The sequence below is a fragment of the Cellulomonas cellasea genome (assembly GCF_006538745.1).
In the GTDB taxonomy this organism is placed as follows: domain Bacteria; phylum Actinomycetota; class Actinomycetes; order Actinomycetales; family Cellulomonadaceae; genus Cellulomonas_A; species Cellulomonas_A cellasea.
Map to the genome: position 1 here is coordinate 1 of NZ_BJLR01000019.1, position 230686 is coordinate 230686.

A 230686-nucleotide genomic window follows, 5' to 3' on the forward strand; every position below is an offset into this window, starting at 1 on the left:
CCTGAACTTTTCCCTCTGCGTGACCACCCTGTTCGGGGTGATCGTGGACGCCCTTGATGGGGCCGTCCGGACCGGAGAGAGTCTAGCTCGTCCCGAGCGTGTCTCACCCGGCGCCAGAAGCGCCTGATGTCACTGCTTGGGGGTGGCCACCTCGGTGGGACCAGCCACCAGGATCCTCCCTGGTGTCCGTTCCTCCCTGCCGGGCGACATCCAGAACATTACGCGGACGTTTCCCGGACCGTCAACTCCGGTCCTCGCGGACGTCGCCTCCGGGCCGCCCGCCGGCCGAGTCGTCAGCGTCTTCAGGGCGCTGACCTGGGCCGATAGCGCCGCTGGCGGGTCCGACGTGACGCGGACGACACCCGTGCGGAGCAGTGACGGCCCTTCCGTGCAGGCACGGGTGGCCCTCCGGGTTGTCCCGGCTCGCGTTCAGCGGCCCCTGCTGAGCTCCCGTAGACGGCGGCGGGCCGTGGCGCCGGCTGGTCGCCGGGCACCACGGCCCGCCGGCCGCACGAGGGTCAGACCCGGGCGTCCGCCACGGCCAGAGTCCGCTTGCCCCGACGGAGCACGGCCCAGCGACCGTGCAGCAGGTCGGCGTCCGAGACCGTGGCGGCCTCGTCGGTCACCTTGACGTTGTTGACCGACGCGCCGCCCTCCGCGATCGCCCGGCGCGCGGCCGCCTTGCTCGCGACGATGCCCGACGCCGCGAGGACGTCGACCACGAGGTCGCCCGCCCGCACCGGGGCCGACGGCAGCTCCGCGACGGCTGCCGCGAGCGTCGCCTCGTCGAGCGTGGCCAGGTCGCCCCGGCCGAACAGCGCCTGGCTCGCGGACACGACCTTGTCCGCCGCCTCGGTGCCGTGGACGAGCGACGTCACCTCGTGCGCGAGCGCACGCTGGGCCTCGCGCGCCGCCGGCCGCTCGGCGACCGCCCGCTCGAGGTCCTCGATCCCCTCGCGGCTGCGGAACGAGAACACCTTGAGGTAGCGGACCACGTCGGCGTCGTCGGCGTTGAGCCAGAACTGGAAGAAGGCGTACGGGCTCGTGAGCTCGGGGTCGAGCCACACCGTCCCCGACTCGGTCTTGCCGAACTTCGTGCCGTCGGCCTTCGTGATGAGCGGGGTCGTCAGCGCGTGCACGCCGACCCCCTCGGCCTTGCGGACGAGCTCGACCCCCGAGAGGAGGTTGCCCCACTGGTCGCTGCCGCCGGTCTGGAGGCTCACCCCGTGCCGGCGGTATAGCTCGAGGAAGTCCATGCCCTGGAGCACCTGGTAGCTGAACTCCGTGAAGCTGATGCCCTGCTCGCTGTTCAGGCGCCGGGCCACGGTGTCCTTGGCGAGCATCGTGCCGAGCCGGTAGTGCTGGCCGATGTCCCGGAGCAGGTCGATCGCGGACAGCTGCGCCGTCCAGTCGAGGTTGTTGACCATCGTCGCGGCGTGCGGGCCGTCGAAGTCGAGCAGCGGCTCGATCTGCAGGCGGATGCGCTCGACCCAGCCGGCGACCACCTCGCGGGGGTTGAGCGTGCGCTCCCCCGTCATCTTCGGGTCGCCGATCAGGCCCGTCGCCCCGCCGACGAGGGCGAACGGCCGGTGGCCGGCGCGCTGGAGGCGACGGATCGTGAGGATCTGCACGAGGTTGCCGATGTGCAGGCTCGGCGCGGTGGGGTCGAACCCGCAGTACAGGTTCACGGGGCCGGCGTCGAGGGCCGTGCGCAGGGCGTCGAGGTCGGTGGTCTGGGCGACGAGGCCGCGCCAGGCGAGCTCGTCGAGGACGTGGTTCACGGGTGCTCCTTGGGGATGCGCGTCGAGGGGGGCGCGGCGGGCCGTGGGGCGCGCTCGCGACGGATCAGGCCGACGTCGTCCCGCTGGGCGGGCTGCTCACCGACGCCGGCGACCGATACGCGGGGCGGTAGGCGGAGACCGTGCGCTCGCCCGACAGCCACAGGCGCCACGGGAAGCGGGAGGGGTCGGCGCCGTCTCCCCCGACGCCGACGCGGGGTCCGGTCGCGAGCGCCGGGAACAGCAGGCCCTCGTGGCGGTGCACGAGGACCGCGCCGCCCCGCTCGGTCACGTCGGCGCCGTTGGCCGCCAGGTCGAGGCCGAGCGCGACGGCGAGGCGAGCCGGTCCGCGCGCCAGCGAGCGCTCGGAGTCGACGACGCCCTTGCTCTCACGGCGGGCACGCGCCAGGTCGGCGCCCTCGACGACCTCCCCGGCCCGCAGGAGGACCGCCGCCGGCTGCCCGCTCGGGCCCGTGACGACGTTGACGCAGTGGTGCAGGCCGAGGTGGCGGTACACGTAGAGCCGACCCGGCTCCGCGAACATCGTCGCGTTGCGCGCCGTGCGGCCCCGGAAGGCGTGCGAGCCCGGGTCGTCGGCGCCGCCGTAGGCCTCGACCTCGGTGAGCCGGATCGTCACGTCGCCCTCGGGCGAGCGGGTCGTGATGTGGGCGCCGAGCAGGTCGCGGGCCACCGCGAGCACGTCGCGGGCGTACCAGACGCGCGCGGGGACGATCCCCACGCCGTCGCTCGTGCCCGGTGCTGTGCTCACCCGACCATCCTGCCGTACGCGTCGAGCCGGACGTCCGCGCGGTCCGCGGTGCGCTCGCGACGGAAGTGGACCTGCTCGTCGTGCATCCACTGCTCCCACTGCGGGCGCATCGCCGCACCGTCCCGCTCGAGGCCGCGCTCGAGCCGCAGCGTCGCGGGCGCCTCGACCCACACGAGCACGACCGCGTCCGCCGCGACGGCCCGTCGACCGGCGCCGCAGCCCTCGATGACCAGCACCTGCGGGACGGGGACGTCGACCCAGTCGGCGAACTCGCCGCGCGGCCAGTCGTAGCGCTGGTAGCGACCGGCGCGGCCGCGGCGCAACGGTTCGAGGACCTGCGCGGACAGGCGCGGGGCCAGGTCGCCGTCGAGGCCCGACCAGCCGGCGTAGACGTCGTCGAGGTGCAGGACGGCGGCGGGCACCCCACGGTCCGCGAGGTGCGCGACGAGCGCGGCGGCGAAGGTCGACTTGCCCGAGCCCGCCGGGCCGTCGACGCACACGAGGCGGACCGGACCCAGGCGTGCGGCGCGGTCGAGGGCGAGGTCGGCGACGCCGGCGGCTGCCGGCGGGGCCCCGGTCGACGCCGCGTCGTCGTCCGACCCGGCCGCGTCGGTGGCCGGCCGACCTGCGCCCGTGCGCGCCGCGTCGGTCCCGGGCCGGTGCGGGCCCGGGACCTCCACGTGGGTCACGACGTCCAGGCGCGCAGCTCCGCGGAACGGTCGCGTGCGCGCACGAGCTGCTCGGCGACCCGGACCGGCGCGGTGCCGCCCGTCGCCGAGCGGGACGCGAGCGAGCCCTCGACGGTCAGCACCGAGCGGACACCCGGGGTGAGGTGCTCCGAGATGCCGGCGAGGTCGTCCTCGCTGAGGTCCCACAGCTCGATGCCGCGCTGCTCGCAGACCCGGACGCAGGCGCCCGCGACCTCGTGCGCGACGCGGAACGGGACGCCCTCGCGGACGAGCCACTCCGCGATGTCGGTCGCGAGCGAGAAGCCCTGCGGCGCGAGCTCGGCGAGCCGGTCGGTGTCGAACGTGAGCGTGGCGACCATGCCCGCGAACGCCGGCAGGAGGACCGAGAGCGTGTCGACCTGGTCGAACACCGGCTCCTTGTCCTCCTGCAGGTCGCGGTTGTACGCGAGCGGGAGTCCCTTGAGCGTCGTGAGGAGCCCGGTGAGGTCGCCGACGAGACGCCCTGCCTTGCCGCGCGCGAGCTCGGCGATGTCCGGGTTCTTCTTCTGCGGCATGATGCTCGACCCGGTCGAGTAGGCGTCGTCGAGGCGGACGAAGCCGAACTCCTTGGTCGCCCACAGGATGATCTCCTCGGCGAACCGGGACAGGTCGACGCCCGTCATCGCGGCGACGAAGGCGAACTCCGCGACGACGTCGCGCGACGCCGTGCCGTCGATCGAGTTCTCGACGGGGCCGTCGAACCCGAGCTCGGCGGCGACCGCCGCGGGGTCGAGCCCGAGCGAGGAGCCCGCGAGCGCTCCCGAGCCGTACGGTGAGCGGGCCGCGCGCGCGTCCCAGTCGACCCAGCGCTCGACGTCGCGCAGCAGCGGCCAGGCGTGCGCGAGCAGGTGGTGGGCGAGCAGCACCGGCTGCGCGTGCTGCAGGTGCGTGCGTCCGGGCATCGGGGCGTCGCCCGCCGCCCGCGCCTGCTCCAGGACGGCGTCGACCACGTCGAGCACGAGCCCGCCGACCTGCCGCGCCTCCTCGCGGAGGTACACGCGCACGAGCGTCGCGATCTGGTCGTTGCGCGAGCGCCCGGCGCGCAGCTTGCCGCCGACCTCCGGGCCCGCACGCTCGATCAGCCCGCGCTCGAGCGCGGTGTGCACGTCCTCGTCCGCGAGCACCGGCAGGAACGCCCCGCTCGCGACGTCGTCGTGCAGGCGCGAGAGCCCGTCGAGCATCGTGGCCAGCTCGGCGTCGTCGAGCAGGCCCGCGCGGTGCAGCACGCGGGCGTGCGCGACCGAGCCGGCGATGTCGTGCCGGGCGAGCCGCCAGTCGAAGTGCGTCGACTGCGACAGCGCCGCGAGCGCCCGTGCGGGTCCGCCGGCGAACCGGCCGCCCCACAGGCTCACGGGCGCCTGCCCGGCGACGGTCCCGCCGCCCCCGGCGCCTGCCGCGAGCGCGCCCGGCTGCGTGCCGTCCGTGCTCGCCACCTCAGTCCGTCCCGATTTCCATCGCGGCGCTCTCGAGCGCCAGCTCCTCGTCACCGAGCACCGACGGGTTGTCCGTGATGACGTCGGCTCCGCCGGTGGGCAGGGCGCCGAACAGCGTGCCGTTCTCGACCAGGACCTGGCCCTGGTCGACCGGCTGCTGCGCGTACAGCTCGAGCTTGGCCCGGGAGTCGGCGATGTCGAGGTTGCGCATCGTCAGCTGGCCGATCCGGTCCGTCGGGCCGAAGGCGGCCGACTCGGTGCGCTCCATCGAGAGCTTGTCGGGGTGGTAAGACAGCGCGGGGCCGTCGGTGCGCAGGACCGTGTAGTCCTCGCCCCGGCGCAGGCGCAGCGTGACCTCGCCCGTGACGACCGACGCGATCCAGCGCTGGATCGACTCGCGGATCATGAGCGCCTGGGGGTCGAGCCAGCGACCCTCGTAGAGCAGGCGGCCGAGCCGGCGCCCCTCGGCGTGGTAGCTCGCGATGGTGTCCTCGTTGTGGATGGCGTTGACGAGCCGCTCGTACGCGACGAACAGCAGCGCCATGCCGGGGGCCTCGTAGACGCCGCGCGACTTCGCCTCGATGATCCGGTTCTCGATCTGGTCGGACATGCCGAGCCCGTGCCGCCCGCCGACCGCGTTGGCCTCGCGGACCAGCGCGACCGGGTCGTCGTACCGCACGCCGTTGATCGTCGTCGGCCGCCCGCGCTCGAAGCCGATGGTCACGTCCTCGGTCTCGATCTCCACCGCGGGGTCCCAGAACCGCACGCCCATGATCGGCTGGACCAGCTCGAGCGAGACGTCCAGCTGCTCGAGCGTCTTGGCCTCGTGCGTGGCGCCCCAGATGTTGGCGTCGGTCGAGTACGCCTTCTCGGCGCTGTCCCGGTACGGCAGCTCGTGCTCGACGAGGAACTGGCTCATCTCCGCGCGCCCGCCGAGCTCGGACACGAAGTCCTTGTCGAGCCACGGCTTGTAGATCCGCAGCGACGGGTTCGCCAGCAGCCCGTAGCGGTAGAACCGCTCGATGTCGTTGCCCTTGAACGTCGAGCCGTCGCCCCAGATCTCGACGCCGTCGGACTGCATCGCGCGCACGAGCAGCGTGCCGGTCACGGCACGGCCCAGCGGCGTGGTGTTGAAGTACGACCGGCCGCCGCTGCGGATGTGGAACGCGCCGCACGCCAGCGCGGCCAGGCCCTCCTCGACCAGCGCGCCCTTGCAGTCGACCGCCCGCGAGAGCTCCGCGCCGTACATGAGCGCGCGGTCGGGCACCTGGTCGATCTCGGGCTCGTCGTACTGGCCGAGGTCCGCCGTGTAGGTGCACGGGATCGCGCCGTGGTGACGCATCCAGGCCACCGCGACCGACGTGTCCAGACCGCCCGAGAAGGCGATCCCCACGCGCTCGCCCACGGGCAGCTGAGTCAGAACCTTGCTCACGTGTCTTCCTTCTCTCGTGCGTCGTCGCGGCCAGCCGCGAGGTCGAGGAACCGCTGGGCGACGACCTGGCCGCCGCCCGGGTCGCTGCTGATGACCAGGACGGTGTCGTCACCGGCGATGGTGCCCATCACGCCCGGCATCACCGAGTGGTCGATGGCCGAGGCGAGGAACTGCGCGGCGCCCGGCGGGGTGCGCAGGACGACGAGGTTGCCGGACGCCTCGGCCGTCACGACGAGCTCGGCGCACAGCCGCGCGAGCCGTGCCGCGAGCATCTCCGCGTCGGCCACGGGCGCCGGCGCGCGGGTGCCGCCCTCGGCCGGCACGACGTAGACGAGCGACCCCGACGGTGTGCGGACCTTGGTGGCGCGGAGCTCGACCAGGTCGCGCGACAGCGTCGCCTGGGTCACGGAGACGCCCTCGCGCGCCAGCGCCTCGGCGAGCTCGGACTGCGAGTGGACGGGCCGGCGCCCGAGCAGACCCGTGATCAGCGCGTGGCGGGCCGCCTTGGTCGGCGGGGCGGTGGCGCCGGCGGTCCCCGCACCGGTGCCGGGGCTCATGCCCGCTCCAGGAGCCACGTCAGGAGCGCCTTCTGGGCATGCAGGCGGTTCTCGGCCTCGTCCCAGACCGCCGACTGCGGGCCGTCGAGCACCTCGGCGGTGATCTCCTTGCCGCGGTACGCCGGGAGGCAGTGCAGCACGATCGCGTCCGGGGCGGCGGCGGCGAGCGACGCGGCGTTCACCTGGAACGGCACGAACGGTTCCGCACGGGCGTCCGCGGTGGTCTCGTGCCCCATCGACACCCACGTGTCCGTGGCGAGGACGTCGGCGCCGGCGACGGCGACCGCGGGGTCGTGCGTCACGAGGACCGAGCCGCCCGTGCCCGCCGCGATGCGCTCGGCGTCGGCCAGCACGGCCGCGTCGGGCAGGTACCCGGCCGGCGCGGCGACCCGCACGTGCAGGCCGGCGGTCGCGCCGCCGAGCAGGTAGGAGTGCGCCATGTTGTTCGCGCCGTCGCCGAGGTAGGCCAGCGTCTTCCCGGCGAGCGCGCCGACCCCACCGCGCAGCTGCGCGACCGTCATGAGGTCGGCGAGCACCTGGCACGGGTGGAACTCGTCCGTGAGGGCGTTGACGACGGGCACGCCGGAGGCGCTCGCCATCGCGTCGATGCGGCTCTGCGCGGACGTGCGCCAGACGATCGCCGCGCACTGGCGGTCCAGCACGCGCGCGGTGTCCTCGATCGGCTCGCCGCGCTCGAGCTGCGACGTCCCGGAGTCCAGGAGCAGCGGGTAACCGCCGAGCTCCGCGACGCCGACGGAGAACGACACGCGCGTGCGCGTCGAGTGCTTGTCGAACACGAGCGCGACCGCCCGGGGGCCGGCGAGCGGGGTCCGGATGAACCGGTCGTCGCGGAAGGCGAGCGCGAGCTCGAGGACCTCGCGCTGCTCGCGGGGGCTCAGGTCGTCGTCGCGCAGGAAGTGCCGCACCATCTCAGGCCTCCGGTCCGAGGTCGCGCGGGAGGCCCGCGAGGAAGTCGACGAGCTGCTGGCCCTGGCCCGCGGTGAGGATCAGCGGCGGCGCGATCCGCAGCGTCGTCGGCGTGCACGGGTTCACGATGATCCCGGCCGCGAGCGCCTGCGCGGCGACGTCGGCCGCCACGGGGCGGGCCAGCTCGATCGCGATCAGGAGGCCCTCGCCGCGCACCTGCGCGACGAGCGGGTGGCCGAGCGCGGTCACCGACGCGCGGAGCCCGGCGCCGACGTCACGAACGTTCGCGAGCAGGCCGTCGCGCTCGATCACGCCGATCGTGGCGAGCCCTGCCGCCGCGGCGACCGGGTTGCCGCCGAACGTCGTGCCGTGCTGCCCGCGGCCCAGCAGCGTCGCCGCCCGCTCGCCGTACGCGACGACCGCGCCGATCGGGAAGCCGCCGCCGAGACCCTTGGCGAGCGTGACGACGTCCGGGACGATCCCGCCGCCGAGGTGGTCGTGGTGGTGCGCGAGCCAGGCGCCGGTGCGGCCCATGCCCGTCTGCACCTCGTCGAGCGCGAGCAGCGCCCCCGCGGCCGACGTGAGCTCGCGGGCGAGCGCAAGGTAGCCGGCGGGCAGCGGCCGCACGCCGGCCTCGCCCTGGATCGGCTCGAGCACGAGCGCCGCGACGTCCGCTCCCCCGCCGTTCTCCGGGGCGAAGGCCGCCCGCAGCGCGTCGGTGTCGCCGAACGGGAGGAACTCCACGCCGCCGGGCAGCGGCTCGAACGGCTCGCGGTAGGCCGGCTTGTGGGTCAGCGCGAGCGCCCCCATGCTCCGGCCGTGGAAGGACCCCTCGAGCGCGAGGATGCGCGGGCGGCCGGTGCGGCGCGTCATCTTCACGAGCGCCTCGTTGGCCTCGGTCCCCGAGTTCGTGAAGAACACCCGCGAGCCGTGCGGCGCGCGCGCGAGGTCGAGCAGCCGCTCCGCGAGCGCGACCTGCGTGGGCGTCGCGAAGAAGTTCGACACGTGGCCGAGCGTGCCGAGCTGCGCGGAGATCGCCGCCGTCAGCGTCGGGTGCGCGTGGCCGAGCGCGTTGACCGCGATGCCCGCGAGCAGGTCGAGGTACCGCTTGCCGTCGGCGTCCCACACGTAGGCGCCGTCGCCGCGCACGAGCACGCGCTGCGGCGGGCCGAACGTGTCCATGACCGCCGCGGAGTACCGCTGCGTCCAGTGCGCGCCCGAGTCGGGGGCGACGAGGTCGCCCGTGCCTGCGCCGACGGCCGTGCCTGCGCGCTGCGTCACGTCGGTGCCGCTCGTGCCACTCGTGCCGCTCATGCCCGCGCCCCCCGGATCGCGGCCTCGTCGACCGCCGGGATCTCGCCCGTGAACGGGGACGGGACCGGCTCGTCGTCGGGCAGCACCATCGTGCCGACGCCGTCGGACGTGAAGACCTCGACGAGGATCGAGTGCGCGGCGCGCCCGTCGATCACGTGCGCCCGTCCGACCCCGCCCTCGACGGCCCGCCAGCACGCCTCCATCTTGGGCCGCATGCCGGCGTCGAGCGTCGGCAGCAGCTCGGCGAGCGCGCTCGACCGGATGCGGCGCACGAGCGAGCCGCGGTCCGGCCAGCTCGTGTAGAGGCCCTCGACGTCGGTCAGCACGATGAGCTTGCGCGCGCCGAGCGCGACCGCGAGCGCCGCCGCCGCGGTGTCCGCGTTGACGTTGAGGACCTGCGTAGGGTCCTCGAGGTCGGGGGCCACGGTCGACACGACGGGGATGCGGCCCGCGTCGAGCAGGTCGAGGACCGCGCTGGGGTTGACCTCGACGACGTCGCCCACGAGCCCGATGTCGACGCTCTCGCCGTCGACGACGGCGTGCCGGCGCCGGGCGCGCAGCAGCCCGCCGTCCTCGCCGGACAGCCCGACCGCGTAGGGCCCATGCGCGTTCAGCAGCCCGACGAGCTCGCGCGAGACCTGGCCCGTGAGGACCATGCGGACGACGTCCATCGCCTCGGGGGTCGTGACCCGCAGCCCGCCGCGGAACTCGCTCTCGATGCCGAGCCGGTCGAGCATCGCGTTGATCTGCGGGCCGCCGCCGTGCACGACGACGGGCCGGAGCCCGACCTGGTGCAGGAAGACCATGTCCTCGGCGAACGCCCGCTTGAGGTCGTCGTCGATCATCGCGTTGCCGCCGTACTTGACGACGACGAGCGCGCCCTTGAAGCGCTGCAGCCACGGGAGGGCCTCGATGAGGACCTCGGCCTTCTGGTCCGCGCGCAGGTCGGTGCGGGTGTTGAAGACGAAGTCGTCGCTCACTGAGGGCTCCGTGGGCTCGTCCGTGCTCGCGTCGGTGCTGCTGGGGGTCACGTCGCTCTCGCTCATGTGGAGTACGCGCTGTTCTCGTGGACGTAGTCGTGCGAGAGGTCGTTGGTCCAGACCGTCGCGGACGCGTCGCCGGCGTGCAGGTCGATGACGACGTGCACCTCCCGCTGCGAGGCGAGGTCGACCTTCGAGCGGTCCTCGTAGGCGCCGCCGGCGCGGCAGACCTGGACGCCGTTGAACGTCACGTCGAGCTGCGCGGGGTCGTACGCCGCGACCTCGACCGGGACGGTCCCGACCTGGGCGAGGATCCGGCCCCAGTTCGGGTCGTTGCCGAAGATCGCGGTCTTCACGAGGTTGGAGCGGGTCACGGCCCGCGCCACGGCGACCGCGGCGTCCTCGGTCTCGGCGTTGACGACGGTGACCTCGACGTCGTGCGTCGCACCCTCGCAGTCCGCGACCAGCGCCCGGGCGAGGCGCGCGCAGACCTCGCGCACGGCCTCGGCGAACTCGGCCGGGTCGGGGGCGACGCCGCTCGCGCCCGAGACCAGCAGCGCGACGGTGTCGGACGTCGACATGCAGCCGTCGGAGTCGATGCGGTCGAGCGTCGTGCCCGTCGCGGCGCGCAGGGCGGAGTCGGCGGTGGCCGCGTCGACGTCGGCGTCCGTGGTGATCACGCACAGCATCGTCGCGAGCGCGGGGGCCAGCATCCCGGCGCCCTTGGCCATCCCGCCGACCGTCCAGCTGCCCGACGGCGTCTCGACCGTCACGTGCGCGGTCTTCGGGACGGTGTCGGTCGTCATGATCGCGACGGAGGCGTCCGGTCCGCCGTCCGCCGACAGCGCGGGGCCGGCGGCCTCGACGCCCGCGAGGAGCTTCTCGCGCGGGAGCCGCTCGCCGATGAGCCCGGTCGAGGCGACGAGCACGTCGCCCGACGAGACCCCGAGCACCTCCGCGACCTTCTCGGCCGTCGCGTGCACGTCCTGGAAGCCCTCGGGCCCGGTGCACACGTTCGCGCCGCCCGAGTTGAGCACCACGGCGCTCGCGATCCCGTCGGACACCGCCTGCCGCGACCACACGACCGGCGCGCCGACGACGCGGTTCGACGTGAACACCGCGGCCGCGACCTGCGACGGTCCGTCGTTGACGACGAGCGCGAGGTCCGGGCGGCCCGACGCCTTGAGCCCGGCGGTCACGCCCGTGGCGCGGAAGCCGGCGGCGGCGGTCACGCCGGGCGACGGGGTGGTCGTCGCGGGGGTCTCGGGTGCGGTGCTCACGGGGCGACTCCGTCCAGCGGGAGGCCGAGCGTCTCGGGGAGGCCGAGCGCGAGGTTGAGGGACTGCACGGCAGCGCCGGCGGTCCCCTTGACGAGGTTGTCGATCGCGGTGACGGTCACGACGCGGCCCGCGCGCTCGTCGACCGCGACCTGGACGAGCGCGGTGTTCGCGCCGAGCGTCGCGGCGGTCGTCGGCCACTGGCCCTCGGGCAGCAGGTGCACGAACGGCTCGTCCCGGTACGCGTCCTCCCAGGCGGCGCGGACCGACGCCGGGTCGGTGCCGGGCACGAGCCGGGCGGTCGCGGTCGCGAGGATCCCGCGCGCCATCGGGACGAGCGTCGGGGTGAACGAGATGCTCACGGCCCCCGCGCCCGCGACGCCGAGGTTCTGCTCGATCTCGGGGATGTGCCGGTGCGTGCCGCCGACCGCGTACGGCTGGGCCGCACCGAGGGCCTCGCTCGCGAGCAGGTGGGTCTTGAGCGACTTCCCCGCGCCCGAGTAGCCGTTGGCGAGCACCGCGACGAGGTCGGTCGGCTCGACCAGCCCGGCGGCGACCCCCGGCTGGAGGCCGAGCGTGACGGCGGTGACGTTGCAGCCGGGAACCGCGATGCGCCGGGTGCCCGCGAGCGCCGCGCGCTGGGCGGCGGGCGTCCGCTCCCCCGCGTGCAGCAGCTCGGGCAGCCCGTACGGCCAGGTGCCGGCGTGCGGGTTGCCGTAGAACGCCTCCCACGCGGCGGGGTCGACGAGCCGGTGGTCGGCGCCCAGGTCGACGACGAGCGCCGCGTCCCCGAGCTCGGCCGCGACCGCCCCGGACGCGCCGTGCGGCAGCGCGAGGACGACGACGTCGTGCCCCGCGAGGTGCTCGACCTCGGTCGGCGCGAGCACGCGGTCGGCGAGCCGGCGCAGGTGCGGCTGGTGCTCGCCCAGGCGGGTCCCGGCGTTGGAGTGCGCCGTGACCGTGCGGATCTCGGCCTCGGGGTGGTCGAGCAGCAGGCGGAGCATCTCCCCGCCCGCGTACCCGCTCGCGCCGGCGACCGCCACGGTGAACGTCATGTGCATGACCATACACCCAAGTGCATACTCACTGCGACGGGCTACGCGCCGACCTGCTCCCGCACCTGCCGCTTGGTCCGCTCGAGCATCCCCGTCATCCCCCGCAGCCGTAGCGGGCTGACCGCCTCGGTGAGGCCGATCGTGAACGGGTAGTCGTCGGGCAGCGCGAGCACCTCGTCCGCCGTCAGACCCTCGAGGCCCTCCGCGAGGATCGCCGCGAAGCCCCGCGTCGTCGGTGCCTCGGGCGGCGCGGACGCGTAGAAGTGCACGATCCCGTCGGCGTCGACCTCCGAGAACGCGCGCACGGGCGACTGGCACTCCTCCACGCGCTCGAGCAGCCCCGGCTGCGACGCGTACCGCTCCGGGAGCTCGGGCAGCTCGCGGGAGAACTCGAGCAGCAGCTGCAGGCGGTCCGGCTGCGGGACGGCGAGGAACTCCTCGCGGATCCGCGCGAAGGCCTCGGGGACGCGGGACTCAGCCATGGGACCGATCCTCCCACCTTCTCCGGACCGCCCGGCAGGCTGCGTTCGTCACGCCGGGAGGCTCCCCGGCTCCTCGCCCTTGACGATCGGGACGCGCACCGAGTTGCCCCACTCGGTCCACGAGCCGTCGTAGTTGCGGACGTCGTCCAGGCCCAGCAGGTGCTTGAGCGCGAACCACGTGTGGCTCGACCGCTCGCCGATCCGGCAGTACGTGATGACCTGGTCGTCCGCGGTCAGGCCGAGGCCGCCGTCCTGATAGATCGCCTCGAGCTCGGCGCGCGACTTGTACGTGCCGTCCGCCGCGACCGCCGTGGCCCACGGGACGTTGCGTGCGGTCGGGATGTGGCCCGTGCGCAGCGCACCCTCGTTGGGGTAGTCGGGCATGTGCGCGAGCTCGCCGGTGTACTCCTTCGGGGAGCGGATGTCGACGATCGGGTTCCCGAGGTGCGCGAGGACGTCTTCCTTGAACGCGCGCAGCGTGCGGTCGTCACGGTCGACGACCGGGTACTCGACCGGCGTCGGCGTCGGGACCTCGGTCGTGATCTCGCGGCCCTCGGCGATCCACGTGTTGCGGCCGCCGTCGAGCAGGCGCACGTCCTCGTGGCCGAACAGGGACAGGACCCACAGCGTGTAGGCCGCCCACCAGTTGTTCTTGTCGCCGTAGATCACGACGGTCGTGTCGCGCCCGATGCCCTTCGAGCCGAGCAGCTGCGCGAGGCGCTCGCCGTCGACGTAGTCGCGCACGTCGGCGTCGTTGAGGTCCGTGTGCCAGTCGATCTTGACCGCGCCCGGGATGTGCCCGGTCTCGTACAGCAGCACGTCCTCGTCCGACTCGACGACCACGAGACCCTCGGTGCCGAGGTGGTCGGCGAGCCACTGGGTCGTCACGAGACGCTCCGGGTGCGCGTACTGCGCGAGCTTCTCCGACGTCGTGTCGATCTCCACCGTCATGCCGAGCTCCGTCCGCCGTGGAGCCCCCGTCGGACCCCGCGGGGCTGAGCCTGCGAGCGGGGCGCGCCGCACGTCAAGGCGGGACCGCGAGGTGCACACATCGTGAGACGCCGTGTCCGCCGCGGATGATCCGGCGGGCGTGCGGCGTTGCGCCCGGCGTGCAGACGATCCAGGCCGGCAGCGCCGGCGGCCCCGAGGTCCTCGAGCTCGTCGAGCTCCCCACGCCCGAGCCCGGGCCCGGCCAGGTGCGCGTGCGCGTCGCCGCCGCAGGCGTGAACTTCATCGACACCTACCGGCGGTCGGGGCTGTACCCGGTCCCGTTCCCGCACGTCGTGGGCGGCGAGGGCGCGGGCACGGTCGAGGCCCTCGGCGAGGGCGTCACCCGGATCGACCTGGGCGACCGCGTCGCGTGGGCGTCCGGTGCGCCCGGGTCCTACGCCGAGCAGGTGCTGCTCGACACCGAGCACGCGGTGCCGGTGCCGGCGGGCGTCGACCTGACGACGGCCGCGGCGCTGCTGCTCCAGGGGATGACCGCGCACTACCTCGTCGCGTCGACGTTCCCCGTCACCCCGGGCCAGGACGTCCTCGTGCACGCCGCCGCGGGTGGCGTGGGGCTGCTGCTGACGCAGCTCGCCGTCGCGCGGGGCGCCCGCGTGATCGCCACGGTCGGCGCGGCCGAGAAGGAGGACCTGGCGCGCGGCGCCGGGGCCGCCGAGGTCATCCGGTACGACCTGCTCGACGACCTCGCGACCGAGCTGCCCGCGCGTGTCCGGGAGCTCACCGGGGGCGCGGGCGTGCACACGGTGTTCGACGGCGTGGGCCGCGCGACGTTCGACGCCTCGCTCGCGTCGCTGCGCCCGCTCGGGGGTCTCGCGCTGTTCGGCGCCTCGTCCGGCCCCGTCCCCCCGCTCGACCCCCAGCGGCTCAACGCCGCCGGGTCGCTGTTCCTGACCCGCCCGACCCTCGCCCACTACACCGCGACGCGCGAGGAGCTGCTCTGGCGGGCCGGCGAGCTGCTCGACGCCGTCGCCTCGGGCACGCTCGACGTGCGCGTCGGCGCGACGTTCCCGCTCGCCGATGCCGCCGCGGCGCACCGCGCGCTCGAGGGTCGCACGACGACCGGCAAGGTCCTCCTCGTCCCGTGAGCCTCCCCCCGCCGGCGCCCGAGGGCGCCCTGCTCCCCCGCGCCGCGCACGTCGACGACGTGCCCGCGCTCGCGGTGCTCAACGACGCCGCGGTGCCGGCCGTCAACGCGCTCGGCGCCGCGGGCCTCGCCGCCCACCTGCCCGCGTGCGACGTCGCGCTCGTGGTCGACGACCCCGCGACCGGTGCACCGCTCGCGTTCCTCCTCGCGCTCGCGCCCGGCGCCGCGTACCCGAGCGAGAACTACCGGTGGTTCCAGGCGCACCGGCCCGGCTCGCTCTACGTCGACCGGATCGTCGTCGCGCCGCACGGGCACGGCCGGGGCGTGGGCCGCGCGCTGTACGACGCCGTCGACGCCGCGGCCGTCCGCGCCGGGCTCGCCGAGGTCACGTGCGAGGTCAACCTCGACCCGCCCAACCCCGGGTCGCTCGCGTTCCACCGGCGGCTCGGGTTCGCGCAGGTGGGCGAGCAGGTGACGTCCGGGGGCGCGATGCGGGTCGCGCTGCTCGCGCGCGGGGTCGGCGGGGCCTGAGCGGCCTGACCGCGGCTGCCGTCCCCGCACCGCCGCAGCGGGCGGTGCGGGGAGTGCAGCGGTCCCGGGCGCTGCGGGTCAGCGCACGCCCGCTGGCTCCGGCTCGGCGGCCGCGGGCGACGGCGCGGGCCAGGACGGCATCGACGTGCCCTGCGCGAAGAACAGCCACTCGTGCCGGCACGAGCGCACGAACGCCTCGAGCATGCGCGCCCGCTCGGCCGGGCCGACCGACCGGGCGGCGGCGTCGGTCAGCGCCCGTGCCCGGTCCGACGCCCGCGCGAACTCCGGGTCGCCGTAGGTCGCGATCCAGTCGGCGTACGGGTGGCCGTCGAGGTCCGCGCGCGCGAGCAGGCGGGCGCCGATGTCCGCGTAGAGCCAGTAGCACGGCAGCACCGCGGCGACGAGCTCCGCGTACGAGCCGCTCGCCGCGACCGCACGCAGGTGGTCGGTGTACGCCGCGGTCACGGGGGACGTCGCCGCAGCACCTGTGCCCGCGCCGCCCGTCCCGGCGTCGCCCGCGCGCGTCGGTCCGTAGCGCCCGAGCCACCGACGGTGCAGGTCCGACTCGACCGCGAGGCAGTGGTGCGCTCCGCGTGCGAAGAACTCCTGCGCCTCCCGGTCCGGGGCCAGCTCGCTCGCCCGCGCCAGGACCCGCGAGTACTCGCGCAGGTACAGCGCGTCCTGCGCGAGGTAGAACGCGAACTGCGCGGGCTCGAGCGTCCCGGCGGCGAGCCCGCGGACGAACACGAGCTCGTCGCAGGCGGCCCGCAGGTCCGCGACCTGCTCCCACGCCCCGTGCGTGAACGCGCGTGCGCTGCCCTGGAGGTGCGCGTGGTCGACGGGCCCGTTGCCCGTGCCGACCTGGAGCGCCGCACCCGCCCGGAGCGCGCCCGTGAGCCACTCCTTGGCCTCGCGCACCGCCGGGACCCAGTCGTCGCGCTGCGGGCGCAGGGTCGCGACCGCCGCGGACAGCGAGCAGCCCGTGCCGTGCGTGTGGAGGGTCGCGACGCGCGCTGCGTCGATCTCGACGGTCCCCTCCACGGTGACGACGGCGTCCGGGCTCCGGCCCGGCTCCCCCGCGAGGTGCCCGCCCTTGACCAGCACCGCGACACCGTGCCGGCGGGCGAGCCGGGCACCCTGGTCGAGCGCCTCGGCCCACGTCGCGGCGACCGGCTCGTCGAGCAGCACCGCGAGCTCGGGCAGGTTGGGGGTCACGAGGTCGGCGTGCGCGAGCAGCGACCGCACCGCGTCCTCCGCGCCGCCGTCGAGCAGCCGGTCCCCGCTGGTCGCGACCATGACCGGATCGAGGACGACGTGTGGTGGCCGGTGCACCGCGAGCCACGCGCCGAGCTCGCGCGCGACGGCCTCCGTGGCGACCATGCCGATCTTCAGCGCGTCGACCGTGACGTCGTCGCTCACCGCGTCGAGCTGCGCGCGCAGGAACGCCGGGTTGGGCACGTGGCTCGCGCGCACGCCGCGCGTGTTCTGCGCGACGAGCGCGGTGACGACGGCCATGCCGTACCCGCCGTGCGCCGCGATCGACTTGAGGTCCGCCTGGATCCCCGCGCCGCCGGTGGGGTCCGTGCCCGCGACCGACAGGACGCGCGGACGGCTCGGTCCGCCCGGAGCACCGAAGAGGACCCGGTCCGGAGCGGCGTCGGGGCCGCCCGGCCCGTCGGCCGGCGAGGGCGCTCCCCCGAGCGGCGCGCTCACGACGCGCTCGCGGCGTGCGACCGGGCGCGGGCCCACGCGGCGACGAGCTCCGTCGCTGCCGCGTACGGCGCCGCGTGCGCGCACACCGCGGACACCACGGCCATACCCACGGCGCCCGCGAGGCGCACCGGCTCGGCATCCTCGACCGTCAGCCCGCCGATCGCGACGACCGGCAGGGTCGACCGACGCGCGACCTCCGCGAGCCCGTCGAGCCCGATCGGGTCCGCGGCGTCGGGCTTGGTGGGCGTCGCGCGCACCGGTCCGGCGCCGAGGTAGTCGACGACGCCGGTCCGCAGCGCCGCGTCGACGTCCTCGTCCCGGGCGGCCGAGACGCCGATCAGCGTCCCGACACCGAGCAGGCGCCGGGCGTCGACGGCCGGCAGGTCGGACTGGCCGAGGTGCACGCCGTCGACGCGCGCGCCCCGGCGGCGGGCCGCGAGCACGACGTCGACCCGGTCGTCGACCACGAGCGCGGGCGGCCCGACGAACCGGGTGAGCCGGCCCGCCGCCGCGACCGTGAGGTCGAGCAGCGCCCGCACGTCGCGGTCTTTGGCGCGCAGCTGCACGACGCCGAGCCCGGCGTGCGCCGCGGCGTCGACCACGTCGAGGGGGTCGTGCCCCGCCTGCTCGCACACGCCGGCGTCGAGCACGAGGTACGGGCCGGGGGGCAGCGCGGCGCTCATGCGCGGGCCCCGGTGGCGGTCAGCGCGCCGACGCGCAGACCGGCGGCGGCGCGCTCGACGAGCGTGTCAGTGGTCAGGGCGTGCACGGCGTCGACGAACGCCGCCGCGAACGACCCGGGGCCGCTCGCCACGAGGGCGGCGTCGCTGGCCGCCGCGTTGAACCAGGCGCTCGCCGTCACCGCCGCGACGAGCGGGCTGGCCACGGCGGTCGTCGCGGCGACGAGCCCGCCGAGCGCGCACCCGCCCCCGGTCATCAGGGTCAGGAGCGGGTCACCGCCGGTGAGCCGCACGACGGTCACGCCGTCGGTCACGAGGTCGGTCTCCCCCGAGACGGCTACGACCGCCCCAGTTCGCCCGGCGACCGCCAGGGCGGCCGTGAGCGCGTCGTCGACGTCGTCGCGTGCGTCGACCCCGCGGCCCGCGGACGCGAGTCCGGCGAGCGCGCGGATCTCGCTCGCGTTGCCCCGGACCACCGCCGGGGTGTGCACGAGGATCTCCGCCGCGAGCCGGGTGCGGAGCGAGAGCACCCCGACGGCGACCGGGTCGAGGACCCACGGCGTGCGCGCGCCCTCCGCCGCGGCGACCGTCGAGCGGATCGACGCCCGGTGGTCGGCACCCATCGTGCCGAGGTTGACCAGCACCGCGTCCGCGACGTGCGCGAGCTCCTCGGCCTCCCCGGGGGTCGCGACCATCGCCGGGGACGCGCCCGCGGCGAGCAGCACGTTCGCCACGAGGTTGACCGTCACCTCGTTCGTGAGGCACTGCACGAGCGGTGTGCGCTCTCGCACCTGCGTGGCGGCCTCGTGCACCGCCCCGAGGAGCGCGTCACGCTCCGCGGCGGAGCCGGGCAGGTCGTTCTCAGGCGCATGAGTCATCTCATGACATCCCTTCGCTAGTACGAACTAGATCAGGTTCGACGGGTGTGATCTCAGCTCGCCCGCACCGGCACAGCCGGTACGCGAGCACCCCGTGTCATTCGCGGATCACCCTATTCGGACACGCCCCCGCGCCGGAAGCGTTCTGCGCGCCGTCACGGGCGCGTCGCCGTGGGCGCGCCGCGGTCGTGCGCCGCCGTGGGCGCGTCGTCGCGGCCTCGACGTCCGGCACGGCTGTGCCGCGGCGCGCCGGCGGGCCTCGACGCGCACCGCGCGAGCGCCGCCGGACGCGCCAGGGCGCCCGCTCCCCGGAGGGAACGGACGCCCTGGTGCGTGCTCGACCGGTCAGGCGCGCAGGTGCGCCCCGAACCGCCGGTCCGCCTCGGCGACCACGGCCTCGCGCACCGCCGCCGTCTCCTCGGCGGTCAGCGTGCGGTCGGCGGCCCGCAGCCGCAGCGAGAACGCGAGCGACTTCTTGCCGTCGCCGACCTGCGGCCCGGTGTAGACGTCGAACAGCCGCAGCTCCTCGAGCACGTCGCCCGCCGGGCTCGAGACCGCACCCGCCCGGACGGCCGCCTGCACGTCGCCCGCGGGCACGTCGGCGTCGACGACGAGCGCGACGTCCTCCTTCGCGACCGGGAACGTCGAGATCTCGACGACCTGGACGGGCTCGGTCGGCGCGGCTGCGAGCAGCACGTCGAGGTCCACCTCGAACGCCGCCGCACGGACCGGGAGGTCGAGCGCCGCCACGACCTTCGGGTGCAGCTCGCCCGCGTGCCCGACGAGCGCGCCGTCAGCCGTCTCGAGGCGCGCGCACCGGCCCGGGTGCCACGGCGCGTGGTCCGCGTCCTGGCGCACGACGAGCTCGACCCCGAGGGTGCGGGCGACCAGCAGCGCGCCCGCGATCGCGTCGGAGTGGTCCGCGCGCCGGCCCGGACCCCACCACCCCGCGGGGTCGCGGTGACCGGTGAGCACGCCGGCGAGCCGTCGCGGCTGCGCCGGGACCGCCGTCCGGAGCGCGGCGAGGTCCTCGTCGGAGGGCCGCACACCGCCCGGCAGGCGCGGCGCGGGGTGCGCGCCGGCGACCGGGCGGGTCACGAGCCCGATCTCGAAGACCGCGAGGTCGGTCGTCCCGCGGCTCACGTTGCGGCGCGCGGTGTCGAGCAGCGTCGCGAGCAGGCTCGTGCGCATCTCGGGCTGCGAGTCGTCGAGCGGGTTGACGAGCCGGACGGCACGCCGCCGGTCGTCGTCCGCGGGCAGCCCGAGCACGTCGTGCTGCTCGGGGGCGACGAACGGGTAGCTGAGCGTCTCGACCCAGCTGGCGCCGACGAGCGCACCGGCGACGGCCCGGCGAGCACGCTGACCGTCGGTCAGCCCCCGCCCGACCGGAGCGACCGGCAGGACCGACGGGATCTCGGCGTACCCGCGCAGGCGCGCGACCTCCTCGACCAGGTCGACCGGCACGGCCAGGTCGGGGCGCCAGCTCGGCACCCGCACGCGCACGCGCTCCGGCACGTCGGCGTCCGTGACCTCGCACCCGATCTCGGCGAGCGTCTCGCGCACCTGCTCGGGGGTGTACTCGACGCCGACGAGCCGCGACGGCAGGTCGAGCGCGAGCTCGACGACCGGGGGCTCGCCCGTGCGGTCGACGTCGGTCAGCCCGGCGTCGGGCGTCCCGCCGCCGTGCTCGACGAGCAGCTCGACGACCCGGGCGACCGCGACGCGCGCGAGCCGGGGGTCGACGCCGCGCTCGAAGCGCTTGGCCGCCTCGCTCGGGAGCTTGTGGCGCCGTGCCGTGCGGGCGACGCTGATCGCGTCGAAGTGCGCCGCCTCGACGAGCAGGTCGGTCGTCGCCTCGCCGACCTCCGACTCCGCGCCCCCCATCACGCCGGCCATGCCGAGGATGCGGCTCGCGCGCGCACCCGCCGGGCTGTCCGTGACCAGCAGGTCCTCGGTGGACAGCACGCGGTCCTGGCCGTCGAGCGTGCGCAGGCGCTCGCCGTCGCGGGCGCGCCGCACCACGACCGGCGCCGCGAGCTGCGCGAGGTCGTACGCGTGCAGCGGCTGGCCGAGGTCGAGCATCACGTAGTTCGTGACGTCGACCGCGAGCGAGATGGGCCGCATCCCGGCCTGGGTCAGCCGGCGCTGCATCCACGCGGGCGACGGGCCGGCAGCGGCGACACCGCGCACGACCTGCGCGACGAAGCGGTCCGCGCCCGGCACCCCGTCGATCGGCGCGTCGTCGTCGAGCTCGACGGCGAAGCCCCCGCCCGCAGGCGCGTCCGGCACGGGCAGCCCCGGGTCGCGGAACGTCGCACCGGTCGAGTGCGAGTACTCGCGGGCCACGCCGCGCATCGAGAAGCAGTAGCCGCGGTCCGGCGTCACGTTGATCTCGAGGACCTCCTCGCCGAGCCCGAGGAGCTCGCGCGCGTCGGTCCCGGGCTCGGCGTCGAGCCCGAGCCGCGAGATCACGATGATGCCGTCGTGGTCCTCGCCGAGGCCGAGCTCGCGCGCGGAGCAGATCATGCCGTCGGACACGTGCCCGTACGTCTTGCGGGCGGCGATCGGGAACGGCCCGGGCAGCACCGCGCCGGGCAGCGCGACGACGACGCGGTCCCCCACGTCGAAGTTGTGCGCGCCGCACACGATGCCGCGCGGCGAGCCGTCCTCCTCGTTGTGCGCGCCGACGTCCACGCGGCACCAGTTGATCGTCTTGCCGTTCTTCTGCGGCTCGGGCGTGCGCTCGACGACCTGGCCGATCACGAGCGGGCCCGTGACGGCGGCGGGGTGGACCGCCTCCTCCTCGAGCCCGACGCGGACGAGGTCGGCAGCGAGCTGCTCGGCGGTCGTGCCGGCCGGGAGGTCGACGTGCTCGGCGAGCCACGTGAGCGGGATGCGCGGCATCAGGCCACCCCTCCCAGCTGCGCGGAGAACCGCACGTCGCCCTCGACCATGTCGCGCATGTCGGCGATGCCGTGGCGCAGCATGAGCGCGCGCTCGACGCCGACCCCGAACGCGAACCCGGAGTACACGTCGGGGTTGATGCCCGCGGCGCGCAGCACGTTCGGGTTGACCATCCCGCACCCTCCCCACTCGATCCAGCCGGCCCCGCCCTTCTTCTGCGGGAACCACAGGTCCATCTCGGCGCTCGGCTCCGTGAACGGGAAGTACGCCGGCCGCAGCCGCGTGCGGGCCTCGGGACCGAAGACCGTGCGCGCGAAGTGGTCGAGCGTGCCCTTGAGGTGCGCCATCGTCAGGCCCTTGTCGACCGCGAGGCCCTCGACCTGGTGGAACACCGGCGTGTGGGTCGCGTCGAGCTCGTCGGTGCGGAACACCTTGCCCGGGCACGCGATGTAGACCGGCAGCTCGCGCTCGAGCAGCGCGCGCGCCTGCACCGGGGAGGTGTGCGTGCGCAGCACGAGGCCCGACGGCTCCCCCGGCGCGGCGCCCTCGACGAAGAACGTGTCCTGCATCTGGCGGGCCGGGTGGTCGACCCCGAAGTTCAGCGCGTCGAAGTTGAACCACTCGGCCTCGACCTCGGGCCCCTCGGCGATCTCCCAGCCCATCGCGACGAACATGTCGGCGATGCGCTCCTGGAGCGTCTCGAGCGGGTGGCGCGCTCCGGCGGTCCGGCGCTCGGCGGGGAGCGTGACGTCGACGCGCTCCTCGACGAGCACGCGCGCGTCACGCTCGGCCTCGAGCTCGGTCTGGCGCGCGGCGAGCGCGGCGCCCAGACGACCGCGCGCCGAGCCGAGGAGCTTGCCGGCGACGGCCTTGTCGGCGGGGGCCAGCCGGCCGATCTCGCGGTTCGCGAGCGACAGCCGGCTGCGGTCGCCGACGTGCTCGAGGCGCGCGGCCTTGAGCTCGTCGAGGTCGGAGGCCTTCGCGAGCGCGGCGAGCGCGTCCGAGAGCGCCGCCTCGACGCCGTCGGCGTCGAGCGGGGACAGGGGTGAGGAGGACATGCGGACCTTCCAGGCGGGGAGGGTGCGGCCGGTCCGACGAGGGTCCCGGCCAGCTGGGCAGTCTAGTGGCGCCCGTTCCGGGGACCGGCGGCTCGCGGGGCGAGCGTCTCAGGTCGCCCCGCGCGGGGGCGCCTCGGTCGTCTGCGCAGCGTCAGCGGCGCGGCCCGGGAACGGGCCCGGGAAATCGGCGACCACGGGTCACCGGTGCGTCGAGGCGCGAGGCTGGCATGGGAGCCATGCTGCCACACGGGCGTCGTCGGGCGGGTGCTCGCGTGGTGCCCCGACCGGCCGGTGTCGCAGGGCCGCCCGCGGGACATGGACGCGCGGTGTCGCCTGCTCGCGCTGCCGCCGCCCGACCCCGGCGTGCGGCGGGCTCACGCCCCGCCGAGCCGCCAGGACTCGACCGGGGTGTACAGCGGCCCGCCGGCGCGCCCCGCACCGGGCTCCGACTCGACGAGCAGCAGCTCCTCCACGGTCCACGCGGGCCCCTCGTACACGGCCAGCGCGCGCACCAGCGCCTCGATCGGGGCGTTCGGCGGCTCGTCGTCGGGCCGGCGGCGCGAGCGACGCGTCGGCCGGGCCGACGGGCTGACCCGCCCGACCGTCAGGTGCGGGCGCGAGCGGACGCGCTCGTCCGGACGGGTCCCGGCCTGCTCCCCGGCGTCGACCGCCCGGGCGCTCAGGCGGTTCATCGCCTCGACCTCACCGCTGGCCCCGACCCACAGCGTGCGGTGGGAGAACACCCCGGCTCCGCGCAGCCGCAGCTCGAACGGGTCGGCCTCCTCCGCGACGCGCGCGAGACCGAGCGCGAGGTCGTCGGACACCCCGGCGGGCGCCTCGCCGTAGAACGCGACGGTCAGGTGCCGGTTCTCCTCCGCGGTCCAGCGCACCGGGGACGTCCGTTCGTCGGCCACCGCGCCGGCGCGCACGACGCGCAGCGCGAGGTCGAGGTGGTCGAGGACGTCAGCGGGAGGCCGCACCGCGGCGAAGAGGCGCACGGCACCAGGATCTCAGCACCGACGCCCTGCGGGTGAGCGCGCCGCGCGCCCCCCGGCGGGTCGCCGCGACCCCCGGCCACCGGGACGCGCCGGCCGAGTCAGCGCTGCGCGCGCGAGCTCGCGTACAGGCACACCGTGGCGGCCGTCGCGAGGTTGAGGGACTCGGCGCGGCCGCGGATCGGGACCCGGACGACGGCGTCGGCCAGCGCACGGTCGGCATCCGGCAGGCCCCACGCCTCGTTCCCGAAGACCCAGGCGGTCGGGCGGGCGAGATCGGGCGTCGCCGTGGACCCTGGGGCCGCCGCGGAGCCGGGCGTCACCGCCGAGCCGGCCATCGCTGCCGTGCCGGTCGCCGCCGCGAGGCCGGGCGCGCTGCCCTGCCCGGCGACGTCGAGCAGGTCGTCGAGGTCGTGCTCGCCCGTCCCGTCGGCGGCGAGCACCGCGAGCCCGCCGGAGCGCAGCGCCGCGACGGTGACGGCGAGCGTCACGCCCGTGACGACGGGCAGGTGGAAGAGCGACCCGGCCGTCGAGCGGACCACCTTGGGGTTGTGCACGTCCACGCTCTCCGCGGTGAGCACGACGGCGTCGGCGCCCGCCGCGTCGGCCGCGCGGATCACCGCGCCGGCGTTGCCGGGGTCACGCACGCGCGAGAGCACCGCGACGAGCCGTGGGGAGGCGGCGAGGACCTCCTCGAGGGCGACCGCGCGCGGCCGGGCGACCGCGAGCACGTGCTGGGCGTCCGGGCTCATCGCGTCGAGCACCGCCGGGGTCGCGAGGTGCGTGCGGACCCCGCCGGCGCGGGCCGCCGCCACGATCTCCTCGTACCGGTCCGCGGCGGCCTCGGTCAGGTACAGGTCCCGCACGTGCGGCGCGTCCTCGAGCACGAGCTCGCGCACCGACTGCGGCCCCTCGACGAGGAACTGCCCGTGGCGGACGCGCGCGGAGCGTCCGGCGAGCGCACGCACCGCCTTGACCCGGTCCGCGCGGGGGTTGTCGAGCACGGGGCTCACCGCGCCGGGGCCGGCGGGGTCGTGCGTGGCGCTCATGGCGTCATCCTCTCGCGCTGCGGGCGGGCTCGGGCGAGCCGGACCTGCCGACACCCGGACGCGCCGGGCCGACGACGGGCACGGCGCGCCCCGCACGCATGACGACGCCCCCGCGGTCACGTGGACCACGGGGGCGTCGCGCGTGTGCGAACGGGCGTCAGGCCGCCGAGGCGGGGGCGTTGACGTCGGCCGGGAGAGCCGCCTTCGCGACCTGGACCAGCGCAGCGAACGCCGGGGCGTCGCTGACGGCGAGCTCGGCGAGGACGCGACGGTCGACCTCGACACCCGCGAGCTTGAGGCCCTGGATGAGGCGGTTGTACGTCATGCCCTGCTCGCGAGCCGCCGCGTTGATGCGCTGGATCCACAGCTTGCGGAAGTCGCCCTTGCGCGCCTTGCGGTCACGGTAGGCGTAGACGAGGGAGTGGGTGACCTGCTCCTTCGCCTTGCGGTACAGGCGCGAGCGCTGGCCGCGGTAGCCGCTGGCGCGCTCGAGGGTAGTGCGGCGCTTCTTCTGGGCGTTGACCGCCCGCTTCACGCGTGCCACGTGATGCTCCTTGCGTTTCGGGGCTCACAGGTGAGTCCGGGGCGCTCGCGCGCCCACGGCTCACTTGCCGAGCAGCTTCTTGATCTTGGGGGTGTCAGCGGCGGAGACGACGACGTCACCGGCGATGCGGCGCGTACGGCGGCTCGACTTGTGCTCGAGCAGGTGACGCCCGCCTGCCTGCTCGCGCATGACCTTGCCGCTGCCGGTGATCCGGAAGCGCTTCTTGGCACCGGAGTGCGTCTTGTTCTTCGGCATGGCTGCCGCTCTCTCCTTGAGGTCGCATCGCGCGGGGCCGCGCGACTCGTTCGTGCGGGGGTCCAGGTGGTGGACCCCCGTGGGGAAGTCAGGCCTTGGCGTCCTCGCTGCTCGACGAGGGCGCCGGGCGTGGGGCCGGCTTCACACCGCTCGGGGCCGGTCGCGGGACCGGCTTGGGCAGCGCCGACGGCTTCGGCGCGGCGACGGGCGTGGCCGCCGCGGGACGCGGGGCCGGTGCCGGCGCCGGGGCGGCCGCGGGACGCGGTGCCGAGGCGGACGACGGCCGGCTGGCCGGCGCCGCGCTCCCCGCAGGACGCGAGGACGACGCGGGACGACCGGCGCCCGAGGACGCCGGACGCGCACCGGAGCTCGCCGGACGCGGTGCCGAGGCAGCGGGACGCGACGCCGGGGCGGGCGGCCGCGGAGCCGAGGGACGCGAGGGAGCCGGAGCGGCAGCCGCCGGAGCGGGCGCGGCGACCGGGGTCGACGCCGGAGCCGGAGCGGTCGCGGCGGCGACGGGCGTGGCGACGGCAGCGGCAGGCTCGGCCTGCACCGCCGGAGCGGCGGCGGGTGCGGGAGCGGCGGCAGTCGCGGTGGCTGCGTCGACGTCGAACTCGATCGTCTCGGGCTGCTCACGCGGCGGACGCGTCTTCTCGACGCGGCGCTGCTCCTGCTTCTGCTCGGCCTTCTTCTTCGTCGGCCCGAGCACCATGATCATGTTGCGCCCGTCCTGCTTCGGCGAGCTCTCGACGAAGCCGAGCTCGGCGACGTCGGCGGCGAGCCGCTGCAGCAGGCGGATGCCCATCTCCGGGCGCGACTGCTCGCGGCCACGGAACATGATCATGACCTTGACCTTGTCGCCGGCCGCGAGGAAGCGCTCGACGTGGCCCTTCTTGGTGCCGTAGTCGTGCGGGTCGATCTTCAGCCGGAAACGGATCTCCTTGAGGACCGTGTTCGTCTGGTTGCGCCGGGCCTCGCGGGCCTTCATGTCTGCTTCGTACTTGAACTTGCCGTAGTCCATGATCTTGCAGACGGGCGGGCGGGCGTCCGGTGCGACCTCGACGAGGTCGAGGTCGGCGTCCTGGGCCAGGCGCAGTGCGTCCTCCACGCGGACGATGCCGACCTGCTCGCCGTTGGGGCCGACCAGGCGGACCTCGGCGACGCGGATCCGATCGTTGATGCGGGGCTCGCTGATGTGGTGCTCCTTGAACTCGTCGTGGGACCCCGGGTACGAGGAAGGCCCCCGCCCTGGGTACAGGTGGGGGCCTCACAGGTCCGTGTCGGTGAGGCGCCGACGGGCGGCACGACACCAGGTGCGCACCGCGGAAACCGCGACGCGCTCCTCGGACCGGACCCGGCCTCTGTCGTCGCGCCCTGTGCGTGCAGGTCGCGAGCGGTCGACGCTCGGGTGGGATCAGCTCCACTTGTACGCCGCACCCCTCCACCCGTTTCGGGGCAGCAGGACGCGGCTGGTCGTTGTCGAGGTTACCACGCACGCGGGATCTGCGGGAACGCCCGCGCCCACGGTCGTCGTCCACCCCTGCGACCCACCTCCAGCCCGCTGCGTGCGAACGGAACCTGAAGCCCTGACGAGACCCGAAGCAGCCCTCACCGACGGAGCCTCACCTTACTTGAACCATTCCAGAAAAGATGAGAACCTGCTGGTCATGGACCTCCCCGCCGCACTGCGTGAGCGCGGCCTGCGCGTCACGGAGCCGCGGCTCGCCGTGTTCGACGTCGTGGGTGCCCACCCGCACGCCGACGCCGACACCGTCCTGACCGAGGTCCGCCGCACGCTGCCCACCGTGTCCGTCCAGGCGGTCTACGACGTCCTGCGCGCCCTCACCGACGCCGGGCTGCTCCGGCGCATCGAGCCGGCCGGGCACCCCGCGCGGTACGAGCGCCGGGTCGGTGACAACCACCACCACGTCGCGTGCCGCGGCTGCGGCGCGCTCGACGACGTCGACTGCGCCGTCGGCCACGCGCCGTGCCTCGTGCCGAGCTCGACGTCGGGGTTCACGATCGAGAGCGCCGAGGTCACGTACTGGGGCCTGTGCCCCGACTGCCGCTCCGCCGGAACCAGCTGACCCCCACGCCGCGGCACCGCCCGGCCCCCCGCCTCTCCCCCGCTCCGCCGGCTCCGTCGCCGCGCGGCAGTCCCCGGCCGGCCCTGCCCGGCCTCGTGAAAGGAACCACCGTGTCCCAGGTCCCGTACACCACCACGAACGCCGGCGCGCCGGTCGCGTCGGACGCGCACTCGCAGTCCGTCGGCGCCGACGGCCCGATCGCGCTGCACGACCACTACCTCGTCGAGAAGCTCGCGCAGTTCAACCGCGAGAAGGTCCCCGAGCGCATCGTGCACGCCAAGGGCGGCGGCGCCTTCGGGACGTTCACCACGACGCACGACGTGAGCGCGTACACGCGCGCCGCGCTGTTCCAGAAGGGCACCACGACCGAGACGCTGCTGCGCTTCTCGACCGTCGCCGGCGAGCAGGGCTCCCCCGACACGTGGCGCGACCCCCGCGGCTTCGCGCTGAAGTTCTACACGACCGAGGGCAACTACGACCTCGTCGGCAACAACACCCCCGTCTTCTTCATCCGCGACGGCATCAAGTTCCCCGACTTCATCCACTCGCAGAAGCGCCTGCCGGGCAGCCACCTGCGCGACAACGACATGCAGTGGGACTTCTGGTCGCTGTCCCCCGAGTCGGCCCACCAGGTGACCTGGCTCATGGGCGACCGCGGCATCCCGGCGTCGTGGCGGCACATGGACGGCTTCGGCTCGCACACGTACCAGTGGATCAACGCCGCGGGCGAGCGGTTCTGGGTCAAGTACCACTTCACGACCAACCAGGGCATCCGCAACTTCACGCCCGACGAGGCCGCGCAGCTCGCCGGCTCGGACGCGGACCACCACATCCGCGACCTGTACGAGGCCATCGAGGGCGGCGACTTCCCGTCCTGGACGCTCTCGGTCCAGGTGATGCCGTACGCCGACGCCGCGGAGTACCGCTTCAACCCGTTCGACCTGACGAAGGTGTGGCCGCACGCCGACTACCCGCTCATCGAGGTCGGTCAGCTCGAGCTCAACCGCAACCCCGAGAACTACTTCGCGCAGATCGAGCAGGCGACGTTCGCGCCGAGCAACTTCGTGCCCGGCATCGCGGCGAGCCCCGACAAGATGCTGCTCGCGCGGATCTTCTCCTACGCCGACGCCCACCGGTACCGCGTCGGCACGAACCACGCGCAGCTCCCGGTCAACGCGCCCCACGCCGCGCCGGTCTACTCGTACTTGAAGGACGGCGCGGCGCGCTACGCGTTCAACGCCCCGAGCGTCCCGGTCTACGCGCCGAACTCGGTGGGTGGCGCGGCAGCCGACCCGGCGCGCGCCGCCGAGTCGCCGGGCTGGGAGTCGGACGGCGCCCTGCAGCGCTCGGCCGCGACGCTGCACCCGGAGGACGACGACTTCGGGCAGGCCGGCACGCTCTACCGCGAGGTGTTCGACGACGCGGCACGGGCCCGGTTCCTCGAGACGATCACCGGCCACGTCGGTGCGGTCAAGAGCGACGAGATCCGCGAGCGCGCGATCGGCTACTGGACGAACGTCGACGCGGGCCTCGGCGCCGCGCTGCGTGCGGCCCTCGCCGGCACCGCGCCGTTCGAGACCGGTGAGCCGGCGACGGCGAGCGTCCCGGTCGCCTGACCGACGAGCAGGACGGTCCTCCCCGGACCGGCCGCAGGGCCCGCACCGCGTCTGGTGCGGGCCCTGCCCGCGTCCGGAGGCCGGCGTCGTGGGCGGCTGCACTGCCGGCAGGCATGGGCCGACGGCGGCACCCCGACCGTGACGGTGGCAGCGTTCGGCGGGCTGACGCCGCGACCGCAGCACCGGCGCGCGATGAGAGGATCGGGACATGTCCGAGCACAACGCGAGCACGAGCCCCGTCGACCCCCGCACGTCCGACACGGAGGCCGTCCGCGATATCGCCGACGTCGCCGCCGTCGAGGTCATCACGACCGCCGCCGTGCACCTCATGAGCGCCGCCGCGGTCAAGTGCGGACTGAGCCCGGACACCGAGGACGGCCGCGGCGAGGACTACCTCGACCTCGACGAGGCCCGCAAGCTCATCACCGCGCTCGCCGCTCTCGTGACCGCCTCGGCCCCGGACCTCGGCAACCAGCACGCACGCTCGCTCCGCGACGGGCTGCGGTCGCTGCAGCTCGCGTTCCGCGAGGCGTCGCCGTTCCCGGACGCGCCCGGCGAGGGGCCCGGCGAGAAGCTGACCGGCTCGGTCGTCTGACGAGGCTGCCGCCCGGCGGCCGCACGCCGCTGGGCCGCACCTCGAACGGCCGGCACACACCGCGCCCGCACGCCGCAGAGCGCGGGTCCTCTGCACGCCCTGGGCCCGCACATCGAACCGTCCGCCCACCGCAGGGTGTCCAGGCTCCACGCGTCGCCGGGCCCGCCGTCCGCCGTCCGCCGCCTGCGGCTGCGGCTGCGGCTGCGGGCACGCAGCCTGCAGCGTCCGGCCGCCTCAGCCGCGGGCGTCGACCGCGACAGGTGCCTCGTCCACGGCGTCCGGCGCCGTGCCGGTCGCCGACCGCAGCGAGCGGTCGCGGGAGAGCCGGAGCACGAGGAGCCCACCACCGGCGAGCACGACGCCGAGCACGCTCGCCGTCAGGAAGCCGGCGCCCGCACCGTGCCGGTCGATGAACCAGCCGCAGAGCGGCGCACCGACGGCCGCACCGACCGTCATCGCGGTGCCCTGCCACCCCATGACCTCCCCGCGTCGCTCCTCGGGGGCGAGCCGGACGAGAGCCGCGGTGATCGAGGACAGCGCGGGCGCGCACGGCACGCCGGCGAGCACGACCGCGGCCGCGAGCAGCAGGGGCGTCCCGGCGATCGCCGCGGGCAGCGTCAGCAGCGCCAGCACGAGCACCAGCACGAGCGGGTGCACCGCGCGGCGGCCGGCGCCGTAGGCGAGCCCGCCGACGACCGAGCCGCCCGCCCACAGCGCGATGACCCAGCCGACCGACGACTCGCGGTCCCAGCTCTCGAGCGCCGCGACGATGGACACGTCGGTCGCGTTGAGCACGAACGACACCGCGACCGCCGCGGCCAGGACGACCATCAGCGCGGGCGTCACGACGCGGACGACCGACGCACCGGGCACCGGGCCGGCGGGGACCGGGGTCGCGAGGGGCACGGCCCCCTCGGCGTCCACGGAGGCGGCAGCGGCGGCCCGCGCGTGCACCTGCGACGTGCGCGTCGGCGGGTCGAACCAGATGAGCAGCGCGCCGGCGGCGACGGTCGAGACGCCGACGGACACGAGCGCGACCGTCGTCGAGAGCTGCGTCGCGACCAGCACCCCCACGACCGGCGCGAGCATGAAGGTGAGCTCGGTGCCGACCGAGTCGAGCGCGAAGCCCGTCCGCTGCTGCGCGGGCGGCACGAGCACGCCCAGCGACTGACGCACGACCGAGAACACCGGGACGAGGAACAGACCGGCGACGAACGCCGCGACGACGAGCGCCTCGTACCCGAGGAACGGGGCGACGACCCACACCGCCGACTCGACGACGACCGACGGGACGAGGGCCCGGCGCAGGCCGAGGGTGTCGACGCGCCGCCCGCGCCACGGCGCACCGATCGCGGACCCGATCGTCACGGCGGCGACGACGACTCCCGCCTGGCCGTAGCCCTTGTCGAGGGTCAGGACGACGTGGAGCGTGACGACGACGCCCGAGGCGGCGTGCGGGACGCGCGCGACGAGCGCCACGAGCACCAGGCGGAGGACGCCGGGCAGGCGCAGCAGGTCGACGTACGGCGAGAGGGACACGGACGCCATTGTCTCCTGGGCCCCCGACACGGAGCACCGTGATATCCGGGTTCGCCGGGCGCCGGTCCCGCCGTCGCGCGGACCGGCGGCGGGGTTCACCCGGTCCCGCTCTATCCTGGGACCGTGACGCGTGAGCCGGACACCGAGGGGGGCACCGCCGCGCCCGGCGCCCGCGGCCTGCCGGACCACCTCGACCTCCTCGCCGAGCCGCTCCGCGCGCCCGCGCGCGAGCCGCGCCTCGCCCGACCGGACGTCCCCGCCACGTCCGCGGTCACAGGCTCGGCCGGACGGACGGACGGGACGCGCGGCGATGTGACTCTCTCCCCCGTGCGCACGCCTGCACCGCTCGCCGGCCGCTCGACCGACGAGCCGGCGCAGCGCACCGTGCCCGGCCCCGCCGCCCCGGCGGACGGCACGCCCGAGTCGGTGCCGCCCGCGGGCGCGGAGGTCGACGCGACGCACCGGGGGCGCGGCGAGGACGTCGGCAGCACCACGGGCAGGGCGCCGGCCGCGGACCGCCCGACCGACGAGGCGCCCACCCCCGTGACGGCCACCGGCGACCCGCGCGCGGCGGAGTCCTCCCGTTCGGGGCCTCCGGCCGTGCAGCCGCGGGCCACGGACGTCCGCCCCGCGGCCGCGCCGCCGGGAGTGGCCCGGACCGAGAGCTCCGCTCCCTCGCGGGCCCTGGCGGGTGACGCGCGGACCGAGGAGTCCTCGTCCCCGCGTGCCCTCGCCGGCGAGCCGCGGACGGAACCTGCCCCTCGCCCCGGAGCCCTGTCCGGAGGAGCGACGACCGGCGGCGCCCGGACCCCGGCGGTCGCGGGCGACGCTGCCCCGACCGTCGCGGCGCGTCCCGTCGGTCAGCCGCCCCACGCCGGCTCGCCCCGGCCGCAGGACCGGCCCGCGTTCCCGTCGGTGTCCGGGCCGGACCCCGACTCCACCCGCGTACTGCCGGCGGTGGGAACCCCCGCCGGGCCCGACCCGCGCGCGGGCGTCGCGGACCCGGTGCACCACGGGGGCGGGGCCCACTCGGGTGCCCGACCGGGCGCGTGGACGCCGCCGCCGCACGCCGCTCCCGAGGCGCCGGCTGCACGCCACCGGCGCCGGCCCTGGCCCGTCATCGTCCTCGCGATGCTGTTCGCGCTGACGCTCGCCCTCGCGACGTACCTCGTCGTGCTCACGCGCGCGCACGAGGAGCGGGCCGCCGAGTGGGAACAGGTCGCGCGCACGACGGGCACCGAGCTCACGCAGCAGCGAGCCGAGCTCGAGGGAGTGCTCGCCGAGCTCGAGGCGGTCCGCGCGCAGCTCACGACCGCCCAGGCCCGGATCACGGAGCTGGCCGACGAGAAGGCGCAGATCGGCGACGAGCGCGAGGCCCAGCGCCAGCTCGTCGACTACCAGGCCCGCGTCTCCGAGGCCGCCGGCAAGGTTGCAGGCGCGCTCGACACGTGCGTCGACGGCCAGTTCCAGCTCATCAGCTACCTCGAGAACGCGGCCGCCTACGACGCGGCGGACCTGGCCCGCTTCCGCACCGACGTGCAGCGGGTCTGCGGCGCCGCACGCGACGCGAACGCCGCGCTGCAGCTCGAGCTCGAGCGATGACCCGCGCACGGACGCGCCGCGGTGCCGCGCTGACGGCGGCGGTGTGCGCCGCCCTCACGCTCACCGGGTGCGGCGTCGTGCCGTCGATGCCGGGGCCGATGCCGGACGACGTGGTCCCCTCGACCGTCGCCGCGCCGACCCCGACGCAGAAGGGCAACCTGTCCCCCGACGGCTTCGACGCCGCGCAGCGGATGGCGGTCCGCATCCGGAACATCGGCTGCTCGTCGCTGTCGACCGGCTCGGGCTTCGCGATCGACGAGACGACGCTCATCACGAACCGTCACGTGGTAGCCGACTCGGCGGACCTGCACCTGAGCACGTACGACGGGCGTGACATCGCCGTGACCGCCGCGCAGACCGCCGCGCTCGCCGACCTCGCGGTCGTCCGCACCGCCGAGCCGCTGCCTGCCGCACCGGTCCTCGCGGACGCCGACCCCGCACCCGGCGACGCGGTGAGCGTCGTCGGCTACCCCAAGGGCGGGCAGCTCACGGTCACGAGCGGGCACGTCATCGGCTCGACGACCGACCCCCTCAACGAGAACCTGGGCGAGGTGCTCGTGACCGACGCCCCGGTCGAGCCGGGCAGCTCGGGGTCCGCGGCGCTCGACAGCGAGGGCCGCGTCATCGGAGTCGTGTACGCGAAGAACACGACCGGCCAGAGCTTCGTCGTGCCGGTGAGCACCCTGCGCACGCTGCTCGCGGACACCACGGCGTTCGCCCCCGCGACGTCCTGCACGTCGTCCTGACCGGCACGCGCCGCCCCTCCCGCGAACCGCGCACCCGCACCGTCGCGCCCTGCCGCCCCCCACCCCGCCGCCGACCGTTGTGGGGCGCCGCCGACGCTGCCAAGGTGGGTCGACCGACGACTCCCGGAGGCACCCGTGCCCGCGACCCCGCACCCCGAGCAGCCCGACGACGCGGCGCCCACGCACGCGCGCACACGCTTCGACCCGGCCGCGCTGACCCGGGCAGCGAGCGACACGTGGACGGTCCGACGCGTCTTCGGTGAGGCGTACGAGCGGGGCGGCACCACGGTGATCCCGGTGGCGAAGGTGCAGGGGGCCGTGATGACCGGGTCGGGGACCGGCGAGGTCGGCGCGGGCGGCGGGACGAGCAGCGGCGAGGGCGGCGGCTCGGGCGGCGGTGGCGGGTACGCGACGCGCGTGCGCGCGGTCGGCGTCTACGTGGTCGACGACGCCGGCGTGCACTGGCGACCCGCGCTCGACCTGAACCGGGTCGTCCTGGGCGGGCAGGTCGTCGGCGCGGTCGTCCTCAGCGCGTTCTCGCTGGCCTGGGCACTGCGCCGCCGCAGGTGACCTGCGCGGGTCCGCCGGTGCGATCGGTCCGCCGGTGCGGTCGGATCGCAGGTTCGCTCGATCCGCCGGTGCGGTCGGTCCGCCGGTGCGGTCGGACCGCCGGTGCGGTCGGCCCGCGAGTGGGGTCGGTCCGCCGAGCGCGGTCAGCCCGCGAGCAGCCGCAGCTCGAGCGAGTCGACGCGCAGCGTCACCGTCTCGTCCGCCGCGAGGGCGCCGTTGACGCGCGCGAGCACGGCGTCGAGGCGTGCGCGGTCGAGACCGGGCACGAGCCGCAGCAGCACCGCGACCTCCGCGCGACGGCCCGGCCGGGCGTCGACCCCGAGCACCTCCGGCACGCCCGCGAGCGCATCGCGCAGCGCGGTGCGCACGTCCGGGTCCACCTCGCTCCCGCCGTCCGCACCCCCGACGCCGGGCGTCGGCGCCCCGCCGGGAAGGGCGTCCGCCCGCCCGGGCACGCGCCGCACCGCGGGCACCCAGTCCCGCTGCTGCGCGAGCGCCCACACCGCGGGCCGAGGCACGAGCACCGTGACCGGACCTCCGGGGTCGAGCACGAGGAGCTCCCACCGCTCCTCGACGGCCGAGAGCGCCGCCCGCGCGACGTCGGTCGGGACGGGGCGCGCGTCCGGCCGCCACGCCTGCATGGACGCGACCGACGAGAACACCGGCAGCGCGGTGCGGCCGTCGGGCGCCTGCAGGGCGACGATCCCCGCCGAGGCCTCCTTGTCGACCGTGTGCTCGTGCCCGCCGTGCTCGACGACTCCCGCTGCCTCGAGCTCCGCGAGCACCGGGACCAGGACGCGCGTCCCCGCGAGCGCCGCCACGACGCCCGCGAGCGATCCGGTGCCCGCGCCGAGCGCCCGCAGCGCCTCCGCGAGCGCCGGGTCGCAGCCGCCGTCGTCCCCCGCGAACGCGGACGTCGGGGGGAGCTCGCGCGGAGGGGTCACGGCCGTCCGGCGACGTCGAGCGCCTCCGGCAGCGTGAACGCCCGGGCGTAGAGCGCCTTGCCGACGATCGCGCCCTCGACACCGATCGGGACCAGGGCGCGCAGGGCCTCGAGGTCCGCGAGGCTCGAGATGCCGCCCGAGGCGACGACCGGGGCGCTCGTGCGCGCGCACACCTCGCGCAGCAGGTCGAGGTTCGGCCCGCGCAGGGTGCCGTCCTTGGTCACGTCGGTCACGACGTAGCGCGCGCACCCGGCGTCGTCGAGCCGGGCGAGGACCTCCCAGAGGTCGCCGCCCTCCTGCGTCCAGCCCCGCGCGGCGAGCGTCGTCCCGCGCACGTCGAGCCCGACCGCGATCGCGGCGCCGTGGCTCGCGATGACCTTCGCGGTCCACTCGGGGTCCTCCAGCGCGGCGGTGCCGAGGTTCACGCGCGTCGCGCCCGTCGCGAGCGCCCGCTCGAGCGACGCGTCGTCACGGATGCCGCCCGAGAGCTCGACCTTGACGCCCTTGGCGGACAGGTCGGCGGTGACGTCCGCCAGCAGCGGCGCGTTCGACCCTCGACCGAAGGCGGCGTCGAGGTCGACGAGGTGGATCCACTCGGCCCCGCCCGCGTGCCAGTCGAGCGCCGCGGCGAGGGGGTCGCCGTAGCCGGTCTCGGAGCCGGCCTCGCCCTGGACGAGGCGCACGGCCTGCCCGTCGGCGACGTCGACGGCGGGCAGCAGCTCGAGGCGGTCGGTCATGGGGGTCCTCTCGTCGGCGCCGTGCGGCACCTGCTCGGGTGGGTGGCCGGGCGCGCCCGGCCCACGTGCCCCGGTGCTCGGGGCGCGGACGGTCAGCGCAGGGAGTCGACCCAGTTCGTCAGGAGCTGGGCACCCGCGTCACCCGACTTCTCGGGGTGGAACTGCGTCGCGGAGAGCGGGCCGTTCTCGACGGCGGCGACGAAGCGGTCGCCGTGCTGGGCCCACGTGACGCGCGGCGGCGCGAGCCGCTCCTCGGGAGAACCCTCCGTCAGCGGGAAGGTGCGCGCCGCGTAGGAGTGCACGAAGTAGAAGCGCTCGTCCTCGATGCCCGCGAACAGCGTCGTGCCCTCGGGCGCGTCGACCGTCGCCCACCCCATGTGCGGGACGACGTCGGCCTCGAGCCGGTCCACGAGGCCCGGCCACTCGCCGAGGCCGTCGGTCCGCACGCCGTGCTCGTCCCCGGCCTCGAACATGACCTGCATGCCCACGCAGATACCCAGCACGGGGCGACCACCGGCGAGGCGGCGGTCGACGATCTGGTCGCCGCGCACGTCCCGCAGGCCGGACATGACCGCGGCGAACGCACCGACGCCGGGGACGACCAGCCCGTCCGCCTCCGCGGCGGCGTGCGCGTCGGCCGTCAGCTCGACGTGCGCCCCGACGCGTTCGAGGGCGCGGACGGCGGATCGGACGTTGCCGAAGCCGTAGTCGAGGACGACGACGCGAGGCTGGCTGGACACCCTCCCAGGTTACCGGGGCGAGCCGCCGCCCGCGGTCCACGGGCGACCCGTGAGACCGCGGCGCCGCCGCCGCGGTACGCCGGTCGGCTCAGCCGCGCATCCCGCGCGCGGACTGCGCGAGCAGGCGCATGGCCTTCCAGCGCGACAGCCCGACGCTCGTGACCACGCCGTCGACGTCGCCGACCGAGGCGCCACCGAGCAGCAGGTCCTCGAGCACCGCCGGTGCGTCCGACAGCACGAGGCCGGCGGGCAGCTCGTCGCCCTTCTGCCCGCCGGCCCAGCGCGTCGCGGTGATCTGCCCGCTGCGGCGCTCGAGCAGGATCACGGGGACGGTCTTGAGCAGCTTCGAGATGGCCGCGGCGCCGTCCGGCCCGGTCCGGGGGTCCCGCAGCACCGCGAGCGCACCCACCGGCGACGGCACGACGTCGACCGCGACCCCGGCGAGCGCGCACGCGGCGGCGAGCGGGGCCGCTGCGGCGACCTGGGTCAGCACGAGGGTGACCGACGGCGCCTCGGCCGCCCCGGGGTCCGTGAGCGAGGAGAGGTCGTCGGGGACCTCGGCGCCCGCGACGTCGTCGGACGCGTGGGCCACCGGCGCGTCGGCGTCGGCGTCGTCGGCCGCTCGAGCGTCCGGGGCCGGCGCGACCGCACCGGCGACCGCGCCCTCGGCCGGCGCGCCGGCGTCGCTACCGGCGACCGCGGCGGAGGGGACGTCGTCGACGCCGGCACCCGCGGCGGGAGCGCCCGCCGCTCCCCCGGCACCCGGCGCCGCGTCGTCAGGACCGATGACCGCGGCCGTCGTCCCTGCCGCCTCGGCATCGCCCGCGCCGGCCGGCGGCTGCGCGTCCGAGCCCGCCCCGGTCGCCGGGCCTGCCCGCTCCTCGTCGGGCGCGTCGAAGAGCGCCGACAGGTCGTCCGGCACCGTGAAGCCCTCGGGGAGCTCGTCGTCGCGCCCCTGGCCCGGGCCCGCGCTCACAGCACGCCCTTGGTGCTCGGGATCCCCGTCACCCGGGGGTCCGGCTGGACCGCGGCACGCAGGGCCCGCGCGAGCGCCTTGAACTGCGCCTCGACGATGTGGTGCGGGTCGCGGCCCGCGAGCACGCGCACGTGCAGGCAGATGCCCGCGTGGTGCGCGATCGACTCGAGCACGTGCCGCGTGAGCGACCCCGTGAAGTGACCGCCGATGAGGTGGTACTCCTGCCCCTCCGGCTCGCCCGAGTGCACGAGGTACGGGCGCCCCGAGACGTCGACGACGGCCTGCGCGAGCGCCTCGTCGAGCGGCACGAGCGCGTCGCCGAACCGGGAGATCCCGCGCTTGTCGCCGAGAGCCTGGCGCAGCGCCTCGCCGATGGCGATCGCGACGTCCTCGACGGTGTGGTGCGCGTCGATGTGCGTGTCGCCCGTCGCGCGGACCGTGAGGTCGATCAGCGAGTGCTTGCCCAGCGCGGTGAGCATGTGGTCGTAGAACCCGACCGTCGTCGAGATGTCGGTCGTGCCGGACCCGTCGAGGTCGAGCTCGACGAGCACGCTCGACTCGCTCGTCGTGCGCTCGACGCGCCCCGTCCGCTTCCCTGCGCTCACAGCGCTGCCACCTCCACCAGGGCGTCCTTGAACGCCGCCGTCTCCTCCGGGGTGCCGACCGACACCCGCAGCCATCCCGGGGGCCCGACCTCGCGGATCAGGACCCCCCGGTCGAGCAGACCCTGCCAGACCGCGTGCCGGTCGTCGAACAGGCCGAACAGCACGAAGTTCGCGTCGGAGTCCGCGACCGTCAGCCCGCGCTCGCGCAGCCACACCACGAGGGCGTCGCGCTCGTCGCGCAGCGAGCCGACCTGCGCCATGAGCGCCGGCGCGTGCCGCAGCGCCGCCCGCGCGACCGCCTGCGTCACGGCCGAGAGGTGGTACGGCAGGCGCACGACGCGCAGCGCGTCGACGAGGGCCGGCGCCGCGGCGAGGTACCCGAGGCGGGCGCCGGCGAGGCCGAACGCCTTGGACATCGTGCGGCTCACGGCGAGGTTCGGGTGCGCCGGCAGGAGCTCGAGCGCCGAGGGTGTGCCGGTGCGGCGGAACTCGCCGTACGCCTCGTCGACGACGACGACGCACCCGCCCGGGACCCCGGCCGCGGCGGCGAGCACCGCCTCGACGGTCTCGCACGGCAGGGCGGTGCCCGTCGGGTTGTTCGGGCTCGCGAGCAGCACCACGGACGGCTGCTCCGCGGCGACCATCGCGGCCACGGCGGCGGTGTCGAGGCTGAAGTCCTCGGCGCGGCGGCCCTCGACCCAGGTCGTCGACGTCGCGCGCGCGTACTCGGGGTACATCGAGTACGTCGGGGCGAAGGAGACCGCGGTGCGCCCGGGTCCGCCGAACGCCTGGAGCAGGTGCAGCATGACCTCGTTGGAGCCGTTGGCGGCCCAGAGCTGCTCGGGCGCGAGCGTGACGCCCGACTCGGTCGCGAGGTAGGCGGCGAGGTCCTCGCGCAGCGCGAGGAAGTCGCGGTCGGGGTACCGGTTGAGCGTGGCCGCGGCCGACGCGACGTCGCGCGCGATGTCCTCGACGACGTCCGGGGCCGGCGCGTACGGGTTCTCGTTGACGTTGAGCAGGTACGGCACGTCGAGCTGCGGCGCGCCGTACGGCGCGACCCCGACGATCTCGGGGCGCAGCGGCAGGACGGGTCGGGACGTGGGGGCGCTCACGCCACCGATCGTAGTCAGCGGCGCCCGGGGCTCTCGCCCGTGGCCGACGCGCGGACGACGTGTCCGAGGCTCGACCTACGATCGAGCGCATGACCCCTCGTGCGACGACCCTGGCCGACGTCGACCGAGGGGCGCTGCGCGAGGAGGCGGAGCGCGCGCTGCGGGCCCTGGTCGGCCGGGAGGACGCGGTGCTCCGCGAGGACCAGTGGGTCGCCGTCGAGGCGCTCGTCGCGGACCGGCGCCGCGCGCTCGTCGTGCAGCGCACCGGGTGGGGGAAGTCGGCCGTCTACTTCGTCGCCACCGCCCTGCTGCGCGCGGGCGCCGGCGGCGGCGAGCCCTCGGGGCCGACCGTCATCGTCTCGCCGCTCCTCGCGCTCATGCGCAACCAGGTCGCCGCCGCGGCGCGCGCCGGGATCCGCGCCGAGACCATCAACTCCGCGAACGTCACCGAGTGGGACGCCGTGCACGAGCGCGTCGCTGCGGGCGAGGTCGACGTGCTTCTCGTGTCTCCCGAGCGGCTCAACAACCCGTCCTTCCGCGACACGGTGCTCCCCCGGCTCGCGGCCGACGCCGGGCTCGTCGTGATCGACGAGGCGCACTGCATCTCGGACTGGGGCCACGACTTCCGGCCCGACTACCGCCGCATCCGCACGCTGCTCGCCGACCTCCCCGCCGGCATCCCGGTGCTCGCGACGACCGCGACGGCCAACGCGCGCGTGACCGGCGACGTCGCCGAGCAGCTCGCGGTGCGCGGCGCGCCGGTCGACGGCACGGACGGCGCGACGGCGTCGGCGCTCGAGGACGTGCTGGTCCTGCGAGGCCCGCTCGACCGCGAGAGCCTGCACCTGACGGTCGCCCGCCTGCCCGACACCTCCGCCCAGCTCGCGTGGCTCGCGCACAACCTCCCGCGCATCGACGGGTCGGGCATCGTCTACTGCCTCACGGTCGCGGCGGCGCAGCAGGTCACGGAGCACCTGCGCGCGAGCGGGCTCGACGTGCGCGCGTACACCGGGCAGACGGACCCGACCGAGCGCGAGGCCGCGGAGGCGGACCTGCTCGCGAACCGGGTCAAGGCGCTCGTCGCGACGTCCGCGCTCGGCATGGGGTTCGACAAGGGCGACCTCGCGTTCGTCGTGCACCTCGGGGCGCCCGCGTCGCCGATCGCGTACTACCAGCAGGTCGGCCGCGCCGGCCGCGCGACGGACCACGCCGAGGTCGTGCTGCTCCCCGGCCGGGAGGACCGAGCGATCTGGGACTACTTCGCCTCGATGGCCTTCCCGCCCGCGCAGGAGGTCCGCGCGACGCTCGCGGCGCTCGAGGCGCACGGCACGCTCTCGACCGCGGCGCTCGAGACGCACGTGTCCCTGCGCCGCAACCGCCTCGAGCTCATGCTCAAGGTGCTCGACGTGGACGGCGCCGTGCGCCGGGTCACGGGTGGCTGGCAGTCGACGGGCGAGCCGTGGGAGTACGACGCGGAGCGGTACGAGCGGGTCGCCGCCGCCCGCGCCGCCGAGCAGGAGTCGATGGTCGAGTACGTGCGCGGCGAGACGTGCCGCATGGCGTTCCTGCGTCGCGCGCTCGACGACCCGGAGCTGACCGGGCCCGACGGCGCGGCCTGGCGGTGCGGCCGGTGCGACGTGTGCGGCGGCGCGAGCGCCGGGGTCGCGCCCGACGAGGCCGAGGTCGAGGCCGCGCGCGAGCGGCTCGCGGTCCCCGGCGTCGAGGTCGAGCCGCGCAAGATGTGGCCGTCCGGGATGGCGGCGCTCGGCGTCGAGCTGAGCGGGCGGATCGCCCCCGGGGTGCAGGCGTCGTCGGGGAGGGCGGTCGCGCGGCTCGACGGCATCGGCTGGGGCGGGCTGCTGCGCGACCTGTTCGCGGCGCCGGGCGGGGGCGGCGCCGACCTCGGACCGGACGGCGACCCGGGGCCGCGCGACGAGGGGCTCCCCGTCCCGCTGCGCCGCCCGGTGGTCGAGGTGCTCGACGCGTGGCACCCCGAGCCGGCTCCCGCGGGGGTCGTGCTCGTCGAGTCCGCGACGCGTCCCACGCTCGTCCGTCACCTCGCCGAGGGCGTCGCGCGCCACCTCGGCGTCCCCGTCGTCGGGGTCGTCCGCCCGGTCGACGGTGTGCCGCCCGGCCGCCACGACGTCAACTCCGCGCAACGCCTCGCGGGGGTCGCGCGCCGGCTCGAGCTCGACCTGTCCCCCGCGGCGGCGGCCGGCCTGCCCGGGCGCGCCGTCCTGCTCGTCGACGACCGGACGGACTCCGGCTGGACGCTCACCGTCGCGGCGCGCCTCCTGCGCGAGGCCGGCGCGGAGGCCGTGCACCCGTTCGTGCTCGCGGTGGGCTGAGCCGGCGCCGGCGACGGCGCGCCCGGCTCAGAAGCGCGCGCGGACCGCCTCGCCGTGCGCGGGCAGACCCTCGGCCTCGGCGAACGCCACGATGCGGTCGGCGACCTCGTCGAGCGCGGTCGCGTCGTACTCGATGACCTGCACGGCGCGCAGGAACGAGTGCACGCCGAGCCCGCTCGTGAAGTGCGCGCAGCCGCCGGTCGGCAGGACGTGGTTCGACCCCGCCATGTAGTCGCCGAGCGAGACGGGCGAGTACGGGCCGACGAAGATCGCCCCGGCGCTGGTCACCCGGTCGGCGACCCCCGCGGCGTCCGCCGTCTGGATCTCGAGGTGCTCCGCGCCGTACGCGTTGACCACCTCGAGGCCGGCGTCGAGGTCGTCCACGAGCACGATCGCGGACTGCGGACCCGACAGCGAGGTCAGGACGCGCGCCGAGTGCGGCGTGCTCGGCGCACGGTCGCCCAGCTTGGCGGCGACGGCCCCGGCCAGCTCGGCGGACGGCGTGACCAGCACCGCGGCGGCCAGCGGGTCGTGCTCGGCCTGCGAGATGAGGTCGGCCGCGACGTGCACCGCGTCGGCCGTACCGTCCGCGAGGATGGCGATCTCGGTCGGGCCGGCCTCCGAGTCGATGCCGACGACCCCGCGCACGAGCCGCTTCGCGGCGGCGACGTAGACGTTCCCGGGCCCGGTCACGACGTCGACGGGCTCGCACAGCACCGCTCCGTCGACCTCGTCGGTCCCGTCCGCGCCGTACGCGAACATCGCCACGGCCTGCGCACCGCCGACCGCGTAGACCTCGTCGACCCCGAGCAGCGCGCACGTCGCGAGGATCGTCGCGTTCGGCAGCCCGCCGGAGTCCTTCTGCGGCGGGGACGCGACGGCGAGCGAGCCGACGCCGGCCTCCTGCGCGGCGACGACGTTCATGATCACCGACGACGGGTACACCGCCAGGCCGCCGGGCACGTACAGGCCGACGCGCCGCACGGGCAGCCACCGCTGCCGCACCTGCGCCCCGGGGCCGAGGTCGACCGTGAAGTCGGCGGGGCGCTGCGCGGCGTGCACCGTGCGCACCCGCACGATCGTCTCGTCGATCGCGGCGCGGACGTCCGGGTCGAGCCCGTCGACCGCCGCACGGATCTCCTCCGCGGGCACGCGCAGGTGCACCGGGCGCACGCCGTCGAACCGCTCGGCGAGGTCGCGCAGCGCCGCGGCGCCGTGCGCGCGGACGTCCGCGAGGATCGGCGCCACGGTGACCGCGGCCGTCTCGACGTCCACCTCCGCACGCGGGAGGGCGTCGAGCAGCTCGCGACGGGACAGGGTGCGACCGCGCAGGTCGATCCGGGAGATCACCCCTCGAGTGTAGTGATCCGCCCGCTCCCGGCCCCTCGTCGCACCGACACCGCTCGACCGGGGAGGATGTGCGCATGAGCACACGTGAGCCCGGCGGTCCGGCGCCCGAGGTCGTCGCCATCGCCGACGAGAGCATCCGCCTCGGCCAGTTCCTCAAGCTCGCGGGTCTTGCCGACTCGGGCGCGCACGCGCGCGAGCTGCTCGAGGACGAGGTCGTCACCGTGAACGGCGAGCCCGAGCAGCGCCGGGGGCGTCAGCTGCGCACCGGCGACGTGGTCGTCGTCGACCTGCCTGCAGGGCCGTCGAGCGCGGTCGTCGGCTGACGTCGCCTGCCCGGGACCCGGCTCCCGCGCCTCGCGGGCTGCGCGCTAGCGGACCGAACCGAGCACGCGGTCGACCGCGAGGTGCAGCACGACACGCTCGGGCTGGAACGGCCGCGGCCGGTAGCGCACCGCGTACGCCTCGACGGCCTCGGCGATCTCGTCGGCGTCGCGCGACAGCGTGATCTCCCCCTCGAGCGTGAGCCACCGGCGCCCGTCGACCTGGCACACCGCGGCACGCACCGGGCCGCCGGCACCCGCGACGTGGCGCGCCTTGACGGACGTGATCTTGGTGGTCACCCGGACGCGTCCGCGCTCGGCGTCCCATGTGAAGCCGACCGGGACGACGTGCGGCGAGCCGTCGGGCCGCAGCGTCGAGAGCGTCGCCAGGTGCCGTTCGGTGACGAACGCGAGCTGGTCGGGGGTGAGTGCGAGCACGAGGCGCGAGTCTAGGCGCCGGGTGCGCCGCCCGCCTCGGCACACACGTGCAGCCGGACCTCCCCCGGGCCCACGAGCTCGGTGCCGTCGGCGTCGACGTCCCCCGGGTCTCCGGCGGCGAGCCGGCCGCCCGAGCCGACCGCGCTGACGAGCGACTCGCGCAGCGCCTCGACGTCGCTCCAGGTCAGGGTCGCACCGACGGTGCGCTCGCCGGCGTCCGGGTCGCGCGGGACGACGGCAAGCCGGGCGCGCCCCGGAACCCCGTGCAGCACGCGCGATCCGGGCGCCGCCCCCGGGCCGCCCTCGGTCGCGCCGGCGGCGCGTGCGTCCCGCCCGCTGCCGTCGGGTGCGCCGTCGGCCGTGCCGCCCCCGCCCGTCGCCGCGTCACCCTCGGTCCACCCGAGCCACGCGTGGAGGAAGCCGGCCGTCGCCGCCGGGTCGGCCGAGACCAGCCCGTCGCCGGTCACCTCGACACGCACCGGGCCGACCGCCGGCAGCAGCCCGCGGTACGTGGGGAGCAGCTCGTCGAAGCGGTCGGCCCACTCGTCCTCGCGCCCGGCGAGCAGCAGCACCAGGTGGTCGAGGAACGTGTGCCAGCCCGCGCCGTAGCCACGCGCACCGCCGCGGGTCAGCCGCCGGTGCTCGACGAGCAGCACCGAGCCGGCGCCGCGCGGCTCGACACGGGCCTCGACCTCGCTCGGACCCTCCCCGGGGAACGACCACGAGAGCAGCAGCCGGGACGGCGGCTCGCACGCGAGCACCTCGCCGGTCGCACGGTCGGCAGCGGCGTCGGCGCTGCCCTCGTCGGCCATGTCGAGCACGTACGCACCGCCGGTGCGCAGGTCACCGCTGAGCCGGCCGAGCCACCGCTCGACGCGCGCCGGTTCGGTGAGCGCCGACCAGAGGTCTGCGGGAGGCACGGCGAGCGTCCGCTCGAAGCGCACCTGCGCCTCCTGCCCCTCGGCGGTGAGCAGTCCGAGCTCGTCGAGCATGCGTGACGTCATGGCCGTGCCTCCTGGTCGTGGGTCGGGTCCGTGCTCCGTGCCTGTCGCCGGCCGCGCGCGACCTCGGTCTCGAGCGCGTCGAGCCGCTGGTCCCAGAAGCGGCGGACGCCGCGGACCCAGAGCTCGACCTCGGTGAGGGACTCGGCGCGCACCGAGTACAGGCGACGCTGACCGTCGACGACGGACTCGACGACCCCGGCCTCGCGCAGCACGCGCAGGTGCCGCGACGCACCGGGCTGGCTCACGCCGAACTCCGCCCCGACGGCCGTCGCGAGCTCGCCCGCGGAACGCTGACCGTCCGCGAGGAGCTCGACGAGCCGACGCCGGACCGGGTCCCCGAGTGCATCCATCGCCTGCATGGGGTCCATGCTTGCACTCCGCGTTATATAACGCAACGGTCATATGCCGGCGTCCGGCCAGCACGTGAGGCCCGCGCGACACGAGCGCGTCGACCGCGGCGGCAGTGTCGGCGGTCGCAGCCGCAGCGGCACGGGCGCCCCGTGAGCCCGACGCGCCGTCAGCGCGCCGGGCTCACGACGCCCACGTCACGGGGTCGCGAGACAGCTCGGTCCGAGCAGCGCCTTGAGGTCACCGAACAGCGACGGCGAGCGCTCGACGCGCAGCCCCTCGTCGAGCCGCATGACCGTCGCCCGCCCCGGGCTCGTGAGCCGCAGGTGCACCTCCGTCACGCCCGGGTGCGTCGAGAGGACCTCGCGCAGACGCTCCACGACGGGCGCCGTGCACCGCGAGACCGGGAGCGTCAGGACGACCGGGGAGTCCGCGGCCGCGGACACGTCCGGGATCGACACCTCCATCGCCTGGAGCTGCATCGTCTCGTCGCGCCGGCGAACCCGGCCACGCACGACCACGACCGCGTCCTCGGCGAGCGCCGTCGAGTACGCGAGGTACGTCTCGCCGAAGAACATGATCTCGACGGCGCCCTCCATGTCCTCGAGCGTGACGGCGGCCCAGGGGTTGCCCTGCTTCGACATCTTCCGCTGGAGCGACGTGATCAGGCCCGCGACGACCACCGTCGAGCCGTCCGGCCGCGCCTCGTCGGCGTTGAGCGTCGCGATCGCGACGTCCGCGGCGGCCGCGAGCACGTGCTCCAGCCCCGAGAGCGGGTGGTCGGAGACGTAGAGCCCGAGCATCTCGCGCTCGAACTGCAGCCGCTGCTTCTTGTCCCAGTCGGGCAGGTCCGGGATCACGACTGAGAAGCCGGGGCCCTCGTCGTCACCGCCGAGGTCCGCGAACAGGTCGAACTGCCCCTCGGCCTCCTTGCGCTTGACCCCGATGACCGAGTCGACGGCCTGCTCGTGCACGAGCAGCAGCGCCCGGCGCGCGTGGCCGAGCGAGTCGAACGCGCCGGCCTTGATCAGCGACTCGATGGTCCGCTTGTTGCAGACGACGGCCGGGACCTTGTCGAGGAAGTCGGTGAAGGATGTGAACGCGCCCTTCTCCTCGCGCGTGCGCACGATCGCGTCGACGACGTTCGCGCCGACGTTGCGCACCGCGGTGAGGCCGAAGCGGATGTCGACGCCCACGGCCGTGAAGTTCGCCGACGAAGAGTTCACGTCGGGGGGCAGGACCGTGATGCCCATGCGGCGGCACTCGCCGAGGTACAGCGCCGACTTGTCCTTGTCGTCGCGCACGCTCGTGAGCAGCGCGGCCATGTACTCGGTCGGGTAGTTCGCCTTGAGGAACGCCGTCCAGTAGGACACGACGCCGTACGCCGCGGAGTGCGCCTTGTTGAAGGCGTACCCGGCGAACGGGACGAGCACGTCCCACACCGCCTGGATCGCCTTGTCGGAGTAGCCCCGCTCGCGGCACCCGGCCTGGAAGGGGATGAACTCCTTGTCGAGCACCTCCTTCTTCTTCTTGCCCATCGCGCGGCGCAGGAGGTCGGCCTGGCCGAGCGTGTAGCCGGCGAGCTTCTGGGCGGCGCGCTGGACCTGCTCCTGGTAGACGATCAGGCCGTGCGTGATGCCCACGACCTCCTCGAGCGGCTCGGCCAGCTCGGGGTGGATCGGCTCGATCTGCTGCAGGCCGTTCTTGCGCAGCGCGTAGTTGATGTGCGAGTTCATGCCCATCGGGCCCGGGCGGTAGAGCGCGATGACGGCCGAGATGTCCTCGAAGTTGTCCGGGCGCATCTGGCGCAGCAGGGAGCGCATCGGCCCGCCGTCGAGCTGGAACACCCCGAGCGTGTCGCCGCGCCCGAGCAGCTCGTAGGTCGGCGGGTCGTCGAGCGCGACCTCCTCGATGAGGATCGGGTCCTTGCCGTTCATCTCGATGTTCTCGAGCGCGTCGTCGAGGATCGTGAGGTTGCGCAGCCCGAGGAAGTCCATCTTGATCAGGCCGAGCGCCTCGGACGACGGCTGGTCGAACTGCGTGATGATCGCGCCGTCCTGGGGGCGGCGCATGATCGGGATGATGTCGAGGAGCGGCTCGCTCGACATGATGACGCCGGCCGCGTGCACGCCCCACTGGCGCTTGAGGTTCTCGAGCCCGCGCGCCGTCTCGAGCACGCGCTGCGCCTCGGGGTCGGCCTGGACGACCTGCCGGAACTCCTCCGCCTCGGCGTAGCGCGGGTCGTCCGGGTTGTAGATGCCCTTGAGCGAGATGTCCTTGCCCATGACCGCGGGCGGCATCGCCTTGGTGAGCTTCTCCCCCATCGCGAACGGGAAGCCGAGCACGCGCGAGGCGTCCTTGAGGGCCTGCTTGGCCTTGATCGTGCCGTAGGTGACGATCTGCGCGACGCGGTCCTCGCCGTACTTCTCGGTCACGTACCGGATGACCTCGCCGCGCCGGCGCTCGTCGAAGTCGACGTCGACGTCGGGCCACGAGACGCGCTCCGGGTTGAGGAAGCGCTCGAAGATCAGGCCGTGCTCGAGCGGGTCGAGCTCGGTGATGCCCATCGCGTACGAGGCCATCGAGCCGGCGGCCGACCCACGCCCGGGGCCGACGCGGATGCCCTGGGCCTTGGCCCAGTTGATGAAGTCGGCGACGACGAGGAAGTAGCCGGAGAACCCGAGCTGCGTGATGACGCCCGTCTCGTAGTCGGCCTGCTTGCGCACGTCGTCGGGGATCGCGCCCTTGTACCGGCGCTGGAGGCCCGACTCGACCTCCTTGATGAACCACGACTGCTCGTCCTCGCCGGCGGGCACCGGGAAGTTCGGCATGTAGTTGGCGTTCGTGTTGAACTCGACCTCGCACTGCTCCGCGATGCGCAGCGTGTTGTCGCACGCCTCGGGGAGCTCGGCCCACTTGCGCCGCATCTCCTCGGCGGACCACAGGTAGAACTGGTCGGTGTCGAACTTGAACCGGTCGGGGTCGGCGAGGGTCGAGCCCGACTGGACGCACAGCAGCACCTCGTGCGCGTGGCTGTCCTCGTGGCGCGTGTAGTGCAGGTCGTTCGTCGCGACGAGCGGCGCGTCGATCACCTCGGCGAGCCGGCGCAGGTCCTTGATGACCCGCTGCTCGATCTCGAGCCCGTGGTCCATGAGCTCGACGTAGAAGAACTCCTTGCCGAAGATGTCCTGGAACTCGCCCGCGGCGCGCACGGCCTCGTCGAACTGCCCGAGCCGCAGACGGGTCTGCACCTCGCCCGACGGGCAGCCCGTGGTCGCGATGAGGCCCTGGGAGTACCGGCTCAGCAGCTCGCGGTCCATGCGCGGCCACTTGCCCATCTGCCCCTCGAGGGACGCGAGCGACCCCAGCCGGAACAGGTTGTGCATGCCCTCGGTCGTCCGGGACAGGATCGTCATGTGCGTGTAGGCACCGCGCGCCGAGACGTCGTCGCTCGCCTGGTGCGCCTCGCCCCACCGCACGCGCGTCTGGTCGAACCGGCTGGTCCCCGGCGTCAGGTAGGCCTCGATGCCGATGATCGGCTTGATGCCGTGCGCCTTGGCACGCGACCAGAAGTCGAACGCGCCGAACAGGTAGCCGTGGTCCGTGATGGCCATGGCCGTCTGGCCGAGCCGCTCGGCCTCGGTGAAGAGGTCCTCGACGCGGGCCGCACCGTCGAGCATCGAGAACTCGGTGTGTGCGTGGAGGTGGACGAAGTCAGATCCTCCAGAAGCCATGCGGGCCATCCTAGGTCGTCCCGCCGACACCTCCGGCGGGTCGCGAGCGTGTCGCCCGGTGACCCCGCGCACACGCCGCCGACCACCGCGCAGGCCGCTCGGCCGGCACCGGCGCGCCGCGCCCGGCGTGTCGCGACGGACCCCGCCCCGGGCCCGTCGAGCGCGTCAGCGGTACCCGTCGCCGAGGACGTCGAGCGCGCGGGAGAGGTCCTCGGGGTACTCGCTCGTGAGCTCGAGCCACGTGCCGCCCGTCGGGTGCTCGAAGCCGAGGCGCATCGCGTGCAGCCACTGCCGGGACAGCCCGGTCCGGGCCGCGAGCGTCGGGTCGGCGCCGTAGGTCAGGTCCCCGACGCACGGGTGCCGCAGCGCCGCGAAGTGCACGCGGATCTGGTGCGTGCGCCCCGTCTCGAGGTGCACCTCGACGAGCGAGGCGGACGGCAGCATCTCGAGCACCTCGTAGTGCGTGACCGACGGCTTGCCGTCGGCGACGACCGCGAACTTCCAGTCGGAGCTCGGGTGCCGCCCGATGGGGGCGTCGATCGTGCCCGTCGTCGGCTCGGGGTGCCCCTGCACCAGCGCGTGGTAGACCTTCTCGACCGTACGCTCCTTGAACGCGCGCTTGAGCACCGTGTACGCGAGCTCGCTCTTCGCGACGACCATGAGGCCGGACGTGCCCGCGTCGAGCCGGTGCACGATGCCCTGCCGCTCCGCGGCGCCCGACGTCGAGATCCGGTACCCCGCGGCGGCGAGCGCGCCGACGACCGTCGGCCCCTCCCACCCGGGCGAGGGGTGCGCAGCGACGCCGACCGGCTTGTCGACCACCACGAGGTCGTCGTCGTCGTGCACGATGCGCATGCCCGGGACCGGCTCCGGGGCGACCTCGACCGGCGCGGCGTCGCGCTCGTCGGGGATCTCGACCTCGAGCCACGAGCCGGCGTGCAGGCGCTCGGACTTGCCCGCCTCGCGCCCGTCGACCCGGACCGCGCCCGCCGCTGCGAGCTCGGCGGCGCGGGTCCGCGAGAAGCCGAGCAGGCGTGCCAGCGCGGCGTCGACCCGCTCCCCCGCCAGCCCGTCCGGGACCGGGAGCGAGCGCGTCTCAGCCATCGGTGCGCACGGGCCCGTCGAGCGGGCCGGCCGCAGCGGCGGGTGCGGCGCGCGTCCCGGCGACCGGCTCCCCCGGCGTCGCGTCGGCGTCGGCCGGGTCGCCGGCGTCGCCGGCTGCGTCCTGGGCGGCGGCCGCGTGCTCGCGCGTGCCGTCGAGCGCGATCCCGCGGACCGCGAGCAGCATGATGAGTCCTGCGGCGCCGACGATCGCGATGTCCGCGACGTTGCCGACGAACACGTTGCCGTACGCGATGAAGTCGACGACGTGCCCGCGCGCGACGCCGGGCTCCCGGAAGAACCGGTCGACCAGGTTCCCGAGGGCGCCGCCGAGCAGCAGACCGAACGCGACGGCCCAGCCGCGCGACCCGAGCCGGCGCGAGGCGCGGATCACCACGACGACGACCGCCGTCGCCACGACCGTGAGGAGCCACGTCTGGCCGTTCGCGATCGAGAGCGCCGCGCCCGGGTTGAACACCAGGCGCAGCCCCAGGAGGTCACCGACGAGCGGGACCCGCTCCGACTCGCTCAGCTCGCGCAGCGCGACGACCTTGGTCAGCTGGTCGAGCGCCAGGACCCCGACCGTCAGGCTGGTCAGCAGCGTGAGCAGGCGCCGCCGGCGGGCCGGGTCGGTGCGGTCAGGGGTCGGCTCTACCTCGGGCGTCGTGGACATCGAGGACGAGTCTACGGGCGCGTCAGCGACGCTCCTCGCGCTGCTTGCACTCGACGCACAGGGACGCGCGCGGGAACGCCTGGACGCGGGCCTTGCCGATCGCCTTGCCGCACGACTCGCACGTGCCGAACGTCCCGGCCGAGATGCGCGCGAGGGCGTGGCTCGACTGGGTCAGCAGGTCGCGCGTGTTGTTGACGAGCGTGAGCTCCTGCTCGCGCTCGAGGGCGCTCGAGCCGGAGTCCGCCTGGTCGTCGCCCGCGCCGTCGCCCGAGTTGCGCAGGAGGTCCGAGAGCTCGGCGTCCGCGGCGCTGAGCTCCGCCGTCAGCCGGTCGACGTCGCCGATCAGCTCGTCGGCGACGGCCTGCACCTCACGAGCGGTCCAGGGCTTCTCGCCGTCACGGACCGGGAAGCTGCGGACCGCCTTGGCGAGGTCCGGAAAGTCGTGCGATGCGGTCGCAGTGCCGACCGAGTCGTTGATGGCCACGAGCACCCTCTCGTTGTGAGTCACGCGAGACTATGCGCCCGAGTCAGCACGCACAACACACCACGCCGGTCGACGGACCGGACGTGGTGTGCTGTGAGCGGAACTGCTGGTCAGAGGGTGCGACCCTCGCCCACCGGCTGGGCGTTCTGACCGCTGCGCGGCGGGAGCGCGGAGCCGCGGTTGTCGAGGTCCCCGAGCAGGTTCTCGAGGTAGCTCTTGAGGCGCGTGCGGTAGTCCCGCTCGAACACCCGGAGCTCGTCGATCTTGCGCTCCAGCAGGGACCGCTCCTGCTCGAGCTGACCGAGCGTTCGTGCCGACGTCTCCTCGGCCTCGCGCACGATGCGCGCACCCTGCGACTTGGCCTCGGAGATGAGCCGGTCGCTCTCCTCCTGGCCGCTGCGCACGTAGTCGTCGTGCAGCTTCTGCGCGAGAGCGAGCATGCCCGTCGCGGACTCCGGCTCGTTCGGCCGGCCCTGCTGGACGGGGGCCACGGCCACCGGCGCCGGGGCGACGGGCGCCGCGACGACCTGGCGCTCGGGCTCGGGCTCCGGGAGCGGCTTCGGCGCGGGGGCCGCCTGCTGCGCACCGGCCCGGCTCAGCTCCGCGATGCGGCGCTCGGCCGCCGCGAGCTTCGTCTTGAGGTCGTCGTTCTCACCCTGGAGGTCCCGGAGGGTGTTGACGACCTCGTCGAGGAAGTCGTCGACCTCGTCCTGGTCGTACCCCTCTCTGAACTTGGTCGCCTGGAACTTCTTGTTCAGGACGTCGTCTGCGGTCAGCAGTGCCATCGTCGTCACCTCTTCGGTCGCACTTGGTCAAGCCGGTGGGCAGTCCACCGACCGCCTCGGCTCACGGTAGCGGACATTGCGGGACGAGCACGCGACCCGCCGCGCCCGCCCCCGGACATGCGGTCGCCCGGGCAGCGACGATCCGGACGAACCGGACATCCCCCCGGGCGCACGGTCTCAGATGCGGCTGAGGATGGTCATCAGCACGTAGCAGACGAGCATCAGCACCAGGAACGCGAGGTCCAGGCGCACGGTCCCGATCGTCAGCGGCGGCAGGATGCGCCGCAGCGCCCGCAGGGGCGGGTCGGTGACCGTGTAGGTCGCCTCCGCGATCACGAGCGCGACGCCGCGGGGGCGCCACTCGCGCGCGAAGAACTGCACCCAGTCCAGCACGAGCCGGATCAGGAGCAGGATGACGAAGACGAAGACGACCAGGTACAGCAGCTGCGCGACGAGGTGCACGCGTCAGCTCTGGTTGAAGAAGCCGGTGCGGACCGGCTCGACGGGCGGCGGCTGCTCCTCGCCGGTCACCTCGACGTGCGCGGGCGACAGCAGGAACACCTTGTTGGTGACCCGCTCGATCGCGCCGTGCAGCCCGAAGATGAGGCCGGCGGAGAAGTCGACGAGCCGCTTGGCGTCCGCCTCGTCCATGTCGGACAGGTTCATGATCACGGGCGTGCCCTCGCGGAACGCCTCGCCGATCTTGCGTGCGTCGTTGTACGAGCGCGGGTGGATCGTCGTGATCCGGCGCAGCTCGCCCGTCTCCGGGTGCACGTCGTGCGCGGGTGCCACCGAGCGCGTCGCCGTCGGGCGGTGCAGCGGTGTCACCTGGGCCTCGTACTCGTGCGCCACGTCGGCCTCCAGGTCGTCGTACTCGTCGACGTACTCCTCGTGCTCGCCCCGGTCGTCGGCGAGGCCGAGGTACAGCATCGTCTTGCGCAGTGCTCCGGCCATCGCGGTCTCCCCATCCCCCGAACTGATCTGTCCAGCGACTTTCACGCTAGCAACGTCGGAGGATCGTGACCCCGCGACACGCGCGGCGCCTCTCGACTTACCGTAGATCACCCGAGATCACCCGGACGAGCGAACCACCCCCGCGAACCGCCCGGTGGTCGTGCCCTCGCGGGTCGCGCGCCGGTGCGAGAAGAACCGGGGGTCGCGCGCGGTGCAGACGTCGACGCTGGTCACGTGGCCGACACCGGCCCGGGCGAGCACCGCGCGGGCCCCCGCCGGCAGGTCGAGTGCGGGCTTCCCCCACGCGGTCGTCGCCCACGTCTCGGGCACCGCGGCGGCGACCTGCTCGCGCAGCGCGGCCGGGACCTCGTACTCGGCGCCGCTGATCGCGGGGCCCACGACGGCCCGCACGTGCGCGAGCCGGGCGCCGGCCGACGTCAGGGCGCGCACCGCGGCCTCGAGCACGCCGCGCTCGAGGCCCTGCCGGCCCGCGTGCGCGACGCCGACGACCCCGGCGCCCGCGTCGGCGAGTAGCACCGGCACGCAGTCCGCGACGAGCACCGCGAGGCCCACGCCGGGGCGCGCCGCGACGAGCGCGTCGGCCACCCCCACCTCGACCTCGCCCGGGCCGGGCTCGCGGGACACGGTCAGCACGTCGGCCCCGTGCACCTGCGCCGCCACGGCGACACGCCCGCCGAGCCACCGCTCGACGCGCCCGCGGTTGACGAGCACCCGGTCGGGGTCGTCGCCGACGTGCAGCCCGAGGTCGAGCGAGTCCCACGGCGCCGCGCTCACCCCGCCCGCGCGCGTCGTGAAGCCCGCACGCACCCCGGGGCCGAGGTCGACCTCGAGCACGTCGATCGCGTGCGCGCCCACCCGCCGGCTACTTGAGGAAGTCGGGGACGTCCAGGTCCTCGCTCGGGCGGCGCGTGGCGCGCTCCTCCTCGAACACGCGCGGGACCTCGAGCTGACCCGTCGCCGGCGCGGGCTCGTGCTCGCTCGCGAGGAACGCCGGGACCTGGCGGGGCGCGGCGTGCACCGGCGCGGAGCCGACGCGCACGACGTCGTCGTCCGTGGGCAGCGGGCGGGGCGCGGCGTGCGACGGGACGGTGACGGGCGGCGCGAGCCGCGGCGGCGTCGAGCTCCCGCTCACCTGGCCGAGCCCGCGCGACTCGCGCCGCACGACCGGGGAGCCGCCGTCGAAGCCGGCCGCGATGACCGTGACGCGCACCTCGTCGCCGAGGGCGTCGTCGATCACGGCACCGAAGATGATGTTGGCCTCGGGGTGCGCCGCCTCCTGCACCAGGCGGGCGGCCTCGTTGATCTCGAACAGGCCCAGGTCGGAGCCGCCCTGGATCGACAGCAGCACGCCGTGCGCGCCGTCGATGCTGGCCTCGAGCAGCGGCGAGGAGATCGCGAGCTCGGCCGCCTGGACGGCACGGTCCTCCCCGCGCGCAGAGCCGATGCCCATGAGCGCCGAGCCGGCGCCCTGCATGACCGACTTCACGTCGGCGAAGTCGAGGTTGATCAGGCCCGGGGTCGTGATGAGGTCGGTGATGCCCTGCACGCCCGAGAGCAGCACCTGGTCCGCCGAGTGGAAGGCGTCGAGCACCGAGACCGAGCGGTCCGAGATCGACAGGAGGCGGTCGTTCGGGATGACGATGAGGGTGTCGACCTCGGCGCGCAGCGCGTCGATGCCGGAGTCGGCCTGGACCGAGCGGCGCCGGCCCTCGAAGGTGAACGGGCGCGTGACGACGCCGATGGTCAGCGCGCCGAGCGAGCGCGCGATCCGGGCGACGACCGGAGCGCCACCGGTCCCGGTGCCGCCGCCCTCGCCTGCGGTGACGAAGACCATGTCGGCGCCGCGCAGGACGTCCTCGATCTCCTCCGCGTGGTCCTCGGCGGCCTTCTTGCCGACCTCGGGGTCAGCGCCGGCACCGAGGCCGCGCGTGAGCTCGCGGCCCACGTCGAGCTTGACGTCGGCGTCCGACATCAGGAGCGCCTGGGCGTCCGTGTTGATGGCGATGAACTCGACACCCTTGAGGCCGACCTCGATCATGCGGTTGACGGCATTGACGCCGCCACCGCCGATGCCGACGACCTTGATGACCGCCAGGTAGTTCTGCGGAGCTGCCACGGTGGGTGCCTCTCGTTGTGCGCCAGTGCTGCGGGTGTGCGGGGCCGGGATCGGACCCCTGCACCCGCCGAAACGTTCACCCTCTACTAGAGGGTTATAGTTATGTCAGGTGCTTCTTGTCGTGACGGTAGGTGCCTCGTGCGCCGGGATCAACGACCGTCCCGGGCGTGTCGGCGATGTCGCGTGCGTCACCTGGTGATCGGCAGGGTCGGGGCGGACACGTCGAAGACCGCCGAGCCCGCGCTCGCCGGCGCCGCCCGGAGCGCCTGGAGCACGGCGATCTTGAGCGCCGTCTCGTGCGCGCTCCCCCACACGACCTCGGCGCCGTCGCGCAGCACCATCGTGACCGTGTCCTGCGTCTCCGCCGACACCTCGCCGACCTGCCCGAGCAGGTCCGGCGGCAGCGCCTCGAGCACCGTGAGCACGGCCCGCAGCGTCCGGGCGTCGCCCACGGGGACCCGGACGACGGGCAGGCCCTCGGGCGGGACGTCGACGCGCCCGACCTGGACACCGTCCATGTCGAGCAGCGCGAAGCCGGCGACCGGGCCGTCCGGGGCGGCGGCCGACGTCGACGGCGGCTCGGGCACCGCGGCGACGGGCTCGCGCGACACGAGCTCGACGACCAGCCCGCGCGGCCAGTCGCGCATGACCCGCGCCTCGCGCACGCCCGGGACCTCGAGCACGTCGTCCCGCAGCGCGACCGTGTCCAGCCGCGGGAGCGGGGTGCCCGCGCGTCCGCCGACGACCGCGGCGACCTGGTCGACGGCCACGACCGTGCCTGCACCCGAGATCGCGACCCGGGCGGGGTCCAGCGCGAGCACCGGGGACAGCAGCAGGAGCCACGCGAGCGAGCCCACCGCGACGAACGCGCTCACGCCGATCACGACCTGGCGCACCGCGAGCCGCCGGCGCGCCCGTGCGCGCTCCGCGAACCGCTCGGCCGAGCGCTCCGAGACGACGGCCGCGCGCACCGGCAGCGCGAACCCGTGCCGGCCGGACGTGTACGTGGTCACGGTCGGCGCGTGCGGGTCGAGGACCTGGGCCTGGCCGCCGGTGTCGGGGGCAGGCTCGCGGACCGGACGGGGCCCCGTGGGCCGCAGGGGCAGCGGGACCGCGCGGTGCTCACCCGTCGCGCGCTGCTCGCCGGGTGCCGTGCGCTGGGATCCCGTCGACGGGCGCGGCTCGGCGGGCGGCAGCGCGCGCGGACGGACCTCCGGGCGCGCTTCCGGGCGCGCCGAGGGGGTCGCGGGCCGGGCGGGGGCCGGTCGTGGGCGCGCGGGACGCCCGGTCACCGGACGGCGGGGCGGCGGCGTCATGCGCCCCCCGCGGCGCCCGACCGTGACCCGGCCCGGGCGGCACGCGCGAGCTCCGCGAGCACGTCGGGGACGAGGGCGGTCACGTCTCCCGCGCCGACGGTGAGCAGCAGGTCCCCGGGCCGCGCGGCGCGCGCGACGGCGAGGGCCGCCTCCCAGCGGTCGGCGACGAACGTGGCCTTGCCCGCGGTCGCGACGCGGTCGGTGATGAGCGCTCCCGTCACCTCGGGGTCCGGGTCCTCGCGCGCGGCGTAGACGTCGGTGACGATGACGACGTCCGCGAGGTCGAGGGCGTCGGCGAACTCGTCCGCGAACGTCCGCGTGCGGGAGAACAGGTGCGGCTGGAAGAGCGCGAGCACGCGTCCGTCCTGCGCGACGGTCCGGGCGGCGCGCAGCAGCGCAGCGACCTCGGTCGGGTGGTGCGCGTAGTCGTCGACGACCCGCACGCCGCCCACCTCGCCGCGGTGCTCGAACCGCCGGCCCGTGCCACGGAACGCGGCGAGCCCCGCGGTCGCGTCGGGCACCGAGGCGCCGAGCCGGCGGGCGGCGACGTACGCCGCGGCGGCGTTGAGGGCGTTGTGGGCGCCGGGGGCGGTCAGGACGAGCGTCGTGCTGCCGACCGCCGGGTCGGCGTCGAGCGTGACGGACCACGACCCCGCCTCGAGCCGCACCTGTCCGACGACGACGTCGGCGCGCGCATCGGTCCCGTAGGTGACGACGTCGACGCCGCGGGCCGCGAGCCCGGCGCGCGTGCGCTCGACGAGCCGCGCGGCACCGGGGTCGTCGAGGCACGTGACGAGCAGCCCGCCCGGGGCGACGCGCTCGGTGAACGCCACGAACGCGTCCTCGAACGCCTCGCGGGTGCCGTAGTGGTCGAGGTGGTCCGGCTCGACGTTCGTCACGACCGCGACCTCGGGCGCGTACGCGAGGAACGAGCCGTCCGACTCGTCGGCCTCGGCCACGAACGCCGGGCCCGCGCCCGGTCGGCCGCCCGCGACCGCGCCGGCGGGGGTCAGCACCGTGCCGCCGATCGCGAAGGACGGGTCGAGCCCGGCCTCGAGCAGCGCCGTCGCGACCATCGCGGACGTCGTGGTCTTCCCGTGCGCGCCGGCGACGGCCACGGCCCGGCGCCCGACCATGAGCGCGGCGAGCGCCTCCGACCGGTGCAGGACGCGCAGCCCGTCGCGCCGTGCGCGGGCGAGCTCGACGTTGGACTCGCGGACCGCGGACGAGACCACGACCGTGTCGACCCCGTCGAGGTGCGCGGCGTCGTGCCCGACGAACACGGTGACCCCGGCCGACCGGAGCGGGGCGAGCGCCGGACCGTCCTGGGCGTCGGACCCGCTGACCGGCACGCCGCGCGCCGCGAGCAGGCCCGCGACGGCCGACATGCCGGCGCCGCCGACGCCGACGAGGTGCGTGCGCCCGAGGACCTCGAGGCCGTCGGACGCGACGAGCGCCCGGACGTCCGTACCGGCCGACCCGCTCACGGGGTGTCCCCCGACGGGACACCGTGCGCCGGCGAGCCGTCCGTGGTCGGTCCCGCAGCACCTGTCGGCGTCAGGTGCGCCTCGACGAGGTCCGCGACGCGCGACGCGGCGTCGCGCACCCCGACGGAGGCGGCGGCGGCGCTCATGCGCTCACGCTGCTCGGGCGCGCCGGGCCCGACGAGCAGCGGCAGCAGGTTCTCCCGGAGCCACGGCGCGGTCAGCTCGTCGTCCGCGACGAGGAGCCCGCCGCCGGCGGCGACGACCGGGGCGGCGTTGAGGCGCTGCTCCCCGTTGCCGATGGGCAGCGGGACGTACACCGCGGGCAGCCCGAGCGCCGCGATCTCGCTCACCGTCCCCGCGCCCGAGCGGCCGAGCACGACGTCGGCGCACGCGAGCGCGAGCTGCATCTCGTCGAGGTACTCGCGCACGTGGTAGCGCTCGGCACCGGGCAGGCCGTCGACGACGGAGCGCACCGCGTCCGCCTTCCCCGCGCCGGTCGAGTGCAGCACCTGGACGCCCGCGGCGATGAGGTCCGCAGCGACGGACGCGATGGCCGTGTTGACGCTCACGGCGCCGAGCGAGCCGCCCGTGACGACGAGCGTCGGCAGCGCCGGGTCGAGCCCGAGCCGGCGCGCCGCCTCGGTGCGGGTCCCCGCGGCGTCGCGCGCGCGGTCCGCGATCAGCCCCGCGATCTCGGGGCGCAGCGGCAGGCCGGTGACGAGCGCGCCGGGCAGCTCCGTGCCGGGGAACGTCACCGCGACCGAGGCTGCCCAGCGGGCGCCGAGCCGGTTCGCGAGGCCGGGCCGGGCGTTCTGCTCGTGCACCACGACCGGCACCGCGCGCGAGCGTGCGGCGAGGTACGCGGGCGTCGAGACGTACCCGCCGAAGCCGACGACGACCTGGGCACCGCTCGCGTCGATCGCGTCCCCCGCGGCACGCACCGCCTCGCGCAGGCGACCCGGCAGCCGCAGCACGTCCGAGCTCGGGCGGCGCGGGAGCGGCACGCGCGGGACGAGCGCGAGCGGGAGCCCGCGCTCGGGCACGAGCCGCGCCTCGAGGCCCGACGCGGTGCCGAGCACCGTCAGCCGGACGGCGAGGTCGCGGCGGCGGAGCTCCTCGGCGACCGCGAGCAGCGGGTTCACGTGGCCGGCGGTCCCCCCGCCGGCGAGCAGGACGGAACGGACGGGCAGGTCAGGCACGGATCCTCCCGAGCACCGCGAGCGAGCGGCGCACGACGTGCGGGCGCGCGGCGAGGGCCTCGGCAGCACCGGGCTCGGCGCGCGCGAACGAGATGACCATGCCGAGGGCCGTCATGGTCATGATGAGCGCCGAGCCGCCCGCGGAGACGAGCGGCAGCGGGACGCCGATGACCGGCGCGAGCCCGATCACGACGCCGATGTTGAGGAGCGCCTGCCCGATCACCCAGCACGCGACCGCGCCCGTGGTGATCTTGACGAACGGGTCGGGGTGGCGCCGGACGATGCGGAACATCGCGAGCGCGAGCAGCGCGAACAGGCCCAGCACGAGCAGCGTGCCGATGAGCCCGAGCTCCTCGCCGATGATCGCGAAGATGAAGTCGTTGTGCGCCTCGGGCAGGTAGGACCACTTCTCGGCGCTCCCGCCGAGGCCGACCCCGCCCCAGCCGCCGGTCGCGAGGGCCCGCGCGCCGTGCTCCGTCTGGTAGCACTCGTTCGTGATGTCGCACTCGCCAAGCCACGAGAAGATGCGCTTGCGGCGGTTCTCGCTCGGGATCGTGAGCGCGGCGACGCCCGCACCGGCGATCACGCCCGCGAAGCCGAACACGCGCAGGGGGATCCCGGCGACGAACAGGGCGCCGGCGATGAGGACGATGATCACGAGCGCCGTGCCGAGGTCGCGGCCGAGCATGACGAGCCCGACCATGCCGCCCGCGACGGGGACCGCCGGCACGAGCGCGTGCCGCCACTCCCCGAGCAGCGGACGCTTGCGGGCGAGCACCGCCCCGAGCCACAGCGCGAGCGCGAGCTTGACCACCTCGGCCGGCTGCATCGTGAACCCGCCGATCCGGATCCAGCCGCGGTTGCCGCCCACCGCGAAACCGAGCGGCGTCAGCGTCAGGAGCTGGAGCGCCGCGGCGCCGGCCAGCGCGGGCCAGGCCACCGCGGTGTAGAAGCGCACCGGCAGGCGTGAGGCGACGAACATGATCGGGACGCCGATGAGCGCGAACTGCGCCTGGGTCGCGAACACGGCGTACGGCGACTCGTTCGCGGCGAGCGACTCGACGCTCGAGCTCGACAGGACCATGACGAGGCCCAGGACGATGAGCAGGGCGGTCGCGCCGGTGAGCACGTAGTAGCTCGTGACCGCGCTGTCCCACTGCCCGAGCAGCGATCCCGCGCGCGAGCGTCCCGTCGCCGGGGGCTCGACCGCGCCGGGCCGGGCGGGCGTCGTCTGCGCCACGGCCGCGGGCCTCAGTGCTCGTCCGGCGCGAGCGCCCGGACCGCCGCGGTGAACGCGTCGCCGCGCTCGGCGTACGAGGTGAACTGGTCCATGGACGCGCACGCCGGCGCGAGCAGCACGGTCGTGGGGGTCCGGGTCCCGGCGAGCGTGCGCGCGGAGTCGACGGCGCGGGTCATCACCGATCCAGTGTCACCGGGATCGACGGAGACGACGGGAACCTCGGGCGCGTGTCGGGCGAGCGCGTCCCGCAGCGGCTGCTGGTCGACGCCGATCAGGACGACGCCGCGCAGGCGGTCGCGGCGGCTGCGCACGAGCTCGTCGAACGTGGCGCCCTTGGCGAGCCCGCCGGCGATCCACACGACCGTGCCCACCTCGAACGACGCGAGCGCGGCCGCGGCGGCGTGCGGGTTCGTGGCCTTGGAGTCGTCGACCCACGCGATCCCGCCCGACTCGGCGACCCGCTCGATGCGGTGCCCCCCGGGCGCGTACGCGCGCAGCCCGTCGCGCACCGCGACCGGGGTGACGCCGTGCGCGAGCGCCAGCGCGGCCGCCGCGAGGGCGTTCTGCACGACGTGCGGGGGGACGGCGCCGTCGGGCCCCGCGAGGTGCGCGAGGTCCGCGAGCGTGCCGAGCTCGGCCGCGTGCGTGTGCCGCAGCGACGCGAACCCGCGGTCGACCAGCACGTCCTCGACGACGCCGACCTGCCCGACGCGCGGGGTGCCCAGCGTGAAGCCGACGGCGACCGCGCCGTCCGCGACGTCGGCCTCGCGCACGAGGTCCTCGGTGCGGGGGTCGCTCGCGCTGTACACGCACGCGACCTGCGTGCGCTCGTAGACCCGGCCCTTGTCGGCGGCGTACGCGTCGAGGGAGCCGTGCCAGTCCAGGTGGTCCTCGGCGACGTTGAGCACCGCCGCGGCCTGCGCGGACATCGAGTGCGTGAAGTGCAGCTGGAAGCTCGACAGCTCGACCGCGAGCACGTCGAGCGTCGGGTCGGTCGCCGCGAGCACCACGGGCGTCCCGACGTTCCCGACGGCCGCGGCGTGCTCGCCGCCGGCGCGCAGCATCGACGCGAGCATCCCGACGGTCGTGGTCTTGCCGTTGGTTCCGGTGACGGCGAGCCACGGCGCGGGCCCGCTGCCGTCCGCGCGGTCGACGCGCAGCTGCCACGCGAGCTCGACCTCGCTCCACACCGGCACGCCGCGCTCGAGCGCGCCGGCCAGGAGCGGGTCGCTCGGCGGCCAGCCCGGCGAGGCGACCACGAGGTCGACGCCGTCGAGGCCGCCACCCGCGACGAACGCGGCGGAGTCGGCCGCGTCGGCGTCGGCGGCGTGCCGGTCGACCGTGACGACGTGCGCGCCCCCGTCGGTCAGGACCTGGAGCGCGGCGCGCCCGGAGACCCCGAGCCCCGCGAGGACGACCCGGTGACGTGCGAGATCCACTAGCCGGCCACCCACTCGCCGTAGAAGATGCCGACGCCGACGGCCACGAAGAGCCCGGCGATGATCCAGAACCGGATGACGATCGTGACCTCGCCCCAGCCCGAGAGCTCGAAGTGGTGGTGGAGCGGCGCCATCTTGAACACGCGTTTGCCGGTCATCCGGAAGAACCCGATCTGGATGACGTCGGAGAGCACGACGAGGACGAACATCCCGCCGATGATCGCCGCGAGGATCTCGGTGCGGGACAGGATCGACAGGCCGGCGAGCGCGCCGCCGAGCGCGAGCGACCCGGTGTCGCCCATGAAGATCTTCGCGGGGCTCGCGTTCCACCACAGGAAGCCGAAGCACGCGCCCGTGACGGCCGCGGCGACGACCGCGAGGTCGAGCGGGTCGCGGGCCTCGTAGCAGCGGGGCCCGGCCGTCGCGAGGAACTGGCAGCTCTGGTTGAACTGCCACACGCCGACGAGCACGTACGCACCGAAGACGATGAGCGAGACACCGGTCGCGAGCCCGTCGAGGCCGTCGGTCAGGTTGACCGCGTTCGACCACGCGGTGATGAGGAAGTTGGCCCACAGCACGAACAGGATGAGCCCGACCGTCGCCCCCGCGAACGCGAGGTCGATGTTCGTGTCCCGGATGAACGAGACGCGGGTCGACGCCGGGGTGCGGAACTGCTCGTTGGGGAACTGCAGCGCGGCGACCGCGAACGTGATGCCCACGAGCCCCTGGCCGAGGATCTTGGGCTTCGCCTTGAGCCCGAGGCTGCGCTGCCGGGAGATCTTGATGAAGTCGTCGAGGAAGCCGACCGTCCCGAGCCCCGTCATGAGGAACAGCACCAGCACCGCGGACACGCTCGGGAGCTGTTGCGTCGCGATGAGCCCGCCGACCCAGCCGAGCAGCGTCGCGCCGATGATGACGACACCGCCCATCGTGGGCGTCCCGCGCTTCGTGTAGTGCGCGGTCGGGCCGTCCTGCCGGATGAACTGGCCGTACTGGCGCCGGATGAGGAACCGGATGAACACCGGGGTGCCCAGCAGCGCGACGAGCATCGACAGCCCGCCGGAGATCAGGACCGCTCTCACGGGGCGACCTCCTGCGGCGCGAGGAGCCGGTCGCCCAGCTGCCAGAGCCCCGAGCCGTACGACGACTTCACGAGCACGACGTCGCCGGCACGGAGCTCCTCGGCGAGGAAGCGCTCGGCGGCGTCGACGTCGGGCACGACGACGACCTCGTCGCCCCACGAGCCCTCGCGCATCGCGCCGTCGGCGATCGCCTGCGCGCCCGCACCGACCACGACGGTCAGCGCGACGTTGAGCCGCACGACCATGAGCCCGATCGCCTCGTGCTCGGCGCGCGCGTCCGGGCCGAGCTCGAGCATCTCCCCGAGCACCGCGACCGAGCGCCGGTCGCGCCCGGCGAGCACGGCGAGGGCCTTGAGCGCGGCGCGCATCGAGTCCGGGTTGGCGTTGTACGAGTCGTCGACGACCGTGACCCCGTCGGGGCGGTCCACGACGTGCATGCGGTGCGGGCTCAGCGCGTCGGCGGCGCTCAGCACCTGGGCGACGTGCTCGAGCGGAAGCCCGACCGCGAGCGAGGCCGCGGCCGCGGCGAGGGCGTTGTTCAGGTGGTGCTCCCCCACGAGGCGCAGCTGCACGGGGGCGCTCGCGTCGGTCCCGTCGGCGCCCGGCGCGACGAGCGTGAACGAGACCCGCCCGGCGCGGTCGAGGCGGATGTCGGTGGCCCGGACGGTCGCCGCGGGCGTGCCGCCGAACGTCACGACGTCGCCGGAGGCGAGCGCGGCCATCGCCATGACGCGCTCGTCCTGGGCGTTCAGCACCGCGGTGCCGCCCGGCACGAGGCCGGCGACGAGCTCGGACTTGGCGCGGGCGACGGCCTCGATCCCGCCGAACTCTCCGAGGTGCGCCGAGCCGACGACGAGCACGACCGCGACGTCCGGGGGTGCGATGTCGGTGAGGTACGTCAGGTGGCCGATCCCGCTCGCGCCCATCTCGAGCACGAGGTACCGGGTCTGCTCGTCGGCCCGCAGCACCGTGAGCGGCAGGCCGATCTCGTTGTTGAACGACTTCTCGGGCGCGACGGTCGGGCCGGCGGCGCCGCACAGCTGCGCGAGCAGGTCCTTGGTCGTGGTCTTGCCGACCGAGCCCGTCACCGCGACGACCTGGAGGCCCGAGCCGCCCGGCTCGACGGCCGCCTCGCGCAGCCGCACCAGCACGTCGCGCGCGAGGTCGCCGAGCGCCTTCTCGACGTCGGGGACGACGACGCACGGCAGCGCCTCTCCCGCGGGCCCGGTCAGCTCGCGCGCCGCGACGACGAGCGCGGCGCCGGCCGCGACCGCGCCCGCGGCGAAGTCGTGCCCGTCGACGTGCTCGCCCGGCAGCGCCACGAACAGCGAGCCCGGACCGACCTGGCGCGAGTCGACGACGACGGGGCCGGTCACGACGGTGCGCGGGTCGAGGGTGTCCGGGCGCAGCACGCCGCCGGTCGCGGCCGCGATCTCGGCCGCCGTGAGCGCGATCACGCGAGCAGCCCCTGGCTCTCGCGGGCCGCGCGCGCCGCCTGCGCCGCACGCAGCACGTCGCGGTCGTTGTACCGGTGGAACACCCCGGCGATCTCCTGGGTGGGCTCGTGGCCCTTGCCGGTGATGATGATCGTGTCCTGGTCCGTCGCGAGGTCGAGGGCGTCGTGGATGGCCTGGGTCCTGCTGGTCGCCTCGTGCACGTCCGCGAGCGTCGGGCGCTCGGCGCGCACGCCGTCGAGGATCGCGGCGCGGATCGACGCGGGGTCCTCCGAGCGGGGGTTCTCGTCGGTCACGACGAGCACGTCGGCGAGGCGTGCGGCGATCTCGCCCATGATCGGGCGCTTGCCCCGGTCGCGGTCGCCGTCGGAGCCGAAGACGATCACGAGGCGCCCCGGGGTGATGGGCCGGACGGCCTCGAGCGCGAGCACGAGCGCATCGGGCGTGTGGGCGTAGTCGACGAGCGCGAGGGGCGTGCCGGGAGCGCGCTCGATCACGCGCTCCATCCGCCCGGGGATCGCGTGCGCGTGGCCCACGGCCTCGATCGCGGTCGCGAGGTCGACGCCCGCGCGGTGCGCGAGCACCACGGCCAGCGCGGCGTTCGACACGTTGACCAGCCCGGGCAGCGGGCTCGCGGCGACGTGCTCGGTGCCGTCGGGGCCACGCAGCGTGAAGGTCGAGCCGACCCCGTCGAGCCCGATGTCCGCGCTCGTCACCGCCCAGTCCGCGGTCGCGGCGACGTCCGCACCGACGTGCGTCGAGACGGTCTCCACGGGGATCCGCGCCTCGGCCGCGAGGCGCCGCCCCCACGTGTCGTCGACGACGACGACGCCGCGGCGCGCCTGCCCGGGCGCGAACAGGCGGGCCTTGTCGCGGAAGTAGCCCTCCATGTCGCCGTGGAAGTCGAGGTGGTCGCGCTGCAGGTTCGTGAACCCGGCGACGTCGAGCTCGAGCCCGCCGACCCGGCCGAGCGCGAGCGCGTGGGACGACACCTCGGTCGTCACGGCGGTTGCGCCCCGCTCGCGGGCGAGAGCGAGGATCGCCTGCAGCACGGGCGCCTCGACGGTCGTGCGCGGGCTCTCGATCGCGTCGTCGCCGATGCGCAGCTCGACCGTGCCGAGCACGACCGTGCGCGCGTGCGCCGTCCGCAGCGCCGCGTCGACGAAGTAGGTCGTCGTGGTCTTGCCGTTCGTCCCGGTGATGCCGACCGTCGCGAGCCCCGCGGCCGGGTCGCCGTACGCCCACGCGGCGACAGGGCCGGCGACGGCGCGCGCGTCGGGCGTCACGAGCACGGGGACCGGCACGCCGTCGCCCTCGCGGGCGAGCAGCTCGGCGCCGGCCTCGTCGGTCAGCACCGCGACCGCGCCCTGCGCGACGGCCTGGGCGGCGTACGCGGCGCCGTGCACCTTCGCGCCGCTCACGGCGACGAAGACGTCACCGGGCGCGGCGTCGGAGCTCGAGACGGTCACGCCCGTGAGGACGCTGGTGGGATCGGGGGCCGGGCCGCGTGCCTCGAGCTCGAACGCGGCGACGAGGTCGACGACCCGGTGCGTGGCGGGATGCTCAGGGCGCAGCCGGCCCTGGGGGGACGTCATGGGGAGAATCTACCCCGGGCGGCGGCGCCCCAGCGGCGCGGCGGCAGTCCCCCGTCCGGTCGACGCGGGGCCCGCGGGCTCACTCCCACGTGGTCGGGAACAGCTGCGCGGGGACCCCGGACGGAGCGACGCCGAGCTCCTGCAGCGCGAAGCCCGCGACGTCGCTGAAGACCGGCGCCGCGACGGTCCCGCCCCACTCCGAGGAACGCGGGTCCTGCAGGAACACCCCGACGGCGATCCTCGGGTCGTCCGCCGGCGCCACGCCGATGAACGATGCCGTGATGCCGTTCGGGTTGAACTTCTGCGCGGTCCCCGTCTTGCCCGCCACGCGGTAGCCGGGGATCGCGGCGTTGCCGCCGGTGCCCTCGTCGACCGCGCTCTCGAGCATCGTGAGCACCGTGTCGGCGGTCTGCGGCGAGACGACCTGGGTCGACACCGGCGGCGCGACCGGTGCGGGCGTGCCGTCGGCCGACGTCCAGCCCTTGATGAGGTGAGGCTGGACCCGCACGCCGTCGTTCGCGATCGTCGCGAACACCGACGTCGCCTGGAGCGCGGTCACCGAGACGCCCTGCCCGAACAGCACCGCGTACTTCGTGCGGCCGTCCCAGTCGTCCGAGGCGTGCAGCAGGCCCTTGGACTCGTTGGGCAGCTCGATGCCGAGCTGCGCGCCGAAGCCGAACTTCGCGAGGTAGTCGTGACGCACCTGCTGCGGGATGTCCTGCCCGATCATCACCGTGCCGGTGTTCGACGACTCCGCGAGCACGCCCGTGGTCGTGAGCTGCAGCCCCGCGTGCTCGTGCGAGTCCTTGAACGTCTGCTCGTTCGCGGTCGTGTACTGGTACGGGACCTCGTAGGGCGTCGTCGGCGTCGTGAGGCCGAGCTCGAGCGCAGCGGCCATCGTCACGACCTTGGCGGTCGAGCCGGGCTCGAAGACGTCGGAGATCGCGCTCGACCCGCGCAGGTTCCCCGCGGAGGGCTGGTTGGGGTCGACCGCGCCCGAGTCGGCGAGCGCGAGCAGCTCCCCCGTCCTGGGGTCCAGGACGACGATGACGCCCGAGCTCGCACCCGTCTCCGCCACACGGGCGTCGATCGCCTCCTGCGCGTAGAACTGCAGGTCGTTGAGCAAGGTCAGCTGCACGCTGTCGCCGGCCTGCGGGCTCGTCCCGTCCTGGTAGCCGCCGGGAATCTCCTGACCGAGGCGCCCGCGCTCCCAGACGGCCACCCCGGACGTCCCGGCGAGCCGCTCGTCGAGCAGCGCCTCGAGGCCCGACGCGCCCTGGCCCTCGCGGTTGACCCAGCCGAGCAGGTTCCCCGCGACGATGCCGTTCGGGTACACGCGCTTGGGGGTGGGGTCGAAGCCGATCGAGTAGATCTTGAGGTCGCGGATGGCCCGGACCTGCGCGGGCAGGACGTCGCGCTGCACGACTCTGTACTGCGCGTCGCCGGTGAGGACCGCACCGAGCTCCGCCGGGTCCATGTTCAGGATCGGGGCGATCTTCGCCGCCGCGCCCGCGGGACCGGCGAGCGGCGGGTCGCTGCGCCTGTCCTTCCACTTCGCGAGCTCGCGCTGGTTGACGTGCATCGTGTAGCGCTCGACCGAGGTCGCCAGCGGCTTGCCGTGCGCGTCCGTGATCTGGCCGCGCGCGGCGATGAGCTCGGCGTACGAGAGCCGGTCCTGGAGCGCCTTCGCGGCGATGGCCTCGCCCTGGAAGCCCTGGATGTACACGAGCCGCCCGGCGAAGACGGTGAGCAGGACGAGCACGAGCACCGTGAGCACGGCCTGGCGGCGGTGCGGGTCCGCGGGCTCGCGCGGCGGCGCGGGGGGCGGCGGGACGCGACGGACGGGCACCCGCGTGCCGGCGCCGGGCACGAGGCCGCGGCGCACCGCGGTGCGGCCGGCGGGCACGGGCAGCAGCGCGCGGGTGCCCGCCGCGGGCGTGCGCGTCGTGGGCGTGCGCGTGGTGGTGGCCTCGCCCGCGGACACGCGTGGGACGGAGGTGCGGGGCACAGCAGTGCCGGGGGCCGGCGTGCGGCCCGCGGCGCGGGGGCCGGACGTGCGCGGGGGCGCCGTGCGGGCCGCGGCGGCGCGTGCCGGGGAGGTGCGCTGCGCGGCGGTGCCCGCGGCGGCACCCCCGGAGGTGCTCGATCGGACCCTCGGAGTCGCGCCCGTCGGCCCGCTGCCGCGCGGGGCTGCGGCGCGAGGGGCGGTGCCGCGCGGGGCGGGCGTGCGCGAGATGGTGGTACGCGCTGTCGTCGCTCCCGCCGGTGCGACGTCCACCTCGGGCGCGGACGCGCCGCGTCGGCGACGCGCACCGGTCGTCGGGGTGGCCCCGCGGGGGGCCGATCGGCGTGCGGGCTCGTCGTGCGTCGCGGCGGGCGCGCCCAGGACCGACCGCAGCCGGACAGACGCAGCCGCGCCGGCACCCCGGGCGGTCCGCGGCGGGACCGCGCGGGCGGGGCCCACCGGCCCTGCCCCGTCGCGGGCACGGCCGTCACGCGCGGACGCGTCGCGCGTGAGGCCGTCGCGGGGCACGCTGTCGCGCGTCGAACCGTCGCCGCCGAGGCCGTCGCGCACGAGCCCGTCGCGCACGAGCCCGTCACGGTCGGGCGTCCCGCGCCGCGGCACGTCACGACGCGGGTCACTCCCAGCAGGAGCGCGCCGGGCCGCCGGCGCCGCGGCGCGCACCGGGGCCCGGCCCGTCATCCGGCCGCTCCGGCCGGTGCCGGGGCGCCGAGGACCGACCCGTCGGACAGCTGCAGCCACGCCGGGCTCGTCGCCCGGACCATGCCGAGCGCACGGGCGGCGGCGGCCAGCTCGCTCGGGGAGCTGCGACGGTCGAGCTCGGCCGCGAGGTCCTGCTCCTGCACCGAGAGCCGGGCGAGCTCGCGGTCCAGGTCGTGCTTCTCGTAGGCGCCGCTCGCCATCGTCGTGTTGAGCAGCAGCGCGGTCAGCAGCGCGCCGCCGAGGATCGCCATGCACACGAGCACGAACGGCACGCGCGTGCGGGTCTGTGCGGGGGCCCGGACGAGCAGCAGCCGCGGCGTCGTCTGCGGGGCCGCCTGGGGAGAGCTGGGGCGGGGTGCACGGGCAGGGGCGACGCGGACGGCGGACTGAGCACTCATGCGGATCTCCTCGGCGCGGTGGTGGCGCGCAGGTGGTGCGGGGTGGGGCGAAGTCGCTCGGCGGCGCGGAGCCGGACGGACTGCGAGCGCGGGTTGCGCTCGCGCTCGGTGTCGTCCGCCTCCTCGGCGCCTCGCGTGAGCAGCCGGAGGTACGGCTGGTGGGTCTCGGGCTCGACGGGAAGCCCGGGGGGTGCGCTCGACGTCGCGCCGACCGCGAGGGCCCGCTTGACGAGGCGGTCCTCGAGCGAGTGGTAGGCCTCGACGACGATGCGCCCGCCGACCGCGAGGCACTCGACCGCGGCGGGCAGCGCACGCTCGAGCACCTCCAGCTCGCCGTTGACCTCGATGCGCAGGGCCTGGAAGGTGCGCTTGGCGGGGTTGCCGCCCGTCTTGCGCCCGGCCGCGGGGATCGCCGCGCGCAGGACGTCGACGAGCTCGCCGGTCCGGGTCAGCGGGGCGTCCGCGCGGCGGCGCACGACCTCGCGCGCGATCCGTCCGGCGAAGCGCTCCTCGCCGTACACGCGCAGGACCCGCGCGATCGCCTTCTCGTCGTAGGTGTTGAGGACGTCGGCAGCCGTGATGCCGGTCGTCGGGTCCATCCGCATGTCGAGCGGCGCGTCCTGCGAGTAGGAGAACCCGCGCGACGTCTCGTCGAGCTGCAGCGAGGACACGCCGAGGTCCATGAGCACGCCCTGGACGGACGTGAGGCCGAGCCGGCGCAGCACGTCGGGCATCTCGTCGTAGACCGCGTGCACGCCCGTGAACCGGTCGCCGAAGGGCTCGAGACGCCGGCCGGCGAGCGCGAGCGCCTGCGGGTCCCGGTCGAGCCCGACGACCCGTGCGTGCGGCAGCGCCCGCAGGACGCCCTCGGTGTGGCCGCCCATGCCGAGCGTCGCGTCGACGAGCACGGCGCCCGGGGCGTCGAGCGCGGGGGCGAGCAGCTCGACGCACCGCTCGAGGAGGACCGGGGTGTGCCGCGTCGCAGCGTCGACCGCCTGCTGCTCGTCGTCCGCGGTCATCACCCCTCCTCTCGTGCTCGCGCCCTGGCTGCGCGGCTCCTCGGGACGCCGCGTCGTGTGTGGTCGAACGGCCCCTCCGCCGTCCGACCAGATCCCCCACCGGCCCTCTGACGCCGGGGAAGTGCGTCAGAACGGACGGGAGGAGATCTCACCGGGCGGCCTCGCGGCCTGGTCGTGCGGTCCTGCTCTCGTGCGGTGCGCGTCAGTCGTGGCTCAGAAGGGACCGTGCGGGAAGACCTCCTCCGCCGTCTCGGCGTAGCCGGCCTCCTGCTCCGCGAGGTACGTCTCCCACGCCGCGAGGTCCCAGATCTCGACGCGGGTCCCCGCACCGATCACCGCGACCTCCCGGTCCAGCCCCGCGTAGGTGCGGAGCATGGGCGGGATGGAGATGCGCCCCTGCTTGTCCGGCATCTCGTCGCTCGCGCCGGACAGGAACACGCGCAGGTAGTCCCGCGCCTGCTTGCTCGTGACGGGCGCCTGCCGGATCTGCTCGTGCATCCGTCGGAACTCGTCCATCGGCAGCAGGAAGAGGCACCGCTCCTGCCCCCGCGTCATGACCAGCCCCGGCGCGAGCTGGGCCCGGAACTTGGCGGGCAGGATCAGCCGCCCCTTGTCGTCCAGACGGGGGGTGTACGTCCCGAGGAACGGCGCGTACGAGCCGAAGCCGCTGAGGCTCGACTCGCTGCTCACGGCGGCCCCCTCTGCTCGTCGTCATCACTCGCGTCCCGGGTCTCGTGAAGGCTTCTCATCCAGTGCTCACCAAGTGGCTCCACGCTACTCCACTTCCCTCCACCCGCAACGGGAATGATCGGTGTTTCACCCCGTCTTCACGATAGATCCGCAGGTCAGAGGCGGTGGAGGAGAGTGGAGGACAAGGCAGCGCCCGTGTCGCGGCACAGACCGGCGGCACGTTCTTCGTCGTACCATTTGGTCCGTTTCGACCCGTCTCAACCGTCCCGAAACGGACACCCCCGGTGCCCCGCGCGACGGCGGACGGGGCGCCGTGGAGCGAAGTGGGGAGGCGTGGACGGACCCCGGGCGACCGCCGCGCGAGTTCACCCGTACGGCGCACGTGCAACCCGTCCGGCCCCGTACGCTCGTCCTAGCCCGCCGAAGGAGTCGACAATGCTGCAGGCCGTCCCCACGACAGCCGAGCTCCACACGCTCGTGCAGACCACCAACCGGATGCGCGCCGGGATCGAGCAGGTCGTCACCGGCCGCTCCGAGCTCGTGCGCACGACGGTCGCCGTCCTCCTCGCCGAGGGGCACCTGCTGCTCGAGGACGTCCCGGGGGTCGGCAAGACGACCCTCGCGAAGGCGCTCGCCCGGACCATCGACTGCTCCGTCGGCCGGATCCAGTTCACCCCCGACCTGCTGCCGAGCGACCTCACCGGCGTCAACATCTTCCGGAGCCAGACGCACGAGTTCGAGTTCCGCCCGGGACCGCTCTTCGCGCACGTCGTCATCGGCGACGAGATCAACCGGGCTTCCCCCAAGACCCAGTCCGCCCTGCTCGAGTGCATGCAGGAGGCGCAGGCCACGGTCGACGGGCAGACGTACCCGCTGCCGCGGCCGTTCCTCGTCGTCGCGACGCAGAACCCGGTCGAGATGGAAGGCACCTACCCGCTGCCCGAGGCGCAGCGCGACCGGTTCATGGCCCGGCTGACCGTCGGCTACCCGAGCATCGAGTCCGAGCTCGACATGCTCGACCTGCAGGAGACGTCCGACCCGCTCGACGGCATGCAGCCGGTCACCGACGCGGAGCAGGTCGCCCGGCTGATCGCGACCGCGCGCCGGCTGTACGCCGCGCCGTCCGTCAAGCGCTACATCGTCGAGCTCGTCACCGCGACCCGCGAGGACCACGCGCTGCGCCTCGGCGCCTCCCCCCGCGCCGCGATCCAGCTGCTGCGGGCCGCCAAGTCCCTCGCCGCGATGTCCGGACGGGACCACGTGCTCCCCGACGACGTGCAGCAGCTCGCCGAGGCCGTCCTCGCGCACCGCCTCCTGCCGAGCACCGAGTCGCGCCTCTCCGGCCGCACGACGAGCGACACCGTCCGGGAGATCGTCGAGCGCATCCCGCTCCCCACGAGCGGCACGGGCATCCCGCGCGAGCGGCGGGCGACGGGCTGATGCGCGTCCGCCTGACCGCGCGCGGTGTCGGGCTCGCCACGGCCGGACTGGCCGCGACGGTCGTCGGCGTCGTGATCGGCGCCGTGGACCTCGTGCGGATCGGCACGCTCGCGCTGCTGCTCGTGGTCGCGGCGCTCGTGGGCGTGGGCGTGCTCGACCCCGCTCGCGGTCGCCACCGGCTCCAGGTCCACCGGACCGTCAGCCCCAACCCGGTGCACGCCGGCCAGCGCGCCGACGTCGAGGTCGCGGTCTTCGCGGCGGACACGGCCGGACGTGCACGGCTCGCTGGGCTCCGGCTCGGGGAGCAGGCCTCCGCGGAGCTCTCGGGCGGGCGGCCGCTGCGCGCGCACGTGAGCCGCGCGCCGCACCGCGTGGCGCTCGCCTACCCGGTCGTCGCCGCGCGGCGCGGCCGCTGGGCCCTCGGACCGCTCGTCGTGACCCGCACCGACCCGTTCGGCGTCGCGCGCGCGACGACGTCCCTCGGCGAGCACGCGGACGTCGCCGTGTGGCCGGCCGTCACGGCGCTCCCGGTGCCGCGCGAGGTGCTCGCGGGCGAGCCGGACCGCGTTGCGCTCGGCGCCCGCTCGCCCTCGACCGACGACGCCGCGCTGCGCGACTACCGCCTCGGCGACGACCTGCGCCGCGTGCACTGGCGCAGCAGCGCGCGCCGCGGCGAGCTCATGGTGCGCTCCGACGAGCGCGCGGGCATGCGCCCCGTGAGCGTCCTCCTCGACCCGTCGACGCGCGCCGTCTCGCTCGAGTGGAGCATCTCGCTCGCGTCCTCGGTCGCGCTCGCGATGCTCGACGCCGGGCACCCGGTGCGCCTCGTCGGCGGCCCGCTCGGCCAGGACGACCGGCGCACGGCCCGCCACGTCCAGGGACGGGCGAGCGGCAACGCCCGTGCCGAGCTGCTCGACCGGACGATCGACGTGGGCGTCGCGGAGTCCCCCGCGGCTGCCGACGCCGACCTGCTCGCCGCGGCGCGGCTGCTGCAGACGACCGACGCGGGCGGCGAGGTCGTCCTCGCCGTCCTCGGACCGCTGTCCGCCCGGTCCCGGGCGGCGCTCGCGAGCCTCACCGACACGGCACAGGGATGGGCGATGGTGCGCACCGCAGACGGGTCGGCGACCCAGGACCGCGAGGCCGAGCACACCGTGCGGGCGCTCCGGCGAGCCGGGTGGCGCGCGTGCCCCGTGACGCCCGGCGAGGACATCGGCGAGTGCTGGCTGCGGCTGCTGGGGTCCGCGCGATGACCGGGACCGGGATGCTGCCGCGCGGGATCCGGTCGGTCCTCGGCTCGGCGCTCGTGGCCGTCGCGACGTGCGGCAGCCTGCTCGCGCTGTCCGGCCTGCTCGCGCCGGGCCGCTGGACGACGGCCGCCGTCGTGACGGTGCTCCTGCTCGCGGGCGTCACCGCGGGCGTGCGGCACGTGACGCGCTCGTGGTGGGCGCCGTCGCTCACCGGCCTCGTGCTGCTCGTGCTCGGGGTCCTCGTGGTCTACGGCGGCCCACCCGGACGGGTCCAGGTGGTGCCCGACACCGGCTCGGTCGAGCGCCTGCTCGCCGCGGTCCGCGAGGCCGTCGCGCTGATCAACGCCGCGCTCGTGCCGATGGTCGCGAGCCGCCCGGTCGAGATGCTCGTCGTCGTCGGCGCCGCGTCCGCGTTCCTCGTCGCCGACGCGCTCGCGATCGGCCTCGGTGCACCGGCGTGGTCCGGCCTCGTGCTCGGGTTCCTGTGGATCCCGACGGTCGTCCTGGGCTTCCCGGCGTCGGGCTGGGCGCTGTTCTGGGCCGGCCTGGCGTTCCTGCTGCTGCTCGCGCTGAGCGTCGCACCGCCCGCGTCGTCCGAGCAGGGTCCACGGCGCGCCGTCGAGGCGCTCTCGGGCGCGGCGGCCATCGTCGTCCTCACGCTCGTCGCCGGTCCCCTGGTCGCCGCCGCACCCGGGTGGGCGTCCCTCGACCTCCCCCAGCTCGGCTCCGGTCCCGTCGGTCCCCTGCGTCTGAGCGACGACCTCGACCTGCGCGAGAGCCTCGGGGCCCGCTCGAGCCAGGTCGTCCTGCGGTACACCGTGACGGCGCCCGACGGCAGCACCGGCACAGAGCCCCAGCCGACCGCGAGCGACCTCACCGCGCCGACCGACGCGCGCCTGATCGGGCCGCTGCGTGCCTTCACGTTGCGCGACTTCGACGGGCGGAGCTGGCAGCGGACCGAGGCGGGGGAGCTCGCGAGCTGGGACCCCGAGCGGCTGCTCACGTCGGACCCCGGGCTCGCCGGCAGGGAGCCCGACCCGCAGGGCGGCACGCTCGCCCGGGTCGAGGTGCTCGTCGAGGGCCTGCGCGAGCAGCGGCTGCCGGTCAGCACGTTCCCCCGCACGGTCGCGATCGACGGCTCGTGGTCGTACGACCCCGAGCAGGACGAGGTCGTCGGCAGCCGCAGCACGCAGCAGGGCACCGGGTACTCGATGACCGTGCAGGTCCCCGAGATCACCGCGGACTCCCTGCGCGAGCAGGGCGAGGGCACACCGACCGACGCCGAGGCCTACACCACCGTCCCCGAGACGGAGCACACCGCGGACATCCGCGCGCTCGCCGAGGAGATCACCGCCGAGGCCGACGGGGCCTACGAGCAGGCGCTCGCGCTGCAGTCCTACTTCCGCGACACCCGCAACTTCACCTACGACACCCGCGTGCCGCCCGCACGCACCGACGACGCCGTGTGGGACTTCCTCGACAGCCGCCAGGGCTACTGCGTGCAGTTCGCGACGAGCATGACGATGATGGCGCGGCTGCTGGGCATCCCGTCGCGCATCGGCGTCGGGTTCCTGCCCGGAACGCCCAACCGGGACCGCGAGTACGTCGTGACCGGGCGGCAGTCCCACGCGTGGCCCGAGCTCTACTTCGCCGGCGCCGGGTGGGTGCGGTTCGAGCCCACCCCGGCCGTGCAGACCGGCCTCCCGCCGCGGTGGAGCGACCCGCTCGCGCTGCTGACGGGGACCGCCGAGGAGCGCGAGGTCCCGGCCGTCCCGTCCGGCGCGGCGAGCCAGGCCCCCGTCCCCGGCGCGACGACGGCGCCCGGCACGACCCTCGAGGACGACGGGTTCCCGCTCGCGTGGGTCGGCGTCGGCGCCATCCTCGTGCTCGTGACGCTGACCGCCGTCGCCGTCCTCCTGCGCCGCCGGCGGGCCGCCCGCGCCGCCGAGCTCGACCCCGAGCAGGCGTGGGAACGGCTGCGCACGCGGCTCGAGCCGGCCGGTGCCGGGTGGTCCTCCGCGACGACCCCGCGCCAGGCCGTCGAGGTCGTGCGGGCGCGCGTGGCCGAGGCCCACGGGGCGGCGCTCGGCGTCGAGGCCGAGGCGGCGCTGCGCTCGCTGGCCGGGGCCGTCGAGTCGGAGCGGTACGCCCCGACGCCGGTCGAGGTCTCTGCCGAGGAGCTCGAGACGTGGGTCGCGCAGGTCCTGGGCGGGGTGCTGTCGCCGGGCGAGAAGCCCACAGCGGCGCTGGCGACGACGGCGGCGGGGCGCGACGGCTGACCGGCTGAGCGGTCGGCGGGTGGTTGCGCGGTCGGCGGGTGGCTGCACGGTCGGCGGGTGGCGGGCCCGCCGCACGCACAGCCGCTCGGCGCGCGAGTCGGCCGCGCCATGGCCGGGATGTTCCGCTCACGGGGCCGCACAGGACCGTTCGCGCGCCGACCGGAGCCGCTCGCCGGCATGCATCCGCGACCGCACGGTCACGATCGGGAGCGCCTCCACCGGCGAGGTCGGGCGCCCGCGTCAGCACACCAGCAGGCTTGACGGAGCGGTCGCGAGCGATCCAGCTCTCGTCACTCGAACGATCCGGCGCGAGCGGGCTCGTCGATGAGCACGCCCGCCCCGGACACGGCCGTCACCCTCGACGGTCTCCGTGGTGTGCGACCGCGGTCAGCGGCCGCCCTCGTCGCGGCGGTGCTGCCAGCGCTCGTCGAGCCGGCCCATCAGGCCGCCCTGGCGCTTCTTGCGTGGTGGAGTGACACGGCCGTCGGAGCGGACGACACCGGCCGGCCCCGACTGACGAGGGCTCGCGAACGCGAACGCCACGGCGGCGAACATGATGACGAAGCCGATCACGCCGAGCCATGCCAGCGACGCGGCTGCGCCGGCGACGAGCAGCAGCAGTCCGACGACCGCCCCGGCACCAGCGAGCACATAACGGCTCATGGGCTTGCGCCCACGCGCGGTCAACGTGTTCGCGAGCCTGGGATCGTCAGACGTGAGCTGCCGCTCCATCTGCTCCAGTACGCGTTGCTCGTACTCGGACAGAGGCATTCCTACCCCCGTACTTCCGTCGAGGACCTGTTCAGATCAGGATAGGTCCCCGCGGGCGATGTCGGTAGTCGAACGGCGCGCGACCACCCCCGCGGAGGACGCCGGACGCAGTGCGGCCGCGCCGAAACGCTCGCGCACGTGGTCCATCACGCGCTCCGCCTCCCGACGACCGGGGCCGATTTCACCCACGGCCTCCTCGAGGGTCGGCTGACGGACGGTGGAGGCGGCCGGGCTGAGCCCCTCGGCGCGCACGCCGACGAGCCGCACGGGCAGCCCGCCGAGGTCGACGCCGGCCAGCAGGTCGCGCGCCGCGAGGTAGAGCTCGCGCCCCACGTCGGTCGGCGTCGGGAGCGTGCGGGAGCGTGTGAGCGTCCGGAAGTCCGAGGTGCGGACCTTGACCGTGACGGTGCGGGCGAGCAGGTTCTGGTGCCGCAGGCGGGCGGCGCAGCGGTCCGCGAGCTCGAGCGCCTGCGTCTGGACGACCGCGAGGTCGGCGACGTCGGACGGGAAGGTCACCTCGGCGCCGATGCTCTTCTCCTCGCGACCGGCCTGCACCGGGCGCGGGTCGCGCCCCCACGCCAGGTCGTACAGGTGCGCCCCGGCGACGCGACCGACCGCGCGCTGGACGGTCGCCACGTCGCTGTCGGCGAGCTCCGCGACCGTCCGGATGCCCCAGCGGGCCAGCGAGGCCTCGGTGCGCTCCCCCACGCCCCACAGCGCACCCACCGGCAGCGCGCGGAGGAACTCGACGGTGGCGACCTTCGGGATGAGCAGGACGCCGTCCGGCTTGGCGTGGCCCGAGGCGAGCTTCGCGACGAACTTGGTGCTCGCGATGCCGACGGAGCACGTGATGCCGTGCCGGCGATGGACCTGCTCGCGGATCAGCGCGGCGATCCGGGTGGGCGCCCCGAGCCGGCGCCGCGCACCGGCGACGTCGAGGAACGCCTCGTCGACGCTGACCTGCTCGACGAGCGTCGTGACGTCGCGCAGCACCTGCATGACCGACGTCGAGACCGCGCGGTACGCCTCTTGGTCAGGCGGGACCACGACGGCGTGGGGGCACATCCGGCGAGCGACAGCCATCGGCATCGCCGAGTGCACCCCGAACGCGCGGGCCTCGTAGGTCGCCGCGAGGACGACCGAGCGCTCGGCGCCGCCGACGATGACGGGCAGTCCGCGCAGCTGCGGGCGGCGCGCGAGCTCGACCGACGCGAAGAACGCGTCCATGTCGACGTGCAGGATCGAGCAGCCGTCCTCCTCCGAACCCCAGTCCCGGCGCAGCGCGGGTGAGCGCGGCGCGCGGCTCACGACGCCCGCGCAGCGACCAGCCGCGGGCGCTCGGGCACCGGCGCGAGGTGCTCCGCGCTCTCCTCGAGCAGCGACCGGACCTCGTCGAGGAAGTCCTCCGCGGCGCACAGGACCTGCTCCGCGCGCTCGGCCGACACCGTCTCGAAGCGCCCGGCCTCGATCGCGGAGCGGAGCCCGGCGCCGCCCGCGAAGTACCCCGTCCAGCGCCCGAGCTCGGGGGCAACCGCGTCGAGCATCTCCCAGACCGTGCGGGGCGCCCGACGACCGCCCGGCTTCCCCCGCTCGGCGACGACCGCCGCGCCGGCGCGCAGGGCCGCGAGGTGCGCGTGCGAGAACCGCTCCCAGGGCTCCGGGGAGAACTGCGCCGCGACCAGCTCGGCCTCGGCCCGCTGGACCAGGCTCGCAGCGCGCGGCGGAAGACCCGCGCTCACCGTCCGGTGCTCGTGTGCCACTCCCGCCACCTCCTCCGCTGCTGTGGATCCATTATCGAACACGTGTTCGAACGGGTCAACCCTTACGGTGGACGCGTGGCCGCACGTGACCGATCGGGACGACGATCCCCAGCCTCCCACCGACCACCCACATCACCGCGGTGGCCGGACGGTCCCGTCCGCGTCCCCACGGGCACCGTCGAGGTCGTCCGGACGCCCGACGACCCGGACGGCGTCACGCTGCTCGTCAACGGCGTGCCCAGCAGCCACCTCGACCTCGCCGACCCCACCCGCCTCGACTTCGAGTACATGCAGCAGATGGCCGCGGTCCTCGACCGGCTCGGCGGACCGCAGGACCCGCTCGCCGTCGTGCACCTCGGCGCGGGCGGCTGCGCGCTCGCGCGGTACGTGCACGCGACGCGCCCGGGCTCGCGGCAGGTCGCCGTGGAGCTGGACGCCGCCCTCCCCGAGCTCGTGCGCGACTGGTTCGACCTGCCCCGCGCCCCGGCCCTGCGGATCCGCGCGGGGGACGCGCGCGCCGAGCTCGGCACGCTACCGACGTCGAGCGCGGACGTCGTGGTGCGCGACGTGTTCGCGGGCGACCGGACGCCCGAGCACGTCACGACGCTCGAGTTCACGACGGACGTGGACCGCGTCCTGCGGGACGGCGGGCTGTACCTCGCGAACTGCGCCGACCGCCCGCCGCTCGCGCTCGTCCGCGCCGAGGCGGCCACCCTCGCGGCCGTGCTGCCCCACGTCGCGGTGGTCGCCGAGCCCGGTCAGCTCCGGGGACGCCGGTACGGGAACCTCGTGCTCGCGGCGACCCGCGACCCGGACCTGCTCGACTCCCCCGCGCTCGAGCGCACGCTCCGCTCGCTCGCGACGCCGTCCCGGCTGCTGCGCGGCGCGGAGCTCGCGGCGTTCGTCGGCTCGGCGCGGCCGCTCCTCGACGCCGCTCCCCTGCTCGCCGACGACGACGCGTGCGACGTGGACGCCTGAGGCGCCGGCCGCACCCGCGTCCGCCCGGACGTCGACGAGGCCGCCTCCCCGGAGGGAGACGGCCTCGTCGACGAGCAGCGGGTCGTCAGCGACGGCGCCGCACGTCGGTGATCAGAGCGGGCGGACCTGCTCCGCCTGCGGGCCCTTCGGACCCTGCGTGATCTCGAACTCCACGCGCTGACCCTCCTCGAGGGAGCGGTAGCCCTGCGTGTCGATGGCCGAGTAGTGGACGAAGACGTCGGCGCCGCCGCCGTCCTGGGCGATGAACCCGTAGCCCTTCTCAGCGTTGAACCACTTGACAGCACCCTGTGCCATGTTCTCGTCCTTCTGTTCCCACCGGTGACGACCGTGAGCCGTGCGCTCACGTCGTGCCGCAATGCCTTGTCCCACGTCCTGCACCGGATGGACCAGCCACGCGGGCTGGCGGTGCCTCCACATCCCTGCGGGGGCGCCGGTCAAGCGTCAGTACGTCACTGCAACGCCCCCGATACTCTCACGCACCCTCTTTCGAGCGCCATCGTTCATCGCCCTGAAAAGGGACGCACCGCGCAACGATCCGGTCACGGTTCGATGAGCGTCGTGCCACGCTCCGGCGACGTCCCCGACGGCCCCGCACGGTGCGTCAGAGCGCGATCCCGGGGTGCGCGGCGCGGGTCCGTGCCCGGCTCACGAGCAGCCCCACGACGCCGAGGACCCACGGCACCGCCATGAGCGCGAACGCCCAGCGGTACGCGTCGAGGTCCCGGTCGCCGCCCGGGGCGAGGACGTCGAGCGCCACGCCGATGGCAAGCATCGAGGCGAGGGCCGCGACGAAGCCGCCGGTGTTGACCAGCCCGGTCGCCGTGCCGAGGCGTGCCGGGGTGACGCAGCTGCGCGCGACGTCGAAGCCGATGAGCGACGCGGGCCCGCCGACCGCGACGACGACCGAGAACGCCACGAGCACCCCGAGCGGCCGGGAGCCGGGCGGCCCGAGCACCGCGACCCAGGCGAGCGCGACGGCGACCGCGATCACGAGGGCGGTCCCGGTCCGGCGGCCCGGTCGCCGGGCGGCGAGCTCGCCGAGCAGCGGGCCGGAGACGATCGCCGCGACGACGTTGACGCTCAGCAGCGCGCTCGCCTCGCCCGTCGTGCGGCCCTGCCCCTCGACGAAGAACGAGAACCCCCACAGCAGCACGACGACCTGCGAGCTGAACGGCGTGAGGAAGTGCACCCAGAACCCGAGCCACACCCCCGGCTCGCGCACGACCGCGCGCAGCGCTCCGCCGTCGGCGGGCCGGGGCGCTCGGGCGCGCAGCACCTCGGCGGCGGTGCGCTCACCCGCGGCGCCGGGACGACGCCGCCTGTGCGTGCGGCCCGCGTCGTCCGGGGAGTCGCGCACGAGCGAGGCGACGACGAGGGCGGCCGCGAGCCCGAGCACCGCGAGGCTGCCGAAGGCGGCACCCCAGCCGCGGCCGTGGAGCACGAGCACGAGCGGCACGGCCGACAGGATCTGCCCGAGCTGCCCGACCGCGCCCGTCACCTGCGTCAGCAGCGGGACGCGCCGCACCGGGAACCACGCGGGGATGAGCCGGATCACCGAGACGAACGTCATCGCGTCGCCGGCGCCCACGAGCACGCGACCGAGCAGCGCACCCGGCACCTCGGTCGCGAGCGCCAGGACGAGCTGACCGAGTCCCATGAGGACCGCGCCGCCGGCGATCAGCAGGCGCGGACCGAGCCGGTCCAGCAGCACCCCGACGGGGATCTGCAGCCCGGCGTAGACCACGAGCTGCGCGACGGCGAAGGTCGCGAGCAGCGACGCGCCCACGTCGAAGCGCTCGGTGGTCTCGAGCCCCGCGACGCCGAGCGACGAGCGGTTGAGCACCGCGACCACGTACGCCGCGAGCGCGACGCCCCAGACGAGCAGGGCGCGCGACGACGAGGGGGCGGGGGTGCTCACGAGGGTCCATCCTCCCCCGCCGCGGGTCGGGGCCCGCGCACCGGTGACGTCCGGGCGAGCCCCTCCCCGGGTCAGGCGGCCGGGCCGTCCTCGCTGTTCTCGGCGAGGAACCGCTCGAACTCCGCGCCGAGCTCGTCGGCCGTCGGCAGCTGCGTCGTCTCCGCGAGCAGGCCCGTGCGCCCGAGGTTGCGGGCGAACGCGTCGTACTGCTCCTCGAGCGCGTGCACGACGGCGGCGACCTCCTCGGACCCGCTGACCTGGCGGTCGATCTCCTCGCTCGTCTCCTCGGCGGTCGCCGTGAGCGCGCCGACCTTGAGCTCGAGCCCCGTCGCGCGCTCGACGTTCTGCAGCGCCGCGATGCTGGCCTGCGGGAACGCGGACTGCGCGAGGTAGTGCGGGACGTGCACGGCGAAGCCCATCGCGTCGTGCCCCGACTCCCCGAGGCGCATCTCGAGCAGCGCGCTCGCGCTCGCCGGGACCTGGACGGTCCCGAACCACGACGGGTGGTCCGCGACGAGCTCGGGGCGCGTGCCGTGCGCGGTTACCGACAGCGGACGGGTGTGCGGGATGCCCATGGGGATCCCGTGCACGCCGACCGTCAGCGGGACGTCGAACCGCTCGACGAGCTGGCGGACCGCCGCGGCGAACCGCTCCCACTGCACGTCCGGCTCGACGCCGTGCATGAGCAGGAACGGCACGCCCGCGCTGTCGCGCACGAGGTCGACGACGAGCTCGGGCTCGGCGTAGTGGCTCCAGGTCGTGGAGTCGAACGTCATCGTGGGCCGGCGCGACCGGTAGTCCAGCAGCTGGTCGACGTCGAACGTGGCGAGGCGCGCCGTCGTGAGCTCGTCGGTCAGGTGGGCGGCGGCGAGCTGGCCCGCGTTGCCGGCGTCGACGAAGCCGCGCAGGGCGTGCACCAGGACGGGCCCGGTCCCACCTGCGGACCGCGCCTCGACCTCGGCCGCGACCGCGGGGTCGACACCGTAGATCTCGCTCGGGTCGAGCATGGGGTCCTCACTCTCGTCGGTGCTCAGCGTGCGTTCACGTGGTCGTCGGTGCGGGCCGCGGTGGGCGGCCCGGACCGTCGTCCGTCACAACACACGCGGGCGCCGCACTCTTCCCGGCGCGGCTCAGCGCGTCGGGAGGCGGACCACCGAGACGAAGAACTCGTCGATCTGCCGCACGACGTCGATGAACCGCTCGAAGTCGACGGGCTTCGTGACGTAGGCGTTGGCGTGCAGCGAGTAGCTGCGCAGCACGTCCTCCTCCGACTCCGACGTCGTCAGCACGACGACCGGGATCGAGCGGAGGTGCTCGTCCTGCTTGAGCGCCTGCAGCACCTCGCGACCGTCCATCCGGGGGAGGTTGAGGTCGAGCAGGATGAGGTCCGGCGTCGGGACGTCGGCGTACTCGCCCTCCTTGCGCAGGTAGGCCAGCGCGCTGACGCCGTCCGAGACGACCGCGAGCCGGTTCGCGACCTTGTTGTCCTCGAACGCCTCGCGCGTCATGAGGACGTCGCCCGGGTCGTCCTCGACCAGCAGGACGTCGATGATCTTGGTGGAAGACATCGCCACTCCGTTCCGTTCCGCCCGGTGCCGGGCGCTCAGTCCTCGGCCCGGACGACCTGGGGCAGCGTCCAGCGGACGGCGGTGCCCTGCTCGGCCTGCGGCTCGATCCAGATGCGACCGCCGTGGTGCTCGACGATCTTCTTGCACAGCGCGAGCCCGATCCCGGTGCCGTCGTAGACGTCCTTCGCGTGCAGCCGCTGGAAGATGACGAACACCCGCTCCGCGTACTGCGCGTCGATGCCGATCCCGTTGTCCCGGCACTCGAGCTCCCAGGATTCTGCCACCTCCCGCGCGCCGAGATGGATCAGGGGCGGTTCGTCCGGTCGCCGGAACTTGATGGCGTTGCCGACGAGGTTCTGCAGCAGCTGGACGAGTAGGGCGCGCTCGCCGCGCACGACCGGCAGCTCGTCACGCGTGATGACGGCACCCGACTCGTCGACGGCCTCGCTCAGGTTGCCGAGCGCGTCGTCGAGCGCCTCGCCGAGGTCGACGTCGACCGGCTCGCCGACCATCCGCCCGACGCGCGAGAACCCGAGGAGGTCCTGGATCAGCTGCTGCATGCGCTTCGCCCCGTCGACCGCGAAGCCGATGTACTGGTCCGCGCGGTCGTCGAGCTGCCCGCCGTAGCGCTTCTGCAGGAGCTGGGTGAAGCTCGCGATCTTGCGCAGCGGCTCCTGCAGGTCGTGCGACGCGACGTAGGCGAACTGCTCGAGGTCGCGGTTGGAGCGCCGCAGCTCCTCGGCCTGCTCGGTGAGCTGCTCGTGGGCCGCGGCGATCTCCGCGGACGACGCCCGGAGCGCGCCGAGCTGCGCGACGAGCGCGACGCGCATGCTCTCGACGTCCGCGGCGAGGTCGGCGATCTCCCCCGGCCCCGTCGACAGCACGGGGTGGTCGAGCTCGCCCGAGCTCACGGCGCGGGCGTCCGCGGCGAGGGCGGCGAGCGGCGCGGCGATCCACCGGCGCAGGAGCACGGAGAGCGCGACCCCGACCGCGACGGCCGACACCGACAGGACCACGAGCGCGGCCGCGACGAGCCGCGTCCACATCGTCAGCTCGTCGACCGCTCCGCGGCGTTCCGCGCGGAGCACGTCGAGGTAGTGCTCGACGGCGGTGCGCGTCTCCTCGAACAGCACGCGTCCGCGCTCGATGTCCTCGGTGCTCACCGACCCCGTGCCGCGCAGGTCGACCGCCTCGATCGCGGGGGCGGCGAACTCGCGCTCCCAGCGCGCCGCGGCCTGCGACGCGGTGCGGGCGGCCCGGGTGACCTCGGGGGTCACGATGTCGCGCTCGGTCTCCTCCTCGAGCTCGACGAACGTCGCCGACCCCGTCGCGCGCTCGAACGGCTCGAGCGTCACCGCGTCGCCCGTCAGCGCGTACCCGCGCACGGCCGTCTCGGCGTCGACCAGCCGCGTGTACGCGGCCTCGGCGCGGGTCACCGCGAGGAAGTAGGTCTCGGTCACGTCGTGCTGGCGGTCGATCATGCGCTCGACCGCGAGCCCGGAGACCAGGACGACGACGCCGAGCAGGACGCCCGCGAGCGCAAGGGTGCGGGACAGCCGCTGGCGCAGCGTCGTGCCGGCCATCCGGATCCGGCCCGTGGCCGCGCTCACGCGCCGCGACCCAGGACGACCACGGCGGTGTCGTCGACGAGCTCTCCCCCGTGGATGAGCCGGACCTGCTGCAGCACGTGGTCGACGAGGTCGAGGCGGCCGCTCGCGAGGGTCGCGTCGACGACGGCCAGGAGGCCCGCCTTCCCGACGCGCTCGCGCCCGCCGCCGACGGTGGCCTCGAGCACGCCGTCGGTGTAGAGCATGACCCGCCACGCCTCGCCGAGCTCGAGGTGGCACGGGTCCCAGCCGCCGCTCACGGGCACGCCGAGCGCCCGCCCGCGCAGGTGGTTCGGCAGGGTCGTCGACGGCGGCCCGAGCAGGATCGGCACGGGGTGCCCCGCGAGGTACAGGTCCGCGGAGGTGCCGTCGGGCGACACCGCGACCATCGAGACGGTCGTGAAGACCTCGGGACGCGAGCGCTCGGCGACCAGCACGCGCTCGAGCAGACCGAGGATCGCGTCGGTGGGCGTGTCGGCGAGCACGAGCGTGCGCCACGCCGTCCGGAGGGTCGCACCGAGCGCCGCCTCGTCGGGCCCGTGGCCGCACACGTCGCCGACCATCGCGAGCACGCGCCCGTCGGTGCACTCGACGACGTCGTAGAAGTCGCCGCCGAGCAGGCCGTCACGCCCCGCGCGGTAGCCGACCTGGACCTCGATCCGGGCGTCGTGCACGAGCGGGTTGGGCAGCAGCGCGCGCTCGAGGCGCGTCATCTCGTTGGCGCGCACGAGGCTGCGGTACAGCGCGCGGTCGGTGTCCTCGAGCCGGCGCCGCTGCACGGCGTAGCGCACGGACCGGCCGAGGAGCTCGCCGTCGACCTCGCCCTTGACGAGGTAGTCCTGCGCCCCGGCGGCGACGGCACGCACGCCGACGTCGGTCCCCGACAGCCCCGTGAGCACGACGACCGCGGGCGCGCCGGCGGCGAGCAGCCGGTCGAGCGCGCCGAGGCCCATCGCGTCCGGCAGTCCCAGGTCGAGCAGCACGCAGTCGACGTCGAGGCGCTCGACGGCCTCGTCGAGCGTGCGGACCCACGTGAGGTCGACGTCGAGGCCCGCGTCCTGGAAGTGCTCATCGACGAGCAGCGCGTCGCCGTCGTCGTCCTCGACGAGCAGGACCCGGATGCGCGGGTCCCGGGCGTCGCCCACGAGCAGGCCGGCCGGCGCGGCGTCGCGCCCGGGGAGCACGAGGGCACCGTCGGGCGCTCCGGTGCTGTGCGTGGTCACGCAGGGTCCTCTCGTCGGGCGGGCGTGGGGCAGCCTAGGGCCGGGCGGGGACCCCCGCGCACCCGGACGGGGTGAACACGGTGGCCGGGCGTGGGACGGACGCGGGGCCGGCCGACGGCGGGCGCGGGCCGCACGGGGGGTCCGCCGCGGCGGACGCCGTGCACCGCACCGGCGTCGGGGGCGGATAATGGACGGCCGCTCGCGCCGCCGCGCGGGCGACCCGGAACCCGAGCCCCGCCGCGCACGCCCGCGCGCGGGAGCGGGGACCTCGTGGACAGGAGCGCACGTGGCGGGGATCGAGTCGGAGCTGCGCCGTGAGCAGGAGACGGTCGACGGCCTCTACGGACGCCTGGACGCGCTGCGCGCGCAGACCCGCGAACGGCTCGCCGACGTGCGACGCGGCGGCCCCTCGGGCTCGCCCCAGAACCGCAGCGAGCGCGACGCGTTCGCGACGCTGTACGAGGACCGCCTCGCCCAGCTCGAGGCGGTCGAGGACCGGCTGGCGTTCGGCCGCCTCGACCTGTCCGACGGCGACGCCCGCTACATCGGCCGGATCGGCCTGACGGACGACGAGCACGCCTCGATGCTCACCGACTGGCGCGCGCCGGCCGCGCAGGCGTTCTACCGCGCCACGGCCGCGCAGCCCGACGGCGTCGTGCGCCGCCGGCACCTCGTGACGCGGGGCCGGGCGGTCACCGGCGTCGAGGACGAGGTGCTCGACCTCGACGTGCTGGCCTCGGCGGACGGCCTCGACGCGGACCAGCGCGAGCGCCTCATCGGGGGCCTCTCGGGCGAGGGCGCGCTGCTCGCCGCGCTCGCCGCGGGTCGCACGGGCCGGATGGGCGACATCGTCGCGACGATCCAGGCCGAGCAGGACACGATCATCCGCTCGGACCTCCACGGCGCGCTCGTGGTCCAGGGCGGCCCGGGCACCGGCAAGACCGCCGTGGCGCTGCACCGCGCCGCCTATCTGCTGTACGCGCACCGGCGGACGCTCGAGCGCTCGGGCGTGCTGCTCATCGGCCCGAGCCGGACGTTCCTGCGGTACATCGACCAGGTGCTCCCCTCGCTCGGCGAGACGGGCGTGGTCACCACGACGATCTCCGAGCTCTTCCCGGGCGTCGCCGCGGACGGCGCCGAGGACGAGGCGGCCGCCGAGATCAAGGGCCGGGCGCTGATGGCGCGGGTCGTCGAGCGGGCGGTGCGTCAGCGCGAGCGGGTCCCCCGCGAGGCGACCGAGGTCCGCATCGACGGGCGGACCGTCGTCGTGACGCCGTCCGACGTGCAGTCGGCGATCGCGCGCGCCCGCCGCGGCCACCGCCCGCACAACCAGGCCCGGGTCGCGTTCGTGCGGGACATGCTCGGCCGGCTCGCCGCGCAGTACGTCGAGCAGCTGGGGTGGGAGGTCCCGCCCGACGAGCGCGGGGAGATCGTCGAGGAGCTCCGCACGACGCGCGAGGTGCGCATCGCGCTCAACCTCGCGTGGATGCCGCTCACGCCGCAGGGCCTCGTGACGGACCTGCTGACCAAGCCGGCCCGGCTCGCCGCCGCGGCGCCCGAGCTGTCCCGACGCGAGCGCGACCTCCTCCTGCGGGACCGCGACGCGCCGTGGACCCCCGCCGACGTGCCGCTGCTCGACGAGGCCGCGGAGCTCCTGGGCGAGGACGACCAGGCGGCGCGCGCCCAGGAGCGCGCCGACGCGGCCCGTCGCTCGGCCGAGGTCGACTACGCCCGGCGCGTCCTGCAGTCGTCGGGCAACGACGGGCTCGTGTCCGCCGAGCTGCTCGCGGACCGGTTCGCGAGCAGCGGGCCTCGGCTGACCACCGCGGAGCGCGCGGCGGCGGACCGGACGTGGACGTACGGTCACGTCGTCGTCGACGAGGCGCAGGAGCTGTCCGCGATGGCGTGGCGCATGCTCGTGCGGAGGGTGCCGACGCGCTCGATGACGATCGTGGGCGACGTCGCGCAGACCACCGCCCGGGCCGGCGCCCGACGCTGGGCGGACATGCTCGACCCGGTCCTGCGCACGTCGTGGCGCCTGTCCGAGCTCACCGTGAACTACCGCACGCCGGCGGCGGTCGCCGATGCCGCCCAGCGCATGGCGCGCGCGGCGCGGCTGCCGGTGAGCACCCTCACGTCGGCCCGCGAGGTCCCCGACGCGCTGCGCTTCGCGCACGTCGGCCCGGAGGACCTCGCCCGGGTGGCCGCCGACGAGGTGCGCGCGGCGCTCGCCGTCGTCGGGGACGCGTCGGGCGGCGGGCGCGTCGCCGTGCTCGGCACCGCGGACGCGCTGGTGGACGTGCGGGCCGCGCTCGACTCGGTGGGCCTCACGCCGGACACGGCGGAGGTGCGGGCCGGGTCCCGGGCTGCGGACCTCGACGCACCGCTGTCGCTGCTGACCCCGCGCGAGGCCAAGGGCCTCGAGTTCGACGTCGTCGTCCTGCTCGAGCCGGCCGACGTGCTCGCCGCGAGCGCGGGCGACCTGTACGTCGCGATGACCCGGCCGACGCGCGCGCTGCGCGTCGTGCACGCCGCGCCGCTGCCGCGCGGCCTGGACGCCGAGCGGGACTGAGCCGCGCCGACGAGAGGCTCAGGCGCCGTCGCAGGCGACCTGGCCGACCCGCGCGAGGCCCGCGAGGTCGCCCTGGCCGAGGTCCGTGCGGGCGCCGGTGACGGGCGCCATGAGCTCGTCGGGCGTGTCGACGTGGTCGAGCCCGACGACGTGCGCGAGCTCGTGGACGACGACGGCGCGGGCCCGCGCGTAGCCGTCGGGTCCCGCGAGGATGGCCGTGAGGTCGGGCCCGTCGAGCAGCACGCGCCCGCCGGCGAGGAACTGCGAGCGACCGTCGGCGCCGGGCACGACGGAGGCGCCGCCGAGGCCCGCGGTCGGGCCGCCGAGCTCGGGGTGGACGGTCTCGTCGGACCACGCGAGCAGCACCGGCGCCCACCCGTCGCCGTACCGGGCCTGGACGAGGGGACGCTCGAGATCGGGCTCCTCGCTCGTGAGCCCGGCGTCGACGAAGGTGAGCCCTGTCGCGGCGGCGATCTGGGCGACCGAGTCCGCGACCAGCTGGGCGCCCACGGCCGGCGCGCCGTCGGGGCGCACGACGTACCGGATGGGCCGGCACGGGTCGAAGCCGACCGGCTCCCCCGTCGGCCCCTCGTGCAGGAAGGCGTACGAGCCGGAGGTCGTCACGGGCACGGGCGGACGCGGCCGGACGGCGCCCTCGACGGGCGCGGGCACGGACACCAGGCGCCCCTCGACCGAGACCATCGCCCGCGGCGGCGCGAGCCCGATCACCGGCTCGAGCGCCCCCCGCTGCCACGCGAGCGCCGTGAGGGTCGCGACGAGCACCACGAGGAAGCCGGGGTGCAGCACGCGTCGACGCGTCGCGACGGGCTCGCCGGACCGGGCGAGACGCGCTGCGCGGCGACGGTACCGCCACATCGACAGGCTCACGCCGCGAGTCTGTCAAGGCCGCCGGGGACGCGCGTGCCGCATCACGGGTGAAGCGGCTGCCCACAGGGGTGAAAGTGTCCGAGGGACGGGACCGGCTTGGACGCCTCCGGCCCGGGGAGCACCATGGGGGCGTGCTACGCGCCCTCCTCCTCGAGAACCTCCACCCCCAGGCCCGGACGATCCTCGAGTCCGCCGGCTTCGACGTGACCACGCGCACCGGAGCGCTCGACGAGTCCGAGCTGGTCGACGCGCTCCAGGGCGTCCACCTCCTCGGCATCCGGTCCAAGACCCACGTCACCGAGTCCGTGATCGCCCAGGCGCCGGACCTGCTGGCCGTCGGGGCGTACTGCATCGGCACCAACCAGATCGACCTGGCCGCCGCAGCGGACCGCGGGGTGGCGACGTTCAACGCCCCGTTCTCGAACACCCGCTCGGTCGTCGAGATCGCGATCGCCGACATCATCGCGCTGACCCGCCGGCTCACCGAGTTCAACTCCGCGATGCACGCCGGCGTGTGGAACAAGAGCGCCGAGGGCGCGCACGAGATCCGCGGCCGCACGCTCGGGATCATCGGCTACGGCAACATCGGCACGCAGCTGTCGGTGCTCGCCGAGAACCTCGGCATGTCGGTCGTGTTCTACGACACCGCGGAGAAGCTCGCGCTCGGCAACGCGCGCCGCGCGGAGTCGCTCGACGAGCTGCTCGACGTCGCCGACATCGTGACGCTGCACGTGGACGGCCGCAGCGGGAACGCGGGCCTGTTCGGCGAGAAGCAGATCGCCCGCATGCGGCCCGGCTCGGTGTTCCTCAACCTCTCGCGCGGCTTCGTCGTCGACTACGCCGCCCTGCGGGACGCGATCGTCTCGGGCCACGTCGCGGGCGCGGCGGTCGACGTGTTCCCCACGGAGCCCAAGCGCAAGGGCGACCCGTTCACCTCCGAGCTCCAGGGCCTGCCGAACGTGATCCTCACCCCGCACACGGGCGGGTCGACCGAGGAGGCGCAGGAGGCCATCGGCCAGTTCGTGTCGAACAAGGTCCGCGACTACCTGGCGACGGGTTCCACGACGCTGAGCGTCAACCTGCCGAACGTCGCGCTCGACCAGCCGCCGGGCGCGCACCGCCTCGCGTACCTGCACCGCAACGTCCCCGGCGTGCTGGCCGCGGTCAACGCGACGCTCGCCGAGCACGGGGTCAACGTCGCGGGCCAGCTCCTGGCGACGCGCGGGGAGATCGGCTACGTCGTCACCGACACCGACGCCCCGGTCGAGGACGCGGTGCTCGACGCGCTCCGGTCGCGCCCCGAGTCGGTGCGGCTGCGCCTGCTGTCCTGAGGACCGGCCCGGGCCCTCGCCGCCCGGGTCCCTGAACGTCACGAGGCGCCCGGACGACGGATCGTCCGGGCGCCTCGTCGCGTTCGGTGCGGGTGCCCGTCGCGGGCCGCCGCCGGCCGCGTCCGGTCAGGCCGAGCCGGACTTGCGCCGGAACTGCCGCTGCACGGGCCCTGCGGTCTCCGAGCCGTGCACGCTGCCCGTGTTGCGCGAGCCGTCCGCGGACCGGTGCTGTGCCGCGGCCTTCTTGCGGTCCAGCGCCTCGCGGAACTTCGCCTTCGCGTCCTGCGCGACCGGCTCGGTGGTCGTGCTCTCGTCGTGCTCCGCCATCGCGGTACCTCCTCGTCGTGGTGGGTCCGGGAAGCCCGGCCGGCGGAGCGGGTCGCTGCGCTGCAGGGTCAGCCTCCCCGAGTCGGCCCGGCAAAGCCAACCGGATTCGGACGCGCCTGCCGCGCGAGGCTCCTCGGCGGGCGTCGCGCTACGGTTCGCCCGCCGTACCCGTCGGTAACCTACGCACCCGTAAGTTACGCTCGCGTAGTGACCACGACGTCCGACCGGCCCTGGCTCGCCTCCTACGCACCCGGCACGCCGGCGGAGATCGAGGTGCCCGACGAACCGCTCGTCGCGAGCCTCGTGCGCGCCGCCGAGCAGCACCCCGACCGGGTCGCCGTCGACTTCCTCGGGCGCGAGACCACCTACGCCGAGCTGCTCGTCGAGGTCGAGCGCGCGGCCGGCGCCCTGCACGGGCTCGGGGTCCGCGCCGGTGACCGTGTCGCGATCGCGCTGCCGAACGGGCGCGCGCACGTCGTCGCGTTCTGGGCCGTGCTGCGCCTCGGCGCGGTCGTCGTCGAGCACAACCCCACCTACTCCGCGGCCGAGCTCGAGCACCAGCTCCACGACTCCGGCGCGACCGTGGCCGTCTGCTGGGAGCAGACCGCCGCGCGGGTGTGCGAGGTCCGGGCGAGGACGGCCGTCACGACCGTCCTCGCCGTCGACATCTCCCGCGACCTGCCGTGGCGCTCACGTCTCGCGCTCGCGCTCCCGGTACCCGCCGCGCGGCGCACGCGGGCGAAGATGCGGGGCCCCGCCCCCTCGGGCGCCCTGCCCTGGCACACCGTGCTCGCGCACGCTGAGCCGCTCGCGCCCGACCACCCGTACCCGGCATCCGGCGACGTCGCGCTCCTGCAGTACACCGGCGGCACGACCGGCACCCCCAAAGGCGCCGTCCTCACGCACCGCAACCTCGTGGCGAACGCCGTCCAGGGGGCGGTCTGGACCGGGCTGCAGAGCGGCTCCGAGACGATCTACGGCGCCCTGCCGTTCTTCCACGCGTTCGGCCTGACCCTGTGCCTCGCGTTCGCGACGCGCGTCGGGGCCACGCTCGTGGCGTTCCCGACGTTCGACCCGGACGCTGTGCTGCGCGCGCAGGCCCGACGGCCCGCGACCTTCATGCCCGGCGTCGCGCCCATGTTCGACCGCGTCGCGCGCGCCGCCGAGGAGCGCGGCACCGACCTCCGCTCGATCCGCGTCGCGATCGCCGGGGCGATGCCGATCCCGGCGGAGACCGCGGAGCGGTGGGAGCGACTGACCGGCGGGCTCCTGATCGAGGGCTACGGGATGACCGAGACGTCGCCGGTCGCGCTCGGCAATCCCTGCACCCCCGACCGGCGCCCGGGCGCGCTCGGCCTGCCGTTCCCGAGCACCGAGATCCGCATCGTCGACCCCGAGGACCCCGCGCGCGACGTCGCCGCCGGCGAGCGCGGCGAGCTGCTCGTCCGCGGACCGCAGGTGTTCTCGGGGTACTGGCAGCGCCCCGAGGAGACCGCGGAGCAGCTGCTCGACGGCGGCTGGCTCCGCACCGGCGACGTCGTGACGATGGACGACGACGGGGTGGTGACGCTCGTCGACCGCATCAAGGAGATGATCATCGCCGGCGGATTCAAGGTGTACCCGTCCCAGGTCGAGGACCACCTGCGGACGATGCCGGGCGTCGCGGACGTCGCCGTCGTGGGCGTCCCCGGCGGCGACCTCGGCGAGAAGGTCGTCGCGGCCGTCGTGCTCGAGGACCCGACGCGGACGCTCGACGTCGCCGCGGTGCGGGCGTGGTGCGAGCAGCGGCTCGCGCGCTACGCCGTCCCGCGCGAGCTCGTGATCATGACCGAGCTCCCGCGCTCCCAGATCGGGAAGGTGCTGCGCCGCGTGGTGCGCGAGCGCGTGCTCGCGGGCGACGCACCGGCCTGAGTCCGGCGACGGGCCAGGCTGCGGGCCTCAGGCCGACGGGCTCGGGCGCGTCGCACCCGACGACGCGTCGCTCGCGACTCAGGCCGTCGGGCTCGGGCCCGTCGCACCCGACGACGCCTCGTCCGCGCCGGACGTGCCCGCGTCGGGGTCCCCGCCCGTCGCCGCAGCACGGGCCGCCTCGTGGTCCGCGCGCAGCACGGTGATCGCCGCCTCGAAGTCCTCCAGGGAGCTGAACGCCTGGTAGACGCTCGCGAAGCGCAGGTAGGCCACCTCGTCGAGCTCGCGCAGCGGGCCCAGGATCGTCAGACCGATCTCGTAGGCGTCGAGCTCGGCGCTCCCGCTCGACCGGATGGTCTCCTCGACGCGCTGGGCGAGCAGCGCGAGGTCGTCCTCGCTGACCGGCCGGCCCTGGCAGGCCTTGCGCACGCCGTTGATGACCTTCTCGCGGCTGAACGGCTCGGTGGCGCCGGAGCGCTTGACCACCGAGAGGCTCGCCGTCTCGACGGTCGTGAAGCGGCGGTTGCACTGGGGACACTGACGGCGACGACGGATCGAGGAGCCGTCGTCGGAGGTCCGGGAGTCGACGACGCGGGAGTCCCCGTGCCGGCAGAAGGGGCAGTGCACGTCTGAGAACCTAGGCGCTCGCGCGGCGACGACGCAACAGCGCCACGCCTCAGCGCTGGACGGGGAGGATGATCTCCTGACCCGCGTCGAGGCCTGCCGTCGCCAGCCCGTTGAGGGACTGGAGCTCGAGGACGACGTCACGGACGTCCTCGCCGGGCCGGGCGCTCTCGGCGGCGATCTCCCAGAGCGTCTCCCCCACGCCGACGGTGTACGTCGTGACCTCCAGCGCGCGCGACGGCCCGTCGGCGAGGGCCTGGCCGCCCTGGACGCCGGCCACGAGCACGAGGGCCGCGAGCAGCAGCACCACGAGCCGGCCGCGACGCGTCAGGCGCAGCGGACGCTCCTCGGCGCGGACGACCGTGGCCCCGTGCGAGGCGGGCACCGGGCGGCGCAGGGTGCCGACGGCAGGACGCGGAGCGGCGCCGGCAGCGGCCCGGGCGGCCGCCGGGCGCGCTGCGCCACGCGAGCCGGGTGCAGCGACGCGAGCCGAGGCCGCCGTGCTGCGGGGACCGGGCAGGGCGGGCCGCGCGCGACGGGGTGTCGGGACGGCGACGACGTGCGCGTCGGACCCGGCGAACCACGCCTCGCGGGCTCGTGCGGCCGCACTGCCGCTGCGCCCCTCGGAGCCGCGTGCCGTGGAGATCACCATCGCACTCATGCCGCCACCCTCCCTCGTCGACCCCCGCACTCCCCGCGCGGGTTCGAACACGTGTTCGTCGAACGCTTGTACGGTTCTACCACCCCGCGTCGCGGGATGTCGAGACACGCTCGAACAGATGTTTGATCCGTCACCCCTGCTCCCCTAGGCTGACGTCGCAGGAGACAGCGCACCACGAGGCACTGACACGGGCGCTGGCCAGCACCGATACATCTGGAGGCGACGGTGGCGAAGCAGCGCGGGACCGAGGAGAGGGCGGACGCCCCGGGCGGGACGGTCCGTGGCGGCCTGGCGTCCGTGCACACGCTCCCCGACGGCGCGCCGGACGGCGACGGGCTCACGGCGCGCCAGCGGCTCGTCCTCGAGACGATCCGGACGTCGGTCGAGTCGCGCGGCTACCCCCCGAGCATGCGCGAGATCGGCGACTCCGTCGGGCTCACGAGCCCGTCGAGCGTCAAGCACCAGCTCATGGCGCTCGAGCGCAAGGGCTACCTGCGCCGCGACCCGAACCGTCCGCGGGCGATCGAGGTCGTCCAGCCGGACGACTCGCGCGGGGTCGCGCCGTGGTCGGCGCCGAGCGTGACCGCGACGGCGTCGACCGGTCTCGGCGACGAGGACAGCGCCGCGCGGGACTCCGCGCCCGCCCCGTCCTACGTCCCCGTCGTCGGTCGGATCGCCGCCGGTGGGCCGATCCTGGCCGAGCAGGTCGTCGAGGACGTGTTCCCGCTCCCACGCCAGCTCGTCGGCGACGGCGACCTGTTCTTGCTCAAGGTGCAGGGTGACTCGATGGTCGAGGCGGCGATCTGCGACGGGGACTGGGTCGTCGTGCGGCGCCAGCCCGTCGCCGAGAACGGCGAGATCGTCGCGGCCATGATCGACGGCGAGGCGACCGTCAAGACGTTCAAGCGCACGGACGGGCACGTGTGGCTGCTCCCCCACAACGCGGCCTACGCGCCCATCCCCGGCGACGACGCGCAGGTGCTCGGCCGGGTCGTCAGCGTGCTGCGCAGCCTCTGACCCCGGCTCCGGCCCACTTCCGGACGACCGACGGCCGCCCTGCCCGCTGATCGCGGGCCGGGCGGCCGTCGTCGTCGTCGCGCCGGGGCCGCACTCCGCCGTGAGGAGACCGTGTCGTCGCCGTCGTCGTGCCGACCGGACGGTGCTGCCGGCGCGGTGCGTTCCGCCTCAGAAACCGAAGCGCCGGGCCACCGCTCGCAGGGTCTCCGCCGAGCGCCGCAGCCCCGCCAGCTCGTCGGCGGACATCGGCACCTCGAGCCGCTCGCCGACGCCCTCGCGGCCCACAAGGGCCGGGACCGACAGGCACACGTCGCGGATGCCGTGGTACCCGTCGAGCAGGGACGACACCGGCAGGATCCGCTGCTCGTCCTTGATGACCGCCTCGATGATGCGCGACCCGGCGAGCGCGACCGCGTAGTTCGTCGCGCCCTTGCCCTCGATGATCCGGTAGGCGGACTCGACGACCTCGCGGGCGATGCCGTCGCGTACCTCCGAGGTGAGCGGCCCGCGGCCGTTGATGCCGTTCCACTCGAGCAGCGGCACGGCGCCGATCGTCGCCGAGCTCCACAGCGGGAGCTCGGTGTCGCCGTGCTCGCCCGCGACGTACGCGTGCACGTTCTGCACGGCGACGCCGGTCTGCTTGGCGATGAGGTAGCGCAGCCGCGAGGAGTCGAGCACCGTCCCGGAGCCGAACATCTGCGTCGGCGGGAGGCCGGACTGCTGCAGCGCGGCGTAGGTCACGATGTCGACCGGGTTGGTGACCATGATGTAGACCGCGTCGGGCGCGACCTCGACGAGCGGCGGCAGGATCTTGCCGACGAGCGAGATCGTCGCCTCGGCGAGGTCGATGCGGCTCTGGCCGGGCTTCTGCTTCGCGCCGGCGGTGACCACGACGACGTCCGCCCCCGTGCAGACCTCGATGTCGTCGGAGCCGACCACCTCGGCCATCGGCATGAACTGGATGCCGTGCCCGAGGTCGAGCGCCTCGGCCTCGACCTTCGCCTTGTTGATGTCGTAGAGCGCGACGCTGCGCGCCGCGCCGCGCATCAGGGCCGCGTACGCCATCGTGGAGCCGACCGCGCCGGCCCCGACGATCGCGAGCTTGCTGGTCCGTCGCACCTGCCCCGCCGTCACACCCGTCAGGCCCAGGTCGTCGCCGTCGTTCTCGCTCACGCGTCCTCCTCACCGGTGGGCCCCCGCGGCCCCGACGCCCGAGGGCGTCGTGGCCAGGCTAGTTGCTCGCGGTGGTGGCGACGCGCTCGTCCAGCCGCCGCAGCGCCGCCTCGACGACCCCCCGGTCCGTCGTCCGCCAGAAGCCCGGGAGCGAGCGGGTGAGGAACTCGCCGTAGCGCGCGGTCGCGAGCCGCGGGTCGAGCACCGCGACGACCCCGCGGTCGTCGACCCCCCGGATGAGCCGGCCGGCGCCCTGCGCGAGCAGCAGCGCCGCGTGCGTCGCCGAGACCGCCATGAAGCCGTTCCCGCCGGACGCGGCGACCGCCTCGGACCGGGCGGAGCGCACCGGGTCGTCGGGGCGCGGGAACGGGATGCGGTCGATCAGGACGAGCTGGCACGCCGGCCCCGGCACGTCGACGCCCTGCCAGAGCGAGAGCGTCCCGAACAGGCACGTGCGCTCGTCCGCGGCGAAGTCGCGCACGAGCGTCGGCAGCTGGTCCTCGCCCTGCGCGAGCACGGGGACGTCGAGCCGCTCGCGCATCGCGGCGGCGACCGCGTCGGCGGCGCGTCGCGAGGAGAACAGGCCGAGCGTGCGCCCGCCGGCCGCCTCGATGAGCGTGGCGATCTCGTCGAGCTGGGCGTCCGTCGCGGGCTCGCGCCCGGGCGGCGGGAGGTGGCGCGCGATGTACAGGATGCCCTGGCGCGGGTAGTCGAACGGGCTGCCCACGTCGAGCCCGCGCCACGGCAGCGGGTCACCGGGCGGCGGCGTCCCGACCGGCGTGGACGCGGGGACGGCGAGCGTGCCCCCGGCGCCGGTCGCCGCGTCGGCGTCCACGCGCGCCGCGAGGTCCTCGACGTCGGCCGACGCGAGGTGCTGCGGTCCCTGCGGCTCGGCGTCGGTGCGCCCCTCGAGGCCCAGCGAGCGGGCGATCGGCGCGAACGTCCCGCCGAGCGCGAGGGTCGCCGACGTCAGCACGCTCGAGCGCCCGGCGAGCACGTGCGTGCGGATGAGCCCGTTGACGGACAGCGGCGCCGCGTACAGGCGCGTCATGGCGCCGCCGCGCCCGGTGTCGCCGCGAGCGCACCACAGCACCGTGTGCCGGTTCTGGTCGGGGTCCGCGGCCATCCGCTCCGCGACCTCGAAGAGCGCGAGCATCGTCGACATCGCCATCTTGGAGCCGCCGTCCGTCCCGGCACCGGCCTTGGCCGCCGCGGGCTCCGGCTTCAGCGCCGTGAGCAGGCCGCGCGCCGCGTCCCGGACCGCCGTGACGGCCTCGAGCGCCGCGGGGGGCAGGCCGTCGGGGAACCGGCCCTCGGGGAGCTGGACGAGGACCGACCCGAGCGCCGCGCTCGCCGCGTCGAGGTCCGTCGTGAGGATCCCGCCGTGTCGGCGGGCGAGCCGGGCGGCGTGCTCGACGATCGCGACCGACAGCTCCGCGGTCGCCTGCGCGGTCACCCGGTCGGTGAGCTCGTGCGCCTCGTCGACGATCACGACCTCGTGCTCCGGGAGCACGTTCGGCGAGCCGGAGGCGGCGATGCCGAGCATGGCGTGGTTCGTCACGACGACGTCCGCCTCGCGCGAGAGCACGCGCGCCTTCTCGGGGAAGCAGTCGTCGATCATCGGGCAGCGCGCGCCCAGGCACTCCATCTTCGTCACCGACACCTGGCGCCACGCACGCTCGCTCACCCCGGGCACGAGGTCGTCGCGGTCGCCGGTGGACGTCTCCTCGGCCCACTCGCGCAGGCGCACGACCTGCTCGCCGAGGCTCGCGGCCCCGCGCGGGCTCTCCCCGGCGCCCGGCTCCGGGGCCGGGTGGTCCGCCGCACCCGCGTGGTCACCGAGGTCGAACAGCGTCCCCGGCTCGTCCGCCGGGTAGCCGCCCGCGACCTTGTGCAGGCAGACGTAGTTGTGCCAGCCCTTGAGCAGCGCGATGCGCGGGGGCCGCGGCAGCCGGGGCGCGAGCGCCTGCGCGACGAGCGGCAGGTCGCGCGTCATGACCTGGCGCTGCAGCGCGAGCGTCGCGGTCGAGACGACGACGTGCTCGTCCTCGAGCACCGCGTGGCGCACCGCGGGCACGAGGTACCCGAGCGACTTCCCGGTGCCGGTCCCGGCCTGCACGAGCAGGTGCTTGCCGGAGTCGATCGTCTCCGCGACGGCGTTCGCCATCTCGTGCTGGCCGTCGCGCCGGCCGCCGCCGAGCACGCCCACGGCCAGGTCGAGCAGCTCGTCGACCGAGGCCGCCTGCGCCGCGGCCCGCGCGGGTGCGGGCCGCGCGGAGCGCCCGGGTGCGCGGTCCTTCGCGGGGACGGCCCCGGGCGCGGCGGAGGACGGGACGACGGGCTCAGGCACCGCGACAGCCTAGTCCGCGGCGCTGACACGCCCCGCTGCGTCCCGCGGTCCCGCACGGGGCCGTGCGCCGCGCGGACGTCGTCGACCGCGGCGCACGTGCCCGCCGTGTCAGGCCGAGCGGACCGCCGCCGCCGACAGCTCCGACGCGAGCGTCTCGTCGACCCGGGCCCGCAGCGCGGTGCCGGCCTCGGTGTGCTCCTCGGAGTCGATCTCGCCGTGCAGGTGCACGCGGTGCACGAGGTCGCCGCGGTCGTACGGGATCACGACGTCGACCGTGACGCTCGGGCGCGGCAGCTGGTCCGCGATGAGCGCCTGCAGCGCCTCGATGCCCTCACCGGTGTGCGCCGAGACGACGATCGAGCCGGGCTCGCGCGAGCGCAGGCGGGCGAGCGCCTCGGGCTCCGCGAGGTCCGCCTTGTTGAGGACGATGACCTCGGGCACGTCCATCGCGCCAGGGATGTCCGCGAAGACGTGGCGCACGGCCGAGATCTGCCCCTCGGGGTCCGGGTGCGACGCGTCGACGACGTGCAGCACCAGGTCGGCGTCCGCGACCTCCTCGAGCGTCGAGCGGAACGCCTCGACGAGCTGGTGCGGCAGGTCGCGCACGAAGCCGACGGTGTCCGTGAGGGTGTAGACCCGGCCGTCCGCGGCCTCGGCCCGCCGGACCGTCGGGTCGAGCGTCGCGAACAGCGCGTTCTCGACGAGCACGCCCGCGCCCGTGAGCCGGTTGAGCAGCGACGACTTGCCGGCGTTGGTGTACCCGGCGATCGCGACCGACGGGATCGCGTGCCGCTTGCGCGACGCACGCTTGGTCTGCCGGGCGGGCTCCATCGCGGCGATCTCGCGCCGCAGCTTGGCCATGCGGTCGCGGATGCGCCGCCGGTCGAGCTCGATCTTCGTCTCACCGGGACCGCGCGAGCCCATGCCCGCCCCGGCGCCGCCGACCTGACCGCCCGCCTGACGGGACATCGACTCGCCCCAGCCGCGCAGGCGCGGCAGGAGGTACTCGAGCTGCGCGAGCTCGACCTGCGCCTTGCCCTCACGGGACTTGGCGTGCTGGGCGAAGATGTCGAGGATGAGCGCGGTCCGGTCGATGACCTTGACCCGCACGACGTCCTCGAGCGCACGCCGCTGCGACGGGGCGAGGTCCGCGTCGACGATGACGGTGTCGGCACCGACCGCCGCGACGACGCCCGCGAGCTCGGCGGCCTTGCCCGAGCCCAGGAACGTGCTCGGGTCGGGGGTGCGCCGCCGCTGGAGCATGCCGTCGAGGACCTGCGAGCCGGCGGTCTCGGCGAGCGCCGCGAGCTCGCGCAGCGACAGCTCCGCCTGCTCGGCCGTGCCGGAGCCCCACAGGCCCACGAGCACGACGCGCTCGAGGCGCAGCTGGCGGTACTCGACCTCGGTGACGTCCTCGAGCTCGGTCGACAGGCCGCCCACGCGGCGCAGCGACGTGCGCTCCTCGAGGTCGAGCTGGTCGCCGTCGTAGGAGGAGTGGACCGTGCCGCCCTCGTGGAGCGCCGTCCCGGCGCGGGCGAGCACGCGTGCCACGACGTCGTCCGCGACCTCCTGCGCGCTGCGGCGGTCCACGGCGGCGTCGGCCGTCTCCTCACGCGTCTGGGGGTGCTGCGGGTCGCTCACGCGGTGCCTCTCGTCCATGGTGTCGTCGGTCTGTCGTGCTCGTTCCAGGGTGTCACGCGGTTCCCCGCCCCGCGACGGATATTCGCTGCAGGCGGATAGGGTCGCGCCGTGAGCGGGAACGACCACTACTTCACGGCCCGGCCCGCGTCGCCGGACGAGCGCCGCGTGCGCACCGTCACGCTCGGCGGACAGGACGTCGACGTCGAGACCGCGGGCGGGGTGTTCTCCCCCGACCACGTGGACCTCGGCACCGAGGTGCTGCTGCACTCGGTGCCCGCGCCGCCGGCCGAGGGGGACCTGCTCGACCTCGGCTGCGGCTGGGGACCGGTCGCGCTGTCGCTCGCGCTCGCCTCGCCAGGGGCACGCGTCTGGGCCGTCGACGTCAACGAGCGCGCGCTCGACCTCGTGCGGCGCAACGCCGAGCTGCTCGGGTGCGCCAACGTGGTCGCGGTGACGCCCGACGACGTGCCCGAGGACGTGACGTTCGCGGCGCTGTGGTCGAACCCGCCGATCCGGGTCGGCAAGGCCGAGCTCCACGCGCTGCTGCTGCGCTGGCTCCCGCGCCTGAGCCCCGGCGCCCAGGCGCACCTCGTGGTCGCGAAGAATCTCGGGGCGGACTCGTTGCAGCGCTGGGTCGCCGACGCCCTCGCCGACGTGGCCGACGTCGACCGTGTCGCGAGCGCGAAGGGCTTCCGCGTCCTGCGGGTCAGCGCGCACTGAGCGAGGCCGCCCCGATCGACGGGACGCGCTCGGTCCGGCCGGCGGGCCTCGATCCGCGCACCCGCTCGCGTCAGCGCGTGCTCAGCGCGGCCACGGCGGCGCGCGCCTGCGCGAAGGTCGGCGCGCCGACGACCCGGGCCCGCTCGACGCCGTCCGCGTCGAGGACCAGCACGGTCGGCGTCGCGCGGACGTCGAGCCGCTCGCCGAGCGCGAGGTGGTCGCTCACGTCGACGTCCACGTGCACGACCCCCGGGGTCGTCGCCGCGACCCTCTCGAGCACCTGGTGCGCGGCGCGGCACGGCCGGCAGAACCGGCTCGAGAGCTGCACGAACGTCGCTGCGGTCCCGGGCGTGATCCCGAGCTCCGCGACGACGGGGTGCTCCGCTCCCGCCGGTGTCATGAGGTCCACGCCCGGCTCAACGGCGCGCGCGGCGGCGCTGTTCCCGGCGTCGGGCGTTCGCCGGTGTCCGGTGCTCCCCGGCGTCCGGTGCTCCCCTGCGCCCACCGAGCCCGGCTCCGGCCGATCCCGGCGCCGGCCGCGGCACGGTGTCAGGCGACGAGCGCGGCCAGGTCGACGTCGACCTCCGCGACGAGCACCGCCGGCCCCGCGAGCTCGACGTGCCCGTCGGGCAGGACCCGCACCTGCACGCTGCCGCCCGGGACGTCCACGACCCATACGTCCGGCGCCTGCGGGCCGGCCCACGCGCGCACCGCGAGCGCGGCGGCGCACGCACCGGTCCCGCACGAGCGCGTCTCGCCGACCCCGCGCTCGTGCACGCGCATCCGGACCCGCCCGACGAGCGTGCCGTCCGGCGCCGTGTCCTCCCCGAGCGGCACGACGAGCTCGACGTTGGTCCCGAACGGCGGGACCGGGGTCACCGCGGGCGCGCGCGTGAGGTCGGCGCGCGCGAGCTCGGCGTCGTCCGCGAGCGCCAGGACGGTGTGCGGGTTGCCGACGTCGACCGTGAGCGCCGGTCGGGCGATCTCGATGCCCGCGACGAGCACCTCGGCGTCCTGCCCGGCCGCGGCGGCCTCGGGTCCGCCGGGGAGCGCCCACGGGCCCATGTCGACGGCGTACCACGCGGCGGCGGCACCGTCGGGCGCGTCGACGCGGCGCACGCGCCGGACGCCGGCCCGGGTCCCCAGCGCGAGCTCGCCAGCGGCGGGGTCCCACGCGCCGAGCCGCTCGAGGTAGGCCGCGAAGACCCGGACGCCGTTGCCGCACATCTCCGCGACCGAGCCGTCGCCGTTGCGGTAGTCCATGAACCAGCGCGCGGCCGGCTCGTCCGCGAGCGCCGCGGCGCCCTCGGGGAGCGAGTTGCCGGGCGCGACGCGGATGACGCCGTCGCCCCCGATGCCCGCCCGCCGGTCGGCGAGCGCGCGCACGAGCGCGGGGGTCAGGTCGAGTGCGCCGGCCCGGTCGTCGACCAGGACGAAGTCGTTCTGGGTGCCGTGGCCCTTGGTGACGGCGAGCCGCGTCGTGCCGGGCAGCTCAGCGCCGGGGGCCGTCGTGGTCGCACGGGAGGTCGCCGGGCTCGTCATGAGCCCAGACTACGGCGGGGCGCGGGGTCGTCGGTCGCGAGCCCGAGGGTCCCGGCGTCGGCGCGTGCGACGAGGGCGAGCGCCTGCTCGACGAGGTCGGGGGCCCGCGCGTCGAGCCAGTGGACGCGCGGGTCGCGGCCGAACCAGCCCATCTGCTTGCGCGCGAGCCGGCGCGTCCCGGCGGCCACTGCGGCGCGGGCCTCGTCCTCGGTGAGCTCGCCGCGGAACGTCGCGAGGACCTCGGCGTACCCGACGGCCCGCGACGCCGTGCGCCCGATCCCCCAGTCGGCGAGCGCGCGGACCTCCTCAACGAGTCCCTGCTCCCACATCCGTGCCACGCGGCGCTCGATGCGCTCGTCGAGCACGCCGCGGTCGCAGTCGAGCCCGAGCTGCACGGCGGGGACCTCGTAGACGTGCTGCGGCAGGCTCGCGGAGTAGCGGCGGCCGGTGAGCTCGATGACCTCGAGCGCGCGCACGAGCCGGCGCGCGTTACGGGGCCCGATGCCGGCCGCGGCGACGGGGTCGCGCGCCTCGAGCTCGGCGTGCAGCGCTCGGGACCCCTCGGCCTCGACGCGCGCCTCGAGCCGGGCGCGGACCTCCGGGTCGGTGCCGGGGAACTCCATCTGGTCGAGCAGCGCCCGCACGTACAGCCCCGAGCCGCCGACCGCGACGGCGCGGGCGCCGCGCGCGTGCACCGCGGCGATGTCGGCACGCGCGCCGGCCTGGTAGTCGGCGACCGAGGCGTCCTGCGACGGGTCGAGCACGTCGAGCTGGTGGTGCGGTACCCCCTGGCGCTCGGGGACGGTGAGCTTCGCGGTGCCGATGTCCATGCCGCGGTAGAGCTGCAGCGCGTCGGCGTTGACGACCTCGCCGCCGAGCTCGTGCGCGAGTGCGAGCGCGAGGTCCGACTTCCCGGTCGCCGTGGGGCCGACGACGGTGACGACGAGCGTCATGCGCCCGAGCCCCACGGTCCCGCCGGCAGCGCAGCGGGCACCGTGGGACGGCCGCCGTGCGGCGTGCGGCTGTCCTCGGAGGCCGGCTCGGGAGCCACGACCCAGGTGCCGACGACGTGCTGCGCGCCGAGCGGAGCGGCAACCGTGACCCCGGCCGGCGTCACCGCGGGCGACGCGAACCCTGCGCCGGCGCCGCGCGGGCGCACCGCATCCGCGCCGCCCGCGTGCACCCGGTCCGCGCCGGCGTCGCGGACTGCGCCTGCGCCCGCCGGGCGCACCGCGCCGACGAGCACCTGCCAGGGTGCCCACCCGCTCACGTCGAGCTCTCCCGCGAGCGCCGGGTCGAGCGCGGCGAGGCGCGCGAGCGCGTCGGGTCCTGCGTCGGCGAGGTCGGCGAGCACCGCGGCGTCGTAGCCGGGGGCCCGCTCGTCGTCGGCGCGCGGGGCGTCGGGGCCGTGCCGGGCGCTGAGCGAGCCGACGACGACGAGCCCGGTGCGCGGCGAGCCGTCTGCCACGAGGTCGCGCCCGGTCGCGGCGAGGCGGGCCGCAGACCCCGGGTCGGCGGAGGTCGAGGGCGCCGTCTCGACGACGTCGACGGGGCCCGTCCAGCCCGCCACCCGGAGCAGCAGCACGGCGACGGAGGCGGACACCCCGACCGGCGCGGGCCCGGTCGCGTCTGCCGCCCCGTCGGAGCGCGCTCCCGCGCCCGCGCGACCGGCCCACGCCAGCGCGCGGTCCGGGAGCCCCGCGGCGGCGAGCGAGGCGCGCACGGGCCCCCCGGTCACGCGCACGGACTGCCCGGCCTCGAACCCGACGCCCGGTGCCACGACGACGACCCGCTCGGGACCGCGCGCGAGCACCGCACGCACCGCGTCGAGCGCGTGCGCGCGCAGGTCGGGGTGCACGTCGGTCGCCCCGGACGCCCCGGGGACGAGGAGCACGGTGTCCGGGACGAGCGCGGCGGCGACGAGCATGCCCCGACCGTAGCCGCTCAGTCGGTGAGCATCCGCGTGACGTCGTCCGCCTCGCGCTCGCGGCCCGCCCGGCGCAGGACGTCGATGAGCAGCGCCGCGACCTGGGCGCGGTGGTCCCGGTCCCGGACGAGCCCGAAGCCCTCGACGGCGGACTCGAGGTCCTCGACCGCCGCGTCCGTCGCACCGGCGTCGGCGTGCAGGCGCCCCGCGAGCCAGAACGCGTGCGACGCGTCTGCGACGTGGCCGGCGGCCCCGAACGCCCGCGCCGCGGCGCTCGCCCGGGCCGCGGCCTCCCCGTCCCGGCCGAGCGTCGCGAGCAGGCGGGCCGCGCAGTCGTCGAGCTCGGCCCGTTCCCGGTCGACCTCGGCCCGGCGCCGCTCGACCAGCTCGGCGGCCCCGGGGACGTCGGCCGGGGTCTCGGGGGCGCCGTCGGGCCCCGCGAGCTCGTCGAGGCACCGCTCGACCTCGGCGAGCGCCGCGTCGGCCCGGCCGAGGTCCGCGGCGGACCGGGCGTGGGTCCGCACGACCGCCGCGGTCAGCAGCGGGTCGGCGCCGCCCGCGCGCAGCAGGGTCGTCGCACGCGAGTACGCCCAGGAGGCACCCTCGTGGTCGTCGAGCACCTGGGCGCAGCGGGCGGCCTCGGCGAGCGCGGCGCCGGCGTCCGCGAGCAGCCCGGCGTCCTCGGCGCGCCGCGCGGCCTCGAGGTAGAGGGGCGCCGCGGCGGCGGGGTCGCCGTCGTCGACGAGCCGGGACGCCCGGGCGAGGACCTCGGCGACGTCCGGGACGTCGGCTCCGGCGGTGCGCGTGGCACCGCCGTCGGGCCCGGCCGCGCCGCACGGCGCCTCGGCCACCACGACGCCCGCCGCGGCGCCGTCCGAGGACGCGCCCTGATCGGCCTGACGGACCTGCGCCGGGATCACGGCGAGGTCGAGCGGCTCGGGCGCCGCCGTGGTCCCCCACGCGCGCGCCACGGTCGCCGACACGTGCGCCGTGCCGTTGCGCCGGTCGAACGCCGCCGCGAGCGCGTCGGCCTCGGCGCGCGCCCAGTCCGCGAGCTCGGCGACCGTGGTGGCGGGCACGGTCGTGAGCCGGACCGGGCGGCCGGGCTCCGTGGCCCGCAGGACCGCGAGCGCGGCGCCCACGTGCACGAGGTACGTGAGCCGGCTGTCGGGCGAGTCCCCGCCCGTGAGCAGGCGCTGGTCGGCCTCGATCATCCGCACGGCGCGGTCGCCGTGACCGCCGCGCGCCAGGAGCTCGACGTGCCGCCCGCGGGCGCCCGCCATGTCGCCGTGGCTGTCGGCGAGGTGCGCGAGCCCGCGCCGGTGCGTCGCCGCCGCGTCCGCGAGCCGGCCCTGCTCGAGGTAGGCGAGCTGGAGGTGGGACAGCATGTCCGCGGGTTCCGTCGCGCAGGTCGGGTTCTCCGTGAGCGTCCGCTCGAGCAGCCGGACGCCCTCGTCGGTCCGTCCGGCCTCGAACAGGTACGACGCGCGGTCCCCCGGCTCGCACGCCTCGCACTGGGAGAAGTCGTCGCGCGGCGTCGCGACCCACGCCTCGTAGGCCGCTGCGGTGTCCTGCGCCCCGCGGGACCGGGACCACACGAACCGCTGCAGCGCGACGGCGTTCATGCCGTTGCCCGCGACCGCGAAGCGGTGCTCCATGTCGGCGAGCGTGCGGTCGATCTGCGCGGCGGGCACGGTCGGGAACTCCGTGAGGTTCGCGACCATCCACTTGAAGGACCAGAACAGCGTGTGCCGGTCCTGCTCGTCGAACAGGTCCGGGCGCTCGTCCCACCACCGCACGAGCCGCGTGAACGGCACGTACGCCTTGTCCACCTCACCGCCCCACACGTACGCCTCGACGAGCGTGGAGAGCGCGTACGCGCGCGCGTCGTCGGGCCCCTCGGCGTCGACCAGCCGGACCTGGCGCTCGGCCGCCTGGGTGCGGGCCAGGCCGTAGGGGAGGTCGCGCACGCGCGAGATCTCCCGGTTGGCGGACTCGAGGGTGCGGCTCATGCGGGGTCTCCGAGGGGTCACGGACGAGCGGCGCGGCGGGCGCGCCCGTCGGGGGCGGGACGGGGTACGGGGGCTGGACGGCGTGGGGGTGGGCGGGTCGAGCGGGGTCAGTGCGTGGGGTCGGCCCCGCGCAGCCCGGCGCGCAGCAGCACCGAGAGCGAGGCGTTCATGGTCGCGACCTCGCGGGCGCGCAGCGGCTCCCCGGCCAGCAGGAGCGCCGAGACGTAGAGCGACTCGAGCCCGGCGTCGCGGACGGCGCCGGCGGGCGCCGCGAGCAGGTCCTCGACGAGCGGGTTCGCGCAGTTGAGCACGAGCTGGCGCGACCGGGCGGTCCCCCCGAACCCGGCGAGCACCTCACCCCACAGGTCGTCGGCCTCCCCGACCGTCCGGGAGAGGTCCCGCTCGTGGTCGCCCGCGCGGTCGTGCAGCAGCATCGCCGGCAGCTCGACCGGCTCGAACGTCCGCAGCGCGACCTCGGCGTCGTGCGGGGCGAGCACCGCGTTCGCCGCCTCGACCACGGGGAGCAGCTCGAGCTCGCGCACGGGCGCGATCGGTGCCAGGACCTGGTCGACGTCCTGCGCGCCGAGCGGTCGCACGCCCCACGCCGGGCGCCGCTCCGCGAGGCGCGCGAGCAGGTCGGCGTCGTACACGTACCCCGCGTTGACGACCCCGAGGCCCTGCGCGCGGGCGACGGGGGCGATGCGCCGGAACTCCTCGACGGTCGGGGCGTAGAGGACGTCGCCGTGCGCGTCGTGCACCTCCGCGAGGGTCAGCAGGCCGTCGGTCGTCTCGTACGGCAGCACGTCGGCCACGAGGTCGAGCATCGCGTCGTCGCTCGTCGCGAGCGCGCGCACCGCGAGATGGTGGGCCTCGACGAACGCGCGCGCCAGCGGGGACCGCTCCCCGAGCGTCGCGAGAGTCCAGGCGCGCACCTGCCCGCCGAGGGCGTCACGTACCGCGAGCAGCACCTCGTCGGCGTAGAGCTGCTCGCGGGACGCCGTCGGGCGCAGGCCGGTCGCGTCGACCACGCAGCGGACGAAGAAGGCCCACTCGGGGAGCAGCCCCTCGACGCGCGGTCCCAGCAGCATGCGCTTGAGGTAGGCCCGGTGTGTGCCCGAGCCGGTGGGCGGCACGGCCGCGGGCAGCACGAACGCCACGCCGCTGACCCCCGCGAGGGGCACGTCGAGGTCCACGTGCGCGAGCGGGGTGAACCCGAGGGTCCGCTCGCAGTACCGCGCGAGCGCCTCGGACCGCTCCTCGGCGCTCGCGTACGTGCGCCGCCACGGGAGCTCGGGCTCGGTCAGCCGCCGCCACGCGATCGCCCCGTCGACGTCGACCTGGACCGCGACGTCGACGGGCAGGAGCGAGCCGAAGTCACGCGCGAGGGCGACGACGGTGTCGTGCGCGAGCCAGTGCTCGAGGTCGCGCCGGGGCCGCAGCCGCACGGTGCTGCCCACCGCGACGTCGGCGTCGGCGTCGAGCTCGGTGAGCTCGTAGCTGCCGTCCGCGCGCCCGAGCCAGCGGACGGCCGGCTCACCGGTGCCGCGGGCCGTCCGGGAGACGAGCTCGATCTCGTCGGCCACCATGAACGCCGAGAGCAGGCCGATGCCGAACTGGCCGAGGAACTCCTCGCGCCCGAGCCCGACCTCGAGGTCCCGCTTCGAGCTCCGGCCGATCGTCGCGAGCAGCTCACGGGCCTCGGTGAGCGTCAGCCCGATGCCCGAGTCGATGACCTCGAGCGCGCCGTCCGCGCCGGTGCGCAGCCGGACGGTCGCGGGTGCCGCCGGGTCGAGCGCACGCCGCGCCGTGACCGCGTCGACGCCGTTCTGCAGGAGCTCGCGCAGGTACACGCGCGGGCCCGAGTAGAGGTGCCGCGCGAGCAGGTCGACGACACCCCGCAGGTCGACCTGGAACGCCTGGCCGGACGAGGGCTGCGCCACCTCAGTCGTCGTCGTTCGCGCGGTACGCCGCCATCTGGGCCTTCGCCGCCTCGGCCGCCTGCGGGTAGAGGTCGTCGAGGTGCGCGAAGAGCTGCAGCGCGGTGCTGATCCCGCACGCCATGTGCAGGTCGAGCTGCTCGTCGGTCAGCCCGTGCTCGTAGCTCACGACGTGCTCGGCGTACACGCCGACGTCCTCGCCCTCGACGCGCACGTACGCCTTGGGCCACAGCGTGTCGAGGTTCCACTGGTTCGCGGCGCGGGTCAGCGCCTCGGCCTCGCTCGGCGGGACCTCGCGGGTCCACCGGCCCCGGACCTGGAGGAACTCGCCGTCGGCGCCGAGGCGGAAGAAGTAGAACAGGTGGTCGTCCCAGCGCCCGCCGATGTCGCCGTCGTCGTCGACGCCGTACGTGAAGCCCTGCGCGTCGAGGCGGTCGATGATGCGCTGGTGGCTCAGCGGCGCGAGGACGGGCTGCGCCGCCGCACCCGCCTCCGGCTTGGTGAAGAAACCCATGGGAACCTCGTCGTCTCGTGCGCGCCGTCGCCGGCGCGTCGTGCCCCTCCGGGTCCGCCGGGCGCGCGTGCGCCGGGGACCTGGACCGTGCCGCACGAGACTAGCCGCCCCCGCCGACGCACCGGCGCCAACGGCCGGACCGGGACGAACCGGGCGCACGGTCTCGCGCCCGGTTCCCCTCCGGCCGCTCGCGGGCTCCGCGGGTAGGCTTCCGCGCATGGGTTTCTTCCGGGACCGACGCCTTCGCCGGTGGCTCGGGCTGCGGCCCGGGGCCACGGGTCGAGGGCCCCTCGACGCTCGCCGTGGCCCGGGTGCACGGGCACTGGGCCCCGGCGTGCCGGACGACGAGCTCCACGACCACGTGACCCAGCTGCTCGCCCGTGAGCTCGGCGCGGTCCAGCTCACCGGCGACGTCCCGACGCCCGTGACCGCCGCCCGGGTCGCCGAGTGGTTCGCGCGCCACCAGTTCAGCTACTTCGTCGACAACGACGGCGACCTCGGCGGGCTGTGGCGGGGCCGGCTGTTCTACTTCTTCCTCTTCGGCGAGCACTCCGAGATCCTCCAGGTCCGCGGCCAGTGGCACCGCGAGGTCGCGATCGAGCGGCTCGAGGAGGTGCTCGACGTCTGCAACGAGTGGAACGCCGACCGGATCTGGCCCAAGGCGTACGCGCGCGTGCGAGACAACGGCATGGTCCACGTCGTCGCCGAGGTCGCGACCGACCTCGAGCACGGCGTGACCGACGACCAGCTCAACCAGCTGCTGTTCTGCGGGCTGAGCACGGGGAGCATGTTCTTCGACTCGCTCGACGAGCTCTACCCCGACCCCGCGGGGGTGGCGCCGTGAGCGACGGCTCGCTCCCCCGCTGGGTCACCCGCGTGCTCGGCGGCTTCGGCAAGCCGGAGAAGCACGCGCCGCCCCGCGACCAGGAGGTCCCGACGCCGCTGTCGCGCGACCGGATCGAGGGGTACCTGCGCTCGCGCGGCTACCGCTACCTGGTCGACGACGACGGCGACCTCACCGGGACGTGGGACGGCAGCCGGTTCTGGTTCCTGCTCCTCGGGGAGCACGACGAGATCCTCCAGGTCCGCGGGCGCTGGCACCGCTCGCTCGCGCTCGAGCAGCGCCGGTCGGTCGCCCTGGCGGTGAACGACTGGAACCGCGAGCGCATCTGGCCCAAGGTGTACGTCCGTGAGGAGGACGGCCTGCTCGCGCTGTACAGCGAGGTGTCCGCGGACCTCGAGCAGGGCGTGACCGACATCCAGCTCGCGCAGCTGCTCGCGTGCGGCCTCGGGACCGGCGTGCAGATGTTCACCGCGATCGAGGCCGTGCTGCCGGGCGAGGAAGCCCCGCCGGGCATCCCCGACAACTGACGGCGTCGACCCGGGCGGCTCGTGCCGCGCCGTCGGCCGCTCGGAGCCGCGCGGCCGGTGCCCCGCCCGAGGACGCCGCCCGCGAGCCCGGAGAGCGTCAGCGCCGGGGCGCCCCGAGGGTCGGCAGTCCCAGCACGACGGGTCCCGCAGGCGCGGGCGAGGCCGTGCCGCACCCGGCGGTCGCCGCCGGAGCACCGCCGTGCGCGTGCTCGCCACCGGCCTGCCGCCTCGCCCACGCGTCGCCCGCGCGCGTGCGCCGCACGTCGAAGGACGCGGCGTCGGTGAGCGCCGAGTCCGCGACCAGGTGGTACGGCGCGGCGTGCGTCACGGTGACCGTCACGAGGTCGCCCGGGCGCGGCGCGCCGTCCGCCGGCAGGTCCGCGGGCAGCGCAAGGTGCACGAGCCGGTTGTCGGCGGCGCGGCCCGTCACGCGGTGCGTCGCGCCGTCCTTGCGGCCCTCGCTCTCGGCGACGAGGACCTCGACGCGCCGGCCGACCTGCGCCTGGTTCTCCTCGAAGGAGATGCGGTCCTGCAGCGCGGCCAGCCGCACGTACCGCTCCTGCACGACCGCCTTGGGGAGCTGGTCGGGCAGGTCCGCCGCGGGGGTCCCCGGGCGCTGCGAGTACTGGAACGTGAACGCCGACGAGAAGCGCGCCGCCTCGACGACGCGCAGCGTCTCGGCGAAGTCCTCCTCGGTCTCCCCGGGGAAGCCGACGATGATGTCGGTCGTGATCGCGGCGTCGGGCATCACGGCGCGCACGCGCTCGAGGATCCCGAGGAACTTGTCCGACCGGTAGGAGCGCCGCATCGCGCGGAGCACGCGGTCCGAGCCGGACTGCAGCGGCATGTGCAGCTGCGGCATGACGGTGGGCGTCTCGGCCATCGCCGCGATGACGTCGTCCGTGAACGCGGCGGGGTGCGGCGAGGTGAAGCGCACGCGCTCGAGCCCTTCGATCGCCCCGACCGCGCGCAGCAGCTTGGCGAACGCCCCGCGGTCCCCGAACTCGACGCCGTAGGAGTTCACGTTCTGCCCGAGCAGCGTGACCTCGACCGCACCCTGGTCGACGAGCGCCTGCACCTCGGCGAGGATCTCGCCGGGCCGGCGGTCCCGCTCCTTGCCGCGCAGGTGCGGGACGATGCAGAAGGTGCACGTGTTGTTGCACCCGACGCTGATCGAGACCCAGCCCGCGTACACCGACTCGCGCCGCGTGGGCAGCGTGGACGGGAACACCTGGAGCGACTCGGCGATCTCGACCTCGGCGCGCTCGTTGTGCCGCGCGCGCTCCAGCAGCACCGGGAGCGCGTCGAGGTTGTGCGTGCCGAACACCACGTCGACCCACGGCGCACGGTCGACGATGCCCGCGCGGTCCTTCTGCGCGAGGCACCCGCCGACGGCGATCTGCATGCCCGGGCGCGCGCGCTTGGCGCCGGCCAGGCGGCCCAGGTTGCCGTACAGCTTGTCGGCCGCGTTCTCCCGCACCGCGCACGTGTTGATGACGATGACGTCGGCGGCCTCGGCGGCGGCGTCGGACGCGCTGGCCTGCACGTAGCCGGCCTGCTCGAGCATCCCCGCCATGTGCTCGGAGTCGTGCACGTTCATCTGGCAGCCCAGCGTCTTGACCAGGTAGGTCCGCGCCGGCGCGCCGACGGCACGGGCGCCGTCATGGGCGTCGTGCGGTGCGGGGCCGGCGAGCAGGGCGGCGGCGTCCGCGGGGACGTGGGGCAGGGTCGTGGACATCGCCGTCCAGGGTACGTCGCCGGGCCGCCGGCCCCGTGCGCTGCGGGATCGCGCATTTCCAGGACGTTGCCGGACCGTGACCTCAGCGGGTAGCGGGCGCAACACTTCACCCCTAGGCTCGTCGAATGGTCGACACCCCCGCCGCCCCTGCGCACGACGGCCGGCAGCACACCCTGGGAGCCCCGCTCGTCGTCCTCGACGGGGTCAACAAGCACTTCGGTCAGCTCCACGTCCTGCAGGACGTCGACCTGACGGTCCACCGCGGCGAGGTCGTCGTCGTGATCGGGCCGTCGGGGAGCGGGAAGTCCACGCTGTGCCGCACGATCAACCGCCTCGAGACGATCGACTCCGGGACCATCGCGATCGACGGCGTCCCGCTGCCCGCCGAGGGCAAGCAGCTCGCGCGCCTGCGCGCCGACGTCGGCATGGTGTTCCAGTCGTTCAACCTGTTCGCCCACAAGACGGTCCTCGAGAACGTCACGCTCGGGCAGATCAAGGCCAAGGGCGTCCCCCGGGCGGAGGCACGCGACGTCGCGATGTCGCTGCTCGAGCGCGTCGGCGTCGCGAACCAGGCCGACAAGCTCCCCGCGCAGCTCTCGGGCGGCCAGCAGCAGCGCGTCGCGATCGCCCGAGCGCTCGCGATGAAGCCCAAGGTCATGCTGTTCGACGAGCCGACGTCCGCGCTCGACCCCGAGATGATCAACGAGGTCCTCGACGTCATGGTCTCCCTCGCGCGCGAGGGCATGACGATGGTCGTGGTGACCCACGAGATGGGCTTCGCGCGCAAGGCCGCGCACCGCGTCGTGTTCATGGACGCGGGACGCATCGTCGAGGAGGAGACCCCCGAGAACTTCTTCACCGCGCCGAAGAGCGACCGCGCGCGCGACTTCCTGTCGAAGATCCTGACCCACTGACACCCCGACCCGCCCGACCCGGCGGAGCCACCGCCCCGCCGGGCGCACCGAACGTCACCGACACCGTGGTGCACCGCAACGAGAGGAACTGACAATGCGCAGACGAACCGTGGGGAGCGCCGCAGCACTGGCCGCCCTCGCCCTGACCCTCACCGCGTGCGGCGGCTCCGACGAGCCCGCCGGCGACGCGGGGGGCGAGGAGACCTCGGCCGGCGGCGGCGAGACGATCCGCATCGGCATCAAGTTCGACCAGCCCGGCCTCGGCTTCAAGGACGGCGACGACTACACCGGCTTCGACGTCGACATCGCCCGGGCGGTCGCCGAGAAGCTCGGGTACGGCGAGGACCAGATCGAGTTCGTCGAGTCCCCGTCCAAGCAGCGTGAGAACCTGCTGCAGACGGGCCAGGTCGACATGATCTTCGCGACCTACTCGATCACCGACGAGCGCAAGGAGTCCGTCGCGTTCGCCGGCCCGTACTTCGTCGCCGGGCAGGACCTGCTCGTCGCCGCGGACGACGACTCGATCAGCGGCCCCGAGGACCTCGAGGGCAAGAACCTCTGCTCCGTGACCGGCTCGACGTCGGCGCAGCGGATCAAGGACGAGTACGCCGCCGGGACCAATCTGCTCGAGCAGCCCAGCTACGCCGAGTGCGTCACCGCCCTCACGTCCGGCGCGGTCGACGCGGTCACGACCGACGACATCATCCTCGCCGGCCTCGCCGCCCAGCCCGCCAACGAGGGCAAGGTCAAGGTCGTCGGCAACCCGTTCTCCGAGGAGAACTACGGCGTCGGCCTGCCGCAGGACAACGAGCGCTGCGAGGACATCAACACCGCCATCACCGAGCTCATCGAGGACGGCACGTGGCAGCAGATCCTCGACGACAACGTCGGGGTCTCCGGCTACCAGGCGAACGAGGAGCTCAACCCGCCCGAGGTCCAGGCCTGCGCCTGACCTGACCGCTGACCGCGCGGGGGCGACGGGACCGTCCGTCGCCCCCGCGCGGGTCGCCACGCACCAAGGAGGTGAGAGCGCTGGACGGCGCCTACCTGGACCAGTTCGCCTCGCTGTTCGAGACCTATGACGTCCCCGCGGCGTTCTGGGTCAACATCAAGCTGACGTTCTTCGCGGCGGTCCTCTCGCTCGTGCTCGGCACGGTGCTCGCCGTCATGCGCATCTCCCCGCTGCCGAGCCTGCGCTGGGCCGGCACCTCGTACGTGAACGTGTTCCGCAACATGCCCCTGACGATCATCATCGTGTTCTGCGTGCTGGGGCTCTGGGGTCAGCTCGGGGTCACGCTGGCGCCGGACTTCAACGAGAACTTCCTCCGGCTGGCGATCCTCGGGCTGGCCGTCTACCACGCCGCCTTCGTGTGCGAAGCGCTGCGCTCCGGGGTCAACACGGTGCCCGTCGGGCAGGCCGAGGCGGCGCGCGCGATCGGGCTGGGCTTCCTGCCCACGGCGCGGCTGATCATCCTGCCGCAGGCGTTCCGCGGGTCGGTCGCGCCGCTCGGGAACACGCTGATCGCGCTGACCAAGAACTCGACGGTCGCGGCCGCCGGGTCGGTCGCCGAGGCCTCGGGGCTCATGGGGACGATGATCGAGTTCCGGCCCGACGTGATCTTCGCGATCTTCTTCACGTTCGCGCTCGGGTTCGTGCTGCTCGTGATCCCCGTCGGCCTCCTGACGACGTCCCTCTCGCGACGACTGGCGGTGGCCCGGTGAGCGGCTCGCAGAGCGTCCTGTTCGACGTCCCCGGCCCGCGCACGCGCCGCCGGATGGCGTGGCTCAACCTCCTCTTCGGGCTCGTCGTCGCCGGCATCGGCGCGTTGCTGCTCGTCCTGCTCGCGCGCAAGGGGCAGCTCGACGCCGCCCTGTGGACGCCGTTCCTCGAGTTCCGGACGTGGGAGAGCTTCCTGGTCCCCGGTCTCGTGCACACGCTCCAGGCCGCCGGGCTCGCGATCATCGGCTCGTCGGTGTTCGGCCTCGTGTTCGGGCTCGGGCGCCTGTCCGAGCTCCGCATCCTGCGCGTCGTGAGCGGCACCGTCGTCGAGTTCTTCCGCGCCGTGCCCGTGCTGCTCATGATGATCTTCGTCTGGCTCGCGCTCGGCTTCTCCGGCAACCGGGCGATCGACCCGCAGGACTACCCGCTCATCGCCGTCGTCACCGCGCTCGTGCTCTACAACGGCTCGGTGTTCGCGGAGCTCGTGCGGTCCGGCGTGCACGGGCTGCCGCGCGGTCAGCGCGAGGCGGCGCTCGCCACCGGGCTCACCGGCCCGCAGTCGCTGCGCTCCGTCGAGGTCCCGCAGGCCCTGATCGCGATGCTCCCGGCGCTCGTCAGCCAGCTCGTCGTCATCCTCAAGGACACCGCGCTCGGCTACATCATCACGTACCGCGAGCTGCTCCAGGAGGCCCGGCAGGTCGGGTCCGGGAACGGCAACATCCTCCAGGCCCTCGCCGTCGCCGCCGTCGTGTTCATCGTCATCAACTACGCGCTGACCAAGGCCGCGCCGTGGGTCGGGCAGCGGATGGGTCGCCGCACGAGCGGGCGGGCGAAGGCCGAGGCGCCGAGCCTGGTCGTGGCGACGCGGGACTGAGCGGGCTCGCGACCCGGGCCCGGCGGGCGCGCTCGCGCCGCTGCCCTCCGGAACCGGCTGCCGACGCCGGGTGGCCGGTGTCAGCCGGCGGTCGCGCTCGCGCGGATCTCGCGGACGACCGTGACCTTGATCTCCCCCGGGTACTGCAGGTCCGCCTCGATGTGCTTCGCGATCGCGACCGCGAGCTGCGGGAGGGCGTAGTCGTCGACCTCGGACGGCTCGACGACGACCCGGACCTCACGTCCGGCCGACATCGCGAGGGCGCGCCGCACGCCCGCGTGCGCCGTGACGAGCTGCTCGAGCTTGTCCATGCGCTCGACGTACTGGTCGAGCTCCTCACGGCGCGCGCCCGGCCGGGCCGCCGAGATCGCGTCCGACGCCTGGACGAGCACCGCCTCGACCGTCTCGGCCGGGACCTCCTCGTGGTGCGCGGCGATCGCGTTGACGACCGCCGGCGACTCCCCGCACCGCCGCGCCAGGTCCGCGCCGACCAGCGCGTGCGTCCCCTCGACCTCGGCCGTCAGGGCCTTGCCGACGTCGTGGAGGAACGCGGCGCGGCGGGTCGTCGCGACGTCGGCCCCGACCTCGGCGGCGATGGCGGCCGCGACGAGCGCGGTCTCGACGAGGTGCTCGAGCACGTTCTGCCCGTACGACACCCGCATCCGCAGCCGGCCCATCGTGCGGACGAGGTCGGGGTGGAGCCCGGTGACACCGGCGCGCTCCGCGGCGTCGTGCCCCGCGGACAGGGTCCGGTCGTCCGCCCCCGCGAGCGCCTCGGCGTACGCCGCCTCGATGCGCTGCGGGTGGATCCGCCCGTCCGACATGAGCGCCTCGAGCGCGACCTGCGCGACCTCGCGGCGGTCGGCGTCGAAGCACGAGAGCACCACGGAGTCCGGGGTGTCGTCGATGAGGACGTTGACGCCGGTCAGAGCCTCGAACGCGCGGATGTTGCGGCCCTCCTTGCCGATGATGCGGCCCTTCATCTCCTCCGACGGGAGCGGCAGGACCGTGATCACCGACTGCGAGCTGGTCGGTACCGCGGTGCGCTGGACGGCGGCGGCCACGATGCGCTTGGCGCGCGCCTCCGCGGTCCGGCGCGCCTGCGCCTCGGCCCGGCGGACCAGCGCCGCCGCGTCGTTCGTCGCCTCGTCGACCATGCGCCGGACGAGCTCCGCGCGGGCCTCCTCGGCGGTCAGGTGGGCGACGGCCTCGAGGTGCGCACGTGCGTCCCGGTCCGCCGACGCGCGACGCTCGGCGACCTCCTGCTCGGCGGACGCGAGGGCCTCCTGCCGCTCGCGCACCGTGCGCTCCGCGTCCGCGAGAGCCTTCTGCTCGGCCGCGACGGCGTGCTCACGCTCGACGAGGCGGGCCTCGCGGCGCTCGGCGTCGGCCAGGAGCGCGCGCGCGTCGTCGCGGATCGACGCCACGTCGGCCTTCGCCTGACGGCGCTGCTCGTCTGCCTCACGCCGGGCAACCAGCACCAGGATGAGCGCGACGAGGCAGGCTCCCAGGAGAGCCACGACCAGTCCGAGCTCACCCATCGACGCGTCCACCCCTCGGGAGCTGCTGCGCGGTCCGCGACCCTGCTGCCACGTGGTGCCCGCGCACCCATCCTCCCGCACGCGCCCGACGTGCGGGGCAGCGGCGCGCGGCGCGGGCGGACTGCTCGACGGTCAGTCGCCTCGAGCGGACCGGCTCGACGGTCAGTCGCCTCGCGCGGACGGCCCGACGGTCAGTCGCCTCGCGCGATGTCCTCCGCGACGTCGCCGACCTCCGCGCCCTCCTCGGCGAGCGCCTCGCGCACGAGCCGTGAGACGAGCGCCGGCGGGTAGCCGCGACGGCCGAGCGCGGCGAACGTGCGCCGGGCCCGGACCTGCGGGTCGAGCCGGGCGGTCGAGGCGAGCTTGCGCCGGACCAGCGCACGCGCCGCCTCCTCCTCGTCCTCGTCGTCGACCTCGCCGAGCGCGTCGGACGCGACCTCGTCGTCGATGCCGCGCCGGCGGAGCTCGACGCCGATCGCCCGACGGGAGAGCCCTCGCTCGGCGTGGCGGGTGCGCACGAGCATCCGCGCGTACTCCGCGTCGTCGATCAGCCCGACCTCCGTGAACCGGTCGAGCACGCGCGCGGCGACGTCGTCGGGGACGTCCTTGCGCTGCATCGCCTCCGCGAGCTGGGCACGGCTGCGCGCCGAGCTCGCAAGCAGGCGCAGGGCGATCGCGCGGGCGACGGACTCCGGGTCGGCCTCCTGACCGAGCCCGGACGCGCCGGAGGCGGGCGGCTCGTCACCGCGCCGCCCGCCCCGGCCCCGCATCGGGTGCCCGGTCAGAAGCCGACCTTGGGATCGGCGTCGGCCGGCGCGTCGAGCTTGGCGCCGACGCCCAGCTTCTCCTTGATCTTCTTCTCGATCTCGTTCGCCAGGTCCGGGTTGTCGCGCAGGAAGCCGCGCGCGTTCTCCTTGCCCTGGCCCAGCTGGTCACCCTCGTACGTGTACCAGGCACCCGACTTGCGGATGAACCCGTGCTCGACGCCCATGTCGATCAGGCCGCCCTCACGCGAGATGCCCACGCCGTAGAGGATGTCGAACTCGGCCTGCTTGAAGGGCGGCGCCATCTTGTTCTTGACGATCTTGACGCGCGTGCGGTTGCCGACCGCGTCGGTCCCCTCCTTGAGGGTCTCGATGCGGCGGATGTCCATGCGGATCGACGCGTAGAACTTGAGCGCCTTGCCACCGGTCGTGGTCTCGGGCGAGCCGAAGAACACGCCGATCTTCTCGCGCAGCTGGTTGATGAAGATCGCGGTGGTGCCCGAGGAGTTGAGCGCACCGGTGATCTTGCGCAGGGCCTGCGACATGAGGCGGGCCTGGAGGCCGACGTGGCTGTCCCCCATCTCGCCCTCGATCTCGGCCTTGGGCACGAGCGCCGCGACGGAGTCGATCACGACGATGTCGATCGCGTTGGAGCGGATCAGCATGTCCATGATCTCGAGCGCCTGCTCACCCGTGTCCGGCTGGGAGACGAGCAGCGCGTCGGTGTCGACGCCGAGCTTCTTCGCGTACTCGGGGTCGAGCGCGTGCTCGGCGTCGATGAACGCCGCGATGCCGCCGGCCCGCTGCGCGTTGGCGACGGCGTGCAGCGCGACGGTCGTCTTGCCCGAGGACTCCGGGCCGTAGATCTCGACGACACGGCCGCGGGGCAGACCGCCGATGCCGAGCGCGATGTCGAGCGCGATCGAGCCGGTCGGGATCACCTCGACCGGGGCGCGGCCCTCGTCGCCGAGGCGCATGATCGAGCCCTTGCCGAACTGCCGGTCGATCTGTCCGAGCGCGGCCTCGAGTGCCTTCGTCCGGTCCTGGGGAGCTGCCATGTCACACCTCGTGGTCTCGAGCAGCGCGGTCGCTGCACCTCGTCTGGGGCTGGTCTGTTGACTGCGGGTGACGTTATGCCCGACCACCGACATCCGTCCGTGCGCTGTCCACAGCACGGGTCTCCCCGTCGCTCGTGGACCGTCCCCCCGCCCGGTCGACCCGGGCCGCAGGACCGCCGACGTCCTCACCACGCACCACGGTACCCGAACAGGTGTTCGATGCGGGACGACACGCCGGTCGTGTCAGCGGCGGGGCGGTGCCTGCCGCGCGGCCGATCCCCAGCGGCGCGCGTCGGGGATCTCCATCGCGTCGCACAGCGCGTGCCACACGTCGCGCGGCTCCTCGCCGTCCTCGAGCGCCTGCACCGCGGTCCGTCCCTGCAGCTCGAACAGGACGAGGTCCCGCGCGAGCGCGCGACCGTGCGCGCTGCCGAGCACCTCGTCGACCAGCTGCCAGAACTCGCGGTATCGCACGGCACCAGCCTGCCACCCGTCGCGCCGGGCGCGCGCCCGCCCCGCGGAGCCGGGGTGTGACGTCGACGGGCCCGGGGCCCCGGGTGCCGCCGCGGCGGCCTCTCGACCACCCGCCGCTCCCCCGGGCCGCTCGACCGGCCGGTGTGGGCGCCACCGGCCACAATGGCCCGGTGGACGAGGCGACGCAGGCCGAGGAGGTGCTCGGACGCTTCTCCGCGCCCACGCGCGACTGGTTCACGGGCGCGTTCGCCGGCCCGACGACCGCGCAGGTCGGCGCCTGGCAGGCGGTCTCCTCGGGCGAGCACGCGCTCGTCGTCGCCCCGACCGGGTCCGGCAAGACGCTCGCGGCGTTCCTGTGGGCGCTCGACGGGCTCTTGGGCGGCGGCAGCGCCGCGGGCGAGAGCACGCCGCCCGCCGAGCCCGAGGACCCCACGCAGCGGTGCCGCGTGCTGTATGTCTCCCCGCTCAAGGCGCTCGCGACCGACGTCGAGCGGAACCTGCGCTCGCCGCTCGTCGGCATCCGCCAGGCGGCCACGCGCGCGGGTCGCCCGATCGCCGACGTGAGCGTCGGCGTCCGCACGGGCGACACGCCGCCCGCCGAGCGCCGGGCGTTCGCGACCAAGCCGCCCGACATCCTCATCACGACGCCCGAGTCGCTGTTCCTCGTCCTGACCTCGGCGGCGCGCGCCGGGCTCTCGGGCGTGCGCACGGTGATCCTCGACGAGATCCACGCGGTCGCGGGGACCAAGCGGGGGGCGCACCTCGCCGTCTCGCTCGAGCGGCTCGACGCGCTCCTGGACCGGCCGGGCGGCCCGGGTCCCGCGCAGCGGATCGGCCTGTCCGCGACGGTCCGCCCCGTCGACGCGGTCGCGGCGTTCCTCGGTGGGGCGCGCGCGCACACGGACGGGGGCCGGCGCGTCGTCGTCGTGCAGCCGCCCTCGACCAAGCGCATCGAGGTCGACGTCGTCGTGCCGGTGCCCGACCTCGCGGACCTCGCCTCGGCCCCGGCCGTCGGCACACCGGGCCCCGACGCCCTGCCGCCCGGCGAGGTGGACCTGACGGGGCCGGCCGCGGGAGCACCGCCGCGCCCGTCGATCTGGCCGCACGTCGAGGAGCGCGTCGTCGACCTCGTGGCCGAGCACCGCTCGACGCTCGTGTTCACGAACTCGCGGCGCGGCGCCGAGCGGCTCACGGCCCGCATGAACGAGGTGTGGGCCGAGCGCCAGGGTGAGGACGTCCCCGACCCCGGCGAGCTGCAGCCGGCCGCCGCGCCCGCGCAGTCGGGCACCGCGGTCGGCGTCGACACGCGCGACGCCACGACGATCCTCGCCCGCGCGCACCACGGGTCGATGAGCCGCGCGGAACGCACCCGGACCGAGACCGAGCTCAAGGCCGGGCGCCTGCCGGCGGTCGTCGCGACGAGCTCGCTCGAGCTCGGCATCGACATGGGTGCGGTCGACCTCGTCGTCCAGGTCGGGGCTCCCCCGTCGGTGGCGAGCGGGCTCCAGCGCGTCGGGCGCGCGGGGCACCAGGTCGGCGCGGTCTCGCACGGGATCATGTTCCCGACGTTCCGGGGCGAGCTCGTGCCCGCCGCCGTGACCGCCACGCGCATGCGGCGCGGCGAGCTCGAGGCTCTGCACGTGCCGGCGAACCCGCTCGACGTGCTCGCGCAGCAGGTCGTCGCGATGGTCGCGACCGAGGACTGGAGCGTCGCGGACCTCGCGACGGTCGTGCGGCGCGCCGCGCCGTACAGCGGCCTGGGCGACGCGACCCTGCACGCGGTCCTCGACATGCTCGCGGGCCGCTACCCGAGCGAGGAGTTCGCCGAGCTGCGGCCCCGCATCGTGTGGGACCGCGCGCGTGACGTCCTCAGCGGCCGGCCCGGGGCGCTGCGCCTCGCGGTGACGAGCGGCGGCACGATCCCCGACCGCGGGCTGTACGGCGTGTTCCTCGCGAGCGGCGCGACGACGAGCGACGTCCCGGTCGACGCCGAGCGCACGGGCGGCCAGCTGCGCGGCGGCAAGCGCGTCGGCGAGCTCGACGAGGAGATGGTCTACGAGTCGCGGGTCGGCGACACGTTCACCCTCGGGTCGAGCACGTGGCGCATCGACGACATCACCCCGGACCGCGTGCTCGTGACGCCGGCTCCCGGCGTCCCCGGGCGCCTGCCGTTCTGGAAGGGCGACGCCCCGGGCCGGCCCGCCGAGCTGGGTCGGGCGATGGGTGCGTGGGTCCGCGAGGTCGCGGCCAAGCCCGACGAGCAGGCGCGCGAGCAGGTGGCCGCCGCCGGGCTCGACCCGTGGGCGACGGACAACCTCCTGTCGTACCTGCGCGAGCAGGAGGCGGCCGCGGGCCAGCTCCCGACGGACACGACCCTCGTCGTCGAGCGCTTCCGCGACGAGCTCGGGGACTGGCGCGTGGTGCTGCACTCCCCGTACGGCGCCCGCGTGCACGCGCCCTGGGCGCTCGTGATCGCCGCCCGGCTGCGCGAGCGGTTCGGGGTCGACGCCGCGGCGATGCACTCCGACGACGGGATCGTGCTGCGCCTGCCGGACATGCTGAGCTCGGACGCCGCGTTCCCGCTCGGCGACGGGCTCGGCGCGCGCTGGGCGGACGACGCGGAGGCGCCGCCCGTGGGGGTCGACGACCTGCTCGTCGACGCCGACGAGGTCGCGGACGCCGTGCGCGGCGAGCTGGGTGGCTCGGCGATGTTCGGGGCGCGCTTCCGCGAGGCCGCGGCGCGTGCGCTCCTGCTCCCCCGGCGGCGTCCCGACAAGCGCCAACCCCTCTGGCAGCAGCGGCAGCGCTCGGCACAGCTGCTCAGCGTCGCCGCGCAGTACCCGGAGTTCCCGATCCTGCTCGAGGCGGTCCGCGAGTGCCTCCAGGACGACTTCGACGTCGCGGCGCTCACGACGCTCATGCGCGACATCGCGTCCCGCACGATCCGCGTCGTCGAGGTCACGACCACCACGCCGTCGCCGTTCGCGCAGTCGCTGCTCTTCGGCTACACCGCGCAGTTCCTGTACGACGGCGACGCCCCGCTCGCCGAGCGCCGCGCCGCCGCGCTCACGCTCGACCCGACGCTGCTCGCCGAGCTGCTCGGCGCCGGCCAGTCCCAGCTCGCGGACCTGCTCGATCCCGTCGCGGTCCAGCGCACCGAGGCCGAGCTCGCCGGGACCGCGCCCGACCGCCAGGCGCGCACGCTCGAGGCGCTCGCCGACGTCGTCCGCCGCCACGGACCGCTCACGACCGCCGACGCGCAAGCCCGGACCGTCGAGGCCGAGCGGGCGCACGTGCCCGCCTGGCTCGCCGAGCTCGAGACCGCACGCCGCGTGCTGCGGGTCCGGCTCGGGGGCGTCGAGGCCGAGCGCGGCGAGCAGTGGGCGGCGATCGAGGACGCCGGGCGCCTGCGCGACGCCCTCGGGGTCGCGCTGCCCGTCGGCGTGCCGGAGGTGTTCACCGAGGTCCGGCCCGACCCGCTGGGCGACCTCGTGCGCCGCCACGCCCGCACGCACGGGCCGTTCCCCGCGGCGCAGGTCGCGGCGCGGTACGGGCTCGGTGTCGCCGTCGTGACCGAGGTGCTGCGCCGCCTCGAGCAGACCGGCGTGCTCGTGCAGGGCCGGCTGCGGCCCGACGAGCTCGGCGGGACCGGCGACGAGTACTGCGACGCCGAGGTGCTGCGGACCCTGCGCAGGCGCTCGCTCGCGGCGCTGCGCGCGGAGGTCGAGCCGGTCGACCAGCAGGCGCTCGGGGTTTTCCTGCCCCGGTGGCAGGGCATCGACCCGAGCCAGCGGCGCACCGGGGGCCTGCGCGGGATCGACGGGCTCGCACGCGCCGTCGAGCAGCTCGCGGGCGCCGCCGTGCCCGCGTCGGCGCTCGAGACGCACATCCTGCCGGTGCGCGTCGCGGACTACTCCCCCGCGATGCTCGACGAGCTCACCGCCGCGGGCGAGGTGCTGTGGGCGGGTCACGGCGCGCTCGCGGGGCACGACGGGCTCGTGAGCCTGCACCCCGCCTCCGTCGCCGACCTGACGCTGCCCCTGGCCGTCCCGGTCGAGGCCGGCGGCTTCCTCGACACCCCGCTGCACCGGGCGACGCTCACTGCGCTGGCGGGCGGCGGCGCGTACTTCGTCGGCGGGCTGCTGACCCGGGTCCGGGAGATCCTCGCGACGCAGGACCCGTCCGGGCCGGGGCCGTCGGCGGACGCCGCGGGCGCGCCCGATCCCGCCGCGGGTGCGGCCGGCCCCGGCCCCGCCGGCGAGCCCGCCCAGGACGGCGCGGCGACCGCGTCGCAGAGCTCGCTCACCGCGGCGCTGTGGGACCTCGTGTGGGCCGGGCACGTGACCAACGACGGCCTGGCGGTGCTGCGGGCGCGGCTCGGCACCGGGGCGACGGCCCACCGCACCAAGGCCCCCGCGGCTCGCAGCCGGAATCTCGGCGGCGCGGCCCGCTTCGGCCTGCGATCGGCCTCCCTCGCGCCGCGCGGGACCCCCCGACCCGGCTCCGCGCTCCTCGCCGAGGCGGGCGGGCGGTGGTCGCTGCTGCCGGAGCGCGAGAGCGACCCGACGCTGCGCGCGCACGCCCTCGCCGCGCAGCTCCTCGACCGGCACGGCGTCCTGACCCGCGCCGTCGCCCCCGCGGAGGGCGTCACAGCCCAGTTCGGCGCCGTCTACCGCGTGCTGGCGGCCCTCGAGCAGGCCGGCCAGGTCCGCCGCGGGTACTTCGTCGAGCACCTCGGCGGCTCGCAGTTCGCGCTGCCCGGCGCGGTGGACCGGCTCCGGGAGGACGCCCGCACGGTCGAGCGCGCGCGCGAGCAGGCGGCCGAGAGCGCCGACGACGCGGTGGGGTCGCCCGGGTCCGCCGACCCCTGGTCCCCGGCTCCGCACCAGCCCGAGCGGACCCGGTTCGTCGTGACGCTCGCCGCGACCGACCCCGCCAACCCGTACGGCGCGGCGCTCGCGTGGCCGCCGCCGTCCGCGGCCGACGGGCTGGCACCGGGCGCGACGGGCCTGCACCGGCCCGGGCGCAAGGCGGGGGCCGTGGTCGTGCTCGTCGACGGCGCGCTCGTCCTCTACGTCGAGCGGGGTGGGCGCACGGTGCTCACGTTCACGCAGGACCCGGCGCTGCTCGACACCGCAGCGGGCCGACTGGCCGACGCGGTCCGCACCGGCAACCTCGGGCGCATGACGCTGCACCGCGCCGACGGCGCCGCGCTCCTCGAGGCCGAGGCGCTGCGCAGCCCGCTCGGTCGCGCGCTCGCCGCCGCCGGGTTCGCCCCGACGCCCCGGGGCCTGCGCCTGCGCGGTCAGGCATGAGCGCACGGCAGCCGAGCCGCTCCGAGGTGAGCCGTGCCCGAGGGTGACATCCTGCGGCGCACCGCGACGCGGATGGACCTCGCGCTCGCCGGGCGCGTCCTCGTGCGCGCCGAGCTCCGCTGGCCGTCCGCCGCGACGGTGGACCTCGTCGGGCGCACCGTGCTCGAGAACGTGTCCTACGGCAAGCACCTCCTCACGCGCTTCGACGACGGGCGCACGCTGCACACCCACCTGCGCATGGAGGGCTCGTGGCGCATCGCCCGCACCGGGACCCCTGACGCGCGCGCGTCGGGCGCCTGGGTCCGCGCGGTGCTGGCGAACGACGTGTGGACCACGGTCGGCGAGCGGCTCGGGATGCTCGACGTGGTGCCCACGAGCGAGGAGCACACGCTCGTCGGGCACCTGGGACCCGACATCCTCGCGCCGGACTTCCCGACCGTGGGGCTCGTCGAGGGGCTTCGGCGCTGGGGCGAGCGGGGCTCGGAGCCGGTCTGCGACGTGATGCTCGACCAGCGCGTCGTCGCCGGGATGGGCACCATCTACATGGCCGAGCCGCTGTTCGCGGTCGGGCTCTGGCCGTGGACGCCCGCGGACGAGGTGCCGGACCCCGAGCGTCTGCTCGGCGTCGCCCGCGCGATGATGCTGCGGTCGGTCGAGGCCCGGATCCCCACGGCCACCGGCGAGCAGGGCTTCCGCGCGACCAGCCGGGTGCACGGCCGCGCCGGGCAGCCGTGCCGGCGCTGCGGGACGCCGATCGAGAAGGGGCAGGCACGCAAGCCGCCCATGGAGCGTCCGGTCTTCTACTGCCCGCGCTGCCAGCACCCCTGAGCCGGGGCTCCGGGTCACCGAGCGCGGCGAGCCGCACGACGTCCGCCGCGGAGTCCGTGCCGTGCGCAGGACCCCGGACGCACGAAACCCGCGGTCGCGCAGCGGCACGCGACCACGGGTTCGTCGTCTCAGCCGGCCCCGGGGAGCTCCCCGAGCCGGGACGTCAGCTCTCAGCCGATCGGAGCGAGCTCCGAACGGGGTCGGGCCCAGCCACCGTCGGCGGGTCCGCCGAACGACGCAGTCAGGTCCGCAGGGACCGTGTCGGGGATCAGGAGACCCTCGGCCACGGCGACACGGTCGCTCACCTCACGGAGCACGAGCGACAGGGGGACGTCGAGCGCGTCGCAGATGCTGCCGAGCAGCTCCGACGACGCCTCCTTCTGACCCCGTTCCACCTCACTCAGGTACCCGAGGGACACCCGAGCCGCGGAGGACACCTCACGCAGGGTGCGACCCTGCCGCTGCCGGGCATCCCGCAGCACATCGCCGATCTCGCGGCGCAGTACGACCATCTGGCGTCCCCCTCTCGCGTCTCGATCCTCACCCTGTGCGGGCGTCGGGAGCGAGGACCTGGTCCCGACCCCCACCGTGACGCCCGTACGTCCCCTCGCGGGGATACTTCCACCGTACCTCGCGCCGCTCGTGCGCGCGGTCCCGGGTCGAGCCGCCGGTCTGGTGTTCATCACGACCATCCCAACGCCCATGGTGACCCGGGTGTTCCCCCGGGCGCAGCGCCTGCACACGACATTCACCCCATGGGAGCGACAAGATCACGCGCGAGCGCGAGCACCGCGTCGCGCGACGCCGCACGGACCTGCGTGCGGTCCCCCGGCAGCGCGAGCGCGCGCACGTGCGCGCCGGCGGGGCCGACGACGGAGACGAACACCGTGCCGGGCGCCTGCCCGTCCTGCGGGTCGGGTCCCGCCACGCCGGTCGTCGCGAGGCCCACGTCGGCGCCCATGCAGGCCCGCACCCCCTCGGCCATCGCGTAGGCCACGTCGGGATCGACCGCGCCCCGGACCTCGAGCAGCCGACGGTCGACGCCCAGGAGCGACGCCTTGAGGTCCGTGGCGTACGCGACGACGCCACCGCGGACCACCTGGGACGCCCCCGGCACGGCGACGAGCTCGGCGACGACGAGCCCGCCGGTCAGCGACTCGGCGACCGCAACGGTCCAGCCCCGCAGCGCGAGCCCGGCGAGCAGACGCTCCGCGAGCCGCGCGGGACGTGGCCCGGCGCCCGGGACGGCGCCGTACGGCCGTTCTGTCATGTGCGACGGGGCCCGGTCAGTGGGCGGTGGCCGGCGGGCGGTGCTCGGCGCGCCGGACCCGCAGCGCGGTGCGCACGTAGTCCACGCCGGTGGCGAGCGTGACGGCGACCGCGGCCGCCATGACGACCGCCGCGACGACCTCGACGACGCCCGGCAGGTGGTCGAGCGGCAGCAGGTACAGGCCGATCGCCACCGACTGCAGCACGGTCTTCGCCTTGCCGCCGCGCGATGCCGGGAGCACGAGGTACCGCAGCAGGAAGAGGCGCATGACGGTGATCGCGAGCTCACGCGCGAGGACCACCGCGGTGACCCACCAGGGGAGGTCGCCGAGGACGGACAGGACGACGAGCGCCGTGCCGATGAGCAGCTTGTCCGCGATCGGGTCGAGGATCTTGCCGAGGTCCGTCACGAGGTTCGAGCGGCGGGCGATGTGCCCGTCGAACCGGTCGGTGACCGCCGCGAGGACGAAGATGCCCGTCGCGACGAGCCGCCAGCGCACCGTGTGACCGCCGTCGGCCAGGAGCGCAGCGGCGAAGAACGGCACGAGCACGATCCGCAGGACGGTCAGCGCATTCGCGACGTTCATTCGGGAGGGGACGGCGGGAACCACGTCGACAGCCTACGGGTGCACCGGGGCGGGCTGCGCCTCGACGGCCCCGGCGCGGGGGTCGTGCACCGCCCGGTCGCGCAGGTCCGTCACCGCGTCCCGAAGCCCAGGCGCCCCGGGTCGACCTCGTCGTCCGCGTCGTCGTGGTAGTCCGTGGCCACGGGCGGGTCCCCCGGCATCGCGCCGTCGGTGGACGCGTACCGGTCCGCGTCGGGCGCGGACGCCGCGGGCTCGCTGTGGTCGCCGCGCAGCATCGCCAGCGTGCCGGGGAGGTCGTCGGGCTGCACGAGGACCTCGCGCGCCTTCGAGCCCTCGGAGGGACCGACGATCTCGCGCGACTCGAGCAGGTCCATGAGCCGCCCCGCCTTCGCGAAGCCGACGCGCAGCTTGCGCTGGAGCATCGACGTGGACCCGAACTGGGTGGTCACCACGAGCTCGGCGGCCTGCAGCAGCAGGTCCAGGTCGTCGCCGATGTCCTCGTCGACCTGCTTCTTGGCCACGGTGACGGCGACGTCCTCGCGGTAGCTCGGCTTGAGCTGCTTCTTGACGTGCTCGACGACCGCGTGGATCTCGCTCTCGGAGACCCAGGCCCCCTGCGTGCGCATGGGCTTCGCGGCGCCCATCGGCAGGAACAGCGCGTCACCCTGGCCGATGAGCTTCTCGGCGCCGGGCTGGTCGAGCACGACGCGCGAGTCGGTCAGCGACGAGGTCGCGAACGCGAGCCGCGACGGCACGTTGGCCTTGATCAGACCGGTCACGACGTCGACGCTCGGGCGCTGCGTGGCGAGCACGAGGTGGATGCCGGCGGCACGCGCGAGCTGCGTGATGCGCTGGATGGACGCCTCGACGTCGCGCGGGGCGACCATCATGAGGTCGGCGAGCTCGTCGACGATGACGAGCAGGTACGGGTACGTCGCGATCTTGCGCTCGGAGCCCGGCAGCGGCTTGACCTTGCCGGCGCGCACCGCGGTGTTGAAGTCGTCGACGTGCTTGAACCCGAACATCGCGAGGTCGTCGTAGCGCGCCTCCATCTCGCGCACGACCCACTCGAGGGCCTCGGCGGCCTTCTTCGGGTTCGTGATGATCGGCGTGATGAGGTGCGGGATGCCCTCGTAGATCGTCAGCTCGACGCGCTTGGGGTCGACGAGCACCATGCGCACCTCGTCGGGCGTCGAGCGCATGAGCACCGAGACGATCATCGAGTTGACGAAGCTCGACTTGCCCGCGCCGGTCGCGCCGGCGACGAGCAGGTGCGGCATCTTCGCGAGGTTGGCGACGACGTACCCGCCCTCGACGTCCTTGCCGACGCCGATGACCATCGGGTGCTCGCTGCGGCGCGCGGCGCTCGAGCGCAGCACGTCGCCGAGCGAGACGGTCTCGCGGTCCGTGTTCGGGATCTCGATGCCGATCGCGGACTTGCCCGGGATCGGCGACAGGATGCGCACGTCGGCGCTCGCGACCGCGTAGGCGATGTTCTTCGACAGCGCCGTGACCCGCTCGACCTTGACCGCGGGCCCGAGCTCGACCTCGTAGCGCGTGACGGTCGGCCCGCGCGTGAAGCCGGTGACCTGGGCGTCGATCTCGAACTGGTCGAGCACGGTCGTGAGCGCCTCGACGACGCGGTCGTTCGCGGCGGAGCGGACCTTGTGCGGGGCGCCCTTCGCGAGCACCTCCTCCGACGGGAGCGTGTAGAGCACGTCGCCCTCGAGCATCGGCTGCTCGCCGCGCGGGACGGGGGCCGTGGGCGGCGGGGCGAGCGGCCGGCGGGCTGCTGCGGCCGGGGCGCCGGCGGCGGGCACCGCGCTCGTCGGCGTCGCGTCCGCCTGCGCGGCCGCCTCCGCCTCCGCGGCCTCCCGCTCGGCCTCCTCGCGGGCGGCCACGATCGCGGCGCGCTCGAACGCCTCGTCGCCCTCGTAGCCGTCGAGCAGCTCGGTGTCGGAGAGGTCCGGCGCGGTCTCGGCGCGGGGCTTGCGCAGCCCGAGGCGGCCGCGCGGCTTCTTCTTCGGCGGCGCCTCGATCTCGGGCAGCGCGCTGTGGCCCGCGTGGATCACGAGCGGGGCGCCGCCCGGGTCGAGCGGCGCGTCGAGCACGCGCTGGTTGCCCGTGAGCCGGTCGTAGCCGGCGCGCAGGCGAGGCACGATCTGGTGCACCGGGGTCGCGGTCACGACGAGCACCCCGAAGAACGCGAGCAGCACGAGGAGCGGCACGGCGACCCAGGCGGTGAGCAGGCTCTCGAGGGGCGTCGCGACGAGGTACCCGATGACGCCGCCCGCAGCCTGCACGGGACCGAAGCCGTCGGCGGGCGCCGGCAGCCCCGCCTCGAGGTGGATGCCGCCGCACGCCGCGAGCCCGATCGCGGAGAACCCGATGCCGATGCGGGAGTTGGCCTGCGCGAGCTCGGGGTGACGCATGAGGCGCACCGCGGTCGCGAGCAGCGCGACGGGCACCGCGACCCCGACCTGGCCGAACGTTCCGGCGACGACGTCGTGGATGGCGTCGCCGGCGCTCCCGGACAGCCCCCACCACTCGCGCGCCGCGACGACGATCGCGACGGCGAGCAGCGTGAACGCGATGCCGTCGCGGCGGTGCGCGGGGTCGAGGTCGCGGGCGCCCTGGCCGACGCGACGTGCCGTGCCGCCCAGCAGGTGCGCGCAGCCCATCCACACGCCGCGCACGATCCGCAGCGGGAGGGCCGGGCGGTGCGGGGGCTGCTGCTTGGGGGTGCGGCCGGCGGGCCGGGTCGAGGCGGCGGCGCCGCGCGTCCCGGTGCGGGCACCGCCGCGGGCCTGCGACGACGAGGCGGACCCGCCCGCACGGGGGGTCGAGGAGGACGTACGGGTCGCCATGGTCCTCACGGTAGCGGCGGCGGGCCCCCGCGGCCGGGAGCGTCGCCGCACGTGCGTGTCGGGTCGGGCCGGTGCGCGCGCGTCCCGCACCGGCGCGCGCGCCCTCAGGACGCGGTGAGCAGCCCGATGCCGAGCGTCGCGACGCCGGCGGCGAGGACCACGGCGCCCACGGGGAGGAGCGCGACCCACGGGCTCGGGCGCTCACGCCCGCGACCCAGGGCGGAGAGGAAGAACCCGGCCGGCATGACGACGGCAGCCACGAGGACGCCGGTCTGCGCGAGCCACCGCGCGTAGCCGTCGAGCGTCGTGGCCTCGCCGAGCAGGAGGCACACGAGCCCGAGCGTCACGAGGACGCCGGCGTGCGCGTGGCCCGCGCGGTAGAAGCCGCGCTGGAACTCGGTCACGGGCACCTTCCCGGTCCCGACCCGGACCAGGAAGTAGCCGCCCGACTCGATCGCGACGACGGTGAGCGCGACGATCCCGGCGGTGGTGCGGGCTGCCTCGGTGAGCTCGATCATGACGCCTCCTCTGTTTGCGAACAGTGTTATAGAACATCGTTCGTGAACCGGCGTCAAGCGACCTACACTCACCGCATGCCCAGACCCCGCCTGCACGACGACGCCCTGCGGGACCGGCTGCTCGAGGTCGCCTCGGCCGCCATCTCGCGCGGCGGGGTCGACGCGCTGCGCGTGCGCGACGTGGCCGCGAGCGCCGGGACCTCGGCGTCCGCCGTCTACGCGCTGTTCGGCGGCCGCGACGAGCTCGTGCGCGCGGTCGGCGACGAGGCGTTCCGCCGGTTCGCCGCCCACCTCGGCCGCGCCGGCCGGACCGACGACCCCGCGACCGATCTGCTCTCCCTCGGCCTCGCGTACCGCACGAGCGCGCTCACCGACCCGCACTTCTACCGCGTGATGTTCGAGGCGGCGCGCGTCGGCGCGCAGGAACCCTCGCAGGGCCCGGCGACCGCGCACCCGACGTTCGTCGTGCTCCGGGACGCCGTCGACCGCGTGCTGGGCCTGACCGGCGCCCCGCGCCGCGAGGACGACGCGCTCGAGGCCGCGGTGCAGCTGTGGGGCCTCGTGCACGGGCTGGTCGGGCTCGAGCTCGCCGGTCTCGTGCCGGGCGACGCCCGCGAGCGCGAGGAGCGCTTCCGCGGCGCCCTGCTCGCGGTCGGGACCGCCCTGCTCGACGGCCCGCGGGGCGACGGCTGACGACGAGGTCGGGTGACCGCCGACGACGACGCGCCGGGCGAGGGCGGCCGCGGCGTCGCCCCTGACAGCCTGCGGGCAGATCTCGCCGACTGCCGCCCACCCTCTGCCGAAGTCCGTGCCTGCCCGCACGAGCAGCCCGGACCCGTCCCGAGTTGTCGGCGCCCGGTGGGACGCTGGCCCGGGAGGTGGGCGAGATGGCGCGAACGGGGTCCACAAGGGCGCGGGCCGGCAGGGCGGGGACGAGCGGCGACGGCGTGCCGGTCAGCCGCGCGCAGGTCCTGCGCCACCGCGTGCGCGCCCAGCAGCTCGACCGGCCGCTCGACGACACCCGGCGGCCGGACGACGCCGACGTGCTCGACCTGGGCGTCCAGGACACCGGCACCGGCGGCGCGGCGTGGTCGCTGGTCAACCGCGGCGTCCCGGTCGACGCCGACGCGGCGCGCTGGCCCGAGGAGCTCGCGCTCGCGTGGACGGTCCGCGGCGCCCCGCATGCCTACCGCCGGGCCGACCTGCCCGGCGTCGAGGTCGCGCTGCGCCCCTACTCCCCCGCCGACGCGGCGAAGCGGGTCTACGACGCGAGCAAGCCCCTGCACGACGCCGGCATCGAGGTGCCCGACGCGCTCGCCGCCGTCGCCCGCGAGATGCACCGCATCGTCGCGCAGCCGACCGTCAAGGGCGCGATGTCGACGCAGCTCACCGCGGCGATGCCCGCGCCGTACCTGCGCTACTGCCGTCCCTGCGGCGCGACCCACCTGTACGAGATGCCGTTCCGGCTCGCCGCCCTGCACGCGGGTCTCGAGCTCGAGCCCGGGACGTCCCCGCCGGTGCTGCGCCGGGTCCCCGGCTGGCCGCGCGAGCACCTCGCGGACCTCTCCCCCGCCCCGGCGCCCGGAAAGGGCTCCCGCGGCGCGCACCCGACAGAGCGGCTCGACGTCGTGCGCGCGTACCTGCACCACCTCGGGCCGGCGACCCCGAAGCTCGTCGCGGGGTACCTCGACGCCACGGTCGCCGACGTGACCGCCCGCTGGCCGCGCGACGTGCGGGAGGTGGACGTCGAGGGCGAGACCCGCTGGGTCCTCGAGGCCGACGCCGACACGCTCCTGGCCGAGGTGGACCACCGGGCCGCCGGTGCGGGCCCTGTCGTCCGGCTGCTCGGGCCGTTCGACCTGCACCTGCAGGCCCGCGACCGCTCGCTCCTCGTCCCCGACGCCGCCCGGCAGAAGGACCTGTGGCGCACGCTCGGCCGCCCGGGCGCCGTGCTCGTGGACGACGAGGTGCTCGGGACGTGGCGCCCGAAGGCGTCCGGGCGCCGGCTCACCGTGCAGGTCGACCCGTGGGAGCCGTGGCCGCGTGCGGTCGAGCGGGCGGTCGAGGTCGAGCAGGAGCGGCTCGCGGAGCACCGCGGGCTCACGCTCGTGCGGGCGGGCGCATGAGCCGCCGGGGCTGGGTCCTGCTCGTCGCCGTCGGCGTCATCTGGGGCGTGCCGTACCTGCTCATCAAGGTCGCGGTCGAGGACGTCACCCCGCCGCTGCTGGTGCTGGTCCGGACCGCGCTGGGCGCCGTCGTCCTGCTCCCGTTCGCGCTGCGCGGCGACGGCCTGCGCGTGCTGCGCGGGAGGTGGCGCGCCGTCGCCGCGTTCGCCGCGCTCGAGATCGTCGGTCCGTGGGTCCTGCTGTCGAACGCCGAGCGGACGCTCGCGAGCTCGACGACCGGGCTCCTGGTCGCCACGGTGCCGATCATGGCCGTCGTGCTGGGCCGGCTCGTCGGCGACCGACTGCCAGTCGCGGGGGTCCGGTGGGCCGGGCTCGCGGTCGGCCTCGCGGGCGTCGCGGTCCTCGCCGGGCCCGGGTCGGGTGCGACGGAGGCGTGGCCGCTCGCGCAGGTGCTGCTCGCCGCCCTCGGGTACGCGGCGGCTCCCATCATCGCCGCGCGGTCGCTGCAGGGCGTCCCCGCCGTCACGCTGACCGCGGTGTGCCTGTCGCTGTCCGCGCTCGTCTACCTGCCCGTCGTGCTGCTGACCGGACCGCACGCGATGCCGGGGCCCGGCGCGCTGGGGTCGCTCGCGGCGCTCGGCCTGGTGTGCACCGCGGTCGCGTTCGTGCTCTTCTTCCGCCTGATCAGCGAGGTCGGCGCGGCGCGCTCGACTCTCGTGGCGTACATCAACCCGCTCGTGGCGGTCGCGCTCGGGGCCGTCGTGCTCGACGAGCCCGTCACGGCGGCGGTCGTCGTGGCCGCGGTGCTCATCGTGACCGGCTCCGCCGCGGCGTCCGTGCGGGGCCGGCCGCGCCGTGGTCGTCGTCCCGCCGCCGCCGCCGAGCCCGCGGCCCCCGAGGCGGCACGGACGGCGGCTCCGGGCTGACACCACCGCGCGGCTGCCGGGCGCGCCGCACTTGGACGCGCGAGAGCCGGCAGCCGCCCGAGGGTCCGTCCTCGTGCGCCTGCCGGCTCTCGCGTGCGTCCTCGGCTACGCCTCGACGATGACCGGGATGATCATCGGCCGGCGCCGCAGGCGGTTCGACACCCAGCGGCCCACGATGCGCCGCACGACCTGCTGGAGCTGGTGGGTGTCCGACGCCCCGCCGCGTGCGGCGTCCTCGAGCGCCTGCACGAGCTCGGGCATGATCCCCTCGAACACCGCATCGTCCTCGGCGAACCCGCGGGCGTGGATCTGCGGCCCGGCGAGGACCTTGCCGTCCGCGGAGCTGACGACGGCGAAGATCGAGATGAAGCCCTCCTCGCCGAGGATGCGCCGGTCCTTGAGCTCGACCTCGGTGATCTCGCCGACGCTCGAGCCGTCGACGTACACGTAGCCGCACGGCACCGCGCCCACGACCCGCGCGCGCCCGTCGATGAGGTCGATGACGACGCCGTCCTCCGCCAGGACGACCCGGTCGGCCGGGACCCCGGTCTTGACCGCGAGCGCCGCGTTCGCGACGAGGTGGCGGACCTCGCCGTGCACGGGCATGACGTTGCGCGGCTTGAGGATGTTGTAGCAGTAGAGGAGCTCGCCGGCGCTCGCGTGCCCGGAGACGTGCACCTTCGCGTTGCCGCTGTGCACGACGCGCGCACCGAGGCGCGTGAGGCCGTTGATCACGCGGTACACGGCGTTCTCGTTGCCGGGGATGAGGGACGACGCGAGGATCACGGTGTCGCCGTGGCCGACCGAGATCTTGTGGTCGTTGTTCGCGATGCGCGACAGCGCGGCCATCGGCTCGCCCTGCGACCCCGTGCACATGAGCACGACCTCGTCGTCGGGCAGCCGCTCGATCTGCTTCTGGTCGACGAGCACGTCGTCGGGCACCTTGAGGTAGCCGAGCTCGGACGCGATCGTCATGTTGCGGACCATCGACCGGCCGACGAGCGCGACCTTGCGCCCGTGCGCGTGCGCGGCGTCGAGGACCTGCTGCACGCGGTGCACGTGGGAGGCGAACGAGGCGACGATGATGCGCTTCGCGGAGTCGGCGAACACGCCGTCGAGCACCGGGCCGATCTCGCGCTCGCCCGTGACGAAGCCGGGGACCTCGGCGTTGGTGGAGTCGACCATGAACAGGTCGACTCCGGCCTCGCCGAGCCGCGCGAACGCCCGCAGGTCGGTCACGCGCCCGTCGAGCGGGAGCTGGTCCATCTTGAAGTCGCCGGTGTGCAGCACCGTGCCCGCGCCCGTGCGCACCGCGACCGCGAGCGCGTCGGGGATCGAGTGGTTCACCGCGACGAACTCGCACTCGAAGACCCCGAGCTGCTCCGTCTGACCCTCCCGGACCGCGAGGGTCAGCGGGTTGATGCGGTGCTCCTTGAGCTTCGCCTCGACGAACGCGAGCGTGAGCTGTGAGCCGACGAGCGGGATGTCGCGGCGCAGGCGCAGCAGGTACGGGACCGCGCCGATGTGGTCCTCGTGCCCGTGCGTGAGCACGATCGCCTCGATGTCGTCGAGCCGGTCCCGGATGTACTCGAAGTCCGGGAGGATCAGGTCGACGCCGGGCTGGTGGTCCTCGGGGAAGAGCACGCCGCAGTCGATGACGAGCAGGCGGCCGGCGTACTCGAGGACGGCCATGTTGCGGCCGACCTCCCCGAGCCCGCCGAGAGCGACGACGCGGAGAGCGCCCTCGGGCAGGGCGGGCGGCAGCGTCAGCTCGGGGTGGGGATGGCTCATGGTTCTCCTGGGTCAGCTGGGGACGACGTCGAGGAGGCCGGCTGCGCGCACTCCGGCGCGCACCCCCTCCGCCTCGTCGTCGGAGGCGGCCACCAGCGGCAGCCGCATGTGTCGGTTCGGGATGAGGCCGAGGGCCTCGACGGCGGCCTTGGCGGCGACCGCCTGGAAGCCGGCTCCGTTGAGCGCGTCGATCGCCGGGACGATCGACCGGAAGACCTGCAGGGCGCGGGCGTGGTCGCCCGCGTCGAACGCCTCGGTCACCTCGGCGAGCCGTGCGCCGGCGACGTGGCCGACGACGCTGACGACGCCCGCGGCGCCGTGCGCGAGCATCGCGAGGTAGGCGCCGTCGTCGCCGCAGTACCAGGCGAGCCCGGTGCGCTCGATCGCGGTGAGGCTCGCGTAGAGGTCGCCCGAGGCGTCCTTGACGGCGACCACGCGGTCGTGCGCGGCGAGCCGGTCGAGCGTGTCCGCGGCGAACCGGACCCCGGTGCGACCGGGGACGTCGTAGAGCATGACCGGCAGCGGGGTCGCGTCCGCGACCGCGAGGACGTGCCGATACACGCCCTCCTGGGACGGCCGGGAGTAGTAGGGGCTCACGACGAGCAGCCCGTGCGCGCCCGCGTCCGCGGCCTGCCCGGCCATCCGGACGGCGTGCGCGGTGTCGTTCGAGCCGGCTCCGGCGACGATGCTCGCGCGGTCCCCGACGGCGTCCACGACGGCGGCGATGAGCTCGGCCTTCTCGGGTGCGTGCGTCGTCGACGCCTCGCCGGTCGTGCCGTTGAGCACGAGGCCGTCGTGCCCGTGGTCGACGAGGTGGGTCGCGAGCCGGACGGCCGCGTCGAGGTCGAGCGCACCGTCCGGGGTCATCGGCGTGACCATGGCGGTGAGCACGGCACCGAACGGGCGCGCGGTCGAGGTGGCGCGAGGCATGGCCCCAAACTACCGTCCCGCGGCGCCCGGACGGCCGTGCGTGCCCGCCAGGTGGTCCGCCGACGCGGCGCGCCGACCGGCGGGGACGTGCGCCACGATGGGGAGGGGGCCGTGCCCCGCACCGTCAGCACAGGAGGAACCGTGCCCGCTCCCGACCGTCCGCTCGCCGTCGCGCACCGCGGCGACCCCGTGAACCACCGGGAGAACACCGTCGAGGCCGTGCTCGCCGCCGCCCGCCAGGGCGCCGACGCGATCGAGGTCGACGTCCAGCTCGCGGCGGACGGGACCGTCGTCATGGTGCACGACGACACGTTCGCCCGGCTGTGGGACGACCCGCGGCCCGTCGCGGCGATGACGTGGCCGGAGATCGCCCGGCTCGGCGACGGCGACGTGCGCGTCCCCCGGCTCGCGGAGCTGCTCGAGGTCGCGGAGGGAGCGGGCGTCCCGCTCGTGCTGGACCAGAAGCACCCGGTCGCTGCGCTGCCGGCCCTGCGGGTCGTGCGCGCGGCGCGCGCGGACGCGACGGCGTTCTGCGGCTCGACCGACGGGCTGCTCGAGATCCGGACCGCCGACCCGGGTGCGACCGTCTACCTCAACGACGACAGCATGATGCTGCCGGACGTCCGGCTCCTCGCGCAGCTGCGCCCGCAGCTCTACAACCCGTGGTTCAAGCTCCTGGCACCGGCGACCGTCGAGGCCATGGCGGCGTTCGGCATCCGGACGTGCTGCTGGACCCCGAACACCGACGCCGAGCTGCGGCTCGTGCTCGACCTCGGCGTGGACGCGGTCATGACCGACCGCGTCGGCCGGCTCGTCGAGATCCTCGACGAGCGCGCGGGCCGGGCCGGCGACGACGCGGGGTGACCGGCGGTCAGCGCCGCGCGCGCTCGTACGTCACGAAGCGGTACCGCAGGCCGTCGGGCCCGGTCGACGTGCACCAGCCCGCGGCGGGGACGCGCTCGACGACCTCCCACTCGCCGTCGACCACCGGGGCGTAGGTGTCGCCGGCGAGCACCGCATCCACCTCGGTGACCTCGAGACGGTCGGCGCGCGCGATCGCGGCCTCGTAGACCGCCCCTCCCCCGATGACCCAGACGTCGCGGTCCCCGACGTGCGCGAGGGCGTCGGCGAGCGTCGGGGCCACGGTCGCGCCGTCGGCCACGTACCCCGGTCGGCGCGAGAGCACGACGTTCTCCCGCCCAGGCAGCGGCCGGAACCGCTCGGGCAGGGACTCCCACGTCGCGCGGCCCATGATCACCGGGTGCCCGGTGGTCAGGGCCCGGAAGCGCGCCTGGTCCTCGGGCAGGCGCCACGGCAGCGTGTTCTCGACGCCGATGACGCCATCGAGCGTCTGCGCCCAGATCAGGGCGATGCTCACGGTCGCGCCCCTCAGACGGCGATCGGGGCCGCGATGCGCGGGTGGTGGCGGTAGCCGACGACCTCGACGTGGTCGAGCGTGTAGGCGTCGATCGACTCGGCCGGGCGCAACGCGAGGGTCGGGTACGGGTAGGGCTCGCGCGTGAGCTGCTCGCGCACCTGGTCGACATGGTTGTCGTAGATGTGGCAGTCCCCGCCGGTCCACACGAGGTCGCCGACCTCGAGGCCCGTCTGCTGGGCGACCATGTGCGTCAGCAGCGCGTACGACGCGAGGTTGAACGGCACGCCCAGGAACAGGTCCGCGGAGCGCTGGTACAGCTGGCACGAGAGCCGGCCGTCGGCCACGTAGAACTGGAACAGCGCGTGGCAGGGGGCGAGCGCCATCGAGGGGATGTCCGCGACGTTCCACGCCGAGACGACGTGCCGGCGGGAGTCGGGGTCGCGGCGGATCGCCTCGATGACCTGCGCGAGCTGGTCGACCTCGCCGCCGCCCGGCGTGGGCCACGAGCGCCACTGCACGCCGTACACGGGGCCGAGGTCGCCGTCGGCGTCGGCCCACTCGTCCCAGATCGTGACGCCCTGCTCGCGCAGCCAGCCGACGTTCGAGTCGCCGCGCAGGAACCACAGCAGCTCGAGGACGACCGACTTGAGGTGCACGCGCTTGGTGGTGACGAGCGGGAAGCCGGCCGACAGGTCGTAGCGCAGCTGGTGGCCGAAGAGGCTGCGCGTCCCCGTCCCCGTGCGGTCCGACTTGGGGGTCCCGGTCTCGAGCACGAGCCTCAGGAGGTCCTCGTACGGGGTCGTCACGGGCATCGTGGCCGCTTCCGTCATGGCGTCATCCTAGGCTCCGTGGCGCCCGCCCCGACGCCGCGCCACACTGGCCCGATGACCTCCACCACGCTGCCCGCCGCCGTCGCCGAGCGCGTCCCCACCGGTCTCCTGGTCGACGGGACGTGGCGCCCGGCCTCCTCCGGGGCCACGTTCGCCGTGACCGACCCCGCCACGACCGACACGATCCTCGAGGTCGCCGACGCCGGGCCGGACGACGCGCTCGCGGCCCTCGACAGCGCCGACCGGTCCTGGGCGGAGTGGCGCGCCGTCGCCCCGCGCGAGCGCTCCGAGCTGCTGCGGGCGGTCTACGAGGCCCTCGTCGCCCGCACCGACGACGTCGCCGCGCTCGTCACCGCGGAGGGCGGCAAGCCGCTCGCCGAGTCGCGCGCCGAGGTCGCGTACGCCGCCGACTACGTGCGCTGGTACGCCGAGCAGGCCGTGCGCATCAGCGGGCTCACGCGCAAGGCCCCCTCTGGCGCCAACCACCAGCTCGTCCTGCGCCGCCCGGTGGGCCCCGCGCTGCTCATCACGCCGTGGAACTTCCCGATCGCGATGATCACGCGCAAGGTCGCCCCGGCGCTCGCCGCAGGCTGCCCCGTCGTGATCAAGCCCGCACAGCTCACGCCGCTGACCACGTCGTTCTTCGCGGAGATCGTGCGCGCCGAGCTCGAGGCCCGTGGCCTGCCCACCGGGGTCATCAACGTCGTGCCGAGCTCCTCGGCCCGCGCGCTGACCGAGCCGCTGCTCGCCGACCCCCGGCTGCGCAAGCTCTCCTTCACCGGGTCGACCGAGGTCGGCCGCACGCTGCTCGCGGGCGCCGCGCAGCGCGTGCTGCGGACCTCGATGGAGCTCGGCGGCAACGCGCCGTTCCTCGTCTTCGACGACGCGGACGTCGCCGCCGCCGTCGAGGGCGCCGTGACCGCCAAGATGCGCAACTCCGGGCAGACGTGCGTCGCGGCGAACCGGTTCCTCGTGCAGCAGGGTGTCGCCGAGGAGTTCACCGCCGCGCTGACCGAGGCGTTCGACCGGCTCGTCGTCGGGCACGGCGCCCACGAGGGCACGACCGTCGGCCCGCTCATCGAGAAGGCTGCGGTCGACCGCGTCGAGGAGGTCGTCACCGCGGCGGTCGACGGCGGCGCGCACGTGCGCACCGGCGGCTCCCGTCCCGACGACCTGCCGCTCGGCGGCCACTTCTACTCCCCGACCGTGCTGAGCGGGGTGTCGCCGGACGACCGGGTCGTGACGGAGGAGGTCTTCGGGCCCGTCGCGTCCGTGCTCACGTTCGGCGACGAGGCCGAGGCCGTCGAGCTCGCCAACGGGACCGACTTCGGGCTCGTCGCGTACGCGTTCACGCGCGACGTCGGACGCGTGATGCGCCTCGCGGAGCAGGTCGAGGCCGGGATGCTCGGGGTGAACCGCGGGCTCGTGTCCGACGCGAGCGCGCCGTTCGGGGGCGTCAAGCAGTCGGGGCTCGGGCGCGAGGGCGGCGAGGCCGGGATCGAGGAGTACCTCGAGTCGACGTACGTGTCGCTCTGACCCGTCCGCGCCTCGGCGGTCCGGGGGTGTCGCCGGCGTATGCGACAGTGGCGGCGTGACGACCGACGACCGTCGCGCCGAGGTGCGCGCCGCGATCCGCCAGGCCGTCTCGGTCTCGGTTGCGACGGGCCTGTACGGCGTGTCCTTCGGGGCGCTCGCGGTCGCCGCGGGGCTCGACCTGCCGCAGACGATGGCCCTGAGCCTGCTCATGTTCTCGGGTGGCTCGCAGTTCGCGTTCATCGGCGTCGTCGGCACCGGAGGCGCGTTCGGTGCCGCGGTCGCGACCGCCGGTCTGCTCGGGGTCCGCAACGGGCTCTACGGCGTCCAGGTGGCGCCGCTGCTGGGCGCCCGCGGCCTGCGCCGCACCGTCGCCGCGCAGCTGACCATCGACGAGTCGACCGCCGTCGGCACCGCGCACGCCGACCCGCAGGCCGCCCGGGCGGGGTTCTGGTGGACCGGGGTCGGGGTGTTCGTGCTGTGGAACGCGTTCACGGTCGTCGGCGCACTGCTCGGTGACGCGCTCGGCGACCCCCGCCGGTACGGACTGGACGCCGCCGCGGCGGCGGCGTTCCTGGCGCTCGTCTGGCCGCGGCTCGCGACCGGGCCCGCGCGGGTCGTCGCGGCCGTCGCCGTCGTCGTCGCGCTGGCCGTGACGCCGCTCGCCCCTGCCGGCATCCCGGTCCTCGCCGCTGCCGCCGTCGCGATCGTCCTCGGCTGGCGCACCCCCGCACGAGAGGCACGCACGTGAGCGCCCACAGCATGACGTGGCTGGCGATCCTCGCCGCCTCCGCGGTGTGCTTCGCGATCAAGCTCGTCGGCCACCTCGTGCCCGAGCACTGGCTCGCCGAGCCGCGCGTCGCACGCACCGCCGCCCTCGTCACGGTCGCGCTGCTCTCGGCGCTCGTCGGCGTGCAGACGTTGACCGACGGCCGCGCGCTCGTCCTCGACGCCCGCCTGCCGGCGCTCGCGGTCGCCGGTGTCGCGCTCGCGCTGCGCGCACCGTTCGTGGTCGTGGTCGCCGCCGCGGCGCTGACCGCGGGCGTGCTGCGGGCGCTCGGCATGCCGTGACCGCGCCCCGAGCCGGGTCGCGACGGGCGGTGGCCGCCGGGCGGACCGCTCGAGCTCGGCGCCGGCGGCACATCGCCTGCGGCCCGGTCCTCGACGTGCCCGTTGGTAGCCTGCCTCGGACGGCCGCGCCGACGCCCGCCGCGACCGCGCACCGCCCTCCCGCCCCCTGCCTCCCGGAGACCGTCGTGCCCTTCCTCCCGCTCCCGGCTCCGCGACCGCACGTCTCGACCGCGTGATGGCGCTGTTCAGCGAGCAGGCCGACGTCTCGGTGCGCCCCGCGGTCCCCGGCGACGAGCTCGCGATCGCCGCGACCCAGCTCGCCGCGTGGCGGGCCGCGCACGCGGACACCCTCGGCCCGGACGTGCTTGCCCAGCTCGACGGCGCGGCGTTCGCCGAGCGCTGGGCGCAGGCCATCACCGCTCCCCCGGGCCGCGGCTACCGCGTGCTCGTCGCGTGCGAGGGCGCCGACGTCGTCGGCTTCGCGGCCGTCGCGCCCGTGGCCGCCCCGGAGGACACCCCGCTCGCCGCCCCGGGCGGGGAGCTGCTCGCGCTCGAGGTCGCGCCCGCGTCCCAGCGCGTGGGGCACGGCTCGCGCCTGCTGGCCGCCGCCGTGGACCTGCTGCGCGAGGACGGTGCGGACCACCTGCAGACGTGGGTGCTCGACGGCGACGTCGCCCGCGCGCAGTTCCTGACCTCCGCCGGGCTCGGGGCCGACGACGCCGTCCGCGCCCTCGCGACGGGCACGGGCCGGGACGGCGAGCCGCTCAGCGTGAACGAGCACCGCTGGTCGGCGACCATCTGACCGCCGGTCGGGCGACCCGGCGACGGGCGGCCGGACAGCGGGCTGCCGGGCGTTACCGCCCGCCGTGCAGTCGCGCCGCGGTGCGCAGCGCAGCGCGGGCCCGGCGCCGGTCCCCCGCGGCGTCGTAGGCGAACGCGAGCCGGTACCACGAGCCCCAGTCGTCGGGCGTGGCCTCGGTCTGGGCGCGGACCACCTCGAACGCCGCGTCCGCCGCCGCCCGGTCGATCCGCCCGCCGGGTGAGCGCGGCAGGTCGTCGACCGTCAGCCCGCCCGTGGCCGCGAGCTCGTCGGCCATCCGCTGGACCTGCGCCGCGAGGCGCCACTCGCGGGCGACGAACCACGCGGCGATCAGAGGCAGGACGAGGATGGCGGCGCCCAGACCGATCCCCACCGGGTCCCCGGTGCGCAGCAGCGCGACACCGCGCACCGCGACGACCCACACGTAGAGGCCGAGCAGCGCGGTCAGCGCGACGGCGCCGGCGATCGCGCGCCACCGCCGCGACGTCTGCCGGCCCGGTGCCCCCGTCACGCCGTCACCCGAGGTCGAGCACGTGCTCGAGGCCCACGGTCAGGCCGGGGTGGTCCGCGACGACCCGGACCGCGTGCACGACGCCCGGCATGAAGCTCTCGCGGTCGAAGGAGTCGTGCCGGATGGTCAGCTGCTCGCCGCGGTTGCCGAGCAGGATCTCCTCGTGCGCGGTGAGCCCGCGGAGCCGGACCGCGTGCACGCGCACGCCGTCGACGTCGGCGCCGCGCGCGCCGTCGAGCGTCGTGGACGTCGCGTCCGGGCTCGGGCCGACGCCGGCCTGCGCGCGGGCCGCGGCGATCGCCTGCGCGGTGTGGCGTGCGGTGCCGGAGGGCGCGTCGACCTTGTCCGGGTGGTGCAGCTCGACGACCTCGACGGACTCGAAGTAGCGGGCCGCCCGCGCCGCGAACGTCATCGCGAGCACCGCGCCGAGCGCGAAGTTGGGGGCGATCAGCACGCCGACGCCGGGCCGGGTCGCGAGCTGCGCGCGCACGGTGTCGAGCGCCGCGGACGTCCAGCCGGTGGTGCCGACGACCGCGTGGACGCCCGCGTCGACGAGCGCCCGCACGTTCTCGGCCGTGGCGCTGGGCACCGTGAAGTCGACGGCGACCTGCGCGCCCGCGGACGTCACCGCGGCGCCGACGTCGTCACCGGCGTCGAGCGCAGCGACGAGCTCGAGGCCCGGCGCCGCCTCGACAGCCCGCACGACGGTGGACCCCATGCGTCCTGCGGCCCCGAGGACGGCGACCCTGATCTGCTCGCTCACGGGGAACCACCCTAGTCGCCGCGCCGGGCGGGGCCGTCCGCGCGGCGACCCCCCGCGCGAGACGCTCGGACGCACGCCGCCCGCCCCTGCGAGACGCGGGGGCGGGCGGCGTGGACGAGCAGAACGTCAGGCTGCGGCGAACGGGCCGATCCGGACGGTGGACCGGGGCCGCGCGGCGAGCTCCGCCGCGAGCTCCTGGACGTCCGAGGCGCGCACGGCCCGGATCCGCTCGAGCGTCTCGTCGACCGAGAGCAGCTCGCCGTGCACGAGCTCGGACTTGCCGAGCCGGCTCATGCGCGACCCGGTGTCCTCCATGCCGAGGACCATGCCGCCCGAGAGCTGGCCGATCGAGCGCTGGAGCTCGGCCGCCGTGATGCCGGAGTCGGCGAGCCGCTCCCACTCGGAGACCAGGAGCTCGGTGACCTCGTCGACCTTGCCCGGCGCGCAGCCGGCATAGAGCCCGAAGACGCCCGTGTCGGCGTGCCCGGACGCGAACGAGTACGTCGAGTACGCCAGGCCCCGCTTCTCACGGATCTCCTGAAACAGGCGCGAGGACATGCCGCCGCCGAGGACCGCGTTGAGCACCGAGAGCGTGAACCGGCGCGGGTCCGTGGCGGTGAGGCCCGTCCCGCCGACGATGACGTTCGCCTGCTCGGTCGTGCGGCTCACCGTGATCTGCGAGCCGTCCGTCGGGATGCCGCCGTCGACGTCGCGCGCCTCGCGGCGGGCGTTCGGCGCGACACCGTCGGTGAGGTTCCAGCCGCCCTCGGCGAGCGCGTGCGCCACCTGCTTGACGAGCACGTCGTGGTCGACGCCGCCCGCCGCCGTGACCACGAGCGTCGCGGGGCGGTAGTGCTCGCGGTAGTGCTCCCACACGGCGTCGCGCGGGACGGCCCGGATCGTGTCCGGGGTCCCGCCGATCGGGCGTCCGAGCGGGTGCGTGCCCAGGACCGCCTCGGCGAAGCGCTCGTGCACGACGTCGCTGGGGTCGTCGTCGTTCATCGCGAGCTCTTCGAGGATCACGCCGCGCTCGGTCTCGAGCTCGTCGGTGTCCAGGCGCGCGGAGGTCACCATGTCCGCGATCACGTCGACCGCCATGGGCAGGTCGGTGTCGAGCACGCGCGCGTAGTAGCACGTGTGCTCCTTGCCGGTCGCCGCGTTGGCCTCGCCGCCGACCTCGTCGAACGCCTCGGCGATGTCCATCGCGCTGCGCCGGGCGGTGCCCTTGAACAGCAGGTGCTCGAGGAAGTGCGTCGACCCGTGGTGCCCGTCGCGCTCGTCGCGCGAGCCGATGCCGACCCACGCCCCGACGGTCGCGGAGCGCAGGCCCGGCATGTGCTCCGTGAGCACGCGGACCCCGCCGGGCAGGACGGAACGACGCACGATGGCGTCGCCGTCCTGCCCGGCGGTCAGCTCGCTGCCCGGGTCACCGGGCCGTGCGAGCGGGAGGTCCAGCGGCACGTCAGGCTTCGGCCGGCTCGGTGGCGACGGTCTCGGCCGAGGCCGCGTCGTCCGTCGCCGCGGCCTCGTCGATCACCGCGTGCAGCGAGAGCTTGCCGCGCGGGTCGATCTCGCCGATCTCGACCTGGACCTTCTGGCCCACCCCGAGCACGTCCTCGACGTTCTCCACGCGCTTGCCGCCGACGAGCTTGCGGATCTGCGAGATGTGGAGCAGGCCGTCCTTGCCCGGCGAGAGCGAGATGAACGCGCCGAAGGTCGTCGTCTTGACGACGGTCCCCACGAAGCGCTCGCCGATCTCCGGCATGTGCGGGTTGGCGATCGCGTTGATCGCCGCCCGCGCGGCCTCCGCCGACGGACCGTCGGTGGCGCCGATGAAGACCGTGCCGTCGTCCTCGATGGAGATGTCGGCACCGGTCTCGGCCTGGATCTGGTTGATCATCTTGCCCTTCGGGCCGATGACCTCGCCGATCTTGTCGACCGGGACCTGGACCGTGATGACGCGCGGGGCGTACGGGCTCATCTCGTCGGGCGCGTCGATCGCCTCGGTGATGACGTCGAGGATCGCGAGGCGCGCCTCCTTGGCCTGGTTCAGCGCGCCGGTCAGCACCGAGGCGGGGATGCCCTCGAGCTTCGTGTCGAGCTGGATGGCCGTGACGAACTCGCGCGTGCCGGCGACCTTGAAGTCCATGTCGCCGAACGCGTCCTCGGCGCCTAGGATGTCGGTCAGCGCGGCGTAGCGCGTCTGGCCGTCGACCTGGTCGGAGACGAGGCCCATCGCGATGCCGGCGACCGGCGCGCGCAGCGGGACACCGGCGTTGAGCAGCGACAGCGTCGAGGCGCAGACCGAGCCCATCGACGTCGAGCCGTTCGAGCCGAGCGCCTCGGAGACCTGGCGGATCGCGTAGGGGAACTCCTCGCGGCTCGGCAGGACGGTCATGAGCGCACGCTCGGCGAGCGCCCCGTGACCGATCTCGCGACGCTTCGGCGACCCGACGCGACCCGTCTCGCCCGTGGAGTACGGCGGGAAGTTGTAGTTGTGCATGTAGCGCTTGCGCGTCTCCGGGGAGAGCGTGTCGAGCTGCTGCTCCATGCGCAGCATGTTGAGCGTCGTGACGCCCATGATCTGCGTCTCGCCGCGCTCGAAGATCGCGGAGCCGTGCACGCGGGGCAGGACCTCGACCTCGGCCGAGAGCGTGCGGATGTCGCGCAGGCCACGGCCGTCGATCCGGAAGCCGTCCGTGAGGATGCGCTGGCGGATGAGCGTCTTGGTGACCGAGCGGACGGCTGCGGACAGCTCCTTCTCGCGACCGGCGAACTGCTCGCCGAGCCGGCCGAGGACGTCGGCCTTGACCTCGTCGAGACGGTTCTCGCGGGTCTGCTTGTCCGCGATCGTCAGCGCCTCGCCGAGCGGGCCGGCGGCCGCGGCCTGGACGGCCTCGAGCGCGTCGGGCTGGTACTCGGGGAAGACCGGGAACTCCTGCGTGGGCTTCGCGGCACGCGCGGCCAGGTCGGCCTGCGCCTCGGCGAGCACGCGGATGAACGGCTTCGCGGCCTCGATGCCCTGCGAGACGACCTCCTCGGTGGGGGCGGTCGCGCCCTCCTCCTTGATGAGGTTCCAGGCCTTCTCGGGCGCCTCGGCCTCGATCATCGCGATGGCGACGTCGTCACCGACGACGCGGCCGGCCACGACCATGTCGAACGTGGCGCGCTCGCGCTCGGAGTAGCGCGGGAACGCGACCCACTGGCCGTCGATGAGCGCGACGCGCACCGCGGCGACCGGGCCGGAGAACGGCAGGCCCGAGAGCTGCGTCGAGATCGACGCGGCGTTGATCGCGAGCACGTCGTACGCGTCGTCCGGGTGGATCGACAGGACGGTCACGACGACCTGGACCTCGTTGCGCAGGCCCTTGACGAACAGGGGGCGCAGCGGGCGGTCGACGAGGCGGCACGCGAGGATCGCCTCGGTCGAGGGGCGGCCCTCACGGCGGAAGAACGAGCCGGGGATCTTGCCCGCGGCGTACTGCCGCTCCTCGACGTCGATCGTCAGGGGGAAGAAGTCGAACTGCTCCTTCGGGTGCTTGCCGGCCGTGGTGGCCGACAGCAGCGTGGTCTCGCCGTCGAGGTACGCGACGGCCGCGCCGGCCGCCTGGCGCGCGAGGCGCCCGGTCTCGAAACGCACGGTGCGGGTGCCGAAGCGACCGTTGTCGATCACTGCCTCGGCGAACTGGATCTCGGGACCCTCCATGGGTGCCCTCCTCTTCGTTGAAGGCGCCGGCCTGACCACGGCGGTCTTCGATCGAGGTACCCGGAGCGGGGCTCCGGACGCCACTACCGAGGACCGGACGGGTGGTCGGCGCGGTGGGTGGTGCTGGTGGTGCTGCCGGACGGCTCACCTGAGCGTGCCCGACGCGGAACCAGCCCGGACCCGCGGGGGTCCGGGCTGGTCCGAGGTGCTAGCGGCGCAGGCCGAGACGCTCGATCAGGCTGCGGTAGCGGTTGATGTCGACCTTCTGGAGGTAGCCCAGGAGGCGGCGACGCTGGCCGACCAGGAGCAGCAGGCCACGCCGGCTGTGGTGGTCGTGCTTGTGCGCCTTGAGGTGCTCGGTGAGGTCCTTGATGCGCTGCGTGAGCATCGCGATCTGGACCTCGGGGGAACCGGTGTCGCCCTCGTGGGTCGCGTACTCGGTCATGATGGACTGCTTGGTGGCACTGTCGAGGGGCACGGTTCTCCAGGTGTGTACTCGTTGCGCGGTGCTCCGGGGCATGTCCACCCGAGCGCTCTCGGTCCGCGGCCGATCTGACGGCACCAGCATGTTACCAGCCGGTGACCTGCGGCCCCCAATCCGCCGGACCGCCGGGGCGGCCCCGCCCCACGTCAGGGTCGCCGGCGCGCCGCACCGTCGGCGCACCCTCAGCGCGCGGTGGCCGGGCCGTCCGCGAGGACCACGCGCGCACGCGCGACGTCGTCGTGCATCTGCTCGACGAGCGCCTCGACCGAGTCGAACCGCTCCGTCGGGCGCAGCCGGTCGACGAGCTCGAGGACGACCTCGTCGTCGTACAGGTCGAGGTCCGTGCGGTCGAGCACGTACGCCTCGACGCGGCGCTGGAGCCCCGCGAACGTCGGGTTGGTGCCGATCGACACCGCCGCGGGCAGCACCTCGGGCGCGTCCGCCGCGGGGCCGCCGGGCTCGGCGACCCGGCGCAGCCAGCCCGCGTACACGCCGTCGGCGGGCACCATGCCCGTCGCGTCCGGGGCGAGGTTGGCCGTCGGGAAGCCCAGCTCCCGTCCCCGCGCGTCGCCGTGCACGACGACCCCGCGCAGCCGGTGGGGGCGCCCGAGGACGTGCGCCGCGCCAATGACGTCGCCCGCGTCGAGCAGCTCGCGGACCCACGTCGAGGACCACCGCCGGTGCCCCTCGCCCTCGCTCGCGCTGGGCTCGGGCACGACGTCCTCGAGCACCTCGACGGTGAACCCGTACCGGCGCCCGAGCTCGATCATCGTGCCGAGATCGCCCGAGTTCTCCCAGCCGAAGCGCACGTCGCGGCCGACCACGACGGTGCGCGCGGCCAGACCGCCGACGAGATAGCGCTCGACGAACTCGGCGGGCGTCTGCCGCGCGAACCCGAGCGTGTACGGCAGGAGCAGCACGGCGTCGAGGCCGGTCCCCGCGAGCAGCTCGAGGCGGTCCGCGTCCCCCGTGAGGAGCGGCGGCGCGTGCTCGGGCCGGTGGACCTGCTGCGGGTGCGGCGTGAACGTCACCGCGACCGCGGACGCGCCCGACGCACGGGCGTCCGCGACGAGCCGGGTCAGCACGCTCACGTGCCCGCGGTGCACGCCGTCGAAGTTGCCGATCGTCACGACGGACGGGCCGAAGCCGTCCGGGACGTCGGCAAGGTCGGTCCAGCGGTGCACGCGCGCTCCTCGGAGACGGGGCCGCGGTGGCGGCCGGTCAGGCGGGGACAAGCCTGCCACGCACGGGAGGTCCCGCCGGACCGCGCCCACCACGCGGCCCGCCCCACGGCCCGTCCGCGGTGCCGTCGGTGCTGCCGTCCGCGCTGCCGTCCGCGCTGCCGTCTCGCTCCCGCGCGCGTGGGGCCCGGGCGGTGCGGGCGGTGGACGGACCCGAGCCCCTAGGGTCGGACGATGCGATGGCAGACCTTCGGCGAGCGGACCGTGTACGACTCCCCGTGGGTGCGCGTCGCGCTCGTCGACGTCGAGGTCCCCGGCGTGGGACGGCTCGACCACCACGTCGTCCGGATGCCGGCGCACGCCGCGGGCACGGTCGTGCACGACCCCGAGCGCGGGGTGCTCCTGCTGTGGCGCCACCGGTTCATCACCGACACGTGGGGCTGGGAGGTCCCGGCCGGGCGACTCGAGGGAGCCGAGACCCCCGCGGAGGCGGCGGCGCGCGAGACGCTCGAGGAGACCGGCTGGCGGCCCGGACCGCTGCGCCCGCTCGTGGGGTACCACCCCACCAACGGCTCGAGCGACCAGACGTTCCACGTCTTCGTGGCCGACGGGGCGACGCACGTCGGCGAGCCTGCCGACGCGTTCGAGTCGGAGCGCATCGCGTGGGTCCCGCTCGACGAGGTCCGCCGCCTCGTGCTCGACGGCGGGATCGGCGACGGCCTGTCGCTCACCGGGCTGCTGCGCTTCCTGCTCGACCGGCCCTGACGCCACCGCCGCCCGGTCCGGCCGCCCCGCTGGTCAGGCCGGGGCGAACACCAGGACGGGTGCGGCGTGCTCGCCGCGCTCCTCGAGCAGCGCCACGAGCGTCCCCTCCGGCGAGATGCCGGCGACCGGCCCCGCGGCGCGCGCGACGTCCGCCGGCCCTTCCGCGACCTGCGCCGCGATGCGCTTGCCGTACGACAGCGCCGCCGCCTCCGGCGCGGTGAGCTCCCGCACCGGGAACGTCGCCCGGGCGGCGTCGGCGAGCGCGAGCACCTCGAGCGGGACGTCCTCGGGCCAGGCGAGCAGGTCGTCGAGCGTGCGCGCGCCCGCGAGGTCGTAGCCGCCGACCCGCGTGCGCCGCAGCGCGGTCAGGTGCCCGCCCACGCCGAGCGCCGCGCCGAGGTCACGCGCGAGCGCCCGGACGTAGGTGCCCGACGAGCACACGACCGTGACGTCGACGTCGAGCGCGCCGGCGGGCACCGGCTCGCCGCCCGCTGCCGCCCGCTCGCCCGCTCGCCGCACCTCGTGCACGTCGAACCGGCTCACGGTGACCGGGCGCGCCGCGAGCGCGACGTCCTCGCCGGCACGCACCCGCGCGTACGCGCGCTGCCCGTCGACCTTGATCGCGCTCACCGAGCTGGGGACCTGCTCGATGCGCCCCGTGAGAGCGGCCACCGGACCCGTGAGGTCCGCGCGCGTGACGGCCGACGCGTCGGCCACCGCGAGGGTCTCGCCCTCGGCGTCGTCGGTGGTCGTCGTCACGCCCAGCCGGACCGTCGCGCGGTACTCCTTGTCGGCGCCGACGACGTACGTGAGCAGCCGCGTCGCCCGTCCGATGCCGACGACGAGGACCCCGGTCGCCATGGGGTCGAGCGTCCCGGCGTGCCCCACCTTGCGTGTCCCGGCGATGCGGCGCATCCGGGCGACGACGTCGTGGCTCGTCATCCCGGCCGGCTTGTCGACGACGACGAGCCCGTCCGGGGCGGTGGGCCGGCGGGGGCCGGGCGCGGGGCGCTGGCGCGCGGTCCGCGGCGCGGCGTCGGAGGGATTCATGCCCGGCAGGCTATCCGGCGCGCGGCCCACGGGGTCCCGCCGGGAGCGTCCGCCGCCGGACGCGCACCGATCCTCACGGGAGGTCCCACGTGTGCACGGCGGCCCCGCAGATGCGTCTGCTTTGTGGGCATACAGACGCTTTCGCGGACGTCCTGCGTGTTGCGGTGGGGCCGGGACCGCCGCTGCCCACCGGGACGACGCGAGGGGCCGAGCCGCAGCCCGGCCCCTCGCGTCGGACGTCAGGAGCGCCGCGGAGCCGGCAGGACCTGGAGCGTCGCCGTACCCTCGCGACCGGAGGACGCCCCCCGCACCGTCACGACGTAGGCGCCGGGGTCGGTGTGGCGCGGGACGCGCACGCTGATCGACACGGTGCCGTCCTTGCGCACCGCCCGGGTGTCCAGGAGCTCGTCACCGAGCCGGACCTGGACGATCTCCCGCGCAGCCGCACCCACGACCGCCACCGTCACGTGCCCGCCCGCGCGCACCGCCGGCGCCGAGAGCCGCACGGTGAGCGGCTCGGCCGCGACGACCGCGAGGCGGGCGACGTCGGTGGCCTCCGAGCCGGACGCGTTCGTGAACACCGCGCGGTAGAGCGTGCCGTGGTCGGCGATCGCGGCCGTCACGGTCAGTGTCGTGCTCGTCGCACCCGGCACGTCGACCCACCGCGCGCCCGGACGCTGCACCTGCCACCGCACGGTCGGCGCCGGGACGCCGGTCGCCGCGGCGGTGAACGTCGCGGTCGCCCCCGGAGCCACGGTCACGTCGGCCGGCTGCCCCGTGACACGCACCGGGGTGCTCGCGTCGGCGGACCCGTCCCCCTGGTCGGCGACGAACGACGCCACCCACGAGAGGGCCGAGTTCCAGTTGATCGCGACCTCGTTGGACGCCCACGACCCGAGCTCGTCGAGGTAGCACATGGACGGCGTGCAGCCGCCGGCGAACGCCGCCTGCATCGTCGGGTCCCACGTGCCGGTCGTCGAGTTGGGCCCGCCCGCGAGCGACCCCTCCGGAGACACGCCCGGGACCGAGAGCGGGAACCAGCGGTTGTGCTGGTGCTGCGCGCTGACCTCGCCGTAGCCCGAGACGTAGGAGATGTTGAGCGCGTTGCGGCCCAGCAGGTAGTCCACCGCCTCGAGCGCCGACCGCCGGTAGGTCTCGTCGCCGGTGAGGTCGAACGCGGTCGCGATCACGACCGTGGTGTTGAGCACCATGCTGTTCGAGCCCCACTCGTACAGGCCGTCGGGCCGCACGTAGGTGCTCCCCCACGCCTGGGCGTCCTGCGTCGCGACGTACGCGTCGGCCGCGTCGAGCACGGACTGCCGGATCGCGTCACGCGTCGGCAGGGCGTTCGGCACGGTCGCCAGGTCGAGGCGCCCCAGGCCCGCGGTGCTCCCCCAGTTCATCCCCCCGGGACCGAAGACGTCGCCGGTCGCGTGCGGGCTGGCGAGCAGGTGCTCGGCGAACGCGTTCTCGCCGGTCGTGAGGAACAGCTCCGCGGCGGCCCAGTAGAACTCGTCCGTCACGGTGCCGTCGCTGTACGCGCCGCCGCCGTTGTTGCCCGCGGCGTCGGGGGCGAGGACCGCCGGGTGCGCCTGCGCGGCGTCCCACGCCGTGCGCGCCGCCGCGAGGAGCTCGGCGGCGAACTCCGGGTCGTGCTCGGCGAACAGGCGGGCGCCCTGCGCGGCCGCGGCGGCGAGGTTGAGCGTCGCCGCGGTCGAGGGCCGGGCGAGGCGGCGCTCCTGCGGGTCCTGCGACGGCAGCAGCGGCAGGCCGGTCCACCCGACGTCGTGGATCTTGTGGTGGGCCATGCCGGCGTACTCCCCGCCGTCGGCGGGCACCTGCATGCTGAGCAGAAACTCGAGCTCCCAGCGCGCCTCGTCGAGCACGTCCGGGACCCCGTTGGAGCTCTCGGGGACGGCGAGCGTGCCGTCCGCGAGCGCGCCGGGGTCGGCCGTGCCCGCGTGCAGGGTGCGCTCGTACGTGCTCAGGAGCTGCGCCGCGGCGATGCCGCCGTTGACGACGTACTTGCCGTGGTCGCCGGCGTCGTACCAGCCGCCGCGCACGTCGAGCGCGTACCCCTCGGGGCACGTCCAGTCGCCATAGGCCCACCCGGCGCCCTCGTCGGCCGCCGTGAGGCACGTGACCGCGCCGTCGCCCTTGTTGGGTGCGACGTCGACGTGGCCCGCCGGGCGCGCGTAGTCGGGGTCGATCGCCGCGTCGATCTCGGTGCCGCTGCGCATGAGGTAGAAGAAGTTCAGCGCGTCGTACCGGAGCTGCTGGTAGAGGTCGACGTCGATGTCGAACGGGCGGCTGGTCTCGCCGTCGGCCGCGAGGACCAGGCCCTCGGCCTCGGTCGCGAGCTCCCCGAAGTCGATCGTGTGCACGTTCAGGCCGGAGCTCGGCTCGACGCCGCGGGGCGTCGTGACACCCTCGGCGAGGACGCCTCCCGACACGGTGCGGACCTGCCAGACGACGGGCTCGGTCCTCTCGGTGACGAGCGTCGCCTGCTTGGGCCCGGCCGGCAGGTACCCGACCTGGTTGACCCGGACGCGCGGTCCGGTCTCCGGCGCGTACGGCGGGGGCGGCGTCAGGCTCTCGACCAGCGAGACGTTGTCCAACGTGAAGGTCCAGTCGTCCCCGCGCCCGCCGACCTGGAACGCGAGCTGCCCCTCGAAGGGGCCGCCGGGCGTCGTGGTCGCCGGGTAGGAGTCGGTCGCGGTGAACGTGTGCGAGACGGTCGTCGGCTCGGTCGTCACGGGGACCGTCTTGTCGAGGACGGTGCCGTAGCTCCCGCCGTTCTCCCCGACGATCGCGCGGATCGTGCGCTCCTCGGACGCGCTGACGTCGAAGGTCAGCGTGTAGCTGGTCCCCTCCTCGATCGCGAGCCCGTTGAACCCGACGCCCGCGTAGATGCCCGAGGCGGCGGGCACCGGCACGACGAGCGCGCCGCTCGACACGTCGGCGGGCCCGAGGTCCCCGGCGACGAACCACGGGTCGGTCGAGCCGCTCGCGAAGTCGCCGTTCGGGATCAGGTTGGTGCCGAGCGGCGTGATCGAGAAGTCGTCGATGCACAGCTCGTAGGGCTCACCCTGGTTGCCGAGCTGGAACGAGACGTTGCCGGTCGCCGTGGTCCAGTCGTCGGCGACCGGGCTGCCCTCGCCGGTCGGCCAGGCGGACGGGGAGAACGTGAGCGCGACGTGCTCGGGCGTGCTCGACCCGTCGAGCTGCACGGACTGGCCGAACACCGCGGGGTAGCCGGGTCCGCCCTGCACGGGCACGGTCACGGCTCGGCTCGCGTGCGCGTCGAACTCGACGGTGTACGTCGCGTCGCGGTCGAACGTGACGGCGTCGTGCTGGATCGCGACGTCCCACGGGTTGCCGGTGTGCGCGCCGACCGCGGCGCACAGCTCGCCGGTCTCGGCCGACGCCGTGACCGCCTCGGGCGGGTACGAGAACCAGCCCTCGGTCCCGGTGGCGAAGTCGTGCACGTCGGTCAGCGGACCGGCGAGGGCGACGGGGCTGACGGCGGCCGCGAGGGCGAGTACCGCCACGGTCGCTGCGGCGGCGCCCGAGGCCCGGGCGCTCGCATCGGGGAAGGAAACCACGGTGTCTCCGTTCATGGGAGCGCTCTCACGACGATGTGGAGGAGCCCGGGACGATGTGCGCAAGCCACGCTAACAGGACACCCCCGCACGCGGCAGGGGGAGGCGCTCTCCGGGAGCGGCCCCGCCTCGCGGCCACCCGGCCCGAGCCGGCGCCGAGCGCCCCACGCGAGGGACCGCCAACCCCGCTCGCTCCCGAGGAGGCGCACATCGCCACATCCGGGGCGCAGCCATTCCCGTCGCGGCCGACGGACTACCGACCGCGCGCAAGCATTGTTCGCCAGGGGTGTTCTCGGGCGCGGATTCCTGTCGGCGGGGAACCACCAGGAATGCAATACTCGATCCCCGCCCGCGCCGTCGTCGTCTCACCCCATGGATGCGTATTGCGCCGGCGCGGACCGTGTCACTAGTTTTCCCGACATGTTCACCGACGCCGCACTGCGCGAGGTCACCGAGGGTCGCCCGTCCGGGCACCTGCCGGTCCACCTCACGACCCAGCGCGCCGTCGACCTCATGCGCGTCGCCAGCCGGCTCTGTCGGTAGTCACCGCACCACGCCCGGCGCACCGCCGCGCCCCCCGCGCGTCCAGCCGCCCCCGCTGAGCACCGGTCCCGACGTCGGGACGCGCTCGCCGCGCACCGGCTGACCGCAGCGCCCGATCTCGGGTGCGCGCTCCCGCACCGCCCCGGGACGCACGATCCGTGCGCCCCGGCGTGTGCTCCCCGTCCGATGTGGCGGGGAGCGGCCGGCGCGCACCCGGCGTCCGCGGGCGGCCGCACCCGGGCGCAGCGCCGGGACCGTCCGCCTCGCCGGCACACCTCCGCACCGCCCGCTCCCCTGCCGCGCACCCCTGCCCGGAAAGGCTCGACATGCCCACGCCCAAGCTCAGGTTCGACCACGTGCATAAGGACTTCACGGTCCGCGACGACACCCGCGGACGCGGCGCACGCACGCTGTTCACGGCGCTCGACGACTTCACGCTCGACGTCCCCGCGGGGGAGCTGCTGACCGTCGTGGGCCCGTCCGGCTGCGGCAAGTCGACGTTGCTCGACCTGCTCGCGGGCCTCACGCAGCCGTCGTCGGGCGCGATCCTGCTCGACGGGCAGCCGCTCACGGGCCCCGGGCTCGACCGCGGCGTCGTCTTCCAGCAGTACGCGCTGCTGCCCTGGCGGACGGCGCGCGCCAACGTCGAGCTCGGGCTCGAGGCCAAGGGGCTCAGCCGGGCCCGGCGCTCGGAGATCTCCGGGCGCTACCTCGACCTCGTGGGGCTGAGCGGCTTCGAGCAGCGGTACCCGCACGAGCTGTCGGGCGGCATGAAGCAGCGCGTGGCGATCGCCCGGGCCCTGGCGTTCGAGCCGGAGGTGCTGCTCATGGACGAGCCCTTCGCGGCGCTCGACGCCCAGACCCGCGAGACGCTGCAGGACGAGCTGCTGCGGATCTGGCGCGCGACCGGCACGACGATCGTGTTCATCACGCACGGTATCGACGAGGCCCTCTACCTGGGCCAGCGCGTCGCGGTCATGAGCCCCCGGCCCGGGCGGCTGCGCACCGTGATCGACGTCGACCTCGACCGCAGTCGGTCCGACGACATCCGCTCCGACCCCGAGTTCGGGCGGCTGCGGCACCGCGTGTGGACCGAGCTGCACAGCCCCGCCGGGACGCCCGACGAGGCCGAGACCGACCTCCTGCCCCTGCACGCCACCCTGGAGCCCGCCCGTGCCTAGCACCCTGTCCCCCCGCACCGACCCGGCGGCCGCGCCCCCCGTCGTCCCGGCCGCCGAGGACACCGTCGCGTTCGCCGACCCGCCCACGCTCGGCCGCCGGCCGGCCCTCGCCGCGGACCGCGACGCGACGCCCACGCTCGCGCGACGCGTGCGCGCGCTCCTCGGACGGGTGCTGCGTTCCTCGATCGTGCTCGTCCTCTTCCTCGCCCTCTGGGAGGTCGCGCCGCGCGTCGGGCTCGTCGACGCGGTGTTCCTCCCGCCGCTGAGCCGGGTGCTCGACGCGTTCGGGACCCTGGCGTCGAGCGGCGAGCTCGCCCTGCACCTCGGCGCGAGCCTGAGCCGGGCGGGCACCGGCTTCGCGATCGCCGTGCTCGCCGCGATCCCGCTCGGCGTCGCGATCGGCTGGTACGAGCGGGTGTCGGACGTGCTCAGCCCGTTCCTCGAGCTGTTCCGCAACACCGCCGCGCTCGCGCTGCTGCCCGTGTTCATCCTCATCCTCGGCATCGGCGAGACCTCGAAGATCGCGCTCGTGGTCTATGCGTGCACCTTCCCGGTGCTGCTCACGACGATCTCGGCGGTGCGCTCGGTCGACCCGCTGCTCGTGAAGTCGGCGCGGTCGCTCGGGCTGTCGTCGCTGCGGCTCTTCCAGAAGGTGGTGCTGCCCGCCGCGGTGCCGACGGTCTTCACCGGCGTCCGGATGGCCGGCGCGTCGTCGATCCTCGTGCTCATCGCGGCCGAGATGGTCGGCGCGAAGGCCGGCCTCGGCTACCTGATCACGTACACGCAGTTCAACTTCCAGATCGAGAAGATGTACGCCGGAATCATCGCCATCGCGCTCGTCGGCGTGAGCGTCAACGGCGTGCTGCTCGCCCTCGAACGGCATTTCTCGCGCTGGCGCACCGCGTCCTCCTGAGCGCCCGCCCACCCCGTTTTCCTGACTTCCGCACCGGCACGTCCTCCGCACGGCGTCGGCCTCCTCGTCGACCCCGAAAAACCCCTCTGGAGCATTCTCATGTCCCTGTCCTCACGCCTGTCCGCCGCCGCGTCGGCCGCGCTCGCCGGAGCGCTCGTCCTCACGCTGGCCGCGTGCTCGGGCGCCGCCGACGCCGCGACGGTCGACGCCGACGGCACGACGACCATCCGCTACGACGGCTCGGCCGGGCAGGTCACGCTCCCCGAGCTGGCCGACGACCTCGGCTACTTCGAGAAGGTCCGGCTCGAGTGGGTCGGCAACTCCACGGGCGGGCCGCAGAGCATCCAGTCCGCCGCGACGGGCGCGACCGACGTCGGCGGCGCGTTCAACGGGGCGATCGTCAAGCTCCGCTCGTCGGGCGCGAAGGTGACGTCCGTCATCTCGTACTACGGCTCGGACACCAAGGCGTTCGGCGGCTTCTACACGCTCGAGGACTCCCCCGTCACCGAGGCCCGCGACCTGATCGGCAAGAAGATCGGGATCAACACCCTCGGCGCGCAGAGCGAGTTCGTCATCCGCGAGTGGCTGGCCCGTGAGGGGCTCGACGCCGACGAGATCGCGCAGGTCGAGCTCACGGTCGTCCCGCCCGTCAACGCCGAGCAGGTCCTGCGCGAGGGCCAGGTCGACGTCGTCGCCATCAGCTCGGTCTTCCAGGACAAGGCCCTCGAGCGCGGCGGGCTGCGGCTGCTCTTCTCCGAGGTCGAGCTGTTCGGGGAGTTCAGCTACGGGTCGTACATCTTCCGGGACGACTTCATCGAGGAGAACCCCGAGGCCGTCGCGGACTACGTGCAGGGCATCGCCCGCGCGATCCGCTGGACCCAGGTCACGCCCGTCGACGAGGTGCACGCGCGCTACACGCAGATCATCACCGAGCGGGACCGCGGCGAGACCCCCGAGCTGGTGCCGTTCTGGAAGTCGGTCGGCGTGTCCACCCCGGGCGGCGTGATCGAGGAGCGCGAGATCTCGACGTGGATCGACTGGCTCGTGCGCAACGGCGAGCTCGAGAAGGGCCGCTTCAGCGCGGACGACATCTACACCAACGAGCACAACCCCTACGCCAACGGCACCTACGAGCCGGGCAGCGGACCCGACGGCGAGCCCGTCGACGCCTCCTGACCCCTCACCCCTCCCACCGATCGCGAGGTCCACCATGTCCGACCAGCCCGCTCGCCGACAGCTCAGCCTCAACCTGTTCATCAACGGCGTCGGCCACCACGAGGCCGCCTGGCGTCACCCCTCGACGCGGGTCGAGGAGCTGTTCACCGCCGGCTACCACCACGAGCTCGCCCAGCACGCCGAGCGCGCCGCGTTCGACGCGATCTTCTTCGCCGACGGACCCGTGCTCAGCCCGGGCATCGAGTTCAACAGCGCCGCGCACCTCGAGCCGATCCTCACGCTCGCGTCGGTCGCCGCCGTGACGACGCACATCGGGCTCATCGCGACCGCGTCGACCACCTTCTACGACCCGTACAACCTCGCGCGGCTGTTCGCGACGCTCGACCACCTCAGCGGCGGACGGGCCGGGTGGAACATCGTCACGACGGCCGCGTCGGCCGCCGCCGCGAACTTCGGGCTCGACGAGCACCCCGACCCGAGCGAGCGGTACGCGCGCGCCGGCGAGTTCGTCGAGGTCGCCACGCGGCTGTGGGACAGCTGGCAGGACGACGCCGTGCTCGCCGACCGTGCCACCGGGCGGTTCGCGGACCCGTCCCGCATCCACCCGGCGGCGTTCCGCGGCGAGCACCTGCGGGTCGCCGGCGCGCTCAACGCACCCCGCCCGCCCCAGGGGCACCCCGTCCTCGTGCAGGCCGGCGCGTCGAACGAGGGGCGCGCGTTCGCGAGCCGCCACGCCGAGGCGATCTTCACGGCGCACCAGCAGCTCAGCGACGCGCAGGCGTTCTACTCCGACATCAAGGCGGGCGTCGAGCGCTACGGCCGCCGACCCGACCAGGTCAAGATCCTGCCCGGGATCAGCCCGTTCCTCGGCGGGACCGAGGCGGAGGCGCGAGCGCTCGAGCGGGAGTTCAACGAGCTCACCGTGCCCGAGTACGGGCTGCGCCAGCTCGCGACGCTCGCCGAGGCGACGTTCGACGTCGCGGACCTCGACCGGCCCGTGCCGCTCGACGTGTTCGCCGACGCGGGCGACGTGACGGACAACAACCGCTCCCGGCGGCAGGTCGTCGCGGGCATCGTGCGCCGCGAGCAGCCGACGCTCCGCGAGCTCCTGCACCGTCTTGCCGGGGCCCGCGGGCACCGCGTCGTTGCCGGCACGCCGGAGCAGGTCGCGGACACGATCACCGAGTGGTTCACGCACGGCGCCGCGGACGGCTTCAACGTCATGCCGCCGTACCTGCCCGGTGGCATCGAGGCGTTCACCGAGCACGTCGTGCCGCTGCTGCGTGCCCGCGGGCTCTTCCGCGAGGGGTACACGGGCACGACGCTGCGCGACCACCTCGGCCTCGACCGCCCGGTGAACCGGTACGCCACGGCCCCCGAGACCGAGCCCGCCCTCGCCGGCGTCTGACCGGGCCGGCAGCCCCCACCCACCCCGCACCAGGGAGCGCGCGGGCCGAGGCCCGGCGCGAGCCGGGGCCCGAGCCCCGCACACGCCGACCGGCCCGCGCGCTCCCCGTCCGAGAGGACCCCGCACATGACCCGCAGCACCGACGCCCCGCTCAAGGTCGTCGCCGTCAACGGCAGCCCGAGCGTCCCGTCCAAGACCGCGGCGCTCGTCGCCGAGATCGTCGAGCGCCTCGGCCGGCACCTGCCGCTCGACGCCACCACGATCCACGTGACCGACCTCGTGCCGTTCTTCACCGACACGTACGGCGACCCGGGCTCGCCCATCGCCCGCTCGCTCGCCGAGATCGCCGGGGCCGACCTGGTCATCGCGGCGAGCCCGATCTACAAGGGCTCCTACACGGGCCTGTTCAAGCACGTGTTCGACCTGCTGGCGCCGACGGCGCTCGCCGGGACGCCCGTCCTGCTCGTCGCGACCGGGGGGTCCGAGCGCCACACGCTCGCGCTGGAGCACCAGTTCCGGCCGCTGTTCGGCTTCTTCCAGGCCGAGACGCTGCCCCTCGCGATCTACGCGCACGACTCCGAGTTCACGAGCTAGCAGGTCACGGGCGCGGAGCTCGACGCCCGCATCGACAAGGCGATCACCCGGGCGCTGCCGTTCCTGTCGGAGCGGCGCCGCGACGAGTCGCTCGTGCCGTCGATCTGACCCGTCCCCGGACGCCGCGACGCCCGTGCCCCCAACGTGAGGGGCACGGGCGTCGTCGTCTGCGTGCGGCGCGTCAGCGGACCTCGTCCGCCCCGTCCTCGTCGTCCTCGACCGGCTTCCGGTACGGGTCGGACTCTCCTGCGTAGCGGGCGGACGCGGCGAGCGCGGCCACCTCGGCGTCACGCCGGGCGGCCTCGAGCAGCGCGGCCTCGAGGTGCGCGGCCGTCTCCGGGACGGCGTCGAGGTGGAAGTCGAGCGTCGGCGTGAGCCGGATCCCGGTCTGCTTGCCGACCTCCGAGCGGATGAGCCCCTTGGCGCTCTCGAGCGCCGCCGCGGTCCCCGCACGTGCCTCGTCGTCCCCGAGCACCGTGTAGAACACGTCGGCGTGCTGCAGGTCGCCGGTCATGCGCACGTCCGTGATCGTGGCGAACCCGAGGCGCGGGTCCTTGATCCGGGTGTCGATCATCTGCGCGACGATCTGCTGGATGCGCTCCGCGAGCTTCCTCGCGCGACCGTGGTCAGCCATGACATCTCCGCCTTTCGTCGTCGGTCAGGCCCCGTCGCGGGGCTGACAGGTGTCCTGAGCGCCAGGTGGCCCGGACCAGCAGGTCCGGGCCACCCGACGTTCACGGCGTCATGCGGGTCGTGCGGTGGAGCACACGGTCAGGACCGCGGCTTCTCCCGCATCTCCCACGTCTCGATCGTGTCGCCGATCTCGATGTTGTTGAACGAGCCGAGCCCGATACCGCACTCGTAGCCCTCGCGGACCTCGGTCGCGTCGTCCTTGAACCGCTTGAGCGACTCGATCGTGAGGTTGTCCCCCACGACGGTGCCGTTGCGGAGCACGCGCGCCTTCGTGTTGCGGCGGATCTCCCCGGAGCGCACGAGCGAACCGGCGATGTTGCCGAACTTCGAGGAGCGGAACACCTCGCGCACCTCCGCGGTGCCGAGCTGCGCCTCCTCGTACTCCGGCTTGAGCATGCCCTTGAGGGCGGCCTCGACGTCGTCGATGGCCTGGTAGATGACCGAGTAGAACCGGACGTCCACACCCTCGCGGTCGGCGAGCTCCTCGACGCGCTCCGCGTACTTGACGTTGAACCCGATGATGATCGCGTTGTCGACCGTCGCGAGGTTGACGTCGTTCTGCGTGATGGCACCCACACCGCGGTGGATGACGCGCAGGTCGACCTCCTCGCCGACGTCGATCTTGAGCAGCGCGTCCTCGAGGGCCTCGACGGCACCCGAGACGTCGCCCTTGAGGACCAGGTTGAGGGTCTCGACCTTGCCCTGCTGGAGCGCCTGCGTGAAGTCCTCGAGGCTGATGCGCTTGCGACGCTTCGCCAGGAGGGCGGCACGCTCGGCCGCCTCGCGCTTCTCGGCGATCTGCCGCGCGGTGCGCTCGTCGGACGCCACCAGGAGGGTGTCGCCGGCGCGCGGGACCGACGCGAGACCGAGCACCATGACCGGACGCGCCGGCCCTGCTGCGGTGACCGTCTCGCCGTGCTCGTCGAACATCGCCCGGACGCGGCCGTGGGCCGTGCCGGCGACGATCGCGTCACCGACGTGCAGCGTGCCCGACTGGACGAGGACCGTCGCGACGGCACCGCGTCCCTTGTCGAGGTTGGCCTCGATGGCCACGCCGCGCGCGTCCTTGTCGGGGTTGGCCCGCAGGTCGAGCGCCGCGTCCGCCGTGAGGAGGACCGCCTCGAGCAGCGAGTCGATGCCCTGGTTCTGCTTCGCGGAGACGTCGACGAACATCGTGTCGCCGCCGTACTCCTCGGCCACGAGGTTGTACTCCGTGAGCTGCTGACGGATCTTGGCGGGGTTGGCCCCCTCCTTGTCCACCTTGTTGACCGCGACCACGATCGGCACGCCGGCCGCCTGGGCGTGGTTGAGCGCCTCGATCGTCTGGGGCATCACGCCGTCGTCGGCCGCGACCACGAGGATCGCGATGTCCGTGACCTGCGCACCACGCGCACGCATGGCGGTGAACGCCTCGTGACCCGGGGTGTCGATGAAGGTCAGCGCACGGTCGACGCCCTCGTGGACGTGACGCACCTGGTAGGCACCGATGTGCTGCGTGATGCCGCCGGCCTCGCCCGCGACGACGTCCGTGGAACGGATCGCGTCGAGGAGCTTGGTCTTGCCGTGGTCGACGTGGCCCATGACGGTCACGACGGGCGGCCGCGGCTGCAGCTGCTCGTCGTCCTCGTCCGCGAGCTCCTGGTCCAGGTCGATGTCGAAGGCCCCGAGCAGCTCGCGGTCCTCCTCCTCGGCCGACACCATCTCGATGACGTACCCGAGCTCGACCGCGAGCGTGCCGAACGTGTCCTCGTCGAGCGACTGCGTCGCGGTCGCCATCTCACCGAGGTGGAACAGCACCGTGACGAGGCTGGCGGGGTTCGCGTCGATCTTGTCGGCGAAGTCGTTCAGCGAGGAGCCGTGACGCAGGCGCACGACCGTGCGCCCGTTGCCGCGGGGAACCTGCACGCCACCCAGCGAGGGGGCCTGCATCTGCTCGAACTCCTGGCGCTTCGCGCGCTTCGACTTCCGTCCGCGCACGGGGCGACCGCCGGCGCGACCGAACGCACCCTGCGTGCTGCCGCGACCGGCACCGCCGGGGCGACCACCGCCGCCACCGGGACGACCGGCGAAGCCGCCGCCGCCCGCAGGAGCGCCGCCGGGGGCGCCACCGGGACGACCGGCGTAACCGCCGCCGCCGCCACCGGGACGACCACCGGGGCCGCCACCACCCGGACGACCGCCGGGACCCGGGCGCTCACCCGGGCGGCCGACGCCGCTCGAGCTGCGGCCCGGCATCATGCCGGGGTTGGGACGCGGTCCACCGGGACGGGGACCGCCCGGACGCTCGCCCGCGGGGGCCGGGGCGCCGGACGCGGCCGCGGGGGCCTCGCCGCCGCGACGGTCGCCGGGACGGGGCATGCCCTGCGACGGCGCGAACGGGTTGTTGCCCGGACGCGGGCCGCCCGGACGGGGACCGCCCGAGCCGCCCTGACCACCGGAGCGGGGCATGCCCTGCGACGGTGCGAACGGGTTGTTGCCGGGACGCGACGCGCCACCGGGACGACCGGACTGAGCCGGTGCGGCCGGGGCCGGACGGGGGCCGGGGCGCGCGGCGTCGCCGGCGGAGCCGGGACGACGTGCCGGTGCCGGGGCGCCGGGAGCCGGTGCGGCGGGTGCCGAGGCGCTCGCCGCACGGGCGGGGGCGCTCGGCGCGGCCGGAGCGGTCGCGGCCGGGGCCGCCGGAGCGGCCGGGGCCGGTGCGGCCGGACGTGCGGGAGCCGGCGCGGCGGGTGCCGCAGCGGCCGGGCTGGGGGCAGCAGCGGCAGGTGCCGGTGCGGCCGGGGCGGCAGCGGCAGGCGTCGGCGCGGCGGCCGGCTTCGGCGCCGCGGGACGTGCCGGCGCCGGGGCGGTCGCGGAGCCACCCACGGGGTAGAGGTCGCGCAGCTTGCGCACGACGGGCGGCTCGATCGTCGAGGACGCCGAACGGACGAACTCCCCGAGGTCGCCCAGCTTGGTCATGATGGTCTTGCTTTCCACACCGAGCTCTTTGGCGAGCTCGTAGACGCGGACCTTGGCCACATCTCTCCTGTCTCGGTCCGCCCAGGAGAGGGTCGGACCGTCGTTAGTGCGAGGTACTCATCGCTGGGTACTCATCGGTGCGTGCTCATCGGGCAGCCATCGGCTTGTCAAACCCGCTTCCCATGTCGACGGTTCGGTGCTCCCGGGTTCGGGACCCGGTCGCTGGTTCCCCTCAGCCGCGCTCGAGATGCTCGCGCACCGGTGCGACGTCCAGCGGACCTGCATGACGCAGGGCCCGCGGGAACGCCCGACGGCGCTCGGCAAGCTCGAGGCAGTGAAGCTCGGGGTGCAGCCACGCCCCCCGGCCCGGCATCCGACGACCGACGTCGACGACCACTGCGGGTTCCCCCGCGGTGCCCGTCCCGACGACCGTCCTCAGCAGGACCGACCTCGGGCCGGTCGACCGGCACCCCACGCACGTGCGGGCCGGACCCATGACGGACACCGGGGGGGTGTCAGGGGGTCGCCTGCTCGGCGCGGAGAACCGGGCATCCAGCCCAGCCTCCGGAAGTCTACCGCGCCTCGTCACCGCGTGGGACCGGAGCCGGCTCCCCGCTGCGTCTCGCCGCGGGCCGGCACGTCGCGGCGCCCGTCCTGCGGGCCGTCGCCGTGCCCCTCGCCGGACGCACCGGCCGGGGCCTCGGCGTCCGAGCGGATGTCGATGCGCCAGCCCGTGAGCTTGGCGGCGAGGCGGGCGTTCTGCCCCTCCTTGCCGATCGCGAGCGACAGCTGGTAGTCCGGCACCACGACGCGAGCGGCGCGCGCGACCGGGTCGACCACCGTGACGGACACCACACGCGCGGGCGAGAGCGCGTGCGCCACCATCTCGGCCGGGTCGTCCGAGTGGTCGACGATGTCGATCTTCTCGCCGTGCAGCTCCGCCATGACCGCCCGCACGCGGGCACCGAGCGGGCCGATGCAGGCGCCCTTGGCGTTGAGGCCCGCGACCCGGCCGCGCACGGCGACCTTGGTGCGGTGACCCGCCTCGCGCGCGATCGCGGTGATCTCGACCGAGCCGTCGGCGACCTCGGGGACCTCGAGCGCGAAGAGCTGGCGCACGAGGTTCGGGTGCGTGCGCGAGAGCGTGATCTGCGGACCCTTCGGCCCGCGCGCGACCTCGAGCACGAGCGAGCGCAGCCGCTCGCCGTGCACGTACTGCTCGGTCGGGACCTGCTCGTGCGCGGGCAGGACGGCCTCGGTGCCCCCGACCTCCACGAGCACGACGCGCGGGTCGCGACCCTGCTGGATCACGCCGCCGAGCACCTCGCCCTCCTTGCCGCGGAACGCGCCGAGCACCTGGTCGTCCTCGGCGTCGCGCAGGCGCTGCACGATGACCTGGCGCGCGGTGGCCGTGGCGATGCGCCCGAAGCCCTGCGGGGTGTCGTCGAACTCGGGCCCGGGAGCCGGCGGCGGCACCGCGACGCCGTCCTCCGCGGGCTCGGGCGCGGGCTGCTGCTCGCGTGCCCAGACCGTCACGTGCCCGGTCTTGCGGTCGAGCTCGACACGCGCGGTCGCGTGCGCACCGGGCGTGCGGTGGTAGGCGGACAGCAGCGCCTGCTCGATCGCGGACACGAGCACGTCGAGACTGATGTCCCGCTCGCGCTCGAGCATCCGCAGGGCGGCCATGTCGATGTCCACGTCAGCTCTCCTCTGGGGCCGGCGCACCGGCGTCGGGGTCGGCGGCGTCGGTTCCCGAGCCGTCCGGTTCGAGGTCGTCGACGTCGAGGTCGTCGACGTCGTCGGTGCCCGTGTCCTCGTCCAGGTCCTCGCCGAACAGCTCGGCGTCGGACCCGTGCGCGAGGCGGGCGAGCTCGACCTCCACGTGCGCGTCGCGCACGCGGTCGAGCGTGATGTCCTGGGGCGGGGCTGCGACGGGCTTGCGGCCCTTGACGCTCACGGGCTCGGGGACGACGTGCAGCACGGTCGCCGGGCCCTCCCCCTCGACCGAGACGAGGCGTCCGGTCACGGGCTCGCCGTCGTGCAGCCGCACGGTCAGGAGCCGGCCGCGCGCCCGTGCGAAGTGGCGGCGCTCGGTCAGCGGGCGCGAGACGCCCGGGCTCGACACCTCGAGGGTGCTCTCGCCCGGGATGACGTCGTCGAGGGCGGTCGAGATGTCGCGCGAGACCTCCGCGATGCGGTCGAGGCTCAGGCCGCCGGTCTCGTCCTCGTGGAGGTCGAGGACCACGCTCACGACCGTCCGTGCGCCGACCCGCGTCACCTCGAGCTCCTCGAGGTGCAGGCCGGCCGCGCTCACGACCGGTTCGATGACGTCCCGGACCCGGTTCGTCGGTGCTGGCGCGGGCATGGTCGCCTCCTGTCGGCTCCGGCGGGTCACCCTGACGCGCCCCTCCGGACTGCCGACCCTGTGATGTTGTGGCGCCCAGCCTAACGACTCGACGCGGCTCGCCCGACCGCCGGCTCCGCCACCGTGCGAGCACCGCACCCGTGGGAGGATCGCGGGCGATGAGAGCCACCTGCCCTGCGGAGCCGTCCGCGCACACCGTCCGGCCCAGGAGCGGGGCACGCGCACCCCGGACCGGCGCGCGCGCGACGAGCCGCCCCGCCCGCCTGCTCGTCGGCCTCCTCGGTGCGGTCCTCGCGCTCTCGGGGTGCGGCCTGCGCCTCGAGACCCCGCCGCCGGAGCCGCTCGTCCCCGACGCCGTGGAGGTGGTCCGCAGCCGCGCGGTCGACGACGCCCTCGCGCTCGCCGCGGGTGCGGCCGACCTGACCGAGGCACGGGCGGCCGCGGCCGCACCCGAGGACGCGCTGACGCCGGTGCTGGCCGACCTGGTCGCCTTCTCGACCGCGCACGCCGAGCAGCTCGGCGGCGTCTACGACTCGGGCCTGCCCGAGCCGACGGGGACCGCGACGGCGGCGCCCTCCCCCGCGCCCGTCGCCGACCCGGCCGCCCTGCTCGCCCTCGTCGCGACCGCGGCGGACACCGCGCGCACCGACGCCGACGCCGTCGAGGACGGTCAGCTGGCCCGCCTGCTCGCGTCGGTCGCGACCGCACGCTCCGGCCTGCGCGACCGGCTCGGCGCCGCGATCGGGTCGACCCCGCCCGAGCCCGCCGACCCGGCGCCGAGCCCGGCCGCGTCCGTCCAGGCCGGCCCGCTGACGCCCGGCACGTACGCCGACCTCGTCGTCGCCGAGGACGAGGTCGGCTACGCGTACGAGGTCGTCGCGGCGAAGCTCTCGGGCGACGCCCGGGCCGCCGCGCAGGCCGACGCCGCGGCGCACCGGGGACGGGCCGAGGCGTGGGCGCGCGAGGCCGGCGTCGACGGCACCGCGATCGACCCCCGCCGCACCGCGTACGCGCTGCCCGGCGGCATCGACGACCCCGCGGTCGCGGTCGAGCTCGGGCGCACGCTCGAGCTGCGGCTCACCGTCGCGTACGCGAGCGCCGTCGCGGTCGCCCCGGCCGGCGCGCGCACCGCGGTGATCGAGGCCCTGCGGACCGCCGACGCCGAGTCCGCCGCGCACGGCGCTCCCCCGGTCGCGTTCCCCGGGCTGCCCGAGCGGCAGCCGGGCGCCGACGCCGCGCCCGACGCCGGGCCGGCCGAGCCCGCGGGCGGCGCGGACGGCTGACGCCGGAGGCGGCGGGTTCGCCGGGCGCGGCCCCGCGTCGACGACGGGGGCCGCCGCACCGGTGGCGGTCAGCCCGCGAGCAGGTCGTCCACGAGCTCGGCGACCCGGTCCGCGGCCTCGGAGACCGGGACCTGCTCGGCGGCGGGTCCGCCCTCGACCGCCACGCGGGGACGGACCTCGACGACGCCCTCGGCGAGCCCGCGCCCCACGACGACCACGAGCGGCACGCCGAAGAGCTCGGCGTCGTTGAACTTGACCCCGGGCGCGACCTTGGGACGGTCGTCGTAGAGCACCTCGATGCCGCGCGCGGACAGCGTCGTGGCGAGCGACTCGGCGGCCTCGAAGACGGCCGCGTCCTTGCCGGTCGCGACCACGTGCACGTGCGCCGGGGCGACGCCCGGGGGCCAGGCGAGCCCGCGCTCGTCGTGGTTCGCCTCGGCGAGGGCCGCGAGCACGCGTGTGACGCCGATGCCGTAGGAGCCCATCGTGACGACGACGGCCTTGCCGTTCTGGTTCAGCACGGTCAGCCCGAGCGCCTGGGCGTACTTGCGGCCGAGCGCGAAGATGTGGCCGATCTCGATGCCGCGCGCGAGCTCGAGCGGGCCCGAGCCGTCGGGCGCGGGGTCGCCGGCGCGCACCTCGGCGGCCTCGATCGTCCCGTCGGCGGTGAAGTCCCGGCCCGCGACGAGGTCGAACACGTGGCGCCCGGGCTCGTTCGCGCCGGTGATCCACCGGGTGCCCGCCGCGACTCGCGGGTCGAGCAGGTAGCGCAGGCTCGTGCGGGTCTCGTCGTCGGCAGCCTGGCCCGTGGGGTTGGGGCCGAGCACGGCCGGGCCGAGGTAGCCCTTGACGATCTCGGGGTGCGCGGCGAAGTCCGCCTCGCCCGCCGGCTCGACCTCGGCCGGCGAGACGGCCGCCTCGAGGCGCTTGAGGTCGACCTCGCGGTCGCCGGGCAGCCCGACGACGACGAGCTCGCGCTCCCCGGTCGGGTGGACGAGCGCCAGGACGACGTTCTTGAGCGTGTCCGCGGCCGTCCAGGCCCGGTCGGGGCGCGCGAAGCGCTCGTTCGCGAGCGCGACGAGCGTGTCGATCGTCGGGGTGTCGGGGGTGTCCTCGACGTGCGCGGCCGGCGCGTCGTCGAACGGCACGGCGTCGGGGACGACGGTCGTGACGGCCTCGACGTTGGCGGCGTACCCGCCCGCCGAGCGCACGAACGTGTCCTCGCCGATCGCGGTCGGCGTGAGGAACTCCTCGCTGCGCGAGCCGCCCATCGCGCCCGACGTCGCGGCGACGATGACGTACTCGAGCCCGAGGCGCGTGAAGATCCGCTCGTACGCGTCGCGCTGGCGCTGGTAGGACTGCGCGAGGCCCTCGTCGTCGACGTCGAACGAGTACGCGTCCTTCATGATGAACTCGCGGCCGCGGATCAGGCCGGCACGCGGGCGGGCCTCGTCGCGGTACTTCGTCTGGACCTGGAACAGCGTGAGCGGCAGGTCCTTGTACGAGGAGTACAGGTCCTTCACGAGCAGCGTGAAGAGCTCCTCGTGCGTCGGCGCGAGCAGGTAGTCCCCGCCCTTGCGGTCCTTGAGCCGGAAGATGTTCGGCCCGTACTCCGTCCAGCGGCCCGTCGCCTCGTACGGCTCGCGGGGCAGGAGCGCCGGGAAGTGCACCTCCTGCGCACCCGCCGCGGCCATCTCCTCGCGGACGACGGCCTCGACCTTGGCGAGCACGCGCAGGCCCAGCGGGAGCCACGTGTAGATGCCCGGGGCGGCCCGGCGGATGTACCCGGCGCGCACGAGCAGGCGGTGGCTCGCCACCTCGGCGTCGACCGGGTCCTCTCGCAGGGTGCGGACGAACAGCGAGGACAGGCGCAGCAGCATGGCGCAGAGCCTAGTGCGTGCTCCACGATGGACCCGTGCCGGAGCTTCCCGAGGTCGACGCGCTCGCGTCCTTCCTGCGTGAGCGCGTCGTCGGGCGCGCCGTGACCGGGGCCGACGTCGGGGCGATCAGCGCGCTCAAGACCTTCTCCCCCGGTCCGGCGGACCTCGTGGGGCGCACGGTCGTCGGCGTCGAGCGGCACGGCAAGTGGATCGACGTGGCCGTGGGGGACGAGCCGGCGCTGCACCTCGTGCTCCACCTCGCGCGCGCGGGCTGGCTGCGGTGGTACGACGCGGTGCCGAAGACCGCCGTCAAGCCGGGCCGCTCGCCCATCGCGCTGCGCGTGCGCTTCGACGACGGGAGCGGGTTCGACCTCACCGAGGCCGGCACCCGCAAGCGCCTCGCGGTCTACGTCGTGACCGACCCGCACGAGGTCCCGCAGGTCGCGACCCTCGGGGTCGAGCCGCTCTCGGCCGAGTTCACCGCGGCCCGGCTCCGGGAGCTCCTCGCGGCGCGCAACCAGCAGGTCAAGGGCCTGCTGCGCGACCAGGGCACGATCGCCGGCATCGGGAACGCCTACTCCGACGAGATCCTGCACGCGGCCCGGCTGAGCCCGTTCGCGCCGACCCGCTCGTTCGACGCGGACCGCGCCGCGGTCCTCTACCGGGCGGTCGTCGACGTGCTCACCGAGGCCGTCGGCGCCGCCGCCGGGAAGCCCGCCGCCGAGCTCAAGGACGCCAAGCGGCGCGGGATGCGCGTGCACGGCCGGACGGGTGAGCCGTGCCCGGGCTGGGACGGCGTGCCGTGCGGGGACACGGTCCACGAGGTCTCGTTCGCGGACTCCTCGCTGCAGTACTGCCCGACGTGCCAGACGGGCGGCCAGCCGCTCGCGGACCGGCGGCTCTCGCGCCTGCTGCGCTGAGCGCGCGGCCGTCGACGGACGCCCGCAGGGTCAGAACAGGACCGTCGCGTACGTCCCGACCTGGCGGAACCCCACGGACCGGTACGCGGCGAGCGCGCGGGCGTTGTAGTGGTTGGCGTACAGGCTGACCACCGGGGCGACGTCCCGCCGGGTCGCCGCGACGACGGCCGCCATGCCGGGCTCCGAGAGCCCGAGGCCGCGGTGCGACGGGCTGACCCACACGCCCTGCACCTGGGCGACGCCGCCGGCCACCGCGCCGAGCTCGGCCTTGAAGACGACACCGGGACCGCCGTCGGGCGCGACGTCGTCGTCGATGCGCACGAACGAGCGGCCGTCGGCGATGAGGCTGCGCACCCGTGCCTCGTACGGGCCGTCGCTGCCGGAGACCGGCGAGTAACCGACCTCCTCGACGAACATCCGCACGCACGCGGGCAGGACGAGCGGGTACTCCCCCGGCTGCGAGCGGCGCACCGCCGGGTCGGGGGCGAGCACGGGGTCGTCGTCGAGCACCATCGACGGCTGGTCCGCCCGGACCTCGCGCGCCCGCGGCCACTCGTCGGCGAGCCGGTCCCACAGGCCGAGCACCGCGGGGGCCTCGCCGACGATCGAGGAGCACCGGCGCCCGTGCCGCGACGCGAGCGCCGCAAAGCCGTCGAGCGCGTCCTCGGCGGCGTCCTCGACGGGGACGACAGGCACGAGGTTCGCGCCGGCCCAGCAGACCGCGAGCAGCTCGCCGGCGTCCTCGTACCCCCACAGCTGCCCGCCGGTCGAGCGCAGGCCCGTCCGCGCGGCGGACTCCAGGCGTGCGGTCGCGAGCACCGAGGCGACCGGGTCGAGCGCGCACACCGCGAGGGCCGCCGCGACGTCCGCGTCACCCAGGAGACGCCCACCGGCGACCTGGCGGTCCTGCGTGGCCCAGCGCCCACGTCCCATGGCAGCGATTCTGCCCCACGTCCCGCCGGCGCGCCGGGCCGGCGCGAGCCCGGTCCCCGGCTCCGGGCGGCTCGTCCTCAGCCGACCGTCACGACCGTCGGTCCGCCCGCTCCGTCGACCGGCTCCATCGAGTCCGCGAGGCGCATGGCCTCCTCGATGAGCGTCTCGACGATCATCGACTCGGGCACGGTCTTGATGACCTCGCCGCGCACGAAGATCTGGCCCTTGCCGTTGCCCGACGCGACGCCGAGGTCCGCCTCGCGTGCCTCGCCCGGCCCGTTGACGACGCAGCCCATGACGGCGACGCGGAGCGGGACCTCGAGCCCCTCGAGCCCGGCGGTCACCTTCTCGGCGAGCGTGTAGACGTCGACCTGCGCGCGCCCGCACGACGGGCACGACACGATCTCGAGCTTGCGCGGGCGCAGGTTGAGCGACTGCAGGATCTGGATGCCGACCTTGACCTCCTCGACGGGAGGCGCGGACAGCGAGACGCGGATCGTGTCGCCGATGCCCTTGCTCAGCAGCGCGCCGAACGCGGTGGCGGACTTGATCGTGCCCTGGAACGCCGGGCCGGCCTCGGTCACGCCGAGGTGCAGCGGCCAGTCGCCGCGCTCGGACAGCATCTCGTAGGCCCGGACCATGATCACGGGGTCGTTGTGCTTGACGGAGATCTTGAAGTCGTGGAAGCCGTGCTCCTCGAACAGCGACGCCTCCCAGACCGCGGACTCGACGAGCGCCTCCGGCGTCGCCTTGCCGTACTTCGCGAGCAGGCGCGGGTCGAGCGAGCCGGCGTTGACGCCGATCCGGATCGAGACGCCGGCGTCGGTCGCAGCGCGCGCGATCTCCTTGACCTGGTCGTCGAACTTCCGGATGTTGCCCGGGTTGACGCGCACGGCGGCGCAGCCGGCGTCGATCGCCGCGAACACGTACTTCGGCTGGAAATGGATGTCGGCGATCACGGGGATCTGCGACTTGCGCGCGATCGCGGGCAGCGCGTCCGCGTCGTCCTGGCTCGGCACCGCGACGCGCACGATGTCGCAGCCGGACGCCGTCAGGGCGGCGATCTGCTGGAGCGTCGCGTTGATGTCGGTCGTCGGGGTCGTGCACATCGACTGGACGCTGACCGGGGCGTCGCCCCCGACCGCGACCTTGCCGACGTTGATCTTGCGCGTCTTGCGACGGGGGGCCAGCACCGGGGCGGGGGCCTCCGGCATGCCGAGGTTGAGGGGGATGCTCACCGTCCCAGTGTCCCACCCGCAGCCGCCGGCGGTGCCCCGGAGTGACGACTCTCACCACACCCACCCACTCCCCTCGCGCGACCTCACCGGCCGCGCCGAGGGCGGGCGTCAGCCGAGCGTGATGGGCTTGAACAGGTCGGCGTAGACGAGCAGCAGGCCCATGCCCGCGAGCAGCACGAACACGCCGTACGCGAGCGGCACGAGCCGCGCGGTGTCGAACGGCCCGGGCCGGGGCAGGCCGCGCAGGCGGGCGACCTGCCGGCGGGCGCCCTCCCACAGCGCGCCGACCACGTGCCCCCCGTCGAGCGGCAGGAGCGGGATCAGGTTGAACGCGAACAGCGCGATGTTCAGCCCGGCGACGAAGCTCAGGAAGTACTGGACCTGCTCGAGCAGCGAGCGGCTGTCGTCGTCCGCGATCTCGCCGGCGAACCGGCCGAGCCCGACGACGCCGATCAGCCCCTGCTCGTCGCGGGGCTGCGTGCCGAAGGTCGACTCCACGAGATTCCCGACGTGCACGGGGAGGGTCGCGACGACCCCGAAGGTGCGCCACGTCGCGTCCGCGACGAACGGGACCGCCGCCGTGATCGGCTGACGCACGAGCTCGTCGGCCGGGGTCATGCCGAGGAAGCCGACCTGCGTCGTGCGCGGCTCCCCGTCGTCGTCGAGCACGACCGCGCCCTCGTCGTCGAGCAGGGCCCGCTCCGCGACGATCGAGGTGATCTCCGTCGTCACACGCTCGCCGTCGCGCTCGAGCACGAGGTCGACCTCCTCGCCGCCCGACGCCCGGATCTGCGTCTGCAGCTCGGTCCAGCCGTCGACCGCGACGCCGTCGAAGGACACGACACGGTCGCCCGGCTGCAGCCCGGCCGCGGCGGCGGGCGCGGGGGTGTCGTCGTCGGTGCAGGCGCGGGAGGCATCCTCGCTGACCGGGATGACGCACTGGCTGATCGACTCGAGCGTCGTGCTGGGCGTCGGGACCCCGATCCCGGAGAGCAGGACCGTGAACAGGACCAGCGCGATGAGCAGGTTCATGAACGGCCCGCCGAGCATCACGACGAGCTTCTTGGGGGCCGAGAGGCGGTAGAAGGCGCGCGCGTCCTCACCCGGGCGGATCTCCGCGGCGCTGACCTCGCGGGCGTCCGCGGCGACACGGCCGAAGAACCCCCGCGGCTGCGGGTTGCCGACCGCCTCGGCCGGGGGGTACATCCCGACGAGCCGCACGAAGCCCCCGAGCGGGATCGCCTTGAGCCCGTACTCCGTCTCCCCGCGCACGCGCGACCACAGCGTGGGCCCGAAGCCGACCATGTAGTGGCTGACCCGCACGCCGAAGCGCTTCGCCGGGACCATGTGCCCGACCTCGTGCAGCGCGATCGACACGAGCACGCCGACCACCAGCACGAGGACACCGACCAGGTACTCCATGACAGCTCCGCTCCCGTTCCGGTCCGGACGACCGCCCGTCCCGGGCACCATCATCCCCCGCGCGCGCCGGGATCCGGGTCCGCGGGTCGGCGGATCACCCGCGGACGAGCCGCCGGGCGCGCGTCGACGCGGACGGTCGAGGTGGGCGGGGTCGCGCCGAGCGGTCCTGGGGGGCGGACGCGCAGGGAGTCGGTCCCGGGACGCGCGGGTCGCGCACGCGCTCGTTAGGGTCGCGCCATGAGCACGCCCACCGGACGCCCGGCATGACGGTCCCGCCCCGCGGAGAGCCGGCGGCGGCGCAGCCGCCGCTGCCCGCACCCGTGTGGGACGACGCGGCCGGGCTGGTCGACGACCGGGCCGGCGGCGGGCTCGACGGCGGGCTCGACGGCGGGCTCGACGGCGACACCGTGGCGGACGTCGTGGTCGTCGGGGCGGGCGCCGCGGGGCTGTGGGCCGCGTACTACCTGCTCGAGGCCGACCCGGCCCTCGACGTCGTGGTGCTCGAGCAGGCGCGCGCCGCGACCGGCGGCAGCGCGCGCGGACTGGGCTCGTGCTCCGCCCGGCTCGCCGTGAGCGCCGAGGACGTGGCGCGCACGCACGGGCCCGCCGCGGCGCGGAGCCTGCGGGCGGCGATGCGCGACGCGGTCGTCGAGGTCGGGGGCGTCGCCGCGGCCGAGGAGATCGACTGCAACTTCACGTACACGGGCGCCGTCACCGTCGCCCGGACCCTCCCCCAGCTCGCGCGCATGCGGTCCCGGACGTCCGGCGCCGGAGCGTGGGGCGACGAGGAGCACCTCCTGGCGCCCGACGCCGTCGCGGAGCACGTCGGGACGCCCGGCGTCCTCGGCGGGTCCTGGACGCCCGACAGCGCCCAGCTCGACCCGGCGCGGTTGCTGCGCGGGCTCGCGGACGTGCTCGTCGCCCGCGGCGTGCGGCTCGTCGAGGGCACCCGGGTCGTGCGGGTGTCGCCCGGCGCCGTCGTCACGGAGCACGGGACCGTCCGTACGCGCGTCGTGGTCCGGGCACCGGGCGCGTGGACCCCGGCCGTCGCACCTGCGGACCACACGGTCGCCGCGGCGGCGGTGGACCTCCTCGCGACCGAGCCGCTCACCGGCGCCGCGCGGCGGGACGTCGGGCTCGCGCGCGGGCAGGGGCTCGCGGACGCCGCCCACGACCGGGTCGAGGTCCGTCCCACCGCCGACGGCCGGCTCGTCGTCGCGCTGCCCGCCCGCCGCACGCGTGCCCGGACGGGGACGCTCGCCGCCGACGACGTCGAGCGCCTGCGCCGACGCCTCGTCGACGTGCTGCCCGGTGCCGCCGGCACCCGCGTCACGCACGCGTGGCGCGCACCGCTGGCCGTGACGCGCGACGGGATGCCGCGCGTGGGGCTCGACCGGGACACCGGCCTCGGCTGGGCCGTCGGCTTCGGGCGCGACGGCCTCGCCGCGGCGAACGTCGCCGGGCGGACGCTCGCCGACCTCGTGACCGGGAGCGTCACCGAGCTGAGCCGGCTGCCGTGGGTCGAGCACGGCGCCGGGCGGACGCGGCTGCCCGCGCGCCCGACGGCGCTCGCGCTCGCGACGCACGTGGGCCGGGTCGCGGACGCCCTCGAGGCCCGGACCGGACGGGAGAGCCGCGTGCCGGGCCGAGCCCGGTGGTGACACGTCGCGGTCAGCGGCGGTCGAGCACCTCGTGCGCCCGGGCCCGCGCCCAGGTCTCGGCCGCGAGCACGTCGGCGAGGGTCACGTCCGCGGGGGCGGTGCCGCTGTGCTCCGCGAGCACCCGCTCGACGGTCGTGACGATGTCGAGGAAGCCGATCCGTCCGGCGAGGAACGCGGCGACGCACTCCTCGTTGGCGGCGTTGAGCACCGCGGGGTGCGTCGCCGAGGCGGCGACCGCCTCTCGCGCGAGCGCCACCGCGCCGAAGACCTGCTCGTCGAGCGGCTCGAACGTCCAGGCCGTCGCCCGCGTCCAGTCGCACGCCGGGGCGGCGTCCGCGACCCGCTCGGGCCAGGACAGCCCCAGCGCGATCGGCAGCCGCATGTCCGGCGGGGAGGCCTGCGCGATCGTCGAGCCGTCGACGAACTCGACCATCGAGTGGACCACGGACTGCGGGTGCACGACCACCGTGATGTCCTCGACCGGCACGTCGAACAGCAGGTGCGCCTCGATCAGCTCGAGGCCCTTGTTCATGAGCGTCGCCGAGTTCACCGTGACGACCGGTCCCATCGACCACGTGGGGTGGTTCAGCGCCTGCTCGGGCGTCACGGCCTTGATCTCGTCGCGGTCGCGCCCCCGGAACGGTCCGCCCGACGCGGTGAGCACGAGCCGGCGCACCTCCCGCGGGGTGCCCGAGCGCAGCGCCTGGGCGATCGCCGAGTGCTCGGAGTCGACGGGCACGATCTGGTCCGGGCGCTGCTGCGCCGCGCGCACGAGCCGCCCGCCCACGACGAGGGACTCCTTGTTCGCGAGCGCCAGGGTGCTGCCGGCCGTGAGGGCAGCGAGCGTCGGCCCGAGCCCGACGGACCCGGTGATGCCGTTGAGCACGACGTCGGCCCCCCGCTCGGCGAGCCGCGTCGCCGCGTCGGGGCCGGTGAGCACCTCGACGCCGAGCTGACGCAGGCCCGCGTCGGCGCTCGCGCGGGTCAGCTCCGCAAACAGGGGGCCAGCGGCGGCCGGGTCCGCGACCGCGACCGCGTCGACGCCGAGCTCGACCGCCTGGCGTGCGAGCGCGACCGGGTCCGCTCCCCCGGCGCTCAGGCCCGTGACCCGGAACCGGTCGGGGTTGCGGCGGACGACGTCGACGGCCTGGGTCCCGATGGACCCGGTCGACCCGAGCAGGAGGACGGTGCGCTGGCTCACGTGGCCATCATCCCTGGTCCGCCGGCGCGCTCCGTGCAGGTCGGTGCGCCGGGGCACCGCGAGCGGGGGCGTCCACCGGCGACGTGCCGGGTGCCGCGCCGGGCGTCAGTTCACTCCGCGCCGAGGATGACCTCGACGGCGCGGTCGAGGAACGCGTCGACCGGCGCCTCGGCGTAGCCCGCCCGCCCGTTGCGGCGACGGAACGTCGCGGAGCGCAGCTCCTGCGCGGTGAGCGGCTGACCCTTGTCGAAGTACGCGATGAGGCGGTGGCAGATGTCGTCGACGTCCGCCGGCTCGTAGCCGGGCTGGCGCCCGTGCGGGGGTGCGAAGCGCTCGCCGTCGGGGCGGGTGAGCCGCCCGTACAGCGTGCGCGCCTGCTCCGCGAGCCGGTCCATCCACGCCTGCTGGCCGTGCTCGGCGACGAAGTCGGCCCGCGACCGCGCCACGAAGGCCGCCTCGAGCCGGTCGAGCGCCGCGTCGACCGCGGACGTCACGTACCCGCGACGGACCATGTCGAACGCGACCGTCCGGACGTCCCGACCCGACAGCGCGCCGGCCGGACCCTTCTCGTACACCGCTCGCGCGTGCTCGAAGAAGTCGTCCACCTCGTCGGGGTCGTAGCCGGTGCGCAGGCCCGAGACGGTCCGGAACATGACGTCGCTCACCCTTCCTCATCGGCTGCGAGCTGGCCGCACGCGCCGTCGATGTCACTCCCCCGAGTGTCACGGATCGTCGTCGGGATGCCGTGCGCGCGCAAGCGTGCCACGAACTCGGCCTCGACCGCGGGATCGCTCGCCGTCCAGATCGACCCCGGTGTCGGGTTGAGCGGGATCGGGTTGCAGTGCACCCAGCCCTTGCCGCGCGCGTTGAGCTTCTCGCCCAGCATGTCGGCGCGCCACGCGTGGTCGTTCATGTCGCGGATGAGCGCGTACTCGATCGACACCCGGCGGCCGGTGACCTGGAAGTATCGGTACGCGGCGTCGAGCGTCTGGTCGACGCTCCAGCGGGTGTTGACCGGGACCAGGGTGTCGCGCAGCTCGTCGTCGGGGGCGTGCATCGACACGGCGAGCGTCACCGGGATGCCCTCGTTCGTGAGCTTCTCGATCGCCGGCACGAGCCCGACCGTCGAGACCGTGATGTTGCGCGCCGACATGCCGAGGCCGTCGGGCGCGGGGGCGACGAGGCGTCGCACCGTCTCCATGACCGCCTTGTAGTTCGCGAGCGGCTCGCCCATGCCCATGAACACGAGGTTCGACAGCCGCGTCGGCCCGCCGGGGATCTCGCCGTCCGCGAGCGAGCGCGCGGCCGCGCGGACCTGCTCGACGATCTCCGCGGTCGACAGGTTGCGGGTCAGACCGAGCTGGCCCGTCGCGCAGAAGGGGCACGCCATGCCGCAGCCGGCCTGGCTCGACACGCACAGCGTCGACCGGTTCGGGTACCGCATGAGCACCGACTCGACCTTGGCGCCGTCGAACAGGTGCCACAGCGTCTTGACGGTCGTGCCGCCGTCGGCCTGGAGCGTCCGGGCCGCCGTGAGCAGCGGCGGGAACAGCTCCGCGGCGAGCGTGTCGCGGCTCGCCTTCGGCAGGTCGGTCATCTCGGCCGGGTCGGACGTCAGGTGCGTGAAGTAGTGCGTCGCGAGCTGCTTGGCCCGGAACGGCTTCTCGCCGAGCGCCGTGACGGCCTCGACGCGCTGCTCGGGCGTGAGGTCGACGAAGTGGCGCGGCGGCTTGCCGCGGGCGCCGCGCGTCGGCGCGGACATGTTCAGGGTGACGGGTGTCCCGCTCATGACGGGCACCCCCTCTCGGGTTCGGGTCGTGCGCCGCTCAGACGACCGGCTGGAGCACGGTGAGGATCAGGTAGACGACCGGGGCCGTGAGGAGCATCGAGTCCAGGCGGTCCAGCAGACCGCCGTGGCCCGGGAGCAACGAGCCCATGTCCTTGAGCTCGAGGTCGCGCTTGAGCAGCGACTCGGACAGGTCGCCGAGGGACGCGGTGACGACGGTCGCGACGCCGAGCGCCACCCCGACGACCGGGGCGCCGTCGAACATGGCCCCGATCCCGACGACGCCGACGAGGCACGCCAGGACGAGCGAGCCGATGAGGCCCTCCCACGTCTTCTTCGGGCTGACCGACGGCGCGAGCGGGTGCCGGCCGATCAGGACCCCGACGACGTAGCCGCCGGTGTCGCTCGCGACGCACAGCAGGATGAACAGCAGGACGCGGAACGCGCCGTCGGGCTGCGCGAGCAGGAGCATCACGAAGCCCGCGAGGAACGGCAGGTACGCCGCCGCGAACGCCGCACCGGTCGCGTCGCGCAGCGCGGGGGCGCCGCTCCCGTCGAGCACACGCCAGACGACGGCACCGCCGACCGTCAGCATGAACGCGACGAACAGCGCCTCCGCGCCGGCCATGTACGCCGAGACGAGGATGCCCACGTCCCCGACGAGCAGCGGCAGAAGCGGCAGGTGGATCCCGCGCCGCGCGAAGGCCTGCGCGAGCTCCCACAGCCCCGCGCCGACCGCGAGCACCGTGAGGACGAGGAAGCCCTCCTTGCGGACGAACAGCGAGGCCCCGACGATCGCGAGGAGCGTCAGGCCCACCACGACGGCGACGGGCAGGTCGCGGCCCGTGCGCGAGACCCCGGGTGTCCGGGGTGCGCTGGCGGCGGCGAGGCGGGCGGCGTTCTGGGGCATCAGACCTCGAGCAGCTCGTTCTCCTTGGCGGAGAGCACGGTGTCGATCACGTCGACGTGCCGCTTCGTGAGCTGCTCCAGCTCCTTCTCCGCGCGACCGACCTCGTCCTCGCCCGCCTCGCCGTCCTTCGCGATGCGGTCGAGCTCCTCCTTGGCACGCCGGCGGATGTTGCGCACCGAGATGCGCGCGTCCTCGGCCTTGGTGCGGGCGAGCTTGACGTAGTCCTTGCGGCGCTCCTGCGTGAGCGCAGGCAGCACCACGCGGATGACGTTGCCGTCGTTCGTCGGGTTCACGCCGAGGTCGGAGTCCCGCAGCGCCTTTTCCACGGCGCTCGACGACGACTTGTCGAACGGCGTGATGAGGATCGTGCGGGCCTCGGTCACGTTGAACGACGCGAGCTGCTGCAGCGGGGTCGGGCTGCCGTAGTAGTCGACGAAGATCTTCGAGAACATGGCGGCGTTCGCCCGCCCCGTGCGGATCGTCGCGAAGTCCTCCTTGGCGACCTCGATCGCCTTGTCCATCTTTTCCTCGGCCTCGAGGAGGGTCTCGTCGATCACCGGTGCTCCTTCATGTGCTCGGGGGTGCGGTCGTGCGGGGGTGGTCGTGCGGCGCGGACGCCCGTCAGTCGACGGTGACCAGCGTGCCGATCTTCTCACCCTGCAGCGCGCGCGTGACGTTGCCGGGCTCCATGCCGAACACGCGCATCCGCACGTCGTTGTCGCGGCACAGGCTGATCGCCGTGGCGTCCATGACGCCCAGGTCGTTGACGAGCGCGTCGGTGTAGGTCAGGTGGTCGAGCTTGACCGCCGTGGGGTCGGTGCGGGGGTCCGCGGTGTAGACGCCGTCCACGCCGTTCTTGCCCATGAGCACCTCCTGGCAGTGCGTCTCGAGCGCGCGCTGCACGGAGACCGTGTCCGTCGAGAAGAACGGCATGCCGGCGCCGGCGCCGAAGATCACGACGCGGCCCTTCTCCATGTGGCGGATCGCGCGCAGCGGGATGTACGGCTCGGCGACCTGGCCCATCGTGATCGCGGTCTGCACGCGCGTGCTGACGCCCGCCTGCTCGAGGAAGTCCTGCAGCGCGAGGCAGTTCATGACCGTGCCGAGCATGCCCATGTAGTCGGCCCGGGCGCGGTCGATGCCGCGCTGCGCGAGCTCGGCGCCGCGGAAGAAGTTGCCGCCGCCGACGACGATCGCGACCTGCACGCCGCTGCGGACCGCGACCGCGATCTCGGCGGCGACCCGCTGGACGACGTCGGGGGCGAGGCCGACGGCGCCGCCGCCGAACATCTCCCCCGAGAGCTTGAGGAGGACCCGGCGAGGCAGGACGCCGTCCTGGTCCGGTGCGATCGCGTCCTGGCCCACGGTGCCTCCTGCTGTGCTCGACGTGCTCGGTCTGGGGTGCTCGTGCCGGTGGCCCCGGCCCGTGGTCGGGCCGGGGCCACCGGTGTCGCGTCGGTGCTCAGGCGCCGACGCGGAACCGCACGAACGCCGTGACGGTGCCGCCGGCCTCGGTGAGGACCTGGCCGACCGTCTTCTTCGGGTCCTTGGCGAACGCCTGCTCGAGCAGGACGTTCTCCTTGAAGTAACCGTTCAGGCGTCCCTCGATGATCTTCGGGAGCGCGGCCTCGGGCTTGCCCTCGTTGCGCGCGGTCTCCTCGGCGATGTGACGCTCCGAGGCGACCGTCTCCTCGGCGACCTCGTCACGCGTGAGGAACGTCGGGGAGTACGCCGCGATGTGCGTCGCGATGTCGCGCGCGACCGCGGCACCGGCCGCGTCCGTCGCCACGAGGACGCCGACCTGCGGGGGCAGGTCCTTGTTGACCTTGTGCAGGTAGACCTCGACGTGCTCACCGGCGACGCGCGCCACGCGGCGCACGACGACCTTCTCGCCGAGCGTCGCGGCCGTCTCGTCGACAACCGACTGCAGCGAGGAGCCGTCGACGTCCGAGGCCAGGAGCGCCTCGGCGTCCGCCGCACCCGACGCGACGGCGGCCGCGAGGACCTTGTCGGCGAGCCCGATGAACGTGGTGTTCTTCGCGACGAAGTCGGTCTCCGAGTTGACCTCGACGAGCACGCCCGTCTGGCCCTGGCCGTCGGCCGCGACGTTCGCCGCGACGAGACCGTCGGAGGCCGAGCGGCCCTCGCGCTTGCCGACACCCTTGAGGCCCTTGACGCGGATGATCTCGAGCGCCTTGTCGGCGTCGCCCTCCGCCTCCTCGAGCGCCTTCTTGACGTCGAGCATCCCCGCGCCGGTCTTCTCGCGGAGCGCCTTGATGTCAGCGAGGCTGTAGTTCGCCATCAGTCTGTGTCCGTCCTTGTCGTCAGATGGGGATGGGTGCGCGTCACTTGGACGCGGCGTCACCCTCGGTGGCGGGCGTGGCGACGTCCGGGACGTCGATCGCGGGGGCGGCGTCCTGGCCCGGGGCCTCGGCGGCCTCGCCGGCCGGCGTGGAGTCGTCCCCGACGGTCGCGGCGTCCTGCGCGGCGGCGTCCGTGGCGGCGACGACCGGCTCGGCGGCGGCCTCGGTGGTCTCGGCCTGCGCGGCCTCGGTCGGGGTGGTCGCCCCGCCCGCGAGGTCGGCCTCGGCACCGGCGAGGAGCTCGCGCTCCCACTCGGCGAGCGGCTCGGCGTCGGCAGCAGCCGCGTCCGTGCCGCCGCTGCGGCCTGAGTGACGCTGCATGAGGCCCTCGGCCGCGGCGTCCGCGATCACGCGGGTCAGCAGCGAGACGGCGCGGATCGCGTCGTCGTTGCCCGGGATCTTGTAGTCGACGACGTCGGGGTCGCAGTTCGTGTCGAGGATCGCGACGATCGGGATGCCGAGCTTGCGCGCCTCGTCGACCGCGAGGTGCTCCTTGTTCGTGTCGACGATCCAGATCGCCGAGGGCACCTTCGTCATGTCGCGGATGCCGCCGAGCGTCTTGGCGAGCTTGTCGCGCTCGCGACGCATGATGAGGAGCTCCTTCTTCGTGAAGGCGCTGCCCGCGACGTCGTCGAAGTCGACGAGCTCGAGCTCCTTGAGGCGCTGGAGCCGCTTGTTGACGGTCTGGAAGTTGGTGAGCATGCCACCGAGCCAGCGCTGGTTGACGTAGGGCATGCCCACGCGCGCGGCCTGCTCGGCGACGGGCTCCTGCGCCTGCTTCTTCGTGCCGACGAAGAGGATCGTCCCGCCGTGCGCGACGGTCTCCTTGACGAAGTTGTAGGCGCTGTCGATGTACGTCAGCGACTGCTGCAGGTCGACGATGTAGATGCCGTTGCGCTCGGTGAAGATGAAGCGCTTCATCTTGGGGTTCCAGCGGCGGGTCTGGTGCCCGAAGTGGACACCGCTCTCGAGCAGCTGGCGCATGGTCACGACGGCCATGGCACGTCCTTCCGGCGCGCACCCGTGGGCACGCGCGTCTGGGCGGGTCCCACGCCGGGGACCCGCATCTCGGTTGTCGGCCTCGACCGGTCGGTCGGTGCCCCTGGCGCCACGTCGCTGCTGGCGCCGGGCTGCGAGCCCGGACCGGTGCCAGCGCCGACCCTCGTGCCCGTGCGTGGTCGCACCCGGACCGGGTGCGTGCCTGCGGGGCGGAGATGATGACGCGCGATGTCGACCGGCACGTACCGGTCGCGAGCGTCAGTCTAGCGGACGGTCGCGGAGGTCTCGGCCACGTGGCGCGGGCGCCGGGCCGCCTCGGTCCGAGCCGGCACTCCGCCCCGTCGGCCCCGTCCGCCTTGCCTGTCGCCGTCCGGTGCTGTCCGACGTGCGGCGCCCGTCCCCACGTCGACCCTCCCGTCGACGCCGAGGAACCCGACCTCGGCCACCCCCAGCCCCGCCTCGGCTCCGCGACCCGCACGGTCGACCGGAGGCCCGTCGCGCGGCGCGCTCCCCCCGACCAGCGTGGAGGCATGGACGAGACCCCGACCGCGCACCCCGACGCCGACGGAACCGCGCTCGGCGCGCACCGGAGCGACCCCCTGGCTCCGAACCCTTCGCGGGCGCACCGCACACGCAGCGGCCACCGGACGTCGCGTGCCGGACCACTGGCTGCACCGGGGAGCGTGCCGGTCCCGCCGCGCCGGGCCTCCCGGATTCGCAGGCTGCGCGCGGTCGTCCTCGGAGCCGTGCTCGCCGTGCCGCTCGCCACCGTCGTCGCCGCGGACGTCGTCGCAGGGCCGGGCGCGGCGCCCGGTGAGCGCCTCGGCGCGTCGCCGGCGACGGACCGCGGGTACACGTTCCCGCTCGAGGAGCCCGTCGAGGTCGTCCGCGCGTTCGACGCGCCCGAGGAGCGCTGGCTCAGCGGGCACCGCGGCGTCGACCTCCGGGCCGCGCCCGGGGACCCCGTGCTCGCGCCGGCGCCGGGCGTCGTGACGTTCGCCGGCCCGGTCGCCGGGCGCGTCGTCCTGACGCTGCGGCACCCGGACGGCCGTCGGTCGAGCGTCGAGCCGGTCGTGCCCGGGGTCGCCGCCGGCGACGCGGTCGAGCAGGGCGCGGTGGTCGGTCAGGTGGGTGGCGGGGAGACGCACTGCGCCCCCGCCACGTGCCTGCACTGGGGCGTGCGGACACCCGGCGACGCGTACGTCGACCCGCTCACGCTCCTGGCCGGACGGGGGCCCGTGGTCCTGCTGCCGGACGCCCCGTGACGGCGGCGGCGCCGGGCGTCAGGCGCGGTCGGACTCGGTCAGCTTGGTGCGCAGCCGCAGCATCGCCGCGGTGTGCATCTGCGAGATCCGCGACTCGGTGACGCCGAGCACGCGGCCGATCTCCGCGAGGGTCATGCCCTAGTAGTAGTAGAGGACCAGCACGATCTTCTCGCGCTCGCCGAGCTGCTCGATCGCGCGGGCCAGCAGGAACTTGGTCTCCTGCGCCTCGAACGAGCCCGCAGGGTCCTGCGCGCGGTGGTCGCCGAGGGTGTCGACGAGGCTCACCTTGTCCGAGCGCTCCGAGCCCGCGCCGAGCAGCTCGTCGAGCGCGACCACGTTGACCGTCGAGAGCTGGGTGAAGACCCCGCGCAGCTCGCCGACGCCCATCTCGAGCCGCCCGGCGACCTCCTGCTCGCTGGGCGTGCGGTGCAGCTCGCCCTCGAGCTCGGCGTACGCACGGTCGACCGCTCGGGCCTTCGTGCGGACCGAGCGCGGGATCCAGTCCATCGCGCGGAGCTCGTCGATGATGGCGCCGCGGATGCGCGCGCTCGCGTACGTCTCGAACTTCACGGCCCGGTCGAGCGCGTACTTCTCGATCGCGTCGATGAGCCCGAACATGCCGTACGAGACCAGGTCCGCCTGCTCGACCGTACTGGGCAGGCGCATGCCGACGCGCGACGCGACCGAGGTGACGAGCGGGGCGTAGTGCAGGATCAGCCGCTCGCGCAGCAGACGGTCGCCCGTCGCCTTGAACTCGCGCCACGCCGCCTCGATCGGGTCGACCTCGAGGAGGTCCACGTCGCCGGGGACGGCGGCCGGGATCGCCGGCGCGGGCACCGAGCTCAGGCGACGCTGCGCGGGGACGACCGCGGCGGCGTGCGGCTGCGGCACCACACCGTCCGGGGCCGTCACGCTGCGGGCGCGCTCAGCGAGGGACGCGACCGTCTCGGCGTGTGCCGTCATCGTGCTCTCCGAATCCGTCATGCTCGTGGGTGAGCCTGCTCGAACGACGAGCGCAGGCGCTCCGCCGTGACGTGGGTGTACCGCTGGGTCGTCGCGAGGCTCGCGTGCCCCAGCACCTCCTGGACGCTGCGCAGGTCGGACCCGCCCTGGAGCAGGTGGGTCGCGGCGCTGTGGCGCAGGGCGTGCGGGGCGATGTCGTCGACGCCCGCGAGCGCGGCGAGGTCGTGGGAGACGGCGCGCAGCTGGCGCTGGTCGACGCGACCGCCTCGGCGGCCGAGGAGCAGCGCCGGCTCGGTGCCGCCCTGCGCGAGGACGGGACGGCCGGTCGTGAGCCACGCCTCGACGGCCTCCGCGGCCGGGAGCCCGAAGGGGACGACGCGCTCCTTGTCGCCCTTGCCGACGACGTGGAGCGTGCGCTCGGCGACGTCGACGTCGGTGACGTCCGCGCGACACAGCTCGCCGACGCGCGCGCCGGTCGCGTAGAGCAGCTCGAGTGCGGCCCAGTCGCGCAGGTGCACCGGGTCGGCGTCGTCGGCTCGGGTGCGGGCGACCTCGAGCAGGCGCGCCGCGTCCTCGACCGCGAGGACCGTCGGGAGCGCCGCGGTCGGGCGCGCACTGGCGAGCCGCAGCGCGGGGTCGGTCGCGACCCGGCCGGTGCGGACCGCCCAGTCGAAGAACGTGCGGACGGCGGCACCGCGGCGGGCGAGCGTCGCCCGGCTGCGCTGGGCCGCGGACATCGCGGCGAGCCAGCCTCGCAGCACGGCCAGGTCGATGTCGACGAGGTCGGCGCGGCCGTGGCGCGCGGCGTAGGCCAGGAGGTGCTCGACGTCGCCGACGTAGGCCCGGACGGTGTGGTCCGAGAGCCCGCGCTGAGCGCGCAGGTGCAGCGCGAAGTCGGCCGTGAGACGGACGGCCGGAGCCGCCGCCGTGACCCCCGTCGCCGTCTGCATGTCCCTACCGTGACGGGTCACACGGGTGGCCCACAAGCGGACCCGCACACAGTTCACCCTCTGCGCGGCTCAACCGTCGCACTTGTCCGGATTTGAACATGGGCACCTGTCCAGTTCGACCCGTCGGGTCGATGTCGGTGGTCTCGCCGTGCGGACGTGACGGAGGGGATCGCGCGCTCGGACGGCCCACTCGGACGGGTCACGCCACCCTGCCGGGCGAGCACCGCGGACGACCCCGTCGGGCCGCGCCGCGGAGTGCGCATGCCGGTCCGCGCGCCGGTCCGCACGCCGGTCCCAACCCCCCGGGACCAGTCCTCGGCACGCCCGGTGAACCAGTCCTCGACTCACCCCTGGCCCCGTCCCCGACACGGCCTGCGGACCGGTCTCCCGGCACGCCCCCGTGGACGGGCGCCGCGCCACGCAGCGCCGCGGCGCGCGTGCGCCGTCAGGTCACCGGATTCGTCCGGCGCCACCCCGTCGCCCGCAGCTCGGCGAGACCCGCGAGCTCGAGGGTCCCGAGGGCGCCGCGGACGTCGGCCGGGGAGAGTCCCGCGCGTCGGGCGAGGGTGTCGACGGTCGCCGCCGACCGCAGCGACAGCGCGTCGAGCAGGCGGTCCGCGACCCAGTCGAGCCCGTCGTGCGGGCGGGCCTCCTCGGGCCGCTCGTCGGGCGGGGCGCCGAGCGGTCCCACGAGCTCGAGCACCTCCGCCGCGTCGGTCACGCAGACCGCCGCACCCTCGCGCAGCAGGCGGTGGCAGCCGGCCGACGCGACCGACGTCACCGGCCCGGGGACGGCGCCGAGCGGGCGCAGCAGGGACGCGGCGTGGTGCGCGGTGCTCAGGGCGCCCGAGCGCCACGCGGCCTCGACGACGACCGTCGCCCGGCTCACCGCGGCGATCAGCCGGTTGCGCATGAGGAACCGGCTGCGGCTCGGCACGCCGCCCGGGGGCACCTCGCTCAGGACGGCGCCGCCCCCGTCGAGGAGCCGCTCGAGCAGCTCCGCGTTGCCGGCCGGGTAGGCCCGGTCGACGCCACCGGCGAGGAGGGCGACGGTGACGCCCCCGCCCGCGAGGGCTCCGCGGTGCGCCGCCGCGTCGATGCCGTAGGCCCCCCCGGACACGACGCACACCCCGCGGGCCGCGAGTCCCTCCGCGAGCTCGACCGCGACCCGCTCCCCGTACGCGGTCGAGGCGCGTGCACCGACGAGCGCGACCGAGCGCGTCAGCAGACTCCCCAGGTCCGGTACCCCGCGCTGCCAGAGGCCCAGCGGCGCCGCCGCACCGAGGTCGTCGAGCCCGAGCGGCCAGCCGGGAGCCCCCGGGCGCAGGAAGCGCCCGCCGAGCCGGTGCACGTGGTCGATCTCGCGGCCGGGCTCGAGGCCCGCGAGCCGGGGTTCCCAGCGGGCGAGCGCCGAGCGCAGGCGTCTCCGGAGCGGTGCCAGGGACTCGTCCTCGCGGGCCACGAGCGTCTCGACGGCGGCCTCCGCGCGCCCGGGTGCCGCGGCCCAGCGGACCCAGTCGAGCGCCTCGCGCGCGCCCAGGGTGTGCACCAGCGCGCCCGCGACGGTGTCCCCCGGTTCGACCAGACGGCTCCACGCGGCCCGCGCGAGCGTCTCGTCCACCTCGCTCCCCCGGTCCCCAGCAGCCGCGGGCACCTCGTCGGCCTCGTTCCCCCGGTCGCCGGCCCGCGCCGGCGTCTCGTCCACCTCGTTCCCCCGGTCGGCAGCCCGCGCCAGCGTCTCGTCCACCTCCCTCCTCCGGTCCCCGGCCGCCGCCGTCGCCGTCTCGCCGGCCGCGCTCCCCCGGTCCGCAACCCGCGCGCGCGCCTCGTGGGCCCCGCCCGCCCTGCCCCCGGTCATGTGGTCGCCTGCCCGCGGGTGCGAAGCAGCAGCGCCTGGCCGACGTCGGTACGGGTCGGTGCCGTCCGGCCCGCGAGGTCCGCCAGCGTCCACGCGACGCGCAGCACCCGGTCGACACCGCGCAGGCTGAGCAGGCCGCGGTCGAACGCGTGGTCGAGGTCCACGACGAGGCGGCGGTCGGGTCCGAGCCGCGCCCGCAGCCATCCGCCCGGCACGTCCGCGTTCGTGCGCCATGGCGTCCCGGACAACCGCTCCGACTGCGCCGCGCGCGCCTGCGCGACGCGGGCGGCGACGGTCGCGGTGCTCTCGGCCGCGGACGCCCTCGCGAGCGCTGCGCGCGACACCGGTTGCACGTCCACCTGGAGGTCGACGCGGTCGAGCAGCGGGCCCGAGAGCTTGCTGAAGTAGCGCCGGCGCTGCTCCGAGCGGCACGTGCAGTCGAGCCCCTTGCCGACGGCGCGCCCGCACGGGCACGGGTTCGCCGCCATGACGAGCTGGAAGCGCGCCGGGTAGCGCGCGACCCCGGCCGCCCGGTGCAGGACCAGCTCGCCGTGCTCGAGCGGCTGGCGCAGCGTCTGGAGGACGGCGGTGGAGAACTCGGGCGCCTCGTCCATGAACAGCACCCCGCGGTGCGCCCGGGATGCGGCACCGGGGCGGGGCACGCCGGAGCCGCCGCCCACGATGCTCGCGGGCGTCGCGGTGTGGTGCGGGTCCTCGTACGGCGGACGGCGCACGAGGCCGCCGCGGGGGTCGAACGTCCCCGCGACGGAGTGCACGGCGGTGACCTCGACCGCCTCGGCCTCGGTGAGGTCGGGCAGGAGGCCCGGCAGCCGTGCGGCGAGCATCGTCTTGCCGGCGCCGGGCGGCCCGACCATGAGCAGGTGGTGCCCGCCCGCCGCGGCGACCTCGAGCGCGACGCGGGCCTCGTCCTGCCCGAGCACGTCCGCGAGGTCGGCGGCCGGCCCGGAGGACCCCGGTTCGAGGTGCTCGGCACCGACGGCGACGACGTCGGGGACGTCCAGGTCCGCGCCGTACCGGTGGGCCACCTCCGCGAGGCTGCGCGCCCCGACGACGCGCGCGCCGGGCACGAGCAGCGCCTCCGCCTCGTTGGCCACGGGGACGACGACGTCGGCGTGGCCGGCCTGCACTGCGGCGGCGACGGCGGGCAGGACGCCGCGGACGGGCCGCAGCCGCCCATCGAGCCCGAGCTCCCCGAGGTGCACGAGCCCGGACACCGCCTCCGGACGCACGAGCCCGGCGCCGGCGAGCGTCGCGACGGCGATCGCGAGGTCGAACGCCGAGCCGGACTTGGGCAGCGTCGCGGGCGACAGGTTGACCGTGATCCGCCGGTTCGGCCACGCGAGCCCGCTCGACGTGACGGCCGCCCGCACGCGGTCGCGCGCCTCCGCGAGCGCGGCGTCGGGCAGCCCGACGAGCGTGAACGCCGGGAGCGAGGCGGCCAGGTGCGCCTCGACCTCGACGACGTGCCCCGTGAGCCCGCGCAGCGAGACACCGAGCGTGCGCCCGAGCGTCACCGGACGACTCCCGCGAGGTGCTCGAGCACGAGGGGCTGACCGCGGCGCAGCAGGATCGCGATCACGTCGATCCGCACCGACGCCGGGCGGGTGTCGTGCGCCACGAGCCACTGCGTTGTCAGTCGCCGGACGCGCGCGAGCTTGCGCGCGGTCACGGCCTCGGCGGGGTGTCCGAACGCCGTGCTGCGCCGGGTCTTGACCTCGACGGCGACCAGCTCGTCGCCGTCGAGCGCGACGAGGTCGAGCTCACCGCCGTCGCCCCGCCAGTTCCGGTCGAGCACCGTCCACCCGGCGTCGCGCGCCCATGCCGCCGCGACGTCCTCCCCGTACCTGCCGACCGCGTCCTTCGCCCGCATGGCGACCACCTCCGCCGCACACGCTCGCGGACCACCGGGGCGGCCGGGACCGGTGCGTTCCGGAGCGCCCGATGCACGACGAGGACGCCGGGCTGTGGGTGGGCCGCGACCTTCCACGTCGCGGCCACCGAGCCGGACGCGGACCCGGACACGGCGACACGCCACAGCAGGAGCGGACGCCACGCAGGGCGTCGCGCGGGTCAGCGCGAGAAGCCGGGGCCCCCGCCCAGGTCCAGCTCGGCCTTCGCGAGCTCCTCGACGTTGACGTCCTTGAACGTCACGACGCGCACCGACTTCACGAAGCGCGCCGAGCGGTACACGTCCCACACCCAGGCGTCCGCGAGCGCGAGCTCGAAGTACACCTCGCCCGCGGCCGACCGCACCTGCAGGTCGACCTGGTTGGCGAGGTAGAACCGCCGCTCGGTCTCCACGACGTACGAGAAGAGCCCGACCACGTCCCGGTACTCGCGGTAGAGCGCGAGCTCCATGTCCGTCTCGTAGTTCTCGAGGTCTTCCGCACTCACCGGGTCATCATCCCCCATCGTCGGGCGCGTCCTGCGCGCCGGGCCTCGCTCGCGGCCGCACCTCGGGCGAGGTTCACCCGCCCGCCGCGCACTCGTCGAGCGGCAGGCGCCAGCTCACCCGGTGCAGCGGGCTCGGGCCGTGCAGGCGCAGCGCGGCGACGTGGTCGCTCGAGCCGTACCCCTTGTTGGACTCCCAGCCGTAGAGCGGGTGCTCGCGGGCCAGCGTCGTCATGGTCTCGTCGCGCTCGCACTTGGCGAGCACGCTCGCGGCGGCGACGCTCGCGCACGTCCGGTCCGCCTTGACCATCATGCGCACGCGCGGCGCGAAGCCCAGCGCCTCGATCTCGTCGTCCGCGGCAGCCCGTCGGGCCGCCGCGTCCGCGTCCTCCTCCGGGTCGGCCTCGAACAGCGCGCCCTGCGCGGGCGGCGTGAGCCAGTTGTGCGACCCGTCGAGCACGACCGCGTCGACCGGTCCGACCTCCTGCGCGACGACGCGCAGCGCACGGGACCCGGCGAGGCGCAGGGCCGCGATGATGCCGATCGCGTCGATCTCGTCCGACGACGCGTGCCCGACGGCGCGCGCGATCCCCCACCGGCGCAGGGCCGGCACGAGGGCGGAGCGTGCGGCGGGACTGAGCAGCTTCGAGTCGGTGACGCCCGGCGGGCACGCGCGCGTGCTGGCGTCGACCACGACGACGCCGACGCTCACGGGCCCGGCGAGCGCGCCCCGGCCGACCTCGTCCATCCCGGCCACGAGCAGCGCGCCCGAGCGCAGCAGCGTGCGCTCGTGGCGCAGGGTCGGCGCCGGGCGGGTCGCGGGGGTCCGCGGGGCCGCAGCGCGGGTCGCGGGCGTGCGCGGGCCGCTCTTGGGCGGAGTCGGGGCGCCGGTGCCGAGGTCGTCGTGCGCCGGCGCGTCCTCGAGCAGCGCGGCGCCGAGCGGGTCGCGCTGTCCCGGCTGCACCGCCGGTGCCGTGCCGGCGAGGTCGACCAGCGTCATGCGGGGTCCGGCACGGCCGCGAACGTGTCGGTGGGGTTCGTGAGCGTCCCGGCGCGGTCGAAGGGCCAGACGGTCACGAACGCGGTGCCGACGACGTTCTCGACGGGCATGTAGGGGCCGCCGGGCGAGCCCATGTTGGCGCGCGAGTCCGCGGACGCGCCGCGGTTGTCGCCCATGAGCCAGAGCGTGCCCTCGGGCACGGTGATGTCGAACGCGCTGATGCTCGGGACGGCGCCCGGGGCGAGGTACGGCTCCTCGATCGGGACGCCGTTGACCGTCACGGGGGCGCCGTCACCCTCGCACGCGACGTGGTCGCCGGGCAGGCCGATGATGCGCTTGATGAGGTGCTCGCCCGCGTCCTGCGGCAGGAGCCCGACGAACGTGAGGGCCTCGTTGACGACCTTGCGCGCCTCGCTGGGCTGGGGCGCCGTCGCGCCGCTGAGCCAGCCGCCGGGGTCCTTGAACACCACGATGTCGCCGCGGCGCAGGTCGAACGGTCCGGGCCGGAGCTTGCTGACGAGCACGCGGTCGCCCTCGATGAGCGTCTCGTGCATGGACTCGCTGGGGATGAAGAACGCCTGCACGAGGAACGTCTTGACGATCAGCGACAGCAGGAGCGCGCTGACCAGGATGATCACCGACTCGCGCAGCCACGCGAGGCCCGAGCTCCGCCCGGACCTGCGCTCGTGGTCGCGCCGCTGGTTCCGGCTGCCCTCGGGGAAGATCGTGTCGTCACGCTCCGCGGCGTCCTGGTCGGTCACCCGACCACTCTTCCATGCCTCGGCCGGTCCGAGCACGACGTCCCACCGGCCGGTCGCGCCCGACCACGGGGCGGCACGGTGCCGGGGTGCCCCGTGAGCGCGCGGGGGCGGGGACGCCGACGGGCGGCCACCGAGACCGGTGACCGCCCGTGCGAGCCGTGCGAGGTGCGTCAACCCTTCTTGGCCGGCACCGCGTCGCGCTTCTCCTTGATCTTCGCCTTCTTGCCGCGAAGGGCACGCAGGTAGTAGAGCTTGGCGCGCCGCACGTCACCGCGGGTGACGACCTCGATCGACTCCAGGCTGGGCGAGTGCACGGGGAACATGCGCTCGACGCCGACGCCGAAGCTGACCTTGCGGACCGTGAAGGTCTCGCCGACGCCGCCGCCGTGACGCGAGATCACGACGCCCTGGAACGCCTGGATGCGGGAGCGGTTGCCCTCGACGACCTTGACGTTCACCTTGAGGGTGTCGCCCGGGCGGAAGGCAGGGATGTCGGAGCGCAGCGAGGCTGCGTCGACGGGGTCCAGCGTGTGCATGGTGTTCACTCTCTCGCGCTGCCACAGGTCAGACGCGTCGTCGAGGGCGCTCCGTCGACCGTCAGACCGGGGTCTGCGTCGGCCGTGCGGGCGTCCCGATGGCTCATGGACGGTGCGTCGGACCCGGAGAACCGGGCACGAGCGGCCGTGGTCGTCTCCCCTGTGGCAGAGACGCAGCCGGTGCGCACCAACGGACCAGTCTGCCACACGTGCGCGAACGACCGTAAACGGTGCCGGGCACAGGCGGGGCTCAGGCGGGGGGCACGTCCTCGGGCGCCCCGGGCGTGGCGGTCGCGGGCGCAGCGGTCGCGGGCGCAGGAGCCGGTGCCAGTCGCCCGTCGACGACGACCCAGCCCGCCTCCGCGAGCACCGTGCGGTCGTGCGCGTCGAGCCCGTCGGCGTCGAGCGCCCGCACGAGGTCGGGACGGCGGGCCGCCGTGCGGACGAGCGCCTCGTCGCGCCGCCACCGCTCGATGCGCGCGTGGTGACCCGAGAGCAGGACCTCGGGGACGTCGAGGCCCGCCCAGCTCGGCGGCTTCGTGTACACGGGGTACTCGAGCAGCCCCGCGGCGCCGTGCGACTCCTCGACGAGCGAGGCGGGGTTCCCGACGACGCCCGGCAGCAGCCGCGCGACCGCCTCGACCAGCACGAGCGCCGCGACCTCTCCCCCGTTGAGCACGTAGTCGCCGAGCGAGAACTCGCTGACCTGCACGCCCGGCACCGTGCGGTAGTGCTCGGCGACCCGCGCGTCGATCCCCTCGTAGCGACCGCACGCGACGACGAGGTGCTCCTCGCCCGCGAGCCGCTCCGCGGTGCGCTGGGTCAGCGGCGCGCCCGAGGGCGTCGGCACGAGCAGGTGCCCGCCCCCGGCGAGCACCTCGTCGAGCGCGGTCCCCCACACGTCGGGCCGCATGACCATCCCGGCGCCGCCACCGAACGGCGTGTCGTCGACGGTGCGGTGCCGGTCGGTCGTCCACGCGCGCAGGTCGTGCACGCGCAGGTCGAGGAGCCCGGCGGTGCGGGCCTTGCCGACGAGCGAGAGGTCGAGCGGCGCGAGGTACTCCGGGAAGATCGTGACGACGTCGATGCGCACGTCAGTCCTCGTCGCCGGTCGGCTGCGGCGCGCCGCTCGTCTCGTCGCTCACGACCATGTTCTCGGCGTCGGACGCCATGAGCCCCGCCGGCGGGTCGAGGACGACGCGCCCGCCCGGCACGTCGACGACCGGCACGATCGCCCGGACGAACGGCACGAGCGTGCGCTCCCCCGAGGGCTCGCGGACGACGAGGAGGTCGTGCGCGGGCAGGTGCTCGAGCCCGACGACCTCGCCGAGCAGCGTGCCGTCGACGTGCTCGGCGCGCAGGCCCGCGAGCTCGTGCGGGTACCACGCGTCCTCGTCGTCGGAGCCGTCCTCCTCGGCGAGCAGGTCGACGCCGCGCAGCGCCTCCGCCGCGGTGCGGTCGGACGCCTCGGCGAACGTGACGAACCAGCGGTCGTGCTGGACGCGCGTGCCGGCGACCGTGAGCGGCCCCGCCGACGCGGGCTCGGTGACGAGGACGGTCCCGACCGCCAGGCGCTCGTCGGGCGCGTCGGTGCGCAGGTCGAGCGCGACCTCGCCCCGCAGCCCGTGGGCCCGCACGATCCTCGCGACGGTCAGCAGCATCCAGGTTCCTTCCGGGGCGGACGCGCGGCACGCGCGACCGGGTGGTGCGGGCCGGCGCGGGTGCGACGACCGGGTGGTGCGGGCCGGCGTCCCGGCCGGGGGTGCGGACCGGGGGGTGCGGACCGGCCGGTGGTGCGGACTGGCGGGTGGTGCGGACCGCGCGGCGGCCCGGCGGGTGGTGCGGACAAGCGACGCGCGACGGCCCGGGACGCCGAGAGGCCCGGCCCCAGGGTAGGGGCCGGGCCTCTCGGTGCGGTCGGTGGTCGACAGCTCAGCGGCGGTCGACGTCCACGACGTCGACCCGGACCGGGCCTTCCGTCGAGAGCGCGCCGACGACGGTGCGCAGCGCACGCGCCGTGCGACCGCCGCGCCCGATGACCCGACCGAGGTCGTCCGGGTGCACCCGGACCTCGAGCAGCTCACCGCGACGCAGGGTCTTCGTGCGGACCTGCACGTCGTCCGGGTGGTCGACGATGCCCCGCACGAGGTGCTCGAGCGCGTCGTCGAGCATCAGGCCTGCTCGTCCTCGGTGGCGTCGGCGGCGGGCGCCTCGGCCTTCGCGGCAGCCTTCTTCTCGGACGCGTTCGCCTTGACCTTCTCGGCGTCCTTCGCGGCGGCCTCGATGGCCGTGCTCGGGTCGACCTTCGGGGCCTTCACGCGCAGCGTGCCCTCGGCGCCCGGGAGGCCCTTGAACTTCTGCCAGTCACCCGTGACCTTGAGGAGCACGAGGACCTGCTCGCTCGGCTGCGCGCCGACCCCGAGCCAGTACTGCGCACGCTCGGAGGAGATGTCGATGAGCGACGGCTCCTCGGTGGGGTGGTACTTGCCGATCTCCTCGATGACGCGGCCGTCACGCTTGGTGCGCGAGTCCGCGACGACGACGCGGTAGTACGGCGCGCGGATCTTGCCCATGCGCTTCAGACGGATCTTGGTGGCCACAGTGTGGTCTCTCCTGGTTTCTGCTGTGGTGGTCGGGCGCGCCCGCTCGTGGGGAGAGGGGCTCGTCCGACCGGAAGGACACGGTCGCGGCGGTTAGAGGGTCCGGGCGCGCCGAGTACAGGGATGCATTCTGCCAGACGTCGGGCCCGGCTCCCAACCGTGCCGGGCGCGAGCCCCGACGGCGGGTTCGGCGGGGCCGCGCTCCCGCGCGAGCGCCCGGCCCCGACCGCTCAGCGGACCCGGACGCCCCGCAGCACGACGGCCGACGGCGCCGCGAGCACGTCGACGTCGGTGCGCGGGTCGGTCGCGTACACCACGAGGTCGGCGCTCGCGCCCTCGTCGAGCGCCTCGACCCCGAGCCACGCGCGGGTCCGCCAGCTCGCCGCGGCGACCACGTCCGCGGCCGGGATCCCCGCGCGCACCATCTCGCGCGTCTCGTCGGCGATCCGCCCGTGCGCGATCGTCCCGCCCGCGTCGGTCCCGACGAGGACCGGGACGCCGGCGTCGTGCAGGTCGCGCACCTGGTCGTACCGGCGCGCGTGCAGGCGGCGCATGCGCGCGGCGAACAGGGGATAGCTCACCGCCTGGGCGGCGATCGCCTCGAACTGCGCGACCTGGAGCAGCGTCGCGGTCACGGGCACGCCGTCCGCCGCGAGCCGCGCGATCTGCTCGGGCGTCGCGCCGGTCGCGTGCTCGAGGCAGTCGACCCCCGCGTCGAGCAGCGCGTCGACGGACTCGGTCGCGAACGTGTGCGCGGTCACCCGGGCACCCTCGGCGTGCGCGGCGGCCACCGCCTCGGCGAGCACGTCGGCCGGCCACAGCGGGCGCAGGTCACCGTCGGCGCCCAGGTCGCGGTCGATCCAGTCGGCGACGAGCTTGACCCAGCCGTCGCCGCGCCGGGCCTCCTCGGCGACCGCCGCGGGCAGCTCCGTGACGTCGGCGAGCTCGCGACCGTAGTGGCGCAGGTACCGCTTCGGACGCGCGAGGTGGTGGCCGGCCCGGATCAGGCGCGGCAGGTCGGTGCGCCCGTGCACCCACGAGGTGTCGGCGGGCGACCCAGCGTCGCGCACGAGCAGCACCCCCGAGTCGCGGTCGGCCACGGCCTGCTGCTCCGCGGTGGCCGCGTCGACGGGTCCGTCCGCGGCGAGCCCGATGTGGCAGTGCACGTCCACGAGCCCGGGCACCGCGACCCCGTCGAGCACCTCGACGTCCGTCGCCGACGGGCGCGTGAGCGTGAGCCGCCCGCCGACGACCCACGCCTCCCCCACCTCGCGCTCGTCGTCCAGGACGACGGTGCCGCGCAGGTGCAGCACGGGCGCGGCGGTCACGGGCGTCCGGCCCACGTCGGCGCGAGGAGCACGTCAGCGCCCGAGCAGCTTGTCCAGGCCGGGCGGCAGCTGGAGCGCGGCGGGGTCGACCTGCTCCGGCGCGGCAGGCTGGCCGAGGCCGAACGCGGAGCCCTGCGGCGCGCGCGGGGTCGTCCCGGCCGCCCGGTCCGCCGCCAGACGCTCCTGCTCGGCGCGCTTCGCGGGGTTGCCCGACTTGCCCTTGGCCTTGCGCGCGGGCGGTGCGACGCGACCGCGCGACTTCTTGCCACCCATGCCGGGCAGGTTCCCCATGCCGGGCATCGGCATGCCGCCGCCGCGCGCCATCTGCTTCATCATCTTCTGCGCGCCCTCGAACCGGTCGAGGAGCTGGTTGACGTCGGTCGCCGTCGTGCCGGAGCCGCGCGCGATGCGCGAGCGCCGGGAGCCGTTGATCATCTTGGGGCTGCGGCGCTCGGCGGGCGTCATCGACCGGATGATCGCCTCGATGCGGTCGACCTCGCGCTCGTCGAAGTTCTCGAGCGCCTCCCGCATCTGGCCCATGCCCGGCAGCATGCCGAGCATCTTCTTCATCGAGCCCATGTTCTTCATGGCCTGCATCTGCTGCAGGAAGTCCTCGAGCGTGAAGTCCTCGCCGCTCGCGAGCTTGCCGGCCATCGCCTCGGCCTGGTCGGCGTCGAACGCCTTCTCGGCCTGCTCGATGAGGGTCAGCACGTCACCCATGTCGAGGATGCGCGACGCCATCCGGTCGGGGTGGAAGACCTCGAAGTCGGTGAGCTTCTCGCCCGTCGACGCGAACAGGATGGGCCGGCCCGTGACGCTCGCGACCGAGAGCGCGGCACCACCGCGCGCGTCGCCGTCGAGCTTCGACAGGACCACGCCGGTGAAGTCGACACCCTCGGCGAACGCCTGCGCGGTCGCGACGGCGTCCTGGCCGATCATCGCGTCGATCACGAAGAGGATCTCGTCGGGGCTGACCGCGTCGCGGATGTCGGCGGCCTGCTGCATGAGGTCCGCGTCGACGCCGAGGCGCCCGGCGGTGTCGACGATCACCACGTCGTGCTGGCGCGCGCGTGCCGTCGCGAGGCCCTCGCGCGCGACCGCGACCGGGTCGCCGCCTGCGATCCCCGAGAGGTCCTCGCTCCCCTGGTTGCCGCGGTGCGGGGCGAAGACCGGCACGCCGGCGCGCTGACCGACGACCTCGAGCTGCGTCACGGCGTTGGGCCGCTGGAGGTCCGCGGCGACGAGCAGCGGGGTGTGCCCCTGGCCACGCAGGTGCAGCGCGAGCTTGCCCGCGAGCGTCGTCTTGCCCGCACCCTGGAGGCCCGCGAGCATGATGACGCTCGGCGGGGTCTTCGCGAGGCGCAGCGGCCGGTTCTGGCCGCCGAGGATCGAGACGAGCTCGTCGTTGACGATCTTGACGACCTGCTGCGCGGGGTTCAGCGCACCCGAGACCTCGGCCGAGAGCGCACGCTCGCGCACCGCGCCGGTGAACGCGCGCACGACGGGGACGGCGACGTCGGCATCGAGCAGGGCCCGGCGGATCTCGCGCACGGTGGCGTCGATGTCCGCCTCGGACAGCTTGCCCTTGGTGCGCAGGTTCTTGAAGGTGGATGTCAGTCTGTCGGACAGGGTGGCGAACACCGCTCGATCCTCACGCTCTCCTCGCCGATCACGGACGGTCCAGGGTACCTGCCAGCCGGTCGCCCGCCCGCGCCGTCGCGGCGTCGACGAGCCGCTCGCGCCAGGCGCTCCACGCGGTCGGCCCCGCGGCGGTCGCGTCGGCCTCCGTGAGCGAGCGCAGCAGCCCGAGCAGGTCGGCCCGGTGGTCGACCGCCTCGAGCAGCCGGTCCGTCGTCGCGGGGTCGTCCGGGTCCGCCGTCGTCGCGAGGTCGGCGAGCGTCAGGTGGTGCCGGACGAGGCGTGCCACGTCGTCGGCGTCCTGCTCGCTGAAGCCCATCCGCAGCACGATCGGCCCCGCGAGCCGGGCCCCCTCGGTCGAGTGGTCCCCTGCGCCGGCGCGCTTGCCGATGTCGTGCAGCAGTGCCGCGAGCAGCAGCAGGTCGCTGCGCTCGACGCTGCGCTTGTCCCGGCTCGCGAGCGCGACGGTCTCGACGAGGTGCCGGTCGACCGTGTGGCGGTGGATCGCCGAGCGCTGCGGGCGGTTGCGCACCCCGGCCCACTCGGGGATCCACGTCGTGACGACGCCCGCCAGGTCGAGCGCCTCCCAGACCGGGACCTGCGCGTGCCCCGACCCGAGCAGCTGGAGCAACGACGTCCGGGCGGCCTTGGGCCACGGCCTCGGCAGCGGCGGGGTCTGCGTGAGGCTCGCGACGGTGACCGGCGAGAGGGGCAGGCCCGTGCGGGCGGCGGTCGCGGCGGCGCGCAGCGACAGGATCGGGTCGAGGGCCGGGCGCGCGTCGACGGCGAGCACGATCTCGCCGTCGTGCTCGACGAGCCCCTCCCCGATCGGCCGCAGCAGCGGCGCCCCCCGCCGGCCCCGCACGAGCACGGGACGGCGCACGAGCGGGCGCTGCAGCGCCTGGCGCGCGTTGCGGACCGTCGAGTCGAGCGCGTAGGAGATGATCCGGCCCGCCTCCGCGAGGCTCGCGAGCAGGTCGTCGCGGTCGTCGAAGCCGGTGAGCGCCGCGACCTCGTCCTGGTCGGCGGCGAGCAGGCGGTTGGTGTGCCGGCGCGTCGCGACCTGGACCGCGTCGCGCACGTCGAGCAGGTGCGCGTACGCGTTGTCGACCGCGCCGTGCGGGCGGTCCGTGAGCCACGTCGCGGCGAGCGCCGAGAGGACGACGGCGTCGCGGATCCCGCCCCGGGCCTCCTTGAGGTCCGGCTCGATGAGGTAGGCGAGCTCGCCGTGGCGCTCGGCGCGCTGCCGGGTCGACGCGAGCAGCTCGGGCAGCCGCCGGCGGGCCGCCGAGCGCCAGTCCGCGAGCAGCGCCGACTTCGCGCGGTGCACGACGAGGTGGTCGCCCGCGACGGGGACCAGGTCGAGCAGCCCGACCGCCGCCGGCAGGTCCTTCGAGGCGACCTGGCGGCACTGCGCGAGCGAGCGCACCGAGTGGTCGAGGTCGAGGCCCGCGTCCCAGATCGGGTACCAGAGCCGCTGCGCGAGCGCCGAGACCTCCTCCGCGGAGTGCCCGCGCCCCTCGTGCACGAGCAGCAGGTCGAGGTCGCTGACCGGGCTCGCGTCCCCGCGCCCGACGCTGCCGACGGCGCCGAGCGCGATCCCGCTGACGTCGCGGCCCGCGGTGGCCTCGTCCCACAGCTCCGCGAGCCGGCGGTGGACGAGCTCGACCCCGGCGACCCGGCGTGCGACCCCGTCGCTGCCCGGGCCGGTGAGACCGGCGGCGAGCGCGAGCCGTTCCGCCCGGAGGCCCCGCACCCCTGTCGAGGGGCGCGGGGCCTCGGGCGACCCGTCGCCGGCCGCGCCCCCTGCGGGCGACCGTGACTGCGTCATCTGCTGGTGTCTGCTGCCCGGCTCAGAGCGCGTCCGCGCCGTGCTCGCCGGTGCGGACCCGCGCGACGTCCTCGACCGGCACGACCCAGACCTTCCCGTCGCCGATCTTGCCGGTCTGCGCGGCCTTGACGATGACCTCGGTGACCGTCGCGGCGTCCTCGTCGGAGACCAGGACGTCGATCTTGACCTTCGGGACCAGGTCGACCGTGTACTCCGCACCGCGGTAGACCTCGGTGTGGCCGCGCTGCCGGCCGTAGCCGCTCGCCTCGCTCACCGTCAGGCCCCGGACACCGGCCGCCTCGAGCGCCGACTTCACGTCGTCCAGCCGGTGCGGCTGGATGACTGCTGTGACGAGCTTGGTCATCACTTCACCTCCGTAATGATGCGGGCACCCAGGGTCTCGTACGCCGTCTCGCCGTGCACCGCCAGGTCGACGCCGCCGACCTCGGCCTCGTCGCTCACGCGCCAGCCCATCGTCGCCTTGAGGATCAGGGCGATGACCAGGGTCGCGAGGCCGCTGAAGACCATCGCCGCGAGGGCGACGAGAACCTGCGTGCCGAGCTGCGTCAGGCCGCCGCCGTAGAACAGGCCGTTCAGCGCACCGTCGGGATACCAGGTCGAGTTGGCGTCCGTCGAGAACAGGCCGATGAGGACCGTCCCGACGAGGCCGCCGACGAGGTGGACGCCGACGACGTCGAGCGAGTCGTCGTAGCCGAACCGGAACTTCAGGCCGACCGCGAGGGCGCACAGCACACCCGCGACCGCGCCGATCGCGATGGCGCCGAACGTGTCGACAGCCGCGGCGGCCGGGGTGATCGCGACGAGGCCGGCGACGACACCGGACGCGGCACCGAGCGACGTGGCATGACCGTCACGGAACTTCTCGGTGAGGAGCCAGGCGAGCATCGCGACGGCCGTGGCGACGAGCGTGTTGACCCAGGCGCGGCCCGAGACGTTGTCCGCGCCGAACTCCGAGCCCGCGTTGAAGCCGAACCAGCCGAACCACAGCAGCGCCGCACCGAGCATGACGAACGGGAGGTTGTGCGGGCGCATGGGCTCCTTGGCGAAGCCGCGGCGCTTGCCGATCACGAGGGCGAGCACGAGGCCCGCGACACCGGCGTTGATGTGCACGACCGTGCCGCCGGCGAAGTCGATGGGCGTCGAGAGCCCGCTCGTGATGCCCTCGGCGCCGAGGTGGCCGCCGCCCCACACCATGTGCGCGAGCGGGATGTAGACGACCGTGACCCAGACGGCGGTGAACGCGAGCCACGTCGAGAACTTCGTGCGGTCCGCGATGGCACCCGAGATGAGCGCGACGGTGATGATCGCGAACGTCGCCTGGTAGCCGACCGCGACGAGCGCCGGGACGCCGGTCGCCTTCATCAGGCTGTCCTCGTCGGTCATGCCCGCGAGGCCGAAGAAGTCGAACGGGTTGCCGAAGAACCCGGCGACGTCCGTGCCGAAGGTCCCGGAGTAGCCGTAGAGGACCCAGATGAGGGAGACGACGCCGATCGCGCCGAAGCTCATCATCATCATGTTGAGGACGCTCTTGCCCCGCACCATGCCGCCGTAGAAGAACGCCAGACCCGGCGTCATCAGCAGCACCAGCGACGCGGCAGTCAGCATCCATGCTGTGTTGCCCGTGTCCAGCACAAACTCTTCCATCTGGATTGCCTTCCTTCGCCAGCCGGGCGGCCGGGTCGGGCACAACCTTCGGGGAGGGGAGTTTCACCGGGAGGCCGGACGGGTTACGCGCACGTGACAGCGCCGCCCCCCACGTAAACGTTGCGTTTCGTGCTGGGCAGAGGTCCAGGAACCGGGTCAGACCTGGAGGAGTCCGTCGACGAAGTCCTCGGGGTCGAACGGGGCCAGGTCGTCGGGCCCCTCGCCGAGGCCGACGAGCTTGACGGGCACCCCGAGCTGGCGCTGGACCGCGACGACGATGCCGCCCTTGGCGGTCCCGTCGAGCTTGGTCAGGACGATGCCGGTGACCCCCGCGACCTCGGCGAAGACCTTGGCCTGGTTGAGGCCGTTCTGGCCGGTCGTGGCGTCGAGCACCAGCAGGACCTCGGAGAGCGGCGCCTCGCGCGTGATGACGCGCGTGATCTTGCCGAGCTCGTCCATGAGGCCTGCCTTGTTCTGCAGGCGGCCCGCGGTGTCGACGAGGACGACGTCGAACTGCTCGCGCACGCCGGTGCGGACCGCGTCGAACGCGACCGCGGCGGGGTCGGCGCCGTCGCGGTCCGAGCGGACGGTCGGTACGCCGACCCGCGAGCCCCAGGTCTCGAGCTGGTCGGCGGCGGCGGCCCGGAACGTGTCCGCGGCACCGAGGACGACGGTGCGCCCCTCCGCGACCAGGACACGCGCGAGCTTGCCGACGGTCGTGGTCTTGCCGGTGCCGTTGACGCCCACGACGAGCACGACGGCGGGCACGTGCGGGCGGGCGGCGCCGTCGGTGTCCTCGTCGGCGTCGCCGGCCACCGCCGCCGCGAGCGCCGACGGCGGGGTCGTCGCGAGCGAGCGGTCGAGGGTCGGGTCGACGAGCGCGACGAGCTGCTCGCGCAGCAGCACCCGGACGTGCGCCGGGTCCTTGACGCCCTGCACGCGGACCTGGGTGCGCAGCGCGTCGATCAGCTCGCCCGCGGGGCCCGCGCCCATGTCGGCGAGGAGCAGCGTCTCCTCGAGCTCGTCCCAGTCGTCCTCGGAGAGGTGGTCGCGCGAGAGGACCGCGAGCAGGCGCGTGCCGAGCGGCGAGCCCGAGCGGGCGAGGCGGTCCCGGAGGCGCGCGAGACGCCCGGCGGCGGGCGCCGGGACCTCGAAGCCGACGACCTCGTCGAGGTCCGGGACGACCTCGAGGTCCTCCGCGGCGGTCGTGGTGCCCGGCGCGACGGGTGGGCGCTCGAGCGTCGTGGTGCCGGCGCCCCCGGACGGCTCGGCGGCTCCCCCGCCGCGTCCGGCGCGTGCGGCGTCGTCCGGGGCACCGGGCCGCGGGCCGGAGCCCGGGCGGCGGCGGCGCGCGACGAGCACCCCGGCGATCGCCGCGAGGACGGGCACGCCGACGAACAGGGCTGTCAGGAGGTCGTTGTCCACGGGATCAGTCTCTCAGCACCGGCACGGCTCCGGCGCGGGTCGGCTCCGGGACGCCACGGCTCGGCGCTGCTCGGCTCCGGTGCGGCGCGGGGACGTCGCGGTCGCGTCCGGCAGGGTCAGACGGGACGCCGCGTGAGCTCGTGCACCGAGCGGACGGCCTTCTGCTTGGCCTTGCCGAGCGTGTCGCGCAGCTCGTCGACGTGCAGGTAGCCGTCCTCGTCGACCTGGGTCGCGAGCAGGAACTCGTCGAGCGGCACGTCGACGGGCTCGGCGTCGAACAGCTCGGCGTCCAGGCGCGCGGACGCGGGGTCGCGGCGCGCGGCCAGGCCGGCGCGCAGGTCACGGAGGAAGGAGGGGTCAGCGCCGTTGCTCGTGGCGCTGGCCACCAGCGCGACGACGCCTGCGGCGACGAGCGCGACGAGGGTCCAGACGATCAGCGCAGTCATGGGATCATTATCGGGCTCTCACGTGGCCGCGTCCCGGGCTGCCGCGCGGTCTGTGCGCAACGCCACACAACCTTCACGCGACCGGCGCAACGACGCGGCGCGGGACGCCGCCGGACGGGCCGTGGATCGACGCCCGGCGGCGCTGTCGGGCCCGCCGGCACGCCGCTCAGGCCGAGACGTCCTCGCGCATGCGCTGGCTGATCACGGTCGTCACGCCGTCGCCGCGCATGGTCACGCCGTACAGCGCGTCGGCGATCTCCATCGTGCGCTTCTGGTGCGTCACGACGATGAGCTGGGAGTCCTCCTGCAGCTCGCGGAAGATCTCGAGGAGCCGGCCCAGGTTCGCGTCATCGAGCGCGGCCTCGACCTCGTCCATGACGTAGAACGGGCTCGGGCGCGCCTTGAAGATCGCGACCAGCAGGGCCACCGCGGTGAGCGAGCGCTCGCCGCCCGAGAGCAGCGACAGGCGCTTGACCTTCTTGCCCGCGGGCCGCGCCTCGACCTCGATGCCGGTCGTGAGCATGTTCGCGGGGTCGGTGAGCACGAGGCGACCCTCACCGCCGGGGAACAGGCGCGGGAACACGACGTCGAACGCCGCCGCGGTGTCGCGGTATGCGTCGGTGAACACCTGCTCGACGCGCTCGTCGATCTCGCGGACGATCTCGAGCAGGTCGGCGCGCGACCGCTTGAGGTCCGCGAGCTGCTCGACGAGGAACTTGTGGCGCTCCTCGAGCGCGGCGAACTCCTCGAGCGCGAGCGGGTTGACGCGGCCGAGCAGCGACAGCGCGCGCTCGGCGCCCCGCAGCCGCTTCTCCTGCTGCTCGCGCACGTACGGCACCTCGGTCGGCGCCTCGGGGTCCGGCTCGGCGCCGGGCGCGAGCACGACGGGGACGCCGCGATGCGGCCCGTACTCCTCGAGCAGCACGGCGGGGTCGAGCCCGAGGTCCTCGACCGCGCGGGTCTGGAGCTGCTCGATGCGCAGGAGCTGCTGGGCGCGGGCGACCTCGTCGCGGTGGGCGACGTCCGTCAGCTCCGCGAGCTCCTTCGTGCGCTGCTCGACCTCCGCGCGGACCTGCGTCAACGCCGCCTCGCGCTCCGTGCGTGCCGCCTCGGCCGCCGCACGCTCGTCCGCCGCGCGCGCGAGGGAGCCCTCGAGCGCGGTGAGCGCCTGCTCGGCACCCGCGCGCACCGCATGGGCCAGCCGGGCCTGCCGCACGCGGGCCCGCTCGCGCTCGGCGGCCCGCTCGCGCGCGGCGCGCTCGGCCCGGGCGGCCCGTTCGAGCGACTCGGCCCGGCCGGAGAGCGCCCGGGCCCGCTCCTCGCTCGTGCGCAGCGTCAGGCGCGCCTCGGTCTCGCGGGCGCGCGCGGCGGTCGCGAGCCCGGCGAGGCGGTCGCGGTCGGCGGTGCCCTCGGCGATCGCGGCCTCGGTCTCGGCCGGCTCGGTCTCGGCGGCGGCGAGCCGCTCGGTGAGCTCCGCGAGCTCGTCGGCGCCGACCGCGAGCGTCGCGGTCGCCGCGTCGAGCGACGCCTGGACCCGCTCGGCCTCGGCGCGCGCCGCCCGGGCGGTCGCCCCGAGGTGGCCCAGCTGCTCGGCGACCGCGGCGAGCGCAGCGTCGGACTGGTTGAGCCGGTCGAGGGTCTCGTCGTAGCGGGCCTGCGCCGCGGCGTGCGCCTCGCGGGCCGCGGTGAGCTCGAAGCGGGCGCGCTCGCCCGCCGAGGTGGCCGCCGCCGAGCCGGTGCGGGCCTCGTCGAGCGCCTGCTGCAGGTGCAGCGCGCTCGGGGCCGTGGCCGAGCCGCCGGACGCCCGGTCGCGCGCGAGCACGTCGCCCGTCCGGGTCGCGACCACGAGGTGGGGGTGGGCGGCGACGACCGCGCGAGCGGCGGCCAGGTCGTCGACGACCACGACGTCCGCGAGCAGGCGGTCGAGCGACGAGCGCACGCTCGTGGGGGCCGTGACGAGGTCGACCGCGCGGTCCGCGCCGTCGGGGACGACCCCCGCGGTGAGCGGGTCACCCGGGGCCGGCGCGCCCCCGACGACGAGCGTCGCGCGCCCGGCGTCGTCGGTGCGCAGGCGGCGGATCGCGTCGACCGCCGCGTCGACCGACTCGACCGCGACGGCGTCGGCGAGGTGGCCGAGCGCCGCGACGACCGCGTCCTCGTCGCGCGGGGCGACCTCGAGCAACGCCGCGAGCGACCCGATGGTGCCGGGCAGCCCGTCCGCCGCGAGCAGCGCCCCGGCGCCGTCCTTGCGCAGCAGGCTGAGCTCGAGGGTCTCGATGCGCGAGTCGAGCGCGGTGCGCTGCCGGTCCGCCGCCGTGACGGCCTCCTCGAGCGCGGCCAGGCGTGCGGCGGTCTCCTCGACGGCGTCGGCGGCGGCCTCGTGCTCCGCGTCGAGCCCCTCCTCGCCCTCCTCGACGCCCGCGACCTGCGTCTCGAGCGCCGCGAACTCGGTCGTCGCCTGGTGCCCGCGGCGCTCCGCCTCGGCGAGCGTCGTGCGCAGGCGGCCGATCTCCGCCTCGGTGGCCTCGAGCCGGCTGCGGCGGGCCGCGACCTGGCCGGCGAGGCGCGCGAGCCCCTCCCGGCGGTCCGCCGCACCGCGCAGCGCCGTCGCGAGCTGCTTCTCCGCCGCCGTCGCGGCCGCCTCCGTGTCCGCCCGGTCGCGGGTTGCGGCTTCGAGCGCCGCGCGCGCGAGCTCGACCTCCGCGACGAGCTCCGCCTCGGCGGCGCGCACCCGCTCGGCCTGGGCCGCGAGGTCGTCGGGGTCCGAGCCGCCCGCACGCTCCGGCCCCGCGCTGCCGAGCAGCCGGACCCGCTCGCCCGCGAGCGTCGCGGTGCCGCGCAGACGCTCGCGCAGCGACGACAGCCGGTACCAGACCTCGCTCGCCTCGCTCAGCGCCGGGGCGGCCTCGGCGGCCTCGCGCTCGAGCGTCGTGAGCCGCGCGCGGGCCTCCGCGAGCGTCGCCTCGACCTCGGTGCGCCGGGCCCGCAGCGCCGACTCGTCCGCGATCTCCTGCTCGAGGGTCGCGGACAGCTGCGCGAGGTCGTCGGCGAGGAGGCGGGCGCGCGCGTCGCGCAGGTCCGTCTGCACGACCTGGGCCTTGCGCGCGACCTCGGCCTGGCGTCCGAGCGGGCCGAGCTGGCGGCGGATCTCCGCGGTCAGGTCGCCGAGCCGCGTGAGGTTCGCCTGCATGGCCTCGAGCTTGCGCAGCGCCTTGTCCTTGCGCTTGCGGTGCTTGAGGACCCCGGCGGCCTCCTCGATGAAGCCGCGCCGCTCCTCGGGCGTCGCGCGCAGGACCGCGTCGAGCTGGCCCTGGCCGACGATGACGTGCATCTCGCGGCCCAGGCCCGAGTCCGAGAGCAGGTCCTGGATGTCGAGCAGGCGGCAGCCCTGACCGTTGATCGCGTACTCGGAGCCGCCGTTGCGGAACAGCGTCCGGGAGATCGTGACCTCGGAGTACTCGATCGGCAGCGCGCCATCGGTGTTGTCGATCGTGAGCGCGACCTCCGCGCGGCCCAGCGGGGCGCGGCCCGCAGTGCCGGCGAAGATGACGTCCTCCATCTTGCCGCCGCGCAGCGACTTGGCGCCCTGCTCCCCCATGACCCACGCGAGCGCGTCGACGACGTTCGACTTGCCCGAGCCGTTGGGGCCGACGACGCACGTGACGCCCGGCTCGAAGCTCAGCGTCGTCGCCGAGGCGAACGACTTGAACCCCCGCAGGGTCAGGGTCTTGAGGTGCACGCCCCGAGCCTAGGTGCTCGGGAGCGGACCCCCGGGGACCCCGCCGACGCGCCGGGCCGGCCCGCTCCCCCGCGCGTGCGGGTGCGGACCGGCCCGGTGAGCCGCAGGCGGGCAGCGTCGGTGCGTCGACGCCCCGGAGGGCGAGGGTGTCAGAGCGAGGGGAACCAGAGCCCGATCTCGCGCTGCGCCGACTCGACCGAGTCCGAGCCGTGCACGAGGTTCTGGATGACCTTGAGGCCCCAGTCGCGCCCGAGGTCCCCGCGGATCGTGCCGGGGGGCGCGACGGTCGGGTCGGTCGCGCCGGCGAGCGTCCGGAAGCCCTCGATGACGCGCTGGCCCTCGGCGACGACCGCGAGCACCGGGCCGGACTTCATGAAGTCGACGAGCGGGGCGAGGAACGGCTTGCCCTCGTGCTCGGCGTAGTGGGCGCCGAGCAGCGCGTCGTCGGCGGTCCGCAGCTCGACGGCGACGAGCGTGTAGCCCTTGGCCTCGACGCGGCGCAGGATCTCCCCCGCGAGGCCCCGGCGGACGCCGTCGGGCTTGACGAGGATGAGGGTGCGTTCGGTCTGCGGGGCGTCGGCCTGGGGTGCGGTCTGCGTCATGGCACCGACCCTAACGGGCGACGCCCGCGCGGTTCACCCGCTGACCTGACCCGGGTGGGCGGCGTCCCACTCGGCGCGCTCGCGGTCGATGCGGCCCCCGAGCCGCAGGCTCACGACCCACAGCACCACGAACACGCCGCCGACCACGAACATCATCGGGACGACGAAGCCCATCGCGAGCACGACGACCTGCACGACCGACCCGGCGACGTATCCGCCCGGGCGTCCCGGCAGCCGGGACAGCACGACGAGCACGAGCATGAGCACCCCGCCCGCGACCCACACGGCCGACGGCGGCAGCGGGCCCGAGCCGGCGTTCGCGAGGCCGTACGCGACGAGCGTCGCGAACAGCACGAGGAACGCCTCGAGCAGGAGGATCGTCGAGGCGAACTGCTGCCGCGCCGGTCGCTTGCGACGGATCGACCCCGGCGCAGCGGGCTGCGCCGAGGTCGGCTCCGGGAGGGTCGGCTCCGGGGACGTCATCGCGCCAGGTTACCGGCGTCCTCGCGCTCGGCCCGCGCGCCCGGGTCGCCGCCGGACGCCTCGGCGCCCGCGGCACGGTGGGGCTCGGCCGACCCGTCGGGCTCGGTGAGCGCCTGCGCCGAGGGTGCGGCCGCCGCGTCGAGCACGGCGGCCTTCGCCGGGTCCTCGACCGCCTCGCCGCGCGCCACCATGCCGGCGACGTCGGAGAGCGCCACCTCGCGCAGGAACAGCGTGAGGACGAACGCGAGCGCCACGAGCGGCACGAGGTACCAGAACGCCGGGGCGAGCGCGTCGGCGTAGGCCGTCACCACGCCGTCCCGCACGGCGTCCGGGAGCTCCGCGACGACCGCGGGGGTCAGGGACGACTCGCCGCCGTGCGCGCCGCCACCCCCGCCGGCCGGGGCCTCGCCCAGCACGGGCACGAGCCGGTCGGTCAGCCGCGTCGTGAAGATCGTGCTGAACAGTGCCGTGCCGACCGCCGCACCGATCTCGCGGAAGAAGTTGTTCGCGCTCGTCGCCGTCCCGATCTCGTGCGGGTCGACCGAGTTCTGCACCGCGAGCACGATCGTCTGCATCACGAGGCCCAGGCCCGCGCCGAGCACGAAGATCATCGCGCCGAACAGCCACATGGACATCGTCCCGGTGAGGCGCGTGAGCCAGATCAGGCCGAGCGTCGCGACCGCCATGCCGACGATCGGGTACATGCGGTAGCGCCCGGTGCGCGTGATCGCGATGCCGGAGCCGATCGCAGTGATCATGACGCCGACCATCATCGGGAGCATGAGGAAGCCGGACTCGGTGACCCCGGCGCCGGTCGCCATCTGCAGGAACGTCGGCAGGAACGCGAGGGCCGCGAACATGCCCATGCCGATGATCAGGCCGACCGTCGTCGCGATCGTGAACGTCCGGTTCCGGAACAGGTGCAGCGGGAGCAGCGGCTCGGCGGCACGCTGCTCGACGAGCACGAACACGACGGCCGAGACGAGCGTCAGGGCGGTCAGGCCGAGCAGCCCGGCGTCGGACCAGTCGTAGGAGCGGTTGCCGCTCCAGCTCTGCCAGCTCGTGAGCAGGACGAGGCCCGAGGTCGCGACGACCATGAGGAAGATCCCGGCGACGTCGATCTTCTTGCCCGAGCGGTGGCTCGGGAGCTTCAGCGTGAACCACGCGGTCACGAACGCCGCGACGCCGATCGGGATGTTGATCCAGAAGCACCAGCGCCAGTCGAGGTGGTCGGTGAACAGGCCGCCGAGCAGCGGGCCGATCACGGCCGCGATGCCGAACAGCGCGCCCATCGGGCCCATGTACTTGCCGCGCTCCTTGGCGGGCACGATGTCCGCGATGATCGCCTGCGACAGGATCATGAGGCCGCCGCCGCCGAGGCCCTGGATCCCGCGCCAGAACACGAGCTCGCCGAACGACCCGGCGAAGCCGGCGCCGGCCGACGCCACGGTGAAGAGCCCGATCGCGACGAGGAACGGCCAGCGCCGGCCCCAGAGGTCACCGAACTTGCCGTAGAGCGGCATGACGATCGCGATCGCGAGGATGTACGAGGTCACGACCCAGCCCTGGTGCTCGACCCCGTCGAGCTCGCCGACGATCGTGGGCATCGCGGTGCCGACGATCGACTGGTCGAGCGAGGACAGGAACATGCTCGCCATGAGCGCGCCGAAGATGAGCCAGACGGTGCGCTGGGTGAGGACGACGAGCGGCTTGTCGGGCGCCGTCGACGGGGGTGCGGTGGACATGCGGACCTCTTCGTGGGTGCGTGCGGGGCGGGTGCGTGGTGGTGCGTGGTACGCCGGGCGGCGCGTGGTGAGCCGGGCCCGGGCGGGTCAGTCGTCCGCGAGGACGGCGCGGAGGTCGTGCATGACGTCGGGCAGGTGCTCGCGCGCGTCGCCGGCGCCGCCCGCGGAGTCCCAACGGACGAACGTCGCGCGCGTGACGATCATGAGGAGCATCCCGAGGAGCTCGACGCGTGCGGGGTGGGCACCGGCGAGGCGGCGCTCCACGAGCCCCTGGACGGTCCCGCGGTGGTTCTCCATCCAGGCCATCTGCCGCACGAGGAGCCGCGGCTCCTGGCGGGCGAGCTCCATGACGGTCGCGAAGCGGTCGTGGCTGATCATCGGGTGCTCGAGCATCGCGGCCACGAGGACCTCGAGGTCGGCGCCGAGCCGTCCCGTCGGGCCGCCGGTCGCGAACGTCTCGGCGACACCGGCGTCGAGCGACCACGGCTGGATGCCCAGCACGGCGTCGTCCTTGGACTCGAAGTAGTTGAAGAAGGTGCGCGGGGACACGCCCGCGTCCGCGCAGATCGCGTCGACGGTCACGGCGTCGAGCCCGTGCTGCGCGACCAGGCGGTGGGTCGAGTCGATCAGGGCCTCGCGGCGCGCACGCTTCTTGCGCTCGCGGAGCCCTACGGGCATGTCCGGCTCGACGTCCGGGACCAGGTCGACTTTCTGCACGACTGCAACTTTACACCGCCTGCAGATTTGCAACGGGTGAAGGCCGTGGCGACGCGGGTCGCAGTCGCGCCCGCGACCGCGCCCGGCCGGCGCGGCTCAGGCCTCGCCGAAGGCGCCCTCGACCGCCGCGACGAGCGCGTCGAGCGCCGCACGGGCCTGCGGCCCGCTCGCGGTGACCGTGACGGACTGCCCGCCGGTGACGCCGAGCTTCATGAGCTCGAGAACGCTCGCCGCGTTGACCCCGTCGACCGTGACCACGGCCTCGAACCCGCCCACGAGCCGCGCGAGCACGGCGGCCGGGCGGGCGTGCAGCCCGAGGGCGTTGCGCAGCGTCACCTCGGCGGTCAGGTGCGCGCGGGGCTCGTGCGCGCCGCGGGGCAGCACCGGGGCGGTCTCGCCGACCCGCCCGCGCCCGACGGGGGCCGACTCCGCGGCGGCGAGCACCTCGTCGGCCGAGCCGCCGGTCTGCGCCCGGACCGCCGCCGCGACGGCACCCTCCACGAACGGTGCGTCGGCGACCCGCACGCGCGCGGCGACGTCCTCGTCGGCGAGCTCGAGGACGGACTCGGTGGTCAGCAGCGCGGATCCCAGGTCGACGAGCACGACCGCCGCGCGCCCCCCGTCCGTCGCCGCCGCGACCGCTCTCTCGACGTCGTCGTAGCTCGTGCCGAGGCCACCGTGCCCGTCACCGCCCGCCGCGTGCAGCGCGACGTCGGGCGCCATCTGCCGCGCGAGCTCGACGGCACCCTGCGCGAGCAGGGCCGAGTGCGAGACGAGCACGAGGCCGACGCGCACCGCGCCGGCGGGGTCGGAGGCGGCGGGGTCGATGGTTGCGGGGCCGGTCGCCGCCGGGTCGGAGCCGGGCGTGCCCGGGCCGGGCTCGTCGGCGCCGGGCACGCTCACGCGGCGCCGCCGTCCTCGCCGGCGCCGCCGGGCGCGGTCGTCCCGCTCGTCCCGCCCGACGCGGCCTGCGCCGCCGCCCGCAGGATCAGCGCGCTCGACGTCGCCCCCGGGTCCCGGTGACCGGCGGACCGCTCACCGAGGTAGCTCGCGCGGCCCTTCGTCGCGACGAGCGGCACGGTCGCGTCCGACCCTCGCTCCGCAGCGGCCGCGGCTGCGGCGAGCACGTCGGCCGGCCCGGAGCCCGCGTGCGCCGCGACGACGGCCGCCTCGACCGCGGGGGTCCACGCGTCGACCATCGTCTTCTCGCCGGGTGACGCCTTGCCACGCACGACGATGCCCTCGAGCGCGGCCTCGAGCATCGCGACGACGCCCGCGCTGTCGAGGGTCGGCGCCCCGGTGATCTTGGCGGCCCGCAGGTACGCGGTGCCGTACAGCGGTCCCGCGGCGCCGCCCACGCTCGACATGAGGGTCGTCGCGACCAGCTTGAGCACGTCGCCGATCTCGGCGGGCGGCTCCTCGAGCGCGTCGAGCCGCGCCAGGACCGCGGTGAAGCCCCGTGCGAGGTTCTCGCCGTGGTCCCCGTCGCCGATCTGCCGGTCGAGCTCGACGAGCTCGTCGCGGTGCTCGAGCACCGCCCCCGCCGACCCGCGGACCCACGCCGTCGCCCACGCCACGTCCACCGTCATGCCTGCTCCCGCCTCAGCCGTCAGGACCGCCGCCTCACCACCTGAGCGCGGCGGTGTGCACCGGTGCGTCCCACAGGGCGGTCAGCTCGTCGTCCAGCCGGAGAACGGTCACCGAGGCGCCCTGCATCTCCAGTGATGTCACGTAGCTGCCGACGAGCGACCGGGTCACCTCGACCCCCCGCGCCTCGAGCAACCTGCGTGCCTGACCATAGACGACGTACAGCTCCGAGGCGGGGGTGCCGCCCATGCCGTTGACCAGGAGCAGCACCCGCTCCCCCTCGGTCAGTGCGAGGTCGTCCGCGACCGCGGTCACGAGCATCCCGGTGATCTCGTCGGCGCTCGCGAGCGGGATGCGGTGCCGGCCGGGCTCGCCGTGGATGCCGATGCCGATCTCGACCTCGTCCTCCGGAAGGTCGAAGCTCGGGCGGCCGGCGTGCGGGACGGTGCACGCCGTCAGGGCGACGCCCATGGTCCGGACGTTCGCCACGACGCGCTCCGCGACGGCCGTCACGGCGGCGAGGTCGTCCCCGCGCTCGGCCGCGGCGCCCGCGATCTTCTCGACCGCGACGGTCCCCGCGACCCCGCGGCGCCCGGCCGTGTACAGGGAGTCCTCGACCGCGACGTCGTCGTTGACGAGGACCGTGCGGACCTCGACGTCCTCGGCCTCGGCGAGCTCGACGGCGGTCTCGAAGTTGAGCACGTCGCCCGTGTAGTTCTTGACGATCGCGAGGACGCCGGCGCCGCCGTCGGCGGCGGTGAACGCGGGAGCGATCTGGTCGGGGGTCGGCGAGGTGAACATCGCGCCGGGCACGGCCGCGTCGAGCATGCCGTGGCCGACGAAGCCCGCGTGCAGGGGTTCGTGGCCGCTGCCCCCGCCGCTCACGAGGCCGACCTTGCCCTGCACGGCACCGCCGACCCGCGCCACGAACAGCGGGTCGGTGTGCACCGCGACGAGGTCGGCGTGCGCGAGCCCGAAGCCCTGCACGGACTCCGTGACGACGTTCTGCGGGTCGTTGATGAGCTTCTTCACCGGGGACCTCTCCTCCTCTGCCGGGCACCCGTGGGCGCCCGGCGGCAGCCACCGGCCGCGGTGCCGGGGTCCCCTCACACTCGCCGCGCCCTGGACGAGCGTCAAGCGCAGGCGGTGCGCGCGCGGGCCCCGTCGCACGTTCGTGCGCCGGGGCCCGCGGGTGCGGCCGTCAGGCGCGGCCGAGCAGCGTCCTCGCCTGCGCGACGAGCACGACCGACCCCGTGATCAGGACGCCCGCGCCGTACTGCGCCTCGCTCTCGGCCCGGTTCGACGCGAGCGCGATCGCGTCGTCGAGCCGCTCCGCGACGTGCACGCGGTCCTCGCCGAATACGTCGACGGCGACCTCGGCGAGGTCCGGCACGTCGAGCGCGCGGGCGGACGCGGCGCGCGTCACGACGACCTCCGCGAGCAGCGGCTCGAGGCCCGCGAGGATCCCCTCGGGGTCCTTGTCCGCCATGACGCCGACCACGCCGACGAGCCGCGTGAACTCGAACGCCTCCTCGACCGCCGACACGAGCGCGGCGACGCCCGCGGGGTTGTGCGCGGCGTCGACCAGGATCGTCGGGCTCGTCCGGACGACCTCGAGCCGGCCCGGCGACGACATGTCCGCGAACGCCGCCTCGACGACCTCGCCGCCCAGTGCCGCGCCGCCCGTGAGCAGGCTCTCGACGGCGACGAGCGCGAGCAGGGCGTTGTGCGCCTGGTGCTCGCCGTACATCGGCAGGAACACGTCCTGGTAGACGGCGCCCGTGCCGCGCAGGGTGAGCAGCTGGCCGCCGACCGCGACCTGGCGGTCCACCACCTCGATGTCGACGCCCTCGCGGAGCACCCGGGCACCGCGCTCGGCGGCCGCCTGCAGCAGCACGCCCTCGACGTCCTCGTCCTGCGCCGCGAGCACCGCGGTCGCGCCGTCCTTGATGATCCCGGACTTCTCGCTCGCGATCTCCACGAGCGTGTCCCCGAGGTAGCGCTCGTGGTCGTGCGCCACGGTGGTGATCACCGCGACCTCGCCGTCCACGACGTTCGTCGCGTCCCAGGTGCCGCCGAGCCCGACCTCGACCACCGCGACCTCGACGGGCGCGTCCGCGAACGCCGCGAAGGCCATCACGGTGAAGACCTCGAAGAAGCTCAGCCGCGGCCCGCCCCGCTCGAGCGAGCGGGTGTCGACCATGTGCACGTACGGCGCGACGTCCTGCCAGACCTCGACGAAGCGCTCGTCGCTGATCGGCTCGCCGTCGACCGTGATGCGCTCGGTCACGCGCGTCAGGTGCGGGCTCGTGAACCGGCCCGTGCGCAGCCCGTGCTCGCGCAGGAGCCGCTCGACCATGCGCGCGGTCGACGTCTTGCCGTTGGTCCCGGTGATGTGGACCGTGCGGAACGCGTGCTGCGGGTCGCCCAGCAGCTCGCACACCTCGCGCACGCGGTCGAGGGACGGCTCGATGTCGTTCTCGGGCGCGCGCTCGAGGATCGCGGCGTACACCTCGTCGGCGGCCGAGCGTGCGGCGGCCTCGGCCTCGCGGCGCAGGTGCTCCGCGCCGCCCGGCTCGCCGGAGTACCCGGACGGCCCGCTGCCGCGCTGCGCGGCGCTCATGCGCGGGCCACCCGGACGACGAGCTCGGTGCCGCCACCGGGCGTCACGACGATCTCGGTCGCGAGCGTCTCGGTCGCGAGGAACTCCCGGTGCGTCTCGATCGCGGTCAGCCCCTCGGCCGGCACGTCGAGCTCGAGCACGATGCGGTCGCTGACCTGCAGCCCCGCGGCCTTGCGCGCGTCCTGCACGGCCCGGACCGCGTCGCGCGCGTAGCCCTCGGCGCGCAGCTCGTCGTCGAGCGCGAGGTCGAGCACGACGAACCCGCCGCCGGGCAGCACCGCGGCGGCGAGGTCACCCGCTCCCCCGGCGGCCACGACGGTCGCGAGCTCGTACTCGCCGTCCGCGAGCGCGACGTCCCCGCCCGCGGTGCGGACCACGACGACCCCGTCCGGGGTCTGCTCCCAGTCGCCGGCCTTCGCGGCCCGGATGACGTCCTGGACGCCGCGGCCGAGCCGGGGCCCGGCGGCGCGCGCGTTGACGGACAGCCGCGTCTCGACGCCGACGTCGGTCGCCGCCGCGTCGTCGAGCGAGAGCAGCGTGACGCCCTTGACGTTGAGCTCGGCGCCGACGAGGTCCGCGAACGGCTGGACCACCGACGGGTCCGCGAGCGCGACCCGGAGCTCGCGCAGCGGCTGGCGGACGCGCAGGGAGTGCGCCTTGCGCAGCCCGAGCGCGGTCGAGACGATCGCGCGCACGCGGTCGACGGCCGCGACGAGCTCGTCGTCCGCGGGCAGCGCCCGGTCGTCGACCGAGCCCTCGACGAGGCTCGGCCAGTCGGACAGGTGCACGCTGCGCCCGCCGGTGAGCCCGCGCCAGACCTCCTCGGAGACCAGCGGGGCGAGCGGCGCCATGACACGCGTGAGCGTCTCGAGCGCGGTCCACAGCGTGTCGAACGCACCCGCGTCCTCGCCCCAGAACCGCTCGCGCGATGTCCGGACGTACCAGTTGGTCAGCACGTCGAGGTGCTCGCGCACGCTCTCGCACGCCCCCGGGACGTCGTACGCGTCGAGCTGCGCGGTGACCTTCTCGACGAGCGTGCGCGTGCGGGCCAGCAGGTACCGGTCCATCGTCGCGAGCCCGGGCAGGTCCTCGGCCGTCACCCGGCGCGCGGTCAGGCCCTCGCCGCCGTTCGCCGCGCCCGCGTACAGCGCGAAGAAGTACCACGTGCTCCACAGCGGGAGCAGCACCTGACGGACCTCGGCGCGGATGCCCTCCTCGGTCACGACGAGGTTGCCGCCGCGCAGGATCGGGCTCGCCATGAGGAACCAGCGCATCGCGTCGGAGCCGTCGCGGTCGAGGACCTCGGACACGTCCGGGTAGTTGCGCAGCGACTTGCTCATCTTGCGCCCGTCGGACCCGAGCACGATGCCGTGCGAGACGGCCGTGCCGAACGACGGGCGGTCGAACAGCGCGGTCGCGAGCACGTGCAGCGTGTAGAACCAGCCGCGCGTCTGCCCGATGTACTCCGTGATGAAGTCGCCCGGGTAGTGGTGCTCGAACCAGTCGGCGTTCTCGAAGGGGTAGTGCACCTGCGCGAACGGCATCGAGCCCGAGTCGAACCACACGTCGAGCACGTCGGGGATGCGGCGCATCGTGGACCGGCCCGTCGGGTCGTCCGGGTTCGGGCGCGTGAGCTCGTCGATGAACGGGCGGTGCAGGTCGGTCACCTCGACACCGAAGTCGGCCTCGAGCTCGGCGAGCGAGCCGTACACGTCGCGGCGCGGGTACGCCGGGTCGTCGCTCTCCCACACCGGGATGGGCGTGCCCCAGTAGCGGTTGCGGGAGATCGACCAGTCGCGGGCGCCCGCGAGCCACTTGCCGAACTGCCCGTCCTTGATGTGGTCGGGCACCCAGGTGATCTTGTCGTTGAGCTCGACCATGCGGTCGCGGAACTCGCTGACGCGCACGAACCAGCTCGACACCGCCTTGTAGATCAACGGGTTCCGGCACCGCCAGCAGTGCGGGTAGGAGTGCTGGTAGGTCTCGTGCCGGACGACGACCGCGCGGTCCTCGGCGTGCACCGCCGCGAGCGGGCCCGTGCCGGCCTTGAGGTCCGCGATCACGTGCGGGTTCGCGTCGAAGACCTGCTGACCGGCGTAGTCGGGCACCTCGGTCGTGAAGCGGCCCTTGGCGTCGACCGGGACGACGGGCGTGATGCCCGCCGCCGCGCAGACCGCCATGTCCTCCTCGCCGAAGGCCGGCGCGAGGTGCACGAGCCCGGTGCCGTCCTCGGTCGACACGAAGTCGCCCGCGAGCACACGGTGCGCGTTCGGGTGGCCGGCGAAGTACGGGAACGGCGGCGTGTACGACCGGCCCGCGACCTCGGCGCCCGTGAGGTGCTCGACGACCGTGGCGTCCTCGCCGAGCTCACGGGCGTACGACGCGAGGCGCGACGCCGCGAGCAGCACGCGGTCCCCGGCGAGCGGGCCCTCGACGGGCGCGACGACGACGTAGTCGATCTCGGGACCGACCGCGACGGCCAGGTTGCTCGGGAGCGTCCACGGCGTCGTGGTCCAGATCAGCGCGAGCTCGCCCGTCTCGAGGCGCACGCCGACCGTCAGGGCCGGGTCCTGGCGCGACTGGTAGACGTCGTCGTCCATCCGCAGCTCGTGGTTGGACAGCGGGGTCTCGTCACGCCAGCAGTACGGCAGCACCCGGTAGCCCTCGTACGCGAGGCCCTTGTCGTAGAGCTGCTTGAACGCCCACACGACCGACTCCATGTAGGTCAGGTCGAGCGTCTTGTAGTCGTTGTCGAAGTCGACCCAGCGGGCCTGGCGCGTCACGTACTCGCGCCACTCGTCGGTGTACTTGAGCACCGACGTGCGGCACGCCTCGTTGAACGCGGCGATGCCCATCTCGTCGATCTGCGACTTGTCGGTGATCCCGAGCACGCGCTCGGCCTCGAGCTCGGCGGGCAGCCCGTGCGTGTCCCAGCCGAAGCGGCGCTCGACCCGGCGGCCGCGCTGGGTCTGGTAGCGCCCGACGAGGTCCTTCGCGTACCCCGTGAGCAGGTGGCCGTAGTGGGGCAGGCCGTTCGCGAACGGCGGGCCGTCGTAGAAGACGAACTCGTTCGCGCCGTTCTCGCCCGCGGGGCGCTGGTCGACCGACGCCTGGAACGTGCCGTCGGCCGCCCAGTGGGCGAGCACGTCCTTCTCGAGGGACGGCAGGTCGGGGCTCGCGGGCACACCGTCGTCGGCGCGGTGCAGCGGATAGGCCATGGTCTTCGGGCTCCCGGGGTCGGTCGTGCGCTCTCGTCACCTGCACGAGGACGACGGCCCCGGCTCTCGCCGTCGCCACCGCGGTACCACCCCGCTTGCCCCGCCCCGCGAACGGGTGCGCGACCACTCTCCGACGGCTGTGACGGGCCTGCCCCGTCCGGTTCTACTGGGCGGCGCGCTCCCGTCTGCCGGGCGTGCACCGCTGTTCTTCCGGAGGCTCGCCGGTGATGGCCGGGTCGACGCCTGTGCCCGCCATCCTAGACGCCGGTGTGGTGGGGGCCGCCAGCGCGATCCGCTCGGGCGAGCACGGGTCAGACGGCGGCCGAGCCGCCCGGGCGCCAGACGGCCTCGTCGACCCAGTGGCGGGTCGCGGTCTCGTCGACGCGACGGTCGTACTCCTCGGGCGTGATCGCGCCGCTCTCGAGCGCGGTCAGGTTCTCCACGTCCTCGCGGTTGGCCACCCACCCGCCCGCCGCCGCCCGGACGAACGACTGCCGGACGGACCGGCGCTGCTGCTCGTCGAGCGGCTCGAACAGCTCGGGCCAGAGCGCCTCGACGTCGGGATCCTCGTGCATGGCGCTCCCCCTCCTCGGGCGGCCCGGCGGGCGGCCGCGCGGCACGCCCCGACTGTACGCAGCGCCCGGCGCGCCGTCCTGCGCTGCGTACCGGCGCGGCCCGCACCCGGCGGCCGTCCGGGTGGCGTCCGCCCGGCCGCGACCGGGCGCTGCGGGCCGGCCGGGGGCGCGGTGGGATGATCTCGCCCGTGACCTACCGCCTCGCCCTGCTCGACCTCGACGGCACCCTGACCGACTCCGCCCCCGCGATCACCGCCTCGGTGCGCGCCGCGTACGCCGCGATGGGCGTCCCCGCACCGGACGCCGCAACCCTGCGGACCTTCGTGGGGCCGCCGATCTGGGACAACTTCACGGCCCACGGCGTCCCTCCGGAGCTCGTCGAGACCGGCATCGCTGCCTACCGCGCGGACTACGCCGAGCGGGCGACGCGCGACGCGGTCCTCTACCCGGGCATCCTCGAGCTGCTGACCGCGCTGCGCGCCGCGGGCCTGCGCACCGCGGTCGCGACGTCCAAGCCGGAGCCGACGGCCCGGCGCATCGCCGCGCACTTCGGGCTCGACGCGCTCGTCGACGGCGTGTTCGGCGCGTCGTTCGACCAGAGCCGTGCGAGCAAGGCCGCCGTCGTCGCGCACGCGCTCGACTCCCTCGGCGCACGGGACCTCGCGGCGCGCGGCGAGGTCGTCATGGTGGGCGACCGGGAGCACGACGTGCTCGGCTCCCGCGCGCACGGCGTGGAGTGCATCGCGGTGACCTGGGGGTACGCCCCGCCCGGCGAGCTCAAGGCCGCGGCCCCGCTCGCCACCGTCACGACCGTCGACGAGCTGCGCGCGCTGCTCACCGCGGGGCACCCCGGCGCCGACCCGGTGGCCGCCCCGTGAGCGCCGTGGACGTCCTCGGCTGGGCCGGGTCGGCGCTGCTCGTCTACTCGGTGCTGCAGTCGCGCATGCTGCGGTTCCGCGTGCTCAACCTCGCCGCGTCCGGGGCGCTCGTGGTGTTCAACGCGCTCATCGGCGTGTGGTCCATGGTCGCGATGAACGCCGCCCTGTGCGCCATCAACGCGTGGTTCATCGTGAGCCTGCTGCGCCGCCGGAGCACCGGGACCGCGTTCGAGTGGGTCGCGGCGGCACCCGACGACCCGTTCGTCGCGCGCTTCCTCGGCCAGCACGGTGCGGACGTCGCGCGGTTCTGGCCTGCGGCGCGCACGCTCCCGACGCTCGACGTCGCGCCGCCGAACGTGCTGTGCGCGCTCGTGCTGCACGGCGACGTCACCGTCGGGCTCGTCGTGGCGGTCCGCGAGCGCGACGCCGCCGGCGCGGGGGCGTGGGAGCTGCTCGTCGACTACGTGATCCCGGGCTACCGCGACTACACCGCGGGCTCGCTCATCTACTCCCCCGCGGGCCCGTTCGCCGCACGCGGGGCGCAGCGCGTCGTCAGCACCGGGGTCGTCGCGGCGAGCGTGCGGCCGTACCTGCACCGCGCCGGGTTCGCGCTCGACGGCGAGCGGTGGGTGCGCGCGCTCTGACGCGGCCGATCGGGTGGTCGGCCGGCGCGGGCCTCCCGTCGCCGACCCGGGCGGCGCGACCGGCCGCTACGGTGACCGCATGATGTTCGGCGGCCCCCTGGAGTACCTGCTCGTCGGCGTGCTCGCCTACGCCGTCCCGATCCTGGTGTGCGCCTTCTTCGTGTACTGGGTCGTGCGCAAGGCGGTCCGGGACGGCATGCAGGACGCGGGCTTCCCGCGGCCGCCCGCCGCCGCGCCGCAGGACGGGCCGGAACCGCCCCAGGGGTGAGGGCGGCCCGGCCCGGCCCACGGGCGGGGTCCGTTCAGGCGCCCGTGGGACGCCGCGCGATCTGCGTGTTCGAGACCTGCGCGCGCGGGCGGACCACGAGCGTGTCGATGTTCACGTGGTGCGGGCGCGTGAGCGCGAACGTGATGACGTCGGCGACGTCCTGGGCCAGCAGCGGCTCGTAGCCCTCGTAGATCTTCGCGGCGCGCTCGGCGTCCCCGCCGAACCGCACGAGCGAGAACTCCTCGGTCGCGACGTTGCCGGGCGCGACGTCCATGACCCGCACCGGCTCGCCGATGAGCTCGAGGCGCAGCGTCGTGGTGAGCATGCGCTCGGCGTGCTTGACCCCGGTGTACCCGCCGCCGCCCTCGTAGGGCGCGATGCCCGCGGTCGAGGTCACGACGAGCACGTCGCCGCGCCCGCTCGCGCGCAGGGCCGGGAGCAGCGCCTTCGTGATGCGCAGCGTGCCGAGCACGTTGGTCTCGTACATCCGACGCCAGCCCTCGACGTCGGCGTGCTCGACGCGGTCGAGCCCGAGCGCACCGCCCGCGTTGTTGACCAGCGACGTCAGGCCGCCGGTCGCCTCGACGTGCGCGGTGAGCCGGGCGACGTCGTCGTCCGAGGTGATGTCGCACGCGAACGGCTCGGCACCCGTCTCGGCCGCGAGCGCCTCGAGCCGGTCGGCGCGGCGGGCGACGGCGACGACGTCCCAGCCCTCGGTGCGCAGCCGGCGCACCGTCGCCGCGCCGATGCCCGACGAGGCCCCGGTGACGACGGCGCGCAGCCGCGTCGCAGCGGTACCGTCCGCGGCCACCTCGCCCGTGCGGTGCTCGGTGCGGTGCTCCGTGCCCTGCGTCGTGCCGTCCGAACCCGTGGTGCTCACAGCTCTCCCTCGATCACGGTCAGTGCCTCGTCGTACACGGCCAGCGCCCGCGCCACCTCGTCGTCCGTGACGACGCACGGCGGCACCACGTGGATGCGGTTGTCGGCGAGGAACGGCAGCAGGTCGCGGGCCATCATCTCCGACTTCACGCGTGCTACGAGCGCCGGGGGCAGCGGCTCGCGGGTCGCGCGGTCCGCCACGAGCTCGAGGGCCCAGAACACCCCGAGGCCGCGGACCTCGCCGATCACGGGGTGGCGATCGGCGAGCGCGGCGAGCCCGGGGCCCAGCACGTCGGCGCCGATGCGCGCGGCGTTCTCGACGACGTGCTCGCGCTCCATCGTCTCGATCGTCGCGACCACGGCCGCCATCGCGAGCGGGTGCCCCGAGTAGGTGAGGCCGCCCGGGAACACGCGGTCGTCGAACGTCGCGGCGACCGCGTCGGAGATCAGGACCCCGCCCGCCGGCACGTAGCCGGAGTTGACGCCCTTCGCGAACGTCACCAGGTCGGGGCGGACGCCCCAGTGGTCGAGCGCGAGCCACGCGCCGGTGCGCCCGAACCCCGACATGACCTCGTCGAGGATCAGCAGCACGCCGTACCGGTCGCACAGCGCGCGCACGCCGGCGAGGTAGCCGTCGGGCGGCACGAGCACCCCGCCGGTCCCGACGACCGTCTCGAGCAGCACCGCGGCGACCGACGCCGGGCCCTCGCACTGGATCACGCGCTCGAGGTGGCGCAGCGCGCGCTCGCACTCCTCCTCGGGCGTGGTCGCCCAGAAGTCGCTGCGGTACAGGTACGGGCCGAACGCGTGCACGTGCCCGCGCGCGTACTCGTTGGGCACCCGGCGCCAGTCCCCCGTCGCGACCACGGCCGCGCCGGTGTTGCCGTGGTACGAGCGGTACAGCGAGACGACCTTGTCGCGGCCCGTGTGCTGGCGCGCGAGGCGGATGGCGTTCTCGTTGGCGTCGGCGCCACCGTTGGTGAAGAAGATCTTGTGCATCCCCGCGGGGGCGTGCGCGACGACCGCCCGCGCCGCGAGCCCGCGCGTGAGGTTCGCGGTCGCCGGGGCCACGGTCGGCAGCAGGTCGGCCTGCATCTGGATCGCCTGCACGACCGCGGGGTGCCCGTGGCCGATGTTGGTGTTGACGAGCTGGCTCGAGAAGTCGAGGTAGCGGCGTCCGGCGTGGTCCCAGACCTCGCTGCCCGAGCCGCCGGCCAGCACGAACGGCGCCAGGGCACCCTGCGCCGACCAGGAGTGGAAGACGTGCGCGCGGTCGAGCTCGGCGGCCCGGACGTCGTCGGGGTGCCGTGCGGGGTGGGGATCGGCGTGCGGGGCGAGGCCCTCCGGGGATCCCGGCGGTGCAGCGGTCATGGCGGACGCCTTCCTGGTCGCGTCGTGCGTCGTGCGTCGTCCCGTGCGTGGCGCGTGGTGCGTCGGCGGGGAGCCGCCGGGGCGGGCGCGGGCGGCGTGGAGGTCGCCCGCGCCCACCCCGGCGGACGGTCAGGCGCCGCCGGGCTCGAGCGTCACGTCGACGGGCTCGAAGTCGGCGCCCGTGACGTCAACACCCTCCTCCTCGAGCTCGGCGAGCGCCCGGTCGACGTACTCGTTGGTGAACGCCGGCTCGGCGGGCTCCTCGGAGATGATCGTCGCGCCGGTCTCGTTGGAGGTCTGCAGCGACATCTCGACGGTCGCGTCCCACGCGGCCTCGTCGATGTGGCCGATGCCGCCCGTGCTGGGCCAGATGAGCTTGTTGACCTCGTTGGTCATCCACAGCTGGTGGCTCGTGCCCAGGGTCGAGCCGGCCTTGGTCACGTGGTCCGCGGCCTCCTGCGGGTTGTCCCGCGCGAACGCCCAGCCGCGGATCGTGGCCTTGAGGAACTTCACGGTCGTCTCGGCGTACTCCTCGTCGTCGGCGAGGCGGCCCTGGTCGGCCCAGATCGCGTCCTGGAGCATCGCGGTGCCCTCCTCGTTCCAGTCGATGACCGTGAAGTCCTCGGGCTGGTAGAGCTCGCCGGTCTCCGGGTTCTCGGCCTCGAGCAGCTGCGCGTACTCGTTGTAGGTCATCGCCTGCGCCGCGTCGATGTCGCCCGCGAGGAACGCGTTCATGTCGAACGCCTGCTGCACGATCTCGACGTCCGTCACGCCGGCCTTGTTGAGCCCGGCGAACAGCTCCCACTCGTTGCCGTAGCCCCAGCTGCCGATCTTCTTGCCCGCGAGGTCCTCGACCGAGTCGATCCCCGAGTCGGCGAACGCGACCTGCAGGGTCGCGGACCGCTCGAAGATCTGCGCGACGTCGACGATGTCGGCGCCCTGCTCGATCGACCCGAGCACCTTGGGCACCCAGGCGACGGCGTAGTCGACCTCGCCGTTCGCGAGCGCGTCCTGCGGGACGACGTCGCCGCCGCTCGGCAGGATCTCGACGTCCAGTCCCTCGTCGGCGTAGAACCCCTCGGCGAGCGCGGCGTAGTAGCCGGAGAACTGCGCCTGCGTGAGCCACTGGAGCTGGAGCTTCACGGGTGTCATCCCGCTCGCGGACTCGCTGGCGCCCGCCTCGGGCTCGCTGTCGCCCGCGCAGCCCGCGAGCGTGAGCGCGGCCGTGAGCCCGAGCGCCGTGGCGGCCCACCGTGCGCGTCTGGTGTCCCTCATGTCATCGCCTTCCGTCGGTCGTCCGTGGGGGCCGCCCTTGCCCCGGGCGGGGTCGTGCGCGTGCTCGCCCGGTCGGTGCCCGGGTCTTGCCGTGCTGCGGGTGCTGCGGTGGTGCGGGTGGTGCGGTCCTGCGGGTGCTGCGGTGATCGACCAGCCCGGCGACGTCGGCGGGTGGACCTCCGTGGGGCGCTACGACGGGCCGGTGCCCGGGGCGTGGTGCCGCGTCACGGCGCGCTCGGCGGAGAGCGTCGCGACGTAGAAGACGAGCCCGACGACGATGCCGCCGACGACGTAGGCCCAGGCGCGGGCGTAGTTGCTGCCCGCGGCGGCGGTCGTGATGAACGAGCCGATGCCGGAGCGGGGTCCGCCGAAGTACTCCGCGACGATCGCGGAGATGACGGCCAGCGACGACGCGAGCCGCAGCCCGGTGAACACGAACGGCACCGCGGCGGGGATCGTCACGGCGCGCGTGACCTGGCGCGGCGTCGCGGCGAGGACCCGCATGAGCTCGCGGTGCACCGGGCGCACCTGACGCAGGCCTCGCAGCGAGTTCACGAACACGGGCACCAGCACCGCGAGCGCCGCGACGAGCTGGCGCGCGACCTCCGAGCTCGCGCCGTACATCGTGTAGAGCACCGGGGCGAGCGCGACGATCGGGACGACCGCGAGCGCCGCGACGAGCGGCCCGAGCAGCGCGTCGACGGCTCGGGTGCGCGCGGCGAGCACCGCGAGGCCGATCCCGGCGAGCGAGCCGAGCACGAGCCCGACGAGCGCGTTGGTCCCGGTCACGAGCGCGGCCCCGCCGATGGCCGGGAGGAACGCGACCACCTCCGAGGCGATGGCTGCCGGGCCGGGCAGCAGGTACGCCGGGAGCTCCCCGAGCGTGACGGCCGCCTGCCACGCGGCGAGGACCGCGAGCCCGAGCAGGACCGGGGCGAGGACGCGCTGCGCGGCGTCGGCGTCGGCGCCGGGTGCAGGGAGGGTGCGGGCGCTCACGGGACGTCCACCCCGCGCGCCGGCACGAGCGCCCCGCCGCGCAGCGCCTCGCGCACCGCGGTCACGGCCGCGAAGTACGCGGTGTCCTCGCGGACGCCGTCCTCGCGCCCCGCGGCCCGCCCGAGCCCGACGTCGACGACCGTGCGGATCCGGCCCGGCCGGGGCGACATGACCACGACGCGGTCCGAGAGGAACACCGCTTCGGGGATCGAGTGCGTGACGAACACGACCGCGGCGCGCGTCTCGGCGCAGATCCGCACGAGCTCGTTCTGCAGCCGCTCGCGCGTCATCTCGTCGAGCGCCCCGAAGGGCTCGTCCATGAGGAGCAGGCTCGGCTCCTCGGCGAGCGCGCGGGCGATCGCGACGCGCTGCTGCATGCCGCCCGAGAGCTGGTCGGGGAAGTGGTCCGCGAAGTCGGTGAGCCCGACGAGCGCGAGCATCTCCTCGGCGCGGGCCCGCCGGGCGACCTTGCCGGTCCCGTGCAGCGCGAGCGGCAGCTCGACGTTCGCCCGGACCGTGCGCCACGGCAGGAGCCCCGCCTGCTGGAACGCGATGCCGTAGTCGTGCGCGAGCCGGGCCTGCTCGGGGCTGCGGCCGAAGACCTCGATGGTCCCGGACGTCGGGGCGTCGAGGTCGGCGACGAGCCGCAGCAGCGTGCTCTTGCCGCAGCCGGACGGGCCGATGAGCGAGACGAACTCGCCCGCGGCGACGGTCAGGTCGACGTCGTCGAGCGCGGTCACGGCCCCGACTCCCCCGCCGGCGAAGACCCTGCTCACGCCCCGGACGTCGACCGCGACGGCGCTCACGCGGTCACCTCCGCGCGGCGGTAGCGACCCAGCGGGGCACCCAGCAGCGCGACGACGCCCGACGCCACGAGCCCGAGGGCGATCGCCCCGAAGATCGGTGCCCAGGGCTTCGCCGGGTCGCTGCTCGCGAAGTTGGCCAGCTCGAGGATCATGCGTCCGACACCTCCGGGGAGTCCGGTCGAGACCTCGGCGACGACGGTCCCGACGACGGCGGCCGCGGCTGCGAGGCGCAGCGCGGGGAGCAGGTAGGGCACGGACGCGGGCAGGTGCAGGTGCACGAGCGCCTGCCACCACCCCGCGCCGTAGCTGGTGAGCAGCTCGCGGTGGATCGCGTCGGGCGACTGCAGGCCCCGCAGCGCCCCGACCGCGACGGGGAAGAACGCGAGGTAGGAGGCGATGACCGCGACCGACATCCAGCCCTGCCACTCGAACGCGCCGAGCTCGAGCTTCGAGCCCCACGACTTCACGAGCGGCGCGAGCGCGATGAGCGGGACGGTCTGGCTCAGCACGACGAACGGCAGCGCCGCGCGCTCGGCGAGCCGCACGCGCTGCATGAGCACCGCGAGCACGAGCCCGACGCCCACCCCGAGCACCCACCCGACGGCCGCGACCCGCAGGCTCGCCGCGCACGCCTGCACGACGGCGACCCACAGCGCCGGCGCGCCGGCCGCGCCGGTCACGGGCTCGACGAGCCGCGCGAGCATGTCGCTCACGTGCGGCATCGCGAGGTCGGACGTGCGCGGCAGGAGCCGGACCTCGCCGACGAGCCACCCGTCGTCGGGCGCGAGGAGCTTGTAGCCCTCCCATGCCGCGACCACGAGCGCGAGCGCCGCGAGACCGAGCCCGACGCTGCGGGCGGGGCGGGCGACCGCGGCGCCCGCCCGGCGCACCGCCGCGGGTCGCGCAGCAACCGGTCGCACGCCAGCCGGTCGCACGGCCGCCGGTCGCACGGCCGCCGGTCGCTCGTTCACGCGGTCGCCACGACGGTCTCGCGCAGCGCGGGGATGACGCGCTCGCCGTACATCCGCAGGGTCTCCTCCTTGTTGTCGTGCTGGAGGTAGCCGGCGAACTGCGTGACACCGAGCGCGCGCAGGGCCTCGAGCTTCTCGACGTGCTCGCGGGGGCTGCCGAGCAGGCAGAACCGCTCGACGATCTCGTCGGGCACGAAGTCCGCGTGCGTGTTCCCGGCGCGTCCGTGCTGGTTGTAGTCGTACCCCTGCCGCCCCTCGATGTAGTCGGTGAGGGCCTTCGGCACGGTCGACCCGGCGCCGTACTTCGTGACGATGTCGGCGACGTGGTTGCCGACCATGCCGCCGAACCACCGGCACTGCTCGCGCATGTGCGCCCGCTCGGCCGGGGAGTCGCCGTTGCCGACGTACATGGGCGCCGCGACGCAGAACTTCACGGTGTCGGGGTCGCGCCCGGCCTGCTCGGCGGCGTCCCGGACGGTGCGGATCATCCACGCGGCGACGTCGAGGTCGGCGAGCTGCAGGATGAACCCGTCGCCCACCTCGCCGGTCAGCTTGAGCGCGAGCGGCCCGTAGGCGGCGACCCACATCTCGAGCGCGGAACCGTGGCTCCACGGGAACCGGACCTTCGCACCGTTGACCTCGACCGCGCGGTCGTTCGCGAGCTCGCGGATGACGTGGATCGACTCGCGGAGCGTCGCGAGGTTGGACGGCCGGCCGTTCAGCGTGCGGACCGCCGAGTCGCCGCGGCCGATGCCGCACACGGTCCGGTTGCCGTACATCTCGTTGAGCGTCGCGAACAGCGAGGCGAGCACGGTCCAGTCCCGCGTCGCGGGGTTGGTGACCATGGGCCCGACGACCACCTTGCGGGTGGCCGCGAGGATCGCCGAGTAGATGACGAACGGCTCCTGCCACAGCAGGTGCGAGTCGAACGTCCACACGTAGTCGAAGCCGTGCGTCTCGGCCTGGCGCGCGAGCTCGACGGTGCGCGAGGCCGGGGGGTTGGTCTGCAGGACGACGCCGAAGTCCACGGTGTGCTCCCTCCGGTTCAGGTACGGCTTCAGATGAGGTACTGCGAGAGCTCGCGCTTGACGTAGCGGCCGTGCCCGGCGCGCCCGTGGAACTCCCCGCCGTCGACGACGACCGAGCCGCGCGAGAGCACCGTGTCGACGTGCCCGTCGACCTCGAAGCCCTCCCAGGCCGAGTAGTCCATCTGCATGTGGTGGGTCTTCCCGAGCCCGATCGACGTGTGGCCGGCGGGGTCGTAGACGACGAGGTCGGCGTCGGCGCCGGGGGCGATCACGCCCTTGCGGCCGTACATCCCGAACATCCGCGCGGGGGTCGTCGAGCAGATCTCGACCCACCGCTCGAGCGTGATCTCGCCGGTCACGACGCCCTGGTAGAGCAGGTCGAGGCGGTGCTCGACCGAGCCGATGCCGTTCGGGATCTTCGAGAAGTCGCGCACCCCCAGCTGCTTCTGGGTCATGCAGAACGGGCAGTGGTCGGTCGAGACGAGCTGCAGGTCGTTGGTGCGCAGCGCGCGCCACATGTGGTCCTGGTGGTGCTCGGCCCGCGAGCGCAGCGGCGTCGAGCACACCCACTTCGCGCCGTCGAACCCGGGCGCTCCGAGCTGCTCCTCGAGCGAGAGGTACAGGTACTGCGGGCACGTCTCGCCGAACACGTTCTGGCCCTCGTCGCGGGCGAGCGCGATCTGGTGCGCGGCCTGCTTCGCCGAGACGTGCACGACGTACAGCGGGGCGCCCGTGAGGTTCGCAAGCATGATCGCGCGGTGTGTCGCCTCGGCCTCCGCCTGCCAGGGCCGGGTCAGCCCGTGGAACACCGGGTCGGTGTCGCCGCGGGCGAGCGACTGCTGCACGAGCAGGTCGATGACCGAGCCGTTCTCGGCGTGCATCATGATCATCGAGCCGTTCGAGGCGGCCTTCTGCATGGCCTTGACGATCTGGCCGTCGTCCGACAGGAACACGCCCTTGTAGGCCATGAAGAGCTTGAAGCTCGACACGCCCTCCGCGACGAGCTCGTCCATCGCGTCGAGCGAGGAGTCCTGGACGTCGCTGAGGATCTGGTGGAAGCCGTAGTCGATCGCACACGCGCCGGCGGCCTTGTCCTGCCACAGCGCGTACTGCTCGAGCGGGTTCTCCCCCGCGTACTGCACGACGAAGTCCACGATCGTCGTCGTGCCGCCCCACGCGGCGGCCTTCGTGCCGGTCTCGAACGTGTCGGAGGCGAACGTGCCGCCGAAGGGCATCTCCATGTGGGTGTGCGCGTCGATGCCGCCGGGGATGACGTACTTCCCCGTGGCGTCGATCACGCGGTCGACCGAGGCGGCGAGGTCGTGGCCGAGCAGCGTCGAGCCGGGCGCGAGCACGGCGGCGATCTGCTCGCCGTCGACGAGCACGTCGGCGGCGCCGCGGCCGGTCGCGTTCACGACGGTGCCGCCGGTGATCAGGGTCGTGGTCATGCGGGGCGTCCTCTCGCGGGTCGTCGGGCCGGCGCGTGCGGGGCCGGGGTCACGGCGCGACGATCGGGGCGTAGGCGTCGGGGCGGCGGTCGCGGAAGAACTGCCAGCGCTCGCGCACCTCGCGGACCTGGTCGAGGTCGATGTCCCGGACGATCAGCCCGGCCTCGGTCGAGGACGCGACGTCGCCGACGACGTTCCCGTCGGGCCCGACGACGTAGGAGGAGCCGTAGAACGCGACCGCCTCGTCGCCGTACTCGTTGGTCTCGGCACCGACGCGGTTGCACGCCGCGACGAAGTAGCCGTTCGCGATCGCCGCGGCCGGCTGCTCGATCTCCCAGAGCTTGTTGGAGATGCCGGGCGCGGTGGCGTTCGGGTTGAACACGATCTCGGCGCCGTTCAGGGCCAGCGTGCGCCAGCCCTCCGGGAAGTGCCGGTCGTAGCAGATGTTCACGCCGATCTTTCCGACCGCGGTCTCGAACACCGGCCAGCCGAGGTTGCCGGGGCGGAAGTAGAACTTCTCCCAGAACTTGGGCAGGTGCGGGATGTGGTGCTTGCGGTACTTGCCGAGGTAGCTGCCGTCCGCGTCGATGACCGCGGCGGTGTTGTAGAGCACGCCGGGCTGGTCCTCCTCGTAGACCGGGAGCACGATCACGATGCCGAGCTCGGCAGCGAGCGCCGCGAACCGGTCGGTCGTCGGGCCCGGCACGGACTCCGCGTACTCGTAGTACGCCGGGTCCTGCGTGATCCCGAAGTACGGGCCGTAGAACAGCTCCTGGAAGCAGATCACCTGCGCGCCCTGCGCGGCGGCCTGCCGCGTGAAGTCCTCGTGCAGGGCGGTCATCGACTCCCGGTCGCCCGTCCACCCCGTCTGGGTCAGCGCCACGCGCACCACGCTCATCAGGCCTCCGCCTCGTCGGTCCGTCGTCGCCGCCGGGCGTGCCGGTCGGCGGTCCGGTGCGGGGTCCCGGGGCCGGCGAGGGCCTCGGGGCCACGTCGCCAGGAATGTGACTGTGGGCGTTGAACATTTCTGCGGCGTAACCGTGTGTTTCCCTGACGAGAACCCCGGTGACGGTCCGGTAAACCTTCGCCGGCCCGTGTCCGGTTCGTCCCCGCACGGCACGGCCGCCGGCGCCGTCGGCGCGGCCGGGGACGGCACCATGACGCCATGCCCGAGCACACCTCCCGTGCCGTCGCACGCACCGACGGCTCCCCCACCGCCGCGCCGGTGCGCCTCGCCGCGCACGTCGACGACCGCAGCCCGCGCGGCATCGCCGCGACCGTCGCCCGCCTCGTGCGCTCGGGCGAGCTCGCGCCCGGCGACCGCCTGCCGACCGTGCGCGAGCTCGCGGCGGACATCGGGGTGTCGCCGGCGACCGTGAGCGGCGCGTGGCAGGCGCTCGCGGGCGTCGGGCTCGTCGTCTCGCGGGGCCGGGCCGGCACCTACGTCCAGCCCGAGCCCGCGAGCTGGCTGCCGCCGCGCTACCGCGACCTCGCCACCGGCGCACCCGCCGCGCGCCTCGACCTGTCGAGCGGCACCCCCGACCCCGCGCTGCTGCCCCCGCTCGGTCCCGCGCTGCGCCGGGTCGCCGCGCGCACGCCCGCCGCCGGGACCGGCACCTACCTGTCCGCCCCCGTCATCGAGCCGCTCGAGCGGCTGCTGCGGGCGTCGTGGCCGTTCGCCCCCGAGCGCCTGACCGTGGTCGACGGCGCGGTCGACGCGCTGAGCCGCACGCTCGAGCAGGTCGCGCGGTTCGGGGACCGCGTCGTCGTCGAGGACCCCTGCTTCCCGCCGATCCTCGACCTGCTCGACCAGCTCGGCCTCGAGCGCGTCCCGGTCGCGC

General features: G+C 75.0%; 208 protein-coding genes and 1 riboswitch (1 of these 209 cut by a window edge). Of the genes, 50 read left to right on the top strand and 158 right to left on the bottom strand.

Annotation, left to right across the window (positions count from 1 at the left end):
* Positions 1-518 precede the first annotated feature (518 nt).
* The 13 genes from tyrS to CCE01nite_RS10750 all read right to left on the bottom strand — a co-directional run bounded on the left by tyrS (position 519) and on the right by CCE01nite_RS10750 (position 13683).
* Positions 519-1781, bottom strand: coding sequence for a tyrosine--tRNA ligase (gene tyrS, locus CCE01nite_RS10690; protein ID WP_034631733.1), 1263 nt, complete (start codon positions 1779-1781; stop codon positions 519-521).
* Positions 1782-1845: 64 nt separating this feature from the next.
* Positions 1846-2547, bottom strand: a complete 702-nt coding sequence (locus tag CCE01nite_RS10695) for a DNA-3-methyladenine glycosylase (protein ID WP_034631736.1) — start codon at positions 2545-2547, stop codon at positions 1846-1848.
* Positions 2544-3236: a nucleoside/nucleotide kinase family protein gene (locus CCE01nite_RS10700; RefSeq protein WP_246056445.1), complete on the bottom strand. Its 693-nt coding sequence runs from the start codon at positions 3234-3236 to the stop codon at positions 2544-2546. Before CCE01nite_RS10700 ends, CCE01nite_RS10695 begins: the two co-directional genes overlap by 4 nt.
* Positions 3233-4627 carry an argininosuccinate lyase gene (gene argH / locus CCE01nite_RS10705; protein ID WP_034631758.1) on the bottom strand — a complete coding sequence of 465 codons (1395 nt, stop codon included), beginning with the start codon at positions 4625-4627 and terminating at the stop codon, positions 3233-3235. Before argH ends, CCE01nite_RS10700 begins: the two co-directional genes overlap by 4 nt.
* Positions 4628-4709: 82 nt before the next feature.
* Complete coding sequence (argG, locus tag CCE01nite_RS10710) at positions 4710-6140, bottom strand: argininosuccinate synthase (protein WP_034631738.1); 1431 nt, start codon at positions 6138-6140, stop codon at positions 4710-4712.
* A complete protein-coding gene (locus tag CCE01nite_RS10715) occupies positions 6137-6697 on the bottom strand; it encodes an arginine repressor (protein ID WP_034631740.1) in 561 nt (186 codons plus the stop codon). The genes argG and CCE01nite_RS10715 overlap by 4 nt, the downstream gene beginning before the upstream one ends.
* Positions 6694-7626, bottom strand: a complete 933-nt coding sequence (gene argF / locus CCE01nite_RS10720) for an ornithine carbamoyltransferase (RefSeq protein ID WP_034631742.1) — start codon at positions 7624-7626, stop codon at positions 6694-6696. The genes CCE01nite_RS10715 and argF overlap by 4 nt, the downstream gene beginning before the upstream one ends.
* A 1-nt stretch (position 7627) precedes the next feature.
* Positions 7628-8938 (bottom strand): acetylornithine transaminase, encoded by a 1311-nt coding sequence (locus CCE01nite_RS10725; RefSeq protein ID WP_034631744.1) that lies wholly within the window; start codon positions 8936-8938, stop codon positions 7628-7630.
* Positions 8935-9984, bottom strand: a complete 1050-nt coding sequence (argB, locus tag CCE01nite_RS10730) for an acetylglutamate kinase (protein ID WP_246056449.1) — start codon at positions 9982-9984, stop codon at positions 8935-8937. Before argB ends, CCE01nite_RS10725 begins: the two co-directional genes overlap by 4 nt.
* On the bottom strand, positions 9981-11198 hold the full coding sequence (argJ, locus tag CCE01nite_RS10735; protein ID WP_052104250.1) for a bifunctional glutamate N-acetyltransferase/amino-acid acetyltransferase ArgJ: 1218 nt from the start codon (positions 11196-11198) through the stop codon (positions 9981-9983). Before argJ ends, argB begins: the two co-directional genes overlap by 4 nt.
* Complete coding sequence (gene argC, locus CCE01nite_RS10740) at positions 11195-12250, bottom strand: N-acetyl-gamma-glutamyl-phosphate reductase (RefSeq protein WP_211254574.1); 1056 nt, start codon at positions 12248-12250, stop codon at positions 11195-11197. Before argC ends, argJ begins: the two co-directional genes overlap by 4 nt.
* 41 nt (positions 12251-12291) lie before the next feature.
* On the bottom strand, positions 12292-12732 hold the full coding sequence (locus CCE01nite_RS10745; RefSeq protein WP_034631748.1) for a SufE family protein: 441 nt from the start codon (positions 12730-12732) through the stop codon (positions 12292-12294).
* Between the two features lie 48 nt (positions 12733-12780).
* On the bottom strand, positions 12781-13683 hold the full coding sequence (locus CCE01nite_RS10750; RefSeq protein ID WP_034631751.1) for a sulfurtransferase: 903 nt from the start codon (positions 13681-13683) through the stop codon (positions 12781-12783).
* Positions 13684-13808: 125 nt separating this feature from the next.
* Between CCE01nite_RS10750 and CCE01nite_RS10755 the strand changes: the two genes are divergently transcribed.
* Both CCE01nite_RS10755 and CCE01nite_RS10760 read left to right on the top strand, forming a co-directional pair.
* Positions 13809-14828, top strand: a complete 1020-nt coding sequence (locus CCE01nite_RS10755; RefSeq protein ID WP_371861033.1) for a quinone oxidoreductase family protein — start codon at positions 13809-13811, stop codon at positions 14826-14828.
* Positions 14825-15358 carry a GNAT family N-acetyltransferase gene (locus CCE01nite_RS10760; protein WP_246056450.1) on the top strand — a complete coding sequence of 178 codons (534 nt, stop codon included), beginning with the start codon at positions 14825-14827 and terminating at the stop codon, positions 15356-15358. Before CCE01nite_RS10755 ends, CCE01nite_RS10760 begins: the two co-directional genes overlap by 4 nt.
* A 78-nt stretch (positions 15359-15436) precedes the next feature.
* On the opposite strand, the gene thiD is transcribed toward CCE01nite_RS10760, so the two are convergent.
* The 10 genes from thiD to infC all read right to left on the bottom strand — a co-directional run bounded on the left by thiD (position 15437) and on the right by infC (position 26692).
* Entirely contained in the window at positions 15437-17107 is a 1671-nt protein-coding gene (gene thiD, locus CCE01nite_RS10765; protein ID WP_246056452.1) for a bifunctional hydroxymethylpyrimidine kinase/phosphomethylpyrimidine kinase, read from the bottom strand.
* Positions 17068-17754, bottom strand: coding sequence for a thiamine phosphate synthase (locus CCE01nite_RS10770; RefSeq protein WP_034631753.1), 687 nt, complete (start codon positions 17752-17754; stop codon positions 17068-17070). Before CCE01nite_RS10770 ends, thiD begins: the two co-directional genes overlap by 40 nt.
* A complete protein-coding gene (thiM, locus tag CCE01nite_RS10775) occupies positions 17751-18629 on the bottom strand; it encodes a hydroxyethylthiazole kinase (RefSeq protein WP_084142785.1) in 879 nt (292 codons plus the stop codon). The genes CCE01nite_RS10770 and thiM overlap by 4 nt, the downstream gene beginning before the upstream one ends.
* A riboswitch (TPP riboswitch) is annotated at positions 18622-18734 on the bottom strand. (Overlaps the previous gene by 8 nt.)
* 240 nt (positions 18735-18974) lie before the next feature.
* Positions 18975-21533 carry a phenylalanine--tRNA ligase subunit beta gene (gene pheT, locus CCE01nite_RS10780; RefSeq protein ID WP_141372332.1) on the bottom strand — a complete coding sequence of 853 codons (2559 nt, stop codon included), beginning with the start codon at positions 21531-21533 and terminating at the stop codon, positions 18975-18977.
* On the bottom strand, positions 21533-22591 hold the full coding sequence (gene pheS / locus CCE01nite_RS10785; protein WP_141372333.1) for a phenylalanine--tRNA ligase subunit alpha: 1059 nt from the start codon (positions 22589-22591) through the stop codon (positions 21533-21535). The genes pheT and pheS overlap by 1 nt, the downstream gene beginning before the upstream one ends.
* Positions 22592-22965: 374 nt before the next feature.
* Positions 22966-23589 (bottom strand): RNA 2',3'-cyclic phosphodiesterase, encoded by a 624-nt coding sequence (thpR, locus tag CCE01nite_RS10790; RefSeq protein ID WP_141372334.1) that lies wholly within the window; start codon positions 23587-23589, stop codon positions 22966-22968.
* A 98-nt stretch (positions 23590-23687) separates the two neighbouring features.
* Positions 23688-24635: a TrmH family RNA methyltransferase gene (locus tag CCE01nite_RS10795; RefSeq protein WP_141372335.1), complete on the bottom strand. Its 948-nt coding sequence runs from the start codon at positions 24633-24635 to the stop codon at positions 23688-23690.
* Positions 24636-24792: 157 nt separating this feature from the next.
* Positions 24793-25179 carry a 50S ribosomal protein L20 gene (gene rplT / locus CCE01nite_RS10800; RefSeq protein ID WP_141372336.1) on the bottom strand — a complete coding sequence of 129 codons (387 nt, stop codon included), beginning with the start codon at positions 25177-25179 and terminating at the stop codon, positions 24793-24795.
* 60 nt (positions 25180-25239) lie between these two features.
* Complete coding sequence (rpmI, locus tag CCE01nite_RS10805; RefSeq protein WP_141372337.1) at positions 25240-25434, bottom strand: 50S ribosomal protein L35; 195 nt, start codon at positions 25432-25434, stop codon at positions 25240-25242.
* Between the two features lie 88 nt (positions 25435-25522).
* Positions 25523-26692, bottom strand: a complete 1170-nt coding sequence (infC, locus tag CCE01nite_RS10810; RefSeq protein WP_246056487.1) for a translation initiation factor IF-3 — start codon at positions 26690-26692, stop codon at positions 25523-25525.
* Between the two features lie 409 nt (positions 26693-27101).
* Here infC and CCE01nite_RS10815 point away from each other — a divergent pair, with 409 nt between their 5' ends.
* The 3 genes from CCE01nite_RS10815 (at position 27102) to CCE01nite_RS10825 (ending at position 29732) form a co-directional block, all read left to right on the top strand.
* Entirely contained in the window at positions 27102-27521 is a 420-nt protein-coding gene (locus tag CCE01nite_RS10815) for a Fur family transcriptional regulator (protein ID WP_141372398.1), read from the top strand.
* Between the two features lie 110 nt (positions 27522-27631).
* Entirely contained in the window at positions 27632-29137 is a 1506-nt protein-coding gene (locus CCE01nite_RS10820; RefSeq protein WP_141372339.1) for a catalase, read from the top strand.
* Between the two features lie 208 nt (positions 29138-29345).
* Positions 29346-29732 (top strand): DUF1844 domain-containing protein, encoded by a 387-nt coding sequence (locus tag CCE01nite_RS10825; protein WP_141372340.1) that lies wholly within the window; start codon positions 29346-29348, stop codon positions 29730-29732.
* 234 nt (positions 29733-29966) lie between these two features.
* Here the strand turns inward: CCE01nite_RS10825 and CCE01nite_RS10830 are convergent, their stop codons facing one another.
* On the bottom strand, positions 29967-31280 hold the full coding sequence (locus CCE01nite_RS10830; RefSeq protein ID WP_141372341.1) for an MFS transporter: 1314 nt from the start codon (positions 31278-31280) through the stop codon (positions 29967-29969).
* A 114-nt stretch (positions 31281-31394) separates the two neighbouring features.
* On the opposite strand from CCE01nite_RS10830, the gene CCE01nite_RS22120 reads away from it, so the two are divergent.
* The 3 genes from CCE01nite_RS22120 (at position 31395) to CCE01nite_RS10845 (ending at position 34189) form a co-directional block, all read left to right on the top strand.
* Positions 31395-32873, top strand: coding sequence for a hypothetical protein (locus tag CCE01nite_RS22120; RefSeq protein ID WP_246056494.1), 1479 nt, complete (start codon positions 31395-31397; stop codon positions 32871-32873).
* Entirely contained in the window at positions 32870-33619 is a 750-nt protein-coding gene (locus CCE01nite_RS10840; RefSeq protein ID WP_141372342.1) for a S1C family serine protease, read from the top strand. Before CCE01nite_RS22120 ends, CCE01nite_RS10840 begins: the two co-directional genes overlap by 4 nt.
* Positions 33620-33754: 135 nt before the next feature.
* Positions 33755-34189 carry a hypothetical protein gene (locus CCE01nite_RS10845; protein ID WP_218026474.1) on the top strand — a complete coding sequence of 145 codons (435 nt, stop codon included), beginning with the start codon at positions 33755-33757 and terminating at the stop codon, positions 34187-34189.
* 143 nt (positions 34190-34332) lie between these two features.
* Here CCE01nite_RS10845 and CCE01nite_RS10850 read toward each other — a convergent pair whose 3' ends face one another.
* The 6 genes from CCE01nite_RS10850 to CCE01nite_RS10875 all read right to left on the bottom strand — a co-directional run bounded on the left by CCE01nite_RS10850 (position 34333) and on the right by CCE01nite_RS10875 (position 39303).
* Positions 34333-35133 (bottom strand): SseB family protein, encoded by an 801-nt coding sequence (locus CCE01nite_RS10850; RefSeq protein WP_141372343.1) that lies wholly within the window; start codon positions 35131-35133, stop codon positions 34333-34335.
* Entirely contained in the window at positions 35130-35870 is a 741-nt protein-coding gene (gene priA / locus CCE01nite_RS10855; RefSeq protein ID WP_141372344.1) for a bifunctional 1-(5-phosphoribosyl)-5-((5-phosphoribosylamino)methylideneamino)imidazole-4-carboxamide isomerase/phosphoribosylanthranilate isomerase PriA, read from the bottom strand. Before priA ends, CCE01nite_RS10850 begins: the two co-directional genes overlap by 4 nt.
* Before the next feature lie 92 nt (positions 35871-35962).
* On the bottom strand, positions 35963-36610 hold the full coding sequence (gene hisH / locus CCE01nite_RS10860; protein ID WP_141372345.1) for an imidazole glycerol phosphate synthase subunit HisH: 648 nt from the start codon (positions 36608-36610) through the stop codon (positions 35963-35965).
* 88 nt (positions 36611-36698) lie between these two features.
* Positions 36699-37586: a hypothetical protein gene (locus tag CCE01nite_RS22125; RefSeq protein WP_246056454.1), complete on the bottom strand. Its 888-nt coding sequence runs from the start codon at positions 37584-37586 to the stop codon at positions 36699-36701.
* Positions 37583-38191 carry an imidazoleglycerol-phosphate dehydratase HisB gene (gene hisB, locus CCE01nite_RS10870; protein WP_034634141.1) on the bottom strand — a complete coding sequence of 203 codons (609 nt, stop codon included), beginning with the start codon at positions 38189-38191 and terminating at the stop codon, positions 37583-37585. The genes CCE01nite_RS22125 and hisB overlap by 4 nt, the downstream gene beginning before the upstream one ends.
* Entirely contained in the window at positions 38188-39303 is a 1116-nt protein-coding gene (locus tag CCE01nite_RS10875; RefSeq protein ID WP_034634153.1) for a histidinol-phosphate transaminase, read from the bottom strand. The genes hisB and CCE01nite_RS10875 overlap by 4 nt, the downstream gene beginning before the upstream one ends.
* Positions 39304-39392: 89 nt before the next feature.
* Between CCE01nite_RS10875 and CCE01nite_RS10880 the strand changes: the two genes are divergently transcribed.
* Positions 39393-41651: a RecQ family ATP-dependent DNA helicase gene (locus tag CCE01nite_RS10880; protein WP_034634163.1), complete on the top strand. Its 2259-nt coding sequence runs from the start codon at positions 39393-39395 to the stop codon at positions 41649-41651.
* A 27-nt stretch (positions 41652-41678) separates the two neighbouring features.
* Here CCE01nite_RS10880 and hisD read toward each other — a convergent pair whose 3' ends face one another.
* Positions 41679-43001, bottom strand: coding sequence for a histidinol dehydrogenase (gene hisD / locus CCE01nite_RS10885; RefSeq protein WP_034634171.1), 1323 nt, complete (start codon positions 42999-43001; stop codon positions 41679-41681).
* Between the two features lie 74 nt (positions 43002-43075).
* On the opposite strand from hisD, the gene CCE01nite_RS10890 reads away from it, so the two are divergent.
* Positions 43076-43324 (top strand): RNA-binding S4 domain-containing protein, encoded by a 249-nt coding sequence (locus CCE01nite_RS10890; RefSeq protein ID WP_034634176.1) that lies wholly within the window; start codon positions 43076-43078, stop codon positions 43322-43324.
* A gap of 45 nt (positions 43325-43369) precedes the next feature.
* Here CCE01nite_RS10890 and CCE01nite_RS10895 read toward each other — a convergent pair whose 3' ends face one another.
* The 24 genes from CCE01nite_RS10895 to mraZ form a co-directional block, all read right to left on the bottom strand.
* Positions 43370-43759 (bottom strand): pyridoxamine 5'-phosphate oxidase family protein, encoded by a 390-nt coding sequence (locus tag CCE01nite_RS10895; protein ID WP_034634188.1) that lies wholly within the window; start codon positions 43757-43759, stop codon positions 43370-43372.
* 11 nt (positions 43760-43770) lie between these two features.
* Positions 43771-44763, bottom strand: a complete 993-nt coding sequence (locus CCE01nite_RS10900; protein ID WP_052104408.1) for an SRPBCC family protein — start codon at positions 44761-44763, stop codon at positions 43771-43773.
* Positions 44760-45131, bottom strand: a complete 372-nt coding sequence (locus tag CCE01nite_RS10905) for an ArsR/SmtB family transcription factor (protein ID WP_246056455.1) — start codon at positions 45129-45131, stop codon at positions 44760-44762. Before CCE01nite_RS10905 ends, CCE01nite_RS10900 begins: the two co-directional genes overlap by 4 nt.
* Before the next feature lie 177 nt (positions 45132-45308).
* Entirely contained in the window at positions 45309-48845 is a 3537-nt protein-coding gene (dnaE, locus tag CCE01nite_RS10910) for a DNA polymerase III subunit alpha (protein ID WP_084142911.1), read from the bottom strand.
* A gap of 165 nt (positions 48846-49010) precedes the next feature.
* Positions 49011-49949, bottom strand: coding sequence for an RluA family pseudouridine synthase (locus CCE01nite_RS10915; protein WP_034634184.1), 939 nt, complete (start codon positions 49947-49949; stop codon positions 49011-49013).
* Complete coding sequence (gene lspA, locus CCE01nite_RS10920; protein ID WP_141372346.1) at positions 49942-50619, bottom strand: signal peptidase II; 678 nt, start codon at positions 50617-50619, stop codon at positions 49942-49944. Before lspA ends, CCE01nite_RS10915 begins: the two co-directional genes overlap by 8 nt.
* A gap of 22 nt (positions 50620-50641) precedes the next feature.
* A complete protein-coding gene (locus tag CCE01nite_RS10925; protein ID WP_141372402.1) occupies positions 50642-51103 on the bottom strand; it encodes a TraR/DksA family transcriptional regulator in 462 nt (153 codons plus the stop codon).
* A 110-nt stretch (positions 51104-51213) separates the two neighbouring features.
* Positions 51214-51888 carry a DivIVA domain-containing protein gene (locus CCE01nite_RS10930; RefSeq protein WP_141372347.1) on the bottom strand — a complete coding sequence of 225 codons (675 nt, stop codon included), beginning with the start codon at positions 51886-51888 and terminating at the stop codon, positions 51214-51216.
* A gap of 177 nt (positions 51889-52065) precedes the next feature.
* A complete protein-coding gene (locus CCE01nite_RS10935) occupies positions 52066-52350 on the bottom strand; it encodes a YggT family protein (protein WP_141372348.1) in 285 nt (94 codons plus the stop codon).
* Positions 52351-52353: 3 nt separating this feature from the next.
* Entirely contained in the window at positions 52354-52842 is a 489-nt protein-coding gene (locus CCE01nite_RS10940) for a cell division protein SepF (RefSeq protein WP_141372349.1), read from the bottom strand.
* 117 nt (positions 52843-52959) lie between these two features.
* On the bottom strand, positions 52960-53718 hold the full coding sequence (gene pgeF, locus CCE01nite_RS10945) for a peptidoglycan editing factor PgeF (RefSeq protein WP_246056457.1): 759 nt from the start codon (positions 53716-53718) through the stop codon (positions 52960-52962).
* Positions 53719-53725: 7 nt separating this feature from the next.
* Positions 53726-54979: a cell division protein FtsZ gene (gene ftsZ, locus CCE01nite_RS10950; RefSeq protein WP_141372350.1), complete on the bottom strand. Its 1254-nt coding sequence runs from the start codon at positions 54977-54979 to the stop codon at positions 53726-53728.
* A 188-nt stretch (positions 54980-55167) separates the two neighbouring features.
* Positions 55168-55992, bottom strand: coding sequence for a cell division protein FtsQ/DivIB (locus CCE01nite_RS10955; protein ID WP_246056489.1), 825 nt, complete (start codon positions 55990-55992; stop codon positions 55168-55170).
* Positions 55993-56291: 299 nt separating this feature from the next.
* Positions 56292-57683, bottom strand: a complete 1392-nt coding sequence (murC, locus tag CCE01nite_RS10960) for a UDP-N-acetylmuramate--L-alanine ligase (RefSeq protein ID WP_141372404.1) — start codon at positions 57681-57683, stop codon at positions 56292-56294.
* 95 nt (positions 57684-57778) lie between these two features.
* Positions 57779-58981, bottom strand: a complete 1203-nt coding sequence (gene murG / locus CCE01nite_RS10965; RefSeq protein WP_052104444.1) for an undecaprenyldiphospho-muramoylpentapeptide beta-N-acetylglucosaminyltransferase — start codon at positions 58979-58981, stop codon at positions 57779-57781.
* The gene (gene ftsW, locus CCE01nite_RS10970; protein ID WP_084142940.1) at positions 58974-60221 is read right to left on the bottom strand and encodes a putative lipid II flippase FtsW; all 1248 of its coding nucleotides are present in this window, start codon (positions 60219-60221) and stop codon (positions 58974-58976) included. Before ftsW ends, murG begins: the two co-directional genes overlap by 8 nt.
* Positions 60222-60232: 11 nt before the next feature.
* Positions 60233-61660: a UDP-N-acetylmuramoyl-L-alanine--D-glutamate ligase gene (gene murD, locus CCE01nite_RS10975; RefSeq protein WP_246056459.1), complete on the bottom strand. Its 1428-nt coding sequence runs from the start codon at positions 61658-61660 to the stop codon at positions 60233-60235.
* Positions 61660-62742 carry a phospho-N-acetylmuramoyl-pentapeptide-transferase gene (gene mraY, locus CCE01nite_RS10980; RefSeq protein WP_034634524.1) on the bottom strand — a complete coding sequence of 361 codons (1083 nt, stop codon included), beginning with the start codon at positions 62740-62742 and terminating at the stop codon, positions 61660-61662. The genes murD and mraY overlap by 1 nt, the downstream gene beginning before the upstream one ends.
* A complete protein-coding gene (locus CCE01nite_RS10985; RefSeq protein WP_034634527.1) occupies positions 62739-64199 on the bottom strand; it encodes a UDP-N-acetylmuramoyl-tripeptide--D-alanyl-D-alanine ligase in 1461 nt (486 codons plus the stop codon). The genes mraY and CCE01nite_RS10985 overlap by 4 nt, the downstream gene beginning before the upstream one ends.
* Positions 64196-65791: a UDP-N-acetylmuramoyl-L-alanyl-D-glutamate--2,6-diaminopimelate ligase gene (locus tag CCE01nite_RS10990; RefSeq protein WP_034634529.1), complete on the bottom strand. Its 1596-nt coding sequence runs from the start codon at positions 65789-65791 to the stop codon at positions 64196-64198. The genes CCE01nite_RS10985 and CCE01nite_RS10990 overlap by 4 nt, the downstream gene beginning before the upstream one ends.
* 79 nt (positions 65792-65870) lie before the next feature.
* Positions 65871-67775, bottom strand: a complete 1905-nt coding sequence (locus tag CCE01nite_RS10995) for a peptidoglycan D,D-transpeptidase FtsI family protein (protein ID WP_246056461.1) — start codon at positions 67773-67775, stop codon at positions 65871-65873.
* 716 nt (positions 67776-68491) lie between these two features.
* Positions 68492-68914, bottom strand: a complete 423-nt coding sequence (gene ftsL / locus CCE01nite_RS11000) for a cell division protein FtsL (RefSeq protein ID WP_034629779.1) — start codon at positions 68912-68914, stop codon at positions 68492-68494.
* Positions 68911-69933 carry a 16S rRNA (cytosine(1402)-N(4))-methyltransferase RsmH gene (gene rsmH, locus CCE01nite_RS11005; protein ID WP_034629782.1) on the bottom strand — a complete coding sequence of 341 codons (1023 nt, stop codon included), beginning with the start codon at positions 69931-69933 and terminating at the stop codon, positions 68911-68913. The genes ftsL and rsmH overlap by 4 nt, the downstream gene beginning before the upstream one ends.
* A gap of 213 nt (positions 69934-70146) precedes the next feature.
* On the bottom strand, positions 70147-70623 hold the full coding sequence (gene mraZ / locus CCE01nite_RS11010) for a division/cell wall cluster transcriptional repressor MraZ (protein ID WP_052104124.1): 477 nt from the start codon (positions 70621-70623) through the stop codon (positions 70147-70149).
* 435 nt (positions 70624-71058) lie between these two features.
* Here mraZ and CCE01nite_RS11015 point away from each other — a divergent pair, with 435 nt between their 5' ends.
* From CCE01nite_RS11015 to CCE01nite_RS11025, 3 genes are read left to right on the top strand one after another with little or no spacing between them, the layout of a single operon-like run.
* On the top strand, positions 71059-72063 hold the full coding sequence (locus CCE01nite_RS11015; protein WP_034629785.1) for an AAA family ATPase: 1005 nt from the start codon (positions 71059-71061) through the stop codon (positions 72061-72063).
* Entirely contained in the window at positions 72063-73316 is a 1254-nt protein-coding gene (locus CCE01nite_RS11020) for a DUF58 domain-containing protein (protein WP_034629788.1), read from the top strand. The genes CCE01nite_RS11015 and CCE01nite_RS11020 overlap by 1 nt, the downstream gene beginning before the upstream one ends.
* Complete coding sequence (locus CCE01nite_RS11025) at positions 73313-75592, top strand: transglutaminase TgpA family protein (RefSeq protein ID WP_141372353.1); 2280 nt, start codon at positions 73313-73315, stop codon at positions 75590-75592. Before CCE01nite_RS11020 ends, CCE01nite_RS11025 begins: the two co-directional genes overlap by 4 nt.
* A 387-nt stretch (positions 75593-75979) precedes the next feature.
* Here CCE01nite_RS11025 and CCE01nite_RS11030 read toward each other — a convergent pair whose 3' ends face one another.
* Genes CCE01nite_RS11030 through CCE01nite_RS11040 form a run of 3 tightly spaced genes read right to left on the bottom strand, consistent with a single transcriptional unit; the run spans position 75980 to position 78123 of the window.
* Positions 75980-76363 (bottom strand): SCO2097 family morphological protein, encoded by a 384-nt coding sequence (locus tag CCE01nite_RS11030; protein WP_034629792.1) that lies wholly within the window; start codon positions 76361-76363, stop codon positions 75980-75982.
* A gap of 36 nt (positions 76364-76399) precedes the next feature.
* Positions 76400-77671 (bottom strand): DNA polymerase IV, encoded by a 1272-nt coding sequence (gene dinB, locus CCE01nite_RS11035; RefSeq protein WP_034629795.1) that lies wholly within the window; start codon positions 77669-77671, stop codon positions 76400-76402.
* On the bottom strand, positions 77668-78123 hold the full coding sequence (locus CCE01nite_RS11040) for an SAV_6107 family HEPN domain-containing protein (protein WP_034629798.1): 456 nt from the start codon (positions 78121-78123) through the stop codon (positions 77668-77670). Before CCE01nite_RS11040 ends, dinB begins: the two co-directional genes overlap by 4 nt.
* Before the next feature lie 75 nt (positions 78124-78198).
* Between CCE01nite_RS11040 and CCE01nite_RS11045 the strand changes: the two genes are divergently transcribed.
* Entirely contained in the window at positions 78199-79101 is a 903-nt protein-coding gene (locus tag CCE01nite_RS11045; protein WP_052104126.1) for a spermidine synthase, read from the top strand.
* A 111-nt stretch (positions 79102-79212) separates the two neighbouring features.
* On the opposite strand, the gene CCE01nite_RS11050 is transcribed toward CCE01nite_RS11045, so the two are convergent.
* The 6 genes from CCE01nite_RS11050 to CCE01nite_RS11075 all read right to left on the bottom strand — a co-directional run bounded on the left by CCE01nite_RS11050 (position 79213) and on the right by CCE01nite_RS11075 (position 85366).
* Positions 79213-79416 carry a cold-shock protein gene (locus CCE01nite_RS11050; protein WP_034629807.1) on the bottom strand — a complete coding sequence of 68 codons (204 nt, stop codon included), beginning with the start codon at positions 79414-79416 and terminating at the stop codon, positions 79213-79215.
* Positions 79417-79723: 307 nt separating this feature from the next.
* The gene (locus CCE01nite_RS11055; protein WP_052104128.1) at positions 79724-81040 is read right to left on the bottom strand and encodes an MFS transporter; all 1317 of its coding nucleotides are present in this window, start codon (positions 81038-81040) and stop codon (positions 79724-79726) included.
* Between the two features lie 71 nt (positions 81041-81111).
* Positions 81112-82047: a proteasome assembly chaperone family protein gene (locus CCE01nite_RS11060; protein WP_034629808.1), complete on the bottom strand. Its 936-nt coding sequence runs from the start codon at positions 82045-82047 to the stop codon at positions 81112-81114.
* A 123-nt stretch (positions 82048-82170) separates the two neighbouring features.
* Positions 82171-82608: a response regulator gene (locus CCE01nite_RS11065; protein WP_034629864.1), complete on the bottom strand. Its 438-nt coding sequence runs from the start codon at positions 82606-82608 to the stop codon at positions 82171-82173.
* A 35-nt stretch (positions 82609-82643) separates the two neighbouring features.
* Positions 82644-84218 carry a sensor histidine kinase gene (locus tag CCE01nite_RS11070; RefSeq protein ID WP_246056466.1) on the bottom strand — a complete coding sequence of 525 codons (1575 nt, stop codon included), beginning with the start codon at positions 84216-84218 and terminating at the stop codon, positions 82644-82646.
* Positions 84215-85366: a PP2C family protein-serine/threonine phosphatase gene (locus CCE01nite_RS11075; protein WP_052104134.1), complete on the bottom strand. Its 1152-nt coding sequence runs from the start codon at positions 85364-85366 to the stop codon at positions 84215-84217. The genes CCE01nite_RS11070 and CCE01nite_RS11075 overlap by 4 nt, the downstream gene beginning before the upstream one ends.
* Before the next feature lie 358 nt (positions 85367-85724).
* On the opposite strand from CCE01nite_RS11075, the gene CCE01nite_RS11080 reads away from it, so the two are divergent.
* Entirely contained in the window at positions 85725-88010 is a 2286-nt protein-coding gene (locus CCE01nite_RS11080; RefSeq protein WP_034629810.1) for a HelD family protein, read from the top strand.
* Between the two features lie 18 nt (positions 88011-88028).
* On the opposite strand, the gene CCE01nite_RS11085 is transcribed toward CCE01nite_RS11080, so the two are convergent.
* Entirely contained in the window at positions 88029-88898 is an 870-nt protein-coding gene (locus tag CCE01nite_RS11085; RefSeq protein WP_052104130.1) for a matrixin family metalloprotease, read from the bottom strand.
* 131 nt (positions 88899-89029) lie between these two features.
* Between CCE01nite_RS11085 and serA the strand changes: the two genes are divergently transcribed.
* Positions 89030-90229: a phosphoglycerate dehydrogenase gene (gene serA, locus CCE01nite_RS11090; RefSeq protein WP_034629811.1), complete on the top strand. Its 1200-nt coding sequence runs from the start codon at positions 89030-89032 to the stop codon at positions 90227-90229.
* Between the two features lie 126 nt (positions 90230-90355).
* On the opposite strand, the gene CCE01nite_RS11095 is transcribed toward serA, so the two are convergent.
* Complete coding sequence (locus CCE01nite_RS11095; RefSeq protein WP_034629814.1) at positions 90356-90556, bottom strand: DUF5302 domain-containing protein; 201 nt, start codon at positions 90554-90556, stop codon at positions 90356-90358.
* Between the two features lie 207 nt (positions 90557-90763).
* Between CCE01nite_RS11095 and CCE01nite_RS11100 the strand changes: the two genes are divergently transcribed.
* Positions 90764-92467, top strand: a complete 1704-nt coding sequence (locus tag CCE01nite_RS11100) for an AMP-binding protein (RefSeq protein WP_034629819.1) — start codon at positions 90764-90766, stop codon at positions 92465-92467.
* 78 nt (positions 92468-92545) lie between these two features.
* Here CCE01nite_RS11100 and nrdR read toward each other — a convergent pair whose 3' ends face one another.
* Positions 92546-93091 carry a transcriptional regulator NrdR gene (gene nrdR, locus CCE01nite_RS11105; RefSeq protein WP_052104132.1) on the bottom strand — a complete coding sequence of 182 codons (546 nt, stop codon included), beginning with the start codon at positions 93089-93091 and terminating at the stop codon, positions 92546-92548.
* A gap of 49 nt (positions 93092-93140) precedes the next feature.
* The gene (locus tag CCE01nite_RS11110) at positions 93141-93749 is read right to left on the bottom strand and encodes a LysM peptidoglycan-binding domain-containing protein (protein ID WP_246056467.1); all 609 of its coding nucleotides are present in this window, start codon (positions 93747-93749) and stop codon (positions 93141-93143) included.
* Positions 93750-94037: 288 nt separating this feature from the next.
* Between CCE01nite_RS11110 and lexA the strand changes: the two genes are divergently transcribed.
* On the top strand, positions 94038-94766 hold the full coding sequence (lexA, locus tag CCE01nite_RS11115) for a transcriptional repressor LexA (RefSeq protein ID WP_052104487.1): 729 nt from the start codon (positions 94038-94040) through the stop codon (positions 94764-94766).
* A 168-nt stretch (positions 94767-94934) separates the two neighbouring features.
* Here the strand turns inward: lexA and CCE01nite_RS11120 are convergent, their stop codons facing one another.
* From CCE01nite_RS11120 to hflX, 3 genes are all read right to left on the bottom strand, one after another.
* Positions 94935-95939 (bottom strand): L-lactate dehydrogenase, encoded by a 1005-nt coding sequence (locus CCE01nite_RS11120; protein WP_246056469.1) that lies wholly within the window; start codon positions 95937-95939, stop codon positions 94935-94937.
* A gap of 58 nt (positions 95940-95997) precedes the next feature.
* Entirely contained in the window at positions 95998-98289 is a 2292-nt protein-coding gene (locus CCE01nite_RS11125) for an ATP-dependent DNA helicase (protein ID WP_169744058.1), read from the bottom strand.
* 108 nt (positions 98290-98397) lie between these two features.
* A complete protein-coding gene (hflX, locus tag CCE01nite_RS11130) occupies positions 98398-99948 on the bottom strand; it encodes a GTPase HflX (RefSeq protein ID WP_084142983.1) in 1551 nt (516 codons plus the stop codon).
* A 90-nt stretch (positions 99949-100038) separates the two neighbouring features.
* On the opposite strand from hflX, the gene CCE01nite_RS11135 reads away from it, so the two are divergent.
* The gene (locus tag CCE01nite_RS11135) at positions 100039-100650 is read left to right on the top strand and encodes a class I SAM-dependent methyltransferase (RefSeq protein WP_034635016.1); all 612 of its coding nucleotides are present in this window, start codon (positions 100039-100041) and stop codon (positions 100648-100650) included.
* Positions 100651-100720: 70 nt separating this feature from the next.
* On the opposite strand, the gene CCE01nite_RS11140 is transcribed toward CCE01nite_RS11135, so the two are convergent.
* The 7 genes from CCE01nite_RS11140 to CCE01nite_RS11170 form a co-directional block, all read right to left on the bottom strand.
* Positions 100721-101050: a TlpA family protein disulfide reductase gene (locus CCE01nite_RS11140; RefSeq protein ID WP_034635024.1), complete on the bottom strand. Its 330-nt coding sequence runs from the start codon at positions 101048-101050 to the stop codon at positions 100721-100723.
* Positions 101051-101199: 149 nt separating this feature from the next.
* Positions 101200-102192, bottom strand: a complete 993-nt coding sequence (gene dapF / locus CCE01nite_RS11145) for a diaminopimelate epimerase (protein WP_034635014.1) — start codon at positions 102190-102192, stop codon at positions 101200-101202.
* Entirely contained in the window at positions 102189-103145 is a 957-nt protein-coding gene (miaA, locus tag CCE01nite_RS11150; RefSeq protein WP_034635022.1) for a tRNA (adenosine(37)-N6)-dimethylallyltransferase MiaA, read from the bottom strand. Before miaA ends, dapF begins: the two co-directional genes overlap by 4 nt.
* On the bottom strand, positions 103142-104119 hold the full coding sequence (locus tag CCE01nite_RS11155) for a class III extradiol ring-cleavage dioxygenase family protein (protein WP_141372354.1): 978 nt from the start codon (positions 104117-104119) through the stop codon (positions 103142-103144). Before CCE01nite_RS11155 ends, miaA begins: the two co-directional genes overlap by 4 nt.
* Positions 104120-104136: 17 nt before the next feature.
* On the bottom strand, positions 104137-106131 hold the full coding sequence (locus tag CCE01nite_RS11160; protein WP_141372355.1) for a hypothetical protein: 1995 nt from the start codon (positions 106129-106131) through the stop codon (positions 104137-104139).
* Positions 106132-106238: 107 nt separating this feature from the next.
* A complete protein-coding gene (locus CCE01nite_RS11165) occupies positions 106239-108071 on the bottom strand; it encodes an HSP90 family protein (RefSeq protein WP_141372356.1) in 1833 nt (610 codons plus the stop codon).
* A 1-nt stretch (position 108072) separates the two neighbouring features.
* Positions 108073-108582, bottom strand: coding sequence for a type III secretion system chaperone family protein (locus CCE01nite_RS11170; protein ID WP_141372357.1), 510 nt, complete (start codon positions 108580-108582; stop codon positions 108073-108075).
* A 334-nt stretch (positions 108583-108916) separates the two neighbouring features.
* Between CCE01nite_RS11170 and CCE01nite_RS11175 the strand changes: the two genes are divergently transcribed.
* Together CCE01nite_RS11175 and CCE01nite_RS11180 are read left to right on the top strand one after the other, a co-directional pair.
* The gene (locus CCE01nite_RS11175) at positions 108917-109426 is read left to right on the top strand and encodes a type III secretion system chaperone family protein (protein WP_371861035.1); all 510 of its coding nucleotides are present in this window, start codon (positions 108917-108919) and stop codon (positions 109424-109426) included.
* On the top strand, positions 109423-109953 hold the full coding sequence (locus tag CCE01nite_RS11180; RefSeq protein ID WP_141372359.1) for a type III secretion system chaperone family protein: 531 nt from the start codon (positions 109423-109425) through the stop codon (positions 109951-109953). Before CCE01nite_RS11175 ends, CCE01nite_RS11180 begins: the two co-directional genes overlap by 4 nt.
* Positions 109954-110050: 97 nt before the next feature.
* On the opposite strand, the gene miaB is transcribed toward CCE01nite_RS11180, so the two are convergent.
* A complete protein-coding gene (miaB, locus tag CCE01nite_RS11185) occupies positions 110051-111691 on the bottom strand; it encodes a tRNA (N6-isopentenyl adenosine(37)-C2)-methylthiotransferase MiaB (RefSeq protein WP_141372360.1) in 1641 nt (546 codons plus the stop codon).
* A gap of 125 nt (positions 111692-111816) precedes the next feature.
* Here miaB and CCE01nite_RS11190 point away from each other — a divergent pair, with 125 nt between their 5' ends.
* The 4 genes from CCE01nite_RS11190 (at position 111817) to CCE01nite_RS11205 (ending at position 115199) form a co-directional block, all read left to right on the top strand.
* Entirely contained in the window at positions 111817-112605 is a 789-nt protein-coding gene (locus tag CCE01nite_RS11190) for an amino acid ABC transporter ATP-binding protein (RefSeq protein ID WP_052104390.1), read from the top strand.
* A gap of 94 nt (positions 112606-112699) precedes the next feature.
* Positions 112700-113557 (top strand): glutamate ABC transporter substrate-binding protein, encoded by an 858-nt coding sequence (locus tag CCE01nite_RS11195; protein ID WP_141372361.1) that lies wholly within the window; start codon positions 112700-112702, stop codon positions 113555-113557.
* Between the two features lie 80 nt (positions 113558-113637).
* Positions 113638-114327, top strand: coding sequence for an amino acid ABC transporter permease (locus CCE01nite_RS11200; protein ID WP_246056491.1), 690 nt, complete (start codon positions 113638-113640; stop codon positions 114325-114327).
* Positions 114324-115199, top strand: coding sequence for an amino acid ABC transporter permease (locus CCE01nite_RS11205; protein WP_034633950.1), 876 nt, complete (start codon positions 114324-114326; stop codon positions 115197-115199). Before CCE01nite_RS11200 ends, CCE01nite_RS11205 begins: the two co-directional genes overlap by 4 nt.
* 80 nt (positions 115200-115279) lie before the next feature.
* Here CCE01nite_RS11205 and rny read toward each other — a convergent pair whose 3' ends face one another.
* From rny to CCE01nite_RS11225, 4 genes are all read right to left on the bottom strand, one after another.
* Positions 115280-116740 carry a ribonuclease Y gene (rny, locus tag CCE01nite_RS11210; RefSeq protein ID WP_034633959.1) on the bottom strand — a complete coding sequence of 487 codons (1461 nt, stop codon included), beginning with the start codon at positions 116738-116740 and terminating at the stop codon, positions 115280-115282.
* A 191-nt stretch (positions 116741-116931) separates the two neighbouring features.
* Positions 116932-117510 carry a regulatory protein RecX gene (locus tag CCE01nite_RS11215; RefSeq protein WP_034633946.1) on the bottom strand — a complete coding sequence of 193 codons (579 nt, stop codon included), beginning with the start codon at positions 117508-117510 and terminating at the stop codon, positions 116932-116934.
* A gap of 11 nt (positions 117511-117521) precedes the next feature.
* Positions 117522-118562: a recombinase RecA gene (gene recA, locus CCE01nite_RS11220; protein ID WP_034633943.1), complete on the bottom strand. Its 1041-nt coding sequence runs from the start codon at positions 118560-118562 to the stop codon at positions 117522-117524.
* Between the two features lie 243 nt (positions 118563-118805).
* Positions 118806-119036 (bottom strand): DUF3046 domain-containing protein, encoded by a 231-nt coding sequence (locus CCE01nite_RS11225; RefSeq protein WP_034633940.1) that lies wholly within the window; start codon positions 119034-119036, stop codon positions 118806-118808.
* 170 nt (positions 119037-119206) lie between these two features.
* Here CCE01nite_RS11225 and CCE01nite_RS11230 point away from each other — a divergent pair, with 170 nt between their 5' ends.
* Together CCE01nite_RS11230 and CCE01nite_RS11235 are read left to right on the top strand one after the other, a co-directional pair.
* Positions 119207-124351: an Lhr family ATP-dependent helicase gene (locus CCE01nite_RS11230; RefSeq protein ID WP_218026472.1), complete on the top strand. Its 5145-nt coding sequence runs from the start codon at positions 119207-119209 to the stop codon at positions 124349-124351.
* A 33-nt stretch (positions 124352-124384) separates the two neighbouring features.
* On the top strand, positions 124385-125179 hold the full coding sequence (locus CCE01nite_RS11235; protein WP_141372362.1) for an Fpg/Nei family DNA glycosylase: 795 nt from the start codon (positions 124385-124387) through the stop codon (positions 125177-125179).
* Between the two features lie 170 nt (positions 125180-125349).
* On the opposite strand, the gene CCE01nite_RS11240 is transcribed toward CCE01nite_RS11235, so the two are convergent.
* From CCE01nite_RS11240 to CCE01nite_RS11260, 5 genes are all read right to left on the bottom strand, one after another.
* Positions 125350-125691, bottom strand: coding sequence for a helix-turn-helix domain-containing protein (locus CCE01nite_RS11240; protein WP_141372363.1), 342 nt, complete (start codon positions 125689-125691; stop codon positions 125350-125352).
* 236 nt (positions 125692-125927) lie between these two features.
* The gene (locus CCE01nite_RS11245; protein ID WP_141372364.1) at positions 125928-126449 is read right to left on the bottom strand and encodes a CinA family protein; all 522 of its coding nucleotides are present in this window, start codon (positions 126447-126449) and stop codon (positions 125928-125930) included.
* 16 nt (positions 126450-126465) lie between these two features.
* On the bottom strand, positions 126466-127035 hold the full coding sequence (gene pgsA, locus CCE01nite_RS11250) for a CDP-diacylglycerol--glycerol-3-phosphate 3-phosphatidyltransferase (protein WP_141372365.1): 570 nt from the start codon (positions 127033-127035) through the stop codon (positions 126466-126468).
* A gap of 110 nt (positions 127036-127145) precedes the next feature.
* Positions 127146-129902, bottom strand: coding sequence for an FtsK/SpoIIIE family DNA translocase (locus CCE01nite_RS11255; RefSeq protein WP_141372366.1), 2757 nt, complete (start codon positions 129900-129902; stop codon positions 127146-127148).
* A 104-nt stretch (positions 129903-130006) separates the two neighbouring features.
* Entirely contained in the window at positions 130007-130420 is a 414-nt protein-coding gene (locus CCE01nite_RS11260) for a membrane protein (protein ID WP_034628166.1), read from the bottom strand.
* Positions 130421-130495: 75 nt separating this feature from the next.
* Here CCE01nite_RS11260 and CCE01nite_RS11265 point away from each other — a divergent pair, with 75 nt between their 5' ends.
* The 3 genes from CCE01nite_RS11265 (at position 130496) to CCE01nite_RS11275 (ending at position 133472) form a co-directional block, all read left to right on the top strand.
* Entirely contained in the window at positions 130496-131113 is a 618-nt protein-coding gene (locus CCE01nite_RS11265; protein WP_034628164.1) for a TetR/AcrR family transcriptional regulator, read from the top strand.
* Positions 131114-131367: 254 nt separating this feature from the next.
* The gene (locus CCE01nite_RS11270) at positions 131368-132546 is read left to right on the top strand and encodes a DNA glycosylase AlkZ-like family protein (protein ID WP_034628162.1); all 1179 of its coding nucleotides are present in this window, start codon (positions 131368-131370) and stop codon (positions 132544-132546) included.
* Positions 132543-133472, top strand: coding sequence for a DMT family transporter (locus tag CCE01nite_RS11275; RefSeq protein ID WP_034628159.1), 930 nt, complete (start codon positions 132543-132545; stop codon positions 133470-133472). The genes CCE01nite_RS11270 and CCE01nite_RS11275 overlap by 4 nt, the downstream gene beginning before the upstream one ends.
* A gap of 105 nt (positions 133473-133577) precedes the next feature.
* On the opposite strand, the gene CCE01nite_RS11280 is transcribed toward CCE01nite_RS11275, so the two are convergent.
* Together CCE01nite_RS11280 and dapA are read right to left on the bottom strand one after the other, a co-directional pair.
* A complete protein-coding gene (locus tag CCE01nite_RS11280) occupies positions 133578-135263 on the bottom strand; it encodes a ribonuclease J (protein ID WP_034628156.1) in 1686 nt (561 codons plus the stop codon).
* Between the two features lie 12 nt (positions 135264-135275).
* Positions 135276-136193 carry a 4-hydroxy-tetrahydrodipicolinate synthase gene (dapA, locus tag CCE01nite_RS11285; RefSeq protein WP_034628153.1) on the bottom strand — a complete coding sequence of 306 codons (918 nt, stop codon included), beginning with the start codon at positions 136191-136193 and terminating at the stop codon, positions 135276-135278.
* Between the two features lie 141 nt (positions 136194-136334).
* Between dapA and CCE01nite_RS11290 the strand changes: the two genes are divergently transcribed.
* The gene (locus CCE01nite_RS11290; RefSeq protein ID WP_052103912.1) at positions 136335-137057 is read left to right on the top strand and encodes a glycerophosphodiester phosphodiesterase; all 723 of its coding nucleotides are present in this window, start codon (positions 136335-136337) and stop codon (positions 137055-137057) included.
* A gap of 7 nt (positions 137058-137064) precedes the next feature.
* Here the strand turns inward: CCE01nite_RS11290 and CCE01nite_RS11295 are convergent, their stop codons facing one another.
* Both CCE01nite_RS11295 and CCE01nite_RS11300 read right to left on the bottom strand, forming a co-directional pair.
* Complete coding sequence (locus CCE01nite_RS11295) at positions 137065-137571, bottom strand: dihydrofolate reductase (protein ID WP_034628150.1); 507 nt, start codon at positions 137569-137571, stop codon at positions 137065-137067.
* Between the two features lie 11 nt (positions 137572-137582).
* The gene (locus tag CCE01nite_RS11300) at positions 137583-138401 is read right to left on the bottom strand and encodes a thymidylate synthase (RefSeq protein WP_211254538.1); all 819 of its coding nucleotides are present in this window, start codon (positions 138399-138401) and stop codon (positions 137583-137585) included.
* Positions 138402-138455: 54 nt separating this feature from the next.
* Here CCE01nite_RS11300 and CCE01nite_RS11305 point away from each other — a divergent pair, with 54 nt between their 5' ends.
* The 4 genes from CCE01nite_RS11305 to CCE01nite_RS11320 all read left to right on the top strand — a co-directional run bounded on the left by CCE01nite_RS11305 (position 138456) and on the right by CCE01nite_RS11320 (position 141807).
* Positions 138456-139937: an NAD-dependent succinate-semialdehyde dehydrogenase gene (locus CCE01nite_RS11305; RefSeq protein WP_034628148.1), complete on the top strand. Its 1482-nt coding sequence runs from the start codon at positions 138456-138458 to the stop codon at positions 139935-139937.
* A gap of 55 nt (positions 139938-139992) precedes the next feature.
* Positions 139993-140685, top strand: coding sequence for an AzlC family ABC transporter permease (locus tag CCE01nite_RS11310; protein ID WP_034628145.1), 693 nt, complete (start codon positions 139993-139995; stop codon positions 140683-140685).
* 11 nt (positions 140686-140696) lie between these two features.
* Complete coding sequence (locus CCE01nite_RS11315) at positions 140697-141005, top strand: AzlD domain-containing protein (RefSeq protein WP_034628142.1); 309 nt, start codon at positions 140697-140699, stop codon at positions 141003-141005.
* 235 nt (positions 141006-141240) lie between these two features.
* The gene (locus tag CCE01nite_RS11320) at positions 141241-141807 is read left to right on the top strand and encodes a GNAT family N-acetyltransferase (protein ID WP_034628137.1); all 567 of its coding nucleotides are present in this window, start codon (positions 141241-141243) and stop codon (positions 141805-141807) included.
* A 52-nt stretch (positions 141808-141859) separates the two neighbouring features.
* Here CCE01nite_RS11320 and CCE01nite_RS11325 read toward each other — a convergent pair whose 3' ends face one another.
* The 6 genes from CCE01nite_RS11325 to CCE01nite_RS11350 all read right to left on the bottom strand — a co-directional run bounded on the left by CCE01nite_RS11325 (position 141860) and on the right by CCE01nite_RS11350 (position 148473).
* Complete coding sequence (locus CCE01nite_RS11325) at positions 141860-142336, bottom strand: hypothetical protein (protein WP_034628134.1); 477 nt, start codon at positions 142334-142336, stop codon at positions 141860-141862.
* Between the two features lie 4 nt (positions 142337-142340).
* Positions 142341-143099 (bottom strand): 4-hydroxy-tetrahydrodipicolinate reductase, encoded by a 759-nt coding sequence (gene dapB, locus CCE01nite_RS11330; protein ID WP_034628132.1) that lies wholly within the window; start codon positions 143097-143099, stop codon positions 142341-142343.
* Between the two features lie 126 nt (positions 143100-143225).
* Positions 143226-144560, bottom strand: coding sequence for a M16 family metallopeptidase (locus tag CCE01nite_RS11335; protein WP_034628129.1), 1335 nt, complete (start codon positions 144558-144560; stop codon positions 143226-143228).
* A 1-nt stretch (position 144561) separates the two neighbouring features.
* Positions 144562-146805 carry a polyribonucleotide nucleotidyltransferase gene (locus CCE01nite_RS11340; protein ID WP_034628127.1) on the bottom strand — a complete coding sequence of 748 codons (2244 nt, stop codon included), beginning with the start codon at positions 146803-146805 and terminating at the stop codon, positions 144562-144564.
* A 208-nt stretch (positions 146806-147013) separates the two neighbouring features.
* A complete protein-coding gene (rpsO, locus tag CCE01nite_RS11345) occupies positions 147014-147283 on the bottom strand; it encodes a 30S ribosomal protein S15 (RefSeq protein ID WP_034628123.1) in 270 nt (89 codons plus the stop codon).
* Positions 147284-147471: 188 nt separating this feature from the next.
* The gene (locus CCE01nite_RS11350) at positions 147472-148473 is read right to left on the bottom strand and encodes a bifunctional riboflavin kinase/FAD synthetase (RefSeq protein ID WP_034628120.1); all 1002 of its coding nucleotides are present in this window, start codon (positions 148471-148473) and stop codon (positions 147472-147474) included.
* 231 nt (positions 148474-148704) lie between these two features.
* Here CCE01nite_RS11350 and CCE01nite_RS11355 point away from each other — a divergent pair, with 231 nt between their 5' ends.
* The gene (locus CCE01nite_RS11355; RefSeq protein WP_034628117.1) at positions 148705-149235 is read left to right on the top strand and encodes an NUDIX hydrolase; all 531 of its coding nucleotides are present in this window, start codon (positions 148705-148707) and stop codon (positions 149233-149235) included.
* A 33-nt stretch (positions 149236-149268) separates the two neighbouring features.
* Here CCE01nite_RS11355 and truB read toward each other — a convergent pair whose 3' ends face one another.
* Entirely contained in the window at positions 149269-150285 is a 1017-nt protein-coding gene (truB, locus tag CCE01nite_RS11360) for a tRNA pseudouridine(55) synthase TruB (RefSeq protein WP_052103910.1), read from the bottom strand.
* A gap of 239 nt (positions 150286-150524) precedes the next feature.
* A complete protein-coding gene (locus CCE01nite_RS11365; protein WP_170223967.1) occupies positions 150525-153890 on the bottom strand; it encodes a glycoside hydrolase family 9 protein in 3366 nt (1121 codons plus the stop codon).
* 417 nt (positions 153891-154307) lie between these two features.
* Between CCE01nite_RS11365 and CCE01nite_RS22390 the strand changes: the two genes are divergently transcribed.
* The 6 genes from CCE01nite_RS22390 to CCE01nite_RS11390 all read left to right on the top strand — a co-directional run bounded on the left by CCE01nite_RS22390 (position 154308) and on the right by CCE01nite_RS11390 (position 159702).
* Positions 154308-154430 (top strand): hypothetical protein, encoded by a 123-nt coding sequence (locus tag CCE01nite_RS22390; protein WP_281282385.1) that lies wholly within the window; start codon positions 154308-154310, stop codon positions 154428-154430.
* Positions 154431-154756: 326 nt separating this feature from the next.
* Positions 154757-155611 carry an ABC transporter ATP-binding protein gene (locus CCE01nite_RS11370; RefSeq protein WP_084142586.1) on the top strand — a complete coding sequence of 285 codons (855 nt, stop codon included), beginning with the start codon at positions 154757-154759 and terminating at the stop codon, positions 155609-155611.
* Entirely contained in the window at positions 155604-156524 is a 921-nt protein-coding gene (locus CCE01nite_RS11375) for an ABC transporter permease (protein WP_246056471.1), read from the top strand. Before CCE01nite_RS11370 ends, CCE01nite_RS11375 begins: the two co-directional genes overlap by 8 nt.
* A 99-nt stretch (positions 156525-156623) precedes the next feature.
* On the top strand, positions 156624-157700 hold the full coding sequence (locus tag CCE01nite_RS11380) for an ABC transporter substrate-binding protein (protein WP_034628112.1): 1077 nt from the start codon (positions 156624-156626) through the stop codon (positions 157698-157700).
* Positions 157701-157734: 34 nt separating this feature from the next.
* Complete coding sequence (locus CCE01nite_RS11385; RefSeq protein WP_034628108.1) at positions 157735-159108, top strand: LLM class flavin-dependent oxidoreductase; 1374 nt, start codon at positions 157735-157737, stop codon at positions 159106-159108.
* Between the two features lie 126 nt (positions 159109-159234).
* A complete protein-coding gene (locus CCE01nite_RS11390) occupies positions 159235-159702 on the top strand; it encodes an NAD(P)H-dependent oxidoreductase (protein WP_052103903.1) in 468 nt (155 codons plus the stop codon).
* A gap of 181 nt (positions 159703-159883) precedes the next feature.
* On the opposite strand, the gene rbfA is transcribed toward CCE01nite_RS11390, so the two are convergent.
* The 5 genes from rbfA to rimP form a co-directional block, all read right to left on the bottom strand.
* Positions 159884-160336 (bottom strand): 30S ribosome-binding factor RbfA, encoded by a 453-nt coding sequence (gene rbfA, locus CCE01nite_RS11395; RefSeq protein WP_034628105.1) that lies wholly within the window; start codon positions 160334-160336, stop codon positions 159884-159886.
* Positions 160337-160473: 137 nt separating this feature from the next.
* Entirely contained in the window at positions 160474-163413 is a 2940-nt protein-coding gene (gene infB / locus CCE01nite_RS11400; RefSeq protein WP_141372369.1) for a translation initiation factor IF-2, read from the bottom strand.
* 172 nt (positions 163414-163585) lie between these two features.
* Complete coding sequence (locus tag CCE01nite_RS11405; protein ID WP_141372370.1) at positions 163586-163849, bottom strand: YlxR family protein; 264 nt, start codon at positions 163847-163849, stop codon at positions 163586-163588.
* An 89-nt stretch (positions 163850-163938) separates the two neighbouring features.
* Positions 163939-165051 carry a transcription termination factor NusA gene (nusA, locus tag CCE01nite_RS11410; RefSeq protein WP_141372371.1) on the bottom strand — a complete coding sequence of 371 codons (1113 nt, stop codon included), beginning with the start codon at positions 165049-165051 and terminating at the stop codon, positions 163939-163941.
* Between the two features lies 1 nt (position 165052).
* On the bottom strand, positions 165053-165718 hold the full coding sequence (gene rimP, locus CCE01nite_RS11415) for a ribosome maturation factor RimP (RefSeq protein WP_141372372.1): 666 nt from the start codon (positions 165716-165718) through the stop codon (positions 165053-165055).
* Positions 165719-165876: 158 nt separating this feature from the next.
* Here rimP and CCE01nite_RS11420 point away from each other — a divergent pair, with 158 nt between their 5' ends.
* Positions 165877-167001 carry a DUF4439 domain-containing protein gene (locus CCE01nite_RS11420; RefSeq protein ID WP_141372373.1) on the top strand — a complete coding sequence of 375 codons (1125 nt, stop codon included), beginning with the start codon at positions 165877-165879 and terminating at the stop codon, positions 166999-167001.
* A 68-nt stretch (positions 167002-167069) separates the two neighbouring features.
* Here CCE01nite_RS11420 and CCE01nite_RS11425 read toward each other — a convergent pair whose 3' ends face one another.
* Positions 167070-168881 (bottom strand): proline--tRNA ligase, encoded by a 1812-nt coding sequence (locus tag CCE01nite_RS11425; RefSeq protein WP_141372374.1) that lies wholly within the window; start codon positions 168879-168881, stop codon positions 167070-167072.
* Between the two features lie 35 nt (positions 168882-168916).
* Here CCE01nite_RS11425 and CCE01nite_RS11430 point away from each other — a divergent pair, with 35 nt between their 5' ends.
* Complete coding sequence (locus CCE01nite_RS11430) at positions 168917-169801, top strand: Fpg/Nei family DNA glycosylase (protein WP_141372375.1); 885 nt, start codon at positions 168917-168919, stop codon at positions 169799-169801.
* Between the two features lie 30 nt (positions 169802-169831).
* Here CCE01nite_RS11430 and CCE01nite_RS11435 read toward each other — a convergent pair whose 3' ends face one another.
* From CCE01nite_RS11435 to CCE01nite_RS11445, 3 genes are all read right to left on the bottom strand, one after another.
* Positions 169832-170734: a GNAT family N-acetyltransferase gene (locus CCE01nite_RS11435; protein ID WP_141372376.1), complete on the bottom strand. Its 903-nt coding sequence runs from the start codon at positions 170732-170734 to the stop codon at positions 169832-169834.
* A 77-nt stretch (positions 170735-170811) separates the two neighbouring features.
* Positions 170812-171948 carry a flavodoxin-dependent (E)-4-hydroxy-3-methylbut-2-enyl-diphosphate synthase gene (gene ispG, locus CCE01nite_RS11440; protein ID WP_174774694.1) on the bottom strand — a complete coding sequence of 379 codons (1137 nt, stop codon included), beginning with the start codon at positions 171946-171948 and terminating at the stop codon, positions 170812-170814.
* A 132-nt stretch (positions 171949-172080) separates the two neighbouring features.
* Positions 172081-173394, bottom strand: a complete 1314-nt coding sequence (locus CCE01nite_RS11445) for a M50 family metallopeptidase (RefSeq protein WP_141372378.1) — start codon at positions 173392-173394, stop codon at positions 172081-172083.
* A gap of 263 nt (positions 173395-173657) precedes the next feature.
* On the opposite strand from CCE01nite_RS11445, the gene CCE01nite_RS11450 reads away from it, so the two are divergent.
* Positions 173658-175055: an NAD(P)/FAD-dependent oxidoreductase gene (locus CCE01nite_RS11450; RefSeq protein WP_141372379.1), complete on the top strand. Its 1398-nt coding sequence runs from the start codon at positions 173658-173660 to the stop codon at positions 175053-175055.
* A 10-nt stretch (positions 175056-175065) separates the two neighbouring features.
* On the opposite strand, the gene dxr is transcribed toward CCE01nite_RS11450, so the two are convergent.
* The 8 genes from dxr to rpsB form a co-directional block, all read right to left on the bottom strand.
* Positions 175066-176256 carry a 1-deoxy-D-xylulose-5-phosphate reductoisomerase gene (gene dxr, locus CCE01nite_RS11455; RefSeq protein ID WP_034628458.1) on the bottom strand — a complete coding sequence of 397 codons (1191 nt, stop codon included), beginning with the start codon at positions 176254-176256 and terminating at the stop codon, positions 175066-175068.
* Positions 176257-176366: 110 nt separating this feature from the next.
* Positions 176367-176921, bottom strand: coding sequence for a DivIVA domain-containing protein (locus CCE01nite_RS11460; RefSeq protein WP_034628462.1), 555 nt, complete (start codon positions 176919-176921; stop codon positions 176367-176369).
* The gene (gene rlmN, locus CCE01nite_RS11465; RefSeq protein WP_034628518.1) at positions 176918-178045 is read right to left on the bottom strand and encodes a dual-specificity RNA methyltransferase RlmN; all 1128 of its coding nucleotides are present in this window, start codon (positions 178043-178045) and stop codon (positions 176918-176920) included. Before rlmN ends, CCE01nite_RS11460 begins: the two co-directional genes overlap by 4 nt.
* A gap of 37 nt (positions 178046-178082) precedes the next feature.
* Entirely contained in the window at positions 178083-178952 is an 870-nt protein-coding gene (locus CCE01nite_RS11470; protein ID WP_034628467.1) for a phosphatidate cytidylyltransferase, read from the bottom strand.
* Positions 178952-179509, bottom strand: a complete 558-nt coding sequence (gene frr, locus CCE01nite_RS11475) for a ribosome recycling factor (protein ID WP_034628471.1) — start codon at positions 179507-179509, stop codon at positions 178952-178954. Before frr ends, CCE01nite_RS11470 begins: the two co-directional genes overlap by 1 nt.
* Positions 179510-179573: 64 nt before the next feature.
* The gene (gene pyrH / locus CCE01nite_RS11480; RefSeq protein ID WP_052103967.1) at positions 179574-180317 is read right to left on the bottom strand and encodes a UMP kinase; all 744 of its coding nucleotides are present in this window, start codon (positions 180315-180317) and stop codon (positions 179574-179576) included.
* A gap of 97 nt (positions 180318-180414) precedes the next feature.
* Positions 180415-181254 (bottom strand): translation elongation factor Ts, encoded by an 840-nt coding sequence (tsf, locus tag CCE01nite_RS11485; RefSeq protein ID WP_034628474.1) that lies wholly within the window; start codon positions 181252-181254, stop codon positions 180415-180417.
* A 43-nt stretch (positions 181255-181297) separates the two neighbouring features.
* The gene (gene rpsB, locus CCE01nite_RS11490) at positions 181298-182314 is read right to left on the bottom strand and encodes a 30S ribosomal protein S2 (RefSeq protein WP_034628476.1); all 1017 of its coding nucleotides are present in this window, start codon (positions 182312-182314) and stop codon (positions 181298-181300) included.
* 755 nt (positions 182315-183069) lie between these two features.
* On the opposite strand from rpsB, the gene CCE01nite_RS11495 reads away from it, so the two are divergent.
* A complete protein-coding gene (locus CCE01nite_RS11495) occupies positions 183070-183579 on the top strand; it encodes a M23 family metallopeptidase (RefSeq protein WP_246056473.1) in 510 nt (169 codons plus the stop codon).
* A gap of 18 nt (positions 183580-183597) precedes the next feature.
* On the opposite strand, the gene CCE01nite_RS22625 is transcribed toward CCE01nite_RS11495, so the two are convergent.
* The 32 genes from CCE01nite_RS22625 to CCE01nite_RS11650 all read right to left on the bottom strand — a co-directional run bounded on the left by CCE01nite_RS22625 (position 183598) and on the right by CCE01nite_RS11650 (position 218281).
* A complete protein-coding gene (locus CCE01nite_RS22625; protein ID WP_281282386.1) occupies positions 183598-183714 on the bottom strand; it encodes a sigma factor-like helix-turn-helix DNA-binding protein in 117 nt (38 codons plus the stop codon).
* 3 nt (positions 183715-183717) lie between these two features.
* Positions 183718-184542 (bottom strand): FliA/WhiG family RNA polymerase sigma factor, encoded by an 825-nt coding sequence (locus tag CCE01nite_RS11500; protein WP_246056475.1) that lies wholly within the window; start codon positions 184540-184542, stop codon positions 183718-183720.
* Positions 184543-184559: 17 nt separating this feature from the next.
* Entirely contained in the window at positions 184560-185492 is a 933-nt protein-coding gene (locus CCE01nite_RS11505) for a tyrosine recombinase XerC (RefSeq protein ID WP_034628479.1), read from the bottom strand.
* Positions 185493-185937: 445 nt separating this feature from the next.
* The gene (dprA, locus tag CCE01nite_RS11510) at positions 185938-187146 is read right to left on the bottom strand and encodes a DNA-processing protein DprA (RefSeq protein ID WP_052103971.1); all 1209 of its coding nucleotides are present in this window, start codon (positions 187144-187146) and stop codon (positions 185938-185940) included.
* A 200-nt stretch (positions 187147-187346) separates the two neighbouring features.
* On the bottom strand, positions 187347-188885 hold the full coding sequence (locus tag CCE01nite_RS11515) for a YifB family Mg chelatase-like AAA ATPase (protein ID WP_034628481.1): 1539 nt from the start codon (positions 188883-188885) through the stop codon (positions 187347-187349).
* A complete protein-coding gene (locus tag CCE01nite_RS11520) occupies positions 188882-189241 on the bottom strand; it encodes a YraN family protein (RefSeq protein ID WP_034628484.1) in 360 nt (119 codons plus the stop codon). Before CCE01nite_RS11520 ends, CCE01nite_RS11515 begins: the two co-directional genes overlap by 4 nt.
* A 200-nt stretch (positions 189242-189441) precedes the next feature.
* Entirely contained in the window at positions 189442-189765 is a 324-nt protein-coding gene (locus CCE01nite_RS11525; RefSeq protein ID WP_034628486.1) for a DUF2469 domain-containing protein, read from the bottom strand.
* Between the two features lie 73 nt (positions 189766-189838).
* Positions 189839-190762, bottom strand: a complete 924-nt coding sequence (rnhB, locus tag CCE01nite_RS11530) for a ribonuclease HII (protein ID WP_084142601.1) — start codon at positions 190760-190762, stop codon at positions 189839-189841.
* Complete coding sequence (gene lepB, locus CCE01nite_RS11535; protein ID WP_034628489.1) at positions 190759-191523, bottom strand: signal peptidase I; 765 nt, start codon at positions 191521-191523, stop codon at positions 190759-190761. Before lepB ends, rnhB begins: the two co-directional genes overlap by 4 nt.
* Before the next feature lie 170 nt (positions 191524-191693).
* Positions 191694-192059: a 50S ribosomal protein L19 gene (gene rplS / locus CCE01nite_RS11540; RefSeq protein ID WP_034628537.1), complete on the bottom strand. Its 366-nt coding sequence runs from the start codon at positions 192057-192059 to the stop codon at positions 191694-191696.
* Positions 192060-192309: 250 nt separating this feature from the next.
* Positions 192310-193152 (bottom strand): tRNA (guanosine(37)-N1)-methyltransferase TrmD, encoded by an 843-nt coding sequence (gene trmD / locus CCE01nite_RS11545; RefSeq protein WP_052103969.1) that lies wholly within the window; start codon positions 193150-193152, stop codon positions 192310-192312.
* 1 nt (position 193153) lies between these two features.
* Positions 193154-193720, bottom strand: a complete 567-nt coding sequence (gene rimM, locus CCE01nite_RS11550; RefSeq protein ID WP_034628491.1) for a ribosome maturation factor RimM — start codon at positions 193718-193720, stop codon at positions 193154-193156.
* Between the two features lie 271 nt (positions 193721-193991).
* A complete protein-coding gene (locus CCE01nite_RS11555) occupies positions 193992-194231 on the bottom strand; it encodes an RNA-binding protein (RefSeq protein ID WP_034628495.1) in 240 nt (79 codons plus the stop codon).
* Positions 194231-194659 (bottom strand): 30S ribosomal protein S16, encoded by a 429-nt coding sequence (gene rpsP / locus CCE01nite_RS11560; RefSeq protein ID WP_034628498.1) that lies wholly within the window; start codon positions 194657-194659, stop codon positions 194231-194233. Before rpsP ends, CCE01nite_RS11555 begins: the two co-directional genes overlap by 1 nt.
* Positions 194660-194889: 230 nt before the next feature.
* Positions 194890-195987: an amidohydrolase family protein gene (locus tag CCE01nite_RS11565; RefSeq protein ID WP_034628548.1), complete on the bottom strand. Its 1098-nt coding sequence runs from the start codon at positions 195985-195987 to the stop codon at positions 194890-194892.
* Positions 195988-196020: 33 nt separating this feature from the next.
* Positions 196021-197628: a signal recognition particle protein gene (gene ffh / locus CCE01nite_RS11570; RefSeq protein WP_034628500.1), complete on the bottom strand. Its 1608-nt coding sequence runs from the start codon at positions 197626-197628 to the stop codon at positions 196021-196023.
* Between the two features lie 28 nt (positions 197629-197656).
* Complete coding sequence (locus tag CCE01nite_RS11575) at positions 197657-199456, bottom strand: [protein-PII] uridylyltransferase (RefSeq protein ID WP_034628504.1); 1800 nt, start codon at positions 199454-199456, stop codon at positions 197657-197659.
* A 22-nt stretch (positions 199457-199478) separates the two neighbouring features.
* Positions 199479-199820: a P-II family nitrogen regulator gene (locus CCE01nite_RS11580; protein ID WP_034628507.1), complete on the bottom strand. Its 342-nt coding sequence runs from the start codon at positions 199818-199820 to the stop codon at positions 199479-199481.
* Complete coding sequence (locus CCE01nite_RS11585) at positions 199820-201121, bottom strand: ammonium transporter (RefSeq protein WP_034628510.1); 1302 nt, start codon at positions 201119-201121, stop codon at positions 199820-199822. The genes CCE01nite_RS11580 and CCE01nite_RS11585 overlap by 1 nt, the downstream gene beginning before the upstream one ends.
* Positions 201122-201277: 156 nt before the next feature.
* A complete protein-coding gene (gene ftsY, locus CCE01nite_RS11590) occupies positions 201278-202546 on the bottom strand; it encodes a signal recognition particle-docking protein FtsY (RefSeq protein ID WP_034628512.1) in 1269 nt (422 codons plus the stop codon).
* Between the two features lie 116 nt (positions 202547-202662).
* Positions 202663-202992: a hypothetical protein gene (locus CCE01nite_RS11595; protein WP_034628514.1), complete on the bottom strand. Its 330-nt coding sequence runs from the start codon at positions 202990-202992 to the stop codon at positions 202663-202665.
* A gap of 166 nt (positions 202993-203158) precedes the next feature.
* Positions 203159-206731: a chromosome segregation protein SMC gene (gene smc, locus CCE01nite_RS11600; RefSeq protein WP_141372382.1), complete on the bottom strand. Its 3573-nt coding sequence runs from the start codon at positions 206729-206731 to the stop codon at positions 203159-203161.
* Between the two features lie 149 nt (positions 206732-206880).
* Complete coding sequence (gene ndk / locus CCE01nite_RS11605) at positions 206881-207333, bottom strand: nucleoside-diphosphate kinase (RefSeq protein WP_141372383.1); 453 nt, start codon at positions 207331-207333, stop codon at positions 206881-206883.
* Between the two features lie 33 nt (positions 207334-207366).
* A complete protein-coding gene (locus CCE01nite_RS11610; RefSeq protein ID WP_141372384.1) occupies positions 207367-207816 on the bottom strand; it encodes a DUF4233 domain-containing protein in 450 nt (149 codons plus the stop codon).
* On the bottom strand, positions 207813-209561 hold the full coding sequence (locus CCE01nite_RS11615; protein ID WP_141372385.1) for an MDR family MFS transporter: 1749 nt from the start codon (positions 209559-209561) through the stop codon (positions 207813-207815). The genes CCE01nite_RS11610 and CCE01nite_RS11615 overlap by 4 nt, the downstream gene beginning before the upstream one ends.
* A gap of 87 nt (positions 209562-209648) precedes the next feature.
* Positions 209649-210278, bottom strand: a complete 630-nt coding sequence (locus CCE01nite_RS11620) for a TetR/AcrR family transcriptional regulator (protein ID WP_246056480.1) — start codon at positions 210276-210278, stop codon at positions 209649-209651.
* A gap of 96 nt (positions 210279-210374) precedes the next feature.
* Positions 210375-211073 (bottom strand): dihydroxyacetone kinase phosphoryl donor subunit DhaM, encoded by a 699-nt coding sequence (dhaM, locus tag CCE01nite_RS11625; protein ID WP_141372409.1) that lies wholly within the window; start codon positions 211071-211073, stop codon positions 210375-210377.
* Between the two features lie 104 nt (positions 211074-211177).
* Positions 211178-211867, bottom strand: a complete 690-nt coding sequence (gene dhaL, locus CCE01nite_RS11630; protein ID WP_141372386.1) for a dihydroxyacetone kinase subunit DhaL — start codon at positions 211865-211867, stop codon at positions 211178-211180.
* 34 nt (positions 211868-211901) lie between these two features.
* Positions 211902-212897 (bottom strand): dihydroxyacetone kinase subunit DhaK, encoded by a 996-nt coding sequence (dhaK, locus tag CCE01nite_RS11635; protein ID WP_034631689.1) that lies wholly within the window; start codon positions 212895-212897, stop codon positions 211902-211904.
* Between the two features lie 169 nt (positions 212898-213066).
* On the bottom strand, positions 213067-214488 hold the full coding sequence (locus CCE01nite_RS11640) for a bifunctional folylpolyglutamate synthase/dihydrofolate synthase (protein WP_052104246.1): 1422 nt from the start codon (positions 214486-214488) through the stop codon (positions 213067-213069).
* Positions 214485-217706 (bottom strand): isoleucine--tRNA ligase, encoded by a 3222-nt coding sequence (gene ileS, locus CCE01nite_RS11645; protein ID WP_034631691.1) that lies wholly within the window; start codon positions 217704-217706, stop codon positions 214485-214487. The genes CCE01nite_RS11640 and ileS overlap by 4 nt, the downstream gene beginning before the upstream one ends.
* A gap of 311 nt (positions 217707-218017) precedes the next feature.
* Positions 218018-218281, bottom strand: coding sequence for a hypothetical protein (locus CCE01nite_RS11650; protein ID WP_052104247.1), 264 nt, complete (start codon positions 218279-218281; stop codon positions 218018-218020).
* 188 nt (positions 218282-218469) lie between these two features.
* On the opposite strand from CCE01nite_RS11650, the gene CCE01nite_RS11655 reads away from it, so the two are divergent.
* From CCE01nite_RS11655 to CCE01nite_RS11665, 3 genes are all read left to right on the top strand, one after another.
* Complete coding sequence (locus CCE01nite_RS11655) at positions 218470-219159, top strand: HAD hydrolase-like protein (RefSeq protein ID WP_141372387.1); 690 nt, start codon at positions 218470-218472, stop codon at positions 219157-219159.
* Positions 219156-219803, top strand: a complete 648-nt coding sequence (locus CCE01nite_RS11660; RefSeq protein WP_034631695.1) for a hypothetical protein — start codon at positions 219156-219158, stop codon at positions 219801-219803. The genes CCE01nite_RS11655 and CCE01nite_RS11660 overlap by 4 nt, the downstream gene beginning before the upstream one ends.
* A gap of 79 nt (positions 219804-219882) precedes the next feature.
* Positions 219883-220071, top strand: coding sequence for a hypothetical protein (locus CCE01nite_RS11665; protein WP_141372388.1), 189 nt, complete (start codon positions 219883-219885; stop codon positions 220069-220071).
* A gap of 34 nt (positions 220072-220105) precedes the next feature.
* On the opposite strand, the gene CCE01nite_RS11670 is transcribed toward CCE01nite_RS11665, so the two are convergent.
* From CCE01nite_RS11670 to CCE01nite_RS11710, 9 genes are all read right to left on the bottom strand, one after another.
* Positions 220106-220882 carry an SDR family oxidoreductase gene (locus CCE01nite_RS11670; protein ID WP_034631716.1) on the bottom strand — a complete coding sequence of 259 codons (777 nt, stop codon included), beginning with the start codon at positions 220880-220882 and terminating at the stop codon, positions 220106-220108.
* Between the two features lie 65 nt (positions 220883-220947).
* Positions 220948-222321, bottom strand: coding sequence for an aspartate aminotransferase family protein (locus tag CCE01nite_RS11675; protein ID WP_052104249.1), 1374 nt, complete (start codon positions 222319-222321; stop codon positions 220948-220950).
* A 129-nt stretch (positions 222322-222450) separates the two neighbouring features.
* On the bottom strand, positions 222451-223596 hold the full coding sequence (locus CCE01nite_RS11680; protein WP_034631700.1) for an ABC transporter substrate-binding protein: 1146 nt from the start codon (positions 223594-223596) through the stop codon (positions 222451-222453).
* A gap of 189 nt (positions 223597-223785) precedes the next feature.
* Positions 223786-224592 carry an ABC transporter permease gene (locus CCE01nite_RS11685; protein ID WP_034631702.1) on the bottom strand — a complete coding sequence of 269 codons (807 nt, stop codon included), beginning with the start codon at positions 224590-224592 and terminating at the stop codon, positions 223786-223788.
* Entirely contained in the window at positions 224589-225398 is an 810-nt protein-coding gene (locus CCE01nite_RS21810; RefSeq protein ID WP_052104248.1) for an ABC transporter ATP-binding protein, read from the bottom strand. Before CCE01nite_RS21810 ends, CCE01nite_RS11685 begins: the two co-directional genes overlap by 4 nt.
* Positions 225395-226288, bottom strand: coding sequence for an ABC transporter permease (locus tag CCE01nite_RS21815; protein WP_034631727.1), 894 nt, complete (start codon positions 226286-226288; stop codon positions 225395-225397). Before CCE01nite_RS21815 ends, CCE01nite_RS21810 begins: the two co-directional genes overlap by 4 nt.
* A gap of 77 nt (positions 226289-226365) precedes the next feature.
* Positions 226366-227397 carry a TIGR03842 family LLM class F420-dependent oxidoreductase gene (locus CCE01nite_RS11700; protein ID WP_034631704.1) on the bottom strand — a complete coding sequence of 344 codons (1032 nt, stop codon included), beginning with the start codon at positions 227395-227397 and terminating at the stop codon, positions 226366-226368.
* Positions 227398-227426: 29 nt separating this feature from the next.
* Positions 227427-228845 (bottom strand): dihydropyrimidinase, encoded by a 1419-nt coding sequence (gene hydA, locus CCE01nite_RS11705; protein WP_034631706.1) that lies wholly within the window; start codon positions 228843-228845, stop codon positions 227427-227429.
* A gap of 49 nt (positions 228846-228894) precedes the next feature.
* Positions 228895-229743, bottom strand: coding sequence for a nitrilase-related carbon-nitrogen hydrolase (locus CCE01nite_RS11710; protein WP_034631710.1), 849 nt, complete (start codon positions 229741-229743; stop codon positions 228895-228897).
* Positions 229744-230010: 267 nt separating this feature from the next.
* Here CCE01nite_RS11710 and CCE01nite_RS11715 point away from each other — a divergent pair, with 267 nt between their 5' ends.
* Positions 230011-230686, top strand: partial view of an aminotransferase-like domain-containing protein gene (locus CCE01nite_RS11715; RefSeq protein WP_141372389.1) — the 5' portion only. It continues 731 nt past the right edge of the window; 676 of the gene's 1407 nt are visible here — the first part of the coding sequence; its start codon is at positions 230011-230013; the stop codon falls past the right edge of the window.

What these genes read in the sequence shown, in the direction of transcription:
- CCE01nite_RS11155 (WP_141372354.1), bottom strand. Translation starts at nt 104,119, where the DNA reads ATGCTCGTCGCCGCCGCGCTCGTCCCGGACACCGTGCTCCTCGTCCCC.
- CCE01nite_RS11610 (WP_141372384.1), bottom strand. Translation starts at nt 207,816, where the DNA reads ATGACGTCCCCGGAGCCGACCCTCCCGGAGCCGACCTCGGCGCAGCCC.
- CCE01nite_RS11265 (WP_034628164.1), top strand. Translation starts at nt 130,496, where the DNA reads ATGCCCAGACCCCGCCTGCACGACGACGCCCTGCGGGACCGGCTGCTC.
- CCE01nite_RS11320 (WP_034628137.1), top strand. Translation starts at nt 141,241, where the DNA reads ATGGCGCTGTTCAGCGAGCAGGCCGACGTCTCGGTGCGCCCCGCGGTC.
- CCE01nite_RS11580 (WP_034628507.1), bottom strand. Translation starts at nt 199,820, where the DNA reads ATGACCAAGCTCGTCACAGCAGTCATCCAGCCGCACCGGCTGGACGAC.
- CCE01nite_RS11260 (WP_034628166.1), bottom strand. Translation starts at nt 130,420, where the DNA reads ATGATCGAGCTCACCGAGGCAGCCCGCACCACCGCCGGGATCGTCGCG.
- CCE01nite_RS11050 (WP_034629807.1), bottom strand. Translation starts at nt 79,416, where the DNA reads ATGGCACAGGGTGCTGTCAAGTGGTTCAACGCTGAGAAGGGCTACGGG.
- CCE01nite_RS11425 (WP_141372374.1), bottom strand. Translation starts at nt 168,881, where the DNA reads ATGCTGCTGCGCCTGTCCTCGCTGTTCGTCCGCACCCTGCGAGAGGAC.
- CCE01nite_RS11520 (WP_034628484.1), bottom strand. Translation starts at nt 189,241, where the DNA reads ATGCGGGCGAAGGACGCGGTCGGCAGGTACGGGGAGGACGTCGCGGCG.
- murC (WP_141372404.1), bottom strand. Translation starts at nt 57,683, where the DNA reads ATGTCGGCCGTCGCGGGCCTGCTCGCGGCGCGCGGCGTGCCGGTCAGC.
- CCE01nite_RS11435 (WP_141372376.1), bottom strand. Translation starts at nt 170,734, where the DNA reads ATGGGACGTGGGCGCTGGGCCACGCAGGACCGCCAGGTCGCCGGTGGG.
- CCE01nite_RS11385 (WP_034628108.1), top strand. Translation starts at nt 157,735, where the DNA reads ATGTCCGACCAGCCCGCTCGCCGACAGCTCAGCCTCAACCTGTTCATC.
- CCE01nite_RS22625 (WP_281282386.1), bottom strand. Translation starts at nt 183,714, where the DNA reads ATGACCCTCGCGGAGATCGGCCGCGTGCTCGGCGTCACCGAGTCGCGG.
- CCE01nite_RS11340 (WP_034628127.1), bottom strand. Translation starts at nt 146,805, where the DNA reads ATGGAGGGTCCCGAGATCCAGTTCGCCGAGGCAGTGATCGACAACGGT.
- CCE01nite_RS10825 (WP_141372340.1), top strand. Translation starts at nt 29,346, where the DNA reads ATGTCCGAGCACAACGCGAGCACGAGCCCCGTCGACCCCCGCACGTCC.
- CCE01nite_RS11025 (WP_141372353.1), top strand. Translation starts at nt 73,313, where the DNA reads ATGACCGGGACCGGGATGCTGCCGCGCGGGATCCGGTCGGTCCTCGGC.
- CCE01nite_RS11190 (WP_052104390.1), top strand. Translation starts at nt 111,817, where the DNA reads ATGGTCGACACCCCCGCCGCCCCTGCGCACGACGGCCGGCAGCACACC.
- CCE01nite_RS11585 (WP_034628510.1), bottom strand. Translation starts at nt 201,121, where the DNA reads ATGGAAGAGTTTGTGCTGGACACGGGCAACACAGCATGGATGCTGACT.
- CCE01nite_RS10900 (WP_052104408.1), bottom strand. Translation starts at nt 44,763, where the DNA reads ATGACGTCACGCATGCTCGACGAGCTCGGACTGCTCACCGCCGAGGGG.
- CCE01nite_RS11500 (WP_246056475.1), bottom strand. Translation starts at nt 184,542, where the DNA reads ATGACGGCACACGCCGAGACGGTCGCGTCCCTCGCTGAGCGCGCCCGC.
- priA (WP_141372344.1), bottom strand. Translation starts at nt 35,870, where the DNA reads ATGACCGACCGCCTCGAGCTGCTGCCCGCCGTCGACGTCGCCGACGGG.
- CCE01nite_RS11505 (WP_034628479.1), bottom strand. Translation starts at nt 185,492, where the DNA reads ATGCAGACGGCGACGGGGGTCACGGCGGCGGCTCCGGCCGTCCGTCTC.
- CCE01nite_RS10990 (WP_034634529.1), bottom strand. Translation starts at nt 65,791, where the DNA reads ATGACGTCCCCCCAGGGCCGGCTGCGCCCTGAGCATCCCGCCACGCAC.
- pgsA (WP_141372365.1), bottom strand. Translation starts at nt 127,035, where the DNA reads ATGAACGTCGCGAATGCGCTGACCGTCCTGCGGATCGTGCTCGTGCCG.
- CCE01nite_RS11060 (WP_034629808.1), bottom strand. Translation starts at nt 82,047, where the DNA reads ATGCTCGACCCGAGCGAGATCTACGGTGTCGACCCCGCGGTCGCGGCC.
- CCE01nite_RS10915 (WP_034634184.1), bottom strand. Translation starts at nt 49,949, where the DNA reads ATGGCTGAGACGCGCTCGCTCCCGGTCCCGGACGGGCTGGCGGGGGAG.
- CCE01nite_RS11555 (WP_034628495.1), bottom strand. Translation starts at nt 194,231, where the DNA reads ATGCTCGACGACGCGCTCGAGCACCTCGTGCGGGGCATCGTCGACCAC.
- CCE01nite_RS10940 (WP_141372349.1), bottom strand. Translation starts at nt 52,842, where the DNA reads ATGGCCGGAGCACTGCGCAAGACGATGCTGTACCTCGGCCTCGCCGAC.
- dhaL (WP_141372386.1), bottom strand. Translation starts at nt 211,867, where the DNA reads ATGACGGTGGACGTGGCGTGGGCGACGGCGTGGGTCCGCGGGTCGGCG.
- CCE01nite_RS11195 (WP_141372361.1), top strand. Translation starts at nt 112,700, where the DNA reads ATGCGCAGACGAACCGTGGGGAGCGCCGCAGCACTGGCCGCCCTCGCC.
- tsf (WP_034628474.1), bottom strand. Translation starts at nt 181,254, where the DNA reads ATGGCGAACTACAGCCTCGCTGACATCAAGGCGCTCCGCGAGAAGACC.
- CCE01nite_RS11615 (WP_141372385.1), bottom strand. Translation starts at nt 209,561, where the DNA reads ATGTCCACCGCACCCCCGTCGACGGCGCCCGACAAGCCGCTCGTCGTC.
- CCE01nite_RS11065 (WP_034629864.1), bottom strand. Translation starts at nt 82,608, where the DNA reads ATGTCTTCCACCAAGATCATCGACGTCCTGCTGGTCGAGGACGACCCG.
- CCE01nite_RS11305 (WP_034628148.1), top strand. Translation starts at nt 138,456, where the DNA reads ATGACCTCCACCACGCTGCCCGCCGCCGTCGCCGAGCGCGTCCCCACC.
- hydA (WP_034631706.1), bottom strand. Translation starts at nt 228,845, where the DNA reads ATGACCACGACCCTGATCACCGGCGGCACCGTCGTGAACGCGACCGGC.
- rnhB (WP_084142601.1), bottom strand. Translation starts at nt 190,762, where the DNA reads ATGACGCTGGTCGACCTCGCCGGCACGGCACCGGCGGTGCAGCCGGGA.
- CCE01nite_RS10930 (WP_141372347.1), bottom strand. Translation starts at nt 51,888, where the DNA reads ATGGCACTGCTGACCGCAGACGACGTCCTGAACAAGAAGTTCCAGGCG.
- CCE01nite_RS10905 (WP_246056455.1), bottom strand. Translation starts at nt 45,131, where the DNA reads ATGGACCCCATGCAGGCGATGGATGCACTCGGGGACCCGGTCCGGCGT.
- CCE01nite_RS10795 (WP_141372335.1), bottom strand. Translation starts at nt 24,635, where the DNA reads ATGAGCGCCACGCACGACCCCGCCGGCCCCGGCGCGGTGAGCCCCGTG.
- dnaE (WP_084142911.1), bottom strand. Translation starts at nt 48,845, where the DNA reads ATGGCTTCTGGAGGATCTGACTTCGTCCACCTCCACGCACACACCGAG.
- CCE01nite_RS10745 (WP_034631748.1), bottom strand. Translation starts at nt 12,732, where the DNA reads ATGGCTGAGTCCCGCGTCCCCGAGGCCTTCGCGCGGATCCGCGAGGAG.
- thiM (WP_084142785.1), bottom strand. Translation starts at nt 18,629, where the DNA reads ATGACTCATGCGCCTGAGAACGACCTGCCCGGCTCCGCCGCGGAGCGT.
- CCE01nite_RS11595 (WP_034628514.1), bottom strand. Translation starts at nt 202,992, where the DNA reads ATGACTGCGCTGATCGTCTGGACCCTCGTCGCGCTCGTCGCCGCAGGC.
- CCE01nite_RS11370 (WP_084142586.1), top strand. Translation starts at nt 154,757, where the DNA reads ATGCCCACGCCCAAGCTCAGGTTCGACCACGTGCATAAGGACTTCACG.
- CCE01nite_RS10830 (WP_141372341.1), bottom strand. Translation starts at nt 31,280, where the DNA reads ATGGCGTCCGTGTCCCTCTCGCCGTACGTCGACCTGCTGCGCCTGCCC.
- CCE01nite_RS11255 (WP_141372366.1), bottom strand. Translation starts at nt 129,902, where the DNA reads ATGGCGACCCGTACGTCCTCCTCGACCCCCCGTGCGGGCGGGTCCGCC.
- CCE01nite_RS11450 (WP_141372379.1), top strand. Translation starts at nt 173,658, where the DNA reads ATGACGGTCCCGCCCCGCGGAGAGCCGGCGGCGGCGCAGCCGCCGCTG.
- CCE01nite_RS11275 (WP_034628159.1), top strand. Translation starts at nt 132,543, where the DNA reads ATGAGCCGCCGGGGCTGGGTCCTGCTCGTCGCCGTCGGCGTCATCTGG.
- CCE01nite_RS10770 (WP_034631753.1), bottom strand. Translation starts at nt 17,754, where the DNA reads ATGAGCGCCGCGCTGCCCCCCGGCCCGTACCTCGTGCTCGACGCCGGC.
- pheS (WP_141372333.1), bottom strand. Translation starts at nt 22,591, where the DNA reads ATGTCCTCCTCACCCCTGTCCCCGCTCGACGCCGACGGCGTCGAGGCG.
- CCE01nite_RS10890 (WP_034634176.1), top strand. Translation starts at nt 43,076, where the DNA reads ATGAGCACACGTGAGCCCGGCGGTCCGGCGCCCGAGGTCGTCGCCATC.
- argF (WP_034631742.1), bottom strand. Translation starts at nt 7,626, where the DNA reads ATGGTGCGGCACTTCCTGCGCGACGACGACCTGAGCCCCCGCGAGCAG.
- CCE01nite_RS11170 (WP_141372357.1), bottom strand. Translation starts at nt 108,582, where the DNA reads ATGGGTTTCTTCACCAAGCCGGAGGCGGGTGCGGCGGCGCAGCCCGTC.
- rbfA (WP_034628105.1), bottom strand. Translation starts at nt 160,336, where the DNA reads ATGGCTGACCACGGTCGCGCGAGGAAGCTCGCGGAGCGCATCCAGCAG.
- CCE01nite_RS10840 (WP_141372342.1), top strand. Translation starts at nt 32,870, where the DNA reads ATGACCCGCGCACGGACGCGCCGCGGTGCCGCGCTGACGGCGGCGGTG.
- ndk (WP_141372383.1), bottom strand. Translation starts at nt 207,333, where the DNA reads ATGACGCAGACCGCACCCCAGGCCGACGCCCCGCAGACCGAACGCACC.
- truB (WP_052103910.1), bottom strand. Translation starts at nt 150,285, where the DNA reads ATGAATCCCTCCGACGCCGCGCCGCGGACCGCGCGCCAGCGCCCCGCG.
- CCE01nite_RS11300 (WP_211254538.1), bottom strand. Translation starts at nt 138,401, where the DNA reads ATGACGGAAGCGGCCACGATGCCCGTGACGACCCCGTACGAGGACCTC.
- dapA (WP_034628153.1), bottom strand. Translation starts at nt 136,193, where the DNA reads ATGCCTCGCGCCACCTCGACCGCGCGCCCGTTCGGTGCCGTGCTCACC.
- CCE01nite_RS11680 (WP_034631700.1), bottom strand. Translation starts at nt 223,596, where the DNA reads ATGAGGGACACCAGACGCGCACGGTGGGCCGCCACGGCGCTCGGGCTC.
- argC (WP_211254574.1), bottom strand. Translation starts at nt 12,250, where the DNA reads ATGACGTTCACCGTGGCGGTCGCCGGCGCGAGCGGGTACGCGGGCGGG.
- CCE01nite_RS11640 (WP_052104246.1), bottom strand. Translation starts at nt 214,488, where the DNA reads ATGAGCGCCGCGCAGCGCGGCAGCGGGCCGTCCGGGTACTCCGGCGAG.
- rlmN (WP_034628518.1), bottom strand. Translation starts at nt 178,045, where the DNA reads ATGAGCGGGACACCCGTCACCCTGAACATGTCCGCGCCGACGCGCGGC.
- dapF (WP_034635014.1), bottom strand. Translation starts at nt 102,192, where the DNA reads ATGACGAGCCCGGCGACCTCCCGTGCGACCACGACGGCCCCCGGCGCT.
- recA (WP_034633943.1), bottom strand. Translation starts at nt 118,562, where the DNA reads ATGGCAGCTCCCCAGGACCGGACGAAGGCACTCGAGGCCGCGCTCGGA.
- CCE01nite_RS11575 (WP_034628504.1), bottom strand. Translation starts at nt 199,456, where the DNA reads ATGACGCAGTCACGGTCGCCCGCAGGGGGCGCGGCCGGCGACGGGTCG.
- CCE01nite_RS11280 (WP_034628156.1), bottom strand. Translation starts at nt 135,263, where the DNA reads ATGAGCCATCCCCACCCCGAGCTGACGCTGCCGCCCGCCCTGCCCGAG.
- CCE01nite_RS10725 (WP_034631744.1), bottom strand. Translation starts at nt 8,938, where the DNA reads ATGAGCGGCACGAGTGGCACGAGCGGCACCGACGTGACGCAGCGCGCA.
- miaB (WP_141372360.1), bottom strand. Translation starts at nt 111,691, where the DNA reads ATGTCCACGACCCTGCCCCACGTCCCCGCGGACGCCGCCGCCCTGCTC.
- CCE01nite_RS11665 (WP_141372388.1), top strand. Translation starts at nt 219,883, where the DNA reads ATGATGTTCGGCGGCCCCCTGGAGTACCTGCTCGTCGGCGTGCTCGCC.
- CCE01nite_RS10715 (WP_034631740.1), bottom strand. Translation starts at nt 6,697, where the DNA reads ATGAGCCCCGGCACCGGTGCGGGGACCGCCGGCGCCACCGCCCCGCCG.
- CCE01nite_RS11095 (WP_034629814.1), bottom strand. Translation starts at nt 90,556, where the DNA reads ATGGCGGAGCACGACGAGAGCACGACCACCGAGCCGGTCGCGCAGGAC.
- CCE01nite_RS11110 (WP_246056467.1), bottom strand. Translation starts at nt 93,749, where the DNA reads ATGAGTGCGATGGTGATCTCCACGGCACGCGGCTCCGAGGGGCGCAGC.
- CCE01nite_RS11020 (WP_034629788.1), top strand. Translation starts at nt 72,063, where the DNA reads ATGCGCGTCCGCCTGACCGCGCGCGGTGTCGGGCTCGCCACGGCCGGA.
- CCE01nite_RS10755 (WP_371861033.1), top strand. Translation starts at nt 13,809, where the DNA reads ATGATCCGGCGGGCGTGCGGCGTTGCGCCCGGCGTGCAGACGATCCAG.
- CCE01nite_RS11710 (WP_034631710.1), bottom strand. Translation starts at nt 229,743, where the DNA reads ATGAGCGTGGTGCGCGTGGCGCTGACCCAGACGGGGTGGACGGGCGAC.
- CCE01nite_RS11650 (WP_052104247.1), bottom strand. Translation starts at nt 218,281, where the DNA reads ATGCACGAGGATCCCGACGTCGAGGCGCTCTGGCCCGAGCTGTTCGAG.
- rpmI (WP_141372337.1), bottom strand. Translation starts at nt 25,434, where the DNA reads ATGCCGAAGAACAAGACGCACTCCGGTGCCAAGAAGCGCTTCCGGATC.
- ispG (WP_174774694.1), bottom strand. Translation starts at nt 171,948, where the DNA reads ATGCCGGAGGCCCCCGCCCCGGTGCTGGCCCCCCGTCGCAAGACGCGC.
- CCE01nite_RS10815 (WP_141372398.1), top strand. Translation starts at nt 27,102, where the DNA reads ATGGACCTCCCCGCCGCACTGCGTGAGCGCGGCCTGCGCGTCACGGAG.
- rplS (WP_034628537.1), bottom strand. Translation starts at nt 192,059, where the DNA reads ATGCACACGCTGGACCCCGTCGACGCAGCCTCGCTGCGCTCCGACATC.
- CCE01nite_RS11390 (WP_052103903.1), top strand. Translation starts at nt 159,235, where the DNA reads ATGACCCGCAGCACCGACGCCCCGCTCAAGGTCGTCGCCGTCAACGGC.
- CCE01nite_RS11160 (WP_141372355.1), bottom strand. Translation starts at nt 106,131, where the DNA reads ATGAGCCGCACCCTCGAGTCCGCCAACCGGGAGATCTCGCGCGTGCGC.
- CCE01nite_RS11470 (WP_034628467.1), bottom strand. Translation starts at nt 178,952, where the DNA reads ATGCCCCAGAACGCCGCCCGCCTCGCCGCCGCCAGCGCACCCCGGACA.
- CCE01nite_RS11355 (WP_034628117.1), top strand. Translation starts at nt 148,705, where the DNA reads ATGCGATGGCAGACCTTCGGCGAGCGGACCGTGTACGACTCCCCGTGG.
- CCE01nite_RS11445 (WP_141372378.1), bottom strand. Translation starts at nt 173,394, where the DNA reads ATGGAGTACCTGGTCGGTGTCCTCGTGCTGGTGGTCGGCGTGCTCGTG.
- rimM (WP_034628491.1), bottom strand. Translation starts at nt 193,720, where the DNA reads ATGCTGCTGACCGTCGCGAGGATCGTGCGGGCCCACGGGCTGCGGGGC.
- rny (WP_034633959.1), bottom strand. Translation starts at nt 116,740, where the DNA reads ATGGGTGAGCTCGGACTGGTCGTGGCTCTCCTGGGAGCCTGCCTCGTC.
- lspA (WP_141372346.1), bottom strand. Translation starts at nt 50,619, where the DNA reads ATGTCCACGACGCCCGAGGTAGAGCCGACCCCTGACCGCACCGACCCG.
- CCE01nite_RS11215 (WP_034633946.1), bottom strand. Translation starts at nt 117,510, where the DNA reads ATGCGGGGCCGGGGCGGGCGGCGCGGTGACGAGCCGCCCGCCTCCGGC.
- argB (WP_246056449.1), bottom strand. Translation starts at nt 9,984, where the DNA reads ATGAGCGAGAGCGACGTGACCCCCAGCAGCACCGACGCGAGCACGGAC.
- CCE01nite_RS11030 (WP_034629792.1), bottom strand. Translation starts at nt 76,363, where the DNA reads ATGCCTCTGTCCGAGTACGAGCAACGCGTACTGGAGCAGATGGAGCGG.
- CCE01nite_RS11245 (WP_141372364.1), bottom strand. Translation starts at nt 126,449, where the DNA reads ATGACAGAACGGCCGTACGGCGCCGTCCCGGGCGCCGGGCCACGTCCC.
- CCE01nite_RS11420 (WP_141372373.1), top strand. Translation starts at nt 165,877, where the DNA reads ATGAGAGCCACCTGCCCTGCGGAGCCGTCCGCGCACACCGTCCGGCCC.
- pheT (WP_141372332.1), bottom strand. Translation starts at nt 21,533, where the DNA reads ATGCCGCGCATCCCGCTCACGTGGCTCGCCGAGCACGTCGACCTCCCG.
- CCE01nite_RS10880 (WP_034634163.1), top strand. Translation starts at nt 39,393, where the DNA reads ATGACCCCTCGTGCGACGACCCTGGCCGACGTCGACCGAGGGGCGCTG.
- CCE01nite_RS11240 (WP_141372363.1), bottom strand. Translation starts at nt 125,691, where the DNA reads ATGGTCGTACTGCGCCGCGAGATCGGCGATGTGCTGCGGGATGCCCGG.
- CCE01nite_RS10750 (WP_034631751.1), bottom strand. Translation starts at nt 13,683, where the DNA reads ATGACGGTGGAGATCGACACGACGTCGGAGAAGCTCGCGCAGTACGCG.
- rsmH (WP_034629782.1), bottom strand. Translation starts at nt 69,933, where the DNA reads ATGACCGCGGACGACGAGCAGCAGGCGGTCGACGCTGCGACGCGGCAC.
- CCE01nite_RS22390 (WP_281282385.1), top strand. Translation starts at nt 154,308, where the DNA reads ATGTTCACCGACGCCGCACTGCGCGAGGTCACCGAGGGTCGCCCGTCC.
- miaA (WP_034635022.1), bottom strand. Translation starts at nt 103,145, where the DNA reads ATGACGCTCGTCGTCACCGTCGTCGGCCCCACGGCGACCGGGAAGTCG.
- rpsB (WP_034628476.1), bottom strand. Translation starts at nt 182,314, where the DNA reads ATGGCCGTCGTGACCATGCGCCAGCTGCTCGAGAGCGGTGTCCACTTC.
- CCE01nite_RS11140 (WP_034635024.1), bottom strand. Translation starts at nt 101,050, where the DNA reads ATGACACCGGCGGGAGCGGAGCACCCCGTCGTCGCGGAGCTCGGGATC.
- ileS (WP_034631691.1), bottom strand. Translation starts at nt 217,706, where the DNA reads ATGGCCTATCCGCTGCACCGCGCCGACGACGGTGTGCCCGCGAGCCCC.
- CCE01nite_RS11315 (WP_034628142.1), top strand. Translation starts at nt 140,697, where the DNA reads ATGACGTGGCTGGCGATCCTCGCCGCCTCCGCGGTGTGCTTCGCGATC.
- CCE01nite_RS11675 (WP_052104249.1), bottom strand. Translation starts at nt 222,321, where the DNA reads ATGACCGCTGCACCGCCGGGATCCCCGGAGGGCCTCGCCCCGCACGCC.
- rimP (WP_141372372.1), bottom strand. Translation starts at nt 165,718, where the DNA reads ATGCCCGCGCCAGCACCGACGAACCGGGTCCGGGACGTCATCGAACCG.
- CCE01nite_RS11380 (WP_034628112.1), top strand. Translation starts at nt 156,624, where the DNA reads ATGTCCCTGTCCTCACGCCTGTCCGCCGCCGCGTCGGCCGCGCTCGCC.
- CCE01nite_RS11015 (WP_034629785.1), top strand. Translation starts at nt 71,059, where the DNA reads ATGCTGCAGGCCGTCCCCACGACAGCCGAGCTCCACACGCTCGTGCAG.
- CCE01nite_RS11405 (WP_141372370.1), bottom strand. Translation starts at nt 163,849, where the DNA reads ATGGGTCCGGCCCGCACGTGCGTGGGGTGCCGGTCGACCGGCCCGAGG.
- ftsL (WP_034629779.1), bottom strand. Translation starts at nt 68,914, where the DNA reads ATGAGTGCTCAGTCCGCCGTCCGCGTCGCCCCTGCCCGTGCACCCCGC.
- hflX (WP_084142983.1), bottom strand. Translation starts at nt 99,948, where the DNA reads ATGGACGAGAGGCACCGCGTGAGCGACCCGCAGCACCCCCAGACGCGT.